This is a genomic window from Pseudoglutamicibacter cumminsii, assembly GCF_016907775.1.
Taxonomy (GTDB): domain Bacteria; phylum Actinomycetota; class Actinomycetes; order Actinomycetales; family Micrococcaceae; genus Pseudoglutamicibacter; species Pseudoglutamicibacter cumminsii.
In genome coordinates, this window is record NZ_JAFBCO010000001.1 from 402876 (window position 1) to 633561 (window position 230686).

At 60.2% G+C, this 230686-nt stretch carries 216 protein-coding genes and 5 tRNA genes (2 of these 221 only partly in view); 73 read left to right on the forward strand and 148 right to left on the reverse strand.

Translation table 11 applies throughout. The annotated features are described in order from the left end of the window. From rpsJ to rpoB, 7 genes are all read right to left on the reverse strand, one after another. Nucleotides 1–101, reverse strand: partial view of a 30S ribosomal protein S10 gene (gene rpsJ, locus JOD50_RS01835; RefSeq protein WP_035758027.1) — the 5' portion only. It extends 208 nt beyond the left edge of the window; only the first 101 of its 309 coding nucleotides appear in the window; the start codon lies at nt 99–101; the stop codon falls past the left edge of the window. A gap of 478 nt (nt 102–579) precedes the next feature. Continuing rightward, nucleotides 580–1773: an elongation factor Tu gene (tuf, locus tag JOD50_RS01840; protein WP_109303199.1), complete on the reverse strand. Its 1194-nt coding sequence runs from the start codon at nt 1771–1773 to the stop codon at nt 580–582. A 241-nt stretch (nt 1774–2014) separates the two neighbouring features. Continuing rightward, nucleotides 2015–4129: an elongation factor G gene (gene fusA, locus JOD50_RS01845; protein ID WP_204880190.1), complete on the reverse strand. Its 2115-nt coding sequence runs from the start codon at nt 4127–4129 to the stop codon at nt 2015–2017. Nucleotides 4130–4195: 66 nt separating this feature from the next. Next, a complete protein-coding gene (rpsG, locus tag JOD50_RS01850; protein WP_035758019.1) occupies nt 4196–4666 on the reverse strand; it encodes a 30S ribosomal protein S7 in 471 nt (156 codons plus the stop codon). After that, complete coding sequence (rpsL, locus tag JOD50_RS01855) at nt 4666–5040, reverse strand: 30S ribosomal protein S12 (protein WP_101630975.1); 375 nt, start codon at nt 5038–5040, stop codon at nt 4666–4668. The genes rpsG and rpsL overlap by 1 nt, the downstream gene beginning before the upstream one ends. 503 nt (nt 5041–5543) lie before the next feature. After that, a complete protein-coding gene (locus JOD50_RS01860; RefSeq protein WP_204880191.1) occupies nt 5544–9431 on the reverse strand; it encodes a DNA-directed RNA polymerase subunit beta' in 3888 nt (1295 codons plus the stop codon). 133 nt (nt 9432–9564) lie between these two features. Next, nucleotides 9565–13071 (reverse strand): DNA-directed RNA polymerase subunit beta, encoded by a 3507-nt coding sequence (rpoB, locus tag JOD50_RS01865; protein WP_204880192.1) that lies wholly within the window; start codon nt 13069–13071, stop codon nt 9565–9567. A gap of 282 nt (nt 13072–13353) precedes the next feature. Here rpoB and JOD50_RS01870 point away from each other — a divergent pair, with 282 nt between their 5' ends. Then, nucleotides 13354–14580, forward strand: a complete 1227-nt coding sequence (locus JOD50_RS01870; protein ID WP_239541494.1) for an acetyl-CoA C-acyltransferase — start codon at nt 13354–13356, stop codon at nt 14578–14580. A gap of 122 nt (nt 14581–14702) precedes the next feature. On the opposite strand, the gene rplL is transcribed toward JOD50_RS01870, so the two are convergent. The 7 genes from rplL to JOD50_RS01905 all read right to left on the reverse strand — a co-directional run bounded on the left by rplL (nt 14703) and on the right by JOD50_RS01905 (nt 18756). Then, complete coding sequence (gene rplL / locus JOD50_RS01875; protein ID WP_204880193.1) at nt 14703–15077, reverse strand: 50S ribosomal protein L7/L12; 375 nt, start codon at nt 15075–15077, stop codon at nt 14703–14705. A gap of 107 nt (nt 15078–15184) precedes the next feature. Beyond that, nucleotides 15185–15700: a 50S ribosomal protein L10 gene (gene rplJ / locus JOD50_RS01880; RefSeq protein WP_204880194.1), complete on the reverse strand. Its 516-nt coding sequence runs from the start codon at nt 15698–15700 to the stop codon at nt 15185–15187. Nucleotides 15701–16066: 366 nt separating this feature from the next. Beyond that, nucleotides 16067–16771, reverse strand: coding sequence for a 50S ribosomal protein L1 (gene rplA, locus JOD50_RS01885; protein WP_109303197.1), 705 nt, complete (start codon nt 16769–16771; stop codon nt 16067–16069). A 167-nt stretch (nt 16772–16938) separates the two neighbouring features. Next, on the reverse strand, nt 16939–17370 hold the full coding sequence (gene rplK, locus JOD50_RS01890; protein ID WP_101630437.1) for a 50S ribosomal protein L11: 432 nt from the start codon (nt 17368–17370) through the stop codon (nt 16939–16941). A 132-nt stretch (nt 17371–17502) separates the two neighbouring features. After that, nucleotides 17503–18237, reverse strand: a complete 735-nt coding sequence (gene nusG, locus JOD50_RS01895) for a transcription termination/antitermination protein NusG (protein ID WP_204880195.1) — start codon at nt 18235–18237, stop codon at nt 17503–17505. Nucleotides 18238–18308: 71 nt separating this feature from the next. Next, a complete protein-coding gene (gene secE, locus JOD50_RS01900) occupies nt 18309–18533 on the reverse strand; it encodes a preprotein translocase subunit SecE (RefSeq protein ID WP_204880196.1) in 225 nt (74 codons plus the stop codon). Between the two features lie 150 nt (nt 18534–18683). Then, nucleotides 18684–18756: transfer RNA gene (locus tag JOD50_RS01905), tRNA-Trp, on the reverse strand. A 424-nt stretch (nt 18757–19180) separates the two neighbouring features. On the opposite strand from JOD50_RS01905, the gene JOD50_RS01910 reads away from it, so the two are divergent. Together JOD50_RS01910 and JOD50_RS01915 are read left to right on the forward strand one after the other, a co-directional pair. Continuing rightward, nucleotides 19181–21340, forward strand: coding sequence for a S8 family serine peptidase (locus tag JOD50_RS01910; RefSeq protein ID WP_204880197.1), 2160 nt, complete (start codon nt 19181–19183; stop codon nt 21338–21340). Between the two features lie 259 nt (nt 21341–21599). Further along, a complete protein-coding gene (locus tag JOD50_RS01915) occupies nt 21600–23756 on the forward strand; it encodes a S8 family serine peptidase (protein ID WP_204880198.1) in 2157 nt (718 codons plus the stop codon). Nucleotides 23757–23905: 149 nt separating this feature from the next. Here JOD50_RS01915 and JOD50_RS01920 read toward each other — a convergent pair whose 3' ends face one another. Next, complete coding sequence (locus JOD50_RS01920; RefSeq protein ID WP_204880199.1) at nt 23906–24277, reverse strand: hypothetical protein; 372 nt, start codon at nt 24275–24277, stop codon at nt 23906–23908. A gap of 299 nt (nt 24278–24576) precedes the next feature. On the opposite strand from JOD50_RS01920, the gene JOD50_RS01925 reads away from it, so the two are divergent. Then, on the forward strand, nt 24577–25773 hold the full coding sequence (locus JOD50_RS01925) for a pyridoxal phosphate-dependent aminotransferase (RefSeq protein ID WP_204880200.1): 1197 nt from the start codon (nt 24577–24579) through the stop codon (nt 25771–25773). Nucleotides 25774–25836: 63 nt separating this feature from the next. Beyond that, a complete protein-coding gene (locus JOD50_RS01930; RefSeq protein WP_204880201.1) occupies nt 25837–26163 on the forward strand; it encodes a PspC domain-containing protein in 327 nt (108 codons plus the stop codon). Nucleotides 26164–26275: 112 nt separating this feature from the next. On the opposite strand, the gene JOD50_RS01935 is transcribed toward JOD50_RS01930, so the two are convergent. The 5 genes from JOD50_RS01935 to JOD50_RS01955 form a co-directional block, all read right to left on the reverse strand. After that, a complete protein-coding gene (locus JOD50_RS01935; RefSeq protein WP_204881486.1) occupies nt 26276–27475 on the reverse strand; it encodes a glycine C-acetyltransferase in 1200 nt (399 codons plus the stop codon). Between the two features lie 72 nt (nt 27476–27547). Beyond that, nucleotides 27548–28594, reverse strand: coding sequence for an L-threonine 3-dehydrogenase (gene tdh / locus JOD50_RS01940; protein ID WP_204880202.1), 1047 nt, complete (start codon nt 28592–28594; stop codon nt 27548–27550). Nucleotides 28595–28661: 67 nt separating this feature from the next. After that, the gene (gene ygfZ, locus JOD50_RS01945; protein WP_204880203.1) at nt 28662–29876 is read right to left on the reverse strand and encodes a CAF17-like 4Fe-4S cluster assembly/insertion protein YgfZ; all 1215 of its coding nucleotides are present in this window, start codon (nt 29874–29876) and stop codon (nt 28662–28664) included. 109 nt (nt 29877–29985) lie between these two features. Beyond that, nucleotides 29986–30729, reverse strand: a complete 744-nt coding sequence (locus tag JOD50_RS01950) for a nitrobindin family protein (protein ID WP_204880204.1) — start codon at nt 30727–30729, stop codon at nt 29986–29988. A gap of 178 nt (nt 30730–30907) precedes the next feature. Continuing rightward, nucleotides 30908–31552, reverse strand: a complete 645-nt coding sequence (locus JOD50_RS01955; RefSeq protein ID WP_101630426.1) for a hypothetical protein — start codon at nt 31550–31552, stop codon at nt 30908–30910. 221 nt (nt 31553–31773) lie between these two features. Between JOD50_RS01955 and mshD the strand changes: the two genes are divergently transcribed. The 9 genes from mshD to asd all read left to right on the forward strand — a co-directional run bounded on the left by mshD (nt 31774) and on the right by asd (nt 41564). Next, nucleotides 31774–32721, forward strand: a complete 948-nt coding sequence (gene mshD / locus JOD50_RS01960) for a mycothiol synthase (RefSeq protein ID WP_420825537.1) — start codon at nt 31774–31776, stop codon at nt 32719–32721. A gap of 204 nt (nt 32722–32925) precedes the next feature. After that, a complete protein-coding gene (locus tag JOD50_RS01965) occupies nt 32926–35124 on the forward strand; it encodes an RNA degradosome polyphosphate kinase (protein ID WP_204880206.1) in 2199 nt (732 codons plus the stop codon). Then, nucleotides 35124–36119, forward strand: a complete 996-nt coding sequence (locus tag JOD50_RS01970) for an NUDIX hydrolase (protein WP_204880207.1) — start codon at nt 35124–35126, stop codon at nt 36117–36119. Before JOD50_RS01965 ends, JOD50_RS01970 begins: the two co-directional genes overlap by 1 nt. A 128-nt stretch (nt 36120–36247) precedes the next feature. Continuing rightward, nucleotides 36248–36556 carry a GNAT family N-acetyltransferase gene (locus JOD50_RS01975; RefSeq protein ID WP_204880208.1) on the forward strand — a complete coding sequence of 103 codons (309 nt, stop codon included), beginning with the start codon at nt 36248–36250 and terminating at the stop codon, nt 36554–36556. Nucleotides 36557–36640: 84 nt separating this feature from the next. Next, nucleotides 36641–37447 (forward strand): thymidylate synthase, encoded by an 807-nt coding sequence (locus JOD50_RS01980; protein ID WP_204880209.1) that lies wholly within the window; start codon nt 36641–36643, stop codon nt 37445–37447. A gap of 44 nt (nt 37448–37491) precedes the next feature. Continuing rightward, a complete protein-coding gene (locus tag JOD50_RS01985; RefSeq protein ID WP_204880210.1) occupies nt 37492–38064 on the forward strand; it encodes a dihydrofolate reductase in 573 nt (190 codons plus the stop codon). A gap of 1 nt (nt 38065) precedes the next feature. Further along, nucleotides 38066–38485: an NF038396 family protein gene (locus JOD50_RS10580; RefSeq protein ID WP_204881653.1), complete on the forward strand. Its 420-nt coding sequence runs from the start codon at nt 38066–38068 to the stop codon at nt 38483–38485. 88 nt (nt 38486–38573) lie between these two features. Beyond that, nucleotides 38574–40346 (forward strand): choline/carnitine O-acyltransferase, encoded by a 1773-nt coding sequence (locus JOD50_RS01995; RefSeq protein ID WP_204880211.1) that lies wholly within the window; start codon nt 38574–38576, stop codon nt 40344–40346. Between the two features lie 93 nt (nt 40347–40439). Further along, nucleotides 40440–41564 carry an aspartate-semialdehyde dehydrogenase gene (gene asd, locus JOD50_RS02000; RefSeq protein ID WP_204880212.1) on the forward strand — a complete coding sequence of 375 codons (1125 nt, stop codon included), beginning with the start codon at nt 40440–40442 and terminating at the stop codon, nt 41562–41564. 104 nt (nt 41565–41668) lie between these two features. Here asd and JOD50_RS02005 read toward each other — a convergent pair whose 3' ends face one another. The 11 genes from JOD50_RS02005 to JOD50_RS02055 all read right to left on the reverse strand — a co-directional run bounded on the left by JOD50_RS02005 (nt 41669) and on the right by JOD50_RS02055 (nt 51170). After that, nucleotides 41669–42799, reverse strand: coding sequence for a UDP-N-acetylmuramate dehydrogenase (locus tag JOD50_RS02005; protein ID WP_204880213.1), 1131 nt, complete (start codon nt 42797–42799; stop codon nt 41669–41671). After that, nucleotides 42796–43245, reverse strand: a complete 450-nt coding sequence (locus JOD50_RS02010) for a MaoC family dehydratase (protein WP_204880214.1) — start codon at nt 43243–43245, stop codon at nt 42796–42798. The genes JOD50_RS02005 and JOD50_RS02010 overlap by 4 nt, the downstream gene beginning before the upstream one ends. A gap of 2 nt (nt 43246–43247) precedes the next feature. Further along, nucleotides 43248–43697, reverse strand: coding sequence for an FAS1-like dehydratase domain-containing protein (locus JOD50_RS02015; RefSeq protein WP_204880215.1), 450 nt, complete (start codon nt 43695–43697; stop codon nt 43248–43250). A gap of 5 nt (nt 43698–43702) precedes the next feature. Then, entirely contained in the window at nt 43703–43954 is a 252-nt protein-coding gene (locus JOD50_RS02020; protein ID WP_035757977.1) for a hypothetical protein, read from the reverse strand. A 119-nt stretch (nt 43955–44073) separates the two neighbouring features. After that, nucleotides 44074–44934, reverse strand: a complete 861-nt coding sequence (locus JOD50_RS02025; protein WP_275587662.1) for a DUF1963 domain-containing protein — start codon at nt 44932–44934, stop codon at nt 44074–44076. A 94-nt stretch (nt 44935–45028) separates the two neighbouring features. After that, nucleotides 45029–45102 (reverse strand) — tRNA-Met (locus tag JOD50_RS02030). Nucleotides 45103–45166: 64 nt separating this feature from the next. Further along, nucleotides 45167–45238, reverse strand: a tRNA-Thr gene (locus tag JOD50_RS02035). Nucleotides 45239–45311: 73 nt separating this feature from the next. Further along, nucleotides 45312–47477: a DEAD/DEAH box helicase gene (locus JOD50_RS02040; protein ID WP_204880217.1), complete on the reverse strand. Its 2166-nt coding sequence runs from the start codon at nt 47475–47477 to the stop codon at nt 45312–45314. A gap of 267 nt (nt 47478–47744) precedes the next feature. Beyond that, entirely contained in the window at nt 47745–48311 is a 567-nt protein-coding gene (locus JOD50_RS02045; RefSeq protein WP_204880218.1) for a hypothetical protein, read from the reverse strand. Between the two features lie 213 nt (nt 48312–48524). Then, entirely contained in the window at nt 48525–49742 is a 1218-nt protein-coding gene (locus JOD50_RS02050; protein ID WP_416212900.1) for a cystathionine gamma-synthase, read from the reverse strand. 66 nt (nt 49743–49808) lie between these two features. Next, entirely contained in the window at nt 49809–51170 is a 1362-nt protein-coding gene (locus JOD50_RS02055; RefSeq protein WP_204880219.1) for a cystathionine beta-synthase, read from the reverse strand. 132 nt (nt 51171–51302) lie between these two features. Here JOD50_RS02055 and JOD50_RS02060 point away from each other — a divergent pair, with 132 nt between their 5' ends. Continuing rightward, nucleotides 51303–52364, forward strand: coding sequence for a DNA-3-methyladenine glycosylase family protein (locus JOD50_RS02060; RefSeq protein ID WP_204880220.1), 1062 nt, complete (start codon nt 51303–51305; stop codon nt 52362–52364). Nucleotides 52365–52440: 76 nt separating this feature from the next. Here JOD50_RS02060 and JOD50_RS02065 read toward each other — a convergent pair. Continuing rightward, nucleotides 52441–52522, reverse strand: a tRNA-Tyr gene (locus JOD50_RS02065). Between the two features lie 233 nt (nt 52523–52755). Here JOD50_RS02065 and JOD50_RS02070 point away from each other — a divergent pair. Continuing rightward, nucleotides 52756–53247 carry a YajQ family cyclic di-GMP-binding protein gene (locus tag JOD50_RS02070; RefSeq protein ID WP_101630409.1) on the forward strand — a complete coding sequence of 164 codons (492 nt, stop codon included), beginning with the start codon at nt 52756–52758 and terminating at the stop codon, nt 53245–53247. A 225-nt stretch (nt 53248–53472) separates the two neighbouring features. Here JOD50_RS02070 and JOD50_RS02075 read toward each other — a convergent pair whose 3' ends face one another. The 3 genes from JOD50_RS02075 to JOD50_RS02085 form a co-directional block, all read right to left on the reverse strand. Then, a complete protein-coding gene (locus JOD50_RS02075; RefSeq protein WP_109303170.1) occupies nt 53473–53685 on the reverse strand; it encodes a hypothetical protein in 213 nt (70 codons plus the stop codon). A gap of 112 nt (nt 53686–53797) precedes the next feature. Next, a complete protein-coding gene (gene htpX / locus JOD50_RS02080) occupies nt 53798–54676 on the reverse strand; it encodes a zinc metalloprotease HtpX (RefSeq protein ID WP_204880221.1) in 879 nt (292 codons plus the stop codon). 208 nt (nt 54677–54884) lie between these two features. Further along, complete coding sequence (locus JOD50_RS02085) at nt 54885–56300, reverse strand: FAD-dependent oxidoreductase (protein WP_204880222.1); 1416 nt, start codon at nt 56298–56300, stop codon at nt 54885–54887. A 232-nt stretch (nt 56301–56532) separates the two neighbouring features. On the opposite strand from JOD50_RS02085, the gene rarD reads away from it, so the two are divergent. Further along, nucleotides 56533–57513, forward strand: a complete 981-nt coding sequence (rarD, locus tag JOD50_RS02090; RefSeq protein WP_204880223.1) for an EamA family transporter RarD — start codon at nt 56533–56535, stop codon at nt 57511–57513. Between the two features lie 100 nt (nt 57514–57613). Here the strand turns inward: rarD and JOD50_RS02095 are convergent, their stop codons facing one another. Then, entirely contained in the window at nt 57614–57733 is a 120-nt protein-coding gene (locus JOD50_RS02095; RefSeq protein ID WP_204880224.1) for a methionine/alanine import family NSS transporter small subunit, read from the reverse strand. Then, nucleotides 57730–59355 (reverse strand): sodium-dependent transporter, encoded by a 1626-nt coding sequence (locus JOD50_RS02100; RefSeq protein ID WP_204880225.1) that lies wholly within the window; start codon nt 59353–59355, stop codon nt 57730–57732. The genes JOD50_RS02095 and JOD50_RS02100 overlap by 4 nt, the downstream gene beginning before the upstream one ends. Before the next feature lie 221 nt (nt 59356–59576). Between JOD50_RS02100 and JOD50_RS02105 the strand changes: the two genes are divergently transcribed. Further along, on the forward strand, nt 59577–60020 hold the full coding sequence (locus tag JOD50_RS02105) for a hypothetical protein (RefSeq protein ID WP_101630403.1): 444 nt from the start codon (nt 59577–59579) through the stop codon (nt 60018–60020). Next, nucleotides 60017–60562 carry an HIT domain-containing protein gene (locus JOD50_RS02110; protein ID WP_204880226.1) on the forward strand — a complete coding sequence of 182 codons (546 nt, stop codon included), beginning with the start codon at nt 60017–60019 and terminating at the stop codon, nt 60560–60562. The genes JOD50_RS02105 and JOD50_RS02110 overlap by 4 nt, the downstream gene beginning before the upstream one ends. A gap of 17 nt (nt 60563–60579) precedes the next feature. On the opposite strand, the gene JOD50_RS02115 is transcribed toward JOD50_RS02110, so the two are convergent. The 3 genes from JOD50_RS02115 to JOD50_RS02125 are packed head-to-tail and all read right to left on the reverse strand — an operon-like array spanning nt 60580 to nt 63747. After that, the gene (locus JOD50_RS02115; protein ID WP_204880227.1) at nt 60580–61677 is read right to left on the reverse strand and encodes a polyprenyl synthetase family protein; all 1098 of its coding nucleotides are present in this window, start codon (nt 61675–61677) and stop codon (nt 60580–60582) included. A 10-nt stretch (nt 61678–61687) separates the two neighbouring features. After that, entirely contained in the window at nt 61688–63046 is a 1359-nt protein-coding gene (locus JOD50_RS02120) for a geranylgeranyl reductase family protein (RefSeq protein WP_204880228.1), read from the reverse strand. Continuing rightward, nucleotides 63043–63747, reverse strand: a complete 705-nt coding sequence (locus tag JOD50_RS02125) for a demethylmenaquinone methyltransferase (protein WP_204880229.1) — start codon at nt 63745–63747, stop codon at nt 63043–63045. Before JOD50_RS02125 ends, JOD50_RS02120 begins: the two co-directional genes overlap by 4 nt. A 139-nt stretch (nt 63748–63886) precedes the next feature. Between JOD50_RS02125 and JOD50_RS02130 the strand changes: the two genes are divergently transcribed. Next, entirely contained in the window at nt 63887–65383 is a 1497-nt protein-coding gene (locus JOD50_RS02130) for an isochorismate synthase (RefSeq protein WP_204880230.1), read from the forward strand. 13 nt (nt 65384–65396) lie between these two features. On the opposite strand, the gene menD is transcribed toward JOD50_RS02130, so the two are convergent. Further along, nucleotides 65397–67199, reverse strand: a complete 1803-nt coding sequence (menD, locus tag JOD50_RS02135; RefSeq protein ID WP_204880231.1) for a 2-succinyl-5-enolpyruvyl-6-hydroxy-3-cyclohexene-1-carboxylic-acid synthase — start codon at nt 67197–67199, stop codon at nt 65397–65399. Between the two features lie 100 nt (nt 67200–67299). Further along, a complete protein-coding gene (locus JOD50_RS02140; RefSeq protein ID WP_239541495.1) occupies nt 67300–68343 on the reverse strand; it encodes an o-succinylbenzoate synthase in 1044 nt (347 codons plus the stop codon). A gap of 154 nt (nt 68344–68497) precedes the next feature. Here JOD50_RS02140 and JOD50_RS02145 point away from each other — a divergent pair, with 154 nt between their 5' ends. Next, nucleotides 68498–69415 carry a phosphatase PAP2 family protein gene (locus JOD50_RS02145; protein ID WP_204880232.1) on the forward strand — a complete coding sequence of 306 codons (918 nt, stop codon included), beginning with the start codon at nt 68498–68500 and terminating at the stop codon, nt 69413–69415. A gap of 128 nt (nt 69416–69543) precedes the next feature. Here JOD50_RS02145 and JOD50_RS02150 read toward each other — a convergent pair whose 3' ends face one another. The 3 genes from JOD50_RS02150 to pdhA form a co-directional block, all read right to left on the reverse strand. Next, on the reverse strand, nt 69544–70974 hold the full coding sequence (locus tag JOD50_RS02150) for a dihydrolipoamide acetyltransferase family protein (protein WP_204880233.1): 1431 nt from the start codon (nt 70972–70974) through the stop codon (nt 69544–69546). Further along, a complete protein-coding gene (locus JOD50_RS02155; protein ID WP_239541647.1) occupies nt 70974–71927 on the reverse strand; it encodes an alpha-ketoacid dehydrogenase subunit beta in 954 nt (317 codons plus the stop codon). The genes JOD50_RS02150 and JOD50_RS02155 overlap by 1 nt, the downstream gene beginning before the upstream one ends. A gap of 161 nt (nt 71928–72088) precedes the next feature. After that, nucleotides 72089–73336 carry a pyruvate dehydrogenase (acetyl-transferring) E1 component subunit alpha gene (gene pdhA, locus JOD50_RS02160; protein ID WP_420825538.1) on the reverse strand — a complete coding sequence of 416 codons (1248 nt, stop codon included), beginning with the start codon at nt 73334–73336 and terminating at the stop codon, nt 72089–72091. Nucleotides 73337–73477: 141 nt separating this feature from the next. Here pdhA and JOD50_RS02165 point away from each other — a divergent pair, with 141 nt between their 5' ends. Both JOD50_RS02165 and JOD50_RS02170 read left to right on the forward strand, forming a co-directional pair. Continuing rightward, nucleotides 73478–73948 (forward strand): Lrp/AsnC family transcriptional regulator, encoded by a 471-nt coding sequence (locus JOD50_RS02165; protein WP_204880235.1) that lies wholly within the window; start codon nt 73478–73480, stop codon nt 73946–73948. Beyond that, nucleotides 73945–74439 carry a MarR family winged helix-turn-helix transcriptional regulator gene (locus JOD50_RS02170; protein WP_204880236.1) on the forward strand — a complete coding sequence of 165 codons (495 nt, stop codon included), beginning with the start codon at nt 73945–73947 and terminating at the stop codon, nt 74437–74439. The genes JOD50_RS02165 and JOD50_RS02170 overlap by 4 nt, the downstream gene beginning before the upstream one ends. Nucleotides 74440–74460: 21 nt before the next feature. Here JOD50_RS02170 and JOD50_RS02175 read toward each other — a convergent pair whose 3' ends face one another. The 8 genes from JOD50_RS02175 to JOD50_RS02210 form a co-directional block, all read right to left on the reverse strand. Beyond that, nucleotides 74461–75270 (reverse strand): enoyl-CoA hydratase/isomerase family protein, encoded by an 810-nt coding sequence (locus JOD50_RS02175; RefSeq protein ID WP_420825522.1) that lies wholly within the window; start codon nt 75268–75270, stop codon nt 74461–74463. A 79-nt stretch (nt 75271–75349) separates the two neighbouring features. Next, nucleotides 75350–76486 (reverse strand): 1,2-phenylacetyl-CoA epoxidase subunit PaaE, encoded by a 1137-nt coding sequence (paaE, locus tag JOD50_RS02180; RefSeq protein WP_035757917.1) that lies wholly within the window; start codon nt 76484–76486, stop codon nt 75350–75352. A gap of 1 nt (nt 76487) precedes the next feature. Continuing rightward, complete coding sequence (gene paaD, locus JOD50_RS02185) at nt 76488–76997, reverse strand: 1,2-phenylacetyl-CoA epoxidase subunit PaaD (RefSeq protein ID WP_204880237.1); 510 nt, start codon at nt 76995–76997, stop codon at nt 76488–76490. Further along, on the reverse strand, nt 76994–77860 hold the full coding sequence (paaC, locus tag JOD50_RS02190; RefSeq protein WP_204880238.1) for a 1,2-phenylacetyl-CoA epoxidase subunit PaaC: 867 nt from the start codon (nt 77858–77860) through the stop codon (nt 76994–76996). The genes paaD and paaC overlap by 4 nt, the downstream gene beginning before the upstream one ends. Next, complete coding sequence (paaB, locus tag JOD50_RS02195) at nt 77857–78186, reverse strand: 1,2-phenylacetyl-CoA epoxidase subunit PaaB (protein WP_204880239.1); 330 nt, start codon at nt 78184–78186, stop codon at nt 77857–77859. Before paaB ends, paaC begins: the two co-directional genes overlap by 4 nt. Beyond that, entirely contained in the window at nt 78186–79157 is a 972-nt protein-coding gene (gene paaA, locus JOD50_RS02200) for a 1,2-phenylacetyl-CoA epoxidase subunit PaaA (RefSeq protein WP_204880240.1), read from the reverse strand. Before paaA ends, paaB begins: the two co-directional genes overlap by 1 nt. 256 nt (nt 79158–79413) lie before the next feature. Continuing rightward, entirely contained in the window at nt 79414–80163 is a 750-nt protein-coding gene (locus JOD50_RS02205) for an amino acid ABC transporter ATP-binding protein (protein WP_285330298.1), read from the reverse strand. A 68-nt stretch (nt 80164–80231) separates the two neighbouring features. After that, nucleotides 80232–81782 (reverse strand): ABC transporter substrate-binding protein/permease, encoded by a 1551-nt coding sequence (locus JOD50_RS02210; protein WP_239541496.1) that lies wholly within the window; start codon nt 81780–81782, stop codon nt 80232–80234. Nucleotides 81783–82334: 552 nt separating this feature from the next. Between JOD50_RS02210 and JOD50_RS02215 the strand changes: the two genes are divergently transcribed. From JOD50_RS02215 to JOD50_RS02245, 7 genes are all read left to right on the forward strand, one after another. Then, entirely contained in the window at nt 82335–83630 is a 1296-nt protein-coding gene (locus tag JOD50_RS02215; protein ID WP_204880241.1) for a hypothetical protein, read from the forward strand. A 118-nt stretch (nt 83631–83748) separates the two neighbouring features. Further along, nucleotides 83749–85941, forward strand: a complete 2193-nt coding sequence (locus JOD50_RS02220) for a S9 family peptidase (protein WP_204880242.1) — start codon at nt 83749–83751, stop codon at nt 85939–85941. A 277-nt stretch (nt 85942–86218) separates the two neighbouring features. Beyond that, on the forward strand, nt 86219–86683 hold the full coding sequence (locus tag JOD50_RS02225; RefSeq protein ID WP_101630386.1) for a hotdog fold thioesterase: 465 nt from the start codon (nt 86219–86221) through the stop codon (nt 86681–86683). Between the two features lie 79 nt (nt 86684–86762). Continuing rightward, nucleotides 86763–88076, forward strand: a complete 1314-nt coding sequence (locus JOD50_RS02230; protein WP_204880243.1) for an AMP-binding protein — start codon at nt 86763–86765, stop codon at nt 88074–88076. 184 nt (nt 88077–88260) lie between these two features. After that, nucleotides 88261–88902 (forward strand): TetR/AcrR family transcriptional regulator, encoded by a 642-nt coding sequence (locus JOD50_RS02235; protein WP_101630384.1) that lies wholly within the window; start codon nt 88261–88263, stop codon nt 88900–88902. Nucleotides 88903–88956: 54 nt separating this feature from the next. After that, nucleotides 88957–89667, forward strand: coding sequence for a hypothetical protein (locus JOD50_RS02240; RefSeq protein WP_101630383.1), 711 nt, complete (start codon nt 88957–88959; stop codon nt 89665–89667). A 186-nt stretch (nt 89668–89853) separates the two neighbouring features. Continuing rightward, a complete protein-coding gene (locus JOD50_RS02245; protein WP_204880244.1) occupies nt 89854–91500 on the forward strand; it encodes a thiamine pyrophosphate-dependent enzyme in 1647 nt (548 codons plus the stop codon). Between the two features lie 182 nt (nt 91501–91682). On the opposite strand, the gene paaZ is transcribed toward JOD50_RS02245, so the two are convergent. From paaZ to JOD50_RS02265, 4 genes are all read right to left on the reverse strand, one after another. Next, complete coding sequence (gene paaZ / locus JOD50_RS02250) at nt 91683–93806, reverse strand: phenylacetic acid degradation bifunctional protein PaaZ (protein WP_204880245.1); 2124 nt, start codon at nt 93804–93806, stop codon at nt 91683–91685. A 220-nt stretch (nt 93807–94026) separates the two neighbouring features. After that, a complete protein-coding gene (locus JOD50_RS02255) occupies nt 94027–94881 on the reverse strand; it encodes a 3-hydroxyacyl-CoA dehydrogenase family protein (protein WP_109303148.1) in 855 nt (284 codons plus the stop codon). 14 nt (nt 94882–94895) lie between these two features. Further along, nucleotides 94896–95678 (reverse strand): enoyl-CoA hydratase/isomerase family protein, encoded by a 783-nt coding sequence (locus tag JOD50_RS02260; protein ID WP_204880246.1) that lies wholly within the window; start codon nt 95676–95678, stop codon nt 94896–94898. Between the two features lie 3 nt (nt 95679–95681). Further along, complete coding sequence (locus tag JOD50_RS02265; RefSeq protein WP_204880247.1) at nt 95682–96911, reverse strand: thiolase family protein; 1230 nt, start codon at nt 96909–96911, stop codon at nt 95682–95684. Nucleotides 96912–97121: 210 nt separating this feature from the next. Between JOD50_RS02265 and JOD50_RS02270 the strand changes: the two genes are divergently transcribed. The 6 genes from JOD50_RS02270 (at nt 97122) to JOD50_RS02295 (ending at nt 102869) form a co-directional block, all read left to right on the forward strand. Beyond that, on the forward strand, nt 97122–98408 hold the full coding sequence (locus JOD50_RS02270) for a dicarboxylate/amino acid:cation symporter (protein ID WP_204880248.1): 1287 nt from the start codon (nt 97122–97124) through the stop codon (nt 98406–98408). A gap of 28 nt (nt 98409–98436) precedes the next feature. Then, nucleotides 98437–98901, forward strand: a complete 465-nt coding sequence (locus JOD50_RS02275; RefSeq protein ID WP_204880249.1) for a PaaI family thioesterase — start codon at nt 98437–98439, stop codon at nt 98899–98901. Between the two features lie 11 nt (nt 98902–98912). After that, entirely contained in the window at nt 98913–99632 is a 720-nt protein-coding gene (locus tag JOD50_RS02280) for a lysoplasmalogenase family protein (protein ID WP_204880250.1), read from the forward strand. Nucleotides 99633–99703: 71 nt separating this feature from the next. Next, nucleotides 99704–100663, forward strand: coding sequence for a 1,4-dihydroxy-2-naphthoyl-CoA synthase (locus JOD50_RS02285; protein ID WP_204880251.1), 960 nt, complete (start codon nt 99704–99706; stop codon nt 100661–100663). After that, nucleotides 100626–101924 (forward strand): AMP-binding protein, encoded by a 1299-nt coding sequence (locus tag JOD50_RS02290; protein WP_338051972.1) that lies wholly within the window; start codon nt 100626–100628, stop codon nt 101922–101924. The genes JOD50_RS02285 and JOD50_RS02290 overlap by 38 nt, the downstream gene beginning before the upstream one ends. A gap of 51 nt (nt 101925–101975) precedes the next feature. After that, nucleotides 101976–102869 (forward strand): 1,4-dihydroxy-2-naphthoate polyprenyltransferase, encoded by an 894-nt coding sequence (locus JOD50_RS02295; RefSeq protein ID WP_204880252.1) that lies wholly within the window; start codon nt 101976–101978, stop codon nt 102867–102869. Nucleotides 102870–102946: 77 nt separating this feature from the next. Here the strand turns inward: JOD50_RS02295 and JOD50_RS02300 are convergent, their stop codons facing one another. Then, complete coding sequence (locus JOD50_RS02300; RefSeq protein WP_204880253.1) at nt 102947–103300, reverse strand: hypothetical protein; 354 nt, start codon at nt 103298–103300, stop codon at nt 102947–102949. A 61-nt stretch (nt 103301–103361) separates the two neighbouring features. Here JOD50_RS02300 and JOD50_RS02305 point away from each other — a divergent pair, with 61 nt between their 5' ends. The 3 genes from JOD50_RS02305 (at nt 103362) to JOD50_RS02315 (ending at nt 104614) form a co-directional block, all read left to right on the forward strand. Next, a complete protein-coding gene (locus tag JOD50_RS02305; protein ID WP_204880254.1) occupies nt 103362–103835 on the forward strand; it encodes a PLD nuclease N-terminal domain-containing protein in 474 nt (157 codons plus the stop codon). Next, entirely contained in the window at nt 103832–104131 is a 300-nt protein-coding gene (locus JOD50_RS02310) for a hypothetical protein (protein WP_204880255.1), read from the forward strand. Before JOD50_RS02305 ends, JOD50_RS02310 begins: the two co-directional genes overlap by 4 nt. 120 nt (nt 104132–104251) lie before the next feature. Further along, the gene (locus tag JOD50_RS02315; RefSeq protein WP_204880256.1) at nt 104252–104614 is read left to right on the forward strand and encodes a hypothetical protein; all 363 of its coding nucleotides are present in this window, start codon (nt 104252–104254) and stop codon (nt 104612–104614) included. 110 nt (nt 104615–104724) lie between these two features. On the opposite strand, the gene ccsB is transcribed toward JOD50_RS02315, so the two are convergent. Genes ccsB through JOD50_RS02340 form a run of 5 tightly spaced genes read right to left on the reverse strand, consistent with a single transcriptional unit; the run spans nt 104725 to nt 109643 of the window. After that, complete coding sequence (gene ccsB, locus JOD50_RS02320) at nt 104725–105870, reverse strand: c-type cytochrome biogenesis protein CcsB (RefSeq protein ID WP_204880257.1); 1146 nt, start codon at nt 105868–105870, stop codon at nt 104725–104727. Nucleotides 105871–105894: 24 nt separating this feature from the next. After that, nucleotides 105895–107511, reverse strand: coding sequence for a cytochrome c biogenesis protein ResB (gene resB, locus JOD50_RS02325; protein ID WP_338051973.1), 1617 nt, complete (start codon nt 107509–107511; stop codon nt 105895–105897). Next, entirely contained in the window at nt 107508–108323 is an 816-nt protein-coding gene (locus tag JOD50_RS02330) for a cytochrome c biogenesis CcdA family protein (protein WP_204880258.1), read from the reverse strand. Before JOD50_RS02330 ends, resB begins: the two co-directional genes overlap by 4 nt. Beyond that, nucleotides 108320–108955, reverse strand: coding sequence for a TlpA family protein disulfide reductase (locus JOD50_RS02335; RefSeq protein ID WP_239541497.1), 636 nt, complete (start codon nt 108953–108955; stop codon nt 108320–108322). Before JOD50_RS02335 ends, JOD50_RS02330 begins: the two co-directional genes overlap by 4 nt. Nucleotides 108956–108974: 19 nt before the next feature. Beyond that, nucleotides 108975–109643: a histidine phosphatase family protein gene (locus tag JOD50_RS02340; protein ID WP_204880259.1), complete on the reverse strand. Its 669-nt coding sequence runs from the start codon at nt 109641–109643 to the stop codon at nt 108975–108977. Nucleotides 109644–109831: 188 nt separating this feature from the next. Here JOD50_RS02340 and JOD50_RS02345 point away from each other — a divergent pair, with 188 nt between their 5' ends. The 3 genes from JOD50_RS02345 to JOD50_RS02355 all read left to right on the forward strand — a co-directional run bounded on the left by JOD50_RS02345 (nt 109832) and on the right by JOD50_RS02355 (nt 111972). Continuing rightward, nucleotides 109832–110383: a YceI family protein gene (locus JOD50_RS02345; RefSeq protein WP_204880260.1), complete on the forward strand. Its 552-nt coding sequence runs from the start codon at nt 109832–109834 to the stop codon at nt 110381–110383. A gap of 92 nt (nt 110384–110475) precedes the next feature. Then, the gene (locus JOD50_RS02350) at nt 110476–111234 is read left to right on the forward strand and encodes an MFS transporter (protein ID WP_204880261.1); all 759 of its coding nucleotides are present in this window, start codon (nt 110476–110478) and stop codon (nt 111232–111234) included. 39 nt (nt 111235–111273) lie between these two features. Then, on the forward strand, nt 111274–111972 hold the full coding sequence (locus tag JOD50_RS02355; protein ID WP_204880262.1) for a hypothetical protein: 699 nt from the start codon (nt 111274–111276) through the stop codon (nt 111970–111972). Between the two features lie 89 nt (nt 111973–112061). On the opposite strand, the gene JOD50_RS02360 is transcribed toward JOD50_RS02355, so the two are convergent. The 8 genes from JOD50_RS02360 to JOD50_RS02395 form a co-directional block, all read right to left on the reverse strand. Next, nucleotides 112062–114380 (reverse strand): ABC transporter permease family protein, encoded by a 2319-nt coding sequence (locus JOD50_RS02360; protein WP_204880263.1) that lies wholly within the window; start codon nt 114378–114380, stop codon nt 112062–112064. A gap of 112 nt (nt 114381–114492) precedes the next feature. After that, nucleotides 114493–115182: an ABC transporter ATP-binding protein gene (locus tag JOD50_RS02365; protein WP_204880264.1), complete on the reverse strand. Its 690-nt coding sequence runs from the start codon at nt 115180–115182 to the stop codon at nt 114493–114495. Between the two features lie 61 nt (nt 115183–115243). Then, a complete protein-coding gene (locus JOD50_RS10680) occupies nt 115244–115603 on the reverse strand; it encodes a peptidase inhibitor family I36 protein (protein ID WP_204880265.1) in 360 nt (119 codons plus the stop codon). A 220-nt stretch (nt 115604–115823) separates the two neighbouring features. Next, a complete protein-coding gene (locus JOD50_RS02375; protein ID WP_204880266.1) occupies nt 115824–116057 on the reverse strand; it encodes a glutaredoxin family protein in 234 nt (77 codons plus the stop codon). Between the two features lie 118 nt (nt 116058–116175). Further along, nucleotides 116176–116274, reverse strand: a complete 99-nt coding sequence (locus tag JOD50_RS02380; RefSeq protein ID WP_009882927.1) for a 30S ribosomal protein bS22 — start codon at nt 116272–116274, stop codon at nt 116176–116178. Nucleotides 116275–116400: 126 nt separating this feature from the next. After that, a complete protein-coding gene (locus JOD50_RS02385; protein ID WP_204880267.1) occupies nt 116401–116628 on the reverse strand; it encodes a helix-turn-helix domain-containing protein in 228 nt (75 codons plus the stop codon). A gap of 217 nt (nt 116629–116845) precedes the next feature. Further along, entirely contained in the window at nt 116846–117343 is a 498-nt protein-coding gene (locus JOD50_RS02390) for an ArsR/SmtB family transcription factor (protein WP_338051974.1), read from the reverse strand. 96 nt (nt 117344–117439) lie between these two features. Beyond that, the gene (locus tag JOD50_RS02395) at nt 117440–118627 is read right to left on the reverse strand and encodes an acetoin utilization protein AcuC (protein WP_420825523.1); all 1188 of its coding nucleotides are present in this window, start codon (nt 118625–118627) and stop codon (nt 117440–117442) included. Between the two features lie 104 nt (nt 118628–118731). On the opposite strand from JOD50_RS02395, the gene JOD50_RS02400 reads away from it, so the two are divergent. Together JOD50_RS02400 and JOD50_RS02405 are read left to right on the forward strand one after the other, a co-directional pair. After that, a complete protein-coding gene (locus JOD50_RS02400) occupies nt 118732–120156 on the forward strand; it encodes a TrkH family potassium uptake protein (protein WP_204880269.1) in 1425 nt (474 codons plus the stop codon). A 25-nt stretch (nt 120157–120181) separates the two neighbouring features. Next, entirely contained in the window at nt 120182–120820 is a 639-nt protein-coding gene (locus JOD50_RS02405) for a potassium channel family protein (protein WP_101630443.1), read from the forward strand. Between the two features lie 65 nt (nt 120821–120885). Here JOD50_RS02405 and proC read toward each other — a convergent pair whose 3' ends face one another. From proC to JOD50_RS02435, 6 genes are all read right to left on the reverse strand, one after another. Beyond that, nucleotides 120886–121710, reverse strand: a complete 825-nt coding sequence (gene proC / locus JOD50_RS02410; protein WP_239541499.1) for a pyrroline-5-carboxylate reductase — start codon at nt 121708–121710, stop codon at nt 120886–120888. 78 nt (nt 121711–121788) lie between these two features. Then, a complete protein-coding gene (locus JOD50_RS02415; protein WP_204880270.1) occupies nt 121789–122613 on the reverse strand; it encodes a sugar phosphate isomerase/epimerase family protein in 825 nt (274 codons plus the stop codon). An 8-nt stretch (nt 122614–122621) separates the two neighbouring features. After that, nucleotides 122622–123638: a Ppx/GppA phosphatase family protein gene (locus JOD50_RS02420; RefSeq protein WP_204880271.1), complete on the reverse strand. Its 1017-nt coding sequence runs from the start codon at nt 123636–123638 to the stop codon at nt 122622–122624. A gap of 8 nt (nt 123639–123646) precedes the next feature. Beyond that, on the reverse strand, nt 123647–126466 hold the full coding sequence (topA, locus tag JOD50_RS02425; protein ID WP_204880272.1) for a type I DNA topoisomerase: 2820 nt from the start codon (nt 126464–126466) through the stop codon (nt 123647–123649). A gap of 219 nt (nt 126467–126685) precedes the next feature. After that, nucleotides 126686–127450 (reverse strand): winged helix-turn-helix domain-containing protein, encoded by a 765-nt coding sequence (locus JOD50_RS02430; protein ID WP_204880273.1) that lies wholly within the window; start codon nt 127448–127450, stop codon nt 126686–126688. Nucleotides 127451–127568: 118 nt separating this feature from the next. Next, a complete protein-coding gene (locus JOD50_RS02435) occupies nt 127569–129251 on the reverse strand; it encodes a DUF7059 domain-containing protein (RefSeq protein ID WP_204880274.1) in 1683 nt (560 codons plus the stop codon). A 98-nt stretch (nt 129252–129349) separates the two neighbouring features. Between JOD50_RS02435 and JOD50_RS02440 the strand changes: the two genes are divergently transcribed. Further along, nucleotides 129350–130048, forward strand: a complete 699-nt coding sequence (locus JOD50_RS02440) for a GNAT family N-acetyltransferase (RefSeq protein ID WP_204880275.1) — start codon at nt 129350–129352, stop codon at nt 130046–130048. Nucleotides 130049–130224: 176 nt separating this feature from the next. Beyond that, nucleotides 130225–132639: a DEAD/DEAH box helicase gene (locus JOD50_RS02445; RefSeq protein WP_204880276.1), complete on the forward strand. Its 2415-nt coding sequence runs from the start codon at nt 130225–130227 to the stop codon at nt 132637–132639. 15 nt (nt 132640–132654) lie between these two features. On the opposite strand, the gene JOD50_RS02450 is transcribed toward JOD50_RS02445, so the two are convergent. From JOD50_RS02450 to nth, 9 genes are all read right to left on the reverse strand, one after another. Beyond that, on the reverse strand, nt 132655–133083 hold the full coding sequence (locus tag JOD50_RS02450) for an Rv3654c family TadE-like protein (RefSeq protein ID WP_204880277.1): 429 nt from the start codon (nt 133081–133083) through the stop codon (nt 132655–132657). 10 nt (nt 133084–133093) lie between these two features. Continuing rightward, nucleotides 133094–133429 (reverse strand): TadE family type IV pilus minor pilin, encoded by a 336-nt coding sequence (locus tag JOD50_RS02455; protein ID WP_204880278.1) that lies wholly within the window; start codon nt 133427–133429, stop codon nt 133094–133096. A 163-nt stretch (nt 133430–133592) separates the two neighbouring features. Further along, nucleotides 133593–133778 carry a DUF4244 domain-containing protein gene (locus tag JOD50_RS02460; protein WP_204880279.1) on the reverse strand — a complete coding sequence of 62 codons (186 nt, stop codon included), beginning with the start codon at nt 133776–133778 and terminating at the stop codon, nt 133593–133595. Nucleotides 133779–133956: 178 nt separating this feature from the next. After that, nucleotides 133957–134391 carry a type II secretion system F family protein gene (locus JOD50_RS02465; RefSeq protein ID WP_204880280.1) on the reverse strand — a complete coding sequence of 145 codons (435 nt, stop codon included), beginning with the start codon at nt 134389–134391 and terminating at the stop codon, nt 133957–133959. A gap of 158 nt (nt 134392–134549) precedes the next feature. After that, on the reverse strand, nt 134550–135248 hold the full coding sequence (locus JOD50_RS02470; RefSeq protein WP_204880281.1) for a type II secretion system F family protein: 699 nt from the start codon (nt 135246–135248) through the stop codon (nt 134550–134552). A gap of 77 nt (nt 135249–135325) precedes the next feature. Beyond that, on the reverse strand, nt 135326–136543 hold the full coding sequence (locus JOD50_RS02475) for a TadA family conjugal transfer-associated ATPase (protein ID WP_204880282.1): 1218 nt from the start codon (nt 136541–136543) through the stop codon (nt 135326–135328). Next, nucleotides 136540–137580 (reverse strand): hypothetical protein, encoded by a 1041-nt coding sequence (locus tag JOD50_RS02480; RefSeq protein WP_204880283.1) that lies wholly within the window; start codon nt 137578–137580, stop codon nt 136540–136542. Before JOD50_RS02480 ends, JOD50_RS02475 begins: the two co-directional genes overlap by 4 nt. A 381-nt stretch (nt 137581–137961) precedes the next feature. Beyond that, on the reverse strand, nt 137962–138717 hold the full coding sequence (locus JOD50_RS02485; protein ID WP_204880284.1) for an NUDIX hydrolase: 756 nt from the start codon (nt 138715–138717) through the stop codon (nt 137962–137964). Continuing rightward, complete coding sequence (gene nth / locus JOD50_RS02490; protein ID WP_420825524.1) at nt 138714–139538, reverse strand: endonuclease III; 825 nt, start codon at nt 139536–139538, stop codon at nt 138714–138716. Before nth ends, JOD50_RS02485 begins: the two co-directional genes overlap by 4 nt. 232 nt (nt 139539–139770) lie before the next feature. Between nth and acs the strand changes: the two genes are divergently transcribed. Further along, a complete protein-coding gene (gene acs / locus JOD50_RS02495) occupies nt 139771–141777 on the forward strand; it encodes an acetate--CoA ligase (protein WP_204880285.1) in 2007 nt (668 codons plus the stop codon). Between the two features lie 211 nt (nt 141778–141988). Here the strand turns inward: acs and JOD50_RS02500 are convergent, their stop codons facing one another. Then, the gene (locus JOD50_RS02500; RefSeq protein WP_204880286.1) at nt 141989–143209 is read right to left on the reverse strand and encodes a MarP family serine protease; all 1221 of its coding nucleotides are present in this window, start codon (nt 143207–143209) and stop codon (nt 141989–141991) included. 245 nt (nt 143210–143454) lie between these two features. On the opposite strand from JOD50_RS02500, the gene JOD50_RS02505 reads away from it, so the two are divergent. Continuing rightward, nucleotides 143455–144132, forward strand: a complete 678-nt coding sequence (locus JOD50_RS02505; protein ID WP_101630340.1) for a Crp/Fnr family transcriptional regulator — start codon at nt 143455–143457, stop codon at nt 144130–144132. A gap of 81 nt (nt 144133–144213) precedes the next feature. Here the strand turns inward: JOD50_RS02505 and JOD50_RS02510 are convergent, their stop codons facing one another. From JOD50_RS02510 to JOD50_RS02520, 3 genes are all read right to left on the reverse strand, one after another. Beyond that, nucleotides 144214–145029: an NUDIX hydrolase gene (locus JOD50_RS02510; RefSeq protein WP_204880287.1), complete on the reverse strand. Its 816-nt coding sequence runs from the start codon at nt 145027–145029 to the stop codon at nt 144214–144216. Between the two features lie 103 nt (nt 145030–145132). Further along, on the reverse strand, nt 145133–145600 hold the full coding sequence (locus JOD50_RS02515; RefSeq protein WP_204880288.1) for an Atu1372/SO_1960 family protein: 468 nt from the start codon (nt 145598–145600) through the stop codon (nt 145133–145135). A gap of 10 nt (nt 145601–145610) precedes the next feature. After that, a complete protein-coding gene (locus JOD50_RS02520; protein ID WP_101630337.1) occupies nt 145611–145820 on the reverse strand; it encodes a DUF4177 domain-containing protein in 210 nt (69 codons plus the stop codon). A 128-nt stretch (nt 145821–145948) separates the two neighbouring features. On the opposite strand from JOD50_RS02520, the gene JOD50_RS02525 reads away from it, so the two are divergent. Continuing rightward, nucleotides 145949–148294, forward strand: coding sequence for a transglycosylase domain-containing protein (locus JOD50_RS02525; RefSeq protein WP_204880289.1), 2346 nt, complete (start codon nt 145949–145951; stop codon nt 148292–148294). A gap of 40 nt (nt 148295–148334) precedes the next feature. Continuing rightward, a complete protein-coding gene (locus tag JOD50_RS02530; RefSeq protein WP_204880290.1) occupies nt 148335–149312 on the forward strand; it encodes a metallophosphoesterase in 978 nt (325 codons plus the stop codon). 6 nt (nt 149313–149318) lie between these two features. Here JOD50_RS02530 and JOD50_RS02535 read toward each other — a convergent pair whose 3' ends face one another. Both JOD50_RS02535 and purD read right to left on the reverse strand, forming a co-directional pair. Continuing rightward, nucleotides 149319–150236 (reverse strand): phosphoribosylaminoimidazolesuccinocarboxamide synthase, encoded by a 918-nt coding sequence (locus tag JOD50_RS02535; RefSeq protein WP_204880291.1) that lies wholly within the window; start codon nt 150234–150236, stop codon nt 149319–149321. After that, a complete protein-coding gene (purD, locus tag JOD50_RS02540) occupies nt 150233–151555 on the reverse strand; it encodes a phosphoribosylamine--glycine ligase (protein ID WP_204880292.1) in 1323 nt (440 codons plus the stop codon). The genes JOD50_RS02535 and purD overlap by 4 nt, the downstream gene beginning before the upstream one ends. A 98-nt stretch (nt 151556–151653) precedes the next feature. On the opposite strand from purD, the gene JOD50_RS02545 reads away from it, so the two are divergent. The 5 genes from JOD50_RS02545 (at nt 151654) to purM (ending at nt 156454) form a co-directional block, all read left to right on the forward strand. Next, the gene (locus JOD50_RS02545) at nt 151654–152721 is read left to right on the forward strand and encodes an asparaginase (RefSeq protein WP_204880293.1); all 1068 of its coding nucleotides are present in this window, start codon (nt 151654–151656) and stop codon (nt 152719–152721) included. Between the two features lie 120 nt (nt 152722–152841). Then, nucleotides 152842–153222: a sterol carrier family protein gene (locus JOD50_RS02550; protein WP_338051976.1), complete on the forward strand. Its 381-nt coding sequence runs from the start codon at nt 152842–152844 to the stop codon at nt 153220–153222. A 49-nt stretch (nt 153223–153271) separates the two neighbouring features. Then, on the forward strand, nt 153272–153670 hold the full coding sequence (locus tag JOD50_RS02555; RefSeq protein ID WP_204880295.1) for a hypothetical protein: 399 nt from the start codon (nt 153272–153274) through the stop codon (nt 153668–153670). An 86-nt stretch (nt 153671–153756) separates the two neighbouring features. Then, complete coding sequence (gene purF, locus JOD50_RS02560) at nt 153757–155280, forward strand: amidophosphoribosyltransferase (RefSeq protein ID WP_204880296.1); 1524 nt, start codon at nt 153757–153759, stop codon at nt 155278–155280. A 31-nt stretch (nt 155281–155311) separates the two neighbouring features. After that, nucleotides 155312–156454 (forward strand): phosphoribosylformylglycinamidine cyclo-ligase, encoded by a 1143-nt coding sequence (gene purM / locus JOD50_RS02565; protein WP_204880297.1) that lies wholly within the window; start codon nt 155312–155314, stop codon nt 156452–156454. A 5-nt stretch (nt 156455–156459) separates the two neighbouring features. Here purM and JOD50_RS02570 read toward each other — a convergent pair whose 3' ends face one another. The 3 genes from JOD50_RS02570 to clpB form a co-directional block, all read right to left on the reverse strand. Beyond that, nucleotides 156460–157509 carry a Sir2 family NAD-dependent protein deacetylase gene (locus JOD50_RS02570; protein WP_204880298.1) on the reverse strand — a complete coding sequence of 350 codons (1050 nt, stop codon included), beginning with the start codon at nt 157507–157509 and terminating at the stop codon, nt 156460–156462. Nucleotides 157510–157637: 128 nt separating this feature from the next. Continuing rightward, on the reverse strand, nt 157638–157865 hold the full coding sequence (locus JOD50_RS02575; protein ID WP_109303105.1) for a DUF3073 domain-containing protein: 228 nt from the start codon (nt 157863–157865) through the stop codon (nt 157638–157640). A 178-nt stretch (nt 157866–158043) separates the two neighbouring features. Next, complete coding sequence (clpB, locus tag JOD50_RS02580) at nt 158044–160632, reverse strand: ATP-dependent chaperone ClpB (protein WP_204880299.1); 2589 nt, start codon at nt 160630–160632, stop codon at nt 158044–158046. A 221-nt stretch (nt 160633–160853) separates the two neighbouring features. On the opposite strand from clpB, the gene trmB reads away from it, so the two are divergent. Further along, nucleotides 160854–161702, forward strand: coding sequence for a tRNA (guanosine(46)-N7)-methyltransferase TrmB (trmB, locus tag JOD50_RS02585; protein WP_204880300.1), 849 nt, complete (start codon nt 160854–160856; stop codon nt 161700–161702). 89 nt (nt 161703–161791) lie between these two features. Beyond that, complete coding sequence (locus tag JOD50_RS02590; protein WP_204880301.1) at nt 161792–163822, forward strand: BCCT family transporter; 2031 nt, start codon at nt 161792–161794, stop codon at nt 163820–163822. A gap of 94 nt (nt 163823–163916) precedes the next feature. Here the strand turns inward: JOD50_RS02590 and JOD50_RS02595 are convergent, their stop codons facing one another. From JOD50_RS02595 to dnaK, 4 genes are all read right to left on the reverse strand, one after another. Further along, nucleotides 163917–164414, reverse strand: a complete 498-nt coding sequence (locus JOD50_RS02595; RefSeq protein ID WP_101630323.1) for a heat shock protein transcriptional repressor HspR — start codon at nt 164412–164414, stop codon at nt 163917–163919. 72 nt (nt 164415–164486) lie between these two features. After that, nucleotides 164487–165452, reverse strand: coding sequence for a DnaJ C-terminal domain-containing protein (locus JOD50_RS02600; protein WP_204880302.1), 966 nt, complete (start codon nt 165450–165452; stop codon nt 164487–164489). A 122-nt stretch (nt 165453–165574) separates the two neighbouring features. Further along, nucleotides 165575–166201, reverse strand: coding sequence for a nucleotide exchange factor GrpE (locus JOD50_RS02605; protein WP_204880303.1), 627 nt, complete (start codon nt 166199–166201; stop codon nt 165575–165577). Nucleotides 166202–166212: 11 nt separating this feature from the next. Beyond that, entirely contained in the window at nt 166213–168066 is a 1854-nt protein-coding gene (dnaK, locus tag JOD50_RS02610) for a molecular chaperone DnaK (RefSeq protein WP_204880304.1), read from the reverse strand. A 199-nt stretch (nt 168067–168265) separates the two neighbouring features. Between dnaK and JOD50_RS02615 the strand changes: the two genes are divergently transcribed. Together JOD50_RS02615 and JOD50_RS02620 are read left to right on the forward strand one after the other, a co-directional pair. Then, complete coding sequence (locus JOD50_RS02615; protein WP_204880305.1) at nt 168266–168835, forward strand: low molecular weight protein-tyrosine-phosphatase; 570 nt, start codon at nt 168266–168268, stop codon at nt 168833–168835. Then, the gene (locus JOD50_RS02620) at nt 168811–169437 is read left to right on the forward strand and encodes a nucleoside/nucleotide kinase family protein (protein WP_204880306.1); all 627 of its coding nucleotides are present in this window, start codon (nt 168811–168813) and stop codon (nt 169435–169437) included. Before JOD50_RS02615 ends, JOD50_RS02620 begins: the two co-directional genes overlap by 25 nt. 38 nt (nt 169438–169475) lie before the next feature. Here the strand turns inward: JOD50_RS02620 and cls are convergent, their stop codons facing one another. Continuing rightward, a complete protein-coding gene (cls, locus tag JOD50_RS02625) occupies nt 169476–170954 on the reverse strand; it encodes a cardiolipin synthase (protein WP_204880307.1) in 1479 nt (492 codons plus the stop codon). 185 nt (nt 170955–171139) lie between these two features. Here cls and JOD50_RS02630 point away from each other — a divergent pair, with 185 nt between their 5' ends. Together JOD50_RS02630 and JOD50_RS02635 are read left to right on the forward strand one after the other, a co-directional pair. Then, nucleotides 171140–172180 (forward strand): aminotransferase class IV, encoded by a 1041-nt coding sequence (locus JOD50_RS02630; protein ID WP_204880308.1) that lies wholly within the window; start codon nt 171140–171142, stop codon nt 172178–172180. A 30-nt stretch (nt 172181–172210) separates the two neighbouring features. Then, nucleotides 172211–172480, forward strand: coding sequence for a DUF4235 domain-containing protein (locus tag JOD50_RS02635; RefSeq protein WP_204880309.1), 270 nt, complete (start codon nt 172211–172213; stop codon nt 172478–172480). Between the two features lie 158 nt (nt 172481–172638). On the opposite strand, the gene mnhG is transcribed toward JOD50_RS02635, so the two are convergent. From mnhG to JOD50_RS02665, 6 genes are read right to left on the reverse strand one after another with little or no spacing between them, the layout of a single operon-like run. Then, nucleotides 172639–173061, reverse strand: coding sequence for a monovalent cation/H(+) antiporter subunit G (gene mnhG, locus JOD50_RS02640; protein ID WP_101630440.1), 423 nt, complete (start codon nt 173059–173061; stop codon nt 172639–172641). A gap of 5 nt (nt 173062–173066) precedes the next feature. Then, nucleotides 173067–173423 (reverse strand): MrpF/PhaF family protein, encoded by a 357-nt coding sequence (locus JOD50_RS02645; protein WP_239541501.1) that lies wholly within the window; start codon nt 173421–173423, stop codon nt 173067–173069. Then, a complete protein-coding gene (locus JOD50_RS02650) occupies nt 173420–174073 on the reverse strand; it encodes a Na+/H+ antiporter subunit E (RefSeq protein WP_204880310.1) in 654 nt (217 codons plus the stop codon). Before JOD50_RS02650 ends, JOD50_RS02645 begins: the two co-directional genes overlap by 4 nt. After that, on the reverse strand, nt 174070–175782 hold the full coding sequence (locus tag JOD50_RS02655; RefSeq protein ID WP_101630309.1) for a Na+/H+ antiporter subunit D: 1713 nt from the start codon (nt 175780–175782) through the stop codon (nt 174070–174072). Before JOD50_RS02655 ends, JOD50_RS02650 begins: the two co-directional genes overlap by 4 nt. Continuing rightward, entirely contained in the window at nt 175782–176378 is a 597-nt protein-coding gene (locus tag JOD50_RS02660) for a Na(+)/H(+) antiporter subunit C (RefSeq protein WP_101630308.1), read from the reverse strand. Before JOD50_RS02660 ends, JOD50_RS02655 begins: the two co-directional genes overlap by 1 nt. Next, entirely contained in the window at nt 176375–179533 is a 3159-nt protein-coding gene (locus JOD50_RS02665; RefSeq protein WP_204880311.1) for a Na+/H+ antiporter subunit A, read from the reverse strand. Before JOD50_RS02665 ends, JOD50_RS02660 begins: the two co-directional genes overlap by 4 nt. A gap of 41 nt (nt 179534–179574) precedes the next feature. Between JOD50_RS02665 and JOD50_RS02670 the strand changes: the two genes are divergently transcribed. Next, nucleotides 179575–180933, forward strand: a complete 1359-nt coding sequence (locus JOD50_RS02670; RefSeq protein ID WP_204880312.1) for an MFS transporter — start codon at nt 179575–179577, stop codon at nt 180931–180933. Here JOD50_RS02670 and dcd read toward each other — a convergent pair. Then, nucleotides 180930–181511 carry a dCTP deaminase gene (dcd, locus tag JOD50_RS02675; protein ID WP_101630305.1) on the reverse strand — a complete coding sequence of 194 codons (582 nt, stop codon included), beginning with the start codon at nt 181509–181511 and terminating at the stop codon, nt 180930–180932. The two genes, JOD50_RS02670 and dcd, sit on opposite strands and share 4 nt — an antisense overlap. A 148-nt stretch (nt 181512–181659) precedes the next feature. On the opposite strand from dcd, the gene JOD50_RS10585 reads away from it, so the two are divergent. The 3 genes from JOD50_RS10585 (at nt 181660) to JOD50_RS02690 (ending at nt 183301) form a co-directional block, all read left to right on the forward strand. Then, nucleotides 181660–182568 carry a D-alanyl-D-alanine carboxypeptidase family protein gene (locus JOD50_RS10585; protein WP_204880313.1) on the forward strand — a complete coding sequence of 303 codons (909 nt, stop codon included), beginning with the start codon at nt 181660–181662 and terminating at the stop codon, nt 182566–182568. Nucleotides 182569–182626: 58 nt separating this feature from the next. After that, on the forward strand, nt 182627–183106 hold the full coding sequence (locus JOD50_RS02685; RefSeq protein WP_204880314.1) for an SseB family protein: 480 nt from the start codon (nt 182627–182629) through the stop codon (nt 183104–183106). Nucleotides 183107–183227: 121 nt separating this feature from the next. Beyond that, a tRNA-Gly gene (locus tag JOD50_RS02690) sits at nt 183228–183301 on the forward strand. Between the two features lie 219 nt (nt 183302–183520). Here JOD50_RS02690 and JOD50_RS02695 read toward each other — a convergent pair. The 9 genes from JOD50_RS02695 to JOD50_RS02735 form a co-directional block, all read right to left on the reverse strand. Then, a complete protein-coding gene (locus JOD50_RS02695; protein ID WP_204880315.1) occupies nt 183521–185092 on the reverse strand; it encodes a recombinase family protein in 1572 nt (523 codons plus the stop codon). Further along, nucleotides 185089–186339 (reverse strand): recombinase family protein, encoded by a 1251-nt coding sequence (locus JOD50_RS02700; protein WP_204880316.1) that lies wholly within the window; start codon nt 186337–186339, stop codon nt 185089–185091. The genes JOD50_RS02695 and JOD50_RS02700 overlap by 4 nt, the downstream gene beginning before the upstream one ends. Nucleotides 186340–187127: 788 nt before the next feature. Beyond that, on the reverse strand, nt 187128–187958 hold the full coding sequence (locus tag JOD50_RS02705) for an N-acetylmuramoyl-L-alanine amidase (protein WP_204880317.1): 831 nt from the start codon (nt 187956–187958) through the stop codon (nt 187128–187130). Then, on the reverse strand, nt 187958–188422 hold the full coding sequence (locus JOD50_RS02710) for a phage holin family protein (RefSeq protein ID WP_239541502.1): 465 nt from the start codon (nt 188420–188422) through the stop codon (nt 187958–187960). Before JOD50_RS02710 ends, JOD50_RS02705 begins: the two co-directional genes overlap by 1 nt. Nucleotides 188423–188505: 83 nt before the next feature. Next, on the reverse strand, nt 188506–188724 hold the full coding sequence (locus tag JOD50_RS02715) for an acetyl-CoA carboxylase (protein WP_204880319.1): 219 nt from the start codon (nt 188722–188724) through the stop codon (nt 188506–188508). Then, the gene (locus tag JOD50_RS02720) at nt 188721–189143 is read right to left on the reverse strand and encodes a DUF1617 family protein (RefSeq protein ID WP_204880320.1); all 423 of its coding nucleotides are present in this window, start codon (nt 189141–189143) and stop codon (nt 188721–188723) included. Before JOD50_RS02720 ends, JOD50_RS02715 begins: the two co-directional genes overlap by 4 nt. Before the next feature lie 16 nt (nt 189144–189159). Continuing rightward, nucleotides 189160–191991, reverse strand: a complete 2832-nt coding sequence (locus JOD50_RS02725; protein WP_204880321.1) for a phage tail spike protein — start codon at nt 191989–191991, stop codon at nt 189160–189162. Nucleotides 191992–192070: 79 nt separating this feature from the next. Next, nucleotides 192071–192763 carry a hypothetical protein gene (locus JOD50_RS02730; RefSeq protein WP_204880322.1) on the reverse strand — a complete coding sequence of 231 codons (693 nt, stop codon included), beginning with the start codon at nt 192761–192763 and terminating at the stop codon, nt 192071–192073. 2 nt (nt 192764–192765) lie between these two features. Then, nucleotides 192766–195444: a phage tail protein gene (locus JOD50_RS02735; RefSeq protein WP_204880323.1), complete on the reverse strand. Its 2679-nt coding sequence runs from the start codon at nt 195442–195444 to the stop codon at nt 192766–192768. 256 nt (nt 195445–195700) lie between these two features. Between JOD50_RS02735 and JOD50_RS02740 the strand changes: the two genes are divergently transcribed. Beyond that, nucleotides 195701–196318, forward strand: coding sequence for an alpha/beta fold hydrolase (locus tag JOD50_RS02740; RefSeq protein WP_204880324.1), 618 nt, complete (start codon nt 195701–195703; stop codon nt 196316–196318). A 190-nt stretch (nt 196319–196508) separates the two neighbouring features. On the opposite strand, the gene JOD50_RS02745 is transcribed toward JOD50_RS02740, so the two are convergent. Genes JOD50_RS02745 through JOD50_RS02785 form a run of 9 tightly spaced genes read right to left on the reverse strand, consistent with a single transcriptional unit; the run spans nt 196509 to nt 202466 of the window. Then, nucleotides 196509–196937 (reverse strand): hypothetical protein, encoded by a 429-nt coding sequence (locus tag JOD50_RS02745; protein WP_096882529.1) that lies wholly within the window; start codon nt 196935–196937, stop codon nt 196509–196511. A gap of 19 nt (nt 196938–196956) precedes the next feature. Next, nucleotides 196957–197565: a major tail protein gene (locus tag JOD50_RS02750; RefSeq protein WP_096882528.1), complete on the reverse strand. Its 609-nt coding sequence runs from the start codon at nt 197563–197565 to the stop codon at nt 196957–196959. A 12-nt stretch (nt 197566–197577) separates the two neighbouring features. Further along, on the reverse strand, nt 197578–197922 hold the full coding sequence (locus JOD50_RS02755) for a hypothetical protein (RefSeq protein WP_096882527.1): 345 nt from the start codon (nt 197920–197922) through the stop codon (nt 197578–197580). Beyond that, on the reverse strand, nt 197919–198356 hold the full coding sequence (locus JOD50_RS02760; protein WP_102216807.1) for an HK97-gp10 family putative phage morphogenesis protein: 438 nt from the start codon (nt 198354–198356) through the stop codon (nt 197919–197921). Before JOD50_RS02760 ends, JOD50_RS02755 begins: the two co-directional genes overlap by 4 nt. Then, nucleotides 198349–198687 (reverse strand): phage head completion protein, encoded by a 339-nt coding sequence (locus JOD50_RS02765; protein WP_204880325.1) that lies wholly within the window; start codon nt 198685–198687, stop codon nt 198349–198351. The genes JOD50_RS02760 and JOD50_RS02765 overlap by 8 nt, the downstream gene beginning before the upstream one ends. 12 nt (nt 198688–198699) lie before the next feature. Beyond that, the gene (locus JOD50_RS02770) at nt 198700–199017 is read right to left on the reverse strand and encodes a head-tail connector protein (RefSeq protein ID WP_204880326.1); all 318 of its coding nucleotides are present in this window, start codon (nt 199015–199017) and stop codon (nt 198700–198702) included. 22 nt (nt 199018–199039) lie between these two features. After that, nucleotides 199040–200266, reverse strand: a complete 1227-nt coding sequence (locus JOD50_RS02775) for a phage major capsid protein (RefSeq protein ID WP_204880327.1) — start codon at nt 200264–200266, stop codon at nt 199040–199042. A gap of 14 nt (nt 200267–200280) precedes the next feature. Then, a complete protein-coding gene (locus JOD50_RS10725) occupies nt 200281–201168 on the reverse strand; it encodes a head maturation protease, ClpP-related (RefSeq protein WP_096882522.1) in 888 nt (295 codons plus the stop codon). Further along, on the reverse strand, nt 201165–202466 hold the full coding sequence (locus JOD50_RS02785) for a phage portal protein (RefSeq protein ID WP_102216804.1): 1302 nt from the start codon (nt 202464–202466) through the stop codon (nt 201165–201167). Before JOD50_RS02785 ends, JOD50_RS10725 begins: the two co-directional genes overlap by 4 nt. Nucleotides 202467–202514: 48 nt before the next feature. Between JOD50_RS02785 and JOD50_RS02790 the strand changes: the two genes are divergently transcribed. Further along, on the forward strand, nt 202515–203060 hold the full coding sequence (locus JOD50_RS02790; protein ID WP_204880328.1) for a hypothetical protein: 546 nt from the start codon (nt 202515–202517) through the stop codon (nt 203058–203060). Here JOD50_RS02790 and JOD50_RS02795 read toward each other — a convergent pair. From JOD50_RS02795 to JOD50_RS02830, 8 genes are all read right to left on the reverse strand, one after another. Further along, the gene (locus tag JOD50_RS02795; RefSeq protein WP_204881499.1) at nt 203057–204661 is read right to left on the reverse strand and encodes a terminase large subunit; all 1605 of its coding nucleotides are present in this window, start codon (nt 204659–204661) and stop codon (nt 203057–203059) included. The genes JOD50_RS02790 and JOD50_RS02795 overlap by 4 nt on opposite strands. A 29-nt stretch (nt 204662–204690) precedes the next feature. Beyond that, entirely contained in the window at nt 204691–204978 is a 288-nt protein-coding gene (locus tag JOD50_RS02800) for an Nmad4 family putative nucleotide modification protein (protein ID WP_096883526.1), read from the reverse strand. Nucleotides 204979–205071: 93 nt separating this feature from the next. Next, complete coding sequence (locus JOD50_RS02805; protein WP_204880330.1) at nt 205072–205719, reverse strand: hypothetical protein; 648 nt, start codon at nt 205717–205719, stop codon at nt 205072–205074. After that, on the reverse strand, nt 205716–205904 hold the full coding sequence (locus tag JOD50_RS02810) for a cell division protein (RefSeq protein WP_167380522.1): 189 nt from the start codon (nt 205902–205904) through the stop codon (nt 205716–205718). Before JOD50_RS02810 ends, JOD50_RS02805 begins: the two co-directional genes overlap by 4 nt. Nucleotides 205905–205979: 75 nt before the next feature. Continuing rightward, entirely contained in the window at nt 205980–207377 is a 1398-nt protein-coding gene (locus JOD50_RS02815; RefSeq protein WP_476704300.1) for a DNA cytosine methyltransferase, read from the reverse strand. A 5-nt stretch (nt 207378–207382) separates the two neighbouring features. Beyond that, nucleotides 207383–208618, reverse strand: a complete 1236-nt coding sequence (locus JOD50_RS02820; RefSeq protein WP_239541504.1) for a site-specific DNA-methyltransferase — start codon at nt 208616–208618, stop codon at nt 207383–207385. Further along, nucleotides 208608–209792 carry a methionine adenosyltransferase gene (metK, locus tag JOD50_RS02825; protein WP_204880331.1) on the reverse strand — a complete coding sequence of 395 codons (1185 nt, stop codon included), beginning with the start codon at nt 209790–209792 and terminating at the stop codon, nt 208608–208610. Before metK ends, JOD50_RS02820 begins: the two co-directional genes overlap by 11 nt. Nucleotides 209793–209871: 79 nt before the next feature. Further along, the gene (locus JOD50_RS02830) at nt 209872–210444 is read right to left on the reverse strand and encodes a terminase (RefSeq protein WP_096882516.1); all 573 of its coding nucleotides are present in this window, start codon (nt 210442–210444) and stop codon (nt 209872–209874) included. Between the two features lie 40 nt (nt 210445–210484). On the opposite strand from JOD50_RS02830, the gene JOD50_RS02835 reads away from it, so the two are divergent. Together JOD50_RS02835 and JOD50_RS02840 are read left to right on the forward strand one after the other, a co-directional pair. Next, a complete protein-coding gene (locus JOD50_RS02835) occupies nt 210485–211051 on the forward strand; it encodes a ClbS/DfsB family four-helix bundle protein (protein WP_004007622.1) in 567 nt (188 codons plus the stop codon). A 266-nt stretch (nt 211052–211317) separates the two neighbouring features. Next, nucleotides 211318–211722, forward strand: coding sequence for a hypothetical protein (locus JOD50_RS02840; protein WP_226998112.1), 405 nt, complete (start codon nt 211318–211320; stop codon nt 211720–211722). On the opposite strand, the gene JOD50_RS02845 is transcribed toward JOD50_RS02840, so the two are convergent. From JOD50_RS02845 to JOD50_RS02880, 8 genes are all read right to left on the reverse strand, one after another. Then, nucleotides 211713–214202: a glycoside hydrolase domain-containing protein gene (locus JOD50_RS02845; RefSeq protein ID WP_166683320.1), complete on the reverse strand. Its 2490-nt coding sequence runs from the start codon at nt 214200–214202 to the stop codon at nt 211713–211715. The genes JOD50_RS02840 and JOD50_RS02845 overlap by 10 nt on opposite strands. A 408-nt stretch (nt 214203–214610) precedes the next feature. Then, complete coding sequence (locus tag JOD50_RS02850) at nt 214611–214988, reverse strand: HNH endonuclease (protein WP_204880333.1); 378 nt, start codon at nt 214986–214988, stop codon at nt 214611–214613. A 139-nt stretch (nt 214989–215127) separates the two neighbouring features. After that, nucleotides 215128–215586: an ArpU family phage packaging/lysis transcriptional regulator gene (locus JOD50_RS02855; protein ID WP_024330635.1), complete on the reverse strand. Its 459-nt coding sequence runs from the start codon at nt 215584–215586 to the stop codon at nt 215128–215130. Further along, on the reverse strand, nt 215577–216950 hold the full coding sequence (locus JOD50_RS02860) for a DEAD/DEAH box helicase (RefSeq protein ID WP_204880334.1): 1374 nt from the start codon (nt 216948–216950) through the stop codon (nt 215577–215579). The genes JOD50_RS02855 and JOD50_RS02860 overlap by 10 nt, the downstream gene beginning before the upstream one ends. After that, nucleotides 216931–217215 carry a VRR-NUC domain-containing protein gene (locus JOD50_RS02865; protein ID WP_476704301.1) on the reverse strand — a complete coding sequence of 95 codons (285 nt, stop codon included), beginning with the start codon at nt 217213–217215 and terminating at the stop codon, nt 216931–216933. The genes JOD50_RS02860 and JOD50_RS02865 overlap by 20 nt, the downstream gene beginning before the upstream one ends. 134 nt (nt 217216–217349) lie before the next feature. Beyond that, nucleotides 217350–219611, reverse strand: coding sequence for a phage/plasmid primase, P4 family (locus tag JOD50_RS02870; RefSeq protein WP_204880335.1), 2262 nt, complete (start codon nt 219609–219611; stop codon nt 217350–217352). Continuing rightward, nucleotides 219608–220045 carry a DUF7768 domain-containing protein gene (locus JOD50_RS02875; protein WP_004010829.1) on the reverse strand — a complete coding sequence of 146 codons (438 nt, stop codon included), beginning with the start codon at nt 220043–220045 and terminating at the stop codon, nt 219608–219610. Before JOD50_RS02875 ends, JOD50_RS02870 begins: the two co-directional genes overlap by 4 nt. After that, entirely contained in the window at nt 220042–220806 is a 765-nt protein-coding gene (locus JOD50_RS02880; protein WP_004010830.1) for a phage antirepressor, read from the reverse strand. Before JOD50_RS02880 ends, JOD50_RS02875 begins: the two co-directional genes overlap by 4 nt. A gap of 481 nt (nt 220807–221287) precedes the next feature. Here JOD50_RS02880 and JOD50_RS02885 point away from each other — a divergent pair, with 481 nt between their 5' ends. Next, a complete protein-coding gene (locus JOD50_RS02885; RefSeq protein ID WP_036324253.1) occupies nt 221288–222232 on the forward strand; it encodes an Abi family protein in 945 nt (314 codons plus the stop codon). On the opposite strand, the gene JOD50_RS02890 is transcribed toward JOD50_RS02885, so the two are convergent. The 7 genes from JOD50_RS02890 to JOD50_RS02920 all read right to left on the reverse strand — a co-directional run bounded on the left by JOD50_RS02890 (nt 222229) and on the right by JOD50_RS02920 (nt 227806). After that, nucleotides 222229–224196 carry a DNA polymerase gene (locus JOD50_RS02890; protein ID WP_204880336.1) on the reverse strand — a complete coding sequence of 656 codons (1968 nt, stop codon included), beginning with the start codon at nt 224194–224196 and terminating at the stop codon, nt 222229–222231. The genes JOD50_RS02885 and JOD50_RS02890 overlap by 4 nt on opposite strands. 77 nt (nt 224197–224273) lie before the next feature. Beyond that, nucleotides 224274–224825 carry a DUF2815 family protein gene (locus JOD50_RS02895; RefSeq protein ID WP_024330642.1) on the reverse strand — a complete coding sequence of 184 codons (552 nt, stop codon included), beginning with the start codon at nt 224823–224825 and terminating at the stop codon, nt 224274–224276. Nucleotides 224826–224846: 21 nt separating this feature from the next. Continuing rightward, the gene (locus JOD50_RS02900; RefSeq protein WP_204880337.1) at nt 224847–225983 is read right to left on the reverse strand and encodes a DUF2800 domain-containing protein; all 1137 of its coding nucleotides are present in this window, start codon (nt 225981–225983) and stop codon (nt 224847–224849) included. Further along, complete coding sequence (locus JOD50_RS02905) at nt 225970–226383, reverse strand: hypothetical protein (RefSeq protein WP_024330644.1); 414 nt, start codon at nt 226381–226383, stop codon at nt 225970–225972. Before JOD50_RS02905 ends, JOD50_RS02900 begins: the two co-directional genes overlap by 14 nt. Beyond that, the gene (locus JOD50_RS02910; RefSeq protein ID WP_024330645.1) at nt 226380–226616 is read right to left on the reverse strand and encodes a hypothetical protein; all 237 of its coding nucleotides are present in this window, start codon (nt 226614–226616) and stop codon (nt 226380–226382) included. Before JOD50_RS02910 ends, JOD50_RS02905 begins: the two co-directional genes overlap by 4 nt. A gap of 5 nt (nt 226617–226621) precedes the next feature. Further along, nucleotides 226622–227311, reverse strand: a complete 690-nt coding sequence (locus JOD50_RS02915; protein ID WP_204880338.1) for a sigma factor-like helix-turn-helix DNA-binding protein — start codon at nt 227309–227311, stop codon at nt 226622–226624. A gap of 351 nt (nt 227312–227662) precedes the next feature. Further along, complete coding sequence (locus JOD50_RS02920; protein ID WP_204880339.1) at nt 227663–227806, reverse strand: hypothetical protein; 144 nt, start codon at nt 227804–227806, stop codon at nt 227663–227665. Nucleotides 227807–228041: 235 nt separating this feature from the next. Between JOD50_RS02920 and JOD50_RS02925 the strand changes: the two genes are divergently transcribed. The 3 genes in view from JOD50_RS02925 to JOD50_RS02935 are tightly spaced (each overlapping or abutting the next) and all read left to right on the forward strand, a layout consistent with a single transcriptional unit that may run on beyond the window. Next, complete coding sequence (locus JOD50_RS02925; RefSeq protein ID WP_204880340.1) at nt 228042–228899, forward strand: NBR1-Ig-like domain-containing protein; 858 nt, start codon at nt 228042–228044, stop codon at nt 228897–228899. Further along, on the forward strand, nt 228896–229126 hold the full coding sequence (locus JOD50_RS02930; RefSeq protein WP_058237393.1) for a helix-turn-helix domain-containing protein: 231 nt from the start codon (nt 228896–228898) through the stop codon (nt 229124–229126). Before JOD50_RS02925 ends, JOD50_RS02930 begins: the two co-directional genes overlap by 4 nt. Then, nucleotides 229126–230686, forward strand: partial view of a site-specific DNA-methyltransferase gene (locus tag JOD50_RS02935; RefSeq protein ID WP_071129488.1) — the 5' portion only. 398 nt of this gene lie beyond the right edge of the window; 1561 of the gene's 1959 nt are visible here — the first part of the coding sequence; it begins with the start codon at nt 229126–229128; the stop codon falls past the right edge of the window. The genes JOD50_RS02930 and JOD50_RS02935 overlap by 1 nt, the downstream gene beginning before the upstream one ends.

Genomic DNA, 230686 nt, shown 5'->3' on the forward strand with positions numbered 1-230686 from the left:
GCGCCAGCGCGAGTGACCGTATCCACGATCTTGCGGGCGGAGGTGTCAATGACCTCGTGGTCGTATGACTTCAGCCGGATGCGGATCTTCTGTCCCGCCATGCTGTCTTCCTTACGTTGTTAGCACTGTTATTGATGTGTGCCTCACGGGTCACAGCTGTAGCGGATAGTTTCCAGGAAGGTCTGGTCCTCTATGTGCTTACTGTGACCGGCACGCCCGGTTTCGAGCCAAATCCTGAAACTTCAGGGTTCCTTGCCTCGGCCGAGCTCCGATCCACGCACTCGGGCGTGTCTTCACCGTTGCGATGTTGTACGCCTGATTATTTTGCGGGGATCTTGTTGGCGCAGAGCTTTAGCCCTAAAAGCCAACTTATCCAGTGTGCCACACTCTGAGCCGAATAACAAAACAGTGTGATCAGCACAACCCTCGACCTGTAGCACTCCACCATGTAGCTCTGCCGATACAATCCACCTCATACGAAAAGGGACCCGACTCCCCTTACGGAGTGTCGGGTCCCTTTTCGTTATGGCTGGTTCACATCATGTCGATGTGGCCTGCGCCAGATCAGTAAGAAGGGTCTTACTTGATGATCTTGGTAACGCGGCCCGAACCAACGGTGCGGCCACCCTCACGGATAGCGAAGCCGAGGCCCTCTTCCATAGCGATTGGCTGGATGAGCTCGACGGTCATCTCGGTGGTGTCACCTGGCATAACCATCTCGGTGCCCTCTGGGAGGGTAATAACACCGGTCACGTCAGTCGTACGGAAGTAGAACTGTGGGCGGTAGTTCGAGTAGAACGGGTTGTGACGGCCACCCTCGTCCTTGGAGAGGATGTAGACGTTTGCCTCGAACTCGGTGTGTGGGGTGATCGAGCCTGGCTCGACAACAACCTGACCGCGCTCAACGTCTTCACGCTTGAGACCGCGGAGCAGCAGACCACAGTTCTCGCCAGCCCATGCTTCGTCGAGCTGCTTGTGGAACATCTCGATACCGGTAACGGTGGTCTTCTGCAGTGGGCGCAGACCGACGATCTCAACCTCGGAGTTGAGCTTGAGGGTACCGCGCTCTGCACGGCCGGTAACAACGGTACCGCGACCGGTAATGGTGAAGACGTCCTCGATTGGCATCAGGAATGGCTGATCCTTCTCGCGGACTGGGTCTGGGATGTACTCGTCAACAGCGTTCATGAGCTCCATGATGGAGTCAGCCCACTTCTCGTCGCCCTGGAGAGCCTGGTAAGCGGAAACGCGGATAACTGGTGCGTCGTCGCCGTCGAAGCCCTGGGAGGACAGAAGTTCGCGAACTTCCATCTCGACGAGGTCGAGGAGCTCTTCGTCGTCAACCATGTCGCACTTGTTGAGTGCAACGAGCAGTGCAGGAACGCCAACCTGGCGGGCCAGCAGAACGTGCTCGCGGGTCTGAGCCATTGGGCCGTCAGTAGCAGCAACCACGAGGATTGCGCCGTCCATCTGAGCAGCACCGGTAATCATGTTCTTGACGTAGTCAGCGTGGCCTGGAGCGTCAATGTGTGCGTAGTGACGCTTCTCGGTCTCGTACTCCACGTGGGAGATGGAGATGGTAATACCGCGCTGGCGCTCTTCCGGAGCGGAGTCAATGGTGTCGAAGTCGCGCTGGACGTTGGTCTCCGATGGGAAACGGTCAGCCAGTACCTTCGAGATAGCAGCGGAGAGCGTCGTCTTACCGTGGTCAACGTGGCCGATGGTGCCAACGTTTACGTGCGGCTTGGAGCGGTCAAACTTTGCCTTTGCCACAGGTTCCTCCTAGAACTGTTTTCAGCAAACTTATTACTGCTCACTCTTTTGGTGAGCATGCTAACGATCAGTCTACTGATGGCGTGTTGGTTTATGAAAATTCAGCGGGATCCAGTGAGATCTCCCTCACCTTAGCGGTGATCCCTGTTCGTCCGCCGGTAAGCCTATAAAGCTATGCCGGCGGTGAGCAAGTGGGCGGCCCTACCGCGGCAGCGCCGCCCACTTGCTCTCCCCACAGGAATTACTCGCCGCGGGACTTCTGGATGATCTCGTCCGCGACGTTCTTCGGGACTTCAGCGTAGCTGTCGAAGACCATCGAGTACACTGCGCGGCCCTGCGTACGGGAACGCAGGTCGCCGATGTAGCCGAACATCTCCGAAAGCGGTACCTGTGCCTTGACGACGCGAACGCCCTGGGCGTCATCCATCGACTGGATGGAGCCACGGCGGGAGTTCAGGTCACCGATGACGTCACCCATGTACTCTTCTGGGGTGCGAACCTCAACGGCCATGACCGGTTCGAGGAGAACCGGGTTGGCGCGCTTCATGGCTTCCTTGTAAACCTGGGAGCCTGCGATCTTGAACGCCATTTCGGACGAGTCAACATCGTGGTATGCACCGTCGAGCAGGGTTGCCTTGACGCCGACCATTGGGTAGCCAGCCAGGACACCGAGTTCCATGGCTTCCTGAATACCCTGGTCAACGGATGGGATGTATTCGCGTGGAATACGGCCACCGGTAACGGCATTCTCAAACTCGTAGATGGTGTCGCCTTCAACCTCGAGAGGCTCGAAGGTAACCTGTACCTTTGCGAACTGACCGGAACCACCGGTCTGCTTCTTGTGGGTGAAGTCTACCTTCTCCACCGTGCGGCGGATGGTCTCGCGGTATGCAACCTGTGGCTTACCGACGTTAGCTTCAACCTTGAACTCGCGCTTCATGCGGTCGACGAAGACGTCGAGGTGCAGCTCGCCCATACCACCGATTTCGGTCTGGCCGGTTTCCTCGTTGAGGGAAACGGTGAAGGTTGGGTCTTCAGCAACGAGTTTCTGGATAGCGTTCGAGAGCTTCTCCTGGTCGCCCTTGGTCTTCGGCTCGATAGCAACGAAGATCACTGGCTCTGGGAAGGTCATCGATTCGAGGATGATCGGAGCGTCAGCTGCGCACAGGGTGTCACCAGTGGTGGTGTCCTTGAGGCCGATGACTGCGTAGATGTGGCCTGCTACGACCTCTTCGACTGGCTGTTCCTTGTTTGCGTGCATCTGGAACATCTTGCCGATGCGCTCGCGCTTGCCCTTGGTCGAGTTCAGGATCTGAGCACCGGATTCGAGGCGGCCCGAGTAAACGCGGATGAAGGTCAGGGTGCCGAAGAATGGGTGGGACGCGATCTTGAACGCGAGAGCCGAGAATGGCTCGTCGACGGATGGCTTACGGGTCAGCTCAATCGTCTCGTCCTTCGGATCGGTACCGTGCATCGGTGGAACGTCCAGTGGCGATGGCAGGTAGTCGACGATGGCGTCGAGGATTGGCTGGATACCGCGGTTCTTGAACGCGGAGCCGCAGAAGACTGGGTAAGCTTCGTCGGAGACGGTGAGCTTACGGATACCGGCCTTGAGCTCAGCTTCCGAGATCTCCTCACCTTCGAGGTACTTCTCCATGAGGTCTTCGTCAGCTTCAGCGACGTCCTCAACGAGCTTCGCGCGGTATTCCTCAGCCTTCTCCTGGAGTTCGGCTGGGATTTCCTCGGTGGTGTACTTCTGGCCGAGCGAGACGTCGCCCTTCGAGTCAGCTTCCCACTTGAGGGCCTTCATCGTGACGAGGTCGACAACGCCAACGAAGTCGTTCTCAGCACCGATTGGCAGCTGCATCACGAGTGGCTTAGCGCCAAGGCGGGACACGATGGTCTCTACCGTGTGGTAGAAGTCTGCGCCCATCTTGTCCATCTTGTTGACGAAGCAGATACGTGGAACGCCGTACTTGTCAGCCTGACGCCACACGGTTTCGGACTGTGGCTCAACGCCTTCCTTAGCGTCGAAGACAGCGACAGCGCCGTCGAGAACGCGCAGGGAACGCTCAACTTCAACGGTGAAGTCAACGTGACCTGGGGTGTCGATGACGTTGATCTGGTTGTCGTTCCAGTAAGCGGAGACTGCAGCGGAGGTAATGGTAATACCGCGCTCCTTCTCCTGTTCCATCCAGTCGGTCGTCGATGCACCGTCGTGCGTCTCGCCGAGCTTGTGGTTCACACCCGTGTAGAACAGGATGCGTTCCGTAGTAGTGGTCTTGCCCGCATCGATGTGGGCCATAATGCCGATGTTGCGGACCTTCTGAAGGTCGGTGAGCACGTCGAGTGCCACGGTGTCTCCCTTACGGTTGAAGTGTCAGTACCCGGTGGCGAGGATCGCCACCGGGTAGAACGTGGATTACCAGCGGTAGTGAGCGAACGCCTTGTTGGCTTCCGCCATCTTGTGAGTATCCTCGCGGCGCTTAACTGCAGCGCCGAGGCCGTTGGAGGCGTCCAGGATCTCGTTCATGAGGCGTTCGGTCATGCTCTTCTCGCGGCGAACCTTGGAGAAGCCGACCAGCCAGCGCAGTGCGAGTGCAACCGAGCGACCAGGCTTAACCTCAACTGGAACCTGGTAGGTTGCACCACCGACGCGGCGGGAGCGAACCTCAAGTGCAGGCTTGATGTTTTCGATGGCCTTCTTGAGGGTGGCTACTGGATCGTTACCGGTCTTAGCCTGGGTACCTTCAAGTGCACCGTAAACAATGCGCTCTGCAGTGGACTTCTTACCGTCTACGAGAACCTTGTTGATCAGCTGGGTGACCAATGCGGAGCCGTAAACCGGATCGTTGACAATAGGGCGCTTCGGAGCTGGACCCTTACGAGGCATTACTTCTTCTCCTTCTTAGCGCCGTAGCGGGAACGGGCCTGGCCGCGGTCCTTGACACCCTGGGTGTCGAGTGCGCCACGGACGATCTTGTAGCGAACACCTGGCAGGTCCTTAACACGACCACCGCGCACGAGCACGATGGAGTGTTCCTGCAGGTTGTGGCCCTCACCTGGGATGTAGGCGGTAACTTCGGTACCACCTGCGAGGCGAACACGTGCAACCTTGCGGAGTGCCGAGTTCGGCTTCTTTGGAGTGGTCGTGTACACGCGGGTGCACACGCCGCGGCGCATTGGGTTACCCTCGAGCGCCGGGGTCTTCGACTTGTTCTTCTGTGGAGCGCGACCCTTGCGCACCAGCTGCTGAATTGTAGGCAATCTGTGTCCTTACGTTGCTGATCGGACTGTCCGCCAGCCCACCCTGATGCCCCACAAAATAAGGCGGGCGGGCGATGCGTGCGGTTATCGTTTTCTCGCGATCTCTAAACCGCATGGTCCGAGGCGTGCGAAAGTGTGGAGTACGTCATTCAACCTGCGAATGACACGGACTGAGTCCACTTCTCCACACGAAAACTCTGATTAATAACTGTATCAGTATTTTCGCTATCACCACAATCCACAGTGGCACACCCCACATAGGCCTCCATATAGGGTGCCACATTAGAACGGCCTACATTGTTACGGCCCACAGTGCATGGGCGTACCAACGCAGCTCGCACACCTCAACTTTGCTAGCGCAAACCAAACACCAACGCAACATCACGTTGCCGAAACATAAACACCCTTAAACGCCGATGCGGTGGTCACCTCCCCTACGGAAGGCACCCACCGCATCGTACGGATTACGCCAGCTTTCTAGCCAGCGTCGCCGCAACTACCGATCAGTTGAAATCGTGACCGAAGTTGCCGTAGTCCTCCATCGACATCGCGGAGAACTCGCCACCGAACGCATCCATACCCTGGTAATCAAAACCAGAGAACGCGGACGGACCGGAATAGAACGAAGCCTTAGCTTCCTCAGTTGGCTCAACATCAACCTGCGTGTAGCGATCCAAGCCCGTACCGGCTGGGATCAGCTTACCGATGATGACGTTCTCCTTGAGGCCCAACAGCGGATCAGACTTAGCTTCCATAGCGGCCTGAGTGAGAACACGCGTGGTCTCCTGGAAGGACGCGGCAGACAGCCACGACTCGGTAGCCAGCGAGGCCTTCGTGATACCCATAAGTTCGTCACGGCCAGAGGCCGGGCGAGCACCCTCAGCGACAGCCTTACGGTTAGCCGCCTGGAATACCGCACGATCAGTCAACTCACCTGGGAGCAGATCCGTGTCACCCTGATCAATCACAGTGATACGGCGCAGCATCTGGCGAACGATAACCTCAACGTGCTTATCGTGAATGCCTACACCCTGAGACTGGTACACAGCCTGAACCTCACGGACCAGGAACTTCTGAGCCTCACGCGGGCCAAGAACACGCAGAACCTGCTTCGGATCAATAGCACCCGCAGCCAGCTGCTGACCAACCTCAACGTGATCGCCTTCCTCAACCAACAGGCGAGAACGACGCAGAACCGGGTAAGCCTCTTCCTCAGAGCCATCATCCGGGGTCACGATAACGCGCAGCGCACGCTCCGTGTCCTCGATCGAAACACGACCGGCAACCTCAGTGATCGGCGCCAGACCCTTAGGAGTACGTGCTTCGAAGAGCTCCTGAATACGTGGCAGACCCTGGGTAATATCGCCAGACTCAGCAACACCACCCGAGTGGAAGGTACGCATCGTCAGCTGGGTACCAGGCTCACCAATCGACTGAGCCGCAACAATACCCACAGCCTCGCCGATATCAACCAGCTTGCCGGAAGCCAGCGAGCGGCCGTAGCACAATGCACACGTACCAACAGCTGAATCACAGGTCAGCACCGAACGGACGTTGACCTCGTCAATACCGGCATCGAACAGGCGCTGAATCAAGACATCGCCCACATCGTCGCCAGCCTCAGCCAACAGCTCACCGTTAGCGTCCACAACATCCTTAGCCAAGGTGCGGGTGTACGCCGAGTTCTCAACCGTCTCGTGCAGAGTACGGACACCGTTGACCTCGTGCGCGATAGCGACCTTGAGGCCACGACGCGTGCCACAGTCGTGCTCGCGGACGATGACGTCCTGAGAAACGTCAACTAGACGACGCGTCAAGTAACCCGAGTTAGCGGTCTTCAACGCGGTATCCGCAAGACCCTTACGAGCACCGTGCGTAGCGATGAAGTACTCAAGAACCGTCAAGCCCTCACGGTACGACGACTTAATCGGACGAGGAATAATCTCACCCTGCGGGTTCGACACCAGACCACGGATACCGGCAATCTGACGCAACTGCAGCCAGTTACCACGAGCACCCGACGTCACCATGCGATTAATGGTGTTGTACTTCTCCATACCTTCCTGCATCTTGGACGCAACCTCGTCGGTCGCTTGAGTCCAGATGTCAATCAGTTCGGTACGGCGCTCATCGTCAGCGATCAGACCCATGTCAAACTGAGTCTGGACCTTCTGAGCACGCTCCTCATACGGAGCCAAGATCGCGGCCTTATCCATGTGAGAGGTCACGTCGGAAATCGCAACCGTGACACCCGAACGGGTAGCCCACTGGAAGCCCATGTCCTTGAGGTTATCGAGCGTACGAGCCGTCTCAACCTTCGGGTAACGCTCAGCGAGGTCATTCACGAGGTCACCCAAGGTGCCCTTCGTAGCAACCTCAGCGAACCACGGGTAATCCTCAGGAAGCGAGTCGTTGAACAAAGCAACACCCAGCGTCGTCTCCAGACGAGCCGGCTGACCCTCAACCCAACCCTCAGGGGCAGGCTGCGAAGACGACGGAACAAAGTTGTCCACCGCAATCGTGCAGACCGCGTTCAGATCAAGCTCGCCCGCATCGAACGCCATGATCGCTTCAGCAACAGACGAGAAGCTACGGCCCTCACCAGCAACACCTTCACGGTGAGTCGTCAAGTGGTTCAAACCGATGATCATGTCCTGCGCAGGCAACGCAACTGGGCGGCCATCCGAAGGCTTCAGAACGTTGTTCGAGGACAGCATCAAGATGCGCGCCTCAGCCTGAGCCTCAGGGCTCAGCGGCAAGTGCACAGCCATCTGGTCACCGTCGAAGTCAGCGTTGAACGCAGCACATGCGAGTGGGTGAAGCTGGAGAGCCTTACCCTCAATGAGCTGAGGCTCGAACGCCTGAATACCCAGGCGGTGCAGGGTTGGTGCACGGTTCAGAAGAACAGGGTGCTCAGCGATGATCTCTTCAAGAACGTCCCAGACCGCAGGGCGGAAACGCTCAACCATGCGCTTAGCAGCCTTGACGTTCTGAGCGTGGTTGAGGTCAACCAGACGCTTCATCACGAACGGCTTGAACAGCTCAAGCGCCATCTGCTTAGGCAGACCACACTGGTGCAGCTTGAGCTGCGGACCAACAACAATGACCGAACGGCCAGAGTAGTCAACACGCTTACCGAGCAGGTTCTGACGGAAACGACCCTGCTTACCCTTGAGCATGTCAGACAGCGACTTCAGCGGGCGGTTACCCGGACCAGTCTGTGGACGACCACGGCGGCCATTATCGAACAGCGAGTCAACCGACTCCTGCAACATGCGCTTCTCGTTGTTCACGATGATCTCCGGGGCACCCAGATCCATCAGGCGCTTGAGGCGGTTGTTGCGGTTGATCACTCGACGGTAAAGGTCGTTGAGGTCCGAGGTAGCGAAGCGGCCACCATCGAGCTGAACCATAGGACGCAGTTCAGGCGGGATCACCGGAACAGCATCCAAGACCATACCCTCAGGCGAGTTATCGGTCGTCAAGAAAGCGTTGACAACCTTGAGGCGCTTGATCGCGCGAGTCTTACGCTGGCCCTTACCGGTAGCGATGATCTCACGCAGCTGCTCGGCCTCGTCCTCGAGGTTGAAGTTCTGCAGGCGTTTCTGGATCGCCTCAGCGCCCATCGACCCTTCGAAGAACAAGCCGTACTTAGCGCGCATCGTGCGGAACAGCGACTCGTTACCTTCAAGGTCACCGACCTTGATGGTCTTGAAGCGCTCCCACACCTCGGTGAGACGCTCGATCTCAGCATCCGCGTTCTTGCGGACGTTCGCCATTTCCTTATCGGCGGCGTCGCGAGCCTTCTTCTTCTCAGCAGCCTTCGCGCCCTCAGCCTCAAGACGAGCGAGGTTCTCTTCAAGCTCCTGAGCAATCTCAGCGATATCAGCGTCACGCTGGTTAGCGATGTTCTTGATCTCGAGATCGTGAGCAGCCTGCAAGTTAGGCAGCTCTTCGTGACGGCGATCCTCATCAACCGAGGTGATCATGTACGCAGCGAAGTAGATGACCTTCTCAAGGTCCTTCGGCGCCAGATCCAAAAGGTAACCCAAACGCGAAGGAACGCCCTTGAAGTACCAGATGTGCGTCACTGGAGCAGCAAGCTCGATGTGGCCCATACGTTCACGGCGAACCTTAGAACGGGTCACCTCAACACCACAGCGCTCACAAATGATGCCCTTGAAGCGGACGCGCTTGTACTTACCGCACGAGCATTCCCAGTCACGCGTAGGACCGAAAATCTGCTCGCCGAACAAGCCGTCCTTCTCTGGCTTCAGCGTGCGGTAGTTAATGGTCTCCGGCTTCTTGACCTCGCCGTAGCTCCATTCGCGGATCTGCTCAGCAGTAGCCAAGCCAATACGCATCAATCCGAAAGTCGATTCGGTGGACATAAGTCCTTACTCTCTTTCGTCAAAAATTTGAAGTCTTCATCAGGTGGTTCACCAGCCCAGCAACACAACCAGACTGGACAAAGGTCCGTAGCCGGTGGCGGGCACCCCAGCCCGCCACCGCATCGTGCGCTACTTAGACCTCATCAACCGAGCTCGGCTCAACATTCGACAAGTTGATACCCAGCTCCTCAGCGGCCCGGAAGACTTCCTCGTCCGCATCGCGCATTTCAATGGTCTCGCCTTCCGTCGAGAGAACCTCGACGTTGAGGCACAGCGACTGCATTTCCTTCAACAGAACCTTGAAGGACTCAGGAACGCCTGGGGCTGGGATGTTGTCGCCCTTGACGATCGCCTCGTAGACCTTCACACGGCCGTGGATATCATCCGACTTGACCGTAAGCAGTTCCTGCAGGGTGTAAGCCGCGCCGTAAGCCTCGAGCGCCCACACTTCCATCTCACCGAAACGCTGACCACCGAACTGGGCCTTACCACCCAATGGCTGCTGCGTAATCATCGAGTATGGACCAGTCGAGCGAGCGTGGATCTTGTCATCAACCAAGTGGTGCAGCTTGAGGATGTACATGTAACCCACGGAGATCGGCTCCGGGAACGGCTGGCCGGAACGGCCATCGAACAGGGTGGCCTTACCGGAGTTATCAATCAGACGCTCACCGTCGCGCGAAGGCAGAGTGTGGTCCAGCAGACCGCGGACTTCTTCTTCCTCAGCACCGTCGAAGACCGGGGTGGCAACCTTGGTCGGAGCCTGCTCACGCGGCAAGTTCGGAAGGTTCTTGATCCACTCAGGTTCACCTTCGATGTTCCAGCCCTGGGATGCGGCCCATCCGAGGTGCAACTCCATGACCTGGCCCAGGTTCATACGGCCTGGAACACCCAGTGGGTTCAGGATCACGTCGACCGGGGTACCGTCAGCCATGAACGGCATGTCCTCAACTGGGAGGATCTTGGAGATAACACCCTTGTTACCGTGACGGCCAGCGAGCTTGTCACCCACGGTGATCTTACGCTTTTGCGCAACGTAGACACGGACCAGCTGGTTCACACCTGGTGGTAGCTCGTCATCATCGTCGCGGTCGAAGATGCGAACACCGATGACGGTACCGGACTCACCGTGCGGGATACGCAGCGAAGTGTCACGGACTTCGCGGGACTTCTCACCGAAGATCGCGCGCAGCAAGCGTTCCTCTGGGGTCAGTTCGGTTTCACCCTTCGGGGTTACACGCCCCACGAGGACGTCGCCGGCTTCCACCTCAGCGCCGATGTGGATGATGCCGCGCTCATCGAGCTGCGAAAGCACTTCTTCGGACACGTTCGGGATGTCACGGGTGATCTCTTCTGCGCCGAGCTTGGTGTCGCGGGCATCGACCTCGTATTCCTCGATGTGGATCGAGGTGAGGACGTCGTCGGAGACCATGCGCTCGGAGAGGATGATCGCGTCCTCGTAGTTGAGGCCTTCCCAGGACATGAACGCAACGAGCAGGTTCTTCCCGAGCGCGAGCTCGCCCGCCTGGGTTGCTGGGCCATCAGCGATGAGGGCCTGAGCTTCCAGCCGGTCCCCTTCCGTGACAACGACCTTCTGGTTGTAGCCGTTGCCCTGGTTGGAGCGAGCAAACTTCATGATCGGGTAGTTCGTCTGCGTGCCGTCATCGTTCATGACGGAGACGAGGTCAGCCGAAACGCTGGTAACGACGCCTGGCTTGCGTGCCAGGACGGCGTCGCCGGAGTCAACAGCGAGGTACTTCTCCATACCGGTACCGACGATTGGCGAATCCGGCTCGAGGAGCGGAACAGCCTGACGCTGCATGTTCGCACCCATGAGTGCGCGGTTCGCGTCGTCGTGCTCGAGGAACGGAATCAACGCGGTTGCTGCGGACACCATCTGGCGTGGAGAGACGTCCATGTAGTCGATCTCGTTTGGCGCAACCAGAACTGGTTCACCACCACCGCCGCGTTCACGGCAGAGCACGAGCTCTTCTTCGAAGGTTCCGTCTTCCGCGAGAGGCGCGTTAGCCTGCGCGATCTGGTGCTCGAGCTCCTCGTCTGCGGTGAGGTAGTCAACGTGTTCGGTGACCACGCCGTCGACAACGCGACGGTATGGGGTCTCAATGAAACCGAAGGAGTTGATGCGACCGTAGGTTGCGAGCGAGCCGATCAGACCAATGTTCGGGCCTTCCGGGGTCTCAATTGGGCACATGCGGCCGTAGTGAGACGGGTGGACGTCACGAACTTCCATGCCTGCGCGGTCACGAGACAGACCGCCTGGGCCGAGGGCCGAGAGGCGGCGCTTGTGGGTCACGCCTGCGAGCGGGTTGTTCTGGTCCATGAACTGCGAAAGCTGGGAGGTTCCGAAGAACTCCTTGATCGCAGCAACAACCGGACGGATGTTGATGAGGGTCTGCGGGGTGATCGCCTCGACATCCTGGGTAGTCATGCGCTCGCGCACAACGCGTTCCATACGGGACAGGCCGGTGCGGACCTGGTTTTCGATCAGCTCGCCAACCGCGCGGATGCGGCGGTTACCGAAGTGGTCGATGTCGTCGACGTTGATCGGGATGTCGGTCTCTTCGCCCTTGCGGACACCCTTGATGGTGCGCTCACCTGCGTGGAGGGCGACGATGTAGCGGATCATAGCTACGATGTCAGCCTCGGTCAGCACGTAGGACTCTGGAGTGCCCATTGGCATCTCCATGCCAAGCTTGTGGTTGAGCTTGTAGCGACCCACCTTAGCGAGGTCGTAACGCTTCGGGGTGAAGTACAGGTTTTCAAGCAGGTTGCGTGCCGCTTCGACGGTCGGCGGCTCGCCTGGGCGCAGCTTACGGTAGATGTCCAGAAGCGCCTCTTCCTCGGTGTGGACGGTGTCCTTTTCGAGGGTCAGGCGGATCGATTCGTAGTCGCCGAATTCAGAAAGGATCTGAGATTCGGTCCAGCCGAGGGCCTTGAGCAGAACCGTGACGGACTGCTTGCGCTTACGGTCGAGGCGGACTGCGACCTGGTCACGCTTATCGACCTCGAGCTCGAACCATGCACCACGCGATGGGATAACGCGTGCGGAGTAGATGTCCTTGTCGGAGGTCTTATCCGGGGTGCGCTCGAAGTAGGCGCCTGGCGAACGAACCAGCTGGGAGACGACGACGCGCTCGGTTCCGTTGATGATGAACGTTGCGTTGTCGGTCATGAGCGGGAAATCGCCCATGAAGACCGTCTGCTGCTTGATTTCACCGGTCTGGTTGTTCATGAACTCGGCACGAACGTAGAGCGGTGCCGAGTAGGTTGCATCGCGGTCTTTTGCTTCCGCGATGGTGTACTTAGGGTCCGCAAATTCTGGCTCGGAGAAGCTCAGGGACATGGTGCCCTGGAAGTCTTCGATTGGCGAGATCTCTTCGAAGATCTCTGCGAGGCCAGGTACGCGTGGGACACTGTTGTCCCCTGTTTCTTCTGCCTTCGCTACGCGCTGCTGCCAGCGTTCGTTACCGATGAGCCAGTCGAACGATTCGGTCTGCAGTGCAAGCAGATCCGGGACGTCGAGTGGTTCGTCAATCTTCGCGAAGGAGATGCGGCCCGCTGCGGCGGCGGTACGAGCCGAAGTAGCGGTTGAGTTCTGAGAGGTGCTCGAGGCGACCAAAGGTTTTCCTTCCACAGACCGTCATGTTTCCGGGTGCGGCTTGACCTGTGTCGAGCGCGAGCTAACAGTCAACGTTAGGGTTTCGCAGAGACGTTAAAACATCGACCCACCGCTATATGAAGGTCGATGCAACAGGACAGCAAGAGCCGCAACTGTTTATCTTAGCGAATTTTGTCAAGCGTGTCGAATGGCTTTTTGTTCTCGCCTGCGTGGTATTCGCGCTCGCACGTGAGATGCTGGTCACAGTGTTCTGTATGTCATTGACGTGTGATGGAGGTTTTTATGTCGAGCGCTCAACGCCCTAACGGCTGGCAGGGCATGACTGCTTTGAATGGGCGCGATGCGGTGATTATTGGTGCCGCGCGCACGCCTTTCGCTCGTCTTTTGGGTGGTTTGAAGGATTTTTCGGCGGCGGCTTTGGGCGGCCATGCGATCAAAGCCGCGCTCGAGCGAGCCGGTCTTGACGCTCAGAACGTTGAAGCCGTGGTGATGGGTCAAGCGGTTCAGGCAGGTTGTGGCCAGAATCCTGCCCGCCAGGCTGCGCTTCGGGTTCCGGGCCTGCCTGCGTCTGCCCACGCGGAGACCATCAACAAGGTGTGTTTATCCGGTCTTTCTGCCGTGGTTCACGCGGCCCGGCTAGTCCGCTTGGGTGAAGCCGATGTCGTTGTTGCGGGCGGCATGGAGTCGATGACGAACGCACCTCATCTGTTGCCAGGCTCCCGCGGTGGGTGGAAATACGGGGATATCACTGCTATGGACTCTCTGGCGCACGATGGCCTCACGGATGCGGCTGATCAGATTTCGATGGGTTCGTTGACTGACGCAGGCAACGATGCGCTAGGTATTTCGAGGGAGGAGCAAGATGCGTGCGCCGCGGCCTCACATCAAAGGGCGGTCTCTGCGCGCGACAACCTGCAGCGCGAGATCGCAAGCGTTGAGTGGACAGACCGCCGCGGGCGACAGCATGCTGTCACCGCGGACGAGGGCGTCCGCGAAGACACAACCGCAGACACGCTAGCCGCACTCAAACCTGCTTTCTCGAAGGAAGGCACGATCACCGCAGGCAACTCCTCTCCCCTATCCGATGGCGCAGCTGCCGTGGTCGTTGTCTCGCGCGCTTGGGCTGAAGAACACGGGGCAAACATCCTCGTGACGATCGGCTCCGCTGGCCAAGTAGCCGGCCCGGACAACTCGCTTCACGCGCAACCAGCACGTGCGATCGTGGAAGCACTTGAGCGTTCCGGCATGGAATCTAGCGAACTCGACGTCATTGAGATCAACGAAGCCTTCGCGTCAGTCTCGGTTCAGTCCCATAAAGAACTGGGCCTGGCCCCTGATACCGCGAACGCCTGGGGTGGCGCTATCGCACTAGGTCATCCGCTCGGCGCGAGCGGCGCCCGCCTAGTTGTGACAGCGTGCTACCAGCTCGAGGAACGCGGCGGAGGCACCGCGGCCGTCGCGCTGTGTGGTGGCGGCGGCCAGGGCGACGCTCTCTTGCTCCACCGCTAACCATCCCGTCAGCGGAAGCAACGCAGTTAAAAAAGTTTGGCCCGTGCCACCATTCGGTGACACGGGCCAAACTCTATCCACTCTCAACGGCGTACGTTCACACCGCTTCAAGCGAAAGGAAATTACTTGAGGGTGACGGTTGCGCCAGCGCCCTCGAGAGCTTCCTTAGCCTTCTCAGCGTCTTCCTTGGAGACACCCTCGAGAACAGCCTTAGGAGCGCCGTCAACGAGCTCTTTAGCTTCCTTCAGGCCGAGGGAGGTCAGGCCGCGAACTTCCTTAATAACGCCGATCTTCTTGTCGCCAGCGGCTTCGAGGATGACGTCGAATTCGGTCTGCTCTTCAGCGCCGCCTGCGGCACCGCCAGCAGCAGGAGCTGCAGCAACAGCAGCAGCGGTGACCTCGAAGGTCTCCTCGAACTGCTTAACGAACTCGGAGAGTTCGAAGATGGTCATTTCCTTGAACGCGTCAAGGAGCTCTTCGTTGGTGAGCTTCGCCATAGTGGCGTCCTTTCGTCAATGCGGAAGCTGTGCTCCGCGTAAAGCTTGTGTATTTGAAACTGTGGGGCTCAGATGTCCCGCGCCACGGCATCAACCGCGGCCGGTGACTACTCTGCAGCTGGGGCTTCGGCGGTTTCGCCGGCCTCTTCGCGCTTGAGACGCAGCGCATCGATGATGCGTGCGGCGGCGGACGCAGGTGCCTTGAGGACACCAGCAACGCGAGCCAGCTGGTGCTCGACGGACTCGAGAGCAGCAAGATCCTTGATCTGCTCAGCGTCCATCTTCTGGCCCTCGTAGTAGCCGCCCTTGATGATGAGCTTCTCGTGGTCCTTGGCGAAATCGGTCAGGCTCTTAGCAGCAGCAACTGCGTCACCGCGGATGAACGCGATAGCAGTTGGGCCGTTCAGCAAGCCCTCGAATGCGTCAACACCAGCGTTCTTAGCAGCGATTTCAGTCAAGGTGTTCTTGACAACTGCGTACTTGGTGTCTGGGCCCATGGAGCGGCGAAGCTCCTTGAGCTGTTCCACGGTGAGCCCACGGTATTCGGTCAGGACTGCAGCCGGGGACTCTTCAAAGTCCTTGGTGATCTCCTTTACGGCGATCTCCTTGACGTTCTTAGCCATGACACTCCTTCCGGGGTTCTAGGATGGTTTCTCCAGGTTGGCTGCCCCGTTAAGCAAAATAGCCCTGGCACATAGGCACAGGGCTACACAGGAAACATCGACGGCGTGAACGCCTCGGTTTGTGAAGAATCTGTCCCTACGTGGGCTGCCCTGCAAGTGCGGGAACCTTCGATGAGCGCGAACGCCCATAACCAACGGTCTTTGGTACAGCGATCAGTCTAACGCATACTGTTCAGATTCACCAATCGAGAGACCGAGTGCGGTTTCACACTCCACTCGCGCACCGCATCGTGAGCGTCATTAAAGCGTTGTCCCCGGCCATCAACATGACCGGGGACAACGCTATTGAGCTGTTCGTGGCAGCGATTAGCCGCGAACGGTAACGGATGCTGGGTCCAGTGGAACTCCAGGGCCGAACGTCGTAGCGAGGGTTGCCTTCTTGATGTAACGGCCCTTGGAAGCGGATGGCTTCAGGCGGTTGATTTCCTCAACAGCGGCCTTGAAGTTCTCTTCCAGAGCGTTCTGGTCGAAGGAAGCCTTACCAACGATGAAGTGGAGGTTGGAGTGCTTATCAACGCGGAAGTCGATCTTACCGCCCTTGATGTCGCCAACAGCCTTCGCGACGTCCATGGTCACGGTGCCGGTCTTAGGGTTCGGCATGAGGTTACGTGGACCGAGGATCTTACCGAGGCGGCCAACCTTACCCATCATGTCTGGGGTAGCTACGGCTGCGTCGAAGTCGGTCCAGCCACCCTGGATCTTCTCCATGAGGTCATCCGAGCCAACGAAGTCTGCGCCAGCTTCACGAGCTGCGTCAGCGTTCGGGCCAGCTGCGAAGACCACAACGCGAGCGGTCTTACCGGTGCCGTGTGGGAGGTTCACGGTACCGCGAACCATCTGGTCAGCCTTACGTGGGTCGACCGAGAGGCGGAAAACAGCCTCAACAGTTGCGTTGCCCTTCGAAGCGCTCGTGGTCTCCTTGATCAGAGCCAGAGCCTCGTTCGGCTGGTACAGCTTGCCGTCCTCAATCTTGGCGGCTGCTTCCAAATATGCTTTGCTGCGCTTTGCCATCTGCGTCTTTTCTCCTTGTGCAGTTGTGGTACTCGGGCCGCGCTCGACCCTTCCCACTCCCCTAGGCGGGGCATGATGCTTTTATCTGTTTCGGGCTCAACCCACAGCTTTCGCGGTGTAGTTCAGCCTTGCGCCGCACTTTCGCTTGTGTGCGGCGAGAAGCACAATTACTTCTCGACCTCGATACCCATCGAGCGAGCGGTGCCAGCGATGATCTTGGACGCAGCTTCAACGTCGTTAGCGTTGAGGTCCTTCATCTTGTATTCAGCGATTTCCTTGACCTGATCCTTGGTGAGCTTACCCACCTTGTCGGTGTGTGGAACGCCGGAACCCTTAGCTACGCCAGCAGCCTTCTTGATGAGCTGGGAAGCTGGTGGAGTCTTGGTGATGAAGGTGAACGAGCCATCTTCGAAAACCGTGATCTCTACCGGGATGACGTTACCGCGCTGAGACTCGGTCTCAGCGTTGTAAGCCTTGCAGAACTCCATGATGTTGACGCGGTGCTGTGCAAGCGCCGGACCGATTGGTGGTGCCGGGTTTGCCTGACCTGCCTGAATCTGGAGTTTGATCAGGCCAGTGACCTTTTTCTTCGGAGCCATGTATGGTCCTTCTCTCTCAAACTTCACCCTCGCACAGGAGCGTACGAGGGCCGGTGGCCGCCGTGGCGCGGCGGCCGAATCGTCGACTCCAGCCAAGCGAGCCGGGGCGACGAAAACTTATGCGGTAAGGATCTAGTTGACCTTGGTTACCTGGTTGAACTGCAACGTGACTGGGGTTTCACGTTCGAAGATCGAAACCAAAACCACGAGCTGGCGAGTTTCGAGCTTGACCTCAGAAATGGTTGCCGGAAGCGACTCGAACGGACCGTCGTTGACGATGACGGCCTCGCCGACCTCGAAGTCTGCCTTGACCTCGGTGACAGGAACCTTTGCTTCCTTGCCGGTCTCTTCGGCTTCTGCTTCAACCTCGATCGTGTGCTCGAGCATCGAGTACACCTCGTCGAGGCTCAACGGCATAGGGTCGTAGGCGTTGCCAACAAAGCCGGTGACGCCAGGGGTGTGGCGAACCGTGCCCCACGATTCATCAGTAAGTTCCATGCGGACCAGGACGTAGCCAGGGATGCGAACGCGGCGCACCTTCTTGGAAACCGTGTTCTTGACGACCACAGCTTCTTCCATTGGAACCTGGATTTCGTAGATGAAGTCCTCCATATTCAGCGTCTGAATACGGGTTTCCAGGTTGAGCTTCACGCGGTTCTCGTAGCCAGCGTACGAGTGAATCACGTACCACTGACCAGGCTGGCGACGCAGCTTGGAACGGAACTTGCGGCGCAGTTCTTCAAGCTCATCGCTTTCTGCTACCGCGTTGTTGTCCGCATCCTGGGCAGCGTCGACGGCGGCGTCAACGTTCGAGTCAACCTCGGTACGCGGTTCCGACTCGTTAGCTTCCAGTTCCTGCTCGGACACTCGTTCCTACTTTCTGCTTGGGGCGCTATAGCTAGCCACGCACGCTTCCGCGCGTGGTTATTCGAGCGTGGCTATCGTGTAAACGACCAGACGGCGATCTTGCCGAACACGAAGTCCAGCAGACCCACCATGACCATGACAATGACCACGAACATGAGGACAACAAACCAGTAGTTCACCAGTTCCTTGCGGGTTGGCGAAACAACTTTCCGCAGTTCCTGGATCACCTGTGCAAAGAACAGAGAAATCGCACCAAAGAAGCCACGCTTTTTGCGCTGCGCCGGGGTTTCCGTCACTGGTTCACCTTCCGATCTGCACTACTCAGTTCCTGACTTCTGCTCAGGCCCTGCCTAGCGCTCAGATCCTTTACTGAAACAACATGGCCCCGCGGCCCCGGTCGAGGGGTGCGGGGTCCACGCTGCTACCGCTGGGCTTTCACCCAAACGCAGGGCAGACAGGACTCGAACCTGCAACCTACGGTTTTGGAGACCGTTGCGCTACCAATTGCGCCACTGCCCTTTATGGCTGGATTCATTTGCCAAGAAAGCTCGACTTATGAACATTGACCAAATGTTCACTCTACTTTATCGCGTAGCAACCCACTTCAGGGCCTGAAATGAACCCGAATTGAGGCGCACGATGCCGCAGGTGGTGAACACCGAGTGTCCAGTCTACACGGAAGAGGTAGAAGAAGTCGAACCGGTCCGTTCGCCGCAGCTCCCCTCGGGCACGCAAGCGGTCTTATTTGGGATCGGCATATCAGCATCACACTCAACGGACAGCTATCTATGCGCCCGCCATGCATGCTCCATGAACGCATCAAGGAGCAACTGAGGATCTCATAAGAAAAGTAAACGAGGGGTTTCGCAAGCACTTTGACGATGCCTACCGTGAAAACACCGTGAGCGATCTCACATCGCTCCCCGAACACGGAAAGACGATAATGATGACTCCATCTACTCAGTACCCGCATCGGGCCCGCGATCCTCGGGTCCACGATCGGAGCGCACCTCGCGCTCGCTTGATCGGCGCTATCGGCGCCGGCGTCGCTTCCCTCGCTCTGGCTATCCCGCCTGCGATGGCGCAAGCTGCGCCTGCCGTAGTCAAGAGCGACGTCTCTGCTCAGGCGCAGAGCTTCGTGAAAAAGAATGCTGATAAGCAGTCTCATAAGGAAGCGCTTGAGGCCAAGAAGCAGCTTCAAGCTAAGCAAGACATGATCGAGAAGCTCAACGCCGACGGCTATGACCGCTTCATCGTGACCTACAAGAAGTCGGAACGTGCCGCAAGCAAGGCGACGACGCGGGCCCAAGCCTGGCAGAAGGCCGGTAAGTCATACGGCCTCAACGCTAAGGAGCTTCGCAAGACGGCTACCGGTTCGCACGTGATCGACCTGGGCAAGAACTTGAAGGGCAAGCAGGCCGATGAGTTCATGAAGAAGCTTGCTGCCGATCCTGCAGTTGAATCGGTCGAGCCAGACATTCGCCTGTACGCAACAGACCTGAACCCGCAGGACGAGTACTGGCAGAACCTGTGGGGCCTCAACGGTTCCTACGGTGTGAACGCGCAAGAAGCATGGAAGCACACGCAGGGTAAGGGGTCGGTTGTTGCGGTTGTGGACACCGGCATCACCAAGCACCCTGACCTGGATGCCAACGTCCTTCCAGGCTACGACTTCATTTCTGATCCGAAGTCTTCCAACGATGGCGACGGCCGCGATAACGATGCGACCGACAGCGGCGACTGGAACGACGCCGGCGAATGCGGCTTCGGATCTGGCTCCGGTTCTTCGTGGCACGGATCGCACGTCGCGGGCACGATCGCCGCGGTAGCGGACTCCCAGGGCGTCGTAGGTGTTGCGCCGGAAGCAAAGATTGTTCCGGTCCGCGTGCTCGGTAAGTGCGGTGGCCGCTTGTCTGACATTGCAGACGGTGTCGCTTGGGCTGCCGGTGCCGAGGTCCAGGGTGTACCTCGCAACGAGAACCCTGCAGACGTCATCAACATGTCCCTGGGCGGTCGAGGCATGTGCCAGGCCGCATACCAGGAAGCCATTAGCCTCGCTACCAGCCGCGGCACGACTGTTGTGGTCGCAGCCGGTAACGAAAGCTCGAACGCTGGTGCTTCCCAGCCAGCAAACTGCCAGGGTGTTGTAACCGTGGGCGCAACCGATAAGAACGGTAAGCCTTCGCACTACACGAACTACGGTGATGTTGTGGACATCTCCGCGCCAGGTGGCGACACCCGTACGAAGGGTGGGGGCATCCTCTCGACCGTGAACAGCGGCGACAAGAGCCCAGTTGGCCCAAGCTACGCGGAGTACCAGGGCACCTCGATGGCAACCCCACACGTTGCAGGCATCGTTGCCCTCATGAAGTCGGCCAACCCTGAGATGTCTCCAGCTCAGGTCGAGCAGGCACTCAAGGACACCTCGAAGCCTGTCAACGGCGGCTGCTCGCAGCCATGTGGTCAGGGCCTCGTCGATGCTGGCCGCGCAGTCAAGGCTGCAGCGGGTGACGACACTCCGGCGCCTGAGCCAACTCCAGAACCAACTCCGGAGCCAGAGCCATCGCCTGAACCAGAACCAACTCCAGAGCCAGAGCCAACTCCGGAGCCAGAGCCTACGCCAGAGCCAGAGCCAACGCCTGGCCCTGAGAAGCAGCTCATCGTGAACGGCGGCTTCGAAGGCGGCCTCATCCCGTGGACCACGAACGTTCGCGACCTCGTCATGAAGGACGGCTCGCACGCCCACTCGGGTAACAGCTCGGCTTCCTTCAACGGCTGGGGCTACCGTTCCACCTACAGCCTGGATCAGACGGTGACCGTCCCTGCAAACGCCACCGCAACTCTGAGCTACTGGCTCAAGGTCCGCTCGGACGAACCATTCCCGTATGCACGCGACACGTTCAAGGTTCTTGTCTCCGATGGCACGAACTGGACCGTCCTCAAGACTCATTCCAACGTCGAAAAGGATCGCGGCTACCAGCAGCAGCAGGTTGACCTCTCCCAGTTCGCAGGCAAGAAGATCACCGTACGCTTCCTCGGTGAGGAAGACAGCTACTACTCCACGATCTTCAACCTCGACGACGTGGAGCTGAACGTCAAATAGCCTCCCCGCCCCGATTCAGGGACGCTAAGGCAACCTAGAACATTGTGGCCGGTCTGGATTTTCCAGACCGGCCACAATGCTTTTCTGTCCGCACATGTTGCTACACGCGAGCCTCCCATTCCTATGTGGTTCACATGAGGTTCCTGAGGGCCGGACAAGAAATGTGAAATGGTACTTTCGCAAAGGCTTTGATAATGCCTACCGTTGTCTCACCGTGAGCGGTCTCACATCGCTCCCTGAGCACGGAAAGACGATCATAGTGACTCCATCTACTCCGCACCCACATCGGGCTCGAGCCCGTAGCGCACCACGCGCTCGCTTGATCGGCGCCCTCGGCGCCGGCGTTGCTTCCCTCGCTCTGGCTATCCCACCTGCGATGGCGCAAGCAAATCCTGCAGTTCCTAAGAACGAAGCCTCTGCCCAGGCGCAGAGCTTTCTGACGAAGAAAACGGACAAACAGTCCCATAAAGAAGCACGTGAAGCTCAGAAGCAGCTTCAGGCTAAGCAAGAAATGGTCGAAAAGCTCAACGCCGACGGCTACGACCGCTTCATCGTGACCTACAAGAAGTCGGAACGCGGCGCCAACAAAGCCACGACGCGCGCGAAGGCCTGGCAGAAGGCCGGTAAGGCTTACGGTCTGAAGGCTAAAGAGTTGCGTAAGACCGCAATCGGTTCACACGTGTTCGACCTCGGCAAGAAGCGCCTCAAGGGCAAACAGGCCGACGACTTCATGAAGAAGCTGGCCGCCGACCCTGCTGTTGAGTCCGTAGAGCCGGACCTCCGCATGTACCCGACGGGCCTTAACCCGCGCGATCAGTACTGGCAGAACCTGTGGGGCCTCAACGGCAACTGGGGCATCAAGGCACAGGATGCTTGGCAGTACACGCAAGGTAGGGGCGCGGTCGTCGCTGTTCTGGACACCGGTATCACGCGACACCCAGATCTGGATGCCAACGTGCTTCCTGGCTACGACTTCATCTCAGACGCTTGGTCGTCCAGCGACGGCAACGGACGCGACAACGATCCGCTCGACAGCGGTGACTTTAGCGGACCGGGTGAATGCGGCCCTGGTTCCCCTGGCTCCGGTTCTTCGTGGCACGGTACCCATGTCGCGGGCACGATCGCTGCAGTCGCAGATTCCCGGGGTGTGGTTGGTGTAGCACCTCAAGCGAAGATCGTCCCTGTCCGCGTGCTTGGTAAGTGCGGTGGCCGCTTGTCCGACATCGCAGATGGTCTCGCATGGGCGGCCGGCGCAGATATCCCCGGCGTGCCTCGCAACCAGAACCCAGCTGACGTCATCAACATGTCCCTGGGTGGTGGCGGCTACTGCCAGCCTGTCTACCAGCGCGCTATCAACTTCGCTAACAGCCGCGGGACCACCGTTGTGGTCGCTGCCGGTAACGAAAGCTCAAACGCCGCGGGCGTTCAGCCGGCTAACTGCCAGGGTGTTGTGACTGTTGGTGCCACCAACGCCAACGGTACGCCGTCGTACTACTCGAACTTCGGTGATGTCGTGGACATCTCGGCGCCAGGCGGTGACACCCGTACGCGCGGTGGCGGCATCCTCTCTACCGTGAACGCGGGCCGCACCTATCCAGCTGGAGCAAGCTACGCAGAGTACCAGGGCACCTCGATGGCAACGCCACACGTTGCAGGCATCGTTGCCCTCATGAAGTCGGTCAACCCGAACATGAGTGCGGCGCAGGTTGAGAAGACACTCAAGGACACCTCACGGGCCGTCAACGGTGGCTACTGTGCACGCGGATGCGGCGTGGGCCTGGTCGATGCGGGACGTGCCGTACGCGCTGCCGCCGGCAAACAGGCTCCAGCACCTCAGCCAAACCCGGAACCAACGCCGAAGCCAACGCCGAAGCCAACCCCAGAACCAACGCCAGAGCCAACCCCGGAGCCAACCCCGGAGCCAACCCCGGAACCGACACCTGACCCGAGCCCTGCTCCTGAGAAGCAGCTCATTGTGAACGGCGGCTTCGAGAATGGCCTTACTTCGTGGCGAACCAACGCTCGCGACACCCTGATGCGCGACCGCAACCACGCCCGTTCGGGTAACGCCTCGGCTTCGTTCAACGGTTGGGCCTACCCGTCGACCTACAACCTGGACCAGACGGTAACCATCCCTAAGGGTTCGAACGCGGTCTTGAGCTACTGGCTCAAGGTTCGCTCGGATGAACCGTTCCCGTATGCGCGCGACAAGTTCGCTGTGCTCGTGTGGGACGGTAGCCGCTGGACGACCCTCAAGAGACACTCGAACCTCGAGAAGGGCCGCGGCTATCAGCAGCACAAGGTTGATCTGTCCAAGTTCGCAGGCAAGACCGTGACGGTACGTTTCCTCGGGAACGAAGGTAACTACTATTCGACGATCTTCAACCTCGACGACGTACAGCTCAACACCAAATAGTCTCGCCACCCTGATTCAGGGACGGTGAGGCAATAACAACAGTGTGGCCGGTCTGGAGAGTCCAGACCGGCCACACTGTTGTTAGCTAGTCGATGATTAGCTAGCCGATCATGCGGCAGCACACGCCATCGCCTCTGTTGGATTCGTCTCTATTGGAGACGTACCTGCGAATCTGGCTCAGCCGACGTGACGTCCGGCAGCTTCGCTAGCTCCTCGCTCACTTCGTCCAGCTGTGTCTCTTTAAACCCGGGTTCCAAGCTGTACACGAATGAACCGTCGAACATCGTGACCCCAGGCTCAGCCTTTGTTCCGTATCCTTCGAGGACCTCGGCGACCTGACGATCCACCGTCTCGCGATCCGCGCCCTTCTTAACATGCACGATGAGGCCGGTCACCTTACCGCGGCCTACCGGCGGCGGGCCTGGAGTCCGTAGTGACGGGTTAACGCTTGGCCCGTGAGGCGAAGGTCGTTCGTTCGAAGACGGAGCAGGCTGTTGGCTTTTAGACGAAGATGAAGGCATGTCAGAAGGCTCCATTGTCTTGCTGGCGGACGGCTGTGAAGATCCGGAAGGTGATGGATCCGAAGGATCTGGGTCGTTCGAACACGCAGCTACCGCTGTGAGCGCGAAAACGAGAGCGCATGCGGAAAGTAGCCGCTTGCGGCGTTGTCGAACCCCACGATTCTTGTAGCCGTAAAACTGAGACGTCTTTTCTAAGTCCATAACTCATTTTCCCATCCGCATCGATAGGATGGAAGTGTCCCTATATATCCCTATCTGCGGGGTCGAAAGCGCTACCCCGCAACATCGAAGGACTGTTCATGCCTGCTCGTCTCTCTGCCCGGCTTTCCGCCATCGCACCATCGGCGACCCTCGCCGTAACCAACCGCGCCAAGGACATGAAGGCACAAGGCAAGGACGTCATCGGATTCGGTGCCGGCGAGCCTGACTTCCCGACCCCGGATTACATCGTCGATGCGGCGGTCGAAGCCGCACGCGACCCCAAGAACCACCGCTACACGGCAACCAACGGGCTCATCGAACTGCGCGAAGCCATCGCGGCAAAGACCCTCCGGGATTCCGGAATCGAGGTCGACCCAGCCAACATCGTGGTCACCAACGGCGGTAAACAGGCCGTGTTCAACACGTTCCAAGCCCTGCTGAACCCAGGCGACGAGGTCATCATCCCGGCGCCTTATTGGACCACGTACCCGGAAGCCGTCAAGCTCGCTGGTGGCGTTCCCGTCGAGGTCTTCGCTGGCCCTGAAGCCGATTACAAGGTGACGGTCGAACAGCTCGAAGCCGCACGCACCGACTCGACCCAGGCAATCATCTTCGTGTCCCCTTCCAACCCGACCGGCGCCGTCTACACCCAGGAAGAGACCAAGGCGATCGGCGAATGGGCACGCGAGAACGACATCTGGGTCATCACCGACGAAATCTACGAACACCTCGTCTACGACGAAGCCGAGTTCACCTCCATCGCGGCAGTCACCGAAGGCCTTGAGAAGGTCGTGATCCTCAACGGCGTCGCTAAGACATACTCGATGACCGGCTGGCGAGTGGGCTGGCTCATCGGCCCTACCGACTTCGTCAAGGTCGTCTCGACGTTCCAGTCCCACTCGACCGGTAACGTCGCCAACGTCTCTCAGCGCGCGGCGATTGCCGCGGTCGCCGGCCCGCTCGACGAAGTCCACACGATGCGTGAAAGCTTCGACCGCCGGCGTAAGGCGATGGTCGATGGCCTCAACCAGATCAACGGCTTCCACTGCCCTACCCCGAAGGGCGCGTTCTACGCGTACGTCGATGTACGCGAAGCCCTCGGCAAGACCTACGCCGGCGAAACCCCAACCACCTCGAGCCAGCTCGCCGAGCTGATCCTCCAGGAAACCGGTGTAGCGCTCGTCCCAGGTGAAGCGTTCGGGCCATCGGGCTTCCTCCGCCTCTCGTACGCGCTCGGCGACGACGACCTCGCAGAAGGCCTCCGCCGCGTCCGCGAATTCATCAACAGGAACTAGTTCTTCAACCAACACTGCGCAACCAGCAACACCGAGTCAACAACGGACACAGAGGTGCAAGGCATGGACACGATCTATAAATGGCTCCGGGCAATGCCGCTACGACGCGGCCCACGCCGGCTCGTGGGAGGCGTGTGCGGCGGCATCGCCTACAAGACTGGCTGGGACGTCGGCATGGTTCGGCTCATCACACTGATCGCGCTGATCCTGCCGATCATCTCGCTCCCGGCGTATCTCATCGCCTGGGTCATCATCCCGTGGGGCGCCAGCGATGAAGCCGCTGAAAAAGCAACACGACGTGGCAGCACCGCAGCGATCCCACCGCGGGAAGACGACCCGCTGTTGCTTGAAAAATTCATGACCTGGGGCAGCGACAAGCTGCGGAACTAATTGGGTGCCCCCCAGGCGTAGGGTACTCGCAGGCTAGACCCCTTAAATGGTGTCGGCGTGAGCATTCGATCAACGAAGCTCACGCCAACACCATTTTCACGCCTTAAACGCTCTAGGCTTCAACCGCCTTACGGGCCGCAACAAACGCATCCACGCACGCTTCGATGTCCTCAGGCGAGTGCGCCGCCGAAAGCTGAACACGAATGCGCGCCTCACCACGCGGAACCACCGGGAAGCTGAACGCCGTGACGTACACGCCGTGGTTGAGCATCTCGTCGGCGATCTTCGCGGCGAGCGCTGCATCGTGGAACATCACCGCGATAATCGCGTGCTCACCCTCAAGCAGCTCAAAGCCTTCCTCATCCATACGACGGCGGAAGTGCGCGGCGTTCTCGAAGAGCTTCTCACGCAAATCAACGGCGCCGGAAACCAGGTCCAGGGCCGTGATCGTCGCAGCCACAATCGATGGGGCGAGCGAGTTCGAGAACAAGTACGGGCGTCCCTGCTGACGCAGAATATCCACGATCTGCTGGCGGGCCGCGACATAGCCGCCCGACGCGCCGCCCAGAGCCTTACCGAACGTACCGGTGTAGATGTCCACACGGTCAGCGACACCTGCGTGCTCCGGAGTACCGGCACCCGTCTCGCCCATGAAGCCCACCGCGTGAGAGTCATCGACCATGACCAACGCGCCGTACTCGTCGGCAAGATCACAGATCTCGCGCAACGGCGCCAAGTAGCCGTCCATCGAGAACACGCCGTCAGTCACAATCACGATGCGGCGAGCGCCAGCGCCACCATTCATCGCCTTGGTCGCCTCAAGCTGCTCACGCAGATCCGCCATGTCGCGGTTCGCGTAACGGTAGCGGGCCGCCTTAGAAAGCCGGATCCCATCGATCAGCGAAGCGTGGTTGAGCGCATCCGAAATGATCGCGTCCTGAGCGCCGAACAGCGGCGCAAACACCGCACCGTTCGCGTCAAAGCAAGACGAAAACAGAATCGCGTCATCCGTGCCCAACCAGTCAGCGAGCTTACGTTCCAGCTCCAGATGCTGGTCCTGGGTACCGCAAATGAAACGCACCGAAGCCATACCGAAGCCGCGCTCCGTCAAAGCGTTCCGCGCGGAATCGATGATGCGCTCGTCGTCAGCAAGACCCAAGTAATTGTTGGCGCAGAAGTTCAGAACCTCACGCGCTTCACCATTCGCGCTTGCGGTGATGTGAGCCGACTGCGGGGTCGTGATGGTCCGTTCCCGCTTCGTCAGGCCCGAAGCCTCAATCTCATCCAGCTCAGCCTGCAGATCCGCAAGCATCGCCTCACGTGCATTCGTCACGAGTTCTCTTCCCTTCCCCAAACGTTATCTCTGCCTAGACGGTATCCCGGCCTAGACGTTACGCCAGTCCAACAAAACCTTGCCGCGCTGACCAGAACGGGCAATATCGAAAGCCTGACGCCATTCGGAAGCCGGAACCACATCGGAAATCACCGAGGTGATCCGCTCCCGGAAGAGCTCATCGGTCTGCAGCATCGCGGTCATCGCGTACCAGGTCTCATACATCTCACGGCCATACACACCCTGCAACGTGAGCATGCGCGTCACAATCCGGCCGCCATCAACATTCCACGAACCGTTCGGCAGACCCAACAAAGCGATGCGGCCGCCATGGTTCATGTTCTCAATCATCTCGGACAGCGCAGGCTGAGCGCCGGAAATCTCGAGGCCCACATCGAAGCCCTCGTTCATGCCCAAGCGGCGCTGAACATCGGAGATCTTCTCTTTACCGGCAAGCACACCGGCATCCGCGCCCATGCCCTCGACAAGCTTGAGGCGTTCCTCGTTCAGGTCCGTGACCACAATCTTGCGGGCACCGGCGTGACGCGCGATCGCGGCCGACATCAGGCCAATCGGGCCCGCGCCCGTGATCAGAACATCCTCACCCACCAGGTTGTTCAGAAGCGCGGTATGCGTCGCGTTGCCCAGCGGATCGAAGATCGCGCCGAGCTCCGGCGTCACGAAATCATCCGTGTGAACCCACACATTCGACTCCGGGATCACCACATACTCGGCAAACGCGCCATCACGTTGGACACCCACCGACTGCGTCCTGATGCACATCTGACGCCGTCCCGCACGGCAGTTACGGCACATACCGCACACCACGTGGCCCTCGCCCGAAACGCGGTCGCCCACCTTGATGTCCTTGACGTAATCACCCGTCTTGACGACTTCGCCATAAAACTCGTGGCCCGGGATCATCGGCGGCGCAATCATGTCTTGCGCGGCCTGGTCATAAGCCTCGATGTGCAGGTCAGTACCGCAGATCCCCGCCATGTGAACACGGATCAAGACATCGTGCGCGCCCGGCTCAGGAACAGGGCGGTCGGTGTACTCGAAACCAGCGTGCGGGCCAGACTTATACAGAGCCTTCACGGAAGCCTCCCGGGTCGATGTGGGCAATCACACTAAGACTAACGCGCCCACGCCCATCCACGGGACCCTAGCCGCGCAGATCCTTACCCATTCCTGGGCCGAGCCGCCCCAGATCCTTCGGGCGGCCCACCACATTGCCGGCAGTAGGCGGGACAATAACGGTCTGCAACGCTTGGTATTCCTGTTCACCATCCACAACGGTGAGCTCCGTATCGACGCCCACATTCCGGCGGATCACAGCCAACGCGACCGGTCCAGCATCGTGATGCAGCACCGCGCTCGTGACCGTACCCACAGTGCGTTCCCCCGCCTTAACCTCAGCGCCAGCGGCAGGCAACGTGTGCTCCGAACCATCCAGATCCAAGAACACGAGCCGGCGCGGTGGGTGCCCGAGGTTATGCACACGAGCCACCGTCTCTTGCCCCTTATAGCAGCCCTTGTTCAGGTGCGTGGCGGAACGCAGCAGGTCGAGCTCGTGCGGGATCGTCTTATGGTCCACCTCTGTCCGTACACTCGGATTCCATGCGGCGATGCGGACCTGCTCATACGCCATCAAACCGCCGATGCGCAGCCCGGCTTCCTGCACCGCGCTGAGCAGTTCAGGCATCCGGGAGCGCTTAACGAGCGAGAAGAACCAGTCACCTTCAGAACCAGGATGCTCATCCCCTACCGGACCATACGGCCAACCGCCCTCACAGACATCCGGCCACGGATCACGCACAACCGGACCCCAGGCGTCAGTGTCTGCCACGAGCGCCGACGCCACTCCGGCAAGCTTCTCACGCAACGCGAAGCGAGCACCCACCACGGCCCAGTCAGCCGTCACATCGGTCACCTCGACCTGGCTCATGAACCGCATCTTGGACAACCACTCGACCAAGCTGCCCACGTAGCCAGGCTCCGTGACCAGCCACGTGGCCTCGCCGTCATCGACCACACGCACATCGAAATCGATGCGGCCCTGAAGATTCAAAAACAACGCCCGCGCAGCAGTGTTCTGTGCGCCAGCTGGAGCTGACGCCAAGTTATCGAGTCTCTGCGACGCCAAGGAATTCAGCCACGTCAGACGGTCCGGGCCACTCACACGAGCAACACCCCACGAGGACAAATCCACGATCGCTCGGCCCTCATCAACGTCCCGGCCTTCACGCAAAGGCGAGCCATAATGCAACGCAACCCCGGCGTCGACACCAGGGGCACGCACCGCACCGTCAACCCCCAAAAACACAGAGTCCGGGGTCGGCTCAATCGTCGAAAGATCAACAGGTTGCGGATCCAACATCGGGGCCTCCTTAAGACCTCACACACCCTCATAAACAACGAACCGGCCCCGGCAAGGTTCACACCCCGCCGACGCCGGAACGTCAAACAAGTTTTGCCTCTACAACAGACTACTCAGCTGCGTTGTCAGAGCCATCTGGGCCATCGGAGCCCGCCGGGCTGTCGCTGCCGGGCTCGGTCTCACCTGCGGAAGCGGCACCGTTATCAGCGCCACCAGCGTCAGCAGCGCGGCGACGACCACCCGAAACCACACGCTTCAACTGAGCTGAGCCATGCGGCGCAAGCTCCTCACCAGCTTCACCAGCGATATCCCAACGCCAGAACAGCATCTCGTTGACCAGGCCATAAATCCGTGTAGCGCGGTCATACGGATGTGCGTGCTTGCTACGCTGCACGCCCGAGGTCTCCAAGAACACCTGGGGGCCAGCGATATGACCCGAGTACTGCTCCGTGATGCCACCCGGATGAGCGATCGTCACGTTGAGCGCAAAGCCGTCCTTGCCGTCGCGTTCAGTACGCAACTTCTCGACGTCCTCAGCGTTACGCAACGCAGGAACCACATCACCCGGTGTCAAGCCAGGGCCACCATCCGAATCCGTGAGCTCACGCTCGAGCTGCCAGAAGCCAGTCTCCACGGCGATCGGGCGCAAAATCTGGCCCTCATCATCAGCAAGCCACGTCTCAGCACGGTACTCAACGACCGGCAGACCCACCTGCTCAAAAGTGACACGCTGGAAGAACCGCTGATCATCAGCGGCACCCTCACCCAGCATTCCGTAGCCCTCCCAGCGGCCCAAAAGCCACGACAGCGGGACAAGCTCCGGCGTCAGATCGACGGGAAGTTCAATCGCCATAAATTACTTCTGACCCCGGAACAGGTAACGGACCGTACCGATAGCGAAGCTCAACATACCCAAGCCCGCAACGCCGATCGCGCCGTAGAAGAAAATCTCATAAGCCAAGTAATCGTTCATGCCTCTAGTCTATCCCTCTTCCCACACCAGGCCAGAAACCAGCCAGCAGTGTGACGATCTAATAAATCAAATACCGCGTTACCAGCGCCGCCGGCATACCCATCGCCACCACGCCGCACGCACCAGCGACAGCGAACCGCCACATCGGGGTCCGCCCCAACGCCTTCGGCCGGCTCCACGAAACCAACCACGCACCCAAAACCATGCCGACAACCTCTAGAACCGTGGCAACCCACAAAGCGGTCGACAACGAATCCGAATCAAAACGGACTTCCTGAACCCACACAAACCAGCCAGAGCCCATCGCCACCACCATCGATGCGCCAATGCTCTCCGCTAGAACCGCTACCTTATCCCGTGATTCCTCAACGGAAAACAGCTGAAGCACAAAGCTCAACAGCACACCGACAGCAGCACCCATCGGCCACCACGCCAGCCCATGCTCCTCCGGGAGCAACAGCATCAGGCCAAGCGAAACCACCATCGTCGCAAACATCACGATGCGCACCGTAGAGCCGCCCACCGCGTGCTGGCGGCGAGGCCATAAGACACACACTGCCAGCAAGGCCATCGCGGTCGTCAACAAACCTGCATGCGCATCCAGTTGCGTCTGCCTCGAGCCTGTCCCAGAGCTCAGCAAAACAGGGGCCGTCACCACGGCCCACGCCAGCCCGGACAGAATCAACAGCAACGGATAACGCACCCTTCCATCATGCCGCATAACGCAGGGCCATCGCAGACTGGGCACCCTGTATGTCGAAATTGCGCTTCGCTGGACATGAACAAGCATGTTCAACGCGATACAACTCGGTTAGCGTAAAAGCTATGAGCACGCATGAATCCTCCAGCCCGAAAACTGACGCTGATATGCAGGCTGACGCTGACACGCAAGCCGACGCCGGATCGCAAACAGAAACTGACACGATGTGGACGCTCAGCCGTTTCGATGGCCGGCCGTCCGATGCGGTTTTGGACGGCATCATCGAGGTGGCTCGCGCCGCCGAGGACGCAGATGGGCATGAGCCGTTCAATGAGCAGACCCGTATCGAGTTACGTCGCGGCGAGAACGTGTGGGGTGTCATCGTCTCGACGGATCAGTCGGCTGACGGTGAGGAGCCCAGCGAGGGTGTGACGGCAGCCGCGATCGTGACCGGCGCCGATGGGCAGCCTGCAACGATCGAAATGGCGGTCCACCCTGACAACCGCGGTTTCGGCATGGGCAAGGACCTCACGGACATCCTGGCGGCCCAGCTTGAGGGCCGCGCAGTCAATGCGTGGGCTCACGGGGATCACGATGCAGCACACACGTTGGCCTCGCGTGCGGGCCTGGAAAGGGTGAGGGAGCTGTGGAGCATGCGTCTGTGCGATCCGCAGGCTTTGCCGGCAACCCCCTCTGTTGATGGGGTCAGCATCCGGGCTTTCGATCCGAGCAAGGACGCCGATGCGTGGCTAGAAGTGAACGCCGCGGCGTTCGCTTCGCACCCGGAGCAGGGCAAGCTCACGCGCTCGGATCTGGATGAGCGGATTGCTGAAGACTGGTTTGACCCTGCCGGTTTCCTGCTGGCCTTCGATGACGGAACCGGCGAGCTGTTGGGCTTCCACTGGACCAAGGTGCACCCGGCGCACACGGACGAGCGTGGGACCGAACATGCGGCAATCGGCGAGGTCTACGTCGTGGGTGTCTCCCCGGACGCTCAGGGCCGCGGCCTTGGTAAGGCTCTGACCCTGGCCGGCTTGAATCACCTCAAGGACGAGGGGCATCAAACCATCATGCTCTATGTGGATGCCGACAATGCCCCGGCAGTCGCGCTATATGACAGCCTCGGCTTTGAACGCTGGGACGTTGACGTGATGTACGCGAAGGACGCCTAGAAACCCGCGTGACGTCAGGCTTTGGCCGCTCATTGTTCACACGCTGTTCTTGATCGCCTTGTTAGAGGAAATCAAGAGCGTTTGGGCGGTATCCTGATGTTGATTCCACCTGCTGAGCACATCCGTGTCTGGGCAGGGAAGGCTACGACACGAAGCCCGTGCCATGCTCGGATTTAGGAATCCGGACATCATAAGGAGGATTGCGTGGAGAATCACGCCGGAACCGTACCTGCGACGAAGCCGAAGCGCGTCAAACCGACTGCTGACCGGATCGAAGCCCCTGAGGTATCTGTCCACAACACTCCAGACGGTGATTTTGGGCTCGACCGGTTCCTCGACCGGGAAATGTCATGGCTTGATTTCAACCTGCGCGTCCTCGAGTTGGCCGAAGACCCGGACCTCTTCTTGCTTGAACGCACCAACTTCCTTTCGATCTTCGGCTCCAACCTCGACGAGTTCTTCATGGTGCGAGTAGCGGGCCTCAAGCGCCGCATCGCAGCCGGTATGGCCGTCCCCTCGATGACCGGCTTGAGCCCACAGGACCAGCTCGCGACCATCCTTGAGCGAGCACACGAGCTTCAGCAACGTCACGCACGCGTCTTCACCGAACAGGTTCGCCCTGAACTTGCGAAAGAGAAGATCACGATCGTGCGCTGGAACGAACTCACCGATTCAGAGCATGACCGTCTGCGGAACTGGTTCACCGAACAGGTCTTCCCTGTCCTGACCCCGCTCGCGGTGGACCCCGCGCACCCGTTCCCATATATCTCCGGCTTGTCGCTCAACCTCGCGGTTCTGGTGCAGAACCCGCAGACCGGAAAGCACTTGTTTGCCCGCGTCAAGGTTCCGGATGTGTTGCCGCGCTTGGTCCGCGTTGACCCGCCGTCGCACGATCCAGCGGAAAAGGTACGCTTCGTGCCGCTTGAAGAGATCATCGCGACGCAGCTCGACATGCTCTTCCCCGGCATGGAAATCATGGAGTACTACACGTTCCGTGTGACCCGCAACGAGGACCTCGAGGTTGAAGAGGACGATGCGGAGAACATTCTGCAGGCCCTCGAGAAGGAACTTTTGCGTCGGCGCTTTGGTCCTCCGGTTCGCCTCGAAATCGACGAAGAAATGTCGGAAGAAGTCCGAACGCTGCTCGTGCGTGAGCTTGGTGTTGATGACTCCGAGGTTTTCGCTCTGCCGACCCCTCTGGATCTGCGCGGCCTTGGCGCGCTGTCCCAGGTTCAGCGCCCTGATCTGCGGTATCCACGGGCAATCGGCCGCACGTCCCGCTTCCTGAACGAAGCTGAAACCGCGATGGAAGCGAACGTGGTTGAGGCAGTCAAGAAACGCGACATCCTGCTGCACCACCCGTACGATTCCTTCGCGACCTCGGTTCAGGCGTTCCTTTCGCAAGCGGCGGCTGACCCGAAGGTTGTCGCGATCAAGCAGACCCTCTACCGGACCTCTGGCGACTCCCCTATCGTTGATGCGCTGATCGATGCCGCGGAGGCTGGCAAGCAGGTGCTTGCGATGGTCGAAATCAAGGCCCGCTTCGATGAGCAGGCCAACATTTCGTGGGCCCGCAAGCTTGAGCAGGCAGGCGTGCACGTTGTCTACGGCATCGTGGGCCTGAAGACGCACTCGAAGCTTTCGCTCGTGGTGCGGCGCGAAGGAAACCAGCTGGTGCGCTACTGCCACATCGGTACGGGTAACTACCACCCGTCCACGGCACGGTTCTACGAGGACCTCGGCCTGTTGACGTGCGATCCAGCTGTTGGTGAGGACGTCACGCGGCTGTTCAATCAGCTTTCCGGATACGCCCCGCGTACGACGTTTGACCGCCTCTTGGTTGCGCCGCGTTCGCTGCGCTCGGGACTGCTTGAGCGGATCGAGCAGGAAATCGAGAACAAGAAGGCCGGCAAGGAAGCCCGCGTGACCATCAAGGTCAACTCGATGGTTGATGAAACGATCATCGACGCGCTCTACCGCGCTTCGCAAGCCGGCGTCCAGGTCGATGTGATTGTCCGTGGCATCTGTTCGTTGCGCGCCGACGTCCCTGGTTTGTCGGAGAACATTCGTGTTCGTTCGATTCTGGGCCGGTTCTTGGAGCACTCTCGTGTGTTCGCGTTCTATAACGATGGAGACCCTGTGGTCTATATCGGTTCGGCGGACATGATGCACCGCAACCTGGATCGCCGCGTTGAGGCGCTGGTTCCGATCAAGAACGAGGAAGACAAACGCGGCCTGATCGAGCTCATGGATCGCTACCTGTCCGATGAGACATCCTCGTGGCATCAGGAACAAGACGGCACATGGACCCGCGTGCACAAGGATGCCGAGGGTAACCGCCTGATGGACATTCAGGAATACTTGTTGAAGACCCGCTCACGCCGAGGAACACCGAACGCATAATGCCAAACTCGATTTCTTTTCCCGTTCGCTCGACTGAACCGATCGGCGAAATCGCCCAAGATAAGCCGGAGATCGTCGCCGCTGGTGTTGTGCCGTGGCGCATCGACCCTTCCGATGGGTTGCAGGTTCTGTTGATCCATCGTCCTAAGCACAAGGACTGGTCGCTCCCTAAAGGCAAGGTCGACGCCGGCGAGACGATCGCTGAAAGCGCGGTTCGTGAAGCTAAAGAGGAAGCTAACCTCAAGGTGACTTTGGGGATCCCGTTGCCGTGCACGCATTATTTCGTGGGCAAGAAGTCCAAGGTTGTTTACTATTGGGCCGCTCACGTGGACAAAGCGGGGCGGGTTAATCCCGATGGTAAAGAGGTCGATATCGCCCGCTGGTATTCGCCGGCGAAGGCTCTGAAGAAGCTCACGAATGAAGCAGATCAGCTTCCGATCAAGGCCCTGGTTGAGGCCCACGAGCAGGACCACTTGCGGACTACGCCGTTCCTCTTGGTACGGCATGCGAAGGCTAAGCCGCGTAACGGGTGGACGCGTTCCGAGGGTGACCGAACCCTGGCGACCACTGGTTTCGTTCAGGCTCGGTCATTGGCTCGCATGTTGAGGGCTTGGAAGCCTGAGCGGTTGGTTTCGAGCCGATGGACCCGTTGCCTTCAAACGGTTCATCCTTACGCTGCCGGCGCTGGGTTGAGCATCAAGAAGCAGACCGCGTTGACGGAGCATGCGGCTGACCGCGATCCGGATAAGGCGCAGCGAATCCTGTTGAAGCAGTTCAACAATCCGAAGCCTACGCTGGTGTGTTCACACCGCCCCGTGATGCCGACTCTATTGAAGGCTTTGCAGACCGTGACGCCTAAGGATTTGCGGGAGTTCTTGCCTAAAGAGAACCCGTATCTTGCCCCTGGTGAGGCGATCATTCTGCATCGGGCGCTGGATGCTAAGCGGCGCTGGCGTACGGTTGCGGTTGAGGTTCATCGGCCTTTCGAAGACTGATCGACGGAGCTCTTGCGCTGTGTTTGTGCAGAGCGCTTACGCTGGGCTTGTGCTTGGTAGGCTCGGAGGTAGTGCACCTGTAGCGCGCGCTCGTTGAGTAGCATGTGCTCGTGTTGAAAGGAACCCCTATGCCGCAGCCTCCATTGATTCAGCAGCACACGCTTCGTGTTGAGCAGGACGAGGTCCAGTCTCGTTTCAGTCTTTTTGATGGCGATGACTTCATTGGGTTCATCCAGTACGAACAAGACGGCGACGTTCTGAGCTTCGTCCACACGATCATCAAGGAAGAGTTTTCGCGCCGCGGGTACGCGCGTGCCCTGACTACGATCGCGTTTGAACGCATGTGGGCGTTGGGTCTCAAGGTCAACCCGGTGTGCACCTACACTGTGGACTATCTCGAGACGCATCCGCAGTACGGCGTGCTGCGCGCGCAGTAGGCGCGTGTCCACAGCAAGCCCTGCACAGCATCGTTATCCACAGCTTCGCTTTCCCTCACGACCTCCTGCATAGAATCGAGTCTCATGACCGTCCCCACGCCATATGAAGACATGCTCAAGGACGTCCTGGAGAACGGGACGCCGAAATCTGACCGCACCGGAACCGGCACCATCTCGGTTTTCGGCCGGCAGATCCGCTATGACCTCAGCGGCGGAACGCTGCCGCTCATCACGACCAAGCGCGTCCATTTCAAGTCAGTTGCACTGGAACTCTTGTGGTTCCTGCGCGGTGATTCCAATGTGCGCTGGCTCCAGGAACGTGGTGTGAGCATCTGGAATGAGTGGGCTGATGAAGACGGCGAGCTCGGCCCGGTCTATGGTGTCCAATGGCGTTCGTGGCCAACTCCCGACGGCGGGCATATCGACCAGATCGCGGAGCTCATGCAGCAGCTGCGCGAGAACCCTGATTCGCGGCGCCACATCGTTTCCGCGTGGAACGTCGCCGAGATCAAGAACATGGCGCTGCCTCCATGCCACGCGTTCTTCCAGTTCTACATCGCTAACGGCAAGCTTTCGTGCCAGCTCTACCAGCGTTCAGCTGACACGTTCCTCGGCGTACCGTTCAACATCGCTTCCTACTCGCTGCTCGTGCACATGATGGCTCAGCAGCTTGGCTTGGAGCCCGGCGAGTTCGTATGGACGGGTGGCGACGTGCACATTTATGACAACCACATCGAGCAGGTCAAAACCCAGCTTGAACGGGAACCATACGAGTACCCGACGCTGCGTTTCGCGCGGAAGCCGGAGTCCATTTTCGACTACGAATTCGAAGACTTCATCGTCGAGAACTATCAACACCATCCGGGCATCGCGGCACCAATCGCGGTGTGATCTAGCCAGCTGACAGATTCCAAGGATTGTGAACCAACAGTTCCATGCATCAACACTTCGCTGACGACTTCATACCGCACGAATCGGCACGCCAGATCGGGATGATCTGGGCGCAGTCGGCCGAACGTGTGATCGGTGTTGACGGTGACATTCCGTGGCGGCTGCCCGAGGACCTCGCGTTCTTCAAGCACGTGACCGAAGGCCACCCCGTGATTATGGGGCGCAAAACCTGGGATTCCATCCCGGCCGCGTTCCGTCCGTTCTCTAACCGCACCAACATCGTGCTAACGAGCCAGGCGGAAACCCGCCATCAGGTCGCTGCCGCCGGTGGACATGCGGTGGATTCAATCGCTGAAGCGCTCGACATCGCTTACAACAGCGAAGGCAGCGAACAGGTCTGGATTCTTGGTGGCGGCGCGATCTACGAGGCGTTGGAGCCGATGGCGAACCTCGCGGTGGTCACGACCGTTGACACCCAGGTCGAAGGCGACACACTGGCCCCCGAGCTCAGCGTCGGGTGGGAACGCGTTGTGTCGAGTCCGGAGGGTGAAGGCTGGATCGACAGCGAAAAGCAACAGCTACGCTACCGCGTGGATGTGTACCAACGAAAAGGCTGACATGAACACGACACCGGAGAAGAACACCAAGCCGGAAGGGCCGGCGGACGGCGAAGACCTCGTGCTGGGCACTCCACGCCCCGAGCTACACTTCTTGCTCGGCTACATGCTGTTCCCCGTGCTAGCGCTCGCTAGTGCGGCCGCCGGAGTGTGGGCTGTGATCGTTGGCAACAAGATCGCCGGTGTGATCCTGCTGGTGGTTGTGGTCCAACTGTTCGTATGGGGAGCGGTGCGCAGCATCGGCATCCGGAAGAAGCTCGTAGCCGAACGTATGGAAGCCGTCGAAGAGTTCTACACCGGCCAAGAAGCGATCGACCGCTGGCATGCTCGCGAAGCGGAACGCCTCGAAGCTGAGCGTGCACAGGCTGAACGTGAGCAGGCTGGGAAGACGCAGGCCGAACAGAACAAGCGCGATTCATAAGGATCCGGGTTCTCTGTTGAAACGACGCGGCACTGTTTTGAAACGACACAGACTGTGTTGAAGACCTGTGGCGAGGAGGCCTGAGACCGTGGCTAAGAATCCGACCATTGCCCCGCACCCGTCAACGCGGGATCTGAAACCGCTCGAGGTTCCACCACTGGACGGAACCCTAGACGCGTATCAGCATGCACTCGCCGCAGTGCTTGACGGCCCTGAGCTCGAACACGCTCTAGCAGTGGTTGAGAACTTCCGTACCGGCGCTGGACCGAAGCTTGATGCGGCTCTGCGGGAGCGTGCCGAGACCCGAGCCGCTCACGGCACCAACTGGCTTCACGACGAATGGTATTCCGGCTACCTCACGGTCCGTGAGCCACTGACCCTCAGCACCAATGTGGCGTTCCAGCTCGCCTTGCCCCTCGAGTCATCACCGTCGGGGCACGTGCCCGCGGGCCTGGATCGCGCCGTCGAGTTCATCCGGCGCGTGGCAACGGTGCACCTGCAGGTGGCGTCCGGGAACATTCCGGAGGATGTGGACGCCCGCGGCAACCGCATCACGCTGAACCAATGGTTCGTTTACGCCGTCTCTACACGCCTCCCGCTCGGGGACGAAGACCAGATCTTCCGGAGCAGGCTCGATGAAAAGAACCGGGAGATCGGCGTATTCATCAACGGCCGACTGTTCGCCGTGCCACTCACTGACAGCGCCGGTGCCCTCGTCTCAGCTGAGGCACTACGCGCGGCGCTCGAGGCGATTCAAGCAACGGCCACCGAACCCGCGGCGATCGATTTCAACGCCCCTTCCCTACTGGGTTCCGGTGTTCTTGAAGATCTGCTTCCGAACATGTTGGAGCAGGGCGGTAACCATCTGGTGTACGACCGTTTAGGCGACATGCTCTTCACGGTCGAGCTACTGAACGACCGCGGGGAAACGGACGCCCAGCGCATGCGCGGAGCCACCTTCACCCCGCGCGGAGCATGGACCTACAAGCCGTTGAGCTACCAGGTGAGTCTTCACGACGACTGGACGGCCGTCAACGTAGAGCACTCCTGCATCGACGGCGCTACCCTGCTCACGGCCATGCAACGCATCCAGACAACGGAGGTTCCAGCCGAGGCATCCACGGAGCTCATCCAACTCGAAGCCGAAGAGCTCGTATGGACGCTCGATGAGGGCACCGCCGCGGAGATCCGCACGCATGCCGACGCCTACGCTGAGCGGGCATCGAAGTTCACGGTTCAGATCATCACTGCACCGCATCGTCCGCCGGCAGACATGCCGTTCAAGTTCAGCCGTGACGCCGCGGCTCAACTGACCATGACCATCGCACAGCAACTCACCTACGGCCGAATCCGGGCCGTGTACGAGGCCGTGGACATGCGCGAATACCGCGCCGGGCGCACCGAATGCCTGCGCGCCGCAACCCCGGAGGCCGCGGCCTTTGCGCAGAAGCTCGTCGCAGGAACCGCGACGCACGACGACCTGCTGGCCGCCGCCAACGCTCACCGCGGCTGGGTCAAACGATGCAAGTCCGGAAACGGTTTTGACCGTCACATCCAGATGATGGCCACGATCGATGCCAGCGACCCGTTCTTCACTGACGACGCCGCCCTCGCGGTGCGCCGGGACTTCCTGTCCACGACGTCGGTGGGCGGGCCACAACAGATTGTGCGTTACAGCTTTGCGCCAACGGTGCCGGAAGGCTTCGGCATCTCCTACACTCCATTGCCCGAGGCCACCGAGTTCTGTGTCTCGTGGAACATTGACACCGCTGAGAAGCCGGAGGAGTTCACCGCGAACCTCGTCAAGGCCGCCGAAATGCTGTGGGATTTCCTGGATCAAGAGGAGTTCCTGCAGCAATAGGAAGACGGCACTGTTTCCCAGAGGTTACGTCCCTGAGCTCACAATGCGAAAGATTTGGGCTTAGTGCCTGCTTGCTCGCGTAGCCTTGAGGCTATGACTTCAAAGGCTGTAGGTTTTGTCGGTTACCGCGGCATGGTGGGCTCCGTCCTCATGCAGCGTATGCAAGATGAAGGGGACTTCGCCGGAATCGACCCGGTGTTCTTCTCGACGTCCCAGGCGGGCGCGGCTGCTCCATCGTTCGCTGAGGGCGCCCCTGCGCTCAAAGACGCTCGCGATATCGATGAGCTCGCCAAGCTTCCGATCATCGTCACCGCGCAAGGCGGCGACTACACGAGCGCCGTGCACGGTAAGCTGCGCGCTGCCGGCTGGGACGGCATCTGGATCGACGCGGCGAGCACGCTTCGCATGGAAGACGACTCCATCATCGTGCTGGACCCCGTCAACCGCAATGTGATCGACCGCGGCCTCGAGACCGGCGTCAAGGACTTCGTGGGCGGTAACTGCACCGTCTCATGCATGCTCATGGGCCTGGGTGGCCTGTTCCGCAACGGCCTGGTCGAATGGGCGACCTCGATGACCTACCAGGCGGCTTCGGGTGGCGGCGCACGCCACATGCGTGAGCTGCTGACTCAGTTCGGCGACATCAACGCGTCCGTCAAAGAGCTGCTGGACGATCCGGCGTCCGCGATCACCCAGATCGATACCGAGGTTCTGCGCAAGCAGCGTTCCGGCGAGCTCGATGCAACCCAGTTCGGCGTTCCGTTGGCGGGCAACCTGATCCCGTGGATCGATTCCGACCTCGGCAACGGCCAGTCCCGCGAAGAGTGGAAGGCGGGCGTGGAGACCAACAAGGTTCTGGGCACCACCGCTGAGAACCACGTCATGGTCGATGGGTTGTGCGTGCGCATCGGCGCGATGCGGTCGCACTCGCAGGCGCTCACGATCAAGCTACGTGAAGATGTGGGCCTCGACGAGGTCGCTCGCCTGATCGATTCCGATAACGAGTGGGCCACGGTCGTTCCGAATGAGAAGGAAACGACCATGAACGAGCTGACCCCGGTCGCGGCGTCCGGAACCCTCGACATCCCTGTGGGCCGCTTGCGTCAGTTGGAGATGGGTCCGCAGTACATTTCCGCGTTCACGGTCGGCGACCAGCTGCTGTGGGGCGCTGCGGAGCCGCTGCGCCGCATGCTGCAGATCGCACTCGGCAACCTGTAAGGCAATCTGTAAGCGGTCGTATTTAAGTGTGTGAGCGCTCAGCCGTCGTGGCTGAGCGCTCACACACTTAACGCGTTGCGCGGGGCCCGCGCAGGCGTTGCGTTTCAGGCGTCGAGCGAGGTTCCGATGAGCAGCGGCTCGTGGTGGAGTTCGATCCCCCACGCGTCCTTGACACCGGCGCGAACCGCGCGGGCCAAAGCTACGACGTCGGCACACGATGCGCCACCCTGGTTGGTCACGGCGAGCGTATGTTTGGAGGACAACGATGCGCGGCCACCGGCGATCTCTTCACCCGGCTGGCCTTTCATGCCGAAGCCCTTGTGATAGCCCGCGTGGTCGATGAGCCACGCAGCGGACAGCTTGACGTGGCCGTCCTTGCCTGCCGGATAACGTGGAGCCTCCGCCGGCAAGGCGGCGGTGAGCGATTCCTCGACGATCGGGTTCATGAAGAAGGAACCGCACGAGTTCGTGTCTGGATCTTGAGGGTCAACGACCATGCCCTTGGCGCGGCGCAGGCCCAACACGGCTTCGCGAACATCGGCCAGCGAGACCCGGGTCCCGAGTTCGACGTTGAGGGCGCGGGCGAGCTGATCGTACGCGACAGGCAACGCCTCGCCTCGTTTGAGCCCAAACGTCACGGCCAGCACGACCCAGCGCGGCGAACCGTTCTGGGTTGCCCGCTTCAAAACGGAGTTCCGGTAGGTCAGGTCCAGCTCGGAGGCTTGCATGGTTACGAGCCGGCCTTCGTGCCGGTCCCACGCTTCGATCGAGACCAGCGTGTTGGAGACGTCGGCACCGTACGCGCCCACATTCTGAACCGGGGTCGCACCAGCCGCACCAGGGATACCGGAGAGGGCTTCAAGCCCTCCGAGTTCGTGCTCAACCGTCCAAGCGACGGCCTCATCCCACGGATGGCCCGCCTCGATCGTCACCGGAACGGTTCCGGTGTTGGCTGTGTCTTCGCCAACGTTGATGCCGTGGGTTGCGATCTGCAGGACGGTCCCCCGGTAGCCTTCGTCGGCGATCACGAGGTTCGAGCCGCCGCCGGCAATCAGCAGCGGGATGCCTGCCGCATCGGCCTCTTGAACGGCTTCGAGGATCTCTTCTCGCGTGCGGGCCACGATGAAGCGGTCGGCTGGGCCGCCGACGCCCATGGTTGTGATGTCGCTGAGCCTCGTGATGTCGCTGAGCTGTTGTTGGCCCTGTTGCTGGCTCTGTTGCACCTGCTGGCTCATGCGTCCTCGGAGCGGCCGGCGACCTTCACGATCGCTTGCGCGCGGTTGAGCACTTTTTCGCCATCGAGGGTCACTTCGAGGTCCACGCGGATGCGTTCTTCGTCCACGACCTTGCCGACCGTGGCAACCACATCGAGCGTTGCGCCGACGGCTTCGGCGGGGTTAGTGCCGGCGTCGTCGGCTACGGGGACCATGCCGGTGAAGCGGGTCTGGTAGTCCTCGATCTTGCCGGGGCAGCCTGCCCAGTCGGTTACGAGCTGGACGGCGGCACCCATCGTGAGCATTCCGTGCGCGATCACGCCGGGCAGCCCTACTTCGGTTGCGAAGCGGTCGTTCCAGTGGATCGGGTTGAAGTCGCCTGATGCGCCGGCGTAGCGGATGAGGTCGGCGCGGGTCAGTTCGATCTGTGTGCGGCCGAGTTCTTGGCCGGTTTCGAAGGCTGCCATTGTTAGTCGTCCTCCCCGCGGATCATGAGGGTTGAGCGTACGGTGCTGACGGTTTCGCCGTTGGCGTCTGTGAGTACGGTTGATGTGGTGACCATGCCGCCGGTCCCGACGGCGCGGGTGCGGTCCACTGTCACGGTGGCGGTGATTTCGTCGCCGGCGACGAGCGGGCGGACGTGGGTGAAGCGTTCGTCTGCGTGGACGACGCGGGAGAAGTCGATGCCGGAGTTCGGGTCGGTGATGTAGGCGGCTTCGGCGCGCTGCGCGATCACGACCGCGAAGGTTGGTGGCGCTACGAGGTCGGCGTGGCCGGCTGCTTGCGCGGCTTGGACGTCGTAGTGGTGTGGATGTGTTGCTTTGACTGCGCGCGCGAAGTCGCGGATTGCTTCTCGGCCGACCGAGTACGGTGCGGCGGCAGGGTATGTGTGGCCCTGCAGGTCTGCATTCACGCCCATGTGGCTCACCTTCCGCGCCGCGGTCCGGCGCTGTTCATTTTCTGTTTGAGTGCTCGGCGGCCGTCTCGCATGCGGGATCCGAATCCGATGAGGTGGGCGATGATGCCGATCATGAGGAATACGGATGCTGTGGTGAAGAGGCCGGTGTTGTCTTGGATGGCGCCCATGATGAGGAACACGAGGCCGGCGAGGACCGCGGCGATGGTCGCGATCAGCATGGCCTTCGTGAGCGTAGAGGCGGAGTCCCAGTTGAGCATGGTTACCAGTCTAGTGGCCGATGCGCGGCGCGGGGTGAGCTGAAGTGCGCGGCGGGGTCTGTATGAAGCAGGGGCTTGTACGAAGCAGGACCTGGCGCGCGGGTTTAGCTGGCGAAGCGCTAGTCGTTACGGATCAGGCACCAAGCCTCATCGAAGCGTTGCTGGGCGAGATCTTGCTTTCTTATCCATACTTCTAAGGTGCCCGCATCGCCGAACCAGCCGTTAAGCGTTGTCCACGACTCGATCGAAGCAAGCAAATAATGCTCATCGCCGTCACCTAGTGGCAATGCTTCGTGTAGCAGATCAGAAACAGCGCATTTCCCGTGCGCGGAGTGGCCACCTAGATGGCTATAGGGAATCTGATAGTCAGCGCTAACCTCGACCCGTTGCACATGCCATCCTGCTTTTAGTTCCTCAAAACACGACTCCCACTGATCAAAACTTACTGCCGTGTTGGTTGGAAGATCTTCAAACGTCGGCAAAGTGAAACCCGGCATCATGAGCCCCTGCTGACACTCATCACCGCTAACAGGGTCCAGACCAACGGCTTCATCGACCAGATGCAATCCCGTCACATCTGGGATATATCTCACCAGCCAGCCCCGTTCGTTCCGATCAGCTGGGTCATAACCATAGGTTTGCAGGTCATGGTAGATCTCTAGAAACCCGCTTGGCAGATCTAAGTCGTTACCCCAAGAAGCTCTTGTTTCTGGATGAAGTTGGGCGTCGGATAAGCAAAAAGTAGCGACGTGAGCCAACATGTCTCCAGATGTGTTTCTAGGCCAGTCGACCCCCGAAATCCCTGGCCCGGCAATCCAAGAGATGTGCGCCCCGGAGTCAAAGTATTCAGCGAGGCCAGCCCGGCCTGGCTCAAAAGATGATTCAGAGAAAACTGCGCAAACCTGCGGCGATAAACTGCCACACCCACGTTTAGAGAGCCACGCTAAGACCGCATCCTTATAACCGTGCAGCGGAAGCATGGAAGTACCCCCTGGAATCGCCTGTTTATCTGGTCTGGTTGATTAGTCAGCTTAACAGGAAAGGCCCCCAGCGCATTGCTGAGGGCCTTGTCTGTAGCGGTGGCGGGACTCGATCCCGCGACCTCACGATTATGAGTCGTGCGCTCTAACCAGCTGAGCTACACCGCCAGGAATGAGAAAATCCCGCCGGCCCCGACCCGAATCGGAGGGGCCATGCGGGATTCTCATTCAGAGCCCCCTATGGGAATCGATCCCATGACCTCAGTCTTACCAAGACTGCGCTCTACCACTGAGCTAAGGGGGCAACAGATGAAGACTCTACCAGGGTTTTAGCTCAAGTCCAAAACGAAAGCGAGGCCTCACCCTCAGCCGGTTATCTACCGGCCGCGACGCTTCCACTTAGGAGCGCCCTTGTCCTTGGAATCCTTGAATTTACGCGCCGCAGAGTCCTTCTTCTTGTGCTTGAAGCTGCCCTTGCGGTCGTCGCGATCCCACGACTTTTTGCCGCGCGAACCCGACGAGTGACGATCATCACGATCACCAAACTTGCCGCCGCGCTCACCGCGTTCACCACGGAACCCACCTCGGCGGTCACCGAAGTCGCGGCCTTCGCGACGATCACCGTATTCGCGGCGTTCCCCACGGTGCCCGCCACGGCGGTCACCAAAGTCGCGGCGCTCACCGCGGTGTCCATCACGGCGTTCGCCAAAGTCACGGTGCCCACCGCCATGCAAAGAACCACCGCGTGATGGCCCGCCTTGATCCAGCTGGATGTCGATGCGGCGGCCGGCTACGCGGGTGTCGGCCAGCAGGTCCAGGGTTGAGTCCGGCATGTCGACCGGAAGGTCTACGAGGGTGAAGTTTTCGCGGATGTCGATGTGCCCGATGTCGCCGGACATGAGCCCGCCTTCGTTCGCGAGCGCACCCACGATCGCGCCCGGGGTCGCGCGGTTGCGGCGGCCCACCGCGATCTTGTAGGTCACCTTGTCGCTGTCACCGCGGCCACCACGCCCACCAGCGCGTGCGGAACCGCGCTCACCCGCTACCGCATCGTCGTTTGCACGTTCACGCTTAGCGCGCTTCTTTTTAGCCGGCGGGGTCGTCGGGATCTCCTCGGTTAGCAGCGGCTGCCCGCCCTGCGCGAGGAACGCGAACGCCGCAGCAACCTGCACGGCGTCGACGTCATTCTCGGCGACGTAATCGCTCACGAGCTCGCGGTACGGCGTGAGGTCCTCTTGCTCGAGCGCAGGCGTGAGCCGCTCAGCGAGCCGGCCCAGGCGGGACGAGTTCACGGCCTCGATGCCCGGGATTGGCGCTTCTTCGACCGTGCCGCCGGTTGCGCGTTCGATGTGCTTGAGCAGGTAGCGTTCGCGCGGGGTCATGAACAGGATCGCGTCGCCAGTACGGCCGGCGCGGCCAGTGCGACCGATGCGGTGCACGTAGGACTCGGTGTCGTGTGGAATGTCGTAGTTGAACACGTGAGAGATGCGTTCAACATCGAGGCCGCGGGCCGCAACGTCGGTCGCAACCAGGATGTCGATCACGCCGTCGCGGAGCTGATCCACCGTCTTCTCGCGCTGGACCTGCGGCACATCGCCGTTGATCGCCGCGGCGCGGAAGCCGCGCGCCTTGAGTTTAGTTGCGACGTCTTCGGTCGCCTGGCGGGTGCGTACGAAAGCGATCACGCCGTCGGTGTCTTCGGTTTCCAGCAGACGCGTCATGACGTCGAGCTTGTACTGGTGCATGACCTGGATGTAGCGCTGGCGGATATTCGCGCCAGGGGTCGATGCGGTATCCACGGCAATGTGCTCGGGGTCGCGGAGGTAGGTATCAGCGATGCGACGTATCTGCTTAGGCATCGTCGCGGAGAACAGCGCGACTTGCTTGTCTTCCGGCGTGGATTCGAGGATCGTGTCCACGGCTTCGGCGAAGCCCATGCGAAGCATTTCGTCGGCTTCGTCGAGGACCACGTAGAGGAGATTGGAGAGGTCGAGGGATCCGCGTTCGATGTGGTCGATGACTCGGCCCGGGGTGCCCACCACAACCTGTGCCCCGCGGCGCAGCGCCTTGAGCTGTGGACCGTACGGAGACCCGCCGTAGACAGGGAGGATCGTGAGGTCGTCGAAGTAGCGCGCATAGGAAGAGAACGCTTCCGCAACCTGGAGGGCGAGCTCACGCGTTGGTGCGAGCACGAGGATCTGCGGGGTTTCAGCCGGCCCGTTCACGTCGTTGATTTCCGCGATCTTGGTGAGTGCCGGGATCGCGAACGCCGCGGTCTTACCCGTACCGGTCTGCGCGAGGCCTACAACGTCACGCCCCTCAAGCAGAGTCGGGATAGTCGCGGCTTGGATCGGTGACGGGCGTTCGTAGCCGAGGTCCTCCACCGCAGCCAAAACACGGGGTTCGATGTTCAGTTCAGCGAACGTCGGGCCCTCCGGCTTGGTTTCGGTGCTGGTTTCTTCAACCGCGGCCGCGGTGTCTTCGGCGCTAGTTTCTTCTGCGCTGTTTTCTGGAGCGTTAGTGGTTTCGTGTTTTTCAGCCATGTCAGTGGCCTCCTGTTTCTTTGGGAGGCGTCAACCGCACACTCGTGGGGTGCGCGGGACGCGGGCGTTACGCCCGTGACCGGCCCACTCCCTCCACGACACACAGTGCCCCGCATTGGGCGAGGCACACAAACCACATGCGAATAAACCCCGTTCGAAGGGGCATGCATTGAATGAGGGAAAGCCGGATATCGGCGGATACTCCAGTCTACCCCGCCGCGTACGCGTCAACCTATAAAGGAGGCGGGGCTCACATGAACCCCGCCTTCAGCGACCGCTAGCGTTCATCCTGTTATAAAACTCTTCATCCTGGACAGTCACTGAAGTCACCTGGCCGTTGTGGTCGTACGTGATTTCGTGAGGAATCAGATCCACCCACTCGGCATCCTCACCAGCGATGTGACGAATGATCTCGAGATCAGCAACAACCTTTCCCTCTCCGACGCTGCGGATTTCCACGACGGAGACCCCTACCCCATCGACAGTCAAAGAGCGCCGTGGGCTCTCTGCCATAGCTTGCGCAACCTCTTGATTCTTGGCATGCAGTTCACGGATTCCCTCAATAGGAACAAACGATTTATGGTCTGCCTCGGAGGTAGCCTTTGATGCCTTAGCTTCAGCAAAAGCGGCCTCATTGCTGAGCTCAACCTGTTCCCGGACCGTCGCGACTACCTGTTGCTCAACGGCGTCCCGTTTCCGGGAATCCGAATAGTGAGCCATCGCAGCAGTGGAGCCTGCCGCAACTGCCACGACGGTAACGACGCCGGCGATCAAGACCGGCGCCTTCTTCCTCACTGGTACGCGCTGCATCTCTGCAGCTTTCTTGTTTGACACTGCCCCAGTTCCCTTCGTTGCTTTACATGAGGGAGCCCAAGGTCATGATCAATCTCGTTCCGCAGGACTCAGCTGGTTCAGTATTACTCTGGTGGATGCCTTGGCTACTCTAGGAAAGAGTAATGCTCCCCCCCAAAGCCCACAAGAGCTTTTAGATAACAATTGGTGCGGCCCACCCGGCGCTTTCACCGGATGGGCCGCAGCGCGTTCCGTCTAGAGTCGCGCGAAAGCTCGTTCGAGGTCCGCGATGAGGTCCGCAGCGTCCTCGATACCAACCGAAAGCCGCAACAGATCGTCCGGAACCTCGAGCTCGGTTCCCTTGACGGAAGCGTGCGTCATCTCAGCCGGGTAGTTCAAAAGCGACTCGATGCCGCCCAGCGATTCCGCGAGCCGGAACAGCTCCGTGCCTTCCGCAACCGTCCGCGCTGCCTCCGCGCCACCAGCGAGCCGGAACGAGACCATGCCGCCGAACCGCTTCATCTGCCGGGCAGCAACATCGTGCCCCGGGTGATCCGCAAGCCCCGGGTACAGAACCTGCGTGACCTCCTCACGCCCCAAAAGCCACTTAGCTACAGCCTCAGCGTTATCGCAGTGACGTTCCATCCGCACCGCGAGAGTCTTCGCGCCACGCGTGGTCATGTACGCGTCAAACGGCGACGACTGATTACCCGCCGCGAACTGGATGAAGCGGATCTTGTCCGCCAGCTCTTCCGAATCAGTGACGACGGCGCCGCCCACCACATCGGAATGCCCGCCAAGATACTTGGTGGTCGAGTGAATCACCACATCCGCGCCGAGTGCCAGCGGCGACTGCAGATACGGCGAAGCGAACGTGTTATCCACCACGACGACCGCGCCAGCCTCATGCCCGGCAGCGGTCAGGGCCTCGATGTCCGCGATCTTCATGAGCGGATTCGATGGCGTCTCAACCCACACCATCGCCGTGGCTTCCGCGCGGATCGCCTCGACAGCGGCCGCCGTGTCCGTCATATCCACCGCGGAATGGCGGATGCCGTTAGGGCCGTGAATCTTGTCGATGAGGCGGTGGGTGCCGCCGTACACGTCATCACCCATCACGATGCGGTCGCCGGACTTCAGTAGGCTACGGATGATCGCGTCCTCAGCACCCAGGCCAGATGCGAAGGAAATACCGTACGCGCCACCCTCGAGTGCAGCGATCTGCTCCTGCCAGTTATCCCGAGTCGGGTTAGTGCCGCGCGAATAGTCATAGCCCAAGCGCAAGTTACCCACCGAATGCGGGTGGTACGTCGTGGACATGTGCAGCGGCGGAATCACCGCGCCGGTGATCGGATCGAAATCCTGGCCAGCGTGCACAGCTCGGGTCGAAAAACCGAGGTCTCGCATGTTCGTGTGCGCCTGGTCCGTGTTTGCCTGATCAGTGTTTGCCTGGTCAGTATTCTTCTCAGTCATTGTCTACTCCATCAAAGTCTCAAAGTTTCATGTGGCCACGTCGCTGTTAGCCCAGCGCGTTCCAGCTCAGCTCACGACGTCGATGGCCTCGCCATCGCGCAGGAGCACCACGCCGGAGTTGACGCGCAATAGCTCGTGCAAACACTCGACGGGTTGACACCAACCGATCGTCGGCATCTGCTGCCCCACCGCGTGTGCGGCGTCGATCGGCGTATCCGGAGCCGAGCCCGCGTCGAGCGCCGAAAGCACCGATTCACGCGTGACCGAACCCACCAGTTCACCCACTCGCGCAGGCCAATGCCCGCCCCGCACCACCGGCAAAACATTCACGCCGGAGGCATCCAACGCCTCGATCGCCGCGGACAAGGAAGCGTTTTCATCCACGCCGCGCACGCCCGGAAGCTCCGTCAGTTGCGCGCCCACGGTCTCGCTGGCGGTCTCGCCGTTCTCCTCAGCGCCGTCACCGGACGCATCAATCTGGAAGCCGTTGGTGAGCATCCAGTCATCGTTGAAAAACTTGCCCATGTAGCCGCGGCCCGAATCCGGCAGAACCACAACCACCACGGCGTCCTCAGGCAACTCGCGGGCCACGTTCAACGCGGTCACCACGGTAAGCCCCGAGGAGCCACCCACCAGCAGGCCCTCTTCGCGTGCAAGCCGGCGCGCCATCGCAAACGCCTCGGCATCGCTCACGGCCTGAACCTCATCGGGGACCTCAGGGTCATAGTTACCAGGCCACATGTCATCGCCCACGCCCTCGACGGCGTAGGGACGGCCCGTGCCGCCCGAGTACACCGAGCCATCCGGATCAGCCACGATCACCTTGACCGCGCCATCGGACACATCCTTGAGGTACCGGCCCGTACCCGTAACCGTGCCACCGGTGCCCGCGCCCATCACAACGTGGGTCACGCGGCCATCGGTATCAGCCCAAATCTCAGGGCCAGTTGTTTCATAATGCGACTCCGGGGCTGCGGAGTTAGAGAACTGATCCGGCTTATAAGCACCCTCGATCTCGCGCGCCAAACGGTCCGAAACCCCGTAATACGACTCCGGCGAATCCGGTGCCACGCCAGTTGGCGTCACCACAACCTCCGCGCCGTACGCCTTCAGGACCGAACGCTTCTCTTCCGCGACCTTCTCCGGCGTCACGAAAATCGTGCGGTACCCCTTGAGCTGCCCCACCATCGCAAGCCCAACGCCAGTGTTGCCGGAGGTCGGCTCCACGATCGTGCCGCCCGGGCCGAGCTTGCCGGCTTCTTCCGCCTTTTCGACCATCTTCAAAGCAATGCGGTCTTTGATCGAGGCCCCAGGGTTCAGGAACTCAAGCTTGGCTAGAACGGTCGCTTTAATGCCGTCCGTAACCGAGTTGAGCTTGACCAGCGGGGTGCCTCCGATGAGGTCCAATACCGAATTCGCGTAACGCATATAGTCCACGGTACCGGGGCGTGCGGGAGATTGAACACTGAGATTCACACGCCGTCACCTGGCTCGCTTTCTTCCTCGCCAGAAATTGGTCTCGACGCTGAAACTGTCAGGGGTGCATGGGACAGTAGCTATATGAACGCTCCCGACCCCGCTATGGCCCCCGATGCTGAACTGACGTGGGTTCCGCCTGTTCCGCTGGAATGGCGCACGGTGGTGTTCGCTTTTCAGCATGGGCGGCGCGATCCGTCGTTGCGGATCAATGCGCACGATGCGTGGCGGGCGGTTCGATATCCGTCCGGCATCGCTGAGGTCAGGATTGTGCCGGAGGGTTTGAGCGCGTCAGCTATCGCCGGCGGAACAATGCGTGTGCGGTCGGCGCAAGATAACCGCGGGGCTGCGCGAGGCCTAGGCGGGGCACTCGCGCGTCAGATCCGGTTCCAGGCGTGGGGACCCGGCGCGGAAGAAGCGTTGCAGGACGCACCAGATTGGCTCGGCCGTAGCGATGATTGGTCTGAGTTCGATTCCTTGGCTGACCTGCCGCCACTCGTTCAGCGGATGCGGTCCGAACGTCCGGGCCTGTTGTTGGGTTCGTCCGGGACGTTGCCTGAACACCTCGCGGCAGCGATCCTCGCGCAGAAAGTCACAGCCCACGAAGCCTTCGGGGCGTGGCTGCGGCTCGTGAGCCGTTTCGGCGACCCCTCCCCCGGCCCGATGGGCAAAGCAGGGGAGCTATTCGTGCCGCCCACCGGTGTGACGTGGAAACGCATCCCCTCATGGGAATGGCATCAAGCCCGCGTGGACAGCAAACGGCGGAACACCCTGGTGTACGCGTTGGAACGCGAGTCAGCGCTCCGGAGACTCCAAGACACCGTCCCCGCCGGCGGGGCGAACAGTGGCTTGATACAAATCGAGTCCGCGCTGCGAAGCATCCCGGGGATCGGCGTGTGGACCGCCGCCGAAGTTCTGCAACGCAGCCACGGTTCCGGCGATCACGTTTCTTTCGGCGACTACCACGTAGCCCACAACGTCGGATGGGCGCTGACCGGCCGCCGAGCCACCGACCGCGAAATGGAACAACTCCTTGCGCCCTGGGCTGGGCAACGTCAACGCGTCGTGCGTCTACTTGCCGAAGGCGGTGCCACCAAACAACGCATGGGGCCACGACTCCACGCCAACGACCACCGCTGGCACTAGCTACCGCCGACCCCGAACCGTAGGGCATAAAAATCTCGGGACAACGTATGAACGATGTCCCGAGACTTAACAAAAGTGGCAGATGAGGGATTCGAACCCCCGAAGGCAGTGCCAGCTGATTTACAGTCAGCCCCCGTTGGCCGCTTGGGTAATCTGCCATATTCAATTGTTTCGCTTGCCCTCCCGTTCACGGGCCGTTCAAGCGAACGATTCACAACCATACCAAACCAACCCGGCACCCACCAATTCGAGACCAGCTCTTCCTGCCGCGTCCGCCCGAGCCGTGGTGAAACTCACGCAAACCACTACCCCGGCTAGGCTTGGAGACAAACAGATACCCAACCAGCCAGCCCAGCTCCGGCTGGCCCAACCAACAGCCCAGGAGGCTCCCATGGCTAAGGACTCAACCTTTGACGTCGTCAGCAAGGTCGACAAGCAGGAAGTCAGCAACGCTCTGAACCAGGCGCAGAAAGAGATCGCCCAGCGCTACGACTTCCGCGACGTCGGCGCCGACATCGACTTCGCCGGCGAAGGCAAGCTGCTCATCAAGGCCAACGCCGAAGAGCGCGCCAAGGCAGTGCTCGACGTTTTCCAGTCCAAGCTCGTCAAGCGCGGCATCTCGCTGAAGTCGCTTGAGGTCGGCGAACCATACGCTTCCGGCAAGGAAGTCCGCATCGATGCGAGCATCAAGGAAGGCATCGACCAGGCGACCGCCAAGAAGATCTCCAAGCTCATCCGCGACGAAGGCCCTAAGTCCGTCAAGGCGACCATCCAGGGCGACGAGCTCCGCGTATCGTCCAAGTCCCGCGACGACCTGCAGGCTACGATCGCGCTCCTCAAGAACTTCGAAGACGCAGACCTCCAGTTCGTCAACATGCGCTAAACCCGCACAACAGAATCCGGGCTAAAAGCTCGGGCTTAAAACAAAACCGGGGTGAGGTAGCCAAGCGATCCATTGAGGATCACGAGGCGACCTCACCCCGATGTTTAAAACCGCGGATGCTTACACGAACCGCGATATTCAACGCCGCGCAAGCTTCGCGGCGTATGCGCACCTCTCGGCGACGACTGCGCGAAAAACAGCTAACCGCTAGAAAGCGCCGAACCCCTAAGCGGCGTTACGGGCTTCCTGACGGCTGTTCATGAGTCGTGTAGCCAGTTCCGGGCGGCCATTGCGGCGCAACAGCGAATACAAGGCGCTGAAGCTGTACGGATAACCCGAACGTTCCGGGATCGTCTCCGGTTCCGCATGGGTATCCAACAGGAATTCAACGTCCTCAACAACCGCTGCGTCGTACTCCGCTCGCTCCTGACGATTCATGGCTGATAGACCTCCTTGAGTCACTTCACTCCATGCCTGTCTGGCATAACGGCGAAAACCGCGTCAATGTTCCCGCCGTATCACCCGTGTGATTAATCACACAGATAAATGTTCAGCCCCAGGGCTGGCCCATCTCCTCCGCCTGGGCACGCAAACGCTCGATGCGCTCACGCGTTGGCGGGTGAGTGCTGAACAAACCTTTGATCTTGCCGAATGGGTTGGCAAACATCATGTGCGCAGCAGACTCCGTACGTGGGGTCTCCTGCAGCGGGGCATCCTGAATGCCCTGCGAAATCTTGAAAAGCGCCGATGCCAAAGCCGCCGGGTCCCCCGTCAGCTCAGCGCCTGTCGCGTCGGCATCGTATTCGCGGGTCCGCGAAACCGACATCTGAATAATCGAAGCGGCAATCGGCGCGAGGAAGGCCATCGCGAGCATCGCAAGAACATTGCCGCCGTCACGGTTGCGGCTATTACCGCCAAAGAACATGAGGAACTGTGCAACCGACGTGATCACGCCGGCAATCGCGGCCGCGACCGAGGAAATCAGGATGTCGCGGTTATAAACGTGCATCAACTCATGCCCCAGGACGCCGCGTAGCTCGCGACGGTTCAGCAACGTGAGGATGCCTTCGGTACAGCACACCGCAGCGTTCTCAGGGTTACGACCAGTCGCGAACGCGTTCGGGTTCATGGTCGGCGAAACATACAGCCGCGGCATCGGCTTACCAGCGCGCTGAGACAGTTCACGCACAATCGCGTACATCTCCGGCTGTTCCGCCTCCGAAACCGGGCGGGCCTGCATTGCGCGGATCGCGATCTTATCCGAGTTCCAGTAACCGATCGCCGTGCTGATCACGCCGAAAGCCGCGAAACCGAACAGCCACATGGAATCCCCCGTGCCGGCACTGATCAAGCCGCCGATAAGCAGCAAAAGACCAAACATGCCGCCGATGAGGAGGGCCGTTTTCAAGCCGTTGAACGAGGACTTCACGCGATTACTTTCGATCGTTGCTGTTTCAAATAACGCGGTGAACTCGGGCTATGTCGCCGTTGCAAACACCGTGCGATTTGAAGATGTATTCATTACAACGCATGAATGTTCGAAAACGTTCCCAAAAACCTGAATGAAAGCTGAGAAAGTCCGGTGATCAGCCGTCACTACGGCGATCACCGGGCCTCCCCTGCGAGTCAAACTGCGTCTACTTGAGCGACTGCCCTTCGCGAGCGATCTTGACCATCTCTTCACGCGGAACAACCTTGATCCGCTCACGCTCGCCCTTGCCAGCTGCGGTCCATTCCTCGCCGAGCTTGCGTTCGTGCGCATCAAGCGCGAGCCAGCCTTCCCACGTCGTGAACTCGACGCCACGTTCACGCAGCAAATCCACCACGGCGTCTTCGGAAGGGTTCGATGCCGGCGTCAGGTTCTCGTGATCCTCCAGCAGGTTGCCGATGGTCTCCAGCGCGTCACCCTTGGTGTGGCCGATCAAGCCGACCGGGCCGCGCTTGATCCAACCGGTCGTGTAAACGCCCGGAACCACGGCGCCGTCCGCGTCCAGCACACGGCCGCCTTCGTTGCAGATCACGCCGCGCTTCTCATCGAACGCTACTTCTGGAATCTCGGTGCCGAAGTAGCCCACCGCGCGGTAGACGGCCTGAACTGGGTAGTCGATCATCTCGCCGGTTCCGCGGACGTTACCCGTGCCGTCGAGTTCCTGGCGCTCCATGCGGATGCCCACAACCTTGCCGTCCTCGCCCAGGATCTCAACTGGGGCCTGCAAGAAGTGCAGGTGGAGGCGGCGCGATGCGGTCTGTTCTTCCTCTTCCTGCTCAACAACCCAGTTGGTCAGCGTGTTGACCATGGTCTTGACCTGGTTGTTGGTGCGGATCGCTTCGTCCGAGGCTTCGTCGAAGTCGAAGTCTTCAGGGTAGAGGACGACGTCGACGTCGCGGGAGTGCGAAAGCTCGCGCAGCTCGAGCGGGGTGAACTTGACCTGCGCCGGGCCGCGGCGGCCAAAGATGTGCACGTCAGTGACCGGGGACTTCTTGAGGCCAGCGTGCACGTTGTCAGGGATCTCGGTGACCAGTAGGTCATCAGCGTGCTTCGACAGCACGCGCGCGACATCGAGCGCGACGTTTCCGTTACCGATGACCGCGATCTCCTTGGCGTCCAGCGGCCAGTCGCGTGGCACATCGGGGTGGCCGTCGTACCACGAGACCACGCGGGAGGCACCGAAGGAACCTTCGAGGTCGATGCCTGGGATGTCGAGGTCGGCGTCGTCGTTGGCGCCGGTCGCGAAGATGACCGCGTCATAGAGATCGCGGATGTCAGAAAGCATCAGGTCGCGGCCATACGTCACGTCGCCGATGAAGCGGATGTCGCCGCGGTCCAGAACCTTGTGCAGGGCGTTGATGATGCCCTTGATGCGTGGGTGGTCAGGCGCCACTCCGTAGCGGATCAGCCCGAACGGTGCCGGATGCTGGTCGAACAGGTCGATGCTGACCTCAAAGTCGCGTTCCGCTTTGGTGAGGATATCCGCGGCATAGACGCCGGCCGGGCCGGCACCGATAATCGCCACTCGCAGTGGACGCTGGCTGAGGTGTTGCTTCAACGTCATTCCTTTCGGCTGTGTCCCTCGCGCCGTGCCGCTACGCTCGTGTCAGGCGCGCTCCACGCTAGTGGGCCTTGACGCTTGTGCGCATTGGTGCACACAGGGGCGTGCGGGGTGAGGGAACGGAAAACATCCGCGTACTAGTCTAGTGGGCCGCTCCCGCACCGTGTCCGTATGCGTCGCCGCGGCCTGATGACGCGTGACAAAACACACGATGCGTGATCAAGTGGGATGCATCATGGCAGCAGAATCTGGATTAGTGAGGGCCGGCTCGAACCGTTCGGGCCTTCTGGTTGGCGCGCTCACCTACTTCATGTGGGGCTTGTTCCCGTTCTATTTTGTTTTGGTTGAGCCGGCTGGCCCGTTTGAGGTGGTCGCGTTCCGAATCACTTTTTCGATGCTGTTCTGCGTTGTCCTGGTGACCTTGACTCGCGGCTGGCGTTCGCTTCTGAACGTGGCCCGCAACCCGCGCACGCTAGGCGCGCTCGGCATCGCGTCGGTACTGATCACTGCTAACTGGACCATCTATATTTCCGCTGTTTTCACGAATAATACGGCGGAGGCTTCGCTCGGCTATTTCATCAACCCGCTGGTCTCCACGCTGTTGGGTGTGCTGGTGCTCAAGGAGCAGCTCACGCCCGCGCAGTGGGTCGCGGCTGGGCTAGGTTTGGTCGCGGTCATCGTCATTTCGGTGGGTTATGGCCGGCTTCCGCTGTTTGGTTTGGGCCTCGCGTTCAGCTTCGGTCTTTATGGGCTCGCGAAGAACCGTGTGGGCGGCAAGGTCAAGCCGATCGAAGGGCTGGCCCTGGAGACCGCGTGGATGACGCCTGCTGCGGTCGTGTTCTTGAGCGTCATGGGTGGCCTGGGGCTGCTCACGTTCCCCAAGCTCGGCTGGGGTTTCACGGGTCTGCTGATGCTTTCGGGCGTGGTCACCGCGATTCCGTTGTTGACGTTCGCGTTCGCGGCCTCGCGCTTGCGCCTGGTGACCCTGGGGATGATCCAGTACATCTCCCCGATCATGCTGTTCATCGTGGGCGTGTGGGTTTTCGGCGAGCCGATGTCCGGAACCCGATGGGCTGGTTTCGCTTTGGTATGGGCTGCGGTCGTCGTGTTGATGGTCGATGCGGTGTGGCAGGCCCGCGTGACGCGCCACCTTCCGCGTGCCGCGGCCCAGGGTGGTTCCGTGACGGAGGGGCCCGGCGCTCAGGCTCAGGATTAATCAAGACAGCGCATAAGCCACACAGCAGGCTGGGCGTAAACATGAAGGAACCGCGGGGTGCAGTCACGCACCCCGCGGTTCTTTCATAATCGACGACGGTTTAGAGGTCGTCTTCTTTCGCTTCGTCAGGGCGAATCACAAGGTTCACGATGGCTGCTGCGAGCCCTCCCCAGACGGTCACGATCGACAGAACAAGGAATCCGATGGCTGCCGGTGTCATGCCGTTGCTCCTTTCTGCTCTGAGTCTTCGATGGCTTCGCGCTTTTCGATCGCGTCTTTTTCGATGGCGTCGCGGCGCGTGTACTCATCGAACTCTGGGTCGAACTTGTCTTTGGACTTGCTGGACCATGGGATCAGGCTCAACAGGACCGCGAGGACGATCAAGGCGCCTGCCATGCCCCAACCGAAGATGGAGACGAGCCATTCAGGGTAACCGTTGGCCACCGCATAGGAGTCTCGGATGAGCTTCACGAACTCGGATCCCAGCAGGTACACCAGAACCACTGGGAGCAGACCGCCGACGAGGAACATCCAGAACTTGCCGACCTTGAACGAGGAGCGCTGGTTGAGGTGTTCAGCGAGCTCCGGCAGTTTGCGGGCGAACCATGCGACAACGATCAGCGTGACTGCCGCGACGAACGTGATGCCGAAGCTGTTGACGAACTTGTCCACGACATCCAGCAACGGCAGGCCGGTCGTGGATGCGAACATCAGGGTCGAAGCGACCGCAAGCGGGAGCAGCACGGTGAGCGTGGTCGGTACGCGGCCCCAGCCGAGCTTGTCTTGGAACGCGGACACGATGACTTCGAGGATCGAAACCATCGAGGTGATGCCTGCGAAAGTCAGCGAGCCGAAGAAAAGCACACCGAGCATCGGCCCCATGAACGCGTTGGATGCGATGGTTGGGAACGCTACGAACGCGAGGATAGGACCGCTCGTGACGGCTTCGCTCACAGCGACGTTTTGCGCCTGAGCCATGAAGCCGAGGGCCGCGAAGACGCCGATGCCAGCAAGGATTTCGAAGGACGAGTTCGCGAACCCGACGACCAGGCCCGAGCCGGTGAGGTCTGTCTTCCGCTTGAGGTAAGACGAATAGGTCACCATGATGCCGAACGCGATGGACAGCGAGAAGAAGATGTGGCCGTATGCGGTGATCCACACGCTCGTGTCCTTGAGTGCTTCCCAGTTCGGTGTGAAGAACTCGTTGAGGCCGTTTGCGGCGCCCGGGAGCATGAGCGACTGGATGACCAGGATGATGAACATGACGGTCAGCAGCGGCATGAAGATGTTGTTGGCGCGGCCGATGCCCTTGCGGATGCCGGCGCTCATCACGATGATGATGAAGACCCACACGAGGATCATCGGGATCAGCACGGTCTTAGGGAACGTCGTGGACAGCGATGCTCCCGGGGCTTCCATGTGCAGGTATTTGTTGAGGAAGAAGTCCTCTTCCTGGCCCTTACCCCACGTGAGGCGCGCCGAGTAGACGGTGTAGATCGCGGCCCACGCGACGATCGCCGCGTAGTACATGCCGATGACGACGCAGATCAGCACCTGCCACCAGCCGAGCGCTTCGGTGCGCTTGTTGAGGCGGCGCATCGCGAGCGGTGCGGAACCACGGTACTTGTGCCCGATCGCGTAATCGAAGAACAGCAGCGGGATACCTGCAGTCAAGAGCGCGCACAGGTATGGGATGAGGAAGGCGCCGCCACCGGATTCGTAGGCGACCGATGGGAAGCGCCAGATGTTGCCGAGACCGACTGCGGAGCCGATCGCGGAGATGATAAAGACATTGCGTGAGCCGAACGCTTCACGCTTGGTGCGTTTGTTCCCAGCTTTCATATTCCCAGCTTTCATAGAGGCGGGACTCGTGGTTCCTTGCGACATGCGGGATACCCTATGCCTATTTCGCTCAGGTTTCTATATGAAGGCTTGGATATTTCACAGCGTGATATTTCACAGCCTGACATTTCACGGCACTGATTTCGCACAGCACTGATTTCGACAGCGTTTATTTCGACATAGGTATCCCATGCGTGCGTGGGACGTGACAAACTGGAGATATGTCTGAGCTGTTTTCGCAGTCCTACCGGAACATCGTGACCGATCACTTCGAAGGCGAATGGGAACCAGATGATGGCCTGAGCGCGAGGGAATACGCTGACGCGCTCGCTGAATCTGATGTGACCGTACTGCCTGCCGCGTTGGAGCAGTTTTACCGTTCTGTGGGCGCTGTTGAGGACATCATGGAGGCCTACTATTTCGTGTGGGATCCGGATGAGCTCGAGGTCCAGGACGGTTACGTGTGCTTCATGGAAGATGAAGACGACCGTTACACGTGGGGCTTCCCTGTCGAGTCGTTGAATGTCCCGGATCCGTTGGTGTTCCGCCGTTTCAACGCGAAAGACACGTGGGCTGAAACCGGCGCAACGATCTCCGAGTATTTGCTCGATTATTTCGAATGGGTTTTCACCGAGGTTGAACCTGCGGTAGAAGAGGATCTGTGACCACTACTCCCCACGGATCTGCCCGAGTCTGGGTTTCGCACGCCCCTGAAGATTACGCGTGCCCGTTTTGTGAGATCGTTGGCGACGTAACCCCGTTTTCGCAAGGGAACCTGTGCGCGCCAACTGACTTGGTATACCGCGATGAGCTGGTAGCCGTCATCATCGCGTGCGACGGTTTCGGTGACCATGCCGGGCATGCGATGGTGATCCCGTCGGGTCACTTTGAGGCGCTGTATGACCTCCCCGACGATGTGAATGCGGCTTTGGCTGTCATGACCCGTTTGGTTGCGGTTGCGATGAAGCGCGTGTGGGCTCCCGAGGGGATCTCGACCCGCCAGCACAACGAACCGTCAGGCAACCAGCATGTGTGGCACTACCACCAGCACGTGTTCCCGCGGTGGGCGGCCGATGATTTGTACCGGCAGTTGCGCCGCCGGCTGCCGGTGGATTTCCGCGCCACCAAAGCACGCGAATTAGCGGCCTCGTTGCGTGAGGTCCTCGAAGAAGAGCGCCGCGCAAGCGGCGGCATCGTCACGCGTTAGGCGGGCAGCCCTACGAACTAGCCCTCGCGGGTCACAACGGCATCGGCGAACGCTTCGAGAGCGGAACGCACCGTGCCCTGCGGAAGTGGCGCGAGCGCTTCAACCGCCTTGCGTGACCAGTTGCGTGCCTCATCCCAGGCCCGTTGAGTCGCTGGATGAGCGGCGAGCGCGGTGACAGCGGTCTCGAGGTCTTCATCGCTTGTGAGGTCGCCATCGACGAGTTCGATGACCCGCTGAGCTTCCGCATCGCCGGCTGCTGCGTCTTGGCGCGCGTACAGAACCGGGAGGGTGTCGACGCCTTCACGCAGGTCAGTTCCGTTGATCTTGCCGGAAGCCTTCTCCTTGCCGAGGATGTCGATGACGTCATCAGCGAGCTGGAACGCGATGCCGACCTTCTCGCCGTAATCGACCAGGACGTCGCGGAACTCTTCGCTTGCCCCGCCATAGAACGTGCCGTAATAGCCCGCGCACGCGATCAGCGACGCGGTCTTGTCAGACAAAACCTGAATGTAATGCTCGGTGGGGTCCGCGCCTTCGCGCACGCCAGCGAACTCATGCAACTGGCCGAGGCACAAACGCTCGAACGTGCGGGCCTGAATCTCAACAGCGCCAGGGCCCAACTGAGCAGCGAGCACCGAGGCTCGCGCCAGAATCAAGTCGCCGGTGAGGATCGCAACCGAGTTCCCCCACACGTGCTGTGCAGTCGGAGCGCCACGACGCATCGGAGCGTCATCCATGACGTCGTCGTGATACAGGGTTGCAAGGTGCGTCATCTCAACGATGCACGCCGCCTTGATGACCTCGTCCGTGATGCCCTTCTCACCGAGCAGAGACGACAGCACCACCAAAAGCGGGCGCACACGCTTGCCGCCGGCCTCAGCGAGGTGACGCGACGCGCGGTCGATGATCGGATCCGAATTCGCGACCGCGTTCAGAAGCATCTTCTCGACCCGAGCGAGGGCCTCGAAAACCTGCGGAGCGAACTCGACATCATCCGCAACATCACGGAAACCCTGAGGCAACTGGATCGTCGCAGCAAGAGCTTGGGTCTGAGGATCCAAGTCAACTGACTGCTCGACGCCGTGCCCAGCAGACGTCCAGGAGGAATCTGTCACGTTTTCAGCCTTACTTCTTCACCGAGGACTTCCCCGGGTTCTTCCCCGAGGGGCTCGCAGTGTTGCGCACGGGAGGCACAACACGTTCTAGCGCATGAACTACTCTATCGACCAAAGCCGGCGACGTGCGGTCAGACAAGTTACCCATCGCCCGTACAACCACACGCATCAACGCATTCGAGGTCATACCCAAACGCACAGCGGTACGCATGATCTTCGGGTTGCCGACCATGTGAGCGAACACCTTGCCCGCACCGTAATGTGCGCCGAAATGCTGCTGAATCAGCTCCGGATACCGGGCAAGACCCGCATCGAACGCCGCACGCACCTGCGCCGCCGTTCCGCCACGGTACCGGGCAGCAATAACCGCGTTATCGATCACATCTGCTGCGATACGTGCCGACTCCATCGCCGCGTCAATGCCTTCGCCGTTGAACGGGGAAACCAAGCCAGCCGCGTCCCCTAGCAGCAACGCGCCGGGAACCGAATGCGGGGTGCGGTTGAACGCCATCGGGAGCGCGGCGCCACGCACCACGCCCACCTGATTCTCCGGGACGAAACCGCGGTTAGGGTCATAGTCCTGCATGACCTTGACCCACTCGGTCAACGTTGAACGCAGGTCGATCTTGCGGAAATCCTTCGCCGTATCCAAGATGCCTAAGCCGACGTTCGCGGTCCCATCACCCACGCCGAAGACCCAGCCGTAACCCGGCATCAAGTCACCGTTGCGGTCCGGGAGCTGAAGCCACGTCTCCATCCACGGGGAATACGACATCGGCGAGGTGTAATACACGCGCTGCGCCACGCCCATCGGGCGGTCAGCACGCGGAAGGATCCCCAATGACTTCGCGACAGGAGAGGAATTGCCGTCCGCCGCCAGCACGAGGTCCGCGGCGATCTCGAACGGTTCGCCATCGCGCTTGCCTTCATGCGTGGTCCGCTGAACCTTGACGCCAACAACCCGGCCCGCGGCATCCTGAACAGCGCCGCGCACCGTGTGGCCTTCCAGGACCTCAGCGCCAGTCTCGGCCGCCATGCGAGCCAGTTGCGCATCGAAATCAGCGCGCGTACGCGTCAAACCATAAGACGGGATGTCGGAGCTGAACCCCTCGAATGAAACCGTCGATGCGCGACCACCAGCCACAAAACGCAAGCCGCGCGTACGCTGCCAGCCATCGGCCTCATCGTGAGCCATGCCGAGGTAATTCATCTCGCGCACAGCACGCGGGGTCAGGCCGTCACCGCACACCTTCTCACGCGGATACCGCGTCTTCTCCACAACCGTGACGCGATACCCGGCCCGCGCCAGATAGGTCGCGGCAGTCGCACCTGCCGGGCCACCACCGGCAATCACAACATGAAGGGTCATGAATCTGCAGCAGCCTTAAACCCGCGGTGGATCGCAACAATGCCGCCCGTCATGTTGCGGTACTGAACGTTCTGCCAGCCGGCGTCCTGAATCCAGTGGGCGAACTCGTCCTGGGCAGGCCAATCGCGGATCGACTCCGCCAAATACTGGTACGCCTCAGCGTTCGAGGAAACCTTGGACGCAACCCACGGCAGCGCCTTCATGAGGTATTCCTTGTACACCACACGGAACGGGGCGAACGTCGGGTCAGAGAACTCCGCGATCACGAGGCGGCCACCCGGCTTGGTCACGCGGAGCATTTCGCGTAGCGCCTTGTGTGGGTCGTGGATGTTGCGGATGCCGTACGAGATCGTGACGACGTCGAACGTGTTGTCCTCAAACGGGAGGTTCATCGCGTCAGCCTGAACAAAATTGATGTCCGGGCGGCGGCGACGACCCACCGCGAGCATGCCTTCCGAGAAGTCCGAGGCCACAACATCGATCCCGGCGTCCGCGTACGGCTCCGAGCTCGTGCCGGTGCCAGCCGCGAGGTCGAGGAGCTTCTCACCCTGCTTCGCATCCACGGCGCGCACCACCACGCGGCGCCAGTACGGGGTCAAACCGAACGTGAGGACGTCATTCGTGAGGTCGTAGCGTTCAGCCACGCCATCAAACATGCGGGCGACGTCATCCGGATTCTTCTGCAGAGTAGCTCTCATCACGCTAGCTATTCTCTCTCACTACTCGCACGCAGTCGAAACCATGGCCGTAGCGCGCCGGCAATCTGGCCATCAACGGCGCCGTGGTCAGCCGCTGTCTGGCAGCTCATAGAGTTGCGCCAGCTAATAGACTGAGGCCGATATGACTTCTTCCGTGGATTCCCGTGCAGATTCTTTCAGCGTGCCGCAGCTGTCTCGTCTGCGCGTCGTGACTCGCGCTCGCGGCATGCATCCGGCGATGGCCGCCCCGGCACCCCTCGCCGATGTTGCTGGCCCGTGGGATCACGTGTGGGCTCGCGGTGAAACGTCGATGGTCGGCTCAGGGGAGGTTCTGCGCTTGAATGCCCGCGGTGATGACCGGATCGATGCGTTGGCTTCCGCATGGCGCGAGCTGTGTTCAGTAGCAACGGTGGACGATGCGGTTGTTGCCTCCGGTACGGGGCTCACGGCGTTTTCTTCGGTTGCTTTTTCGCGGGCTTCGGGCCGTGACTCGGTACTGATTGTTCCGAAGGTTGTGTGGGGCCGCAACGGCGATCTCTCGTGGATCACGGTGATCCTCGCGCCAGAGGATGCTGAGGAGCTGGGGTCGGAGCCGAGCCTCGAGGATCTTGAAGCGTACGCCTCGCGCGTACGCGGCGAGGCTGGCGAGGCTGATTCCGGCGAGGTATCTGGCGGCGCGGCTGGCGAGGAGGCAGATGGAGCCGGCGCCCGCATCGTCGATCATGCGCACACGAGCGAAGCCCGCTTCCAAGACGGGGTCCGTAGCGCCATCGAACGCATCCGTTCTGGCGAGCTAGCGAAAGCGGTGCTGTCCCGCGACGTCACCGTAGACGTTCCTGGGGGCGTGCGCGTGGTGCCAACGCTTCACGCGCTCGCGGCCCGCTACACGGACTGCTGGGTGTACTCGGTGGACGGAATTATCGGCGCGACCCCGGAAATGCTGATCGAAGCGCACGACGGCATCGCGCGCGCCCGCGTGCTCGCCGGGACGCTCGACCGCGCCAATCACGGCGAAGACGGCGCATTCGAACTCGCAAACGACCAGAAACAGCTTGAAGAGCACCAGTACGCGATCGATTCGCTCGTCGAAGAGCTTGAGCCGTTCGTGACCGAGCTGCACTCCCCCGCCGCACCGTTCGTGCTGACCCTACCGAACGTGTGGCACCTCGCATCCGATGTGCGGGCTCGCATCGGCTCAGCCGAGGCCGGACCGTACAGCGTGCTCGATTTGTTGCGCGCCGTGCACCCGACCGCCGCGGTGTGCGGGACGCCGCGTCTGCTGGCGGGACGCATCATCCGAGACATCGAACGGATCGACCGTGGAGCCTACGCCGGCCCTGTTGGGTGGGTCGATGCTCGCGGCAACGGCGAATTCGGCATCGCCCTGCGGTGCGGGGTCCTAGAAGGCTACGGCCCCGAGTCGCCGACAGCCGCTCACGTTGGGAACAACACGTTCCCGACCGAGGTCACGCTCAGCCCCTGTGGCGATGAGGCCAAGCGAGTCCCCGAACGGATCCGGTTATGGGCAGGGTGCGGGATCGTCGCAGATTCCGAGCCCGCTGCTGAGCTGCAAGAAACATGGGCGAAGATGCGCCCGATGCTCCAAGCACTCGGCGTTCCGGCGCCAGCCAAGAACTAGGCCAGCTCAGCAACTAACCCAGCTCAGCGAGCGCTTCCGTGGCGGCTGCGGCGAGCGCACGATGCAGTTCACGTGGCTTCTCACGCTCCGTGTCCACGACCAAGAGCCGGCACCCCTTCGCGGTGCGGCCGGCGTCGAGCCATTCCCGCACTCCCTCATGTGAACTGACCCGTTGCGCATCCCAGCCATACGCGCGAGCCAACTCAACCACGTCAAGACCGTGTGGCACGCGGAAGAAGCGATCCACCGCCTCCTTATAACCGCCCCGCGCCGCCACAGTGCCATGCTCGAGCGTCGAGAAAATGGTGCCTCCGCCGTCGTCGGCAACCACAACATCGAGCTGCGGAACCGCTTCAAGCGAAGGCACGAGCATCCCTGGAGCCCCGTACAGGAACGTGACATCGCCCATGAACGCGAGCGTCCGGCGCCGCTCGGCGAGCGCGATCCCAGCGGCCGTGGAAATGGTGCCATCGATGCCGGCGAGACCACGGTTCGCATACACGCGAGGGCCGCGGCCACGGCGCGGGGTTGCGGCGATGTCCATGTCGCGCACCGGGCGCGATGACCCGATCACGGCAGGCCCGTACAAGCCGGCCCACACATCGGCGGCAAGAGAAGGCCCCGTGAGTCGGCCCGTGACCTGCTCCCGCTCCGCGACCACCATGTTCACGGCAGCGACGACGCGGTCATCGGCTTCGCGCCACGCTTCAACCCATCCCTCAGGACCGACCCCTGCGAACTCAGCGGCCTCAGCGAAGCTACGCACCGGGGCCTCGCGCCGCTTGGACAGCTCACACCACGCGAGCGGTCCAGGCGCATAGCCGGCCGACGGGATGTCTTCGCGCGCAAGCAAAGCGTTGATAGGCCGCGACAAGGTCGGCCGGCCGAACAATACGACCGCCTCAATCTGGTCCGCGAACGCCGCGAGCGTGAACTGATACGCCGTCAACGCGTTCTCGCCCTGGCGGGCATTCGAAGACGGCTCCGCGAGCAACGGCAAATCCAGAGCGTCCGCGAAATGCGCGGCCTCCTCGCCGGCATCGTGGCCAGCGATGACAACGGTACGGCGTTGGTTATGCGTGCGGCGTTGGTGATCGCCCTCTCCTGCGGCCGCGCCCTCTCCTGCCACGGCGCGTAGCGTCTCGCGCGAAAGGGCACGCGGAACCGGAACCGTTGCGGCGAGCGCGTCCATCTCCAGAAGCTCGACATCGCTCAGTTCTGGGTGCCGGCGCTCGGAGACGTCCGCAGGCCCCTCTTCGCCCGTGATCATCGCGTCGCTGGACGGATACAGCGGATCCTCGAAAGCACAGTTGATATGCACCGGACCCGGCGCGTGCTGCTTATTGCCGAGCCCCGCAACCAACGCCTCAGCGACCAGCCCAGTCGGGTCCTCACCAGCAGGAACATGCACGCTCACACGCGTGTGCTCCGCAAAAATTCCCGCCTGCTGCGTAGTCTGCGAAGCACCCGTGCCGTGCAATCGTTCGGGCCTATCCGCCGTCAACAACACGAGCTTGACGCCCGCGTGCGCGGCCTCCATCAACGCCGGAAACAGATTCGCAACAGCGGAACCGGACGTCGTGACCACAGCAACCGGCGCATCGGACGCCATGGCCAGCCCCAGCGCCAAGAACCCGGCCTCACGCTCATCGAGCCGCGCATGAACCGACAACACACTGTCACGCTCAGCCTCGGCGAGCGCATACGCCAACGGCGCCGAACGCGAACCGGGCGCAACCACCACATGCTGCATCCCAGCGGAGACACACCCCTGAACAATCAGACGCGCGGACTCAACAGCAGACAAAGAAGGCATGGCACCAGTCTATGAGTGAGAGCCGACTCCCGGCCTCGGCGTCGGCAACGCATCCATGACCTTGAACAGCATCGCCGCATTCGGGACCGGAGCAGGCCAATCAACCCAACAATTCGGCATAACACGCCTCCAAACGGTCCATCCACCACGCACGCCGACCAGCATCAACAGCTAAGGCCTCAAGTTTCCCACGCTCCGGAACCACCGCACCCACCGGCAAAACACCAGCCTGCGGTTTCAGACCAGGCGCAACCACATCGTCAGCAAAAAGGGCACCCGTACCCAGCCCGCACGCATACTTCAGCTCCGGCAACGCCGCCGCCAACGCGACCCCGCCAGCCAACCCCACCGAGGAATCCAAAGCTGACGACACCACCGCATCCAAACCAGCCTGCTCCACAATCTGCAGCGCGGCGCGCACACCACCCAACGGCTGAACCTTGACGATAATCACCTCAGCCGCACCCATCCGCGCAACCTTCAACGGGTCATCAGACTTCCGCACCGCCTCATCAGCCGCCAACCGCACGCCCACGCCGCGGGCATCCAACGCCTCACGCAACCGAGCCAGCCCCTCGATCCCGGCAACAGGCTGCTCCGCATACTCAAGATCAAACTCAGCAAGCCGGCTCAACGCATCCACAGCGGTGTCGTGATCCCAGCCCTCATTCGCGTCCACCCGTATGCGAACCCCCGGCAGTTCACGCGCAACCGCGGCAACCCGGGCAACATCCTCATCAACCGACTGCCCGCGCTCCGCAACTTTGACCTTGACCGTGCCCACGCCGTCGTACCGCGCCAGCACCTCCGGGATCCGCTCCGCCGCAACCGCAGGGACCGTACCGTTGACCGACACCGCATCGCGCACCGGCTCAGGCCAGCCACGCCACGCTGCCTCGACCCCGGCCGCAAGCCAACGCGACGCCTCCGCAGGCCCATACTCAAGGAACGGCGAAAACTCGCCCCACCCCGTAGGGCCCTCCAACAGCAGAACCTCACGCTCCACAACCCCGCGGAACCGCACATTCATCGGCAACCGCACCACCACGGCCGCCTCCTTCAGCTCAGCCAAAGACGGAAACCGAACCGACTCATCCCACAACACGCTCACACCACTCATGCCACTCGCACCACGCTCAGTCATGAAAAACACGATACCGAGCCGCGGGGAACGAAACCGTTCCGCGGGCCATGTGCGGGGCGGGTGCCGGCGCAGGCGCGGGGCATGAGACCTACCCCGCATCCGGCATCCGGCGCGGCTTCAGCTTCTACCCAGCAGAACATGACACTCTAGGAGCATGCCTCACCTCTCAACAGACACCGCGCCCCTGCGCGTCGTGTCACAACCGAGGCTATGGCCACGAGTCCTCGGCACCACCGTGCTGTCCCTCGGTGTCCTAGCGCTCTTCGCCCTCACCTACTGGGCTTTCATCAAGACGGTTCGCGGCCAATGGCTCGACGAACGCGCCCTGCTCGGTGCGCGCCGCTTCGTGCAAGACACCCCAGCGCTGCGCAACGAACTCGAGTGGTTCACCCAGATCCCGGTCGCGATCGGCATCGCGGGGCTCGCGCTGACTATCATCAACGTTTTTGTCCGCCGCTCCGTGCTCGTACCGGCGATCGCCCTCGGCGCGACCGGGGCCGGGGTTGTGTGCGTCCGCATCCTCAAGGAACTCCTCCTCGAACGCCCCTTCACAGGGGTCTCCGAGGCCTACGTCAACAGCTTCCCCTCGGGGCACTCGGCTCTCGCGATCGGTGGGATGCTCGCCGCGCTCCTCTCGATGCCTCCGCGGGCACGCACCTGGTTCAGCTTCGTCGGGGCGCTCGTTGCGGCCATCGGCGGGTCCGTAACCCTCATCATGTCGTGGCACCGCCCCGCTGACGTAGTCGGTTCCTACCTTGTGGTGAGTTTCTTCGCGCTGATCGCCGCCGGAATCATCGGATGGATTGACGCCGGCCGACGCCCCACCACGTTCCCTGCCGCGCTATGCACCGTGGCCGGATTCGGTCTCGTCGCGATCAGCGCCGCGGTGATGCTGTTGCCTGAGTTCGTGAACGCGGTTCAGTCCCGTCCGCTCACCGCAACAGCCAACGACGCCGCGGCAGCTGCCAGCGAATGGTTCACTATCCTTGCGGTCGGCCTCATCACTGGCACCGCGCTCGCACTGTTCGGCGTCATCGAGCGGCTCGCGGTGCCGTCCCGCAGCAGTCGCTAGACGCGGCCCAACATTCCTCACACCACGCGTTTCGACGCACACGACTGCGGGCCCTGACACAATCCGTGTCAGGGCCCGCAGTCTATTCAATGCAGCAGTCTTCAACGATGCTCGCGCATCGCTAGCGGCTACAGGCTCGCGAGAGCCTCCGCCGGGTTCTCGATCGCGTCAGCGACGTAACGCAGGAACTCGCTCGCGGCACCGCCGTCGCACACGCGGTGGTCGAAGGCCAGCGTCAACTCCATGATCGAGCGAACCACGATCTCGCCGTCGACAACCCACGGGCGTTCCTTGATGCGGCCCAAGCCCATGATCGCAACCTGCGGGTGGTTGATGATCGCAGCCGAACCGTCAACGTTGAACACGCCATAGTTGTTCAGGGTGAACGTGCCGCGCATCAACTCGTTCGGGGTGCACTTGCCGTCACGAGCGGTCTTGACCAGCTCACCGATCGCAGCATCCAGCTCACGCGCCGAAAGCTTCTGCGCATCAGCGACAGCCGGAACCACGAGGCCGCGGTCGGTCTGCGCCGCGATACCCAGGTTGACGCCATCGAAACGAACAATCTCCGACGTGCCGTCCTCGAGCTCGTCGATGCGAGCGTTCAGATCCGGAACCTGCATCAAGCCAGCCGTCACGAAACGGCCGATCAGCGAAAGCACACCAGGCACGCGGCCTTCCGCGTTCGGCTTGAGCTTCTTACGCCACTCAAGCAGCTCGGTCGCATCCACATCGACCCACACGGTCGCTTCCGGAATCTCGCGGCGCGAACGCGACATCGTCTCCGCAACAACCTTGCGAACACCCGTCATTGGGGTGCGGGACTCAACCGTCAAACCGGTACGAGCATCCAGCTCGCCAGCGCCGGCATCCTGCGATACGGAAGCGGCCTCGTTACCCAGAACAGCACCCGAGGTGTGCGGCGCGGACTGTGCGCCGCCATCGATCGCTGCCTGCACATCGGCGCGCATGATCAGGCCCTCAGGGCCAGTTCCCTTGACCGAGCTGATGTCGACGCCGTTGTCACGAGCGAGCTTACGAACCAGCGGGTTGATGACGCGCGGAGCAACGTCCTCACCCTGCGGCTGGGACTGCTGAGCAGCTGGTGCGGTAGCAGCGGCCGATGCGGACTCAGCACCACGGCGGCGGCCACGACGACGACGGCGAGCACCACCTTCGTCTTCGCTCGTTCCGTAACCGATCAGGACGTTGCCCGAGCCAGTGCCGGCACGCTCTTCCTCGCGGTAGGACTGCGCGCCTTCACGGATAACCTCAGCCTCGGCATCGGCACCGGAACCACCGTCGTCGCCAGCGGACTCGCCAGCGTCGCCGACGGTGATGAGCGAATCGCCCACGACCATCGTCTCGCCAGGCGCGCCATACAGCTTCAAAACCGTGCCCTCGAACGGCGACGGAATCTCAACGACAGACTTAGCCGTCTCAACCTCGGCAACGATCTGGTCGATCTCGACCGTGTCGCCTTCAGCGACGTGCCACGCAACCAGATCAGCCTCGGTCAGGCCTTCCCCGAGGTCCGGGAGAGTAAACGTCTGTGCCATTAGTCCTCCCACGTCATCTCGTCAACAGCATCGAGGATGCGGTCAACACTAGGCAGCTGGTACTTCTCAAGCATCGGCGACGGGAACGGGATGTCGAAGCCCGTCACGCGCTTGACCGGCGAAGCCAGCGAGAAAAAGTTACGTTCCTGGATGCGCGCCACGAGTTCGGACGCGATCGATGCGAAGCCCGGGGTTTCAGCGACCACAAGGGCGCGGCCCGTCTTACGGACGGAAGCATCCACGGTTGCGTCGTCGTACGGAACGATCGTGCGAACGTCGATGACCTCGAGGTCGAAACCTTCCTCAACAGCAGCCTCAGCGGCCTTGAGAGCGGTCGAAACCGACGCACCATACGTCACGATGGTCGCGTCCTTACCCTCACGCAGAACACGTGCGGTACCGCTACGGCGAGCGGCCTTCTTAGCCTCGTACTCCTGCTTGAGGGACTCAAGGTCAGCCTCCTCGCGGCCAAAGTACAGCTTCTTCGGCTCGAAGAACACCACAGGGTCATCCGAGTCGATCGCTTCACGCAGCATGAGGTAGGCGTCCTCAACACCCGATGGGATGAAGACCTTCAAACCCGGGGTGTGAGCGTACAACGACTCCGAGGAGTCACAGTGGTGCTCAACACCACCCACACCACCAGCGTGAGGCACACGGATCACGAGCGGCAAACGGACGTGGCCGCGCGTACGGTTATGCATCTTGGCGATGTGGCTCAGGATCTGCTCAAGCGCCGGGTACGCGAACGCATCGAACTGCATCTCGATAACCGGACGCATACCGTTCATCGCCATACCGATCGCCATACCAGCGATACCGGACTCAGCGAGCGGCGTATCGAAGCAACGCTTGTTACCGAAACGCTCCTGCAGGCCATCAGTGATGCGGAAAACGCCACCGAGCTTACCGACGTCCTCACCGAACATCAGAACCGCATCGTCAGCTTCCATCGCATCCGCAAGCGCAGTGTTCAGCGCCGCAGCGAACGAGGTAGGGCCAGCTGGGCGAGGCTCTCGGGCAGGCGGCACAGCCGACTCATTCTTACCGCGCACCGAGTCGGCTACGCCGCCGAACTCCGCCTGCTTTTCCTCAGGGGACATTTGCTTGGGGCTCACTTGGCCTCACCTTCCTGGGATGCAGAGTCACTTTCCAGCTCAGCAGCGAGCATCTCAGCCTGCTCGGCGAGCTGCGGGGTCTGCTCAACGTAGACGTACTTGAAGAGATCGTTCGGGTCAGGGGTGATCTCGCGGTTCATCGCATCGCGAAGCTCCTTAGCGACCTGCTCAGCATGAGCCTTGATCTGCTCGGCCTTCTCGTCATCGAGCAGGCCCTCGTTGCGCAGGTACGCCTCCATGCGGACCACAGGGTCCTTAGCGAGCCACTCCTGAACCTCATCAGACTCGCGGTAACGCGTGTCGTCATCAGCGTTCGTGTGCGCCTGCATGCGGTACGTCTCAGCTTCGATCAGCAGCGGGCCCGAGCCTTCGCGAGCGATCTTGACCGCGCGATCAAGCACAGCCAAAAGCGCGCCCAGGTCGTTACCGTCAACACGCTCACCGGCCATACCGTAACCAACAGCCTTGTGAGCCAACGATGGCGCAACGGACTGCTGTGCGAGCGGAACCGAAATCGCGTAACCGTTGTTCTGAACGAAGAAGATCACTGGAAGGTTGTAGACAGCCGCGAAGTTCAGTGCCTCGTGGAAGTCACCTTCCGATGTCGCGCCGTCACCACACAACGCGATCACGACCGTGTCCTCGCCGCGCATGCGTGCCGCGTGAGCGACACCCACAGCGTGCAACAACTGAGTCGTCAAAGGGGTCGACTGAACAGCGGTGTTGTGGTCATACGGGTTGTAACCCTGGTGCCACTCGCCGCGGAAGCCGGTCATGACTTCCTCCGGAACAACGCCGCGCGAAATCACAGCGACGGTGTCGCGGTAGGTCGGGAACAGCCAGTCACGTTCTTCAAGTGCAGCCGCCACTGCAACCTGACACGCTTCCTGGCCGTGGCTCGATGGGTACACCGCCATACGGCCCTGCCGCACGAGTGCAGCGTTCTGGTCGTTGATGCGGCGGCCAACCACGAGCTTCTCGTACGCATCGAGCAACCGTTCGCCGTCTGGCAACGGGTACTCGTGACCCGGCGCGATACCTTGCTCTTCGCGTGGACGCAGACGCCCCTGCTCATCAATCAGCTGGACGCGCCCACGAGTAGGCAGCAAGTAGTCCTCTACGGAAATACCGAATGATTCCGATGCGCGTGAGACCGAGTCTCCAACGCGCGTTCCATCGAGCGGCTGAGTCACTTCAGCCCCCGACCCTGTGGTTTGGCTCACATGATCAGTCATGCTCTCTATGATGCCTGCTTAAGCTTTTCGTCGCCATGTGTGCCAAAATGATCAGAGGATTTGCCGCCCTGCGCAGTGAGTCCGGAAATTCGTCTACGCATCCGCCGTGGACGTTGTCATTTTGTCTAGCGCTTCAAGGGGCTGTTTGCAGTGGCTCATAACCCGGCTTTTGCGCCCGCTTTGGATGCGGTCGACGCAGCCATCGTCTCCGAACTCCTCAAAGACGGGCGCGCATCGGTCTCCGCGATCGCAAGCAACGTGCACATCTCGCGCGCCCACGCCTATCAAAGGATCGCAAGCCTGCGTGAACGCGGGGTGATCACCGGATATACGGCAACGGTCAACCACGCGGCGATGGGCCTACGCTCATCCGCCTACGTGACCCTCAAGCTTCGGCAGCACTCGTGGCGCGCCCTCCAAGAACGGCTCAGCCTGATCCCGGAAGTCCACCACTTTGCCCTCGTCGGGGGCACGTTCGATGTGATGCTTCTGGTGCGCGCGGCCGATAACGAAGCCCTGCGCCGCGTCGTATTCGAAGTGCTCCAGCCGATGCCGGAAGTCATGGACACCCAGACCCACCTGATCTTCGAAGACCACGAGCCCGAAAGCCCGGACGCATGACGAAGCAGCCCGGAAAGAACCAGGCCGGAAAGAATGACCCCATGAACCCCGAAGACTTCGGGGCCCTCATCTCCGCGGTATCGCAAGCGCATTCCGAGTTCATCTACTCGGCCGAAGTCGTCGCCTCGGAAAACGACCTCACGCCGGCGCGCTGGCAGGTCATCCAGGCCGCGGCGCTCAAACCAGCCACCGTGTCCGAGATCGCCCGCACTCTCGGTCTCACCCGGCAGTCCGTTCAACGCGTAGCCGACGATGCGGTCAAGCTTGGTCTCGCAACGTACCGTTCCAACCCCAAGCATTCCCGCGCAAGCCTGCTCGCGCCGACCAAGAAGGGCCGCGCGGCTGTCGAGGCCGCGCAAGCGGCGCAGACCGAGTGGGTCGCCGCAGTTGCTTCCAGCCTCAGCGTCGAGCAAGCAGATCACGTCCTCACCGCCATCGGCCTCATCCTGGACGCGAGCCAGCGCCACTGGGATGAGGCTGACGGGGGATGAAGCCGACAGCTGACGTGAGTTTTACCAGCGTTCGCGTGGAAGCGTCGGTTTGAATTCCGGCTTGCGCTTCTCCTGGAAGGACTTGAAGCCTTCCTGGTAGTTATCGGTGGTGCGCAGAACTTCCTGCAGGCGTGCTTCTTCGGCAACGGAGGCGTTGAAGCCGAGGTTCTCGTCGCGGATCTGGAACACGAGTTGCTTGGAGGCGCGGTAGGAATCCAGCGCACCGCGGGCCACGCGGCCGGCGGTCTTACGCGTGAACTCGAGCACTTCATCGGCAGGCAGGGAACGCGAGAACAAGCCCTCACGCACGGCCTGCTCGCCAGAGATCAGCTCACCCGTGTAGATCAGGTCCAGCGCACGATGCGGGCCCAAGCGGGTCACGAACAGGTGGTGGCCGCCCGAATCGAGCAGAGCGCCGAGGTTAGCGAACGGGGAACCGATCTTCGCGTCTTCAGCGGCGTAGACGACGTCGCAGGATGCCGCGAGACCCAAGCCCACGCCGAGGCACGCACCCGTGACCACGGCGAACGTTGGAACCTGCAGCCCGTGGATCGCGTCCATGACCGGAGCGGTGAGCTCGCCGAGGTAGTGGTTGACGTCGTCCTTGAGCGGATCAACCTGGGAAATATCGCGGCCTGCGCAGAACGCGCGGCCTTCGCCGCGCAGAATCACTGCCTGCACGGAACCTTCATTGATCTGCTCGGCAACCGTTGCGAGCGTGTCTTTGAGCTCAGCCAGACCGACTTCGTCAATCGAGTTCAGCTTCTTCGGAGCGTCCAGAACAATCTCGAGTACACCCTGCTGGTTGCTCTCGGTACGAATCATCGACATGTTCTCTGTGGCCCTTTCAGTTATGAAAGCACGATGGGAAAAGCGACGGCCCGCCGGGTGGGCGGGCCGTCTAAGTTGGTTAGGCGTCGAAGTCGACGGCGACCTTGTCTGTCGTTGGGACGGACTGGCAGGTCAGGATGTAACCGGCGTCGAGCTCGTCCTGCTCGAGCGCGTAGTTCTCAGCCATGTCGACGTTACCGCTCACGAGCTTGGCGCGGCACGTACCGCACACGCCACCCGAGCAAGCGAATGGAACATCCGGGCGGGCACGCAGTGCCGCGTTGAGGATCGTCTCGCGCGCTTCGATCGGGGATTCGACGGTGCCCTTGAGGCCGTCAACCTGGAACTCGATCTCGCGGGTAGGCTCGCCTTCTTCGATCTTGACTGGCTTGCCGTGCTGGCCGGTTGGGTCGCCGACCTGGCCGGTCGTGAACAGCTCGAAGCGGACGCGTTCAGCTTCAACGCCCTGCTCTGCGAGGTTGTCGCGAACCATCTGGACGAGCTCCATCGGGCCGCACAGGAACCACTCGTCTGCGAGGTCGGTGCGCAGAACCTTGTTGAGAAGTAGTTCGAGCTTCTCCTGGTCCAGGCGGCCGGTCAGCAGCGGCGAGATGCGCTGTTCGCGGGACAGCACGTGGTGTACCGCGAGCCGGGATGGGTACTTGTCCTTGAGGTCCGCCAGTTCCTCAACGAACATCACGTCGGAAGACGAGCGGTTCGCGTACACGAGGTCAACCTGGGAGCGGTCGTCAGCTTCGAGAACCGAGCGGGTAATAGCCATCACCGGGGTGATACCGGAGCCCGCTGCGATCGCGACGAGGTGCTGGGCCTCGCCTGGGCGGACCAGGTCCTTCTTGGAGACGAACGTACCCTGCGGGCTCATGACGTCGATTTCGTCGCCCACCGCGAGGGTTTCGTTGGCCCACGTCGAGAACAGACCGCCCTGGTCCTTCTTGATGCCGACCTTGATTTCGCCGCGCACTGGCGCCTGGGAAATCGAGTAGGAGCGGCGCAGCTCAACCGGGGTGCCGTCGTAGGACGGGACCATGGCGCGCAGCGCTACGTACTGGCCTGGCGCGTAGTCGAACTCATCTGCGATTTCCTCTGGAACATCGAAGGTGACTTCAACAGCGTTCGCCGTCAGGCGGCGAATCTCGGAAACCTTGAGCGTGTGAAAACGGGCACGTTTGCGTGTAGTGGAAGCAGCTTCAGTCATGTCAGTGCACCTTGAAGTAGTCGAACGGTTCGTGGCAGTCATTGCACTGGTAGAGCGCCTTGCATGCCGTCGAAGCAAAACGAGTAAGTTCGCGGGTGTTCAGTGAGTGGCAGCGTGGGCATTTGACGCTCAGTCCGAGCATGACCTTTCCGCCATCTTTCGATAACCCGGCTGGTGGAGCGATACCGTATTCGGCGAGTTTCTTCTTGCCTTCTTCGGTCATCCAGTCGGTGGTCCACGCTGGGCTCAGCGTGAGGTCGACGCGCGCGCCGGCGTATCCTGCTTCGCGGAACGCGATGCGCAGGTCGTCGGCGATGGTGTCCATGGCTGGGCAGCCGGAGTAGGTTGGCGTGATGGTCACGACGGCGGTGTCGCCGTCGAGCTCCACGTCACGGAGGATGCCGAGGTCATGGATGCTGAGCACCGGGATTTCCGGGTCGTTCACGCTGGATGCGATTTCCCAGAGCGTGTCCTTATCGGTTGCCGGCGCGCTACGTCGATCAGTTGTCACCACTTAACTCCTGGGTGTCGGCGGGCCAACACCTGCATTTCCATCAGGATGTAGCCCAAGTGTTCAGAGTGGTTGCCGGAACGTCCGTCAACGAGTGCACCTGGCTCCTCTGGAACCTCGAGGGAGGCTTCTTCGAGGACGGCCTTGATGCGGGTTTCCCACTCTTCGCGGAGGGTCGATGGCAGAACGGCGATGCCCTTTTCTGCCAGACGTTCCTGCAATGGATGGTCGATGAAGAGCTCTTCAACGTGTGGCCAGAGCACGCGGAACGCGTGGACCATCTTTTCGTGCGACTCTTCGGTGCCGAGGCCAAGGCGCAGAGTCCACTGCTGTGCGTGGTCCACGTGGTACTGGACTTCGCGCAGGGACTTGTCAGCGATTGCCGCGATCATTTCGTCTTCAGACTTCACGAGGCGGGAGTAGAGCAGTTCAAGGTAGACCGAGAACAGCAGCTGACGTGCGATGGTCACGCCGAAGTGACCGTTTGGCTGTTCGACCATGACGAGGTTGCGGAAGTCGTCTTCGTCACGGAAGTATGCGAGCTCGTCTTCGTCCTTGTCCCAGTACTTTCCTGCAAAGGTCAGGAAGGAACGGGCGTGACCCAACAGGTCCAACGCGATGTTGGCCAGGGCGATGTCCTCTTCCATTTCTGGGGCGTTGGATACCCACTTCTGCAGGCGCTGCGAGAGGATCAGCGCGTCGTCGCCGAGCCACAGGGCGTATTCGGCGATGTCTTCGGAGCTTGGAGCTTCCTTGAGCGCGATGTCCTCTGGGCGGAGCGCGTGGCCTGGGGTTACACGAGTAGCGGAGGCAACGGAGTCACCGTAGCCAGCCAGTTGCTCATCGAGTTCCTCAGACTTCACAGGTGCTTCACCCCTTCAGACTCGGTGTAGTACATGGCGTGGCGGTAGTCCTTGCCCTTTGGCGATTCGAAGAATGCGCCCTTGTCCTGAGGGTCTGATGCGATGATGTCGTCGGACTGCACAACCCACAGGGACACGCCTTCGTTGCGCCGGGTGTAGAGGTCGCGTGCGTTGCGGACTGCCATTTCGGCGTCTGCCGCGTGCAGGGATCCGGCGTGCACGTGGGACAGGCCACGGGACGAGCGGACGAAGACCTCCCACAGAGGCCATTCGTTGGTGTCTGCGAGCGATGCGCCGGTTGCGTTAGTTGGGTTCTCTGCGCTCATCAGGCTGCCTTCCTCACTTTTTCCTGCTGCTTACGTGCGTATGCTGCGGCGGCCTCGCGTACCCAGGCGCCGTTTTCGTGTGCCTGGCGACGGTGTTCGAGGCGCTGAGCGTTGGCTGGGCCACCGCCCTTGACGACGCGCCAGAACTCGTCCCAGTTGAGTTCCTTGTGGATCCACTTGCCGGACTCTTCGTCGTAGCGCAGCTCTGGGTCTGGCAGGGTCAGGCCGAGGAACTTGACCTGCTCGGCGATCATGCCGACGAAGCGCTGGCGCAGGTCGTCGTTGGAGAAACGCTTAATGTTCCAAGCCATGGACTGCTTGGAGTGCTTCGAGTCTGCATCTGGTGGACCGAACATGCACAGAGCTGGTTCGTAGAAGCGGTTAATGGCGTCCTGGGCCATCTGCCTCTGCTCTTCGGTTCCGCGTGCGAGCGCGAGCAGGGCTTCGAAGCCCTGGCGTTGGTGGAAGGACTCTTCCTTGCAGACGCGGACCATAGCGCGGCCGTACGGTGCGTACGAGCAGCGGCACAGTGGAACCTGGTTAGCGATCGCTGCGCCGTCAACGAGCCAGCCGATCGCGCCGATGTCACCCCAGTACTTAGCTGGGTAGTTGAAGATCGAGGAGTACTTCGCGGTGCCGTCGAGCAACTGCTCGACAAGCTCATCGCGTGGAGTACCGAGGGTTTCTGCAGCCGAGTACAGGTAGAGGCCGTGGCCGGCTTCGTCCTGGACCTTGGCGATCAGGATGGACTTGCGCTTGAGGCTTGGTGCGCGGGTGATCCAGTTGCCTTCCGGCTGCATTCCGATGATCTCGGAGTGTGCGTGCTGGGAGATCTGGCGCACCAGCGTCTTGCGGTATGCCTCTGGCATCCAGTCGCGTGGTTCTACGCGGCCGTCTTGTGCGATCAGGGCCTCAAACTCGGCTTGCGGATCGAAGTCCTGGCCGGTTTGCTCGGTCACGGTGGTGCTCATGATCAGCTCCTGCTTCCGATGAATAAGGTTTATAGGGGGCCAGCGCGAATTACTGACCGTTCGTTCAGGATATGTGATAACACTCTCACAAGGCAAGTTATTTCGCCTTAATCAAGCTTCATCACTGCCTTAATGATCGCCGCCTGCCGACGCTCTTGCAAACATCACGGCGACCTTCAAACAACGATGCGGCGGCCGGCACGTTCCTATGTGCCAGCCGCCGCATCGTTATCTAAGGCGCTGTTGCGATAGAGGTTTACAGAACCTTCGCGAGGAAGCTTTGCGTGCGTTCCTGTTGCGGGTTACCGAACAGCTGCTCAGGCGCTCCTTCTTCGCAGATGACGCCGTCGGAGAGGAACAAGACGCGGTCGCAGACCTCGCGGGCAAAGCCCATCTCGTGTGTCACAAGGATCATGGTCATGCCTTCTTGAGCGAGGTCACGAATGACCTGCAGCACTTCGCCGACCATTTCAGGGTCGAGCGCGCTGGTCGCTTCGTCGAACAGCATGATCTGCGGTTCCATCGCGAGCGCTCGAGCGATTGCCACGCGCTGCTTCTGACCACCAGACAGCTGCTGCGGGCGGGCCTTCGCTTTGTCTGCCAAACCAACGCGTTCAAGCAGTGCCGCGGCTTTCTTGCGACCTTCCTCCTTGTTGCACCGACCCAGCTCAACCGGGGCAAGCATCACGTTCTCTTCGACCGTCATGTTCGGGAACAGGTTGAAGTGCTGGAACACCATGCCGATGTTCTGGCGGACCTTGTTGATGTTGACCTTGGGGTTGGTGATGTCTTGGCCGAGGACCTTGACGGTTCCGCCCGTGATTTCTTCGAGCCGGTTGAGGCAACGCAGGAACGTCGACTTACCGGAGCCCGATGGGCCGATCATCGAGATCACTTCACCGCGCTTGACGTTGAGGTTCATCCCCTTAAGGACTTCGTTCTTACCGAAGGCCTTGCGCAGGTCGGTGACTTCGATGACGGTCTCACCCGACGCATCGCCCGCCACTGCCTGCGCAGGTGCATCCTGCGCAACGGTTGCGGCGTCGTTTACTTCATTGCTGTGTGGTTGGGTACTCACTTGTTCACCTTCTTATCCACGAGGTCAGCGATCCACGTGAGGATGGTGATGACCACGAAGTACATGATGCCGACGATGATGAGGGTTTCGGTCACGCGGTAGTTCGCCGCGTAGATCTGCTGCGCCTGGTAGAGCAGTTCGGCGAAGCCGATGGTCAGCAGCAGCGAGGAGTCTTTGAGCGTGATAACGAACTGGTTGATGATCGATGGCGTCGAGATCTTGACGGCCTGCGGCACGACGACACGGCGCATCGACTTGCCCCAACCCATACCGAGGGAGCGTGCGGCTTCCATCTGGCCTGGGTCGACGGCCTGGAGGCCACCGCGGACGATCTCGGTGAGGTAGGCACCTGCGTTGAGCGACAGCGTCGCGACACCCGCCATGAAGATATCGCCCTTGACGTTGAACAGCTGCGGAACACCGAAATAGAACAGGAACGCCCAGACCAGCAGCGGGGTTCCGCGGAAGATCGCGACATAGGCGCGTGCGATACCTCGCAGCACGATGCTGTTGGAGATGCGCATGAAGCCGAAGATGAGGCCCAGCACCATAGCGATCACGAACGATACGCCGGTGATGATGAGGGTGTTGATCAGACCCTTCTGGAGCGCTGGCCAGGACTGCTTGAGCAGACCGAAGATGTCGCCCGCGCTTTCAGCTTCCTGCGGATCCAGGTATTTGTTCATGATCTTCTGGTATTCGCCAGAAGACTTGAGGTTGGCGAGGCCGCGGTTGAATGCCTTGAGCAGGTCCTGGTTCTGCCCCTTCTTGACGGCGAAAGCGTAATCGCCGCCAGGGATCTTAGGGGTTACGATCTTCAGGCCCGAGCCCTGGGTGATGCCGTAACGCAACACTGGGTCGTCGTCGAAGACGCCGACCGCGGAGCCGTTCTTGACGGACTGAACCATCGCCGCAGATTGGTCGAGCGGCTTGATCTTGAAACCGTACTCCTTGGCGAGCTTCTTTGCGGCGCGCTCACCTTCGGATCCGCCCTTAGCAACAACGGTCTTGCCTTGGAGGTCTTCGTAGCCCTTGACGTCGTCGTTCTTCTCGTCGATCGCCATGACTGAGCCGGACTCGTAATACGCGTCGGAGAAGTCGAAGATCTTCTTGCGTTCGTCGGTCACGCCCATGCCTGCAATCACGCCGTCAGCCTGACCCGAGGTCAGGGACGAAACTGCGGCTTGGAAGCCGAGCGATTTGAGGTTGACTTTGAAGCCCTGGTCTTCTGCGATCGCGTAGAGCAACTCCATGTCGATACCGGTCATCTCGCCGGTTCCTGGTTCACGGAACACGAATGGAGCGAAGGTCGTATCGGTTGCGATCGTGAAGGTCTTGCCTTCTACGGAGTCGTTTTTCTTCTCTGTTGAGGATACGGCGGCCGATGCGGTGGCCGGCTGGGGTGCGGGTGCTGCATGGGCTGTTACTGCAGGCGTCAGGATTGCCGCTACTAGCGCAACAAGCATGGCCCAGATGGTCATCCGCTTGAGCGAAAGCTTGCCTTCCTGATTCCGCGTCCCGGATGCATCAGAGTGCGAGTAACTCATGTCGGGTCCGTTCTTTGGTCTCACGTTTGATCCGCTGCTTGCATAACAGCGGCCCACACCCGAGGCGATGACGAACCAACGGCATTCACCCTTGGGTGAGGATGGTCACAGGTTTGTAAGCCTAACGGTTCTGACGTTGCCATTCCACCTGCGATGATAGAGAAACGAGCTATTTGACCGTCTATTGATGCCAGTTTTGCCATCATGATGAGGGTTGAGGAAAGAGGTCTAATGCCTGTAAATCCGTGGGATGCAGCGATGCGAGGAGGCTGGCTGCACACCCGTGATCATGGATCGTGCGCCATCGAGCCTCGTAACATTCGAGCTTCCGTGTGGTTTGCACGTGGCTCTGCCCATTATCAGTTGCAAAACGAAGCCTCTCTTTGTGACACCTTGGTCTCTATTGCTTCTCACTGCCTAGCCGGAGATGGGGTCGGCGCTGCGGACGATGGCGCCGATGAGGTCGATGCCCATGTTGATGTGCGCGCGACGTCCAGTTGTATCTCTTTCTCTGGCCCGAGCTCAGCCGTTGGAGCTTCTTGGAAACGGCTGGTGAGCCTGAGCTTGCATGACGCAGACCTCGACGTCGCGGTCGAACCGTCCCCACGGGTCTCACACACGCATCATTCACCTCAGCACTGGATTGCGGACGCGGCGGTCCGGACCGGCATCACTCAGTGGACGGCCGAGGCGCTTCCGAGCGCGACCCCACGCGACGACAACACGCTGTCATGTCAGGTGCTCGCGGACCTCTTCGGGTCAGGCGTTGCCCGGCTCTGCACACTCACAGGACCCGACGCGCCCGAGGAGCTCAACCTCGCAAGCCTCAGTAACGCAACTCCTGCTGACACCGATGACGCGGCATCGGCGTCAGTCCTTCGTAACACCGTTTTGGGCGCCGGCTCAGGTAAGTCCGGAAACCCTCAGCGCGCCGGAGTCTTCGCGATGAAACCTTCCAGGGTCGCTTTCACGGCCCTACTCCCCCATTCGGAAACCGGGCTCGCAGCAGCCCACGCGATCCGCACTCAGCTCGTTACCTACTTCGCGGAGCAAGCCTCAGGGGGCGTGGAGCTTGAACTCACGGCCCTCGGCGGCACCCTCGGCGTTACGGCGCTGACCCCTCACCCCGTATCCGACGTACAACGTGGCCAGATGGTCGCACGCGCCTTCGCGCACCCATCGGACGCCCTGCTCACGGAAGCCATCGAGGCCATCCAGCCCGCCAACGAGCACGCCACCTCCCCTGTGTTCTCCCCGGCGTTCTCCCCCGAACGGGTGTTCAGTTCCCGCCCGTTCGAGCCTGAGGTCCGCGCGGATGCTGTCGCGAAGGTTGTGGGGATGGCACGCAAGACGGTCCACTTGCCGTGGAGCGAAACCACCGCCCCTCACGGTTGGGAGTGGATTGTGCCGCCGCTGCATATCGACGCGTTCCCTACCGAATACCGCGGCTGGGACACGGATGTGCTCGCGACGATCGGCAAGGACACGTTCGCTGTGGCCCGCATGGCGCCCGGCAGCACGAACCAGGTTGAGTCTTTGCACGGTTTGTCCACCACGATCCCCTGCGTTGTGCTCGTGGACGAGGCCGGCCCACACACGTGGGTCGATTCCGCGATGCGTTCGGTCGTGTGCGCTCCGGAGACCTTCCACGGCCAGCTGCGCGAGGACCTGGACAAAATCTTCGCGCGTGCTCCGCGTCTAAAGGCCACAGCGCCCGATGCGGTGGTTGCCGCCCGCGCGCACACCGCTCAAGGTAGGCAGCGGCGCAAGCGCGCGCTCATCGGCGGCGGCGCGGGTGTCGTCGCCTTGTCGGCCGCCTGCGTGATCGGTCTACTGATTCTGACATAGCCGCGCTGTGCCACTGGAGTGGTGTCCCGCACCTCGCTACGATATGCCAGGCCCGCCCAGCTATGCCGTAAGCGGAGTTTGTTGACGCTTTCGGGGGCTTCTTTATTAGATAAGTCCTATGACTACGAATCCTGAATCTTCTACACCGCTGCAGCCTTCAACACCGCAGCCACCGGTAGCTGAGAAACGCCCGGTTTCGGCGACACATCACGGCCACACCCGCACCGATGAGTACGAATGGTTGCGGAACTCGGAAGATCCTGAGGTCATCAAGCACCTCGAGGCCGAGAACGATTACGCCGACGCCGTGACCGCTGAGCAGAAGCCGTTGCGGGACGCGATCTACGAAGAGATCTCTGCGCGCGTCGTACAGACGGACGTTGCGGTCCCTAAGCGTTCGCGCGGCTGGTGGTACTACTCCCGCACAGTCGAGGGTTCGGCATACCCGATCCACGCACGCGTCAAGGCCGCCGACACCGGCGATCTCGCCGCCGACTGGACACCACCGGCACTCAAGCCAGGCGAGCCAGTCGAGGGCGAAGAGATCCTCGTGGATGGCAACGCTCTGGCCGAGGGCCACACGTTCTTTGCGCTCGGCGGCCTCGATGTGTCCCTCGACGGCACCAAGCTCGTCTACGCCGCGGACTTCACGGGCGACGAACGCTTCACTGTGTTCGTTAAGGACCTCACGACAGGGCAGTTGCTTTCCGACCGCATCGAGGGTGCGTTCTATGAGCCTGTTTTCACCCCGGACGGGCAGCGCATCGTCTACACGGTCGTGGATGAGACGTGGCGCCCGCATCAGCTCAAGGTCCACACGATCGGCACGGACGCATCCGAAGACACTCTCTTGTACCAAGAGGATGACGTCCAGATGTGGCTCGGTGCGGAAACGAGCGATGACGAGCAAGATCTATTGATCGTCGCCGGTAACTCCGAATACGCCGAGACCTGGATCTGGGAAGGCATGGAGGCCGGAAGCGAGCCGCGTCTTCTAGTTTCGCGCGAGGAGCGCATCCTCAACAGCGTGACTCCGGTGACGGTCGATGGCCGCCGCCAGGCACTCATTCTGCACGATGCGGACGCTCCGAACGGCCGCCTCGACATCGCGGACCTCGCTACGGTCACGGACCGCTCCACGTGGCGTCCCGTGATTGCTGAGCACCCTGAGACCAAGCTGAATGAGCTTGAGGCAACCAGCACCCACATCGTGCTTTCGGTGCGCGCTGAGACGACCCCGCGCGTCCGCATCTTCCCGCTGACCGCGCTCAGCGATGAAGCTCTCGCCTCCGGTGCTGAGCTGGAGTTCTGGGAGCCGCTGATTGACGAAGCGGGAGACGCCCCGGTTGCGGTCGAAGCCAGCTCGAACAGCTTCGAAGCACCCGTGATCCGCTTGCAGAAGGCTAGCGATACCACCCCGAATCAGGCCTACGATGCGGACCCAGTCAAGCGCGAATGCCGGCTTCTGCACACCGCGCCGGTCAACAACTACAAACCGGAGGACTATGTTGCGACCCGCGAGTGGGCTACCGCCCGCGATGGCGAGCAGATCCCGCTCACGGTGCTGCGGCGTCGTGACGTGAAAGCCGACGGCACGGCCCCGACGATCGTGTACGGGTACGGCTCCTACGAGATCTCGAACGACCCCAGCTTCGGCTACATGATCCCGAGCCTGTTGGACCGCGGCGTCGTATTCGTGACCGCGCATATCCGTGGCGGCGGCGAGCGCGGCCGGCACTGGTACCTCGACGGCAAGAAGCTCAAGAAGGAGAACTCCTTCAACGACTTCGTGGATGCGACGCGCTGGCTCGTCGAGGCCGGATGGGCTGATCCTAAGCGCATCGCAGCATTCGGCGGTTCGGCGGGCGGCCTACTCATGGGTGCCGTGCTGAACCAGGCACCGGAGCTGTACCAAGCAGTGCTGGCGGCGGTTCCGTTCGTTGACCCGCTGACCTCGATCCTCGACCCGGACCTTCCTCTTTCAGCCCTGGAATGGGAGGAATGGGGCAACCCGATCGAGGACGAAGAGGTCTACCGGTACATGCTCGGCTACTCCCCTTACGAGAACATTACGAAGCAGGATTACCCGCTCATCGCCGCCCGCACGTCGCTGCATGACACCCGCGTCCTCTACGTTGAACCAGCTAAGTGGGTTCAGCGTTTGCGCGAGTACACGACCTCCGGCAAGCCAGTGCTGTTCACGTGTGAAATGCACGGCGGGCACGGCGGAGCATCCGGGCGTTACGAGCTGTGGAAGGACCGCGCGTGGGAGTACGCGTTCATGCTCAGCGCGATCGGCATCGTCGAGTAGGAGCAATCGATTGCGTACAGGGCTGAATCCCTGATTCAACCCGCTGATTTATGACTGGCCCGGCAACGTGATTTTTGACACGTTGCCGGGCCAGTCTTAAGATCGAATAACCGACCGTTCGTTCAGGCGGATCAATCTACGTGCTCTAAAGTGCGCCCGTGAACCCGCCCCGGCACCGGCCGGTATAGCCCTACGCGCCGCTCGCCGGCGTACACCGACTGACCATGCACCGCTCACAACAGCGTGTGAATGTACACCGATGTGAAAGAGTACGTCGATGACTGAAACGAACACCGAGCTCGGCTCGCGTCTGGCTGAACACCACAAGATCCTCGAGTTCGATCACTGCACCCACTGGATGGGCATCGAACCGATCAAGGCTGAGCCCGGCTACGCAGAAATCGAGATGACCCCCCGCAAGGAGATGCTCAATGGATTCGGCATCGTCCAGGGCGGAATGCTCTTCACGTTCGCTGATGTCGCGTTCGCGATGGCCTGCAATGAACCAGCCGGCTCCGAAACCAGCTACACGGTCGCGCAGGGCGTCGACGTCAACTTCCTCAAGCCAGGCCTACCCGACCTTCCGATGCGAGCCGTTGCCCGCGTCGTCAACCAATCCGGCCGTTCCGGGCTCTACGACATCACCGTGACCCAAGAACGCGCCGACGGCAGCACCGAAACGCTCATCGAGTTCCGCGGCCGCTCGCGCACCATCAACGCGGCCCCGCCAACCGTGCGCTAAAGCCACCCGCCGCATCGCACGGCACCAGACCTTTACAGACCTTCGTACAGACGCCCCTATCTCCCCGCCAGGAGGAAACATGTCAAAGATTGTCCTATCCGATCAGGGCCAGCTCGATCCCGAAGAGAAAATGAGCGTGGACCAGATCCGCGAAATCCAGACCGAGCGCACCGCCAAGATCCTCAAGTACGCGTACGAAAACGTTCCGCTGTACACCAAGAAGTTCGACGACCAGGGCGTACACCCTGACGACTTCAAGGAACTCTCCGACCTCGCGAAGTTCCCATACACGACCAAGGAAGACCTGCGCATCACCTACCCATTCGGCATGTTCGCCGTGCCAATGGAGCAGGTCGCCCGCATCCACGCTTCCTCCGGCACCACCGGCCGCGCAACCGTGGTCGGCTACACCAAGAACGACCTCGACACGTGGGCACGCCTCGGCGCGCGCTGCTTCCGCATGGCCGGTGTCCGCCCGGGTATGAAGGTCCACAACGCCTACGGTTACGGCCTGTTCACCGGCGGCCTCGGCGCACACGCCGCGATCGAAGCGGCAGGTGCAACCGTCATTCCGATGTCCGGCGGCCAGACCGACAAGCAGATCACCCTGATCGAAGACTTCAAGCCAGACGCGATCGCAGCGACCCCAACCTACTTGCTGACCATCGGCGATGCGATGCAGAAGAAGGGCCTCGACCCACGCAAGACCTCGCTGCGCTACGCAATCCTCGGCGCCGAGCCATGGACCCAGGAAATGCGCGACGAGCTCGAGGACATGTTCGATCTCAAGGCATCCGACATCTACGGCCTCTCCGAAGTCATGGGCCCAGGCGTTGCCGGCGAAAACTACGAGCTGCAGGACGGCTCCCACATTTGGGAAGACCACTTCGCACCAGAAATCATCGACCCATTCGATGAGCGCCGCCAGCTCGCAGACGGCGAAGAAGGCGAACTCGTCTTCACGACCCTGACTAAGGAAGCTCTCCCGATCATCCGCTACCGCACGCACGACCTCACCCGTCTGCTGCCAGGAACCGCACGCGAAGGCCACCGCCGCATCGGCCGCATCTCCGGCCGCTCCGACGACATGATCATCCTCCGCGGCGTGAACCTGTTCCCATCGCAGATCGAAGAGCTCATCTTCAAGGTTGAAGGCCTCTCGCCGCACTTCCAGCTCGAGATCACCCGTCCAAAGCGTATGGACGAGCTCACCGTCAAGGTCGAACGCCGCGACGACTGCACGAGCGACCGCGCAGATGAGGCAGGCAAGGAACTGCAGCGCCTCATCAAGATCCACATCGGATCTTCGTGCCGCATCGACGTCGTCGAGCCAGCCACCCTGGAGCGTTCGATGGGTAAGCTCAAGCGCATCTACGACCTGCGCAACAAGTAAAACCCGCCTTACCCGCAACGGTTAAGCCAGCGCGGGTAGGACAGCGCGGGAAGAACAGCATGGAGGGGTGGATCCGTCACAACCGACGGACCCGCCCCTCCACACGCTTAAACCCGCAACGCTCATAAACCCCAACTCCAGGACTGCGCTAGAATCAAGCATTCTGCATATAAGGACGGCACACATGACGAGCACACCCGCCACCAACCCGCGCTCCGAAGCGAGCGGGACCACTGGCGCGCGCCGTGGACGCCCCGGCTACGACACCGCGACCGTGCTCAGCATCTGCGTGGACATGTTCACCAAGCACGGCTACGACGCGACCAGCATGGGGATGCTCGCCGAACGGCTCGGCATCTCTAAGTCCGCGATCTACCACCACGTGCCGTCCAAACTCGACATCCTGCGCCAAGCCCTCGACGCCGCGCTCGACCCGCTCGAAGAAGCGTTCCGTTACCACATCGCCAACCCTGAGCCCACGGCGCTGGCGACACTGCGCGCGCTCATGTCGGAAACCATCGAAGTGCTCGTGGAACGCCGCCCCTACGTCCTGTTGTTGCTGCGGCTGCGTGGCAACTCGGAGGTCGAAGTCGCGGCGATGCAGCGCCGACGCAAACTCGACCGGCTCACCGCGAGCATCGTCGAACAAGCGATCGAAGAAGGCAGCATCCGCGGCGATCTCAACCCCGGCAACGTAGCCCGCTACATGTTCGGTACCATCAACTCCCTCGTTGAGTGGCTTCGCGTGGACGATTCGATGTCGACCGAGAGCGCCAAACGCGGCGTGCTCTCGCTGCTCTTCGAGGGTCTCGAAACCTCGCGCTAACCCCGCCGCTATCCCTACATAGCCCGACACAGCCCCCAGATAGAATGGACCCTCGTGGATCAACTGATTTCTGAGCTTTCCGGCGCGCCCGCAGGTAGCGCGGCTTCCAATCTGACCCTTCTGAACATCGGCTTCTTGCTGTTCGTGGCGATCGGCAACCTTTTGCTCGCCCACCGCAACGAACTCGGTTGGTGGTTCAGCATGCTCGGAACATTCTTCGGGTTCATCGCCGTGGCCCTCTACCCGGGCAGCGCCAACTGGATGCTGTTGCTTGGCGCGCTGCCGCTCTTCGCGGTCGGCGCAGTGGGTCTCGCGTTGTGGAGCAAGCATCCACTCGCTGGTAAGTTCACGCGAGCCGTGCCTGTCGCGAACTTCTCGATCATGGGCGCGATCATGCTGCTCGTCTACACGGGTGTTGCGGCGCTTCTGCAGTTCGGCCCTGACCTCGCACATCCGGATCTGATCTTCTCTGAGATCATGCACATCGCATGGCTCAACTTCGCACTCAACGCGCTCATCATGGCGGGCCTGCTGGGTGTCGGTTTCGGCTCCCGATGGGCGTGGTCGCTCACCGCGATCGGCGGCATCGGCATGACAGTGGCTTCCGCGCTGTTGCCTCGCCTGACCGGCGGTCCGCAACCTCTGCTCGCGCAGCTGTTTGGCATGATCCTGCTGACCATCAGCGCGATCTATGCGTGGCTCATGTGGTTCCGCCCCACCCCGGAGCCGCTCCCTCAGGTAGAAGACGACGAGGACGAGTTCTAAAGCTCTACTCTCACAAGTGGGCCTGTTGGCAATATTTATGTCTTCATTAGAAATCTCTACAAGTTAAACCTCGTCACACTAGACACGATTTCAGCTTTTTGCGCCAAAACCTGCAAAAGTGTCTGTAACGCAAGAACCACCTGAGCCAAGTGGGCCGGTGGCAGTCACACCTAGTGGGAGGTCTCTATGTCTAAGCCGCAGGCAGTCGAACAATCTGCTGGCCACCTCATTGTTGAATCACTCAAGGCCCACGGCGTCAAGCGCACCTACGTGGTCCCGGGTGAAAGCTACCTCGACGTGCTCGATGGCCTCTACAACTCCGGCATCGAAAGCATCGTGTGCCGCCACGAAGGCGGCGCAACCTACATGGCTGAAGCCGAAGGCAAGCTGAACGACGTTCCTGGCGTAGCGATGGTGACGCGCGGCCCAGGTGCCGCTAACGCCCACGTCGGCCTGCACACCGCATGGCAGGACTCGACCCCGCTCGTGCTGTTCGTCGGTTTGATCCCGTTCCAGCACCGCGACCGCGAAGCGTTCCAGGAATTCGACCCTAAAGCGTGGTTCGGCACCGGCGCCAAGCGCGTCATGGTCCTCGACCACCCAGAGCGCGCATCCGAGATCGTAGCCGAGGCCATGTTCGCCGCGGTTTCAGGCCGACCTGGCCCCGTCGTCGTAGGCCTTCCGGAAGACGTGATCCGCGAAAAGGTCACCGTTCCAGTTCACCCGCCAATCCCGGTAGCGACCGGTGGCATGACCGTTGAAGACTGGAAGGCGCTCAAGTCTGCGCTGCTGGAGTCTGAGAAGCCACTGTTCGTGTTCGGCGGCAACGACTGGACCGACGAAGGCGCCAAGGCCTTCACCGCGTGGCTCGAAGACCACAAGCTCGCGGCCGCCGCTGAATGGCGCTGTGAGGGCCTCGTACCGTTCTCGTCCCCGTCCTACGTTGGACCGATCGGTTACGGCCGCCCACGCCCAACCTATGACCTCCTCGAAGAGACCGACTTGCTCGTGTTCGTCGGAACCGTGCCGGGCGACGTCATCACCGACGGCTTCAACATCCGTCAGAACTGGGAACAGAAGAACTTCATCGTCTCGATCGACCCATCGCTGCGCGGCCGCTCCGGCCCAGTGACCCACCAGATCGTCGCGAAGCCAGACACGTTCGTGCGCGACCTCGTCCGCATGGAGCTCGACGTCAAGCCAGAGTGGAAGGCCTTCACCGAGCGCATGCGCGGCGAGCAAGAGAAGTTCGCTACCCTGCCTGAGGCCTCGACCCGCAACGAACAGGCCACGATGGACGCCCTCATGGCCCACCTCGTACCTGCGCTGCCTGAGAACTCGATGGTGACCCTCGGCGCCGGCGAACACACCAACTGGGCACACCGCTACTTCCCTACCGAGTTCTACACCGCGATGATCTCGGCACGTAACGGCTCGATGGGCTACTCGATCCCATCCGCCGTGGCCGCGAAGCTCGACAAGCCAGAGCGCTTCGTTGTGACCATCGCGGGTGACGGCGAGTTCCTCATGAACGGCCAAGAGCTCGCAACCGCAGCCCAGTACGACGCCGCGATCCTCGTGGTCGTGATGGACAACGCCGAATACGGCACCATCCGCACCCACCAGGAACGCCAATACCCAGAGCGCGTCTCCGGAACCCAGCTCAAGAACCCGAACTTCGCGAAGATGGCGGACGCGTTCGGCGGCAAGGGCTTCCTCGTCGAAACCAACGACCAGCTTCCAGAAGCCGTCAAGGGTGCCGTAGAGACCGTTGAAGGCGGACAGTTCGCGCTGATCCACCTCAAGGTCCCACAGCGCCACAAGGCTTACTAAGCGGCGGAGCCGTCGCGGCATATTAAGCGGCGGAGCCGTCGCGCTTACTAAGCGACGCTGACGACGTGGGCCGGCCACCGTTACTGGTGGCCGGCCCACGTATTCAATCCGCGAAGGCTTAAACGTGTGAGGGGCGTGCCAGCTATGTAGCTGGCACGCCCCTCACACGTTTCTATGGAAGATTACTTCCAGTCTTTGTAGGTCGTGTTTTCCTTTTCAACCAGGGTCAGCACGTCGTAGGTTGCTACGATCTCGCCGTTCTGGTTGTGGAGCACGGCATCCCAGGCGACCTCGCCGTATTCGTCGGTCACGCGTGGGGTGATGCGCTTAGCGGTCAGGGTCACGCGAACCGAGTCATCGATGCCCACTGGGGTGATGAAGCGCAGGTTCTCGAGGCCGTAGTTCGCCAAGACTGGGCCCGGCTTTGGCTCCACGAACAGGCCAGCAGCCCAGGAAACCAGCAGGTAGCCGTGGGCGACGATGCCTGGGAAGAACGGGTTAGCTTCCGCGGCCTCGTCGTTGGTGTGTGCGTAGAAGGTGTCACCGGTCGTGTTAGCGAAGTCGGTGATCTCCTGGCGGGTAGCCTTGCGAAGGCCGGACGCGAAGCCGTCGCCCACACGCAGCTCGTTGAGCGGGATGCGGAATGGGTGGCGGTACTTATCCGAGCCACCGAACTCTGGGTCGCCAGCGAGGCGCTGCTCGGCGCCCGTGTGCCACACGCCGGTCACGGCCGTCAGCATGTCTGGGGAGCCCTGCAGTGCGGTGCGGGACATGTGGTGCTTGATAGCGCGAACGCCACCGAGCTCCTCGCCGCCACCGGCGCGGCCCGGGCCACCGTGGATCAGGTGTGGAACCGGGGAGCCGTGGCCGGTCGAGGTCTTCATGGTGTCGCGGTTCAGCACGTGCACGCGGCCGTGGTGGCCCGCGATGCCCTTAGAAACTTCCGCCACGACCTCTGGGTCGTTCGAGCACACGGTCGCAACCAGGGAGCCCTCGCCCATAGCGGCCAGGCGCACAGCGGACGCGGTGTCCTCGTACTCTGCGATCGAAGAAACCGGGCCGAAAGCCTCAACCGAGTGGAGCTCAGGGGTCTCGGCGTCCTCGAAATCGAGGATGACTGGCGACATGAACGCGCCGTCCTCAACCTTGCCGCCTTCGGCAACCAACGCATCGTCAGCGCTTTCCGGCGTACCGTAAGCGACCTTAGCGCCGGCATCGACGAGCTTCTGGACCGCGCCGCGCACGTCCTTGAGCTGATCCATCGAAACCAGCGCACCCATGCGGGTTTCCTCAACGCGTGGGTCACCGACCTTGCCGCGCTTATCCAGCTCGGCACCGAGCGCCTTCACAACAGCGCCCTTGAGGCCCTTCGGAACGAAGATGCGGCGAACCGCGGTGCACTTCTGGCCAGCCTTAGCGGTCATCTCAACCGCAACAGCCTTGACGAACGCCTCGAACTCTGGGGAGCCCTCGGTTGCGTCTGCGCCGAGGATCGCGGCGTTGAGCGAGTCGGTTTCCGCGGTGAAGCGGACACCGCCGCGGGTCACGTTCGGGTGCTCGCGCAGCGCGTGAGCCGTGCTTGCGGAACCCGTGAACGCGACGATGTCGCGGTAGTCGAGGTGATCGATCACGGTGCGCGCCGAACCCGTGATGAGCTGGAGCGAACCCTTCGGGAGCAGGCCCGAGTTGATCATCTGGCGCACGACCTCAACGGTCAGCTGAGCCGATGGGGTTGCTGGCTTAACGATGGTCGGCATGCCCGCAACGAAAGCCGGCGCGAACTTCTCGAGGAAGCCCCACACCGGGAAGTTGAACGCGTTGATCTGCACAACCACGCCCGGCAGAGCCTGCATGATGTGCGTACCGAGGAACGAGCCGTCACGCGAGAGAACCTCGACTGGGCCCTCTTCGATCACGTTCGAGTTAGGCAGCTCGCGGCGGCCCTTCGAAGAGAACGTGTAGAGCGTGCCGATACCGCCGTCGATATCGATCATGCCGTCACGAGCGGTAGCACCCGTCGTGAGGTTCAGGCGATCCATTTCTTCACGGTTGGCCTGCAGGTACTGGGCGAGCTGCTTCAGAATCAGTGCACGTTCGTGCAGCGTCAGCTCGGAGAGGTTCTTCTGCCCCACAGTGCGGGCATGGTTGATCATGGCTTCAAGGTCGAGGCCCTCAGCGGAAACGGAGCCAATGACCTCACCGGTCGATGCATCGTATACCGGGGTTCCCTTGGCGTCGCCAGCCGGGGTCCACCATTCGTCGCACGCGTAACTTGGCAGAACGTCGGTCACCGTGGAAGTGCTCATAAGGATGCAACATCCCTTTCCTGAACGATCGGTCAGTTTTCCTTACCAGACTACCAGCGCGCGAGGCGTACATCACTAAAAAGGCGAAACTTCTCTGCCGGCGCAAACTCGGCGCACTATCGGTGCAATAACGGCGTAAAACAACGATGCGGGCCCGGTTGGTACCGAACCCGCATCGTTGTCAGTTAGCTGTCAATAAGCGGTGCTTACCGCTTGCCGCTTACTTCTTGCTCCAGTCGTAGAAGCCCTTGCCGGACTTCATGCCGAGCTCGCCGCGCTCAACCATGTCTCGCATGATCTGCGGCGGAGCGAAGCGCTCACCCAGCGTCTCTTCGAGGTATTCAGCGATGCCAAGGCGCACATCGAGACCCACAATGTCGGTCGTCTTGAGCGGACCGGATGCGTGCCCGTAGCCAAGCACCATTGCGTTGTCGATGTCCTCAGCGGAAGCCACACCGGCCTCAACCATGCGCATCGCTTCAAGCGCCAAAGCCACACCGAGGCGGGAGGACGCAAAGCCTGGGGCATCCTTGACCACGACCGCGGTCTTGCCGAGGCCCTCAGTCCAGCCGCGTGCAGCGCCAACGAGCTCCTCGTCGGTCTGCTGGCCAACAACAACCTCGATCAGCTTGGACGCTGGAACCGGGTTGAAGAAGTGCAGACCGAGGAAGCGGCCCGGGCGGGACAGCTCCTTCGCGAGACCATCGATCGACAGCGAGGACGTGTTCGACGCCAACACGGCCGTTTCGTCCATGTTCTTCTCAGCGTCCTGGAGGGTCTGGACCTTGAGATCCCAGATCTCCGGAACAGCCTCAACCACAAGCTCGCGGCCTGCAAGATCAGCCTTGTCAGTGGAGACGCTGAACTTGCCCATCCAGTCCTCAACACTGCCCTCGAGGCCGCGGTCGATCGACTTCTGAACCGAGGTAGCGACGCGTTCGGTCGCCGCCTTGGCCGCATCGTCATTCGCTTCGATAACGATGACCTCGCTACCGGAGGTCAAGAAACCGTGCGCGATGCCGGCGCCCATGCGGCCGCCACCGATCACGCCAACTTTTGCTGGAAAATCGCTCATCTACGTTGCAACCTCTACTTCTTTTTCTTGCGATCAAGGAACGCTTGCATGCGGTCGAATTTCGCCTGTGACTCGAACAGGATCGCCTGCGCGAGCTCGTCGACGGCCGGGTGTGCGTCACGCGGCATCGAGAACACACGCTTGGAGATCCGGACCGCGAGCGGGTCTTGCTTGCCGATGCGGTCAGCGAGCGCGTGGGCGCCCGCCATGAGCTCGGATGGTTCGTGCAGTTCCGTCACGAGCTTGAGTTCGAGGGCTTCCTCAGCGTTGAGGATGCGGCCTGCGAGGATCAGCTCGAGCGCGGTTGGTTCACCTACGAGTTCCTTGAGACGCCACAAGGCACCCGCCGCAGCCGAGATGCCGAGGTTGGTTTCAGGCTGCCCCATCTTGACCTTAGGGGTCGCGATGCGGAAGTCGGCCGCGTAGGCGAGTTCGGCGCCGCCGCCGAGGGCGAAGCCATCGATCGCCGCGATGACCGGCATCGGGAGGCGGTGGATACGCGAGAAGATCTGCGAGTTGATACCCGCGAGCGCGTCTTCGCGGCGTCGTTCGCGCAACTGCGCGATGTCGGCCCCGGATGCGAAGATGCCCCGCTGGCCGGCTTCCTCGTTCGCCTCAACACCGGTGATGATGAGGATCTTCGGGGTGCGCTCGAGGTATCCGCACAGGGCGTGGAACTCGTCGACCATGGTTTGGTCGATCGCGTTGAGAACCTCTGGGCGGTTCATGCGTGCTACGACGCGGTCTTCGCTTTCGGTGATCTCAAGGGCTGTGAAGCCCGATGCGTCGAAGGCCATGGTTTAGACGGCCTCCACGATGATCGCCTGGCCCTGGCCTACACCGATGCACAGGGTCGCGAGGCCGAGCTTGCGGCCTTCGGTTTCGCCGAGTTCGCGGTCCATGCGGCCCAGGAGGGTGATGACGATGCGCGCACCCGAGGAGCCGAGTGGGTGGCCAAGTGCGATCGCGCCGCCGTCGCGGTTGACGATCTCCGGGTCGAGTCCGAGCTCGCGGACAGAAGCGAGCGACTGGCTTGCGAACGCTTCGTTGATCTCTACGGCCTTGATGTCGGAGATGTCGAGGCCGGCCTTTTCGAGTGCCTTGCGGGTCGACGGGACCGGGCCCATACCCATGATTTCTGGGGCGAGACCTGCGGCAGCGTTGGAGACGACGCGTGCGCGCGCCTTGAGGCCGTACTTCTTGACGGCTTCTTCGGAGGCCACGATGATCGCGGATGCACCGTCGTTGAGGGAGGATGCGTTACCTGCGGTCACGACTTCGCCGCCCTTGACGACTGGACGCAACTTGGCCAAAACCTCTGGGGTCGAGCCTGGGCGTGGGCCCTCGTCAGTGTCAACGATGGTTTCGTTGCCCTTGCGGTCAAACACGGAGACCGGAACGATCTCGTCCTTGAAGCGGCCGGCTTCGATAGCGGCGAGGGCCTTTTCGTGGGAGGACGCCGCGAAAGCGTCGGCGTCTTCGCGGGAGATGTTGTACTGGCGTGCAACCTCTTCCGCGGTTTCTGGCATGGAGTAAGTGAACTTGCCGTCGCGGGAGAGCTCACCGGAGAGGAACTTAGGGTTCGGGAAACGCCAACCGATCGAGGTGTCGTGAACCTTACCTGGGTTTGCGAATGCCTTGGCTGGCTTCTCCATGACCCATGGCGCGCGGGACATCGACTCAACACCACCGGCAACCACGATCTCGGCGTCGCCGGCCTTGATCATCTGAGTTGCCATCGCGATCGCGGACATGCCCGATGCGCACAGACGATTGACGGTGATGCCTGGCACGGAGTCTGGGTAGCCGTTGAGCAGCCACGCCATGCGTGCGACGTTGCGGTTCTCTTCGCCTGCACCGTTAGCGTTGCCGAGGATAACTTCGTCGACTACTTCTGGGCCGATGCCTGCACGCTCGATGGCTTCCTTGATGACGAGGGCCGCGAGGTCGTCTGGACGGACAGAGGACAGTGCGCCTCCGTAGCGTCCAACTGGAGTACGTACGCCGCCGACCAGCATCGCTTCAGTCATGGTTCTCCTTTAGTAGAGGTTCGCACCGGGGCGCGCGGATTCGCGGCCACGAAGCATATGGGTGTTTACCCCAGTGTTTCACGTGCCGCGGTGGAGCGGGAGATCTGTGACACATACCCCTAAATGTGAGTAGTCTTACTTTCAGTTATTACCGTCTTGCAATGAGTCATTACCTCTGAGTCATTTCGCCCCGATTATTGAGAAGGAATCATGTCTTTCTTCCGCCGCCTCCCCCTGCTTGCCTGGGTGCTGATCGCCATTGTCGCCAGCATCGCGCTGACGTTGCCTACCTATGGTGAGGGGGCCGACAAGGCCTCGATCATGCCGGGCTGGCTCGCTCGCGTTTTCATGACCTATAACTCTCTGTTCTCCGGGATCTTGACGTTTGCGATCCCGCTGATCATTTTGGGCTTGGTTTTGCCGGCTATTGCTGAGTTGGGTCGCGGTGCGGGCAAGCTTTTGGGTATGACGGCCGGGATCGCTTACGGTTCCACGATCGCTGCTGGCGTGTTGGCTTATGGCGTTGCGTATTCCGTGTTCCCGCTGTTCTTGGGTGGGAGTGCGCCAAACATCGGTGAGGCGAGTGCGGACATCAACCCGTATTTCGCGATCGTTCAGGAGGCTTCTGAGGAGCCTGCGGTCCCGGAGATCGTGCTACCGCCAGCTATTGAGGTTTTGCCGGCGCTGGTTTTGGCGTTCATTTTGGGTCTGGGGCTCACTGCGATCAAGTCGAACGCACTGTTCGATGCTGCGGTTGATTTCCGCAAGATTGTGGACAAGCTGATTCGCAACATCATCATCCCTGGTCTTCCGTTGTTCATTTTCGGTATTTTCATGGATCTGACGCTTTCGGGCGCTGTGGGCGATGTGGTCAGCAACTTCTTGCTGGTTGCTTTGGTTGCGCTGTTGTTGACGCTGGCGGTTTTGGTTCTTCAGTATCTGATCGCTGGTGCTGTTGCGGGGCGTCGTCCGTTGACGTCGCTGTGGAACATGCGTTCGGCATATGTGACGGCACTAGGTACGGCTTCGAGTGCTGCGACTATTCCGGTCACGATTGAGGCGGCTAAGAAGAACAAGGTTTCGGATCCGGTTCGTAACTTTGTGATTCCGTTGTGCGCAACCATCCACCTTTCGGGCTCGATGGTGAAGATCGTTCTGTTCTCGCTCGCGGTCATGATGCTGTCCGGCACGAATATCGCGTTCGGCCACTACTTGCCGTTCATCCTGATGCTGGGCGTCATGATGATTGCGGCTCCTGGTGTTCCTGGCGGCGCGATCGCTGCGGCTTCGGGCCTGTTGGGTTCGATGCTGGGCTTCAACGAGGCACAGATCGGCTTGATGTTCGCTACCTACATCGCTCTCGATTCCTTCGGCACGGCAGCGAATGTTACGGGTGATGGCGCTATTGCGATGGTTGTTGACCGTTTGGCTCGCAACCGCAAGAACGTGGAACCGGAAGAGGGCTTGGAAGAGCCGGAGTTCGTCGAAGAGAGCTAAGGCGTCTGCGCGGCCTAAACTAGGTTGCATGGCCTTGGAAGATTCTGAACACCGCGATTTGCACATCAACCGTACGGGTCTCGAGGTGCTACGCACCCAGATCAACGGCGAGATCACGCCGGCCCCGTTTAACCAATTGCTGGGGGTCCGCTTGGTTGATGCCCGCGAGGGCGCGGTGGAGCTGACGTGCCAGATGAAGCCGGAGTTTCTTAACAAGATCGGGTCGGGCCACGGCGGTTTCGTTTCGACCCTTTTGGATAACGCGTGCGGTATGGCCGCGGATACGGTGGCGCGGCCGGGGCATGCGTTCACGACGATGGATCTGCATGTGCGGATGCTTCGCCCTGTAACGCTGGCCTCTGGCCTGATGCGTGTTGTGGGCGAGGTAGAAAAATCCGGCCGCTCTGTCACAGTCACGACGGCCAAGTTGTACGCCGAGGACGGCACGTTGCTGGCCAGCGCAACGTCGAGCTTGTTCTCGCTGGACATCTAGGAGCTGTTCCCATGCCGGTTGTCGCCGTAGTGTGTTTGATCCTTGCCGGGGTTGCCGCGGTCGCGGACTGGATTCTGACTCCGCGCACCGAGGGCACGTGGCGTTGGCTCACGAAAGCGTCGGTGCCTGCATTGTTGACGGCGAGCGTGGTGTTGACAGGTTTGGAGCGTCCACATCCGGCGTGGGCTTCGACGCTTGTTGCGGGTGCTTTGTGTTTCGCTTTGTTGGGCGATCTTCTGCTGTTAGACCGTGGACGCTTCATGTATGGGGCGTTGGCGTTCGGGGCCGCGCAGGCTGTTTTGACGGTCACGTTGACGTGGCGTGCCTGGGCGGGCCCGGTTCAGCAGGGTGCTGAGCCGGGCATGCCCGAGGGCGGTTGGATCGGTTTGCTCCTCGCAGGCATCGTGGTGGTGGCTGGTTTCTTTGCCGTGGGTTCGCGGCTGATTCGGGCGGCGCATCGTGACCGTTTGATCGTGGTCACCACGGCCTATATTGCTTTGATTTCGATGATGGTGTTGGCTGCGTCGTTGCATGTTCGCCAGCCTGGTGGATGGTGGGTTATCGGTGCGGCGTTGCTGTTTTATGTTTCTGACGCGTTGCTGGGGTGGAAGCAGTTTGTGAGCCGGGACCAGGCTCATTCGGTTGCTGTGATGGTCACGTATCACTTGGCGTTGTTCGGCTTTACGTGGTGGGCGTTGTTGCAGTCCGGAGTAACAGCCGCGGTGATGTGACGCTGACGCAGCCCTGTGACGCTGGCCCAGTAACGCCGGGCTGGGTGTGCCGTGTCAACTAGACTGGGCGTGTGACTGCTCAAGATTCTGTTTTGCCTGAGAAGGTTTCTGACGTTTTCGACCCCACCGCGTGGCGCGTTGTTGAGGGTTTTGATTTCCAGGACATCACCTACCACCGCCAGGTTGAGCGGGACGCCAGCGGCGCCGTTGTGCGCGATCTGGGCGCGGTCCGCATCGCGTTTGACCGCCCCGAGGTGCGTAACGCGTTCCGCCCGGGGACGGTCGACGAGTTGTACCGGGCGTTGGATCACGCCCGTATGACGGGCGATGTGGGCACTGTGATCCTCACGGGTAACGGCCCGTCCCCTAAGGACGGCGGGCATTCGTTCTGCTCGGGTGGGGACCAGCGTATTCGTGGCCGTGATGGCTACCGTTATGCCGCGGGCGAGACGCGCGAGACGATCGACCCTGCCCGCGCCGGCCGTCTGCACATTCTTGAGGTTCAGCGCCTGATCCGCACGATGCCCAAGGTCGTTATCGCGGTCGTGAACGGTTGGGCTGCCGGTGGTGGGCACTCGCTGCATGTGGTCGCGGACTTGACGATCGCTTCTGCCGAGCACGGTAAGTTCAAGCAGACTGACGCGACGGTTGGCTCCTTCGACGCGGGTTACGGTTCGGCGCTGTTGGCTCGCCAGATTGGTCAGAAGAAGGCGCGTGAGATTTTCTTCTTGGCTCGCGAGTATTCGGCTCAGGACATGGTGGAGGCTGGCGCTGTCAACGCCGCGGTTCCGCATGCCGAGCTTGAGAAGGTCGCGCTCGAGTATGCGGCGGATGTCGCTCGCCAGTCCCCTCAGGCGATCCGCATGTTGAAGTTCGCGTTCAATGCGGTCGATGACGGCATCGCGGGCCAGCAGGTTTTCGCTGGCGAGGCTACGCGCCTTGCGTACATGACGGATGAGGCCGTTGAGGGCCGGGATGCGTTCCTTGAGAAGCGTGACCCGGACTGGTCAGCCCACCCGTACTACTTCTGATTCAGTGCATTCTGATTCGATGCTTTCTGATCCGGTGTCTGCATTGTCTGACAACGCGGGGTACGCGTTCGCTGATGCTGTTGCGGACGTGCGCACCCGGCTTACTGCCGCGCTAGAGGGCACGGGCCCTGCGGTTGAGATCGTCGAGGCACCCGCTGGCTCCGCTGACACACGCACGGAAGCGGGCATCCCGTTCGTGGTCGAGCATCCGGACGATGCGCCGGAGGGTACGGCAGCGGTGATTCGCACATCGGGGTCTACTGGGATGCCTAAGCGGACCGCTTTACCGGCTGATGCCCTTAAGGCTTCCGCGGCCGCAACCACTCAGCGGATCGGTACCGGCCATTGGTTGCTTGCGTTGCCTCTGCATTATGTTGCCGGCCTGGCCGTGGTTTCGCGGGCGGTGCTCGCGGGTAGCTCGCTGGTGACGATGGATCTGCGCTCGCGTTTCACGGCGGGAGCCTTTGCGGCGGCGACTGACAAACTCGCCACCAGCGCAGGCCACGGCACCGATTCGCCGCCAAGGCTGCTGACGTCCCTGGTTCCAACCCAGCTGACCCGCCTGTTGGAATCACCCCAGGGCGTTGAGGCGCTCAAACGTTACGCCGCGGTTCTGGTGGGCGGCAGCGCTACCCCACCGGCAACGCTCGAACGTGCCCGCGAGCTCTGCATCCCCATCGTGCTGACATACGGTTCGGCGGAGACCTGCGGGGGTTGCGTGTATGACGGCGAGCCGCTGCCGGGTGTTTCGATCTCGATCGATTCCGATGGCCGGGTCAGCTTGGGCGGCCCCCAGGTCGCTTCCGGCTACATCGGCGATCCCGAGCGTACCGAGCAGCATTTCGTGACGCACTTCCCCGACCCGCGCATGAATCACGCGCATCCGACCCGCTGGTACGTCACGGACGACCTCGGCACGCTCCTACCCAACGGTGTGCTTCGGATCCGCGGCCGCATCGATGACGTCATCAACACCGGCGGCGTCAAGGTGTCCGCGGCCCGCATCCTGGCGACCATAGAGACGATGCCGACGGTCCGCGAAGCCGTCGTGGTTCCGGTCCCCCACCCCGAGTGGGGACAGACCGTCGGTCTCATCTATGCCGGGGACGCAACCGAGGCCGACATCGCCGCCGAGGTCAAGGCGAACGTTTCAGCGGCCGCCGTTCCCCGCGTCGTGATCCGGGCTGGCGCGATCCCGCGGCTCAGCAACCACAAACCTGACCGGCAGACCGCGGTTGCTCGCTTGAGCACGCTAATCTAACTAGCGGGTTCATTTACCCGTAACGTCTTTTTAGAAAGGACCTCGTTCTTCGTGGCCACTGCCTCACAATGGATTTCTGGCGCTCGCCTGCGCACGCTCCCGATGGCCGTTTCGCCCGTGGTGGTGGGTGTTGCGGCGGGTTTCGCGGCTTCGGGTTCGGTCAAGTGGATTCCGGCCTTGCTTGCTCTGGTGGTTTCGCTGTTGCTGCAGATCGGGGTCAACTACGCGAACGACTATTCCGATGGCGTGCGCGGCACCGATGACAACCGTGTGGGTCCGTTCCGGCTCACTGGCTCCGCGGCGGCGAGCCCGCGGGCGGTCAAGTATGCCTCGTTCTTGTGCTTTGGCCTGGCGGCGGCGGCTGGCCTGGGTCTTGTGTGGATGACGCAGACGTGGGTCTTGCTGATTGTGGGTGCGCTCGCGATCGCTGCGGCGTGGGGTTACACGGGCGGTAAGAACCCGTACGGTTACCTCGGTTTGGGCGAGCTGTTCGTGTTTATTTTCTTTGGCCTTGTTGCCACGGTCGGCACGACCTACACCCAGTTGGGGCATTCGTCGGGGCATTCGTGGCTCGGTGCGATCTCTATTGGTTTGATCGCTACTGCCTTGTTGATGGTCAACAATATTCGTGACCTGCCAACCGACCGTGCTGCGGGCAAACGCACGCTCGCTGTGCGTGTTGGGGACCGCCCTGCGCGACTGATCTATGTTCTGATGATCGTGGTTGCGATCTTGGGGCCGGTGAGCCTCGGGTTTGTCACGAACACGTGGCTTTTCGTGGTGTTGTTGACGTTCGTGGTTGCGTTCAAACCGTGCGCCGCGGTGTTGACGGCGCAGGACCGCCGCGACCTCATCCCGGCGCTCGCGACCACAAGCCTTATTCAGGTGGTTTTCGCTGTACTGTTCTCGTTCGCGGTCGTGATCAATAAGCTTCTGCTGGCCTAGCGGTCCTCATAAGAGCGGCCGCCGCATCAACCGGGTTGGTTGAAGCGGCGGCCGTATCCGTTTAAGTGTGTACCGTTCTAGCGGTCTGCGAGGTCGGTGCTGTCAGCCTTGCCGTGACGGCCTGCTCCCTCTTGCGCGTCGAGGTAGGCGTCCTCGACGTCTTCGTCGCTCGGAGCTTCCGCTTTAGGGGCCTTCATGGCTTCGGTTTCGTTTTTGCGGCGGCTGAGTGCGCGGCGGAACTGCTGGCTGGCCTCAGCCTGCGCTTTGTTCATGAACAGGAACGTGACCGCGAACGAAACAACCGCGCCCACAATCACCGAGGCGATAGCGCCGCCGACTGGCCAACGGTTGAATGCGAAAAAGTAGTACACGAGCATGGCGACGCCGATCAGAATCACGCCGCGGATCAAACCCATCCAAAAAACCTTCACCGCACCAGTCTAACGGTGACCTGCGGAGGTGCCGTGCTGGCCGCAAACTAGAATGGACCGTATGCGTTGGCTCGTATTCATCGTTCCACTGGTTCTTGTTTTTATCCTGTACGCGTTGTTCAACGCGATCGGGACGTCTCAGCATCGCGTGCGTTCGCTCCCGAAGGGTGTGTGGATCGCCGCGATCATCGTGTTGCCGGTGGTTGGCGCGGTGCTGTGGTTGACCCTGGGTTCGGATAAGACTGCCCCGGCTGCCGCTCCCCGCGGCAAGGGCCCAGATGACGATGCGGCTTTCCTTGAACGCTTGAACCTTGAGCGGGACCGGAAGAAGATGCAGCAGGACGCGTTGCGCCGCGAAAAGGAGCTTGAGGCGCGGGAAGCCGCGTTGCGTGAACGTGAGCAGGCTGCTGAGCGTGACCGCCAGCGCGGCAACACCGGAGTTGGTAACCCTGACCGTGACATGTCAGGCCCTGGTCAGCGCGACAACGGCCTGCCAGGCGACGTTGAGGATTCCGATGGCGGTGAACGGCCATGATCGCGCCTACTGTGTTGTTCCCCTCTGTGTCGATGCCGTTCAACCCCACTCATTACGATGGTCCGGTCACCGATAGCCAGCCAACGTGGCTTCCGGTGATCCTGGGAACGGTGGGCGTTCTGGTTTTGATCGCGATTTTCGCGACGTTCATTGTGTGGCTCATGCGCGGTGACCGCCGCGATAAGGAAGCCGGGATGCACCTCGAGGAATCCCCGTTTTTCGAGACACGAGAGAATCCATACGAGGAACAGTTCCGCCGCAAAAACCAGAGCGACGAGAGCAAGCCAACCGATTAAGCATCTTGTGGCCCCACTCACCTCATGCTTTAATGCGTTTACCTTTAAGACGCTTCCGTTTCAGCGGAGCGCCGTTTCAGCGGAGCGCCGTTTCCGTTAATAGATGATCTGGAATGGTAAATGAACCCTAAATCGATCTGCGCGCTTCTTTTCGCGCCGGCTGTGTATCACGTGTTCTTGCTGGTTCTCATCGTGAGTTCGGCGCTTCCGCCGCGCGGCCTGGTGCTCACCGTGTGGGGCGTCTCGCTGGTTATCCCTTTGATTGCGGCAGCGCTCATGGCCCGCGATAAGACCACCTACGCCCCTGGCCTCGTGGCTAGCGTGGCAGTCTTGGCAGTTCTGCGGTGCGCACTGTTCGCCGCCGAGCAGTTCCTCTACGACGCCTACTTCGTTACCCCTGTGGACCTCGTTCTCGCGGTAGCGCTAGCCGTCATCGGCATCGTGATAGTGCGCAAGCGCGGTTCCATCCCCCACGCCGCATAAACACAGCGCCGCATAAACAGCTGCAGTTAAAACGTGGGTGGCCGGGACTCCGACAAGGAGTCCCGGCCGTCCACGTTAACGGCCACACCAGAGGCCGCGCCCGTCAGCCGCTAGATGCCTGCGTATGAGTGCAGGCCCGCGAACACGGTGTTGACGACGGTGAAGTTGAAGATGATGCAGCCGTAACCGATGATGCTCAGCCATGCGGAGCGGTCGCCGGTCCAGCCGCGGGTTGCCCTAGCGTGCAAGTAGCCTGCGTAGACAACCCAGATGATGAAGGTCCAGACTTCCTTGGTGTCCCAGCCCCACGGGCGACCCCATGCTTCGTTCGCCCACACGGCACCCAAGATCAGCGTCAGCGTCCAGGCGACGAATGCGACCGCGTTGATGCGGTAAGCGACGTTCTCAAGCGTCACCGCGGACGGCACCAAACGCAGCCACGGCAGTTTGTCCTCGCGGCCAGCCAGTAGCGCGGCCTGGCGGCGTGACTGAATGAGTTGCAGGACAGCCATCGCGAACGTCAACGTGAACAGCGCGCAAGCCAATACCGCGATCGAAACGTGAATGATCAACCACGGCGACTGCAGCGCCGGCTGCAAGTGCTGAACGGGAGTTGGGAACGCCATGGTGGCCGAGCACATCATCGCTACGACCAAGCCAGAGACGAACACACCCATGAAACGGATGTCCTTGATCATGAGCGCGACCAAGTACACCGCAACAACCACGAGCGCGCCCGTGGTCATGAACTCGTACATGTTGCCCCACGGAACGCGCTGCGCGGCGATCGAACGGGTCACCACGGCAGCGGCGTGGATCGCGAAGGACAACCACATTAAAGCGATCGCAACCCGAGCCAAGCGGCGCGTCGGTGCCTTTTCGTCGTAGTCCATGTCGTCATCGACCAGCTGACCATCCACCGTCGCGTTCCGGTGACGCACCCGCTCAGTGTCCCGCTCCGTGTCCGGCTCATCGCGGTCAGCAAGCGCAACCGAACCCGGAGTGACATTGCCGGCAGTGCCCTTACCGGCCGCAGCGGCAGCCAGCGCACGCTTCTCTTCCTTCACAAGCGACTTCTCGATGTCGCGAATCGTCTGAGAAGAACGCACCAAGTCGTATGCGAACACCACGAACGTCACCGAATACGCCATCGCCGCCAAAAGCATCAGCAGCTCGGAGGTCGAACCCAAGGAAAGGTTCAAGTCCCCCTTAGGGGTGTATGCGGGGAGATAAGAAAACACAGTCGTCACAGTCATCCGTTCTCTCGGTGATCAGCACCATCACTCAGCCACTGCATAGCGGCCGGAAACTTTTGTCACCAGTGCTTCCGCCTCAGTCTGCAAACGCGGGTCCTCACCGCGGGCAAGAAGTGCATATTCAATTCTACGCTTGCCGTCTTCAGACGGCTCTGAAACCTTGAACCATACGCGGCGGCGCGGAATGAACAGCGACGCCAACAAACCAGCCACAGCGAGCATCGAGAACCCGAGCAGCCACGGCTTACCCGGGTCGTGGTGGATCTCGATGCCGATGAACCGCTTCAAGCCGTCAAAACGGATGGTCCCCTTACCTTCCGGCAACTCGTATTCGCGGTTCTGAGGGTTCAGACCCAGGACGATGCCGCCCGCATCGAGCTTGCGCGAGTTCAACTGCGTCATCTTGTCTGTCTTGAGCACGTACACGTTCTGCGGTGCACCCGTCTCAAGGCCGAGGTCGCCATAGTAGGAGTCCAGGTTCAGCGACGGCGCGAGCGCCTCTGGGTCACCCGAATACGAGACCCCGTCGTCACCTACAACCGTGGTCGGGAGGAAGAAACCCTGGAACCCAAGCTGGCTCGGCTTCGCGTCAGGGACCTTCAGAACCACTAGAGACATGTAGGACGGGTCCTGCGGCTGAGCGACAACCGGGCCGGAGAACGCAACGTTGCCTTCCCCATCCGTCACCGTGATCATCGGCGCGTAGCCGTTACCGAGCAAGTAAATGTCCGTGCCAGCAACACGCAACGGTTCATTCACTTTGAGCTTTTCGTTCGTCCATTCGGCGTCCGGGCTGCGTCGTACCTCAAGGTTCGCTTCGTAGTCGATCGGCTGGCCGTACTTGCCGTCGGCACGCTCTTGGCGGTCAAACTGGATCTTGAAATCTTTAAGCTTCAGCTGAAACGGTTGCAGGTTCTCTGCCTTGAACCGCTGGCCTGGCGAGATCTGGTCGTAAGCGATGAGCGTGTTGGTGAACCCCTCACCTTGAACGATGATGCGCTGACCGTTGTACCCGAACAAGCCACCCAGCGCGACGGCGACCAACACGCCGATCAGAGAAACGTGAAACGTGAGGTTGCCCCATTCACGCAAGTAGCCACGTTCAGCGGCAACCGAGAGCTGCCCGTCGCGCTCCTCGATCGCGGTGCGGTAGCGGCGCTTGCGCAAGATGGTGCGCAGGCTCTGCGCGATCTCCTCGCTATCGCCTTGGTCCGCTTCGAGCTCGATCACGCCGTTGACCGGCATCCGGTTGAGCCGAGCCGGGGTTCGTGCCGGCGGGCGCACGGTTGCTCGCGCGTGCTGACGGGCACGCGGAATCACACACCCGATCAGCGAAACGAATAACAGCAGGTAGATCGCCGAGAACCATACGGACGTGAACACATCGAACAGTTGCAGCTTGTCCAAGATCGGGCCAGCGACCTTGTGCTCTGCAATGTACTGAGCAACACCTTCCGGATCCTGATTGCGCTGCGGGAATAAGGAGCCCGGAACCGCAGCAACAGCGAGTAGCATCAGCAACACCATCGCGGTGCGCATGGTTGTCAGCTGGGTCCACGCCCACCGCAACATGCCTAGCGGGCCAAGAGCAGGCGCCAGCTGCTTCTGCTGCGCCTTCTTCACGGCGTCCTTCTTGGTCACAGCGGCAACCTCACTTCGTTAGCGAACCAGTTCTGCAGCTCGGCAATCCAGGTGTTCCACAAGCCGGAAGCCATCACAATCCCCAAGAGAATCAGAATCACGCCGCCTGTGCGCATCACGGCGAGCTGATGTTTACGGAAGAACGAAACCGCGCGCGTGACCTTGGATAGGCCCAGCGCGACCAGCAAGAACGGAATCCCTAGGCCCAGGCAGTACACGAACGTAATCAGAGCGCCCCGAGGAACGTTCGCGTTCGGGCCAGTCGTCAGGGCGAGCGCCGCCGCCAGCGTTGGCCCCATGCACGGTGCCCAGCCGAGCGCGAATGTCATGCCCAGCAGCGGGGCACCCCACAGCCCGGCGGGCGGGCGTTTGCTGATCCGGCGTTCGCGCTGCATGAAGCCGAAACCGCCCATGAAAACCACACCGAGCAGTGCGACAACAACGCCGAGCGCCTGGGTGACCCACTGGCCTTCGTTGAGCATCCATATGTAGGCGCGTGTGAACACAACGCCGATCAGCACGAAGACCACGGAGAAGCCCAAAACGAACAGACCGATGCCCGCGAACACGCGGCCGCGCTTATGCTGGTTGAGTTCCATGCCGGTCAGCCCGGTCACGTACCCCATGTAGCCAGGCAGAAGCGGCAGCACGCACGGGGACAAGAAGGAGATGAGCCCGGCGAGCGCCGCGATGGGCAACGCGACCAGCAGTGAGCCGTCAGCGATCGATGCGGCGGCCTGGTTACCTGCTGCGCCTGCCGCCGATGCAGTGGCCGCGGCCGCTGTTGCCGCCGCGAGTACGGTGCTGATCATTTGGTGTCAGCGGGGGTCTCTTGCGCGGTTTTGATGAGAGCGCGCAGGGTGGACTCTTCAACAACGCCCAGTACGCGTGCGGATACTCGGCGGTTCGGGTCCAGCACGAGTGTTGTAGGCACGGCCTGTGGCGGGACGTATTGGGACAGCGCGAGCAGGACCCCACCTTCGAGGTCGCGGACGGATTCGTACGGGATCTTGAAGGTTTTATCGAAGGCTTCTGCTGCGGCTTTTTCATCGCGCACGTTGACGCCCAGGAACGTTACGCCTTTGTCTTTGAACTCGTCTGCGACTGCCTTGAGCGCTGGCGCTTCCACTCGGCACGGCGAGCACGCGGCGTACCAGAAGTTCAGGACCAGCACATCGCCCGCCGCGTAGCTTGCGGCGTCGATCTTGGTTCCGCTGAACGTTTCACCTGTGAATTCGACGGGTTCGCCGCGGTCTTCGGGGGCGTATTCGCTCACGGAGCCGTCGCCGGCTACGTAGCCTTTTCCGCTGCCCTCTTTATTTTGGTTGGCGAGGTTGCTGGATTCGGTGGAGCATGCGGCGAGCCCTGCGGCTGCTGTTGCGAGCATGAATCCGAGCACGGCGCGGCGTCCGTAGCGTGGGTTTGGGGTGATTGAGGCGTTCATTCCGGTGTGATCCATGTACCTATGCCCCTGGGACGTTGACGGTTCCAGGGAGGAGTTCTGCTGCTGGTTCTGAGTAGGTGAGGTCTACGGCGTTGCCGTTGCGGTCAAACGAGATCGAGGTGACCGAGGCGAGCGTGCATTCGCGGCGGAATGCGTTGAGCGCCAGGGAGCGCCCTTCGGTTGCTAGGCGGGTGACCCAGATGGGTAGCTGGTGGGATACAACGACGATGTTGGCGCCCGGGCCGTGTTCGGCTACGGCTTGGTCGCGGTGTCGGCTGATGGCTTGTGCCATGCGGGTTGCCTGGTGGGCGTAGGGCTCTCCCCACGATGGGGTGAGCGGGTTGCGCACGAGCGGCCAGAGGCGCGGCGTGCTCAGCAGGGTGTCTTTGATGTTGCTGTAGCCCTCGAGTTTGGATTCGGCTTCGATCACGCCGGGCTCGGTTGTGATCGGGAGTTCGAGCGCCTGTGCGATGGGGTTTGCGGTTTGTTGTGCGCGGATCAGCGGGGAGCTGATGAGTGACACGAAGTTGGTTCCGTGTTCTTTTTGTTCCGCGAAGTGTTTGGCAACCAGGCGGGCCATGGCGTGGCCGCGTTCTGAGAGCTCGTATCCGGGCAGGCGACCGTACAGCACGCGGTGAGGGTTTTCGACTTCACCGTGGCGGACAAGGTGGACAACAGCATGGGACATGGTGCCTATTCTCTCAGAGGGAGCGCGCGGGTGGAGATTCAGTGAACGTTCAGGTTGTTTTTTGCATCCTTTGAGCCCGCAGTTCACTTGGCTGGGTAGACAAATAGTTGTCCCTCAACTAAAGTAGTTGATACATCAATCATTGACCTGTCAATCTTATGAATTAACCCTATGAAGGCGAGGCCGCGATGAGCGCACTTCCATTGAACTTGACCCCAGGCACCTGGAACCTGGATGCCGCACACACTGAGATCGGCTTCTCGGTTCGCCACGCAGCGATCGCCCGCACCCGCGGACGCTTCACCGCTGACTCCGGCGTACTGACCGTGGGCGAAACGCTCGAAGACTCCAAGCTCGAGGTAACCATCGACGTCGCTTCCGTGGACACCTCCAACGAAGGCCGCGATGAGCACCTGCGTTCTGCAGATTTCTTTGACACGGAGAACTACCCGAAGGCCCACTTCGTCTCCACCAAGATCACCGGCGAAGGCAGCGACCTGACCGTTGAGGGTGAGTTCACGCTCCGCGGCACCGCTAAGCCACTTACGCTTAACATCGACTTCGCTGGCGTTGTCGATGACCCGATGGGCGCTACCCGCACCGGTGGCGAAGCAACCGCAGAGCTGAGCCGCAAGGAATTCGGCTTGACGTGGAACGCTGCACTCGAAGCCGGCGGTGTTCTGGTTGCTGACAAGGTCAGCCTGCAAATCGACGCGGAGTTCGTCAAGGCCGAGGCCTAAGGCTCGTCCCTTGCTTTCGTGACCTTCCGGGGTTCACATCTTTCTTGTTTCTCATCATTCAGGGGTTTCGTTCGTGCCAGTACGATGGAGGCATGAGCGAAACCCCTGACTTTAACCGTGACCGCGACCCCCAGTGGGGTGGCGGTGATCCCTCTGATGAGCCGCGTTATGGAGTCCGGCGCGACGACCTGCCGCCGGGCAGCTACCCGCCACCAGTCAATCAGCAGGGACCAACGCCGGATCCGCAACAGAGTAGCTATAACGCTATGAGCGGCTGGGATTCACACCCGGGGCCAGGTTGGGGAGAACCTCAATTCGGTTACGACCAGAACGGGTGGCCGGTCAACAACCCGTGGCAACAGCAGCCTGCACGCCGCCCCGGGCTCCTGATCGCTGGATGCGTACTCGCGTGGGTCTTTTCGGCTTTCGGCTTTCTTTCAAGCTTCGGTCTTCTGATGGCCTCGAACTTCACGCCACAGGAACTCGAACGCATCATCACCGAGGAAATGCCGCCAGAGTTCCTAGAGTCTTTCTATGCAGGCCTGGATCAGATCGGCGGTTACGAAGCCCTTCTGGGATTCATGCGGAACACGGGTATCGCGATCCTCGTGTTCTGCGCTTTGCTCTCGGTTGCCGCAATTTTCATCATCGCCGGCTCCCGCGCATGGCGGATCATCGGCGTCATTCTGGCCGCTCTGGCTAGTGTCGTGGCGCTCTTCAGCATCGTCAGCAATCCGCTGGTGGCCGTCGTGTGGCTTGCATGCATGGCGATCATCATTGTTGGCTGGACGATGCCGGCAACAAACGCGTGGCTTCGGCAACAAGCACAACTCAAGCGTGCCCGCCGCTAAGCAGAAAACTTTCCCTTCACAAACGACGATTGAGGAAACATGACGAACACCCCTCACCCGCCTAACGCACCGGAACCGTACGGCCAGAATCAACCGAACACCCCGCCGCCGGCTTCTCAGCAGCCACCTGCACAGGAACCGCAGAACTTCGGCTGGGACGGCCCCATGCCGCAGCCTCCTCAGGCCGCCCCGAACCCCTATGGCGCACAGTCTGCTGGCTGGGGTAACTATTCGGCCGACTCGATTCCGACAACCCCACCCAAGCGACCAGCAAGTGTTGTGTTCGCTTCAATCGCGGCCTGGTTGTGGGCTGCCCTCACGATCGTTGGTGCGATCGTCGTCATTGCGGCTATCGGCGCAGTAAGCGACCAGGAGCTGCGGCAGGCGCTGGGACCTGAAGTGTTTATGGAGGCAGCAAAGCAGGGCCTTAGCGAGGAACAGTTCATCAGCTCTGTCAAAGCCATGGTGCCTCTCATTGGTGTGTTCCTGGTTGTTGTGGGTGTTTTCGCTCTGATCGCGGGCATCCTGGCGTTCAGGGGCAGCAACGGCTGGCGCATTTTCGGTATCGTCGGGGCCTCGATAACTTTGGCTTTGACGATCATCGGCTCGCTGAGCGCACCGTCCTGGGGCATGATGACGGCTGTTCTGCCGCTCATCTCGATCATCTGCTGGGCCGTAGCTGGCGGCTGGTACCGGGCAGTCCGGGATTACAAACGAATGAGCCTCTACCGCCGGTAGAACCACGCCACAATAAACGCGCCACAATAAATGGGCTGGCGGACACCCTGAAAGGGGGTGTCCGCCAGCCCATTTTAGATTCCTCTTTTCTAGGCGTGAGCGTTGTTCTTCTGACTCGATAGCCCCACAATGAGTAGGCCCACAATCGATCCGAAAACGAGTGCTGCCGCAGCATACAGGATGGTCATCCAGTCAATGGTGAAAGGCAGCACTTCACCCATGAGTTGTGAGATCAGGGCTGCGGGCCCAAGACCAGCAATCAGCCCCAGCACGAACGCTTTGACCGCAATGCTGCCGATGCTCCATCTGAGCACCCAGCGTTGCCACGAGGCCGGCAGGCCCAGCGTCCAAAACGTTGATTTCAATGCTTCCAAGCTCTTCGCGTTAGTGCGGCTCACCATGATCACGATCACACAGGAGCCGATCAACGCGGACGCCAAGCTGAAATAGACGTTGCTTGGCGTGCTCGCTTCTTGCTTGAGAGGAACCTGCAAAAGATCGCGGGAAATCCGGCTGTCTAACGCCTCTGCCAGCAGCTCTTTCTGCTGCGATTCGGACAGGTCAGTGAAGACCCACCTCAAACCTTCAAGCGATAGCCGGTGATCTTTAGCTGTCTTAGTAAGCATGAATGCAGCGGCGTTTGTTTCCCAGTGCTCGCCGAAATCTGCTTGAACTGCTGGGAGTAGCTCACCATCTGGAAGGTTCTCTGAAAATATGCGAGCTTGAGATCCGTCTAGAAACGCCGAGTCACGCACAATCAGACCGCCCTTATCTAAGGTGGCGGCTTCTTCGCTACTTAGCGCACGACCAAGAATCCTCCCAAGAGCGTCCGCATCATCAACAGCGCTGATGCCGTACGCGCCGAAGACTCCTTCTATGACGTCGAACTCGCCGCGCGTGGTTGTCACTGCCACCGGCTCCTTGAGCCCGAGCTTATGCGCGAGGTCGTTGACTGTCTTCTCGCTAGCTTTAAGCCCGTTCGGGTGCTCCTGCTCAACACCGAATTGATCGTCAGGCAACGGTGAGATCAATGACTTTTTCTCGGCAGCCGTGATGCTTTGAGCAAAAGTCGAGCTGAACATGAGATTGCCGATAGCGATGCTGAGCAGAGCGATAGCAAAGACTGTCAAGGCTCGGTGGTACGTAGCTAGTCGTTGCGCGAGCGGCCGTGGTTTGATAGGGGATTTTCGGCTCACATAACCAGTAATTGCCAATGACAAGAACAAAGACAACGCAGCCACCGGAAGTGGCGCCCACGTTTCGAGAACATCAATTCCCAGTTGCATGGATGCAGCACCCACGCCTACCAGCGTGAGAACTGCCGCGACACCCGTACCCCAAAACAATTTCTTGGAAGAAAATGCCCGTTGGGCTCTGTCTGCGGAGGCACCCACGGTAACTGAGCGGCTTACTCGCGGACGCGTAATGATGCCACCCGCCACGAAACTGACGATCACCCCAACTGCGATGACGGCCAACCACTTCGTTGGAATCTGCGGCCCCGGGCCTTGAATGCCTACGAGATCAGCCAGTGCCGGAGCCACCAACCAAGCAACGCCAACCCCCAACGCCATGCCCGGTAAAGATGCAAGGGCGACAGCAAGCCCGATCTTTCTGAAGGTAGCTCTCCACAAAGGCGCTGGATTCACACCCAGCGTATACAACTGCTTATTTACTGGCGCTAGAAGTTTCTTAGACCAGGCCCACAAAAAAGCGACAAGGGACACCGGCAAAAGGAGTGCGAATACACCAAACACAAAGGAGTATTGATCAGCTATTCCACGGTGAGGGCGGTCTTCAACAAGAGAACGAGTTATGAACCCGTCCCCCAACGTGACACCGTCAAGTGAGTCGAGCTGCGCCGCCGTTTTCTCATCAAGATGCGAATAAACATACTCCTCGAAAGCTTCGCTGTTAGTGAGAGTGCCGGAATACAACGTTGTCGATATGGCTGCAGCGCTGATCTCCGCTGCAGCAGGGTCAATCGTGTTCCACGTACCCGGGAACGCCAGAAGCGTTTCCAGTCTCGGAAGGAATCTATGCTCGGCTTTACCCACAACCGTCAGGTTTACATTTCCTCCTAACCCGGTTACCGTTTCTCCCTCCGAGAGATCGGATTCTCCGGCAACTACGACCTCGCCGGGCTTATCAGCCCACCGCCCAGAAGTGAGGCTATACCCGAACTCCTGACCAATGTGTGGCCAATCTCCTTCGCTCATGGCCCTACGACGCTCTTGATCAGTATCCAAATACAGGTCACTAGAGGTGGCTACAGCAATCACGCCATCCCCAGGCCGGTTCAATACCGACCGCACAGATTCCTTCTCTCCGGCATTTGCATAAAGAGGAATCTGTAGTAGCGCTGCCCTGTCTCCAAACTGCATCTGGGCATCATCAGCAGGCTTCATTGACATTTGCCGGTCAGCTGTCGCTGCCCAGCTCAGCATACCTACCACTACGGCTAGCACCACAAGCACAAAGCGATATCGGCCCTTTGTACCGAGGATCTTCTCTACATATCTACCCACCACGAACCTCACCTGCCTCTATACGCCCGTCAACCAAGGCATAGCCGGTATGGCAGTACTCGTTCATGATCGGGTCATGGCTCGTAGCGATCACCGTGCTACCAGCTTCTGCTAGGTCACGGAACAGACCGAACATCGCATGAGAGTTCTCAGTGTCCAATGCAGCTGATGGCTCATCAGCAAGCAGAACACGCCGATCGCCGCTCAGCGCACGCGCAATACCGACGCGCTGGCATTGGCCGCGGGAAAGCTCAGCTGGGTACCGGTCCACCAGCTCACCCAAGCCCACACGAGTCAACGAATCCCTAGCCATAGCTTCGGCATCACGCTGTGAAACACCCGCTGCAGACAACACGAGCATCACGTTCTCAGCAGCCGTCAACTCCTGGATCAACAGGTCATCCTGGTGCACGAAACCGACCACGTTACGCCGCAGGTCCAGAACCTGCGCCTCACTGGCCTGACCTACATCTACGCCAAGAACATCAATCCGGCCTTTATCCAGAGGAATCAAGCCAGCAATAGCACGCAAAAGGGTTGTTTTACCTGAACCGCTCTTACCTGCTAACCCAACAAACTCTCCGGCCGAAGCTTGAAGGTCAATACCTCGCAAAACGTGCGTGCGCTGAGCGCCGACACCCAAATACTTGTGGACGTTTTCCACAGTCACAACAGTCATCATGCCTCTTTAAAAAGGCCGGGGTGCAGTTAGCTAACTGCACCCCGGAAACCGGTAAAAACAGTTAGCAGCCGCGATTCGTCCGCCAGGACGTAGCAGTATCATTAGCTGGCCACCCGACATAGTTTTGAATCGAGTATTGCCGCATGGTGTAACACTTACCTTTACCATCAGCGTGCTGGTACCAAGCGGCGTTCCGGCTAGTGCGGTTCATCCATGAGCTCATCTTGTCATTCGCTCGGTCCGAGAGATTCATCAGACTCAACCCCGCTCGGCGAGATCCTAGAAGTCCTCCGAAGTCCTTATGTTCGAACAAGCAAACTAGATTGGTGCCGCAGTCTTTAGCGGCGGCTTGCGCGGGCTGAGCGAAACCGATTCCGGCTGCAACCACGGCTAGAGCGGCACAAAGCTTTTTCATCTTCATGTCGTCATCCTTTTGAGCAAGGCCCCACGAGGAGGCAGTGACTTTATAAAATGCACCAGGTGGTGCTAGATAAAGATATATACGTGATTTACCTCACGGTCAATTACTGTCTACATAACGTTTCGATAACGCCCGATTTGCTGCGTCCTGCTCGGTCTTTAAACGGCAGAGCCCTCGAAGTTTTCACGTCGAGGACTCTGCCGTTTTTCTTATGGCTTTACTATCCTGCGAGGATTCGCCGAAGCCTTTCCGGGTCAATGTGCCAAAAATCCCGTTGTACTCCATCCACCATGAGCACCGGGATTTCCTCCGCAAAGCGGTCCATAAGCTCCGCGTCGGCAGAAATGTCCACGTCGTCCCATGCGATCCCGAACTCAGCCGTGACCTCATCCATCGTGGCGCGGGCCGCCTCGCACAAATGACACCCCGGCTTGGTGTACAACTCAAGCTTCATACTCGCTCACCCTCCACTGGAACAGCTGTTTCAACACTGACCGTTAAACATACCGCGTGTTAAACACAACGTGGGCCACACCCACAGGGTGGACCCACGTAGAAAGCTCGAAAGCTGCTTACTTCTTGTTGCGACGCTGGTGGCGCGTCTTGCGCAGCTGCTTGCGGTGCTTCTTCTTCGACATACGCTTACGGCGCTTCTTAATGACGGAACCCATCGATGCTCCTTTCCGTCCCACATCGGCCTGACAAAAATCGTGGCACCCGCGGGCACCATTCACCCCAGTTTACAGGAAGTTCACCACGGCGCGATTCGAGGCCTCAACGCCGCACCCTCAGAACGTTCAGGCGGTACCCGTCTGACGGTTCTGCTGAACGTTCTGCGTCATGGCCTGACCAAGGTAGTGCCGCACCGCAGACTCCGGGACACGGTAAGAGCGACCAAACTGAACCGCAGGCAACTCGCCAGAATGAACCAGGCGATACACGGTCATCTTAGATACACGCATTACGTCCGCGACCTCTGCGACGGTCATGAAACGCGCATCAGAGAAGTTGCTGGGTTCATTCATGAAGTGGACCTCTGCTTCCTAGTGAAGTGACAAAGCCGCGCCCCTGAACAGAAACCGGAACGGAAACACACCATTCCACCTACGCCAGGCCGACTCTGAATGACAGTTTACGTTGCAGAAGTGCCAAGTGTGAATTCAGGTGCCTGGTGTGTCGAATGAGAATCAGCGCAGAATAAGGGTTTATGCCGCCAGAAGCCGCTGAGATACAGGGAAAAACCTATTTTCTGCGTCCGAAACGCTGGAAAAACGTCTGCGCCTTCTCCGTCACAGACTCAATCTGCCGGCCCACGTTCTGAACGATCCGGTGCGCCGCATCATCCGGAACATCCTCAGCCCGTTCAACCGCTGCCTGTTCAACAGCCGCCTGGCCAGCCTCAATCTGCTCATCCGCAGCCGCCGCATCGGCGGTCTCGACCCCACCGGAGACCTCGGCCTCCCCAACAGAACCCGCCGCAGCATCGTGAACCTGGGCGACCCACTCCAACGCATCCACCAGCGCATCCGGCACCAACGAATATAAACGCCGCTGGCCGTCCGCCCGCGTCTCCACAACACCGCCATCGCGCAAGACCTTCAAGTGCTTCGAGACCGTTGGTTGGCTCGCATCAACTGAAGCCACCAAATCAGACACGCTCAACTCATCTGACGCCGCCAACAACTCCACGAGCTGGCGGCGAGTCGGATCACTCAAAACATGGAAAATATCCTGCGCCACACAACCAGCATATGCCCCAAAAGGCATGAAAAAGGGAGGGCGACACGCACGCCGCGCTCCCAAAGTTGTGAATCAAGGTCTAGTCGAACCAAGGAACTAGTCGAACCAAGGGTCTAGCCCCAAACCGGGGAACGCTTCCTTACGAGTAGCCATGATCGCGCGGTCAACCGGGTCCGCAGGGTCATAGCCCATCTCCCAGCCGCGCCACCACAGCTCGGCCTCGTCGCCCATCTTCTCCGGAGCATCAACGCCATAACGCTCCGAAATGTAGTCACGGAACTTCTGCGGCACCGGCGTCTCGACATCCAACGGCTTACCAGCCGCAACCGCAACCAGATGCGTCCATGCCCTCGGAACCGTTCGCGCAATGTCATAACCGCCGCCACCCGTGGCGAGCCAACGGTTCTCCGTCAGCTCCTGCGCGAGGTAGGCGATCTCGATCGCAGTCTGCCGCTGACCATCAATGCTCAAACGCAAGTTCGTCAACGGATCCAGCTCATGGCCATCGCACCCATGCTGAGAAACAATCACCTCAGGCTCAAACGCCCGCGCAACAGCTGGAACAATCGCTGTAAACGCGCGCAACCACCCGTTATCCCGAATGCCCGCAGGCAACGCGACATTCACCGCCGAATTCGGCGCGTTCGGGCCACCCGTCTCATTCGGGAACCCCGTCCCCGGGAACAACGAACGCCCCGACTCATGCAACGACACCGTCATCACACGCGGATCATCATAGAAAATATCCTGCACACCATCGCCATGGTGAGCATCCACATCGATATACATCACCTTCTTCACACCCGAAGAAAGCAAACGCAAAATAGCTGCCGCGGCATCGTTATAAATACAGAACCCGCTCGCGTTACCCGAATGCGCGTGATGCATACCTCCACCGAAATTCACCACCGGAACGCCAGCATCACCCAAAACCAGGGCGGCGCCCATCAGCGAAGCCCCATACAAGCGCGCAGCCGCATCATGGATATCCGGGAAAATCGGGTTATCTTCCGTACCCAACCCGAAAGCCTCATCCGCGTGCCCCTCACGAGCACGCTTCACCGCCGCAACATACTCCGGCGTGTGAATCTGAAACAGCTCATCATCCGAGGCCGAATACGACGACGAAAAACGGCCACCCAGCTGCTCCATCACATCCAACTGCTCCAACAAATCAGCAGTCATCCGCATACGTTCAGGATTCATAGGGTGGTTGTCAGAAAACCGGTACGCACTCATGTGCCGGTCATAAACAACAGTCACCGAAGGGTTGGCTGAAGACATCACACTCATCACCTTAGCTGTCACAGTCCCGAGGTGGTTCAATGGAACCGGTAAGCACGCCTATATGACGCGCGCGAGCGAACCGCACCCCTCAGAAGGCTTCCATGACACCACGCTACATCCGCAACCCCCAGGACGGGCAACGCAACGTCCTGTTACGCGGCATGCACCAAGCGCGGAACCACACCAACCGACTCATCGCAAGCTCCCCCGCACGGCTCACGATCCTCGTGTTCGCCGTCGGCATCGCCTTCTTCACAACCCTACTATCGCTTCCCATCGCGTCACGCACCGGCGAACCAACCCCCCTCGCCGACGCGATGTTCACTGCAGTTTCCGCGTTCTGCGTCACCGGCCTCACGACAGTCTCAACCGCCGGACACTGGACCTTCTTCGGCCAACTCGTCATGATCATCGCCGTCTTCGTGGGCGGCCTCGGCATCATGACGCTCGCCTCAATGCTTTCGCTAGCGGTGTCCCGCAAACTCGGTGTGCGCGGCAAACTCATGGCACAAAAAGCCATGTCACAAACCGCGTCCTCAAAACTCGGCGAAGTCGGCTCGCTGCTACGCGTTGTCATTACAGCGGCAGTCGCCATCCAATTCGTGATCGCCCTGTGCCTCACCATCCGCTTCTGGATTCGCGGCGAGGATTTCTCCCACGGGCTCTGGCACGGCTTCTTCTACGCCGTCTCCGCCTTCAACAATGCCGGCTTCACCGCCCACATCGACGACCTCGCCAGCTTCAGCCACGACCTGTGGATCCTGTTCCCGCTGATGATCGGCGTGTTCACCGGCGCGCTCGGCTTCCCTGTCATCTTCGTTCTACTACGCCACCACTTCCACGCTCGCAAGTGGAACCTCCACACCAAGCTCACCGTCACGACCGCACTCATCCTCGTGGTCGTCGGCTGGGTCATCTGGGGCGGCATCGAATGGAACAACAAAGCCACCATCGGCGACCTCCCCGTCAGCGACAAAATCGTCTATGCCCTCTTCGCTTCCATCATGACCCGCTCAGGCGGCATGGCGTTGGTCAACCAAACCGACCTCCACCCCGCAACCACGGTCGTGACCGACGCCCTCATGTTCATCGGCGGCGGCTCCGCATCCACCGCAGGCGGCATCAAACTCACCACATTCGCGATCCTCTTCCTAGCGATCCTCGCCGAAGCCCGCGGTACAGAACACGTCCATGTGCTCGGCCGCCGCCTCCCCGAAGCCGCACTCCGCATCGCAATCGCCGTGACCGCACTCGCCGCAAGCATCATCACCCTCGGGATCATCCTCATCCTCTTCGCAAAACCCGATGCACCGCTCGAACACGTCGTGCTCGAAACGATCTCCGCGTTCGCTACCGTAGGACTATCAACCAACCTGTCCGCCGAGCTCCCCGACTTCGGCAAATACGTCCTCTGCGGACTCATGTTCACCGGACGCCTCGGCACCGTAACCTTCGCGACCGCACTGACTCTGCGGCAACGCCGCCAGCTCTACCAACTGCCAGAAGAAAGGCCGATCATTGGCTGATCAACAAACACCCAAGCACTCCCCCGTGCTCGTGATCGGGCTCGGCCGATTCGGCGCCGCCGTCGCAGAACAGCTCGTGAGCATGGGCCGCGAAGTCCTCGCAGTAGAACGCAGCCCCGAACTAGTCCAAAACTTCGCCGACCGCGTGACCCACGCAGTCGCCGCCGACGCGACCAACATCGAAGCCCTCCGCCAACTCGGCGCAAGCGACTTCAGCTCCGCCGTGGTCGGCGTCGGAACGTCGATCGAATCCTCCGTGCTCACCACCGTGAACCTCGTCGACCTCGGCGTGGAACACATCTGGGCCAAAGCCATCACGCCAGCCCACGGGAAAATCCTCTCCCGCATCGGCGCAACCAACGTCATCTACCCAGAAGCCGACGCCGGCGTACGCACCGCACACCTCGTGGGCGGCCGCATGGTCGACTTCATCGAATTCGAAGACGACTTCGCGATCGTGAAAATGCAGCCGCCTAAAGAAACCCAGGGGTTCACGCTCGCGCAGTCACGTGTGCGTGAGAAGTACGGGGTCACCGTGCTCGGCGTGAAATCCCCCGGCGAAGAATTCGCCTACGCCCAAGCCGACACCCTCATCACGCCACGCGACATGCTCATCGTGTCCGGGCACGTCGACCTCATCGAACGGTTCGCCGGACGACCATAGCCGGCGAGGCTGTACCCGTGAGCCCGTGAGCCTGTGCTTCAGCCGACCATCTCGGCGACGCGAGCTCAGCCGGCCATTTCGCCGGCGCGGTCAGCGCACGCCTTCTGGCCAGCCACAACGGCTTCGCTGAAGCCCTCGGCCGCCATCGTGTTGATCGCGGCCTCCGTGGTGCCGCCCGGTGACGTCACAGCGCGACGCAACTCGGCGGGCTCGCGCTCGTCCTGAGCCAACATCGCGCCCGCGCCAGCAACGGTTGCGGCCGCAAGCTCGCGCGCGAACTCAGGATCCAAACCCAATTCAGCACCACCCTTAGCCATGGCCTCGGCCAAGAAGAACGCGTATGCCGGCCCCGAACCCGAAACCGCCGTCAACGCATCAATCTGCGACTCCGGGATCTCAAAGACCCGGCCAGCGCCCTCGAAAATCTGGGAAACCGCGCGAACGTGCTCGTCCGTTGCGTTCGTGCCACGCACCAAGCCCACCACGCCAAAACCATACTGAAGCGGGGTATTCGGCATCGTGCGCACCACCGGCTGGTCAGCGGCCACCGCCGCTTCAAGCTGCTCAACGCTCACCGCAGCCGCAATCGAAACAACCACCGCATCCGGCTTGAGCTCCGGGGCAAGCTCCGTCAAAACCTCAACCATCATGTGCGGCTTGACGCCCATCAACACAACATCAGCGTCAGAAACCGCCCGCAGATTCGCGCGCTCATCCTCCTGCTGCGACAACGCCTCAATGCCCTGATTCTTGCTCCACGCCTCAGCGCTCTGAGCGCTCCGGGTCGTAACCACCACCGAATCCTTCGAAACGCCAGCCTTGAGCGAGCCCTCGAGGATCGCGCCGTTCATGTTTCCAGTTCCGATAAAAGCAATCCGCATATCAGTCATGTGCCCAGTGTTTCATGAAGGTGCGGGGCCTTTCATGCGGACGCAGAGCCTTAAGTGGGCAAGCATGACGATGCGGGGCTAGCTTTGCGGCGTACCTTGCAGGTGGGTGCGCGTAAAGTCGAGGCATTCAGCCAGGATCCGTTCAACACCATCGGGTTCTTTGCGCCACCGCCGCGTCGAAACCTCAACCGTCGCGGAGCCTTGCCAGCCCGAATCCCCAAGGAACTGCAGCGTTTCAGCGACAGGCTGCGTCCCCATCCCCGGCGGAAGATGCTCGTCCTTACCGCTGTCTTTCCCATCGCACACATGCAGGTGCGTCAACCGAGAACCCAACGCCTTCACCGACGCCAACGAATCGGCTCGGGCGATCGCCGCGTGCGAAAAATCCCACGTCACAAAGTCATAGTCCAACGGCACCGGATCATAGTGAGGACGGTACATCTTGCTGTTCATCTGCCCCGCGGCACGCCACGGGTACATGTTCTCGACAGCGATCACCACGCCGTACTCCTCGTTCGAGCGGCGCACCCCCTCAGCGAAACCCGTCGCATACTTGCCCTGCCAACGGAACGGCGGATGCACCACAATAGTGCGAACCCCCATCTCGTGCGCGAGCAAAACGGAACGCTGGATCTTCTCCCACGCGCCACCCCACACCTGCTGCGTGAACAACAACGTGGGCGCGTGAATTGCGGCCACCGGAACCTGATACCGCTGGACCAGAGCATACAGTTCGTCGCCCGTTCGGGTCGTAGCATTACCGGTTACCAAGACCTCGATACCGTCATAGCCCAAATCCCGAGCCAACTGGAACGCCCGTTCAGGGCCCTTCGGGAACGCGCACGTCGTCGAAAGATAGACGGGGACACCCTCAGAAGCAGACGACGATGGGTCAACAGACAACGTAGCTCCTAGCGTGCCGGCGGAACCAGGTGAAGATTCTCCTTGAGGGCATCAACATCCCCAACACCAGCGTACTCGTCATTGATCACATCGTGATCACGCAACAGCCGATCAAAGCGGTGCATTAGAAGGCCCTCGCGCAAAGCCCACGGACAAATGCGGACCTCCTTGACCCCCAGCTTCTCCATGACCATCTCAGCGGCAACCGCCCCGGCCAGCAACTGAGGGGCACGAATAGGCGACACACCATCCAGCTCAGCCCGCTCATCGAACGACAACGAAACCAACTTCTGAGCCCACTTACGGACGTCCTTCAACAACAGCGTCCGCACCAAGAACGGGCCGTCAGCCTCTGATGTGGCACCGCTCATGCGCGCCAACGTGCGGAACGTCTTCGACGTCGCGACCACAAGGTCAGGCTCGACCTGGTTCGCGAACCTGTTCAACGGCTCCTCGATGACACCCACAATGTAGTCACGCAGACGCCCCACCAAAGCCTTCTTCGGCGGATCACCCGGCAAGAAATCCTTCGTCAAACGAGCAGCACCCAACGGCATCGACACCGCAAGGTCTGGGAACTCGTTCCGGCCAATCGCGACCTCGAACGAACCGCCGCCGATATCCAAAACCATAAGGTCACGCACGCCCCAGCCGAACCAGCGGCGGGCAGCGAAGAACGTCATCGCCGACTCTTCTTCGCCTGTGAGCTCCTGAAGCTTAACCCCAGACAACCGTTCAACCTCGCGAATGATGTCCGGCCCGTTCAGCGCCTCACGCAACGCGGAGGTACAGAACGCGAGCAGATCCTCGGCCCGGTGACGGCGCGCGAAATCCACGGCCTCATCCACGAAAGACAACAGCGCCTGCCGGCCCTCATCCGTCACCGCACCGCGCGGATCAAGATAGCGAACCAACGAAAGCTGCTGCTTATACGACGCGAACGCCGTGGGGCGAGCACCCGGGAACGCGTCCACGAGCAACAAATGCACCGTGTTCGAGCCGATATCCAAAACACCTAGACGCACGGCGGGGCCTACTCGCTCTTCTTCTTAGCGGTAGACGTCCGTTTGGTCGCGGTTGTTTTCTTAGCCGCTGTGGTCTTGCGAGTGGTCGTCTTGCGTGCGGCTGGCTTCTTGGCCGTCGTCTTCTTTGCGGTCGTTCCGCCCTTCGCGGCGACCTTGGCACGCTTCTCCATGAGCAAGTCGATCGCCTGCTCCTTGGTCAGTTGCTCGACGGTTGTGCCGCGAGGGATCGTGACGTTCGTCTTGCCGTCAGTGATGTAATCACCGAAACGGCCCGACTTCACGACAATCTTGCCGCCCGAGTTCGGGTCCTCACCGAACTCAGCCAACGGCGGCTTAGCTGCACCGCGGCCACGCTGCTTCGGCTGAGCATAGATCTCACGGGCCTGCTCCTCAGTGACCGTGAAAATCTCTTCCTCGGTCTGCAGCGAGCGGTAGTCCATGCCCTTCTTGAGGTACGGACCAAAGCGACCATTCGCCGCCACAATCTCCGTACCGTCGGCATCCGTGCCCACGTGCCGTGGAAGCGACATGAGCTTCACGGCCTCTTCGAACGTGACCGTCGCAGGGCTCATCCCCTTGAACAAGCTCGCGGTCTTAGGCTTCTGCTTAGCCGGCTTCTTCTTCGGCTTCGGGTTTCCGTTCTTGTAGTACTCGGTCGGGATCGAATCGTAATAAGCCTGAAGCTCTTCCTCCGTCATCTCCGGAATAACCTCAGTCACGTACGGACCGTAACGGCCATCCTTAGCCACAATCATGTGGCCAGTCTCCGGGTGGCGGCCCAGCTCGCGGTCACCCTCAACAGCGGCATCCATGAGCTCCTGGGCCTTCTGCGGCGTCAACTCATCCGGAGCCAAATCCTCAGGAACGTTCGCACGCAACGGCTCCTTGCCCGGCTCGGCATCCTCAGGCAGAGCCTTCTCAAGATACGGGCCGAACTTACCCACACGCAACGTGATGTCATCCGTGATCTTGATCGAGTTGATCGCGCGGGCATCAATCTCGCCCAAGTGATCAACGACGTTCTTCAAACCCTCGGCAGCGCTGTCACCGAAATAGAACGACGACAACCAGTCCTCATTCTTGAGCTGGCCAGCGGCGATCTTATCCAGGTCGTCCTCAAGACGAGCCGTGAAATCGTAATCCACGTACTGGCCGAAATGCTCCTCGAGCAGGCGGATCACCGAAAACGCGGTCCACGACGGAACCAGCGCGCCACCACGCTTGGTGACATAACCGCGGTCCATGATCGTAGAAATCGTCGGCGCATACGTCGACGGACGGCCGATCTCACGCTTCTCAAGCTCAGCTACAATCGAGGCTTCCGTGTAGCGAGCCGGAGGCGTCGTCTTATGGCCCTCCGCCTCAACGTCCTGGCTCGTCAACGCATCACCCTGCGCCAACTTAGGCAACCGAACCTGCTGGCCCTTCTCCTTCGCCTCCTCGCTCTTACCTTCCTCATAAGCAGCAAGGAAACCAGGGAACGTGATGACCGTACCCGAGGCCGAGAACTCAGCCACGCGACCATCCGCTGCCTCACCCTGAACCTTGACCGTGGCCGTCGAACCCTTCGCATCAGCCATCTGCGAAGCCACAGTGCGCTTCCAGATCAGCTCATACAGACGGAACTCATCTGGGCTCAAAACATTTTTGACCTGCGCCGGGGTGCGGAACGAATCCCCCGCCGGACGGATCGCCTCGTGAGCCTCCTGCGCGGCAGCATTCTTCGAAGAATACACGCGCGGCTTCGGAGCCACATGATCCGCACCATACAGCTCAGCGATCTGGCGGCGAGCAGCGTTGACCGCCTCACCCGAAAGGCTCACCGAGTCGGTACGCATATACGTGATGAAACCGTTCTCATACAGACGCTGCGCAACCTGCATCGTGACCCGCGACGAGAAACGAAGCTTCCGCGAAGCATCCTGCTGCAGGGTCGAGGTCGTAAACGGAGCAAAAGGACGACGCGTGTACGGCTTCTCCTCAACCGAAACCACAGAACACGACGCACCAGCCAGCCCATCAGCCAACGACGACGCATCGGCTTCCTTCAGGACCACCACATCGGCCTTCTGAGCCGCTGGACGCAGCTGGCCCTCATCGTTAAAGTCACGGCCCGTAGCAACACGGCGGCCGTCAACCTGCGTCAAACGCGCCCGGAATGCCTCGCCAGAGCCCGCAACGAACTCACCAGAAACATCCCAATACTCCGCCGGAACGAACGCCATGCGCTCACGCTCACGCTCAACCACCAGCCGCGTGGCCACAGACTGCACACGGCCAGCCGAAAGCCCAGGGCCCACCTTGCGCCACAAAACCGGGGAAATCTCATAACCGTAAATACGGTCCAAAATACGGCGGGTCTCCTGCGCATCCACCAGATCCATATCCAGATCACGCAGGTTCTCAAGAGCGCGCTGAACCGATTCCTTGGTGATCTCCGTGAAGGTCATCCGGTACACCGGCACCTTAGGCTTCAAAACCTCCAAAAGGTGCCACGAAATCGCTTCGCCCTCACGGTCGGCATCGGTCGCGAGATACAGAGCATCAGCATCCTTGAGCTCACGCTTCAGATCCGTAACCCGCTTCTTCTTGTCCGGGTACACCACGTAGTAGGGCTCGAAACCGTGATCCACGTCCACCGCGAACTTACCCACGGACGTCTTCTTCAACTCCGCAGGCAGCTCTTTAGGCTGCGGCAAGTCACGAATGTGACCCACCGACGCGTCCACGACGAAACCATCACCCAAGTACTTGGCAATGGACTTACTCTTCGCCGGGGACTCGACGATCACGAGCTTCTTACCGGTTTTATTCTTAGTGGCGGGCACAGCACTCCTCGAAACCCGACAGGTGAGACACACCGGACGGCATGCCCCTCATCAGTTCCTAACCCTAGCGTGCCAAACGTATCGCACGCTTGTCACCACGAGTTAATCTGCGCCACGCGTTACACCGCGTGGACTGCTCGGGGCGTGTTCTGCTCGCGTCGCTGACTCAGTGCCGCCGGGTTACGGATGCAAGGGTTACGGGCGCAAAGCGAGAGCTGCTTAGGGCGTGAACGGGATCGGGCTGATCCCCTTCTCGCCAGGGAACGGACGCGAACGGTCCGGAAGCCCCGAGAGTAAGTAATAGGTACGGCGACGCGGAACGTCCGGATCCTCCGCCTCGCGCGAGCGAGCCGTGAACTCCTCCTCGAGCTCACTCAGCCGCTGCAGAAATTCTTTCTCGGTTTCTTCATCCAAGAACAACGAACCGAAATACATGTACGCCGGGGCGGGCCCTTCCGAATCAGCGCGACGGTTCTGCTCGCGGTACTCGATCTCCGCGATCAGCTTCTCGCGGTACGCGTCCAGCCGCGTCTTCGCGTAATCCGTCAACTGCGTCGGCTGGCCACCGCTCGACGCCGTCATGACCGAATCGCCTGTGGCCCGCCAGTGCCGCTCGCGGCCGTCACTCACAACACCCTCTGGCGGGGAAACCCGCTTAACGAGGCCGAAACGCTCCAACTCACGCAAGTGATAACTCATCGCCGACGGCGTCAACCCCGTCAGCTCCGCAAGCTCAGTAGCCGTGCGCGTTGAGCGCGAACCGAACAACTCATCGATCGCCAAAACCCGTGCACGGTGCGTCAACGCCTTGATCGCCTTCGGGTCCGTCACCACAATCTGGCGGCCATCGCCCGCATCGATCGTCGCCGTTGCATCCGCAGCCGGGCCAGCAAGGACATCAACCTTCGCCGGCGCGGCCGAAGCGGCGGAAGTCCGGCGACGGCCGGTCACCTTTGAATCATTCGGATCGGAAATAGGCGACATACAACAACCCCCGAACAAGCCAGGACACCCTAGCGCAACGACAACCCACAGACAATAACTGCAGACCCTTTAATTATCCCACAATGTGGAGTAAATCACATCGCCTGCCAAGGCTTTATCACTCCAGAACCAGCAAACCCTGGCGCAACAAGACAGCCGCGAAATCAACCAAACCACTCACCTGCTGCGCTGTGCTTTCTTGGGTTGCAGCACTTTCCTGATGTGTAGCGCTTTCCTGAACTGCACCATCCTGATCTGCCGCGCCGCCGGACGTCAACTCCACGACCGCCGCCGCCAACGCACCCACCGGAACATCACCATCGCACGCCGAAAGCAAACCAGCCTGCTCGGTCGTCAACGCATGCGTGCGACGCAGCCCCGAACCCTGCCGCAAGATCAGCATCTGCGGATGCGGATCCAACGGCTTGCCATACGACTCAACCGTCACATCATCCGCAACAACAGCGCGCACTGACGCCACATCGACGCCCACCAATGCATCGGCCGCTGTGATCTCGCGCTCAAGCCACGGCCCCAAAGGAGAATCCACCTCACGCAAAATCTCCTCGAACACGCGCCCCACACCGTGCGCGCGGCCCGGTTCGGGGCGCCTCAGCCACACGTAACCAAAGCCAACGCCCTCGACATCGCGCGAGGCGAAATCCTCAAGATACTCACCGAAGCGCCGCTGGGCGGCCGCCGGGTCACGATCCTCCGAAGCATCCCGCAACCACATCTGCGCATAATCAGCGGGCGACTCAACATCGCGCTGAATCACCCACGCCTCGAGGTCTTCCGGCGTCCACTCATCCAAGCGCTCAGCCCAGTGAGCGCCGGACGGGATCTCCCAGTTCGCCAGCATCTGAGCCGTACCGCCCGGGGCCAAAACCTCGCCCAGGCCGCGCCACAAAGTTTCCACCAACTGGTCGCCCGGGAGGCCACCATCCCGGTACGTGAAACGATCCTCCTCAGTCTCGCCCGCAGTGCGAGGCGTGATCACAAACGGTGGATTCGAAACCGCCAGATCGAACTGCCGCCCCGCAACCGGTTCCAACAACGAACCCTGCAGCAAGGTCAGTCGGGCATCCATATCAGCGGGATCGATACCCAACTGCTCATGATTCAGCAGGGCGTTGAAACGCGTGAACGCCAGCGCACGTTCGGAGAGGTCTGTAGCCGTCACGTGCTTGGCATGACGCAACAAATGGAACGTCTGAATACCGCAGCCAACACCCACATCCAACGCCGCATCAACCTCACGGCGCACCGTATTCGCCGCCAACGTCAACGACGCCTGACCAATCCCCAACACATGGTCCTTACGCAAAACACCCTCACGATGATGCGCACCAACATCCGATGCGACCCACAGCTCCAAGCCATCATCCGCCGCGTGCGGGCGCAGATCCACCGCGGCGCGAACCCCACCACCAGGGACCGGCTCGACCAAACCCAGGCGCGTCAAACCCTCGACGCCAACACCCGGCATCGCCGCGGCCAACTCAGCGGCATCAACCACACCACCCAAAACAAAAACCTCAACCAGCGACGCCAGACCGGCATCCGAACCGACCGTCGACTCCGGGTTGCCCGTCGCTTCCGAGCCGTCGGTACCGGCGGCACGGGCCTGCGCAACAGCCCACCGAGCCGCCGCTGGTTGCTCACGGACCAACGCATCCATCGCGTCTTCGCCCACCAACGCAACAACCGCATCGAACGTGAAACGAGCCGCCGCAAGATCAGCCCGCAACACAGCAACATCCTCAGACGAAGAAAACACAGGAAAATCCGGAGAAACCATGACAACAGTCTAAATAGATGCTGTGAAACAGGCCGCGGGAAGAGACATATTTTCACCAGAAGCCCCGTTACTTCGCAGTAGGTTGTAGGCTTCAAAGCATGAACGGTATTGCAAGCGATGAGCTCATCGGCACCTGGGTCAAAGGCTGGGCCGAAGCCCGGGGCTTCGACACCTACCACGAAGGACCAGTCCACGCCTACCGCCGAACAGGTCAAGACGAAGCCCACTGGGAATACGTCGTCCACGAACCCGACAACGAACTGCTGCAAAAACTCGCACACATGATGCAAGAACACAGCGGTCAACGCCTCACCGTCTTCACCGAAGACCCCGACAGCATGCCTGATAAAGTCCACGAAGTGGGCCTCCGCGTCGTCGCTAACCGCGAAGTCATGATGACCAGCCCGATGGCCGCGCAAGACGTCGAGGCACCCATCACCGAAGACAGCCTCGTCTGGCAAGAAAAGCGCGACGGAGCCCACACCTGGGTCTCCCTCCACCGCCGCGAAGACGGAGCCGTCCTCGCATCCGGACACATGGCATCCATCGGCGACTACGCAGTATTCGACCGCATCGTCACCGCACCAGACCAGCGCCGCAAAGGCTACGGGACGCTCGTGACCCGCTACCTCGCATCCGTCGCGACCGAAACCGACGCCGAATACGGCCTCCTCGTCGCATCAACCGACGGCTACGAGCTCTACCACCACCTCGGCTGGACCCTGCTCGGCGCGATGCTCGCGATCGAAACCCCAGACGAAGCCGACGACACCGCACGCACCGACCACACGAGCTAACGCTGGCTCAGTGCTGGCGAGCACGGTCACAAGCCACGGCGTCGCCCCTCACCATTGAGGGCGACGCCAACGCTTTTAAGGCGAGCGCTATGCAGCCGGCGCCATTTTGGAACCAGCGCCGCGGGAAGAGGCCAAGCCTGTGGGAAGATGCAAGGGACACTAGAGATGTAGGAGTCATGAAAGATTTCCGGACACTGGTCCCCTTGCTGGGCCGCGGCGATGAACCCGAGACACTACGGCACGTCCGGGTGCTCCCCTCCCGCGAAGCCGAGTACGCGCCCTGGCCTGAATGGCTCCACACCGACGCCCGCGATGCGTGGGAGAAGGCCGGCATCCCCCAGCCGTACCGGCACCAGGTCGACGCCGCCAACCTCATCCATGCCGGCAACGACACGATCATCGCGACCGGAACCGCCTCCGGTAAATCACTCACCTACCTCATGCCCCTGCTCGATGCGCTGACCCGCGGAGCACGCGTAGCCCGCACGCCAAACGACACGGCTGACCCGGCCACAGGCGCTGATGCTGGCCCCGTCGCTACTGCTGAAGCTGAAGCCACCGTGCTTTCAGGCGGGCGCGGCGAAGCGACTGCCCTCTATATAGCGCCAACCAAAGCTCTTGCCGGAGACCAGCACACCAGCATCCTGGAACTCGACGTACCCGGTGTTAGAGCCGCAACCTACGACGGCGACACCGCACCCGAGGAACGGCGCTGGGTACGGGACCACGCCAACCTCGTACTCACCAACCCGGACATGCTCCATTACGGGATCCTGCCGAACCACACACGGTGGGCGCCGTTCCTGCGGAAACTGACCCACATCGTCGTGGATGAGGCGCACTTTTACCGAGGGGTTTTCGGTTCCCACGTCGCGGTGCTGTTGCGGCGCCTGCTGCGGATTGCGGAGCATTACGGTGCTCGCGTGCGGGTTGTGGGCGCGAGCGCGACAAGCGCTGAGCCGGCCGAAACGTTCGGCCGTTTGACGGGTCGGGACACGCAGGCGGTCACGCACGACACTTCTGCAACTGGTGAGACCACCTTGGTGTTGTGGGAGCCACCGCTCACGGACCGGCGCGGTGAGAACGGCGTGTTTTTGCGCCGATCCTTGGTCGCCGAGACCGCTGATTTGATGGCGAACCTGGTTTCGGGGCATGTTCGGACGTTGGCGTTCATCCGTTCGCGGCGGGGTGCTGAGGCAATTTCGGATTCCGCCCGGCGTCTTCTCGAAGAGGTCGACGAGTCTCTGCCGCGGCGTATTGCTGCGTATAGGTCTGGCTATTTGCCGCAGGAGCGCCGTGCTTTGGAGGACGCCCTGAGAGCGGGTGAGCTTCTGGGTATGGCTTCGACCTCCGCGCTTGAGTTGGGTATTGATATCTCCGGCTTGGATGCCGTGCTTGTTGCCGGTTGGCCTGGCACGCGCGCCTCGTTCTTCCAGCAGATCGGCCGTGCTGGGCGCGGTGGGCAGGATTCTTTGGCGACGTTCATCGCTGGCGATGATCCGTTGGATGCGTTCTTGGCGCATAACCCGGAAACGATGCTGGATTCGGGTGTTGAGGCGAGTGTTTTTGACCCGGCGAATCCGTATGTATTGCAGCCGCATTTGGCGGCGGCCGCGGCCGAGCTTCCCTTGACCGTGGCCGATGTCGGGTTGTTCGGGGATACCGCTCTGGGGTTGGTTGAGGACTTGGAAGAGCGCGGTATTTTGCGTCGCCGCCCTTCGGGATGGTTTTGGGTTCACGCGGAGTCGGCTCACGAGTTTGTGGATTTGCGTTCGGTGGGTGGCGGCCCGCTGCAGGTCATCGACTCTGAGACGGGTGCTGTGATTGCGACGATGGATTCCTCGCAGGCGCATTATCAGGCTCATGAGGGTGCCGTTTATCTGCATCAGGGGCGCCGCTATGTGGTTGATGTTTTGGATGAAGAGAACCATGTTGTGGTCGCGACCGCGGCTGAACCTGACTTCTATACGCAGGCTCGGGATGTCACTAGTGTCAAGGTTTTGGGCGTCACGCACCAGGAGAAGTGGGGCGAGATCGGCGTTCATTATGGGGATCTGTTGGTGACGACGCGGGTGGTTTCTTTCCAGCGGAAGGCGCTGGTTTCTAACGAGATTTTGAGTGAGGAACCGCTCGAGCTTGAGCCTCGTGAACTGTTCACGAAGGGTGTGTGGTTCACGATTCCTGAGACCCGCCTGCATTCAGCTGGTGTGGAGGCTGGCGCTATTCCGGGTTCGCTGCATGCCGCGGAGCATGCAGCGATTGGCTTGTTGCCGTTGCTGGTGACGAGTGACCGCTGGGATATCGGCGGTGTTTCGACTGCGATGCATGTTGACACTGAGTCCCCCACGATTTTTGTGTATGACGGCCACGCCGGTGGGGCGGGGTTCACGGAGCGCGCGCATGCGATGGCTCCGTTTTGGCTGGAGGCGACGCGTGAAGCGATCCGTACGTGCGAGTGTTCTTCGGGGTGCCCGTCGTGTGTTCAGTCGCCGAAGTGCGGCAATAAGAACAACCCTCTCGATAAAGCCGGGGCTGTTGCACTGCTTTCGGAGATCCTGCGACTTGTTCCCGCGCAGCGCAAGCGCCGTTGAGCGTGAGCGGTCCCTTCATTCTTCTGCCGTGATGGTTGGCGGCCCGGCATAGGACTCGGCTTTCACAGCGGGCAGGGGCCAGCCTTTGAGCCATCCGGTTCTGTGAGCTTGCGTGACGATGTGCACCGTCGCGCGCTGAGCTGTAGCCTCTCCACGACCAGCGGCCCCGCCACCAGTCAGGAGTGTGCACCGGGTGAGTTCAGCGTCGTGTTTTGTCGCGATTTCTGCGGCGAGCGCACACGGGTTTCCTGCGGAGATGACTCCGCGGTGCGCGTCGGCTGCGGCGAGGGCTGCGAGGTCTGCCGCGGTTTTCGCTCGTGCTTGGTCGGCGGTGGATACCGCCCACATCGCGACCCCTAGTGCCGCGATGAGGCCGATGCACAGGAGCCCTATGACCAACCCGGTTGCGCCGCCGCGGTCCTCCGACCAGTTCGTGGGTTTCATGGCGCCGTCCTTATTGCTGGCCTGAAGCCGCGGACTCTTCAACGCGTGCTGTGGCTGTTGCGTGCACTGTGATGCCGGGGCCGAGGAAGGTCCAGAGTTTGACGTTGTTGCGCACCTCGACGGTGACCCATTCGCCGCTGCGATCCACGCGTTGAGTTGCACCGTCTCCGGCAACCTTGGACACGTCGAGGTGGGATCCCCTCGCTTCTTCACGCGCTGACATTCCAGCCGCATGTTGGGAGCGCACTTGCGCTGCCCCTACTGTTGCGATGGCACCTATGAAGGCAAGCAACAACACGAGTGCAGGCAGGAGGACCGCGAACTCAGCCGTGACTGACCCACGCATGACATTCTCCTTGGAACGACGAACCCCAGTGTGTGGATGGGACGGTTCCACAGTTCGTGCCGAAGGTTCCATGTCTCGTTGCGAGTGTTCCGTTGAAGCGTGCGCTGCGGGGCGTCGTTTCGCGGTGTTCATTGCGTCCTCCTGCCTGCTGCTTTTCGTGTCGTTAGAGGCCCAGCGCTTTGGAGATGAGGCCCATCAGCATGCCTTTGACCTGGCCTCCGCTCAAGATGGTGACCAAGAGCCCCGCGAAGCCGACGGCAGCGAGCGTGACGATCGAGAACTCGGCAGTTGCGATGCCGGCTTCCGGGTCGTCGATCGTCGAGATTGAGCGTGAAATAGTGGTTTCCATGTGGTCCTCCTGACCTTTCAATTGCTGTGTTTAGGTACCGGGTTGTTCCCGATGTTTTGAGTCTTCCGGCTGAGGGATTGCCGGTGTGCTTCGGAGAGGAATCTGTGGATAGCTGGGTGTGGGAATCGTGCAGGTGGATAACGAAACTGTTGAACGAGTTGCTGGTTCCACGCTTGGGTTACTGATTCCACGGCTGTAGCGCCAGCGCAACAGGAACCACGCCGAGGCATATAAACGCAGGAAGCGCGCATAGCCCGAGGGGGATCACGACACGGACGCCTAGGCGCTCGGCTTGCGCCTTTGCACGGTCCTCGTTCGCCGCGCGCTGGTGTTTACTTGATTGCCTGAGCAGCTCCGCCACTGGCGCCCCAGTCGCTTTGGAAACCTGAACGAAGGAACCAATGCGCTCCGCGTTCGGGGCATAACTGAACGCTTTTTGTGTTTCGACGCCCCAGCTCAGCGCGGTAGCGACCCTGCTGAATCCGAGCGTGTTCCCGGTGGATTCGTCGATCTCGGTGAGTGCGTGTTCAATCGACATGCCGGCTTCGATGCATGACGCGAGGGCATCTGCGATGAGCGGCTCGTACTCGGCACCCATGTAACTCTCACCCATGTAGCTCTCACCCGAGGCGCTATATCCCTGCAGCTGCGACGGTTGCTGAGTTCGCGGTTGGGCGGAGCGCGGTTGAGTGGAACGCGGTTGCCATGACATGACCGCGATAGCCAGCATTCCTGCGCAAATCCACCCTGCCAGCACTGTGAAGGCCAGTGTCATACCGCGGCCTCGCTATCGCCATGTGACATCTTGCTGATGAGCCTCCGAGACCAGATCAGCGACGCGCACCACAGAAGACATCCCGCAAACAGGCATACTCGCCCGGCGGTTGTTGTGAACAAGATTCCCAGCGGATCGGCACCCAACAGTTGCGCCATCACGATGCCGCCCAACGGCAAGAGGGCCAGGATGCGGCGAGTGGTCTGTGCCGGCGCGATACCGGTGACCTGACTTCTGATAGCAGTTGCGCGGGCCTTCGCGTGGGCAGCCACGGCCTCAAGCAAGTCCGCGTATGCGATGCCGGTTTTCTCGGCGAGACCCTGAGCCCAGTACACGTCTCGTAGCATTCGCGGAAATCTGTCGGGCTCGCGGCCGGCGTCCGGCGCAGCCGCCATCGTGACAGGCGCGCCCAAAGCGACCCTTGATGTGGTGAGTGATGCCGCGTTTCGCCATGATTCGAGCTCGTGTGCGCGCACCCGCGAAGATGCGTTGCGAGCGGGCTTCTGAACAGCTTGGTTTTCTACGGCGAGCGCCGATGTGAGCGCTTCCCAGGCGTAGCGATGGTGCGCGTCTGATCGCATGAGCGAAGCAAGAGTAGAGATGACCTGTTGAGCGACGTCGTAGGTCACCGCCAGCTCTTCGCTCGGTTGCTCACTTGCCTGCCTCGGTTCGGTCCGTTGAGAACGAACACGCACTGGCCTGCCAGACGCGCCCACACGCTTCCATGACAGCACGCTGACAAGTAGGAGGGCGGCACAAACCCACGCGGTTATCACGACATCTCCCTCCTTCCGGAGGGCTGCACACTCTGCCGCTCGCAGGGTTCCACGCTCTGCCGCTCGCCGGAAGGTTCCACTCGTTGCGGCGCACCAGAAGCATCCGCAACGTAGCGGAGGTCAACATCGAGCGAACCGGTATCCGTCAACCGCAAGGATCCCAGTGCGACTGGCCCTCGACCCCGCTCGGTGCGTTCAATATGAATCACGATGCCGATCGCACTAGCGGCTTGCAGTGCCGTTGTGTGAGGTTGCCATCCGGCGAGGGATCCCAGCGCCATCAAGCGGGCGGGAACATCGTTGATCGAATTCGCGTGCACGGTGGCGCCGGCCCCGGTGTGCCCCGTGTTCAGAGCCATCAGGAGGTCCTGGATTTCTGCACCACGACATTCACCCACGATGAGCCGGTCAGGGCGCATCCGCAAAGCCTGCCGCACGAGTTCCTGCAGTGAGACTTCGCCAGCGCCTTCCGAATTGGGTTGCCGCGCTTGCATCGACACCGTGTGAGGGTGAGCCGGACGTAGTTCACGAGAATCTTCGATCATGATGAGCCGGTCGTCTCCTCGGCACTCCGCGAGCATCCCTGCCAACAGAGTGGTCTTGCCGGCACCGGTTCCGCCGCTGATCATAAACGTCTCCCGGCGTTCCACCACGTGTTTGAGTATCGGAACCCAGGCGGCCTGTGGACCGGTCAATATGTCGCCCAGCCGGGCTTGCGCAGGATTCGGCACTCGAATGGATAGAACAGGCGAGTCCACGATGGGCGGCAAAACTGCGTGAACTCTGTAACCGTCTACGACCGCATCCCCGTACGGGTGCGCTGTATCCAACGCGCGACCTGCACGGCCAAGGATTCGAACCGCGATGCGCGCAACCTCGGATGCTTCCAACCGCATCTCGGTGCGCGATAAACCTGCAGTCTGATCGACCCAGACGGAACCGTCGGACGTGACCAACACGTCGGTCACCCCGGGCGTCTCGACGAACTGAGCCAAAGGCCCCACACCGGTCAGCTCCCGCTGGATCGCTTGAGCTGCTTCGCGTACGGCTCCCGGACCACGAAACGCCCCTCCAGGTGACGAGGAACCCGCCGAAATCAGCCCAGATGACAGCAGGCTGGCAATGGTGGACGGATCAGCCGACTGACCCGTCTCGAGTAGTTGTTCCCGGATTTGTTGAGTCACGTCGTGCGAATGCCCGGCATCCCTTCTCATGCGGCCCACCTCGACCTAGCCGGGAGCTTTTCCCCGACTCCTCTCCCGGCTTCCAGATGAGGGATCCAGACTTTCTGAGCCAACCCGCGCGCCGCGGAGATGACGCTACGCCCCTGAATACTCCCGGCCCACGCGGCGCCAATTTTCGCTGCCTCGGCACGGGAATCGCAGCCACGGGGTCGAACGCCAAGAACACTCCAGTCGACGCCTCGCACATCCACTGCTCGGTGTCGTGAATCCGCTGTTCCGCGTTGAGCTAACGCCCACGGCCGCTGCAGGCACACGACCCGATCACGCCGCGCCTGTCCAGACTCGGAACCCAACCACCCATCAACTGCAACCGGCCCGCGATCGACAAGGACCACATCGACCGCCCGCGAAAACGCATCGATTGCGCGGGCAAGACCTGCTTCATCCAAGCCCTGACCCTGCCCCGGTGCGAATGTCACAAGGTGAACGCCTGCCAGCCGCGGCAACAGCTCGAGAGTGCTCGCGGCGGGACCGTCCTCGATCGCCGCCTGAACTTCTGGCCACCGCATCCCGCCATCGACGCCCCAACGCGTATCCGAGCACGCGTCCGCATCCAGCACGACCACCGACCAACCGTGAGCTCGCACAGCCTGCGCTACCCCGGCAACAACCGCCGCGCTATTGCGGGAGCCCGGGCCGTCAGCGATCTCGATGACGCGCCCCAAAACTGAACCGTGCCTACTCCCCCACACAATCTTGCTCAGCAACGGCGCTCCCGAAGGCAGAACAATCGGATGCGCACCCGGGTTCCGAGCCGCCGCCGCGTATACCGCGCCAGGGTCGAGCCCCACGAAACACAGTTCAGAACCGTCGGCAACCGCAGGCAAGACGCATGAGCTGCCGGCCTCAACACCGCTAGCTTCAACCAGGTGTGCCACAACCTCCGAATTGCCAGGCAGCGCATTCGCTCCGACCGCCGGAGCATCGACCAGCTCGAGCCCCAGGCCGTGCACCACGGCGGCGGCCTCCCCGCGGACATCGAAAGCCCGCGCACTAAAACCCGACACACCGGACCCCGACGCGTTAAGCCCTCGACCGGGGCTGTCAGGCGCGCGATGCCACATCACGATGGGCTTGCCACTGATGGGCATGCCGCTCATGCGCTTGCCAGCTTGGCCTCGCCGGCGCCGGTGGGTGTCTAGTAAGCGTACGGGCACGGAGTCCGCGGGGTCGTCCGCGGTGCGCTTGCGCCGCCCGCTAGAGCGAGCAGATCTGGGGCTCGTTTGAGCGCTGACGTTAGATTGAGCTGGATCGTTGGTCAGGGTCCACATGCACCCAGCACACTGGAAGCAGCACCTGTACGGAGGCCACGATCAGAAATTGTGGAGAAAAGCCCGGCATCCCCCTGACTGTGAATGACGGATCCTGCCTCGGCCTCAGCTCCTAGCTCACACTTTCGGTTCGACCTTGACCGGGTTCGCAGACGGCCTCATCCACCCGGTCTCGAGCCAGCCCGCATCGGTCAGAATCGAGGTCAAAACTGTCGCGGTGAAACCCCACAACAAGCCTTGCTGCAAACGATAGGCCGGCATACGGAAAGGCTTTCCGTTGCGTTCAAATTCGGTAATGCAACGGACGTCATCGCTCAAAAGATCCGCAACCGGCGTGCGGAAAACATCAACAGACTCATTGACGTCCACCGGAGCGACCTTACTCGGCTTCTCCCACACAGCAACCACCGGAGTCACCTCGTACCCAGAAATAGTCGGCGAAACCGGCAGCGTCCCCAGAACCTTGACGCCATCGGGGTCCAGCCCGGTCTCCTCAACCGCTTCACGCAGCGCGGTGTCCACGAGCGTTTCGTCGCCTTCTTCCCAGCCGCCGCCCGGAAACGCGATCTGCCCCGCATGCGAACGCAACCCGTCGCTGCGCCGCAACAGCAAAACATCGAGGTCAGACGGCACGACCTCAGACGGATGCACCGCGGGAATCGAGTCAAGCGCGCCAAACAAAACGAGCACAGCGGCACGCTTACGCACCGGGAACTTGCCGCGAAGCCGCGCATACATCGGCAACAATTCGTCGCCGCCTGCGCCATCGCCACTCACGTCAGCGCCAGGCCCGCCATCGACCTCCGATTCACCGCCGCGAACACCCGCGTACTTATCAACAACCGCCTGCAACTGTTCACGTACTGTGCTCATGCGTTCAGCCCGTACCCCATCGCACGCAGCTCGCGGCGCGAATACCCCTCGACCATGAGCCTGTGTAGCTCTTCACGGCCCGGCGCGAGCTCGTATTTCAAAAGCTTCTTCGCTTCCACCGGGTCGGTCTCGCCCTCCCCGTACGATGGGCACCACTGCGCAATAGGGCACGCACCGCACGCTGGTCGCTGGGCATGGCAGATACGGCGGCCGTGGAAAATCAGGTGATGCGAAAGGTCCGTCCAGTCTTTCTTCTCGAAAAGCTCCCCCACCTGGTGCTCAACTTTGACTGGGTCAACTTCTTTGGTCCACGCGAAGCGGCGGGCAAGCCGCCCGAAATGCGTATCCACCGTGATTCCTGGGTGGCCGAACGCATTCCCCAGCACCACGAAAGCGGTCTTCCGCCCCACGCCCGGCAGGGTCACGAGGTAGTCGAGGTCGTCAGGCACCTCGCCGCCGGTGTCTTCCATAAGGGTCCGCGCGAGGTTCTGAATGTTTGCGGCCTTGGTCTTGTAGAAGCCGGTTGGCCGCACCACGTCCTCGACCTCGCTGAGGCTCGCCCCAGCCAACGATGCGGCGTCCGGCCACCGCCGGAACAGTTCCATGGTCACTTGGTTGACTTTGACGTCGGTCGTCTGCGCCGACAAGACCGTCGCAACCAACAGCTCAAATGGATTCTCAAAATCCAATTCAGGGACTACATAAGGGTATTTCTCCGCGAGTTCGCGGTTGATTTTGCGGGCACGCCGCTTACGCCCCAGGGGTGTTTCGCGTTCCCACATCCGCTCGCGTTTCTCGGCAGGGGTGAGTCTGCGTGCCATAACCTTCGCATTCCTTTCCTTCGCGCATCCTGCGCGCTCACTCTCTGCCATTCACCCTACCCGCCGCCGTCACCGGCCAGCCCGGCCCCGCATTGTCATATTGCGAACCGATTTGCCCGCGATCGCCAGCAAATGAAACAGTAGACCTAAAGTGACCTGCCTCACATAGTCTTAAAACTAAGTGATCCAGATCACCGCCGAAATGTGCGATATGAGTCTGCGAGGAATCGTTATGTCTGAAAACCCGGCAATGGACAACCTGAGCCACGAGGACCGCTCATTCCCGCCGAGCCCCGAGTTCGCCAAGAACGCCGTCGCCCACCAAGACCTCTACGAACGCGCGCAACAGGACCGCCTCGGCTACTGGGCCGAGCGCTCCCGCGAAGCCCTCACGTGGGCCGAAGACTTCACGACCGTCCTCAACGACTCCGAAGCCCCGTTCTATAAGTGGTTTGAAGACGGCAAACTCAACGCCGCCTACAACGCACTCGACCGCCACGTCGAGGCCGGCAACGGCGACCGCGTCGCCATCTACTTCGAAGACGAAACCGGCGCCACCGCAACCTACACGTACGCCGAACTCACCACCGCCGTGAAGAAGGCCGCTAACGCGTTCAGCGAGCTGGGCGTGGGGTCTGGCGACCGCATCGCAATGTACATGCCGATGATCCCGGAGGCCGTGATTACGATGCTGGCTTCCGCCCGCCTCGGCGCGATCCACTCGGTCGTGTTCGCTGGCTTCTCCGCGGATGCGTTGCGCTCGCGCGTTGACGATGCGGAGGCGAAGCTGGTCGTGACCGCGGACGGCAACTGGCGCCGCGGCAAGCCGAACCCGGTCAAGAAGATCGTGGACGCAGCGCTTGAGGCTGATGGCCACACGGTCTCCAACGTTGTTGTAGTGCGCAACAACAAGGAAGAACCTGAGGCGTGGGTTGATGGCCGCGACCTCTGGTGGCACGACGTCATGGAGAACGCCTCGGATGAGCACACCGCTGAGGCTTTCGAAGCCGAGCACCCACTGTTCATCCTCTACACGTCCGGCACCACAGGTAGGCCGAAGGGCATCCTGCACACGACCGGCGGCTACCTCACTCAGGCCGCTGTGACCGCGAAGGACACGTTCGACCTGCACCCTGAGACCGACGTCTACTGGTGCACCGCGGACATCGGCTGGATCACCGGCCACTCCTACGTCACGTACGGCCCACTCATCAACGGCGCCACGATCCTCATGTACGACGGCACGATGGACACCCCTGACAAGGGCCGCTGGTGGGACCTTGTGGAGAAGTACAAGGTCACCATCATGTACACCGCCCCAACCGCTATCCGCACCGCGATGAAGTGGGGCCGCGACATCCCTGACGCCCGCGATTTGTCTTCGCTGCGCGTGCTCGGTTCCGTGGGTGAGCCGATCAACCCTGAAGTGTGGATGTGGTACCGCGAAGTCATCGGTGCGAACAACGGCGCCGGCAAAGACGGGCAGCCGGGACCGCGCAAGGAATCCCCTGCCCCGATCGTGGATACCTGGTGGCAGACCGAAACTGGTGCGCACATGATCGCCCCGCTCCCGGGCGTTACGGCAACCAAGCCGGGTTCCGCGCAGGTCGCTGTGCCAGGCATCAGCGTCGACGTTGTTGACGACCTCGGCGAGCCTCTCGGCAACGGTGAAGCAGGCCTGCTCGTCATCAAGGAACCATGGCCGGCGATGCTCCGCGGCATCTGGAATGACCCAGAACGCTACAAGGACACCTACTGGGACCGCTTCGGCGACAAGTATTTCGCGGGCGACGGCGCCAAGAAGGACGACGACGGCGACCTGTGGCTCATGGGCCGCGTCGACGACGTCATGAACGTTTCGGGCCACCGCTTATCCACGACCGAAATCGAGTCTTCGCTGGTCGCCCACGAGGCAGTCGCCGAGGCCGCTGTGGTCGGTGCAGCAGATGAGACCAAGGGCGAAGCGGTCGTCGCATTCGTGATCCTCAGCGGCGAGGCTGGCTCCTGGCCAGAAGACATCACGGAGCAGCTGCGCCAGCACGTTGCCGCAGACATCGGCGCGATCGCCCGCCCGAAGGCTGTATTCGCTGTCCCTGAACTACCAAAGACCCGTTCCGGCAAGATCATGCGTCGCCTACTTAAGGACGTCGCGGAAGGCCGCCCAGCCGGCGACTCCTCGACGTTGGCGGACACCACGGTGATGAACCAGATTTCCGAATCGATGCGGAATAAGGGCTAATTCTTCACCGGGGTTGCCCCCGACGCGCACAACGGCGTGGCTGGAGCGTAGCCGCCACGCCACAGAAAACGATGCGGTGGACAGACGCACTGTCCACCGCATCGGCTTTTGTTATGACCTTTGTACGGGCTTATGACACTTGCTGCGGCTCTGATCTTCCGTGTCAGCGCCTGTAACTACTCAGCGCGAGCAACTGCCCCGGCGCGCGTAGTTACTTGCACGACCCGGTTGACACCGCACTCGACCGGCCCGGGGCCTCACCGACGATGGTTTTCAGCTCATCATTCGTGATCGCGTAGCCGACATTGTCCTCGTCCTTAGACTTCGCGAAAATCATTCCGCGGAACGTGCCATCGCTAGCCACGAGCGGCCCACCCGAGTTGCCGCGCTTCACATCCGCCGCAAGCTGATAAACATCAACCTGAGACGAACCGCTGCCATAAATGTTCGGCAACTGCGCCATCGCCCGCTGCTTCACCGCAGCCTGCGAAACCGTGTAAGGACCACCCGCCGGGAAGCCCATGAACGCCGCCTCATCGCCGGCACGCAACGTGCGGCCCATCTCCAACGGACGCATGTCGAGCCCATCCACCGCAATCACAGCGATGTCGCGGCGCGAATCAAACGTGACAGTCCGGCCCGTCAGAGCCCTGCCATCCGGAGTCTCAATAACAGGCTGCTCGATGCCACGCACAACGTGGGCATTCGTCAACAAACGGTCCGGCGCGATCGCGAACGACGTACCCGTCTGGTTCACACCACACTCGGTAGCGATACCAGTAACCCGCGCAACAGACCCCTTCACAGCATTCTGCGCATCGGTCAGATCCGAATCAGCTGGAATCCCCGCATCCGGAGAAACAGACGGCGACGGATCCCCCGGAACGGGCTGCGGAGAAGGCAACCGAGGAAGAGAAATCTCCGGAAGCTCAAGCGCCGCAACAACCTGACGAGCCTCACCCAGCGAGCGCTCCATGACCTCCGGAGTCGTGTCCCGGACCGCCTGAACCACCCGCGAATTAGCCAGCTGGGGAGACAACCACGGCATACCCAACGCCGACCACGTAAACGCAAGAGCGGAAATAGTCACCCACGTCGCCGCAAAATACACGACCGACCCGCCAAGGCGATCCCACCATCGAGGACGAGGCCGATCCATCCACCTACGAATCTGCGCAGCCGCGGCCTCACCAAGCCCCTGACCAATCGCAAGCAAAACAGCGAACGTAATAAACAAACCCGCAGCACGCCACGCGGGATCCTGAATAGTGCGAGCCATCAACGGGATACAGAAGAACGCCGCAGCAGCACCCGCGAGGAAACCCGCCGTAGCGCCCAAAGAAACCATGAAAGCCTTGCGCCAGCCAGTCCACAGCTGCGCGATGATCGCAAGAATTAGAATCCAATCAATGAGATGCAGACCTAGAAACACCGCACCTCCTCCATCTGACGCAACGTTCCCGCGAGCTCATTCACACTGCACAACTCTCGCGTTCACCAGCACTAGCCGTGCTGAACATCTTAACCAGGCCCACCCCACACTGCCTCGCAACAGTGCAGAACGTTATGCAATTGTTTTGAAAATGATTCACTACGAACGAAATCGGGTTGCGCCAAGTGGCATGCGGCACAATAGTATTGAACAAGAGCCATAAATCGCATACACAAAGGAGACCCATGGACATCGAGGTCCTTCGCCGGGCGCCGCTGTTCGCGCACTTGAGCGACGAAGCTTTCAACGTTCTGACCGAAGAACTCACCCAGGTTGACCTGACCCGTGGCATGTCCGTCTTCCACGAAGGCGATCAGGGCGATCAGCTGTACGTAATCATCTCCGGCAAAATCAAACTCGGACGCACCGCAGCAGACGGCCGCGAAAACCTCGTCGCAGTCCTCGGCCCTGGCGAACTGTTCGGCGAAATGGCTCTCTTCGATCCACACCCGCGCAACGCAACCGCAACCGCTGTGACCGAAACCCACCTCGCTGGCCTGCGCCACGAAAACCTGCGCCGCGCACTCGCGACCAACCCTGAGGTTTCCGCGCAGCTCCTGCAGGCTCTGGCACGCCGCCTGCGCCGCACCAACGAATCCCTCGCGGACCTCGTATTCTCCGACGTCCCTGGCCGCGTCGCGAAGGCCCTCCTGGACCTCGCAGACCGCTTTGGCCGCCCAACCGCAGACGGCATCCTGGTTCCACACGAACTCACCCAGGAAGAACTCGCGCAGCTGGTTGGCGCGTCCCGCGAAACCGTGAACAAGGCCCTCGCCGAATTCGTACAGCGCGGCTGGCTCCGCCTAGAAGCACGCGCCGTCGTCATCCTCGACGCTGCACGCCTACGCCAGCGTTCACGCTAAACCAACCGGAGCACACTTACTTCTAGATAACGATGGGCGGACCAGTTCAACTGGTCCGCCCATCGTTATCTGTAAAAACTTCTACCTATGCAGCCGCTCTCCAGGTAGCCGCGCCGGATGATCAGTCACAAGGTTCAAACCCCACTCGAACCCATCCACGGCTCGGTGAACCAACTCGAGCCGCGCATGCGTCCATGACCGAGGCTGCGACATAAACGCGACCAAACCATGCGCTTCGCTCGCCTCCTCAATGACAGCCTGAATAGGCGGCGCAACAACCTCAGGCCAACGCCCATCAACGCCCACCGGACCGGCGGGCCCTGAAATCCGTTCAGCGGACTGATCGCGATCAACCGGAACCCACGCACCCCAATGGTCGCCGCCCGGGATCACGGAAACGTCCTGACCCACCGGCAAAGCAATCGCGAAGACCGAACTCTCAACACGTCGCAAAGCGTAGTCAGCGCTCACCCAACGGCACACAAACCTCAACAGGTCAGTACGTAAGCCCCACCCACGATGCTCAATCCACCGAGAAAAACGCGTGCTGTCCGTAGCGATCTCGGAACGAGCAGTCGTCCACTCAGCGCTACCGATCGAATCCACCAGGTCCACATCCGAAAACCCCGCAAGCAGGATCCCCGTCTCCATGAACAAGCCACGCACCGCCGCCATGACCGCACGACGAGCACCCGCAACGTCATCCGTACCCATCCGGGCAGCCCACTCACGCGCAGACGGACCAAACCAACGGACGTTATCGTCGTCCACCGGCTCAACTACGGCGGACGGAGGCGCAACCTGGCCCAACGGAGACTCCGGCTGCCGTTGCGTCATCCACGTCACCAAACCATCGGCATGCTGGTCCATGACCAAAACCTGGCTTGCATGACGCACCCGCACAGGATGCGGATGCACCAACTCAAACCAGTTCCGTGCCGACGCCCGCTCCCACCTAGGAACCGGATACACCCGCCGCAACGGCCGGCTGAAACGCCGATCACTCAAAAGCGACGGTGATTTCAACTTCAACCGGGGAATCCAACGGCAAAACCGGAACACCCACCGCCGAACGCGCGTGCTTACCCGCTTCACCGAACACTTCGCCCAACAGCTCGGAAGCGCCATTCACCACGCCGGGCTGCCCCGTGAACTCAGGAGTCGAAGCCACAAAGCCCGTCACCTTCACCACACGAGTCACCCGGTCAAGGGAGCCCAGCTCCGAACGAATCGCAGCCAACGCATTGATCGCCGCAGTACGCGCCAAGTCATACGCCTGCTCCGGGCTCACAGCACCGCCAACCTTGCCGGTCGCAGGCAACTGGCCCGCGACCATCGGCAACTGGCCCGACGTCTGAACCGTGCCGTTAAACGTCACCGCAGGAACATACGCCGCCAAAGGCTTCACAACCTCCGGAAGCTCAATCCCCAACTCGACAAGACGCTTCTCAAAAGAAACCTCAGCCACCGTCAAACCCCTACTCAGACTCGAGCGGGCGCTTAAAGTAACCCACCAAATTCACCGAAGGAGCAGCAACAATCTCCGCCCCCGTCGTCGGAGCAGCGCCGCCAGCTGCAGGCATCGAAACAACCTGCACCAACTCCCAGCCCTGCTTACCGAAGTTATCCAAAATGGCCTTAGTGTTATGCACCATCAAAGGCGCCGTGAAGTACTCCCACTTAGTCATACACACAAGCCTAGCGCGCCCACACCCCCTCGTGAGACCCTCCACAGAACCGTGAGACCATCCACAGACTCGACTCTTTCCAAGGTAGCTCCGGTACCCTAGTGCCTATGTCCCAAGGTAAGTCCCTCTTGAGCACGTCCACTTCAACAGTGCGCAGACTGCTCGGATTCCTGCTCGCAAGCGTCCTCGCCGGCGTCCTCACGGCAGGCACCCTCGTGCCGCTCGTAATCTTCACCGGCACCGCCACCAACATGGCTTCCGACGCCTACGCGGCAATCCCGTCGTTCCCAAAGAACACGCCAGTGCCAGAACCTTCCATCATCTACGACCGCAAGGGCAAGGTCGTAGCGAAGTTCTTCGCGCAGGACCGCAAACCGGTCAAGCTCAAGGAGATCTCACCTTGGATGCAGAAAGCGATCGTCTCCGTTGAAGACGAACGCTTCTACGAACACGGCGGCGCCGACCCACGCGGTATTTTGCGCGCGGCCGTATCCAACCTCACGGGCTTCGGCGGTCAGCAGGGTGCATCCACGATCACCCAGCAGTACGTCAACAACCGCAACATTCTGAATCAGATCTCGGAAGGCGTTCCCGCTTCCGAACTGACGATCTCCGGCAATAAGTCCGTGGCGGACAAAGCCCGCGAAATCAAGTGGGCTAATGAGATCGAACAGACGATGAGCAAGGACGAAATCCTCGAGGGATACCTCAACCTCGTCTTGTTCTCCGGAACGACCTACGGCATCGAAGCCGCTTCGCAGCGTTTCTTCTCGATCCCTGCGAAGGATCTCAACATCGAACAGTCCGCGATGCTTGCGGGCATGGTTCAGCGCCCGGGCTACTACAACCCGGTCAGCAACCCGGAAGTCACGATCCAGCGCCGCAACGCAGTGCTTGGCCGCATGCTCCATACCGGCGCGATCACCCAGAAGGAATACGACGCTGCCGTCAAGAAGGACCTCGAGCTGAAGCCTTCGCACAACCAGTCCGGTTGCACGGCCGCGAAAGAAGCCCCTTACTTCTGCACCTACGTTTACTGGGAAATCCTCAACAACCCAGAGTTCGGCAAAACCCAGCAGGATCGCGAATACCTCCTGCTCAACGGCGGCCTCAAGATTCACACAACCTTGGACATGAAGCTGCAGAAGGCCGCGAACAAGCAGGTACGTGAGGCCGTCCCAGAAGGCGACAAGGGCGGCTTGGGCTCCGCTATCGTCTCGCGCGACAACAAGACCGGCGACATCCTCGCGATGGCGCAGAACACCAAGTTCGGGACGAGCGAGAAAGAACCTGACGCCTACACCGAATACAACTTCACTACAGACCGTTCACACGGCGGCTCGGGCGGCTTCCAGGGTGGTTCGACCGCCAAGGTCTGGACCGCTCTCGCGTGGATCGAGGCTGGTAAGAGCGTCAACTCGACCGTTAACGCATCCCGCCGTAACTACACGGGTAGCTCGTGGAAGGCTTCCTGCTTGCCAGGCAAGACCTACAAGATCTTCGAACCGTGGAACGTCGGTAACGCGATCGCGAACCAGTACAGGAACATGCCAATGAACAAGGGCCTGTACTGGTCCATCAACTCCGCGACCGTCGCCGAGGCCTACCAACTGGACTTGTGCGACATCACGTCGGTCGCAGAACGCATGGGCTTGCTCGATGGCCAGGTCACCCAGAAGGGCGAACCTGCAGACGCCACATCGCTGGCTTCCACCGGCCCTTCGCTCGTGATCGGTTCGCAGTCCGTGACCCCGCTCGCGCAGGCTCGCGGATTCGGCGCCTTCGCGAACGAAGGCAAGATCTGCGAAAACCGTGTGTTCACCAAGATCACCGGTGCGGACGGAACCGAGTACAAGGTTCCTGAACCTGAGTGCAAACGCATCTTCGAAAAGAAGGATGTATCCACGCTCAACAGCATCCTGACCAAGATCGCCGGCGAACGCATCGTCAAGGGCCGCTTCAATGCCCCTACTGGCGGCAAGACGGGTACCAACGACTACGCAACCTCGACGTGGTTCGCTGGCTACACCGAAGGCATGACCACGGTCGCGTGGATTGGCCGCAAGGACGGCACGACCAAGGTTGGTCTGCACAACGGCATCAAGCTACGCGGTAACCCAGTGCGTCGGGGTGACTCCATGACCCATGCCGGCCCAATGTGGGCCAAGTACATGGCTGAGGTCTACAAGGAATACGACCACGGGAAGATCCCGAACGCCGTCAAGCAGTCGAGTTCGTCGCGGTCCTCGAGCTCCGATGGTTCCTCGGCGCGCCAGGCGCCAGCCCCTGCTCCATCGTCATCGTCATCGCCTTCCTCTTCTCCAAAGCCGAGCCAGGAAGAGCGGAAGGAAACGCAGGAAAAGAAGGGCAAACCGGAGAAGAAGGACAAGCCAAAGCCGCCTCCTAAGAAGGAGAATCCACCTAAGGAGAACCGCTCGGGCGGCCCAACCTCCGGCCGAATTGGCGACGACTAATCCTGCGCGGGACGACTAGGCTTGCGCGAAAGGTGAGATAGTGCCGAATCAGTTGAAGCGCCTTGCCGCCTATTCAGCGGGTGCCGCGGTTGCTGGTGGTTCCGTTCTCGCTGCACGAGCTGCGTGGAATGCGCTGGACTTCCGAATCACTGAGCACACGGTTCCCGTATTGGAGCCGGGTGCGCAGCCGATCCGTTTGTTGCACATTTCGGATATCCATATGGCTCCTAGGCAGCGTGCGAAAGTTGCGTGGCTACATTCATTGGCTGAGCTGAAACCTGACGTCGTGATCAACACTGGCGACAACCTCGCTAGACACAACGCAGAAGATGCCCTCATCGAAGCGCTCGAGCCGCTTCTTGAGTGCCCCGGCGCGTTCGTCCCTGGATCGCACTGCTACCACACCTCGCGGCTCAAAAATCCGCTCTCGTACCTGAGCAAGCGGCGCTTGACGGGTGAAAAGATCCGGTACGCAGAACACGACGAACTCGACTGGCGCCGGATGCACGCCGCGTTCGAAGCCGCTGGCTGGCTCAACGCCGCCAACGCGCACGGATGGGTCGAGGTCCCTTCCCGGGACGCTTCTTCGAGCCCACGCCGAATCGTGGTCACCGGTGTGGACGACCCGCACATCGGCTTGGATCGGGTCACGCCCTGGCCTGACGAGGCCACACAGCAAGCCAGCATGCCTGGTGGCGACAGCTCTGTTGCATTCCGGCTCGGGCTAACTCATGCCCCGTACCGCCACATTCTGAATCAGCTCACGACGATGGGCGCAGACCTCATCTTGGCAGGCCACACGCACGGTGGTCAGATTGCCCTGCCGGGCTACGGCGCGGTGGTTTCCAACGCAGACATCCCGACCGGCAGAGCCGCCGGGCTGGGCACGTGGATCGCAGGCCGCCGCCGCGCATATCTGAATGTTTCTCAGGGCGTTGGGGCGAGCCGTTTCGTTCCGTTCCGCACCGGGTTCAAGCCCGGCGCATCGCTCATCACGCTGGTTGCGCGCGAGGTTTGATCTCGCTTACGCGTACGGCTGCGAGCGCGGCGTAAATTCGTGGCCGGTGAGGCGTTCGAACGCTTCGATGTAGCGCTGCGAGGTCGCCGCGACGATGTCCTCCGGGAGGGCCGGTGGAGGGGTGTCGCTCGCTTTGTCCCACCCAGAGGCCTCAGAGGTCAGCCAGTCGCGCACGAACTGCTTGTCGAAGGACGGCTGGGACTGGCCCGGCTTGTATTCCTCGGCATCCCAGAAGCGGGACGAGTCTGGGGTCAGAACCTCGTCGCCCAGGACCGTGGGGCCCGTTACGGGGTCCTTACCGAACTCAACCTTGGTATCGGCGAGGATGATGCCGCGTTCGCGCGCGATCTTTTCGGCTCGTGTGTACACGTCCATGGTGAGCTCGGCGAGCTCTTCGGCGGCTTCGCGACCAACCCGCTCAACCATCTGCTCGAACGTGATGTTCTCGTCGTGTTCGCCCACCTCAGCCTTGGCAGACGGTGTGAAGATCGCTGGCTCGAGCTTGGAGCCGTCAACGAGGCCCTCCGGAAGTTCGATCCCGGTCACGGTCTGGCTCTGTTTGTATTCGGCGAGCCCCGAACCCGTCAGGTAGCCGCGCGCGATGCACTCGATCGGATACATGTCCAACCGCTGGCAGATCATGGCACGATGCGCAACGGGCTCCGGAACATCGGTAGACAGCACGTGGTTGGCGACGCCGCTGAGCTGTTCGAACCACCACAACGAAAGCTGGGTCAGCACCTCGCCCTTATGGGTGATGGGGGTGCTCAGCACGTGGTCGTAGGCGCTGATGCGGTCTGATGCGACCACAAGGACGCGGTCGGTTACGTCTGGGTTCTCAGGGACGTAGAGGTCACGCACCTTGCCCGAGTAGGTGTGCTTCCAGCCCTCGAGCTGGATTGGGTTGGTCGTGTAGCCGCTCACTGTGTGTCCCCTTCTTCGGTGGTGCCGGCGCCAGATGTCCCAGCGTCTGGAATCGTGATCTCGCCGCGCGCTGCTTTGAGCGCGATGTCGGTGCGCTTCTGCGCCCCATCAAAGGTGATCTTCTCGGCGCCGGCGTACGCGACTTCGCGTGCATCGTTGAGGTCTTCACCCAAGCCAACGACGGCCAGGACGCGCCCACCAGCGGTGACGAGCTCGCCGTCGGCGTTGAGGGCGGTACCAGCGTGGAGAACGGATACGGCTTCATGAGCCTCGGCCGCGTCAACACCCGTGATGACGTCGCCCTTCGAGGAGGACTCCGGGTAGCCGGCGGAAGCCAGCACCACGGCTACCGCGGTGCGTTCATCCCACACGAGCGGTTCGATGGTGTCGAGCTTGCCGCGCGCCGCAGCGAGCAGGACGCGACCCAACGGCGAGCGCAGGCGCTGCAGAACCGGCTGGGTTTCGGGGTCGCCAAAGCGGGCGTTGAATTCAATGACGCGCAGGCCGCGGCTCGTCACGGCGAGACCGCAGTAGAGGACTCCGACGAACGGGGTTCCGCGGTTCTTCATCGCCACGAGCGTCGGTTCCGCGACGCGCTCCATGACCTGCGCGACGAATCCTTCAGGGAGCCACGGCAGCGGCGTGTACGCGCCCATGCCGCCGGTGTTGGGGCCTTCGTCGTTGTCGAAGATGCGCTTGAAGTCTTGGGCCGGCTCAAGCGGGACCGCGTTGGTTCCGTCGGAGAGCACGAAAAGCGAAACCTCAGGTCCGTCCAGGAACTCTTCGATCACAACGCTTCCGCCGGCGTCGAAGCACGCCTGAGCGTGCGCGAGCGCCTCCGCGCGATCAGAGGTCACGACGACGCCCTTGCCTGCCGCGAGGCCATCGTCCTTAACGACGTACGGGGCACCGAACATATCGAGCGCATCGGCGGCCTCTTCAGCCGTGGTAGCCACGCGCGCCATCGCGGTTGGGACCTCGGCCTCAGCCATGATCTCTTTAGCGAACGCCTTCGACGCTTCGAGCTGTGCCGCGGCCTTCGAAGGTCCGAAAACCGGGACACCTGCTTCTACAAGCGCGTCCGCGGCACCCGCTGCGAGCGGGGCTTCCGGCCCAACAACCACCAGATCAACAGCGAGTTCCTTCGCGAGCGCAACGCACGCGTCGGGATCTGTGGTGTTGAGATCGTGGACGGGCACATCCGCCGCGATGCCGGCGTTACCGGGGGCGGCGTGCACCTCCTCAACGGAGTCATCGCGCAAAAGCGCACGGACAAGGGCGTGTTCGCGGCCACCTGGGCCAATTACCAAGACCTTCACAGTTTTCCATCCTATAGATTCCGCGCCGCATATTCTCGGTCGGTTGCGGACGTGGCTGTGCCACGCGACCTCAGCATGCGGTGCATTACCCTGGCTGTATGACTTCCGACACTTTTACTTCTGCTGATCCGCACTACAGCCCGGACCGTTCGATCACGGCCGCGGACGTCGTCGAGCTCGCTCATGTGACCCGCAACGGCGCGGTTGAATCGCGTCACCTCGGTGTGCTCGCGGTTGTAGGGCCAGACGGTGAGTTGGTGGCTTCGCTGGGTGATCCTGAGGCGCTGATTTTCCCTCGCTCGACGCTCAAGCCGTTTCAGGCGTTCGCGTCGCTGCGCGCGGGCGCCGAGCTGGACGATGAGGCGCTTGCGTTGGCGTGTGCGTCTCACCAGGGTGGGGTGCGGCATCAAGAGTTGGCTGAGCGGATGCTGCGTGAGGCCGGTTTGGATGCTGGCGCGTTGAGGTGCCCGGATGCGATGCCTCGTGATGCGCAGGCCCGCCGAGACCGAATCAAGCAGGATGCTGGGCCGGATAAGCTCGCGTTCAACTGCTCGGGCAAGCACGCGGGATTCTTGAAGGCCGCGGTCGCCTCGGGCGTAGATACGGAGTCTTATCTTGACCCGGAGCATCCCGTTCAGAAGGATGCGTTGCATCTCCTTGAGGTTTTGGGTGGAGCTCCGCTTGGCGTGGTGGGCGTCGATGGTTGCGGTGCTCCGGCCCCGCAGCTGACGGTCACGGCACTCGCGCGGGCGGTTGCTCGTCTGGTGTCCGGTACCTTGCCTGAGGGGCACGGCTTCACTGACGATGATGCGGCGATGTGGGCGCGGATCGCTCCTGCGATGTTGGCGCATCCATGGGCTGTTCACGGCGAGGGTGAGGAGAACACCGTCACGATGCAGCGCACTGGCGTGGTCGCCAAGCTGGGCGCTGAGGCTGTGTTGGTTTTGGGCACCAAGGATGGCTATGGCTTGGCTTTGAAGATGCTCGACGGCGGTGACCGCGCGAACACGCGTGTCGGCATGGATGCGCTGGTTGCGCTGGGTCTTGCGGATTCCGATGTGGTTGCAGCCGCGTTGGATGAGATGGATAAGCCTGTTTTGGGTGGCGGCGCACCAGTGGGTGAGGTTCGGAGCTCTGCTGCGGTGACGCAATTGAGTCGCGCATAAGTGCGCTTGGTCACATAAACCACATATGCTGGGGGTAGGGTTGCCGCTAGTTCTTCTGGTGGTTCCCGGTCCCGGTGGCCGCGCCAGGGCGGTTGCCTGAGGAGCCTTATGGAGGTTCATGTGGCACAGAAACGTAAGATCTCGGTTGAGCAGGGCGACGCTGCGGTTGCTGCGTGGCGGAATGATCGTCAGAGCCTTGATAAGAAAACGGAAGCGATCGCTGTCCGCTACGTGCTGCAGCTTTTGACGGAGCGCGCTCCCGGCGGTTCGGTTGAGGTTCGCGTTCCTCCACACGGTGCGGTTCAGTGCATCGAGGGCACGTCTCATACGCGAGGGACTCCACCGAATGTTGTGGAGATGACCCCGGACACGTGGCTTCAGCTGGCTACTGGTTCGCTCGAGTGGGCAGATGCTCTGGAACGCGGACTCGTGGATGCGTCGGGGACTCGTAGTGATCTGAGCGAGTACTTCCCGCTGTGCGAAGCGTCCGTGATTAACTAACGCGCGGCGCTGGGCTAGTAGGCCTGTGGCGCTGGGTACGCTTGTCTTTATGACTGACAAGCCCACTGAGAACACCGAGAACACCGACAACCACGCGCCGTCTGCACAGCCTGTCCCTGCGCTTGCTGAAGGAACGCGCTCACAGACCGCGGCCCCTGAGCCTGTCGAGTTTGAGGTTCGTGTTGCACCTAAGCCTGGCGCGTTCTTGGTGACCGGTGGCGCTCTCGGTGTGATCGTTGCGCTGATCTCTGCGTGGCTGGGTGGCGGAACCGAGGAACACTCGATGGGTAGCGTCTTCGGCTTCCTCGCGGTCCTCTTCGCGATCATCGGCGTTGGAATCGGCGCGATCGTTTTCCTGATTTTCGACCGCGTGGGCCGCAAACGCACCAAACACATTTATGCCGTCAAGGAAGGCTCTGCCGACGGGGCTGACACGGCAAACGAGTAACATTCAGCGCCACCATGCGCCGCGCTATTCTGCACTGCTGGTCTTTTGGTATTTACCGACTGCCGTAGTGTGACAAAATAGGCGGCATGGCTCGTGGCAACGGAATGCTCAATCATGACCTCCTCCCTGACGAACGTCGCGTACAAGAAGAGTGCGGCGTTTTCGGCGTGTGGGCGCCGGGTGAGGACGTAGCGAAGCTCGCATATTACGGTCTTTACGCTCTGCAACACCGCGGACAAGAATCCGCCGGTATCGCCGTTTCGACCGGCGAGCGCATCAATGTGTACAAAGACATTGGTTTGGTTTCGCACGTTTTCGATGAGAACACCCTTAACGCGTTGTCCGGCGATATGGCTGTGGGCCACTGCCGCTATTCGACGACGGGCGCCAATAAGTGGGCTAACGCTCAGCCGACGCTGGGGCCGACCCCGTACGGCACGGTTGCGCTCGCGCACAACGGCAACATCACGAACACTCGCGAGCTGTCCCGCTTGATCGGTGAGTTGCACGGCGAAGAAACCAAGGGCGAGATCCGCGCAGGTAACACGACGGATACCGCGCTCATCACGGCCCTTCTGGATAACGACGCGCACGATTCGCTTGAAGACACGATCGCTGAGCTTTTGCCTCGTCTTCGTGGCGCGTTCTCGCTCGTGTTCATGGACGAGCACACCCTGTATGCCGCACGTGACCCGTGGGGTGTCCGCCCGCTGGTTCTGGGCCGGCTTGAGCGCGGCTGGGTTGTCGCAAGCGAGCAGGCCGCACTCGCCACCGTGGGTGCGAGCGTGATCCGTGAGATCAAGCCGGGCGAGATGGTCGCGATTGACGCGAACGGCGTGCGCACCCGACGTTTCGCTAAAAAGCAGCGCGCTGGCTGCGTTTTCGAATACGTTTACCTGGCTCGCCCTGACGCGACGATCAAGGGCCGCAACGTCTATGAGTCCCGCGTTGAAATGGGCCGAGTCCTAGCACGGGAGAACACGGCCGAGGCCGACATCGTGATTCCTGTCCCGGAGTCCGGCACGCCTGCCGCGATCGGCTACGCGGAAGCCTCAGGGATCCCGTTCGCGCACGGGTTCGTCAAGAACGCCTACGTGGGCCGCACATTCATCCAGCCGACGCAGACGCTGCGTCAGCTCGGCATCAAGCTCAAACTCAACGCTATGGAGTCCGTGATCCGCGGCAAGCGCGTCGTGGTTGTTGACGACTCGATCGTGCGCGGTAACACTCAGCGCGCCGTCGTGCGTTCCCTGCGCGAAGCTGGTGCCGCGGAAGTGCACGTCAAGATCTCCTCGCCGCCAGTCAAGTGGCCGTGCTTCTACGGAATCGATTTCGCGACCCGCGCCGAGCTCATCGCTAACGGAGCCGACGAAGAGCAGATCGCGCAGTCGATCGGCGCTGACTCGCTAGCCTATATTTCAGAAGACGGCATGATCGCGGCGACCGAACAGCCACGCGAGAAGCTGTGCACCGCGTGCTTCACCGGCGAGTACCCCATCGCGCTCCCTGACTATAAAGACCTCGGCCCGGAGATCACCGAACGTGACCCGGGCCGCCACCCGGAAATCCTAGAGAAACGTGCGCAGGCTCTCTCCTCCGCTGAGTCCTAGCCTGACCTCCAAACAAAGGAACTGAAACTCCATGAGCTCCTCTGATCAGCAACCCATTACCTATGCCGATGCTGGTGTGGACGTTGAGGCCGGCGACCGTGCGGTCGAGCTGATGAAGGCCTCCGTCAAGGCAACCCACTCCCCCGCTGTTGTGGGTGGCGTGGGCGGCTTCGCGGGCATGTACGACGCGTCGGCGCTACTGAAGTACAAGCGTCCGCTGCTCGCTTCCTCGACCGATGGTGTGGGTACCAAGGTCGCGATCGCTCAGGCTATGGATAAGCACGACACGATCGGTTTCGACCTCGTCGGCATGGTTGTTGACGACATCGTGGTGGTCGGCGCTGAGCCGCTCGTCATGACTGACTACATCGCGTGCGGCAAGGTTGTCCCTGAGCGGATCGCCGCGATCGTCTCCGGTATCGCAGAGGGCTGCCGCCTCGCTGGCACCTCGCTAGTTGGTGGCGAGACAGCCGAGCACCCTGGCCTGCTCGGCCCGGATGAGTACGATGTGGCAGGCGCCGCTACCGGTGTTGTTGAGGCTCAAGCGATGCTCGGCCCTGAACGCGTCAAGGCTGGCGACCGCGTGATCGCGATGGCGTCCTCCGGTATCCACTCGAACGGCTACTCCCTGGTGCGCCGCGTGATCCACGCTGCCGGCTGGGACCTGAACCGCGAGGTCACCGAGCTGGGCCGCACCCTGGGCGAAGAGCTGCTCGAGCCAACCCGCGTCTACGCTGGCGACTGCCTCTCGCTCATGCGGACGCTCAACACCGAGCCAGAGTCGCCTGAGGCGCCTCTGCGTGGCTTCTCGCACGTGACTGGCGGTGGCCTGGCAGCGAACCTCGCCCGTGTCCTCCCGACCGGCCTCGCTGCCACTGTGGACCGCGGAACCTGGGAGCTCCCAGCGATCTTCTCGCTCATCGGGCAGCTCGGCAAGGTGCCGCAGGACGACCTCGAACGCACCCTCAACGTGGGCGTTGGCATGGTCGCGATCGTCGCCCCAGATGCGGCGGCGGATGCGATCGCACACCTCAACGCGCGCGGCCTGCAGGCATGGGACATGGGTGAAGTCACCGAACTCACCGATGAGATCCGCGCTGACGAAGCGACCGTCCAGGGCGCTAAGGGCGTCGACGGCGGCGCCGTCCGCCTCGTCGGCAACTACGCGAGCTAGCTAACTCAGCTGTGTGAACGCAGCAGCTTGGCTTCGACCTCAAGCAAGGCCGGGGTTGCGAGCGTTCTCCACAGCACATCGACCTTGTCGTCGGCGCGGCCCGGGCCCGCGGTGATTGTCGCCGCGGGCTGGCCCCGCTTGATCGCGTCAAGCACAAAACGGTAGCCCGACATCACGGCCAGCGAGCTACCAATCACAAGCAGCGCATCGGACTCCGCTTTGAGCTCCTCGACGTGCTCTCGTCGCTCCTGCGGAACGTTCTCACCGAAGTACACGACCGAGGGCTTCATCTTCTCCGAACCGCACACAGCGCAGCCCACCGTGTTGAAGCGAGCCACATCCGCATCGGACAGTGACACATCGCCATCAGGGTTCACATACGCGTCCCGGACCGTGACCGATTCGCGGTAACCAGGGTTAGCGGCCTCGAGGCGAACCTCGTACACCTCGCGCGGCTCGGTGGCGCCGCAATCGAGGCATTCGACCTGCGTCATATCGCCGTGCAACGCGATGACGTCCGTGGCGCCTGCTTCCTCGTGCAAGCCATCCACGTTCTGCGTCACGATCCCCGAAAGCAAGCCGCGGCGCTGCCATTCAGCCAGCACCCGATGCCCCAGGTTAGGGCGGGCCTGGTTCATGAGCCGGTGCCCAATGAAAGCCCGCGCCCAATACCGCTTGCGAGCGGCCGGGTCCGCACGGAACTCCTGAACCGTCATCGGACGCGTACGGCGCAACGACCCCTGCGGGCCCCGGTAATCCGGGATCCCCGAATCCGTGGAAACGCCCGCGCCCGTCAAAACCAAAACCCGGCCGCGGCGCACCATCGCCGTCACGGCCTCGCGAGCCTCATCATCCGGGGTCGGGTCAGCGCTATGCCCCACCGCACGCTCAAGCGAACGCAACGCCGCCTTATGCGCATCAGCAACGCGAGGGTTATCCGTAAACGCGGTCTGTTCCTCGCTCCACCGCGGCAACGGCGTCACGCCCTCAAGGCCAGCATTGCCAGCGCTGCCAGCGTTGCCAGTGCCACCGGCGTTATGCGCGTTATGAGGCATCGAACCCTCCCCAGCATCCACAGACGGAACAGAAAAACAGACTCACAGAAACGCGAGAGGCCGCTGAACCAACCAGGTTCCAGCGGCCTCTCACACGACGTTAAACCCACTCACAAGCGGGGAAGCGATCAATATCGACGATCGTCCTCATCGTCGTCATCATCAAAGGCGCCATAGCGGGCAGCAAGATCCGCGTATGGGTCATCCTCGTACTGCTCTTCCGAGTAGTCTCGCGAGTTCTGAGAACCCCCGATACCTAGCTCGCGCTCGAGAGCACTCAAATCGGTGCCCGGGGTGAAGTACTTCATCTCCCGGGCCTGACGTGTTGCCTTAGCCTTCTGACGGCCGCGCCCCATGGCGTGACCCCCTCTTCCGCTCTTCACCTGGGGAAGTCCCGGCGGCTGAAAATCCAGCACCCGAGAGGCCCCAGTGGATGATCTACAAATGTTTCGTGAGTCCGATTCTACACGTACACCCCTGTGCACTGCGAAGCGAGACGCAGTACACAGGGGTTCCGTGCAATACAGTTACCGATCAGCGCTTGGCTTCAATCACCAAGCCATCGGCATCGTCAGCCGCACGATCCACGAGAACCGTCTCGCCATCGAGCACCTCACCCGCAAGAATCTTGCGAGCCAACTGGTCACCGATCTCACGCTGAACCAAGCGGCGCAACGGACGAGCACCATACGCAGGGTCGTAACCCGTCAACGCAAGCCACTCGCGAGCCGCCGGCGTAACATCCAGCGTCAAGCGTCGATCAGCCAACCGCTCATCCAGCTGATGCACCTGAAGGTCCACGATCTTCGAAAGATCATCAAGCGTCAGCGGATCAAACATGACGACCTCATCCAAGCGGTTCAAGAACTCCGGCTTGAAGGAAGCCTCAACCACGTCCATGACTGCCTTCTTCTGAGCCTCAGGCTCCATGGTCTGATCGACCAAGAACTGAGAACCCAGGTTCGAGGTCATCACCAAGATCACGTTACGGAAATCAACCGTGCGACCCTGGCCATCCGTCAACCGGCCATCATCAAGAACCTGCAACAAGATGTCGAAGACCTCAGGGTGAGCCTTCTCAACCTCATCCAGCAAAACAACCGAATAAGGCCTACGACGCACGGCCTCAGTCAACTGGCCGCCCTCGTCGTAACCGACGTAACCCGGAGGGGCGCCAACCAAGCGGGACACCGCGTGCTTCTCCGAATACTCCGACATGTCGATGCGCACCATCGAACGCTCATCATCGAAGAGGAAATCAGCAAGCGACTTAGCAAGCTCCGTCTTACCCACGCCAGTAGGGCCGAGGAACAAGAACGAACCCGTCGGACGGTTAGGGTCAGACAAGCCAGCGCGGCTACGACGCACCGCATCAGAGATCACCGCAACAGCCTGCTTCTGGCCGATCAAACGCTTACCAACGTTCTCCTCCATGTGCAGGAGCTTCTGCGACTCACCCTCGAGCATGCGCCCGGCAGGAATGCCAGTCCACGAAGAGATCACCTCAGCGACGTCATCGGCGGTAACCTCCTCGGAAACCATCCGATCCTGGCGATCATGCTCAGCCTTCTCCTCAGCTTTGACAAGCTTGGCCTCGAGCTGCGGGATCTCGCCGTACAGAATCCGGGAAGCCTCCCCCAGATCACCCTGACGCTGAGCCACATCAGCCTGGCTACGCAGATCATCGATCTGAGCGCGAATATCGCCGGCCTCATTGAGGGACGTCTTCTCTTCCTCCCACCGCAGAGTCAGCGCCTCAAGCTCTTCCTTCTGGTCTGCCATCTCCTCACGCAGAGCAGCCAACCGCTCAACCGAAGCCGGATCGGTCTCATCCTTGAGAGCCAGCTCCTCCATCGTCAAACGGTCAACCGAACGGCGCAGCACATCGATCTCTTCCGGTGCGGAATCGATCTCCATGCGCAGACGCGATGCCGCCTCATCTACAAGATCGATCGCCTTATCTGGAAGGCGACGGCCCGTGAGGTAGCGGTCCGAAAGCGTTGCCGCAGCAACGAGTGCCGAGTCAGCGATAGCAACCTTGTGGTGCGCCTCGTAGCGCTCCTTGAGGCCACGCAGGATCGCGATCGAGTCATCGACCGACGGCTCACCCACGAAAACCTGCTGGAAACGACGCTCCAGAGCGGCGTCCTTCTCGATGTTCTCGCGGTACTCATCCAGCGTCGTAGCACCGATCAGACGCAACTCACCGCGCGCAAGCATCGGCTTGAGCATGTTGCCCGCATCCATCGAGCCTTCAGACGCACCAGCTCCGACCATCGTGTGGATCTCATCGATGAACGTCACGATGCCGCCCTCAGCCTGCTTGATCTCCTCAAGCACAGCCTTGAGCCGCTCCTCGAACTCGCCACGGTACTTAGCGCCCGCGACCATCGCCCCGAGATCCAACGAAATGAGCTTCTTGCCGCGCAGAGACTCCGGAACATCGCCAGCAACCATGCGCAACGCGAGACCCTCAACCACAGCGGTCTTACCCACGCCCGGCTCACCAATCAGAACAGGGTTGTTCTTGGTACGGCGCGAAAGCACCTGGATCACACGACGGATTTCCTGGTCACGGCCGATCACCGGATCCAGATCGCCCTTGCGGGCCACTTCGGTGAGGTCCGTACCGTACTTCTCCAGAGCCTGGAAGCTGCCCTCCGGATCCTGGGAATCGACCTTCCGGTCCCCACGCACGCTCACCATCGCGGCCTTGAGCGCTTCGGCGGAAGCACCGTTATCCCGCAACGCGACGCCGGCCTCACCGGCATCCGCGGCCAAACCGAGCAACAGGTGCTCAGTTGAAACAAACTGATCCCCATTCGCTTGTGCCGCCTGCTGAGCCGCCGAAATAACCTGCAGCATCTGCCGCGAAGCCTGCGCCTGAGCAACCGACGTCCCCGACGCCTTCGGCAGCTTACGGATCGCTGTCGACGCCGCAACCGATACCGCATCAGGATCTGCCCCAGCCGCCTTCAAAACAGCTACGGCCACCGATTCCCGCTGATCCATGAGCGCCTTCAAAAGGTGCACCGGCTCAAGATTCGGGTTACCGGCAGTCGCGGCATTCATGTTCGCCGCGGAGAGAGCCTCCTGGCTTTTAGTCGTTAAATTCGTATCCACGCCAACCCCTTTCCTGCTCCTTCCGGAGCCCTTGGCCTTTAAACTTGAGTCTACCTAACTCAACTTCAAATCGGTAGGAATTATTCCCACGGAGGAACCACTTTCACGATGTTTCTCTGGACCCGCGGAAACATCACCGAGCCCGCCGAAACATCACGATGGCGGACGCAGCGAACGCTCGATTTCGCCGCTTACGCCTGCCGAGGCTTAGTCTTAAAGACATGAGTCCCAAACCCCAGCCACGCCCTGGCCTCGCAGAAACCGACCCAACGTACTTCCGCGCCGAACCCGTATCGTTCGTCCGCCGCGGAGAACGCATGACAAACGCGCAGCAGCGGGTATGGGACACGTTGCGTGACACGATCCTGATCGACGTCCCCCGCCACCACGCGGCCACATCGATCCACCCGGACGCAAACATCGACGTCCCCTCACACTTCCCACACCCCGAACGCCCACTCATCGTGGAAATCGGAACCGGGCTCGGCGAAGCCATCGCCCACGCGGCACACAACAATCCCGAGACCAACTTCCTTGCCGTCGAGGTCTACACGCCAGGGCTAGCCAAGCTCATGGAACGGATCGAAAAACTTGAGCTCGATAACGTGCGCGCGATCCAAGCCAACGCCCCCGAAGTCCTCGACGTAGCACTCGCCCCAGAATCCGTGAGCGAGCTCTGGATCTTCTTCTCCGACCCATGGCATAAAACCAAACACCACAAGCGCCGCCTCATCACCGACGCCTTCGCGGAACGCGCCGCCCGCGTCCTCAAACCAGGCGGAACCTGGCGCTTGGCTACCGACTGGTCCAACTACGCCGAGCAAATGCGCGACGTCATCGACAACAGTCCACACTTCGAAAACCTGCACGCCGGCGAGCGCAGCGGTGAAGAATCACCGCTGACCGCGATCCGCCGCGTCGACGCCGAAAAACACGAAGCCGACCCCGAATTCATCGACACTCGCGGTGGCTGGGCCCCACGTTTCGAAGGCCGAACCCTCACGAGCTTCGAGGCGAAAGCCCACAAGGTCGGCCGCAAGATCTTCGACCTCACGGCCCGCAAGATTTGATGACATTAACCACACATCACGCCAAGTTCGGGTAGTCTGAGAGGTTGCACATCCGCACCCAAACTGAGGAACCGTTTTACGGATTTGGCATGAGTAACAAACCCAGCCCCGAAAAGACCGACCATCCACAGCAGGGCGAGAGCCCAACGAAAACCAAGAAAGCACCGCAGAAACGAGGCAATCCCCTCACCCGCGGCCGCTCTTCACACGTAGGCCTCTACCCTCACAACATCCACCCGGGGTTGGTACCCGGAATCGGCGTTGACGAACAGCGTCACGTCTTCTCGATCGACAAGCTCGTCTTCGGCATCACTGCGGCTCTCATCGTCGCGTTCGTCACTTGGGGCGTCATGAGCCCCGAATCCGTGGGCGAAGTCTCCTCGGTAGCGTTCGGCTGGACCATGAAGAACATGGGCTGGCTGCTCAACATCACCGTGATGGTTTCGATCGGTGCGATGCTGTTCATCGCGTTCTCCCGCTATGGCCGCATCCGGCTCGGTAAAGACGGAGAGAAACCAGAGTTCAGCCGCTTCGCATGGGTTGCCATGATGTTCGGCGCCGGCATCGGCGTCGGTATCTTCTTCTTCGGTCCGTCCGAACCGCTCTACTACTTCGTTTCCCCGCCGCCACTCACCGGCGTTGAACCGGAAACGCCAGGCGCAATCCACATGGCCGTCGCCCAGTCCTCCTACCACTGGGGGCTCTCCGCGTGGGCCATGTACGCCCTCGTCGGCGGCGCGATGGCGTACTCAAGCTACCGTCGCGGCCGCGTGACCCTCATCTCGAGCGTGTTCCGTTCGATGTTCGGCAAGCAGACCGACGGATTCGCAGGACGCCTCATCGACATGTTCGCAATCATCGCGACGCTCTTCGGTACCGCAGCCTCCCTCGGCCTCGCAGCCGTCCAGCTCGGTAAGGGCGTTGAAATTGTCTCCGGCGCAAGCCGCGTCACGAACAACGGCCTCATCATCATCCTCGCCGTCCTGACCGCGGCATTCATCATCTCCGCGGTCTCCGGCGTCTCCCGAGGCATCCGTTACCTCTCCACGTCCAACATCGTGCTCACGCTCAGCCTGGTCCTGTTCGTGTTCTTCGCAGGCCCAACCCTGTTCCTGCTGAACCTGTTGCCATCCGGCGTGACCGAGTACGCCAACCAGTTCCTTTCGATGATGGGCAAGTCGCTCTCATGGGGTTCCGACGTCGTTGATTTCCAATCCGCATGGACTGCGTTCTACTTCGCATGGTGGGTCGCCTGGACCCCATTCGTTGGCGCGTTCATCGCCCGCATCTCCCGCGGCCGCACCCTGCGTGAGTTCTCGCTCGTGGTCATCGCTGTTCCTACCGCGATCCTGATCTTCGCGTTCACGATCTTCGGTGGCGCCGCAATGTGGATGAAGCGCCAGGGCATCGAAGGTATCAGCGCCGACGACTCGCCACAGACAATCCTGTTCCACCTGTTCGACAAGCTGCCGTTCGCAAGCGTCACGCCGTTCCTCATCATGGTTGCGCTCGCGATCTTCTTCGTGACCTCCGCAGACTCCGCATCCGTCATCATGGGCACGTTCTCGTCCCGCGGCAACCCGGCACCTAACAAGCTCGTCGTGATCTTCTGGGGCCTTGCGATGATGGGCATCGCTACCGTGATGCTGCTCTCCGGCGGCGAATCCTCGCTGACCGGCTTGCAGAACCTCACGATCCTCATCGCTATCCCGTTCTGCATCATCCTGCTGCTCATGATCGTCGCGTTCATCATGGACCTGCGTACCGACCCGGCGTCTATCCGTAGCGACTACGAGTCCACGATGCTCTCTAACGCCGTGGTCCGCGGTATCGAGAAGTACGGCGACGACTTCGAGCTGACCGTCCGCCATTCCGGCGACGGACGCGGCGCGGGCGCCGACTTCGATTCGACCGCCGACAAGGTCACTGACTGGTACCAGCGCCACGACGAGACCGGCGCGGAAGTCGGATACGACTACGAAACCGAAACCTGGAGCGACGGCTACGAGCCAGAAACCCCGGGGCCGATTACCGAGCCGAAGGTCGGCGAGATCGGCGCTGGCGACAAAAAGCCAGCCGCCGATGCTGAAGCCGGCAAGGACACAGCGTCTCAGGACTAAGCGCCCAGGCAAGGGTGAATAAAACGATGGTGGCCGGAGAGAGTTCTCCGGCCACCATCGTTTCTATGTACTGAAGCGTTGGACGCTGTAGCGCTTAGTCTTCGGGCGGCATGAGCTGCAGCTGAGCCCACGCGTGCATCGAACGCTGTTGTAGGCGGTCGGTGTCGCGTCCCGTTCGGGTGATCGCGACCTCGCCTGAAGCTCCGGCAGCGAAAATCCGCTGCGCCGCGATCGCCACGCCCTCGGCGCGGCCGCGCCACCGCTCAACGTCCTGCTCCAGCTCAGCAACCTGCTGAAGGAGGGCCTCAACACGCTTCTCCAAACCGATCATCCGCCGGATGCCTTCAAGCGAGACACCCTCGGAAGACAGTTCCTGGACGCGACGCAAACGGTCGATATCCTTCTGCGAATACCGGCGATGCTTACCAGCCTGCCGCTGAGGCACAACCAAACCTAAGCGATCGTATTGCCTCAACGTCTGCGGGTGCATCTGAGCGAGCTCGGCGGCAACGGAAATCACAAATACAGGCGCGTCCCATTCGCCGTCCCGCCCGGAACCACGGTCATGCTTTCTACCTGATGACGCGTTCATGTTCGCCTCCTTCCGCTACCTGAATGCCTTGCTAGTTCGCTGCGCTGTGTCTAAAGCTTCGCTGCGCTGTGTCTAAAGCTTTGCTTGGGAAGCAATGTTAGCCCGCGGATCATCGCCGGCAGTAGCCTGCGCATAATCCTGAACGGCCTTCTTCGCTTCCTCAGAAAGATCCTTCGGAACCACAATGTTGAGCACAACGTACATGTCACCCGTGCCTTTGGACGTCTTCACGCCACGGCCACGCAAACGCATACGCTTGCCCGATGGGCTACCCGCCGGAACCTTCATCCGAACGTTCTCGCCGGAGATAGTTGGAACCGAAACCGTTGCACCCAAAGCGGCCTCATTGAAGCTCACCGGCAGCTCAACCGTGATGTTGTTACCTTCACGCTTGAAGAACGGATGCTCGGTGACACGCACGGTCACCAGCAGGTCGCCGGCACCAGCAGGCCCCGGTTCACCCTTGCCTTTCGCACGGATCGTCTGACCGTCACGCACACCGGCAGGGACGCGGATCTCAATGACCTCGCCATCGCGGGTACGCAAACCGATCGTGGTGCCTTCGATGGATCCTTTGAAAGAAATCGTGGTCTCCGCTTTACGGTCAGCACCGCGCCGTGGACGTTGCTGGAAGCCACCAAAGCCTCCCCCGCCACCACCGAACAGGCCACCGAACGGATCCTCGAACCCGCCACCGCCGCCCGTGGAGTAACGGACACGCTGCCCGCCACCGCCACCGAACACATCGCCAAAGATGTCCTCGAATCCGCCGCCACCGCCACCAGCGGTAAAGCGGGCACCCGAGCCCATAGCGCGGATCGCGTCGTACTCTTTGCGCTGCTGCTCATCGCTCAGAACCGCATAGGCCTCTGAGATGTCCTTGAACTTCTTCTCCGCTTCCGGATTGTCCTTGTTCGTATCCGGGTGATACTTACGGGCTAACTTCCGGTAGGCCTTCTTAATATCGGACTCACTGGCGTCCTTGGAGACGCCCAGCGCCGCGTAAAAGTCTTTTTCGACCCAGTCTTGACTGGCCATCGTGACGCCTCCTAGCCTCACTCAAAATCTATAAAACTATGTCTAAAACCGTGGAAACAGTCGGCGGCGGGCTCAATAGACCTTCCGTCTAGACCCGCCGCCGAACTGAATCACGTCATACCTTATTCACCGGTGGAAACCATGACCTGCGCTGCCCGCAGAACACGATCACCGCGCTTGAAGCCGATCCTGAAAACCTGCCCCACGTGATCCTCCGGAACACCCTCAACAGGCTGGCGGAGCATCGCCTCGTGGATCGTCGGGTCAAACTCGACCCCGGTTTCATCGATCCGCTCGAACCCGATACCGCCCAGGGCACGCTCCAACTTGTCGGCGATCGCCGCGAACGGTCCGTCCTCCAGATCACCATGAGCACGAGCCGCATCGATATCATCCAAAACCGGAATCAAGCTCGCCACGGCCTTATTGAGGCCCTCGTCATGAGCGTTCTTCTTATCCCGCTCTACACGGCGGCGGTAGTTCGTGAACTCCGCCTGCAACCGCTGGAGGTCCTCTTTATATTCGGCCGCGAAGCCCTCCGCATCCATTTCGCCGGATGCAGAGGCCTCTTCGGCTCGTGCGGCGTCGTCGAGGATCTGCTGAGCCTGGCCCAGCGCATCGGTGTCAGCTCCGCCCTCTACGGGAGTTTCGGGGGCCTGTGGGGTTTCAGGGGCCTGCTCTTCGCGAGCCGCTTCCGCACCCGTCTCTTCAGGCTGCTGATCGCCTAGGTTCTTCTCCTCGTTCGACATATGCCACTACCTCACTTCTGGTCTTCGTCTTCGTCAACGACCTCGGCGTCTACGACGTCCTCGTCATCCGAGCCGCCAGCGTTAGCCGCGCCTTCAGCGCCAGCCTCAGACTGGGCCTGTGCGTAGAGAGCCTCGCCCAGCTTGGTCTGGGACTGCTGCAGCTTCTCGAACTTAGCCTTGACCTCGTCGTCGTTGCCCTCTGGGGTTTCAAGTTCCTTCTTGAGCGCATCGACGTCAGCCTGGACCTCGTTCTTGACGTCCTCTGGCAGCTTGTCAGCGTTGTCCTTGATGAGCTTGTCCACCGAGTAAGCAGCGGACTCTGCAGCGTTGCGGGTCTCGGCGGCCTCGCGGCGTGCCTTGTCCTCTGCAGCGTGCTCTTCAGCTTCCTTGACCATGCGGTCGATGTCCGACTGATCCAGCGAGGTGCCGCCGGTGATGGTCATGGACTGCTCGGTTCCGGTGCCCTTGTCCTTAGCGGAGACGTGCACGATGCCGTTGGCGTCGATATCGAAGGTCACCTCGATCTGCGGCAGGCCGCGTGGCGCCGGGGCGATGCCGGTGAGTTCGAAGGTGCCCAGTGGCTTGTTGTCGCGAGTGAATTCGCGCTCGCCCTGGAAGACCTGAATCGACACGGATGGCTGGTTGTCTTCCGCGGTCGTGAAGGTTTCGGAGCGCTTGGTTGGGATCGCGGTGTTGCGTTCGATGAGCTTGGTCATGACGCCACCCTTGGTCTCGATACCGAGGGAGAGCGGGGTCACGTCGATCAGCAGAACGTCCTTGCGTTCACCTGCGAGCACACCTGCCTGAAGTGCCGCACCCATCGCGACAACCTCGTCTGGGTTGACGCCCTTGTTAGGCTCCTTGCCCGCCATTTCCTTGACGAGGTCTGCAACGGCAGGCATGCGGGTCGAGCCACCCACGAGAACGACGTGGGCGATGTCGCTGACCTTGACGCCGGCTTCCGTGATGACGTCGTTGAATGGCTTGCGGGTCCGCTCAAGCAGATCCGACGTCAGGTCCTGGAACTTAGCGCGGGAGAGGTGCTCGTCCAAGTGGACCGGGCCCTCTGGGGTCACCGAGAGGTACTGCAGCGAGATGTTGGTGCTGGTTGCCGAGGACAGCTCGCGCTTCGCCTGCTCTGCGGCTTCACGCAGACGCTGGAGAGCGATCTTGTCGTTGGACAGGTCAGCACCCTTGCTCTTGGCGGACTCGAGCAGCCAGTCGACGATGCGCTGGTCCCAGTCGTCACCACCGAGGCGGTTGTCACCTGCGGTTGCGCGAACCTGAATGGTTGCGAAGCCGTCTTCATCCTTGCCAACTTCGAGCAGCGAGACGTCGAACGTACCGCCACCGAGGTCGTACACCAGAATGAGTTCGTCTTCCTGGCCCTTGTCGAGGCCGTATGCCAGTGCAGCCGCGGTTGGCTCGTTGACGATGCGGGACACCTTGAGGCCCGCGATCTCGCCAGCTTCCTTGGTTGCCTGACGCTCAGCGTCATTGAAGTATGCAGGGACCGTAATCACGGCGTCGGTGACCTTTTCACCGAGGTAATCTTCCGCATCGTGCTTGAGCTTCATCAAGATGCGTGCAGAGATTTCCTGCGCGGTGTACTTCTTGTCATCGACGTCGATGGTCCAGTCAGTGCCCATGTGGCGCTTGACGGAGAAGATGGTGCGGTCAACGTTGTTGACGGCCTGGCGCTTAGCGATGTCACCCACCAGGACCTCGCCACCCTTAGAGAACGCAACCACCGATGGGGTGGTACGCGAACCTTCAGCGTTAGCGATCACGGTTGGCTCGCCAGCTTCAAGAATGGAGAGCACCGAGTTGGTAGTACCGAGGTCAATACCTACAGAACGTGCCATATGAATTCCTCACTTTCGGCCGTTCAACGAACAGCCCTTCAGTTGCCTATTCGACTCAACGCTTGGATTCTGCGGTAGCTGACCTGCCAACCGGCCACCAAACCTGAGCCATCTGCACTCAAGTATGTAACATGAGCCGAGCCTTGTCAACTTATCCTGAGTCGAGTGCACTAAACTTTGATTTGGCTACGCTGGAGTCATGCTGGAAAACACGTCAACCACCGCCGCAGACCAGGCTTCGTACGCTGACGCAGGCCACACCACCGGCGAAGGCCAGGAACCATTCACGATCCTCTTCGTCTGCACCGGCAACATCTGCCGCTCAGCGATGGCCCACTACATGCTCCAAGACGCACTCGCCCAAGCAGGCATCACCAACGTCCGCGTCGACTCATGCGGAACATCCGACGAAGAAGCCGGCAACCCTGCCGACCCACGCACCGAACGCATCCTGAACGACCTCGGCCTCACAGCGAAAGGCCACGTGGCCCGCCAACTCAACGAGAACGACTGGGCCTCAACCGACCTGTTCCTCGCCGCAGACGTCCGCCACATCGAAACCCTCCGCGCCCTCGCCCCAACAGAGATCAACCCAGCACGCATCCGCATGGTGCGCTCCTTCGAACCCGGCGCCGCTCACCAGCCCGAAACCAACCTGCGCATGGCAGACCCCTGGTACAGCGACATGAGCGACTTCGAAACCACACGCGAGCAAATCACCGCCGCCCTCCCAGGAATCATCGAATGGGTACGCGAAGCAAGCCGGTAATCATTGCGCTCGATGGCCGCTCGGGAACCGGGAAGACTCACCTGAGTCTCGGGCTGGCCGAATGGTTGCGAGTCAGGGGCTACAAAGGCGGAAGATTCAGTGGCGCTGACCGCAACGGCAAGGGATGCAGCGTTGATGTGCTGCACCTCGACGAGCTCTACCCCGGATGGGACGGACTCCACGCGGGCCTCAAAACCTACACACAGAAGCTGTTGCCCGCGCTCGCGCGCGACGGCCACGCCACCTGGACGCCCTGGAACTGGTACACCTCACGCCCCGACGCACCCCGCACGATAGGTCCGGCGGACGTCATCATCATCGAAGGCGTCGGAGCCGGGCACCCAGACGCCCGGCCGTACCTCACAGGAACCCTCACGCTCACGCTCGACACCGCAACCCGCAAACAACGCGCCCTCACCCGCGACGGCGCAACCTACGCACCCCACTGGGACACCTGGGCCGCACAAGAAGAACAACTACCCACCGCAACCGACGGCCCCACCGACATCACCATCAGTGCTCGCTCCAGCACAGACGTCGATGACAACAGCACCGAGGTGCTCGCCCGGGCCCGCATCTGGGTCGAAGCGCTACTGCACTGAGATAACCAGCGCGCTATTGCACAGCCCTAGTCCGCGCGCTATTGCACGACCGCAGTGAGACGCGCTACGTTATCCAACCACTTCTCCATTGGCGAGCGAGACTTCCACGCTTCCTTGGTCAGCAGTTCTGAATGTTCCTTATAGGTGTCCATAATCGCGTTGAGCGAGGCCACGCATTCGCTACCCAGGGTCAGCATCGTGATCTCGTTGTTGAGGCTGAACGAACGCATATCCATGTTCGACGACCCGAAAACCCCCACCGTGTCATCCACCGTGACACACTTGGAGTGCAGAACATCCGGTGACGGGTACCGGTATATCTTGACTCCTGCCTCTAGGAGGACGTCGTAGTAGGACTGTTGCGCGTGGTTGGTGATCTTGTTGTCGCCTTCGCGGCACAAATACAGTTCGATGTCGATCCCGGACTGCGCCGCGGTCGTGAGCGAATACAGCAGCGAATCATCCGGAACCAGGTACGGCGTCGTGATCCGCACCTGCCGTCTAGCGTTATAGATGAGCGAGTTGAACATCCGCAGGTTGTTCTCCTGCGGATAACCTGGTCCCGAAGGGATCATTTGAGCGAGCGTATCGCCAGGGCGGTCGTGCTCGGAGAACTGAAGCTGATCGAAAACTTGCTGACCGGATTCGAGGTACCAGTCGGTTGCGAAAACGAGGTCCAGGTGGTCGACCATAGGGCCTTCGATGCGGGCCATCATGTCGATCCATTCGCGCCCCAGCTTGTGCGCGGAACGGCGCAGGTAGCTCGGTTCGATGAGGTTGATCGAGCCCGTCATGCCCACACGGCCGTCGATCACGAGGATCTTGCGGTGGTTGCGTAGGTCGGGGCGGCGCCAGCGCCACTTGAACGGCGCGATGGGCAGCATCCGGTACCACTCGATGCCGGCTTTCGTGAGGCGCTTTTTCATCTTCCGGTAGCCAGGCAAACGCCAGCTACCGATCTGGTCGAACAAGAACCGCACCTTGACGCCGCGAGCCGACGCCCGCTCGAGCGCTTGGAACACCGGCTCGGTGTATTCCTTGTCAACGCCCGCAATGTAGAACTCGACGTGCACGTAGTCGGTCGCCGTGTCGATGTCCTCGGCCATCGTCTTCATGATGTTCTTGTAGTCGGCATCGAAACGGAAACGGTTACCGCCGGCGAGCGGATAACCCGTCAGATTCTGGTTGAGCTCAGAAACACTCGTGACCCAGCGCGGGAAGTGACCGGGAACTTTATCGAGTGGATTCGGGCCCACCGCCTTCATGATTTCCCGGTTGACGGCTTCTTGTCGTTCACGCCGCGGCCTGTTGAGCCGGTGCGAACCGAACAGCAAGAAAATAATGAGCCCCACGTAAGGCAACAGGAAGATCGCAAGTAGCCACGCCATCGCGGTGGTGGGGCGGCGCCCGCCCGGGACAATACCGAGCATCGCGATGCGGATCAGCAAATCCAGCGTGAGTAGCGAGTACGTGAGCCATTCAGGCCAATTCGCTGGCAAGAGCCAGATATCGCCCATCCAGGTTTCCTCTCACGTCCGCTGGCAACCATCAACTCACCCGAGGTTGCAATAAAACCGATACCTGTAACTTTATCTGTCGGCGCTGTGCCGCGAGTACGCTGTGACTCAATGAACCTTTGTGACAGACCTTTGTGACGGACGTTTGTGACAGCTTGTGTGCCGGTTTAGAGCGTGGAGGGGTTATGGCTCGGCAGAATGGGCCTCGGTCGATGGTCGGCGTGTGGATTGAACGTGATGTTGCGGCGCCCAACGCGGCGGTTGCTTCCGATGCGGCGGCGGGTTGGTCTGTTCGTTGCGTTGATCCGGCGGCTGGGTGGTTGCGACTTGATGATGCGGGTGTGACGCGCGGGGACGGTGTGTTTGAGACGTTGCTGTATAGGCGTGGACGGATCCGGTCTGTGGGTGAGCACTTGGTACGGATGGAGCGTTCGGCCGAGGCGCTCGCGCTCGAGATTCCGCCGGCTGACGTGTGGGAGCGTGCGATCGCTTTGGGTCTTGAAGCGTTCTTGACGCAGGACGCAGACCGCGACGCCGACGCCGCCAACGCCGAAACCCGCAGCGAGGAAACAGTCCGCGAGGAAGCCGAGCCGGACGGCGAACCCGAGGCGTCGATCCGTTGCGTTGCCACCCGCGGCGCCCCAGGCGCAGGTGCGGCGTGTTTCGTGACTCTCTCCCCCGTTCCTGCGCGAGATCCGGACCCGAAGCCGATCAAGGTTTTGACGCTCGACCGCGGCTACGATTCCGGTGCAGCCCAGCGCGCCCCGTGGCTACTTCTCGGCGCGAAGACCCTCTCCTACGCAGTGAATGTTGCGGCGTTGACCTACGCCAAGAGCCACGGAGCGGATGACGCGATCTTCGTGACGAGCGACGGCCTCGTACTCGATGGCTTGACCGCGTCGGTGGTTGCGGCGTACCGCAGCCGCGAGGGTTCTGGTGAAGTCTCCAGCGAAGGCTCCGGGCGGATTACTCTGCGCACTCCAGGCGTTGAAACGGGCGGCCTCGCAGGCACGACGGTCGCGGCGATCGCTGAGGCCGCAAAGACTCACGGCTGGGCCGTCGAGTCTGTCCCGATGCGCCCCGCTGACCTGCTCGCAGCCGATGCTTTGTGGCTCGCGAGCTCAGTTCGGATGCTCCGGCCGGTCTCGCATGTGGACGGCACGGAGGTGTCATTGGACCCAGAATTGCATGAGGTTCTTTCCCACACTCTTGAACAAACGCTGTAGTGATGAACTAAACGCTGTAGTGTTGAACCTGTGAATGCTTTGAACAAGATTTTCGCGTCCATCTTTTCCCTCGTTGCGGGAATCGTCGGTTCCAAAGCCTTGGAGCGTGTGTGGCTCCAGGTGACTGGCGCTGATGCCCCAACGAAGAAGAACAAGGAAGCCCGCGAGGAAGCCTCCGCGACCCGCGTTGCTCTCTTCGCCGCCATCTCCGCCGGCATGATGGCTCTGATCCAGACCTCGATCGAGCAGGGCTCCAAGAAGGCCGCCAAGCGCTCCAAGAGCAACCCGGAAGAGATCTAAAACCCGGAGATATAAACACTCTGGGAGACGTTCTCAGGCCACTGCGCCAAACTCCAGTAGCGGCGACAAACTTAGTCATAACGATGCGGTGGGCACCCCACACCCGGGTGCCCACCGCATCGACGTTTAAGAGAAACAGTGCTTAGCGGAGACGCGTCCTAGTGGTGGCCGTCGACCTCGGCCTGCACAGCGGTCGGGTGGTGCAGGGCCTCGCCTCGCGGCGCCCGGTGGTCCTCGGCATCCTCGGCGGCCTTGACCACAGCTGCGAGGTCATCCTCGATCAACGTGGCCCGCTTGAGGTGCTTAGAACGGTACGCGGCACGCCCCACCATGTGAGCCGAAACCGGGTTGGTCAGAAGCATCATGATCCAGATCAACGCCAAGACCGGGATCGCTTGCCACACCGTGGTCTTGATCGCCACGGCAGCCAACAGCATCAATAGACCCAAAACCTGCGGCTTAGTTGCAGCGTGCATACGGGACAGCACGTCAGGGAACTTGAGCATACCGATCGCGGCAGACAAGCTCATGAGGCTACCACCAACCATCAACACGGCCGCAGTGATATCCCAAAACAACATCCAGTTCACGCCGAATCACCCCGCTCATCAGACTCCTGGGAAGCACCCGCACCGGTCTCAACCGCAGGCATCTGCGCCGCAGCAGCAGACGCCGTAACCCGCGCGACCGTAACCGAACCCAAGAAACCAATCACTGATGCCAAAAAGACCACCGGCAACGGCGAAAAATCACCCGAGACCGCCATCCAAACCAGCAAGCCGCTCGAGATAATCACCAACAAAACATCCGAGGCAATAATCCGGTCCAGAAGCGAAGGTCCGCGCACAATCCGCACCGCAGTCAGCAAGGCCGCCAACCCCAAAATGACCCCGGCCGCCATCGCAGCCCAACCGAACCATCCGTGCTCAAGCCACCACATCATCGAGCGCTACCTCCCTCACCGTGCTGAGCCTCAACGGCGACCTCAACCGAATGCCAGCCATCAGCCTCACGACGAGCAGCAACCAACTCACGTGCCACCCGTAGCTCCTCTTTACGCAGCAGATCCAGCTCCTCACGGGAACCCATCACGTAAATCAGGCGCCGCTCAATCTCCAAAACATCCGCACGGAACCGGTTCGCATCATCCGTGTTCCGGATCCCCAAAACATGCAGATACAGAGTCCCGTGACGGCGGTCCACATCCACCACCAACGAACCAGGAATCAGCGACGCCACGTGGCCCACCGCCGTCATCAGCAAGTCATCACGGGTACGCAACGGAACCTCAACCACCGCGTTCGTGACATCCTTACCTTGCTTCCACGAAACCCACGTGACCTGAAGCGAACCAGACACAATCTGGCCCACAAACCAGCCCATGAACGCGAGCCCACGGAACGGCGAGAACCGCCCCGAAATCACCACAGGCGGCAGCCGGAAAACACGCAGAATGATCAACGAAAGCGCCAAACCGAACAGGATGTTCGACAGCGCAAACGACTGCCACAGGATGCACCACACCACCACAAGCCACACCAGGAGCGGCAGCTCAACCAGCAGGCGGCGCATCGATCTCTTGAAACGGCTCACTTCTGTGCACCCCCTTCACCGGACGGATCTTCCAAGGTGCGGCGCTTGCCATCCACTGGACCGCCCCGCTCCGGAACAGCACGGTTCGACGCCTCATACACGGCCACCCGGTATTCCTCGCCCTTGACCATCGCTGCGGCGGCTCGATCCGTAAGTTTGAGCAACGGGCCGGCGAAAATCGTCAAAGCCAACGATGCACACACCAGGGCCGCAGTGGAGCCCACCATGATCCCCGGCAGGACCTTCACATTGCCGTGGTCGGAGTAACGCGAATCCGGGAACTGGGCTACCGCCTCATACGTGCGGACGCGGCGGACCTTCTCATTCATCGCCTCAAGCAACATCGGATCAGCGCCTTCAGCGTCCTCAGCACGGCGCCAGAACGCACGGTTCCACACGCGAGCCACCGCAACCAGCGTCAACAAGCTCGTCAGCAGCGACGCCGCGATGTTGACCCACGCCATCGCCGAACCCTGCTCAACACCGCCGATCACCAAACCGACCTTGCCGATGAAACCCGAAAACGGTGGGATACCGGCCAGATTCATAGCTGGGATGAAGTACAGCACCGCCAAGAACGGAGCGAGCTTTGCGAGCGAACCCAGCCGCTCGATGTTCGAGGAACCGCCGCGGCGCTCAATCAAGCCCACGACCATGAACAACGAGGTCTGAACCAAAATATGGTGCGCAACGTAGTAGACCGCTGCGGCATAACCGGTCTGCGTACCCAACGCGATACCGAAAACCATGTAGCCGATGTGGCTCGTCAGCGTAAACGACAACATACGTTTGATCTCGGTCTGAACCAACGCACCCAAAATACCGATGATCATCGTCAGAACCGCGACCCACATCAGAAGATCCGAAAGGTCGTTGTCCCTGAAGAGCAAAGTCTCGGTACGGACAATCGCGTAAACACCCACCTTGGTGAGCAGCCCCGCGAACACCGCCGTAACCGGAGCCGGCGCAGTTGGGTACGAGTCCGGAAGCCAGAAGCTCAACGGGAACACCGCCGCCTTGACTCCGAACGCAATCAAAACCATCAGGTGCAGTAGCGTCTGCGTCGTCGGGCCAAGCTGCGCGATCTTGTCCGAAACATCCGCCATCGAAACCGTGCCCGTCGCCGCGTAAATCACGCCGATCGAAATCAAGAACAGCATCGACGAGAGAACCGAAACAACCACATAGGTTGTGCCGGCGCGCACACGCTCAGCCGAACCACCCAACGTAATCAACACATACGATGCGGTCAGGAAAATCTCGAAACCCACGTACAGGTTGAACAAGTCACCCGCGATAAACGCGTTCGAAACACCCGCAACCAAGAACATGTACGTCGGGTAGAACACGGAAATCGGGCCATCACCCTTCTGGTCCGTATAGCCCTGCCCCGTCGCGTAAATCAGCACCGCAAGCGAGACCACATTCGAGACCACGAGCATCAACGCCGCGAACTCGTCCACGACCAACGTGATGCCGAACGGCGGAGCCCACCCGCCCATCGTCACCGCGGCCGCACCCAGCGAGTACGCCCGCAACAACAACGCGAAACCGATCAGCAGCGAAAACGACAAAGTCGTGATCGAAACAATCCGTTGAGCACGCGGCGAACGCTGGAACACGAACGCCAAAGCAGCACCCAGAATCGGCAGGATGACCACCAGCGGAGTCAGCGACACAATATCGAAAGGCAACGCATCCCAGTTCATCAGCGGCCACCCTTCTCTTGCTCTTCACGCTCTTCGCGCTCAGCTTCCCGCGCCATCTCCGTCATGTATTCATCAACAACCCGGCGGGCCTCAGCGCGCGTCCGGGCGGCCTGAGCCGGAGTCAGGTTGTCAGGGTCCTCGCCCAAGCCGCCATCGTCATCCGAATCGACCTCATCCTGGGTAGCGAACTCGGAGTCTTCGACAGGCATCTCGCCGTCTTCCTCAGGGTCGTGCACAATGCCTTCCTGCGAAACACGCACGTCTTCGGCGTCCGTCTGAATCTCATCCGCACGCGAAAGCCACCACGAACGGTAAATCATGCCGAGCAAGAACGCCGTGACCGCAAACGAAATCACGATTGCCGTGAGGATCATCGCCTGCGGAAGCGGGTCCGAATACTCTTGCGGATCCACTTTCGCACCCACAAGCGGCGCTAAGCCTCCAGGCCCACCAGTCGTCAGGATCAAAACGTTCACACCGTTACCCAACAACAGGATGCCCAGCAAGACCCTCGTCAAAGTGCGTTCAAGCATCAAGTAGATGCCCGCGGAGACCAACACCGCGACCATCAACAACATCGTTACATCGATCGTCATCGGGTCACCTCCGAACCTGCGCCAGCTCCTGCATCTGTTGCACCACCTGGCCCATCAGAGCTGTCACCCGTGCTGCCGCCACGCGAGAAGTTCTGTCCGCGCACAGCCTTACCGGCATAGCCCACCAACGCTTGTTGCGCTTCACGCACGTGCTGGTTCTCCGCGTCAAGGCGCACATCGAGCTCCGAACCCAGCGATTCCAGCACATCCAAAACCAAGCCGACCACGATGAGGTACACGCCAATGTCGAAGATCGTCGAGGTCACAAAGTGGTGTTCACCGAAGAACGTGAAGTCGATGACGGCGGTCTGGAAAACCTGCCCGCCCAAAAACAACGGGAAAATGCCTGCGGCAGCCGCAATCGTGAGTCCCGTTCCCAAGAGCGCACCAGGGCCGACCCGGATCGCCTCGGCCAGCTCAACGCGCCCACCTGCGAGGTACCGCAGCACGAGGGCAAGACCCGCGAGCAAGCCGCCCGCGAAACCGCCGCCCGGTGCGTTGTGGCCCGCGAACAAAAGGTAGATCGAGAACAAAATGAACGAGTGGAAGATCAGCCGCGTGATGACCTCGATGATGATCGAACGACGCTCCGGAGCGAGCGTTCGGCCAGCCACGAGCCACGCCGAAGAAGAATCTGAGCGCTCTTCGTTCAGGAACACGCTCGCCACGCGCTGACGCACCGCCGAGGCATACACGGTTCCGATCGATCCCGGGGCGACGTTGCCGGCGCGGGCCCGCTCGGCACCACGGGTCACCACGAAGATGAGCGAGGCCACGCCAGTCGCGGCGATCGCGAGAACCGTGATCTCGCCGAACGTATCCCACGCACGAATATCCACAAGTGTCACGTTCACGATGTTGTGCCCGTGGCCGCCTTCAACAGCCAGTTGCGGGTACTTGAGCGAGATCGGATCTGCGGTGCGTGCCGCCATCGCAAGGCCAGCCGCAACCGCCGCGAATACACCGAAACCGATCGCGACAGCGAGCTGAACACTGCGTCGCTTGCGTGGGCGGGCCTGCCATACCGAAGCCGGCAGGACACGCAACGCCAGCAGGAACGCGATCAGCACGATCACTTCGACCAGCAGCTGGGTCACTGCGAGGTCTGGCGCACCGTGGAACGCGAACAACGCGACCATGCCCGAGCCCGTCAGCGAGACCATCAGAACGCCCATGAAGCGACGCCGAGCGCGCATCGCAGCTACCGCCCCGACCGCCATCACTACAAGAATCAGAACGTTGACGAGCTTGGTCGTGAACACGAGGTTCGTGGTCTGCTCACCACGGTCGAATGAAACGCCTCCGCCTGCGAAAACCCCGATGGCCGGAACCAGGAGTGCGGTCAGGAGGATCACCGCGATGTAGTAAGACAACTGACCACGCTGCATCGCTGACGTGACGCGGTGCGCGGTCCAGTCGATTCCGGTCATGATGTAGCGGTAGGTGCGTTCACCGTCGATCAGCGCTGGAACACGCGCTTGTAGCTGAGCGATAGGTTCCCGCGCGAAGAACATGAGGAGGCCGAGCGCAACGATCCCTGCCGTGATCGCGAGTTCGATGGTGAATCCGTGCCACACGGCAAGCGGTTCCGTGTGTGGCTCCAAGTGCGGGAAGACGTTGGCAGCTGGGCTCAACAGCGCATCCGCTGGGCCTGGAATGAAGCCGAGGATGATGGTCCCGAGCGTCAGAACAGCGATGGGGAGAGCAAGGGTTGGTTGTGTCCAGCTGATCTTGGTGGGCTCGACGCCTGGTTTGGTTGCGAAGGAGCCCCAGATGAAGCGGGTCGCGTAGGCGAATGTAAGCACGGCGCCGAGCGCGAAGATCGCGGTCACGAAAATGTTGGCGCTCGTTGGCGCGTCGAGCAGTGCTGCGAGCGCGGTTTCTTTAGCGATGAAGCCGAAGGTGATGGGAAGGCCCGCCATCGAGGCCGCAGAAATAACCGAGCACACGAACAATGCTGGGCGTGCTTTCCACAGGCCGGAGAGGTTGCGCAGATCGCGGGTACCGGTTCCGTGGTCGATCGCGCCCACGACCAGGAACAGCGCGGATTTGAACAGGCCGTGGCCGAGCATGAGCGCGAGCCCGCCGAGCATCGCCGCTGGAGTTCCGATGCCGAGGACCGCGATGATGAGGCCGAGCTGCGACACGGTTCCGTAAGCGAGGACGAGCTTGATGTCGGTTTGGCGCAGAGCACGCCAGCCGCCCAGCAACAGGGTGTAGAGGCCGAATCCGACGGTCAGTAGCGTCCAGCCAGGGATGCCCGAGAACCCTGGCGCCAAACGCGCGACGATGTAGACGCCCGCTTTGACCATCGCCGCCGCGTGGAGATAAGCCGAGACCGGGGTTGGTGCGGCCATCGCGCCGGGAAGCCAGAAGTGGAACGGGAACAGCGCAGACTTGGAAATCGCGCCCACCAGGATGAGGATGATCGCGGCTGTGACCACGGGATTCTCCGGGGTGAGCGCGTCGGTCATCATGAGGATCTCGGATAGCCGGAACGTTCCGGCGGTGACTCCAAGCATCACGAGCCCACCGAACAACGCAAGACCACCAGCGGTGGTGACGATCAGCGCGGTGAGTGCTGAACGGCGGGCGGAGAGACGCGAGCGGGCGTAACCGATCAGCAGGTAGGAGAGGATGGTGGTCATCTCCCAGAAAATGAAGAGGGAGATCAAGTCATCTGACGTCACAAGGCCGAACATTGCGGCCGCGAACGCCGTCAGTTGCGCTGCGAACGGCCCGATCGAGGCGTCTTCAGATTTGAAGTAGCGGGCGCAGTACAGCAACACGAGCGCGCCCACTCCGAGGATCAAAAAGCTTAGAGCAGCAGCCAGCGGATCCAAGCGGAAAGCGAATTCCACATCGAACGTTGGAATCCACGTATATTCCTCTTGCGGAATAAGATCTTGGCCGACCGTTCCCGGGGCAATTTCCCCTAAGTTTCTGGGCATCCCCTGCAGGACCACACTGGTCAGCCACACGAAACTCGCGGCCGGGACCAGCGCCAAAACATAGAACGCGTTCCTACCAATCCAGCGCACCAAAAGCGGGGCCAAAAATGCCGCGACGAACAGTGCAAACAGGACTGGGAGCACGGTTTCACCTAACGTCTCGATGTACGGGACAAACTGGGACCGCCCATCCAAACAGTCCACAATCTCTTTTATTCTACGGAACCCCGCCATAGGCTCTTCACATGCACACAACCTCTCACGCCACCCCAGGCGCTCCGCAGGCCTACGGTCAGGGCACTAAGAAACAGGTCTTCACGTGGTCGTTGTGGGACTGGGGCGAGAACGTCACCAACTCCATCATGCTCACGTTCGTGTTCACGGTTTACCTGACGTCATCATCGTTCGGTGACCCTGACGAGAACGCGTCCCAGCTTTCGCTCGCGGTCGCGTTGACGGGTGCCGTGATCGCGTTGACGGCTCCCGTTCTGGGGTTGCGAGCTGACCGCAGCGGTAAGCGTAAGCAGTGGCTCGCGTTCCACACCGGGATGATCGTTCTCGCGACTGCGGCGTGCTTCTTCATCAAGCCGGAGCCGGCGTATTTGTGGCCCGGGATCCTCTTGATCTGTGTTGCTACGTTCTTCAGCGAGATCGCGAACGTGAACTATTACGCGATCCTCCCGCAGATCGCCCCGAAACATAAGATCGGCCGAATCTCCGGTATCGGGTGGGCTTTCGGTTATCTGGGTGGCATTGTCGCGCTCGCGGCGGTTTTGTTCGTGTTCGTGCAACCGGTGGTTCCGTGGTTCGGTTCGAATCCCGATGAGGGCTTCAACATCCGCATGGTCGCTGTGTTCTGTGCGGTGTGGATGGCGGTGTTCTGCGCGCCGATGTTCTTCAGCGTCCCGGAAATCCCTGCGGTTCCGGGGCCTAAAGCGAGCTGGCGTGAGTCATATGTGATGTTGTGGCGCAGCATCAAGAGCTTGTGGCACAAGGACCGGCCGACGGTGTGGTTCTTGTTGGCTTCTGCGATCTACCGGGATGGTTTGGCGACTGTTTTCACGTTCGGCGGGATCATCGCTGCGACCGTTTTCGGCATGGATCAGACCGAGGTGATTCTGTTCGCGCTGGTTGGCAACGTAGTTGCGGCTACCGGCGCGATCATTGGCGGTTGGCTTGACGATGTCGTGGGCCCTCGCGCTGTCATCATGGTTGCGTTGATCGCGCTGATCGGTGCTGGGCTGGGTGTTTTGTTCTCTCAGGAAAGCTGGCAGTTCTGGGTCTTCGGACTCTTCCTGTGCCTCTTGGTGGGGCCAGCACAGTCCTCATCGCGTGCACTGCTCGCACGCCGCACTACCGAGCACACCGCGGGTGAGCTTTTCGGCCTGTACGCGACCACGGGCCGCGCTGTCACGTTCCTTGGCCCCGGGCTGTTCTCGGCCTCGATCTACGTGGCCTCGAAAGTCATGGACAATATGGGCGTGGATGGCAGCGCAACCCGCTACGGCATCGTCGGCATCCTGGTGATCTTCGTGGTCGGCATCGTTCTGTTCTCGCTGGTTCCAGGGATCAAGCGGGAGGACACGACCACGCGCGCCGCCTAGTCTTCGATGCGGGTGCGGTGGAAGTTCAGGTGCGAACGCGACGCGGTAGGGCCACGCTGGCCCTGGTAACGGTTGAGGTACGGGCCGGTTCCGTAAGCGTGCTCAGCTGGTGAGGACAGCTGGAAGAAGCACAACTGCCCGACCTTGGAGCCTGGCCACAGCATGATCGGCAGGGTCGACATGTTGGAAAGCTCGAGGGTCACGTGCCCGGAGAATCCTGGGTCGATGAAGCCCGCGGTCGAGTGGGTCAGAAGGCCGAGCCGGCCGAGCGAAGACTTGCCTTCGAGCCGAGCAGCAACATCGCCGGGTAGCGTCACTTTTTCGTAGGTGGCTCCCAGAACGAACTCGCCCGGGTGCAGAATGAACGGCTCGTCTGGCTCGACTTCGACGAGGCGCGTCAGTTCAGCCTGTTCCGTCGACGGGTCGATGTACGGGTATTTGTGGTTGTCGAACAACCGGAAGTAACGGTCCAGGCGTACGTCCACGCTCGAAGGCTGGATCATGTCCTCGCCTCGCGGTTCGAGCGCGATCTTCCCGGAATCTAGGGCTTTACGAATATCACCATCTGAGAGCAACACACGCTCAGAATATCGCGTAGCCACCATTCCTCGCATTTTCCCGGGTCAATTTGAAGGCTGGAACGCGAAGATCTGACATAGTAAAAGGTGCACGCAACAAAGGTGTCCGTGCGATGCGCGCGGTTCACTTCACCGGAAGGATCGGCTTGTGAAAGGTAGGCACGCCGCCGCGACCGCGAGGACTGTGCCGCGGTGGGCTCTTCCCGTGGGTGTGTTCCTTGCCGTTCTCGCGCTGATCCTCGTGATCGTACTCCCCCGCTCTGGTGGCCAAGCAACCAACGATGCTGAAACCAGCCCAGCGGCAACGTCACCTGACGCGAAGCAGCCAGCCGCAGCCAGCGCATCGGACGCCAAAGAAAACAAGCCAGCCGACGCCGACAAGGAGCCTGCCAAGGGGAGCATCGCGGGACCGAAAGTCAGCGCGGCTCCATCCGCATCGACGAAGGAACCGGGCGAGAGCGAAAAGCCCTCAGAAAATGCTGAAGACCGCAGCCCCGAAATCCCGAGCGACCCCAACAACATCAAGGTCCTGGCCAACAAAAAGCGGCCCCTCGAACCGTTGACATACGCGCCCAAAGACCTCGTCCACATCGGCAGTGGGCAAAGCATGCGAAGCGAAGCCGCACAAGCTTTCAAAAAGCTACGCAACGCCGGGGCGGCGTCCGGGGTGAACTTCCACCCCGTGAGCGGCTACAGGTCGTACAACCAGCAAGCCGCAACCTACAACCACTGGCGGGCCACGTACGGCCAACAACACGCGGACTCCGTGTCCGCCGCACCAGGAACCAGCGAGCATCAGCTGGGCCTCGCCGTCGACGTCTCCGACGGGATCTGCCACCTGCGGCGCTGCTTCGCGACCACGAATGCCGGGCAGTGGGTCGCACGGAACGCCCACAAATACGGGTTTGTGATCCGCTATCCCGATGGGAAGACCGACGTCACCGGATACTGGTACGAACCGTGGCACCTGCGTTACGTCGGAACTGAGCTGGCGGACGAACTCACCTCGAAAGGGCTGACCCTCGAGGAGTACTACAAGTGGAAACCAGGCAAGTAAGGGTCTGACGCATGCTCGCGGGTAGATCCAGCACGAACGAACCCGGTAGGTTGGAACCATGAGCACCAATGAGCCAGAAAAGAACGAACAGCCAGAGCAGCCAGAAGTGGATGCGCAGCCTCAGCAGGAGCACGGCGAGCGCATGCTGGACGAAAGCGAGCTCGAACCGTTCAACGACATCGAACGCGTGATTGTTGACGGCGCCGAAGGGAAGCTGGAAAGCAACGAAGTCCTGTCCAAGATCGCGGCTGCGAACCTGTTCTTCCTCACCGAAGAGGAAGTCACGGACGAACAGCAGGTTGTTCAGCCGCTACTGCTCAAAGGGCCCGACGAGAAGGTCGTGCTTGCAGTATTCACGCACCCTGCGCGCGTGGCGCAACAGTTCATCGACATGGCTCCGTACGCGGTCCGCATGCCGGGGCTGCAGGCGTTCCACCAGGCAGTTGGCGTGGGTATCGCGATCAACCCGGGTCACCCGATCGGACTTGTGCTGGACGCCGAGTCTGTTGAAAACATCCGCGAAGTGCTTAACAGCTAAGCACCTACCGGTTCTGGCGTGGAAGCGCCAGCGGCGGCCGCAACACGTTTTGGAAAACACGGCGTCGCGTGCCAGAATCGGAGAGTTCACCAAGCTAGTTCGCCTACTTGTGGTGAACGATGCGGGTGTAGCTTAATGGTAAAGCTCTTGCTTCCCAAGCAAGCGACGCGGGTTCGATTCCCGTCACCCGCTCCACTATGACGTCGAAAATGATAAGTAGGCGTTTGCGTTAGCGGGTATGCCCCAAGGGGGTCAAGAAAATCCCTTCCGTTAGCGAGTGTATAGCGCGTTAGCCGTGACCTGCCGAAATACTTCCCGAGCACTATCACTTCGCTGTTGCCACGATTTCTGGGCATGAGAAAAGCCCGTCCGCGCACTCATGCACGAACGGGCTAAAAATTTCCCTCTAACCTCCTACAGCTGAACCCTCACTACCTCGCCAACTCGGAACACGAACCGGATCGTATCCTCGCCTACGATGGCGTGATCGATGAGTGCGCTCCACTGCGCGGGACGAAACTCGCTCACCGGTTCGCCCGCCAGATCATTCAGGGTTGTGGTGATGGCGGCATGCTTGGCAGTGTTCGCTACGATATCTGCTTCCAGGCTTGTTTTACGTGCAAGCGTCTTACGGTAGGTAGTATCGAGTTTGGTGTACTTGTTTTGGTAGGCGTCTTGGTCGAGCGCACACCGCTGGTTTTCCGCAATCAGCGTCTCGATCTGCTCGGTGAGTTCCACAAGTTTTGCCTGGCACGCTGCGGCTTGTTCTTCCAAACGGCTCGTATCGAACATGTCGCCAAGCACCTGCGGCAGCTGGCTTTCGTACCGGTGGCGGGCGATCAGTTGGTTGAGCGCTTGGACGAAAGAATCCTTGATCTGCTCGTCTTTCACCGTCGCGCTGCTGCAGGGATGTTCGTCTGTGTATTTGTGGTTGCATTGCCAGACTGTGTACTTGTATTTCGTGTTCGACGCCCACGTTTTACGCCCATACCACGCCCCACACTGAGAACATTTCAGCCGGGTGGAGAATAAGCCGACTTTCGCTGACGATATGTTGGCATGGCGGGTGGCGAGTTCGTATTGCACCTGATCCCAGATACGCGGAGCAATAATCGGCTCGTGATTACCTGATACGTAGTATTGGGGCACTTCACCCTCGTTGACCTTCATCTTCTTAGTAAGGAAATCGGTGGTAAACGTCTTTTGGAGAAGGGCGTCGCCCTTGTATTTTTCGTTGGATAGAATGGAGCGCACTGTCGAGGTTGACCACACTTCTTTCCCACGCGGGGTGAGAATCTTACGCTGCGCGAGCTCGGTTTTAATCTCACTGATCGCCATCCCGTCAAGGAAAAGCTGGTAGATCAACCGCACGGTCGGAGCCTGCGTCTCGTCGATGACGAGGCTGCCACCCTCGCCTTTCTTGTATCCGAGTAGGGATTTGTAGGGCACCATGATTTTTCCATCGGCAAAACGTTTCCTATGTCCCCAGGTGACGTTCTCGGAGATGGAGCGGGATTCTTCTTGCGCCAAGCTCGACATGATCGTGATGAGTAATTCGCCTTTGGCGTCAAAGGTATAAATATTTTCCTTCTCAAAATAAACCTCGACGCCTGCATCCTTGAGCTTGCGCACGGTAGTGAGCGAGTCGACGGTGTTGCGTGCGAACCGGGAGACGCTTTTGGTGAGGATCAGATCGATTTTGCCTGCCAGGGCGTCATCGATCATGGTTTGGAATCCCTCACGGCGCTTCATAGAGGTGCCAGAGATACCTTCGTCGCAGTACATGCCCGCGAACTGCCAATCATTACGGGAATGAATGTAGGTGGTGTAGTAGTCGATCTGAGCCTCGTAGGAGGAGGTTTGTTCTTCCATCTCGGTAGAGACGCGAGCGTAGGCGGCGACCCGTCTGCGTGCCGGTGCGCCAGATGAGGCTGCGGCAGATCGAAGCTTCTTTGTTGCGGGTATCGCGGTGACGGTGCGGTTCATGCCAGCCTCCCCTCACTGGTTAACCCCACTGGTGTCATGGTTCCATCCGCGAGGTGGAAGGTGAGCTGATGCTCGAAGGCCTCGATCATCACGATCTGCTCGCCAACCTGGACGGGGTCGAAACCCTGGGTGCCGAGCATGTCTGCGCAGGCTTGTTCGAGGAGTGTTTCGCGCAGGTTGTGCCCCCTACAGGGGTTGCCGTTCCCGGTGCAGGCACTCCAGCAGCGCCAGAACTTGTATGAGGTTCCAGACTTGTAGGTGCGGGTTTTGCGTTGATAGTTCTTCCCGCACGCCGCGCAGCAGATCCGCCCGGTGAATACGCCCGTGTTTTTTGACGGGGTGGCAGCCGGGCCCGCCTCACGCCTGTGCGCGATTTCTGCTTGCACCGTGTCAAACATCGCCTGATCAATGATCGCTGGGAGGGCTTGCTCGACCCAGTATCGCGGCAGCTCCCCGTCGTTGAGGGAGCGTGTGGGTGCTTGGATTGTGGGGCGGTACATTTTCTGTAGCATTTGGCAGCCCTTGTACCGCTCGTTTTCGAGCATGCGACGAAACACGGATCCGTAGAACCGTCCCCCTCCCCGAGAGCGTTTACCTTCAGCGTTGAGCATGCCAGCGGTCTTTTCCGGGCTGATCCCATCGAGATAATTGGCAAACAGTAAGCGCACGATCTTGGCTTCTTCGTCGATGATGGTGAACTGGCCGTTTGCCCAGTGGTAGCCATAGACAACGAAGGAGTTCGTGCCACCGTTCTTGTATCGGTTGCGGATTGCCCATTTCACGTTCTGGGATAGCGAGCGTGATTCTTCTTGGGCGAACGAGGCCAGCAAGGTTAACAGCAGTTCCCCGTCAGCGCTAAGGGTGTCGATACGTTCGCGTTCGAACCGTACGGCCACGCCAAGGTCTTTGAGCTCACGGACCGTAGCGAGCAGGTCGACAGTGTTGCGGGCCAGGCGTGAGATTGATTTACACAACACAATATCGACACCCCCGCCCCTGGCTGCGTCCATCAAGTCGGCCAGGCCTTGCCGGGATTTCGTTGACGTGCCGGTGATACCCTCGTCGATAAACACGCCTGCATAGGCCCATCCGGGTGTGGACTGGATCAGGCGCGAATAATACGAAACCTGCGCCGATAGGGATGCTAACTGCTCTGTGCCGTTGGTTGAGACCCTCGCGTATGCTGCTACGTTGACCAGTTTCGGGGTCGGCGGCCGAACTGGTGTCACCACACTGATGTGTGCCACGTTTTCTCCTTTCGCGTTAGGTCTATACACGCTCTAAAGGCGGTGTTTATCCAGTCGTTTCGCCCACAATCTGTGGTTGATAGATCGGGTTCCGGTCCTCCCACAACAGCCGATAGGCACGCCGATACTCTGAAGATGTGAGCACACCCCGACTTGCCAGCATGCTTAAGACGTGAGCGTCAGTAATAAAGGCGAGTTCTCGGGCGAACATCTCAGGCTGTGTCATCTGATCAACCCGAGCCGTGAGAGCGTTCATGGTCGTCCGCCACGGGTGCCGAAGCGAGCACGTACATAACAGGCGTGGCAGCAGTACTTTTGGCCCGGTTTGTCCACGATCGCGAAGCGGCGTCCGCAGTGCGTACAGGTCTGCTCGCGCACTGGCTCGGTTTTCTGTCGGTGCCGCCACGCTTTATGTCTGCATGCGGGCGAGCAAAACCGAGCCCGAACACCTCCCCGAATGGGGCTGGCACACCACTGGCATACCTGCCAGGCCATCACCAACCCGGCGTCGAGATTTCGGTTGGTGCAGTACGAGCGGACCTGGTCACGAGTCAGGGCGCAAAACTCGGCAATCGCTTTATACCCCCAGCCCGCCGTGCGCAGGTTACGAATACGTTGTTCGTCAAGATCATTCACAGTGAGGTCACTCCCTTCACCCCACTGCCGACAAACCCGTATGTGTTAAATCCGTCCATGAAACGACGAAAAGCCCCGCCACCACCGGCTCCCCGAGGATTGGGAAGTCACAGTGATGACGGGGCTTCAATACGCCGTAGTAGCGTGCGGGGTTAGTAGCCGAGCTTGGCATTCACGCGCGCCTGAACAGTGGCGTAGAGGTTACCCAAGCGGCGCTTACGCTCATCCCCGTTGCCGTAGTCGCCGCGAATGACGGCGTCAGCCAGAGCATCAATGTTGGGCCCTGCGGGCTTCGTAGGCGTGTTGCCAGAGAGCTTCTCATTGACTCGCTGTTGAACAGCGGCGTAGCGGGCTCCGAGGCGACGTTTGCGCTCATCCCCGTTGCCGTAGTCGCCGCGAATCACCGCATCGGCAAGAGCGTCGATGTTCGGCGTTGCAGGAGCAGGTGCTGGTGTGAGCGCTGGCGCTGATGTAGCGCCGGTCATCTGGTCATACCAATACTGAGCGCGAGCCATGTAGGCGGCGTGCTGGGAACCAGCAAGAGATGCCGGACAAGCAGTGGCAGAGAAGTCCTTGTGCCCGAACACGTTCTTACCCCAGACCGGGCGGCCAAGACCGTAGAACTTGCAAACGGCCGCGACGAGGTGTGCTCCGTTATCCAAACATGCGTCGGATACCGACCAAGGATCGGAAGAAACATCGGCGTGTTCGATGCCGATACTGGTGGTGTTGGCGGCAAAGTTGCCTGCATGCCAGGCGGTGTCCCGGTCCCACACGAGCTGGCCGATGCGTCCGTCAGTTTGGACTTGGTAGTGGGCGGAAGCAGGACGGGACTGCCACACGTCGTAACAGCCCCTAATGGTGAGGTTTCCGGCGTTGTGGTGGATGATGACCTTATCGATCCGCCGACCGTTCCTGCCGGGCGTGTAGTGTGTGTTCATGATGAGGTCGATGTCGGCCTCAAGCGCGAGCCAATTCTTCATCAGTGAATCTCCTTATCTGTTGGGTGTTCAGCGGTTGTTTCGGTCAGTGAGGGTCTTGTTTCGGCGCGGTTGGCGATCGCATCGAGCGCGCCGCGCATTTGGGATGGGACGGGTAGGCCGAGGCGGGTGGCGTTTTCGACCAGGGAGATGCCTTCGTTGGATAGGTAGAAGAAGATGACCGCCGCTCGCAGCACGCCGGGTGCTCCGAGAATATGGACGTCGATGAGGTGGGCGAGGCCGACGAGGGTAAAGATGAGGATTTTGCGGCTGATACCCCTAAAACCGACGGATGAGCTGAGGCGGCGCTCGTTGATGGCGGCCAGCACCCCGGTGATGTAGTCGGCGATAGCGAAGACGATCAGGGCATAGACGAGGCCGTCGAGACCTCCAAGATAAGCGGCGAGCCACGCACCAATACCAGCGATGCCGGTTTGGATGGCGTGCCAGATGGCGTGTAGAGACATGAGAATGATTCCTTTCGTGGGCATAAAAATTGCCCACACCCATCAGTGGGTGAAGGCATCAAAAATTGGTGTAGCGCAGCGGGTTACATGGTTGGGTCGGTGAGCACCTCCAAGATTGGCAGGCTCAAGTCGAATGAGGCCGCCTGCGGCACGGGTAGCGTGATTTCCTCGACCTGTCTGGCTGGTGGCGTGGGCGTGGCATCGGATTCGACCGGGATGATGGGTAGCTGTACTTCTTCGCTAGACGTTGACTCATCGGCCGTGACTTCGGCCAGTTCTGTGTTTTCGTATTCGGTGGTCATTGGCCACCCTTGGTGATGGCGTCGTAGAGGACGTCGTAGGCTTCCGCCGACACGCCAGACAGTTCACCCTCATAGCCGTCAAGAAGTGCTTTCACGTCCTTGTCGTGGCCGTCGTAGGTGGGCCCGGAGACTTCCGCAACAGATGCCAGTAGTGATTGGCGTGCGTCGAGGAATTCACTGGCTTTGTCGGGGTTGGCGAGCATGAAGGTGCCGTCGTCTGCGAACACTGGGCGACCCTGATCGTCGAGTGTTGCGAATTGGGTGACGAGGTCGTATTCATCTTCCCCGAACCGGGCAATCGCTTCCTTCACTAGCGTCAGGAGTTTCGAGCGAGCACGGGACTGCGCCGCCTTGAGCGGCATATTGGTGAGTAGGTCGGCGATGGGTTGCAAATGGTGGTTGGCGAGCATGATCTTCATCAGTATTTCCTTTTACTTATGCGAGGTTGGTGGACATGGTCGATAAGCCAGTGTTGGAGAAGTACCGCCACGTGATGTTCGACCCAGACCCGGAGATGGATGTGATCCACCCCTGATTGAGTAAGGTCAGGATTGCGTTCATCCGCGACATCAAATCCTTGGTGCGATCAAAGAGACGGGTCATGTTGTAATACGAGCCGTTAGTGACCACCATCAGGTCATAGGTGTGAAACACGATCTTCGACAGCCCGCTTGGCCCCACCCAGCCCGAATAGGTTCCCTTGCCCGTCAGCGTGCAGTCCTGCAAGGTCACATATCGTGAGCCCGTCGTGTAGAACTTATAGCCACCAGTACGCAGATCGGAGCCGAGATGGATACCGGATTTCCCGTAAAACAATCCCTTCGGATCCAACGTCAAACACGTGTAGTAGGTGCCGCCGTCTGCCTTCTGGTAGGTCCAGGCAACGTAGTCGCCTTTGTAAGCAAGTTGGTTGACGATTCCTTGCACATTCGGCTTATCTTTATGAGCCCGCCGCGCGAACTCACCGATATAACGGGTGCCGTACCAAAACTGCATCCCAGCGCTCGTAATCTTGCCCTCCAGCATGGAGCCGTCATACCAAGCGATCTGATACGGGGTGATGCGGATAGATTGCGTCCAACCTGCCAGGCCTACTTGGATGGCGTTGGTCGCGAGCTTGTCGGCCGTAATCGACCGCGCCCCAATCCGAGCCGCCGACAACGTCCCGGTGGTGATCTTCCCAGCATCCAGCGAAGCAATCTTGGCCGATGTGACCGCAGCGTCTTTAATCATCGCATTGGTGATGTATCCGTTGGCGATCGTGAGCTTATCGGAGGTAATGGACCCTGCTGCGATGCGTGCAGCCGACAAAGTGCCAGTCATAATCTTGTTCGCGGATAGGCTGCCAACCTTCGCATCCGTGATCGCCGCATTCGCGATCATCGCATTCGTAATAAACCCGTTGGCGATCGTCAGCTTGTCTGAGGTGATGGATCCAGCCTGAATGCGTGCCGCTGCCAGGTAGCCCGAGGTGATCTTGTCTGCCGACAGTGAGCTGATTTTCGCGTTGGTGATCGCGGCATCAGCGATGTGTGCGGTGCCGATGGCGGCGTCTGCGATGTGTGCTTGGCTGATCGCTTTCGACCCGATCATCGCGCCACCCACCGGTGTCTGCTCCCATTGGTTGTTGGTGAGAATGTATTGGCGGGCGATCACGCCGTCTACGCGCACTTGCCATAGCGCACCCTCCGGCCTGCCAGCCGCGTCCGCTACGCTCGGGTCAACAACGGCAACCGTGAGCCGCCCATCCGAGGTAACCGCAACGTCGTGGGCATCTTGCGCCAACTGGGTAGCACCAGCGGCTGCGGTATTGGCCTGGTCAATATCGACCTGCGCCGAAGCCATCTGAGTGGCGACAGCATCGGCGGCGGTTTGTGCGTCTTGTGCGGTGGTGAGGGCTTGGTCGACCTGCGTGCGTGCTGCGTCGAGTTCCGCGCTGATCTGTGCATGGTTCAGATCGGTGGCGAGGGCGACCCAGCCGGGCTGCCCGGTGTCGGTGAGCCGGTATATCCAGATTTCGGTGGTTTCGCCGTTGCTTTTGAACCATGTGTCGCCGAGCTGTGCCTTCTCGGGCTGGGTGGTGCCGTAGTGGTTGGTGTTCTTCCCATCAGCGCTTGCGAGGGCGAATCCTGCCGTATCCGATGCAGCCACCGCCGTATTGATGGCAGTCTTCACTTGCCGGGTGACGGACGTGAACTTCCGAGCAGTAGAACCCAGTTCGACCGAAATGTACTGGAGCGCGAGTGGGTTGTATTCGTAAGCGACCACCCGTGCCGTGAGCGCAACACCAAGATCAGCGTGGCGGACGGTCACGGTGTCGCCAATTTCGACGGTTTCCAGCCGTGCGAGGTCAGCGTATTCACGGGTTTGTGAAAGGTCAGTGAAGCGGATCTTGTACGACCCGGACGGCTCATCCACATGCTTGGCGCTGAATTCTGCTGCTGCCAGATGGCGCAACTGCGCGTGTGCTTGGTCGAGTGGAAGCTCGCCTTCACGTGGGTTGTCTTTATCCGTGATGGCTTTGACTTGTCCGTAGCGGATGACGCGGATACGCGGCACCACATAATCACCCAACTTCAGCGAATCCACATAGAGCTCGGGTAGGAGTAGGCCGTCGTAGCCCACCGGGAGAATCCGCGTCGCCACCGTCGAAAAATCAATGGATGACTCAAACCCAGTGAGGTTCTTCCGATCACGGATGACAACGCCTGTATTTCGCCCACGCCGAGCGGAGTGATGGATATGGAAATTATCGCGGGCCAGTTCGCCGCCCCAACGCGAGATGAGCGTGTTATCCTCGCCCGCATCCATGAGAGCTTGGGCGATGGGCATGCGTACCATCCGTGCCGAGGATCGCGTCACCGTATCCGAGCTTGTGGCAGTGAAATTATGGTTGGTGTTTGCCGCGCCAAGGATTTGAGTGAGTGCATCTTTCGCGGTTTTGTTGACAACGTAGGTGTCGGCGATGAGGTTCGCGGCCAGATCATAGAAGACATGAAACGCCGTCACTTCCAGCGTTCCTTCGAGGGTGGTGACGACCTCGCTGATCCGGAAACCCTGCCGTTGCTCCAGTCCTGGCACGGGCGCTGCCACAATGTTCTCAAGTACGAGGTGCGTGGCTGCGGGGCCGTCTGCTGGGTAGGTGAAGGTCAGGGAGAATTCGCCACCTAGTTCTTCCGTCACGATCGGGTTGATGATCTCTCGGTCGAGGACACCGAGGCCGGTGGCGGTGAATGTCGTGGCGGTGCGGTCGTGAACCGTAATCATGAGTGAGCCTTCCAAACAAAACACAACGACCACCCCCGTAAAGGGATGGCCGTCAAAGAAAGATGTAGTGAGCGGCGGATTAGGGGTTGCGCCAATTCGGCACAATGAGCACTTGTGAGATGCCAGTACCGAGAGTGATCCGATTGACCCCAGGCTTGAAGGTTGGGAATGCTTCACTGAGCGCATCGGTCTGGACTTTCCCGTGGGCGTGTGCGACGAGACGCGCGCTGTCGAGCGTGACGGAACCTGCTGGCGAATTCACGTGATAGACGCGCGCATTGATCGTCAGCGAGAGCGCCCCGGTGCCATAGACGGTGATGATCGGATCGGCATCGAGTAGGCCGGGGTTCGTGATCGCCCCAGACTCCGACATCGTTACCGACTTCAAGCCCTCAGACAAATAGCTGAAGGGCTGGCAGGTGAGCCGCGCGGTGAACAGCCCCCACCCCGACAGCTCCCGGCGCAACTCGCCAACTTCGCAGTGCTTAACCTTCCGATACACACCCGACTCACCAGTGAACGCGATCATGGACGCGCCCGTCAGCTCGTGAGAAGCCTGTCTATACTGGTGGAGCCCGTCACGGATAGACACGGCGAGCTCAAGCTCGACCTCGGTATCCTCCCAGCCCGTGAAGCGCGTGAGGGTCCCGGCGCGGCCTTCGACCTCAATATCATCCACCGCACGGACGGCGGCGGGAATCGCCACCGGTGCCGTGAGTCGCAGACCAAGCGACGCCGAAGTCACCGTGTTGTTCAGGGTGAAGCCAAACATGATCAGTAGCCTCCTGCCATCACAGTCTGCCGCCGATCAAGGCGCGCGAGTTGCTTGTCGAGAGCGGGTGCGAGCTTGCCCACCAGCGTCCCATCCGACAACGTCACTGAAATATCCAAAGACCCGAGGATGCGTTTTGCTGTTGCATCGACGATGCTCGCGACATCCACACGCTCACTATCAGCACCGCCACTCGTATCGCGACTGATAGCTATGGGTTGTGGGGTGAGGTCAACGGCAGGTACCTGTAGATCCGCAACCGCCTCGATCGGGACGCTCAGCCCGTCTTCAAGGTCGGCGAAGGCGTCCATCGTGTCCCTAGCTAAACCAGTAGCGGCGGTGACGGCTTCGTTGCCGTCCGTGCGGATGGAGCCTGCGAGGCCTTCGACAAGCATCTGTCCTGCCCACGCCATCTTGCGAGATGGTGAGTGGATACCGAAGAAGCCGGTGATCGAGTCCCAAATTCCGCTTGCCCAGTTCGAGACCCGATTCCACAACCAGCCCGCCAAGCCTTGGATGCCATTCCACAGGCCGTAGACGAGGTTCTTACCCGCCTCCACCATCTGCCACACGCCCTGCCCAACAGCAGACACAATCCCAGAAATAATCGATGGGATTGCTGCGACGATTGTGGAAATGATCTGCGGCAGGTTTCGCACCAACGCGGTGAGGAGTTGGATTCCTGCTTGGACGAGTTGCGGGATAGCCCCACCAATCGCCGATACAATACTGGCGATAATCTGCGGGAGCGCGGCGACGATCGTCGTGATGATCTGCGGTAGCGCCCCAATCAACGCCGTCAACAACTGAATGCCTGCTTGGATCAGTTGTGGGATCGCACCCACCACGCCGCTGACGATCGCGGTAATAATCTGTGGGAGTGCTGCGACGATTGCTGTGATGATCTGAGGCAGCGCCCCGATCAAGGCGGTGAGTAGTTGGATTCCTGCTTCGATGATTTGTGGAATCGCCCCGACGAGGAAGGTCACTATGCCGGTGATGATCTGTGGGAGGGCTTCGATGATGATGGGAATTGATGCGATGAGTCCTTCGGTAAGTCCGGTGATGAGCTGCAACGCCGCATCAAGAAGCAACGGGAGGTTATCGACCAGGCCCTGCACTAAAGCCATGAGCATCTCCACCGCCGCAGGAACCAGTTCCGGTAGTGCTTCGCCGATACCAGAGACGAGGGTGGCGATGATCTGAATCGCCGCCTCCAACAAAGACGGCAACGTTTCGATGATTGCTTCTACTAAAGCGATGATCAGCGTCACGGCTGTTTCTGCTACTTGTGGCAACACCTTGATAATGCCTTCAAGGAGCGCGGTCAAAATGCTCATGCCGGTCTCGACCACCATCGGTAGCTGCTCAGCAATAAATGCGAGAGCTTCCTGTAACACGGTGCCGAGGGTGTCAATCAGGGCAGGCGTGCCTCCTTCTTCGAACGCTGTCGTGAGTTCGTCGATCCAGCCGTTGACCATCGGCAACACCGAACCCGCCAACGCCTCAGAGACTCCGCCTGCGAGGAGGCCTTTGAGGTTTTCGATCCCGTCCTGCATTGTTGCGAGCTGGCCGCTAAAAGTCTTGGATTGGGCGTCCATCGCCCCATAGAACCGGCCACCCTCGGCCGTGGCAGAAGCAAACGCGTCCGCAACCATGTCCGCAGAGATAGCTCCCTTGGCCATTTCCTCCTTGAGCTCACCAATGCTTTTGCCGGTCTTGCGGCTGATCTCTTCGAGCGGGTTGAATCCGGCGTTGATCATCTGCAGCAAGTCCTGACCCGTGAGCTTGCCGGTCGAGGACATTTGGGCGAAGGCGAGCGTGAGCGATTCCATCTTCACCGCATCTCCTTGGGAGATGTCGCCGATTTCGTTGAGGTGCTTTTTCGCATCCTCCAGGCTCATCCCGAAGCTCAGGAGGGTTTGCATGTTGCCCGCGAGGTCCTCCATACCAAACGGAGTCTTCGCCGCCTGGGCCTTCAAATCATTCACAAGCTTCTGAGCCTTGGCTTGGTCACCCAGCATCGTCGTAAAGGATGTCGAGTATTGCTCCATGCGGGCGTTGTACTCCACGCCTTCCTTCAACGCGCCTACCATGCCGCGACCGATCGAGGCGATCGCATGCCCGATTCCTTTGACTCCGGCGATGATAGCTTCGGAGGCGAGGTTGGCTTTCAACACGTCACCGAAAATGCGGGTCTTGGAGCTGGTGGTGTCCATCTCCACGCCGAGATCATCGACCGCGCCCTCGAGTTTGCCCGCATCTTTGGCAGCGCCCTTCGCATCATCTCCCGCACCGTCTGCCTCGTTCCCGAAATCTGAGAGGGCGTCGTTGTTGGCTTTGAGTTCGCCTTCGAGCCGGTTGAGTTGCGCGCCTGCGTTGTTGAGCTGGATCTGCCAATTCTTCGTCCGACTATCGTTCTCACCAAAGCTCGTGGCGGAGTTTTCGAGTGCGGCGCGTAGGGTCTCGATCTTGGCTTTTTGAGCTTCGATTTCTTTGCCCAGCACTTGGTTACGGGCGGTGAGGGCTTCGGCGGACTGGTCGTTCTTATCGAACGAGGACGCCACTAGCTTCATCTCCGAGCCGAGCACACGCATCTCGCGGTTAATATCCGTGATCGCGCGCTTGAACTCACGCTCACCCTCAAGCCCAATCTTCAAACCAAAACTGGAGTCGGCCATAGGTCTGTATTCCTTCGCGTTGCTGGGGGTTAAAATTGGCTAGAGGATGAGGAGGAATCGTGTGGGCCAATGTTGTAACTAATCGCCGGTGGGTATGGCCGTTGTTTGCTTTACTCGTCATCGGTACGGTCGTTTTCGCTGTTTTGTGGATGAGCGGTGTCGTGCATCCCGTCACGGGCATCGCTAATGCAGCAGGTTTCGCAATATGTGCGATCGGGCTTGTAGCGTGGCATCTTGCCACTCGTGGTTTGCAGCGATGAGCATTCCGGTGCTTTTCCTCCACGGACTTGGTGAGACCCCGCAAGCCTGGAATGGCGTCATCAACGAGTTCGAGAGCATTGACGCGCTCACGCCCACTGTTTTCGATCAGCCATCAGGAACGCCATGGTCGTTACATGAGCGCACGGACGAACTCGCCGCATCACTGAATGATCCAGTCGACGTGGTTGGGCTATCTCTTGGTGCGGTGATGGGTCTTGATCTGGCAATTCGGCACCCGCGCATGGTTCGGTCGCTGTTTCTTTCAGCTCCGCAGGCGCGCCCTCCTAAAGCATTGATGTGCATTCAAAGCGTTCTCATGCGAGTCTTGCCTGAGCGTCTCGTGTGCCCACCACAGATTTCCAAGCAACAGTTGCTGGAAATCCTGCGTCAAATATCAGCCATTGATTTTGAGCCAGAGCTTGGAAATATCGCGGTTCCAACGACGATTGCGTGCGGCTCGAAAGACCGTGCGAATCTTCCTGCCGCCCGCACCATCAGCCAACAGATCCCACATGCCCGCCTCATCGTTGTGCCAGACGCGGGTCATCAGTGGCATCAATCAATGCCCACGCAATTCGCTCACGAACTAAAAGCCCACTGGAACAGTATCTAAATCCCGGCAGGAATCACGTCGTCGATGAACCATTGACGTAAGGGTTGGGCTCTGCCGGTTTCGAGTCGCCAGCAGTCGACCAGATCCAACAGCTCACCAAACACGGTTAAGCCCACCTCCACCCGCGATAGGTGGAGATGGGCCATTCCGATATACGCCAGCCGCGTGAACACAGAATTGTCGGTTTCGACTATCCGTCCACCGCTGCTGGTGCTTTTGGGACTGGCTCGGTAAAGATGTCTCGGCGTGTGCCTCGCTGGAGGGCTTCGGCGATCGCGCCACGATAGTCCGCCAGATCAGCAGGCACAGTGAGTAGTTCAACCTCATCCACGCTCAGCTCTGGGCGCTTGCCGTCTGGGTGGCGGTGATTGTGGATCTGGACTGACTGGTTGGCTAGCAGCGTGATCAGCCAAATCACCTCACCGAGCGTTTTACCCAGATCATCAGAGGTTTCGAGGGCCTCGCCGAGGTGCTCAAGTCCGCCGTAGCGTTCGGCGATGAGCCGGGTGGCGCGGGTGGTGAGCACCAATTCGAACGGCTCCCCACCAATCAGCACAGTCGCTGACCGGCCAGACTCCACCGTGCTTGCAGCCTTAGCGTTGCTGGTTTTCTTGCTCATGGCTTTCAGTCCTCTCGGGCTAGCTGTTGGATGCGGGTTTCGCGCTGGTGGTGGCGGGTTCATAGACTTGCGCATACCAGTTCGTGATCGTCTCGGGCTTGACCCCGGTGCTGCCTTCGGTGACTTCGGCCTTCCACGGATGACGCCCCTTTGTATCCGGCTTGTTGCGGCGCAGAATCGTGCCCTCAATGCTCGGGGTGGAGAACGTGATCGAGTCAGCCTTGGTGGCCAGCGTTTCTGTTGGCAGGGCGAACTTGACACGGTACAGCCAGAAATACTGATACTTCCCATTGCTTCGTGCGGCTCGGAAACCTATCGCCACTGGAGACCCACCGTCCTCGGAGGCTGAGATGAGCACCCCGTTAGAATCCACGCTCGCGCCAGTCAAGGCGGCGGCTGCTTCACCACCCAGATCATCAATCCCCAAAGTGAGGGTTCCGGATTTGAATTCCTTGACGATCTCGGAAGGGCCGTCATCGGCATACAGGATCGCTTCAGCCACCTCGACGGAGAGTTCAGCGGAGATAGCTTTGGCCAGCGGTTTGGGTTTGGCGTAGGTTTCCTCACCCGTATCGGGGTTTTCGGTGATCGTGGCGTAGTAGAGCTTGTCTAAACCAATAGTTGCCATGAGAAATTCTCCTTATCTGTAGATGTGGTGGGTTGCGACGTCTATCGCGTAATGGTGAAATCCGGTATCAGCTTCAAAGCCGACATACGTACGGCCAGTAATCGTTAAACCGGCGTCGAGCAGGGCGCGGGTAATGCGGTTACGCAGGTCGAGATAGTTAGATTTCGTGAAAAGTGCGAGGCGAACTTCCTCAACCTCGATACTGGGTTGATTGTCTGCGAACACGTCCAACACGTCCGTCAGCGGGGTTGCCACCAGATACGTCTGCGACGCTGGCGTCGTCGTGTAGAGGCTGACTTCGAACGGCAAACCAAGCTCGTCAGCGATCGTCGTGAGTTGTTCGAGGAGTGCGGTCATGGTTTGACCTGCTCAATCCGCGCCGTCAACGCCGTTTTCATAGCCTCGATCGCACCCCGCCTTGTTTGCGACCGTGTGGGTGCAAGAAACGGGCGCGCAGGTTGGTTGGATCGGCCGTGTTCGAGGACGTTGGCGATCAACGCATTCGCTCTGCCGTCGCGGCGGTTCTCAGCGAAGCCAACCTTAATGTTGTGATCGCCTCGGCTGTTTACTTTCACCGAGGTCGTACCAAGTGCAGCAAGTAGTTGCCCGGTTGAACGCGAGGGATTCTTGGTGGCGCGTCCGATCGCGCCGGTGAGGTTGGCTCGCATGCGCGGCTCAACCACTGCTGCTCCTGCCTCGAGCACTTCATCCGCAGATGTTTCCAGCACGCGGCTGGCAGCGTCGAGGGAATCAATGAACGCGTTGGGAAGGCGAATCTGCACTCTAGCCACGGGCCTCTCCTTCGGGCGTGGTCTGGTGGGCAAGAATCTCGACATACCTGCCGATCACCTCGACGGCGTCGATCACATACCTGCCCTCTGGTGCGCTGATCTCCATATCAGTGGTCACGGATAGTCCGGGGATGGTACGGATGCGGAAGAGAACGTCAGCCTGTGAGTACGCGGCGCGATTCACCCACGCAGCCGATGCATGCCGCACCTCGATCTGCGCCCGCACCGTTGCTCGCACCTCATCGCGCGTGGTGGTGAACCCCGCCTTATCACGCACCGTAACCGGGACGATGAGGTCGATGGATGTGGTCATGTATCCAAGAGAAGCCATGAGTTGTTCTCCTTAGACTTTCCATTCGCGATCCAGACGCAGCAGATTGTTCACCGCGTTCCACACCGCCCGAGCCGCATCGGGTTTATCTGCCCAGAACCCTGCTGTGGAACCATCACGCGACTCATAGAAATGGGAGGCGAGCATGACAACGCCCTGCCGGGTCGCCCCAGACATGTCGTGGGTCTCGTAGTAGCCCTCATCAAGGTGTTGGTAGGCGCAGGCGTAGGAGGTGGCCGCATTCACCAATGCGACAAGCAGCTTGTCGTCATCGTCAAAGGTGATGAGCAGGTTCGCCTTCACCTGATCGATAAGCTCTGTTGTGGTCATTGCGGCCACCCCCTTTCCATGGTTATGCGCCTGTCTTTTGGGTTAGCAGCTTGACTGCTTCGGGTAGGACGAGCTTGCCGTCCAGTCGCTGCGAGGCTAGGAATCCGACCTGTCCGGTGGTGGCGAACAGTTCGTTGAGACGCTTGAAGGAGCGGCCCTGGCGGTCGGCGATCCAGTAATACGACAAGTCACCGAAAGCAACCGTGGACGCACCAGCCTTGATTTCCGGCACGAAGGTGCTCGTGTGGACGGGGCGGCCAAGGACAAGGTCTGGGGTTCCTGTGGTCAGGGCTGGCTGCCACAGATACTGGCCGTTGCCGTCCTTGAGCTTGCGGATGGTTTTCACGGTCGAGTCGTTCATCAGCCATACCGCGTTCTTCCGATACGGGCCGCGCAAACCGTAGTGCAGATCGATGAGTTCATCAGCCGTAATATCGCTCGCCTTGCCCGTAGTCAGTGCCTTCTCACCACCACCAGTGGCTGCGAAAATACCGGTGGGCTTGCCCTTTCCGTCCCCGGTGAGGAAGGCTTCTTCTTCGGCAGCGCCGATACGGCGAGCAAACTCCGCCGCCAGGTACTGCTCGACATTAAACGCGCTATCGTTCAAGAGTTCCTCTGAAATTTTGAGGAAGGTGCCGAGCTTAAACGCGCTCAGCGTCACCTGCGTGAAGGCTTCATCTGACTCTGTATATGGCTTGCCTTCATCGAGCCACCCAGCAGTACCATGCGTGGAGACGACCGGGATCTTCCGATCCCCGCTGGTGGTTTGAATGACCTTCGCCAAGGAGCGCATGATGTTCTGATCTTCCAGTGAGGAGATCAGCGTGCGTTCAAACTCGTCAGGCACCAGATAGCCGCCCTCGGTATCGACGCCCTCGGACAGTGCGTTGCGTACTTCCATCGGTGAAATGTTCAGTCGCATCGCATCCCAAAACGCCCGCTTATACGAGGCGGTTGCTCGAGGTGCAGTCGGCTTGGCTTCATCATCAGGGTTCATGCCTGGCATTGAGGTCAGCGGCGTGTTGGTTGCCTTGGCGAGGTCGGCGTCGCGGCGCAGTGCACGTTCGGAACGGGCGATTTCATTGGTGAGACAATCGATCTCGGCTTCCATCTTCGCGTAAGCCTGATCATCTTCAGCCGACAAGCAGCCCGATGTAGCATCGCGGCGCTCATCGAGGAAGGCCTTCGCCTTCTCCCAAACATCTGCGCGCTTGGTACGAAGGTCAGAAACAGAAAGTGAAGTAGACATGAGTGTTGGTCCTTTCAGTGGGGTTGGTTAGCTAGTTCGGCGTACAAATCAAGAACCCGCCGACCAACAGGCACGGCGGGAGTAGCGGTGGGGTGTGGTGGTCGCACCGGCTTCGGCGGTGATGTGGCGGTCAGGTGTGCGACGAGTTTTTGCTCGGCTGCTCGGCGTGAAAACACCGTGCCTTGTCCCACGTTCTTGGGTGGGAACACCTGCCGCTTCAGCTCCTCATCGTCGTCTTCGTCTGGATCGTCTGGAGAGTCGACCTCGTCCTCATCATCTGGGTCGTCATCCGGGTCATCGTCGGGCTTCTTGGGTTCGACCGCGAAGGCGGGGTTGCGCTGGCCGGTGAGGAGTTCGTCGGCGAAACCCATGTCAATCGCGGCACGGGCATCCATCCACGTCTCGGCATCCATGAGCTTGGACAGCTTCGCCCGGCTCAGGTTCGTCTTTTCCTGGTAGGCATTCAGGATCGAGTCTTTGACCGAATCAAGCATGCTCATCGCACGTGCGAGTTCGTCCTTATCGCCAACCGCCATCGTCGCTGGGTTATGAATCATGAGCATCGAAACCGGACTCATAGCCACGGTGGATGCGGCCATTGCAATCACGGACGCGGCCGATGCGGCGATACCGTCGATATTGACGGTCACCTCGCCTGGGTAGTCGATGAGCATGTTGTAGATCTGCGCCGCAGCCACAACATCACCACCCGGGCTGTTGAGCCAGATCGTCACCGGCCCGCTACCCGCGTTGAGTTCGGCTGCGAAGATGGCGGGTGTGATGTCATCATCGAACCAGGATTCTTCAGCGATTGTGCCGCTAATACGCAAAACCCGGACACTACTTGCGTCCGGGTCAGTGTTGTGTGGCTCGGGTGTGAGCCAGTTCCAAAAACGTCTCATATCCTCCTCCTTACAGAAGATTCACTCATAGGTTCCTCAGCCGGTTCAGGCTCTGGTTCAGACTCGGTTGTCTGCGCGTATGCCCCTGCGAGACCGAGCGGGAGCATATTGCCGTTGACTAGGTAGAGGTCGCCGCCAGCTTCGGCAGGGATCTTGTCGAGGTTTTCTAGTTCGCGGATATCGTTGGCGCTCATCCACCCGTTCTGCCGGGCCACCGCATACCCATTCATTCGGGATTCGTAATCCCCACGCAGCAAGCCTTCGAGGTTGAACTTCACATAGATCTGCGGCTTCTCGCGCGGGCTGAGCAGGGTTTTGGTGATGGCTTGTTCGAAGCGGATCACCCACGGATCAAGCGTGTACTTCACAAACTCCAACGACTGCTGCTCAATATTGGAAAACGAGGATTTTTCGAGGTCGCCGATCATGTGCGGCGGAATACGGAAAATGCGGGCGATCTCGTTGATCTGAAACTTCCTCGTTTCAAGGAATTGAGCTTGTTCTGGGCTGACGGAGATGGGCGTGTATTTCATGCCCTCTTCCAGTACCGCGATCTTGTTGCCGTTCCGTGCGCCGCCGAACGTTGCCTGCCAGGACTCCCTAACTCTGGCGGGGTCTTTGATCGTGCCCGGATGCTCCAACACCCCACCAGGAGCAGCACCGTTAGCAAAAAACGATGCGCCGTAGTCTTCTGTTGCTTGGGCGAGGCCGATGGCGTTTTTCGCCATCGCAATCGGGCTATAACCAACCAGGCCGTCAAAGCCCAGGCCGGGAATATGGAGGACATCGCGCGCGGCCAACGTGATGGTCTCGTATCTTCCTGTTGGTTCGTCCCATGTGCGCTGATACTCGTAATACAAACGCCCGGCTTCGTCGCGTCCGACGGTCATGCGGTTGGGCATGAGCGGATACAGGCCGATGACCTCGTCGCGGCCGTTACGGATCACCTGAGCAAACGCATTACCCCAGAGCAGTAGGTGGGTCATCAACGTTTCGCGGAACACGAAGCTCGTCATCTCTGGATTCGGCTCATCATGCAGCAACCGATACAACGGATGATCGAACGCCTTCACCTTCGCGCCATCAGCGTCTTGCTGATAGACATGCAACGGCAGGCCCGCGATAGCTTCAGCCAAAATCCGCACACACGAATACACCGCAGTCATCTGCATCGCCGAGCGTTCCGTCACCGGACGCCCAGAAGACGTCGCCCCAAAGAAAAAGCTATAACCAGAGCTGATCGCGTTATCGTCAACGGAGCGGGCAGTGTCGCCACGCAACCAATTCAGAAAACCCATGTGCATACCTTTCAATGAGAGAATCGGTAAGAGAAGGAGGAGATAGCGATGACCGAGAGTTCGTTCCAACAAGCAAAAGAGGCCTATCGAAAAGCGCGTCTCGTTGAACGCGAGAAAATCCGTAACTTGCTTCGATCCATGAATTTCGAAGTAGTCGACGGCCCTCAAGCCGGAGAAGGTCCTTTCTCCTACCCAAAGAGATCAACGCGCATTCGCCCACAACTAGACCTAAGAAACTGGATGTGGGTAGGAGGAACGTCACTCAGCGATCGTTCAATCCAGGTTCTCGTCACACTGCAAGTCCTTGACTGGGATTGGGAAGAGGAGGATGGCAAGTTAAAAAATACATCGAGAAATGTGCATGCCCTGTTTGATCGTTTAGGCGTTATTCCTTTTTGCGATGCTCCGCACCCGAAGCTTCGACCAGGTGCGCATTCAGAATTAAAATTCCCGACATGCAACCTCGAGGCCGATAAGTGGGTTAAGAACGCAGTTCTCAACGATCAGTTCCATACGGATATTGACCTCCCGCTGGATGAAATCAAACTTCATAAGCTCGAGCAGATAATCCGAACGCGATGCTGTCACGCCTAAATAACGAATAATCCGCGTTCGTCATAAACACTGCCGCTGACGTGCCCGCTGCCGGTTCGGATAGCGCGGTCGAGGGCCATGATCGTGGCGACCACGCCGTCGATCTTCTCGGTGCTCTTTTGCTTATCTGGCTTGATGTTGCCCGCTGGGTCGGTGCGAATGTGAATGTTGTCGACCATCCACGACAGAACCGGGTGCCCGCCGTGGGCGAGCTTGCCCTCGAGTGCGAGCTTCATCAGCTCCTTCGACGGCGGGCTCATATCCTTAAACCCCTGCCCGAACGGAACGACGGTGAAACCTAAGGCTTCTAGGTTTTGGCTCATGTGCACAGCACCCCACCGGTCGAACGCAATCTCACGAATATCAAACCGTTCACCTAGCTGTTCAATGAAGGCTTCGATCGCTCCGTAGTGGACGACGTTGCCCTCAGTCGTCTCTAGGTAGCCTTGTTGCTGCCACAGGTCGTAGGGCACGTGGTCACGGGCTACTCGGAGTTTGAGGTTGTCTTGCGGTATCCAGAACCATGGCGCAATCACATACGCTTCATCACCTGTTTCGGGTGGGAAGACGAGCACGAACGCCGTGATATCCGTCGTCGACGCAAGATCCAGCCCGCCGTAACACACCCGCCCCTCCAGATCAGAAAGATCGACGGGTGCGTTGTTAGCGTTCCAGACGTGCATGGGCATCCACCGCACGCTTTGTTTGACCCATTGGTTGAGGCGAAGTTGGCGGAATGTGTTTTCTTCAGCCGGGTTCTGCTTCGCGCTCGTGCAGGCTTGGCGGACTTTCTCGATCGGAACCGTGATTCCTAAGCTCGGATTAGCCTTATGCCACACGTCCTCGTCGGTCCAGTCGTCTTCACGCTCCGCCCCGTAAATCACTGGATAGAACGTCGGGTCATGTTTCTTGCCTGCGAGGATGTCTTCAGCTTTCTCATGCTGCTCATAACAAATCGAATGCGTGTCGGTACCCGCTGTCGTAATGAGGAAGTACAACGGCTGGGTGCGAGCATCACCTGAGCCTTTCGTCATCACGTCGAACAAGGCACGGCCCGGTTGGGTATGCAGCTCGTCGAAAACGACCCCGGAGATGTTGAACCCATGCTTGCTGTATGCCTCCGCTGAGAGGACTTGGTAGAAGGAGTTGGTGGGCTTGTAAATAATCCGCTTCTGCGAGGCAAGAATCTTGACGCGTTTGGACAGGGCTGGACTCATGCGGATCATGTCCGCTGCGACCTCAAACACGATCGAGGCTTGCTGGCGATCTGCCGCGCACCCATACACTTCGGCGCGTTCTTCACCATCCCCGCAGGTGAGTAGTAGCGCGACTGCGGCGGCGAGCTCACTTTTGCCCATCTTTTTGGGTATCTCGACGTAGGCGGTGGTGAATTGGCGGTAGCCGTCTTCTTTGACAGTGCCGAACAGGTCGCGGATGATTTGCTCTTGCCAGTCGATGAGCTGGAAGGGCTGTCCTGACCAGCGGCCTTTGGTGTGCTTTAAGGCTTGGATGAACGCGACCGCGTAGTCGGCTTTACGCTTATCGTAGCGTGAGCCGTCGGCCATGAATCGGGTTGGCGTGTAGGTGTCGAGAGTGCGCATCACGCCCGTCAGGCTCCTTCCTGTGTTGGTTAGTTGGTGTGGGCAAGCGCCCAGGCGATGGCGTGGCCGGTGTCTTCGAACAGTTCGTCAGCCTTGGCGATCAGGGCGAGTTCGCATTCAATGAAACTGCGGGCGTCCGGTCCCCAGCCGCCGATGGGCTGCTGGGCGAGTTTGTAGACGCGGGCGTCGTTTCCGATCCGGCCTTTGCCCAGGTGCCGGTAGGTCGAGGCGAGGACGAAGTCTCCGTAGGCGATAACCGTGCCGTAGCTGTCGGTCGCCATCTGCAGCTGCTCCATGGTGGTCTTGCTGGTGTTCATGACCTTCTCCTTGTCCTCTTGTTCGGTCATGTACATACAGCCATAGGTGTGCGCGGTTATCCAGTCGCTTTTCGCCGGTTCTCCGCAAGGAACTCAGTGGCCGGATTTGGGCAGGGTTTTCCATGCCGCGTTGCCTTCCAGATTCGCTAGCAGGACTCGGCGCACGTGCTTGTAGCTGTCGCCGATCATGCCCAAGCGCAGCAGCCAGCAGCGCATCGCATACTTATCATTCCCTGGTTCAGGTGGTTTCGGTGAGATACGGGTGGAGGTCTTGGCGTGCTCGATCATGAGCTGAAGGAGCACACTGGCCGCCTCGATCACCTCCGCGTCAGGAAGTTGTTCGAACCAGGCAAACTCAACCGTTCCCTCCACCGCATTCAAATTCATCGGAGTGGCCGGAATGCCCAGCGCCTTAGCGATGAGTTCTCCCTTGGCGGCGAACAGGGCTTCGAGCTTCGCGACTGTGGCTTCGTCCCACCCGGTCGTGGGGAAAGCAACCGTCAGCCCGTACTCCTCGCTCGTGGGCGCGAACCCGGCCTTCTGTGTGGCTTCAATGAGCGCTTCGGCGTCGATGCCCTCTGGGAGGTGGAGCACCCAATCCCGATCAAGGCGTGCAGCGCCAATCAGGTAGTCGAACGTGGGCGTGCGAGTATACTCCGCTCTGACGCCAAGGTCAGAGGCGATGGTGTCGGCGAGTTTCTTACGCCCGCTCTTGTTAGAGACGAACGAAATTTGGTTCATGCCGCCACACCCTCACCGTCAAACCAAGACTCGACCAGTTGCAGGTAGCTGGTTACGTCGTGTTCGATCGCACCGGCAACCAGCGAAAAGTTCCACTTTCGCGCAATGTCGAGGGCTTCCTCGACGTCCCAGATATTGATGCCCGCTTCGAGCATCTCGCTGATCTCAATATGCAAATCACTCATGACCATCCTCCATCTCCTCTTTCCCCTAGTTAGGGGGTCGTTTGGTCATGTACATACAGCCATAGGTGCGAGCGCTTATCCAGTCCTTGCGCGAGCAAAATTCTTCAGTCTTTCAAGGACGTGGCGAGCCACGGGCAAAGCGATCCCGTTGCCCCACAACTTGTATTGCGCCGAATCCGACGTCGGGTCTGCGAGCCAGCTGGCGACCTGCTTGCGGGAGCGCGGCCTAACGCCTCGGAGGCGGTTCCATTCGGCCCACACGTCCACCCAGTAGTCGAGCTGGGCATCGGTGGGGTCGGTGATGGCGAGCTGGTCGCACCAGTTGTCGGGGAAGCCCTGCAACCGGGCGCACTCGACCGGCGTCAACCGTCTGGGGCGCAGCGACGAACTGGCGACCATGGGCGGGTCGGTGTAATCCGTGGCCAGCAGCGTACCTGCCTGATCCTTGGTGGTGCGGGTGAAATAGTCGGCCTTGGATGCGGCATAGACGGGTTCCAAGATGACCATGCCGCCTTGGTTGCAGGTCGGCTCCCCGCCTTTCAGGTCGAGGGTTTTCGACACTTCCGCTTCGTAGCCGTAGTGGCCGCCACCGCTGCGGGACTGGTGGATCGAATTCAGGCCAAACACCCTGCGTTCCTCTGGGGCGTCGAGGAGGATGGGGACGTTGGTGGGTGAGTTGCCCATCCGGGCAGTCAGCGTCTGCACCACCCCCGAGGAGTTGACGGTCAACCTCGAGTCCTGCGGATGATGATTCAACAACATCACCGAGCTGCTACGGCCTCCAAGGCTTGCTTCAGGGGTGTGGGCATGGTCTTGTTCTTGCGTGCCGCACGATTCAGGATTCCTTGGCAGGCTCGCGGGCTCAAAAAGAATCTCGGGTGCGGATCGGCCTGCAAAATCTGCGACAAGGTAGATGCGGCGGCGTCGTTGGGCGAGGCCGAAATGTTGCGCATCGAGTACACGCCATGCAACCGAGCATCCGCCTGCCACGACGGTCCCAGCGTCGGCCCACCGCGTGTCAGGAACAGGCACGTCAGCAACGGACGGCGCGACGACCTGGATGAGGCTCGTGAGGACGGCGGCGAAATCCGCCCCTTGGTTGGAGGAGAAGGCTCCCGGCACGTTCTCCCAGACAGCAAATCGGGGATATTGGTCATTAGTCGCCTCCCTCATTTCCTTGATGATGCGAACAGCCTGAAAGAACAGGCCGGAACGTGAACCTGCCAGCCCGGTCTGCCGTCCTGCGACCGACAGGTCTTGGCACGGCGACCCGAACGAGACGATGTCCACCGGCTCGATCACGGTGCCGTCGATAGTGTTGACGTCGCCGAGGTGGGTGACCTCGGGCAGACGGGTGGAGGTGACGAGGATCGGAAACGGCTCCACCTCGGACGCCCAGACGGGGCGGATACCGACGTGGAGGGCGGCGAGTGGGAAGCCGCCCGACCCATCAAACAGAGAGCCAAGCGTCAACGCGGTCATGTGGTGCCTCGATCCACTGCCTTCACGACATCCAGGTAGGCGAGCTGCTGGCCGTCGCGGAGACACGTGATTCCTGCGGCGTCTCCGGTGGCGTCGGCGTAGCGGCGCAGAATAACGCTCGCGTATTTCTCGTCCAACTCCATGCAGTAGCAGATGCGGTCGGTTGCCTCAGCTGCCATGAGCGTGGAGCCGGAGCCCGCGAACGTGTCGAGCACGATCGCGTTCGCCTGGGTGGAGTTCTGAAGCGGATACGCCAACAAGTCCAGTGGCTTGCTGGTTGGGTGGTCGGCGTTGCGGCGTGGCTTGGCGAAGTTCCAGATCGTGGTTTGTTTCCGGTCGGCGTACCACTTGTGCTTACCCGTCTTTACCCAGCCGTAAAGGATCGGCTCGTGCTGCCACTGGTATGGGGATCGCCCCAGTACCAGAGAGTCCTTGACCCAGATACAACAGCCGGAGAGCTTGAAGCCTGCGTCTTGAAAGGCGCGACGGAAGTTCAATCCTTCGGTGTCGGCGTGAAACACATACGCGGATGCGCCCTTCTCACACACTTCCGCCATCTGGGTGAAAGCGGCGAGCAGGAACTCGTAGAACGCGTCCGCACCCATCTTGTCATTGCGGATCGACAAGCCATCAGACGATTCGAACGCCACGTTGTACGGCGGGTCCGTGAGCACAAGGTTCGCGCGCGTGCCATCCATGAGCACCTCGACGTCTGCTTGCGAGGTGGCATCCCCGCACACGAGTCGGTGGCGGCCAAGCGTCCAGATATCCCCGCGCTCCACGAACGCGGCGGCCTCCAGGGCGGCGGTAAGGTCGAAGTCGTCGTCCTCAACCTCGCCCTCATCCAAGGAGCCGATCAACTGCTGGATTTCGGCGTCGTCGAAGCCAGTTAGTTCAGCATCGAAATCCGAAGCATCGAGGTCGGCGATGAGGAGGGCGAGTTTGTCGTTGTCCCATTCGCCGCTGATCTTGTTGAGCGCGATGTTGAGTGCTTTCTCGCGGGTCTCATCGAGCTCCACGACGATCACGTCCACGTCCGTGTGGCCTAGATCTTCGAGCACCTTCAAACGCTGATGACCACCAACGACATGACCAGTGGTGGAGTTCCAGATGACGGGTTCGACGTAGCCGAACTCGGTCAAGGATCGCTTGAGCTTCTCATACTCAGGATCACCGGGCTGGAGGTCTTTACGCGGATTGTAGTCAGCGGGCTTGAGTTCACTAATGGGCATTGGCTTCATGAGCATGTGTAGTCACCGCCTTCTTTAATGCGTCGACGTGAGCGAACGAGTTCTCCCAGCGCAGACCGGGATAGCCGAAATGTCCGTAGGTCGAGTACCTTGTAAAACCAGGCTTGCGAAGATTCAAAGCATCGATAATTCCACCGGGGCGTAGCGGAAACACCTCGGCTACGGCCTTAGCGAGGATCTCGTCGGTGTATTGGCCCGTGCCGAGCGTGTCCACGCTGAAGGCGACCGGGGCAGCCTTCCCAATCGCATAGGAAATCGCGACCTGGCATTCGAGTGCGAGACGGGCATCGACGATGGTCTTGGCTATCAGACGCGCCATGTATGCACCCGATCGATCAACCTTCGAGGCGTCCTTGCCTGAGAACGCACCACCACCATGTGGGGCGAGACCGCCGTAAGTGTCAACCATCAACTTGCGACCCGTCAGACCCGTGTCGGCCTTTGGACCACCCACCGTAAACAAGCCCGAGGGATTCACCAGAATCTCGGTGTCAGCGCTAATCGGCAGGTACGGTTTGCACGAGGGTGCGACGATGAGGGTTTTGACCTCTGCCGCCAACTCATCCAAATCCTTCGCCGCTTTGTGTTGGATCGACACCACCACGGTCTCAACCGCCACGGGCCTACCAGCAGCGTCGTAACGAACTGTCACCTGTGCCTTACCATCAGACTTAATACCGGTAATCGTGCCGTCCTTGCGGGCCTTATCGAGGCGGGCGCAAATCTCGTGTGAGAGCACCAACGGCAACGGCAAACGCTCCGGGGTTTCCGCCGTGGCGTAGCCGTAGACGGTGCCCTGATCGCCCGCGCCCTGCAACGCAAACTCACTCGTGTCTCCGAAGCGAGCCTCCAAGGACTTGGAAACTCCTGCGTTGATGTCTGGAGACTGCCTGCGAGTCCAGACGAAAACGAGGAACTTCCACGGCGCATAACCCGCCTTCACCAGCGCGTAACGCACCGACTCACGAATACGCGGACGAACCTTCGACGTAATCTCGCCAGTCACAATGATCCTGTGGCCAGATGCCATCACTTCTACTGCAACGCGTGCGGATGGATCCTCGTAGAGAATGTCGTCAAGGATTGTGTCTGAGATCAGATCGCAGAGCTTATCGGGATGGCCGATACACACGGCCTCAGCAGTCTTCGTAGACATACATACTCACTTTCCGAAGAATCAAGGCATAGAAAAGTGCCCACCCATCCGGGGCGGGAGCACAAAAATCAGAGAGTTGTTAGGAGCGGGCTTTCAACAACTGCTCCATCACGTCATCACCCGGCGCCGAACCTGAGTAGTCGGTGGTGCAGGTGGCGCGCACGATCTCGTAAATCTCGTACCAGTACACGTTCGCTTGCTTCCCGAAAGACTGGGACATAGCAACGAACGGGGATGCGATCGCTGCCCCTGTGGTTGGGTGTTTGCCGAGCAGACCGAACTTGGAGATCGCTTGCTCGCACTGCACATACCGCGCGAAAGACTGCGCATAGGATTCAATCAGCCTGGGTGCCACGAACTGAGAACAACCACGAGCATCAAGCCACTGCCACGTCTCCCGGTAGACCAAATCTGCGCCGAGTGGTTTGCCATCGCGCTGGATGTCGGAGAGATAATCCGATGGTTCAGGCATGGTCTCACCAGCAAGCACCGCACCATCCCCGATATCTGAGCCTGCAAAGTCAAACGGCTCACCCAGCGGATCCTCAAGCCGAGTGGCTGGGCGGCCAGCTGCGAGCTTCTCATTCAGCGGATCAGGCTTCGCGCCAGCTCGCACGCGGCGGCCACCACGGTTCGTTCCGTCTTTCGCCATGGGTTTTCATCTGCTTTCCTGCTTTGATATAATTAGTGGCGTGCCGAGACCGAAGACGAAAACTGAACTATTGGATGCCGCCGAGGCGCAGTATGCGAAACTGGACAGCCTCATTGAGGGCATGAGTTCCGACGATCAGCATACGAATTTTGATCCCAGCATCACTCAAATCGGTAAAGAAGCCCACTGGGCGCGGGATAAAAACCTGCGCGACGTCCTTGCCCACCTGCACGAGTGGCAGCGCATGTTGCTTGGCTTCGTCGACGCCAACCGCCAGGGTCAGCCTCGACCGTTTCTTCCGTTTCCTCACACGTGGCGAACCACGCCAACGCTCAACCAAGAGATTTGGACTCAATATCAGGGCACTGAGCTTGAGGCTATCCGCGAGAACCTCGCTGACAGCCACACCGCAGTAGTGGCTCTCATCGGCGAGTTCACCAACGAGGAGTTATTCACCAAGGCGCATTTCCCGTGGACGGGCACAACCTCGCTCGGCTCCTACTGCGTGTCAGCCACATCAAGCCACTACGAATGGGCAATCAAAAAGCTCCGTGCATTCACCAGAAAGCCGCCAGAACAACCCCATAACCAAGCCGCCCCCCAGTAGCTTCTTACCACGCTGTACACCACAGACAGATACTCGGGAGCCTCTGGTATAGGCGCTCCCGTGCGCCTTTTCGTGACTGTCGGGTTCAACGCACCAGGCCTCGTGCCTGCATTCACGCAACATCCGCCCGATCAGCGCTATCCTTAGCAATGCAGGGAAACCCTTCTTGTAGAATGAGAACTTATTGGGCATACAACTCCTGATGCCGTTGCCGTATCAAAATGTGTAGCGAAAAGTTGAAGGGACTGGTCATCAAAAAAATATCTGTGTTTCTTGTATCCGCTCTGGCATATTTTGTCGGCGCGTGGCTTTTCGCCGCCATCTTTCTACGGTGCAAGGATCAGGATCAGAGATTTTTTGTGGTCTTCTTATTGATGCCACTCATGTATGTGTGTTTCACGATTCTTCTTCTGCTTTTTAATAAGCATTTCATCGGTATTCAATCTGCCCGCGCGTTGCAACTTTCAGCAGGAGCCTTTATCGGACTCTCAGCTTTTCTCTTTTCACTCGATGGTGTCGGCTCGTTAGTTCATAGTGATTCTTTTTCTCAACTGCTGAGCCAGTTTTCCGTTCCCGCCATCGGCGCTCTTGTTGCTGGTGGTGTAGCGCTTGGGTTTAGCGTTTTTACCCAAGCGCCACACCAAGGAAAAGACCAAATCAATTATCGGTAGATGAATTCAGCTAGCTTTCGGCAAGCTGTCAAACGAATCTCTTCCTTGACGTATCCAGCCAGGAACCATCCTAAAACGGCGCTATCCAAGTCGGCATATTCACTTATTTTCTGATATGCCTCAGTGGAATTATTCGCCCCCAAGCTCCAGCCAATCTGCTTGAATCTGTTGGCTAGTTTGCTGGAGTTGTTGTAGTACTCTCGCAGTGTTGCTGACAGAAGATGACTGTTGGAATCGTTGCCGTTTTCTAGCGTGTTAGCGATGACGATGGCGTCTCCGTCACAGCAGAGGTCGTCACGGTTACAGTTGTTTCCTACCGATTCCCATTCTCCCTTGTCGTTTTTCTTGTCAAGTACTAGCCCCTTCAAGCCAGGATGCTGACGGTAATCGTTACCTTGACCGACTAGAGCTGCGGCCACCTGATCCAGGTTCGCACTGGGATTCCACTCAAGCGTTTTCTGAATGTTTTCCATGGCAGTAGCCAGGTCTCCAGCCCAGCCAGTCCACGCATCAGGGATAACATTCCAGTTGGTGTATCCAAGCGTTGTTGCCGCCAGATGTGCAAGATCAACCGATTCTCCGGTCTTGTCAGTCATGGATTGCCGCCACGTGTTATCAATATAGCGATTCAAGGCAGCGATGATCTTCTTGCCTACAGCGTCCTTCTCGAGTACGCTCGCGTCAGCGCTCCTGAAACTTTCGGCAGACACGGACCAGTTCACCGCAGATCCACTACCACCGTCACGCAGGTAGGCTTTTGCTAAATAGTTGAGGATGCAACGCCAAGTTGGAACAGTGACCCATGTTCCTCCACCATGAAATCCTGCAACGTAGTCTTTTCCAACCTTGCCACTGGCACGAAGTTCTTCGAAGCGTTTCTCTAAATGCCAGATCAGATCAATCGGAGCCAGCTTGTTGTAATCAATGCTGGTGTCGGGCGCAGCGTCACCGGCACTCGAAGGAGCAACATGATCAACTGCCGCTGCTTGTCCTGAATAGGCGACCCGATCTAGGTCAAAACCAGCACCCTTGTAGTCACTGATTTCAGTGAACTGGTCATAGTTCCAATCGTCAGGAATAGGGAAGCCGAGGTTGCCGGAGAATCCTGTAGACATGTCCGAGACGAACGCGCTTCCAGCGTAGCCGGCTTTAATGATGCGGCTACAAATGTTACGCGAGGCGTAGATGCCTACTTTGTATCCGCCTCCCAGGCTTCCTCGCACACCCTGGAAATACGGAAGAATGTGACTTGTGACCTCGGGGTCGGTCGCGTCGAAATCAACTGCGAAATAGATATACGTTCCCGGAATGCCAAGTCTTTGGGCTGCTTGCCTTGCGAGCGTCGCGTGCCGAGCGCCGTTTTCCCGCGTGAAGTGTCGAAGCTTGGTTGAGTACTCCTGGAAAATCGGGAAGAACTTCATCCCTCCGTTGGTGATGCGTTCAAGTTCTCCGGGGCGAATTGCTTTGAAATAGTCAGACGGATCTTTTGAATCCTGATTCGGCTCAGTCAGGTAACGTCCTACGATCTCATAGCCGTTCGCCTTAAGTAGGTTGAGTCGCTCAGCCGTAATCTCGAAGCGTGTATCGCATGCTTTACAGGCGCGATTCGGATCACCTTTCGAGGTCAACAGGCTCATCCATGTAGTCGAGTCAACCACCCCGCTTCGTGGGAGCTGATACTTTGCTTGGAATTGCGGAACGAACGTTGACAGTGCGGTTTGTGCAGAAGGATAGATATCGGGAGAAATCCGGTTACACACTAGAGCAACCTGAGCTAGCCAAGCCCACTTCGGTAAACTTGCCGCATTGCTGGGTGTAACTATTGTTAGACGCGCTTTGGTGCCATTGCCGAAATTACCTGTGGCTTCCGCAGGGCTAAATCCTTCAATGGCTTGCAAAACCTGAATCAGAGCAGTGTTCATTTCCCGACCGTAGAGTCCATCGGTTGGGATGATTCCGGTATAAGCGCGATACTGTTGATTGATTTGTTGCTGTGCTTGCCGAATCGCTGAAATGCCCCCATAAGAGCGAAGCAGGACGAATTGCTGCATTGACAACAGCGCTTTCATGACGTCGAGCGTCACAGTGGAATCTCCACCAATGCCCATGTCGCTCTTAAGCTGTTTGATGGCCTTTCCAGTTCCGCTATAGAAGTGAGTCGTGATATCGCTGGCACCGGCAGAATATCCCTTGCACCACAAGGCGCCTTGGATAATGCCGTACACATTAGAAGTCTCCTGTGCACCGTCATCCTGTTGGCGGATGCCGTTAGGCCACCGCGACTGGAAGCGACTGATAGTTCCCGGTCCGAAATTGTTCGCCGTTGTCGTAATACCCAGCTCGATTTGCAGGGCCCGAATCAAAGCGTTGACCGTGCCCCAGCCGGTATATCCGTCCTCTATGACTGAACCGAAACCAGCCTTGCTCCTATAGGTGCGATTAAGCCATTGCTGTGTTTTTAGCACCATTTGATCTGTCATGATTCCTCCTTTTTGGAAACCAGTTTGTTAATTCAAGACAGGCGAACACCTGCCAGGGAGGGATCCAGAACACCGGATGAGAAGCTCCGAGTTTATTGCCCTCACCTGTACGTCCCTGGGAAACCTAAATCCGGACGGACAAAGCGCAAGAAAACCGAGCAACACTCAGCGGGATTTCACCCCTCACTGGTACTGCCGACGAAGCCCGAAGTGTTAATACCCTGTTTGATTCGGTCTTTTTGCGCACGGTCGGCCCCGCCCGCTGACCTGTCCCGAGGTCGTAGAGATTCGACGACCCTACCCCTCGTAAGGCTTTCGACGTTGCCACGTGTTCGGCAAACGCCAGGAGAGTAGGCAACTTTGAGGTGCGCGACGACAACCGCGACAGGGCGGAACGTGGCGAAGAATTCAGTAGGTGTAGACCCGAGGTTGTTGCCGCCACCGATCATCATCAAGCGCGCTCTGGCGCGAGTGGCAGGGCTTGCACAGCGAACGGAGGTTGTCGAAGTTGTGGGTGCCGCCGTGCTCAAGCGGGAGCACGTGGTGGACTTCCTGTGCGGGCGTGTACTTGCCTTGCTCTAGGCAGTCTTCGCAAAGCGGATGGGCGGCGACGTAGGCGGCGCGGATCTTACGCCACCGCGCGCCGTAGCGGCGGTTGATCTTCGGATCACGCTGATACTTCCGATACCGGGCGTCCTCCGCCTTGGCATGGGCGTCGCAGTAGCGTTCACGGGTCAGTTCAGGGCATCCAGGGTGGGAACACGGGGACGCTGGCTTCACTGGCATCGCTGGCTCCTTCCCCCTGGATGTGGTGAAGCCCCAAGTTCCCGTGTGGGTTCTTGGGGCTTCTCCTAGTTTTCAACCACTTACATGTTCTCACACCGATATGCGGTTTTCTATCGCATGTTTCGGATACCGGCTAACGCTAGAGCTGTCCGTATAAGGCGGTGGCGAACCTGTCGAGGGCTCGGTTCTTGCGCCGATAGACCGTGTCACGCTCGACGTAGAAGTGATCGGCGATCATCGACACCTTCTCATCTTGTGTCCCCTCGCTGAGGAAGAAGCCTTCGAGGATGAAGCGGTCGTCTTCAGCGATGACTTCCCACGCAGGTAAGAACCAGTCCATGTACTGGCGGGCCTGTAGGTAGCGAGCCTTGTAGGCGTCGATTCGCTCAATGCTCGCGACGATCCTGTTCTCCGAAGCGTGGAGGTTGCCTGATGGTGGCGTGCCGTCCATGCGTGGGGATGCTGGGCTTGCCGCGTCAGCGTAAGCCGTCTTGATCTGCTCGTCGGTACTCTCGATGATCTGTTCCATCACCGCATAATCCTGTAGCGCTGCGATCGCGGCTTTCCTTGTGTCGAGGTATTTGGTCATCACATGCATGAGCTTGTCCTTTCAGTGGTTGTGATTTCTGCTGTGACCGCGTCGATCAACGCAGCCTGCGTAGCATCTTTCGCATCAAGAGCTTTGAGCACGGCTTCATCGAGCGTCCCTTCCGCAACCAGATGCGTGATCGTCACAGGTTCGGATTGACCTTGCCGATACAAGCGAGCGTTCGTCTGTTGATAAAGCTCCAGGCTCCACGTCAACGAGAACCACACCAGCAGATGCCCGCCTGCCTGGAGGTTCAATCCGTGACCCGCCGATGCTGGGTGGATCAAGCCGAGGGTGATCTCACCTTTGTTCCATGTCTCGATATCCGCGCTTGTTTTAAGTTCGCGAGCCTGTGGGAAGCGGGCGGTGATGCGCTGACGGTCATGGGTAAACCAGTAGGCTACGAGCAGTGGGTTGCCGTTGGCTGCCTCGATGAGATCTTCGAGGACGTCGAGCTTGCGCTCATGAACCGCCGTCCATTGACCGTTGCTGGTGTAGATCGCGCCGCTCGCGAGTTGGAGTAGCTTGCCGGACAAAGCTGCGGCGTTCGCGGCATCAATCGTCGCCCCATCAAGGTCGAGAACGAGGTCAGCTTTGAGTTGCTCGTAGACCTTGCGCTCTTTCGGCTCCAGCACCACAGGCATTGTCGTCACCGTCAATTCCGGTAATTGCAGGTGGTCGGTGGTTCTCATCGACAACGTCATGTCACCAATCACACCGTAGATCTCATCTTCGGCACCCGCGCGGGGCTTATAGGTGAACACCTGCATCCCGTTGCGTTTATCGGGTACGAACCAACGCTCCCGATAACGAGTAATAAACCGGCCCAAACGCTCGCCGCCGTCGAGAAGCCGGAACTGCGCCCACACGTCCATGAGCCCGTTCGAGGCTGGCGTTCCGGTCAGCCCGACCCAGCGTTTAACGTATGGTCGCATTTTCACCAGCGCCGTGAACCGTTTCGCACGGTGGTTTTTGAAGCTGGAGAGTTCGTCGATGACGACCATGTCGAACGGCCAGCTACCCCCGAGTTGGCTGATGAGCCATGGGATGTTTTCACGGTTGATGATGGTCACCATTGCAGACTTGGATAACGCTGCCAGCCGGTCTTGTTTGGTGCCAACAGCGACCGCGACGGTGAGCCCGTCAAGGTGATCCCACTTCGATATTTCGGCGGGCCAGGTGTCTCGGGCTACCCGAAGTGGTGCGATGACGAGGACTCGGTGGATGGTGAAGTAGTCGAGCATGAGCTGCCAGATCGCCGTCAACGTGATCACCGATTTGCCCAAACCCATCCCAAGGAAGATCGCGGCCTCGTGGTGGTCGATGATGAACTGGGTCGCCTGGCGTTGGTAGTTATGCGGCTGATAGTGCATCAAGCACCTCCTGTATGCCGTCAATCGAATCAACAACCAGAGCGGTGAAACCTTGCTGGCGGAGTTGGTTCATCCGGCGCACTTGGATTGGCCGTGGCTTCTTGCCTGATGCTTTGAGCTCGACGAAAACAGCCCGGTTTCTCGTCAGGCATATCCGGTCAGGTACACCCGTGGTTCCAGGGCAGACAAGCTTCCAGCACAAGCCGCCAGAGGCTTCAACGGCTTTCTTCAGTTGGTGTTCTATGGTTCGTTCGTTCATGGTCACTCCTTGAATGGTTTCTCAAGGGGTGCAGAGTGGTGCAGGGTATTTCCTAACCTTTTACATAGAGAAAAACACCATGTAATTTCACATGCGTAAGGTAGGAAAACGGGTTGCACCGGTCTGCACCCTCATAACTTTCAGCTGTTGAATTCGCTGGTCAGGGCCAGCCCGTAGACGCGGATACCGGACTTGGTTTTCTTGCGCTCGAATCCTGCTTGTTCGCATGCGGCGTTGAAGTCGACCATCGGGCGCGCCCATCCTGAGGTGTTTTGCGCCCACGCCCGATACGTCTGATAGAGGTCACCAGCCCTCTCCGATAATCCGTCCTCGACGTCGCACGAGTCCTCAAGGAACTGCGAGAACCAGTCGTTATCCTCCTTATATGCTTGCGAGGCTTGAACCACCTGAGGCGGCGGAGTGAGCTTGTATCCCTCACTGTGAATGAGGCGCGCTCCCTCCATGATCCAGGAAAGGATTGCTCCGCCAGCGTGTTCGTAGAGGTGGTCGGCATAGTTCTTCACATCCGTGTCGCCTTCGATGGTGGCGTTGAACGGGATGACGATCAGACGCCGCCAGATGCCTGCATCCATAGCTCCCACACGCGGCAAATGGTTCGTGTACAAGACCAGCGTGTGGGAGGGGGTGAAGGCGAAGGGGTCCTTGAACTTTTTCTCTGCCGAGATCTGATCGGTCGAAGCAAGCTGTTTGACGTTCGAGGTTGATAGGCGCATACCTTCTTCGGTTTCAGCCGCGATCAAGAGACGTTTGCCTCTGGCTTCGGCGAGTTCGGGTTTGACGTTGCGACGCACCCCGACCGTGAGCGCGTCGGCTGAGATCGTGCCCGAATACGTCCCCAACACGCGGGCGATGGTGTTCCAGAACGTGGATTTGCCGTTTCGCCCGTCCCCGTAAGCGATGACGAGCGCTTCTACGAAAACCTGCCCGATCGCCGCCAACCCCACAATGCGCTGCACATAACCAATCAACTCAGGATCTCCTTGGAAGAACACGTCGAGCGCGTCGGCCCAGATCTGTGCACCCTCATCGCTGGGGCCGACAGCGGTCTGCTTAGTCAGCAGATCGGCGGGATTGTGCTCGTGGCTACTACTGTCGCGTAGATCCCAGGTACCTGCCGGGGTGTTGAGCTGGTAGGGGTCGACGTCAAGGTCACGGACACGTACCTGCAAGATCGGCCCGGCTTCTTTCAACGTGGCCGTGATGTTGCGTGACAAACGCCTGGAGAGAACGAACTTGTGGTAGTTCTTTGCCTCATCCCACGCCCGGAACGCGGTCGCTTGCACAGGCGTGAGCTTGGCGATGCCGCGTGCTTTCGACGAGGCGGAGGCCATCACGAGATCTGCACCGGTTGCCGTCATGGTCTCCCACGTGGACGCGATCAAGCGGTCGGCTTCCTCGAGCTGGCGGGAGGTCAATTCCTGAACGACGCCTTGTGCAGATAAGTCGTTCTCATCCCACACGCCATGGTCGTAGACAAGCCACTTGGTAGCCAGTGAGTAGCGGATCTTGTTCGCGTATTCGCCAGCTAATGTGTCTGCCTGACCGACATCGGAAAAATCATCCGGACGCAAACCCGCCAACGCCTCATACGCCTCTGGCGGCAGATAGCCTGGATCAGCAGCGACCTTCGAAGCGAACCTGCACGCGCTATTCCAAATCGTCTGTAATTCTCCCTCGTTGAGCGGTGGTTCGCAAAGGTTGGCTTTGCGATTGAAGAGGTCTCGTGCTTGGTCGGTATCGCCGTAGCGGATGAGGACCCTGCCTGCGAAGCGCGACAACGTAGCGTTGCGCGAGCCTTCACCAATCACAAGAGTGGAAGCATCAAATGCGGCGAACACGTCCTGCTCATCAGCGTTATCGAGCCACGCATCGAGCAACTGGTCGCCCTCACGCACCGTAACTTGTGGGTTAGAGGTGCCGTAGATGAAGCGTCCTGCGTCAAGAGCGTTGCGATCGAAGAAAGCAAACCGCGACGCGAGGCGGTGTTTCAATCCTGCGTATTCGTCTGCGCCTTGTACTTCTCGGATTGGGAAGTAAACGTGGAAACGCGGCCGCGCAGACAACACACCCTTCGCCTTCATGTGATTACGAGACGTGGCGGCCATGAACTCCACGCCCGCCATCACCTCGCCAAGCTTCTCAGGCGTGACCCACTCGGACTCGGTGTCGGTGTGATCGTTGTCGATATCCATCACCACGCAGTCCGAGGCTATGAAGGCTGCAGTTGAGCGGCGATCATTCGCATAGGTTGCGGCTACGTGATCGAAGCCCGCGACTGCAGACAGGGATGCCACGTCGGCGATGGTTTGCTGGTTCGGGTAGTGGTTGTTGTTCTGCACGCCGCTCACATTCGCGGCATAGAGGGTGAAGGGCGTGGTCATGGCGTGACCTCCTTGAAATCAGAATCGAAAAACTTAATCGGCAACTCGAGGTCGCGCGCCCACCCGATCTCTAAGCGCATACCAAGGCTGACGCGTCCCACGTATGCCCAGAGGGCTTCGCATTTAGCGAGCAGCACCCTGTTGAAGAACATCGCCAGCTCCCGCTGATCAGGGTCTGCGTCATCCATGAACTGCGGGAACAACAGGTGTGGGGCGAATGGGATTTTGCCCGCGCTCACTGCGAAGGAGCAGAATTGGCGGGCGAGCTCAACGTTCGCTTGCACGTCGCCTGAGTAGGGCGAGCAGATATAAATCAAGGGCCGGTAGCCGAATTGTTCGCGCTGCAGCTTTTTGAGCGCGTGGTAGCTGGTTAGGTCCAGGTAGCCTTCGGTGTTCTTCTTCGAAAACCCAATATCGAGTGTCGTGGCGGTCATGCTTGCACCTGACCTTGACGCTCGATGACAGGCAGAATGCCGAGCTGGTTCTTGAGCAGGTCGTAGATGAACAGACGCCCCTTTTGCGTCCAGTACATGTGGGTGCGGGTCTGCCCCTCGCCGTATTCGTGGGTCTTGGACTGGGTGTATCCCTGCTCGGCGTACTTCGCGTACAGGAACCACCGGTCCGACTGATGGAACTGCACGTGAGCATCACGCAGGATCCGGTTGAGTTTCTTCGCGGAAAGTCCGTAGTCCTTCGCAATCGCGGTCGTCGTCAACAACGAATCGGACTGCAACACGAGGTCGTAGTACGAGACTTTCGGTGCCGCCTCAAGTAAGGCTTGCTCTGCTGCCAGGCGCTTGGCCCGCTCAGCACGCAGCGTGGCGATGGCATGCTCGAGGAACTCATCATCAGCGAGCAGTTCGTCGTATGCGTACATGCCGTGGCGGCGAATCGTCGGCAACACCTCATCGAACACCCAGGCTTCGAACTTCTGCGCTGCCGGGAGCTTTGAGGAGATGATGAGGCGGTACAGGTTGCCCTCGGTAATGAAGCGGACCTGCTGGATTCCACCAGCGGTCTCAAGGGGGTGGTAATTTGCCACCCCCTTGCAGTGTAGCTTCACCGCGTTCGTCGGATCCTGGTAGCCGAGCGCGGTGGCGACGTCCTTGCCGCAGAAAAGGATCTGGCCATCAGTGGTGATGGTGCGAATGGTGCCGAACACGTCGTTGGTGAATGTTTGAATCTGGTTTCCCATGGCGGGGTTCCTTCCCGAGACCCCGTCGAGAAAAAATCGTGCCGGTCGACACAAGGAGTTAAGGGCCTCACCCCACTGCCGACGAGCCCGAAAGTGTTAAATCACGGGTACTCAATCGCTTCTCGTTCTGGCACGATTGGTGTTGAAGCCCCGGTGGAGCGCTATCTGTTAGAGCAATCTGGCAGGTATTCTCGCCGGGGCATAGATAAATTTCTCGAGTGCTCTGTGTGGAAGAACCATCATTCTCTTGCTACAGCGGTGCCGACACGGTGGTCTTTTAGACAACATGACCGGTTCCGCTGCCCGCCTCGGTGGGAGCGCAGGGTCGGTTCTCGTTTCTTAGCGGTCTTGGATAAGCTTTCTTCTCTGATGGTGATACTTCGCCGAGTTCTTGATTCTGTCGCTGTTTTCGCGGTATAGTGATTACCACTAGTACCGGCTCGCTTGTATCGGTTTCCGAGACAGGTCAGAGCCGGTCTTCATGTTTTTGGAAGCAGGTGGGCTGGTGGTCGATAAACCGTGGGCCAGTATCGATGAGCAGATTAATATTCTCACTCGTCGTGGCCTATTGGATGCCGGTGATTACCGCCGCGAGTTATCTACTGTCGGCTATTACCGGCTTTCGGGATACTCCTACCCGTTGCGTCAGATCGCTCCATCTGATTCGCCGCAACGGCGTTTGGACCATTTCGTTCTCGGTGCACGTATGGGGCATGTGGTAGAGCTGTACGAGTTTGATGAGCGGCTACGCTTGGCTGTGTGGCAGGCGCTATGCAAGCTGGAGGTGTGCCTGCGAGTTGACGTGGGGCACGTGCTGGGTGAGATCGATCCGTTCATTCACCTCGACCTCGAACGGATTTGGCCATCGGGGGCGATGAATCACAGAGCAGCATTCTTTACGCAGAAGCTCACCCAAACACAGTCGCGCTCTACAGAAGATTTCGTCAAGCATTACAACCAGACCCACGACGGTCGTTTGCCGGTGTGGGTGGTTACCGAGATTCTTGAGTTCGGACAACTCGTGACCCTGTTTTCGTTGGCTCCCTTCGAACAGCGTCGTCGCATTGCTGACAAGTACTTGGCACGTGCCGACGAGTTGGAATCGTGGATGCGCACTGCGAATTACATTCGTAACATATGCGCTCACCACGCCAGACTATGGAATAGGCAACTCGTTATCCGTCCACTGGTCAAACACCGCCGCAACGACCAAACGCTATCGGCCGTGACACATTCTTCAGGACGTATGTACACCGCGCTGGTGATCACCGCATTCCTCTTGCGACGAGGAAATTTCACCGCTGAAATACAGGCCATCAGCGACGTCCTAGACAGTTTCCCCACCGAAATTCCTGGCGTCGATCTAACGCACATAGGTGCCAGCCCCAGCTGGAAACAAGATCCCATCTGGACAATCAACAGCTAATCCTTACGGTAATAGGCGCACTCATACCCATCCGCGTCCAACGGCAAACCTTCGGCCCAGGCTGGGAGCGTCGACATAAGAGCACATGCATCAGTCACGGTGAAGCCGGAATTTTCGGGTTCGTCGATGACGATTTCGTCGTGAACATGCATCACAATCTGGTGCCCCGCCTTGGCGACTGCGTGCATGCCAGTGACGAGAAGGTCGCGAGCGATCGCCTGGACGATGTTCTCGACGAGTTTTCCACCGTAGGTTTCTAACTGTCCCCAGCGTCTGGCTGTGGTGGTTCCGGTGTAGGTGACGCTGGTGCCGCCCCAACGGTTCTCACCCAGACGCGGCTGCACATAGGCAAGCCGTCTACCAGAGGGCAGTTCGATGAAGAAAATCCCAGACTCAACGCTAAAGCGCAGGTTGCGTAGCCGGATCGGCTGGCGCGACGAGATCGCAGCGATGGCTGCTTCTTCGACGTCCGCCCAGAGCCCAACGATGTGCGGGTTAGCTTGCCGCCATGCGTCCACGATCGGTTTGAGTTCGTGCTCAGCGAGTCCCATATTGAGGGCTCCCATAGCTTTGAGAGCACCGACCGAGCCGCCATAACCACAGGCGAGCACCGCAATCTTCCCCTTCTGACGAAGCTCACCATTAACGCCGTGCTTTTCGACTGGGACGCCGAACATGCGCGACGCGGTCTCGCAGTAGAGGTCTTTCCCCTCACGAAACGCTTCAAGAGTCGAGGTTTCTCCTGCGAGCCATGCGATAACGCGCGCCTCGATTGCAGAAAAGTCCGCGACAATAAACCTGTGGCCGGTACTAGGGATGAAGGCGGTCCGGATGAGTTGGCTGAGCGTGTCGGGCACGGACTCGTAGAGCAGCTCAAGTGCGTCCAGGTTGCCCGTTCTGACGAGCGTGCGCGCTTGGTCGAGATCAGGCAGGTAATTCCTTGGCAGGTTTTGGACTTGGACGAGGCGTCCGGCGAAGCGCCCGGTACGTCCTGCTCCGTAGAACTGGATGAGCCCACGAGCCCGGCCGTCACTGCCTGCGACGTTTTGCATCGCCTGGTATTTCTTCACCGAAGATTTAGCCAGATCGCCGCGAAGTTCGAGGACTTCCTTCACCGCGCCAGTCGCGGTATCGAGGGCGGCATCGACCTCGGCTTTCGCTAGCGATTCGAGTTCGCAACCTCTGGTGGCAAGCCATTGTTTGAGCTGGATCGGCGAGTTAGGATTGTCCAACCCCGTGAGCTTCTGCGCCCGAGCAAGCGACGCGTTGCGGTGGTGCTCGTCCACGGCAACGGCATTATCGACGAGCGTGTGGTCGAGAAGAATCCCGGCATCATTAATGCGTTGGTCAAGAGCGTAGGTGTCCCATTCGGCCTCGGGCATCGGAAAACAAGCCAGTCTGTCGTGGATGGCGAGCTCGACTTCGACGTCACGCCGGTTGTAGTCGATGAACCGTGCCCACCCGGTTGGGTCAGCTGATGGTGGATTCCTGTGTTTGCCGCCGTTCAGAACTGAGGGTGTGGCGGGTGTGCAGAACTGCTTGATCAGCTTCTTGCCTACTGTGTCTTTTTGGACGTCGAGTTTGAGGACGGTGGCTACTGCGTCGAGGCTCATCGGCAGACCGAGATAAGCCGACCAGATCATGGTGCAGCGCCACTGCCTTGGGCCAAGAAACCCATCAGCGAGAAGCTCTGGATGATGCGCTCGTAGCCAAGCGGACAGGCAGACTCGTTCGAAGGCGGCGTTATGCGCCCACTTCACGACGGATGGATCAACTAAAGCCGCCAGCACCTCGTCGGGCATTGATTGTCCGTTGGCGAGATCCACCATTTCGACTGGACCGCCGTCAATCGAATAGCCGAACAGGAGCAGCTCGAAGTCTGGGTGCTCGGCATACGGGTAAAGACCCGTCTTAGCGAGCTGGACGGGACTGAAAGATTCAATATCGCAGAAGAGTGTTCGCATGACGAGGTTCCTTTCACATAGAGGAAAAGTGGAGGGAACCAACAAGATGTGCTGATTCCCTCCACGTGTGGGGATGGTTAGTTCAGGAAATCGTCATCAGCGGCGAAGACACCGAAGTCGGTCTCAGCGGAAACTCGTCCACCGCCAAGGCTCTCGCCGTCACGGGTCTTTTGGATATTGCCCAGTGCGCAGGCGATGCCTCGGTTGCCGTTTGTGTTGAACGCATAGAAGGACAGGGATACGCGTGCGTAGCAGCCCGAGTACACTTCGGCGCGGTCGAGGATCGGGGCGACGCTCTGATCGACGATCTGCGGAGCGGTCAGGGAGTTGGCGTTGAGGAAGTAGGCACCCTTGTAGGCTTCGTCGTCACGCTCAATATCTCCATCGCGCAGCGGGAGCTTGAGGGCGGCCTTGTTGGGGCGCTTGCCACCAAACTTCCCGATACCTGCTTCGATGGCTACATCCACGGCCTTCTCGATCGCCGCAATCGTGGCAGTATCGGACTTCGGGATAATTAGGGAGACGGAGTACTTCGGTTTGCCTCCCTGGATGGAGTTCGGCTCCCACACGTGTGCGTAGGACAGCCGGACTTCGCCGGTCACAATACGAGTTGTGTTAGTCGTTGACATAATCATTCTTCTTTCTACTAGTTACTTGTTTGGTTGAAAATCGGTGGCAGCACTCACCAGGTCAAGCGCTGGCCGCTTATCGGATGCAGGAACCAACGTGGGTTTTCCTGCAGGCTTGGTCACGAGGTCGCTGAGGATCTCGTTGAAGGCGGGTTTACCCATGAGGCGTTCCATCGCTGTGAGGGTGATGAGCTTGCGGTCATAGATGTCCCTATAGCCAGCCGCCTCAGCCGCTGCAGCGACATCGGTTTCGGAGGTGTATTTGCGTATCGACCGTCCGGCTACGAGCTTGAACCCCTCAAAGACCACGCCCTGGTTGACGGCCTTGGAAAGGGCGTAGGCTTCCACGTCCGACGCCCAGGTTTTGAGCTGTGGAATCCGGGCCAGCACGTCGGCAATCTCGCTGTCGGACAGTTCTGCTGGTGGGACGAACTCGTGCTTTGCAAGGGCGAGGTTGGCTTCCGCTCGCGCCCGACACGTGGGTGCAATCTTGCAGAACTGACACCACGAGCCCGGACAAAACTCGCCCTCGCCAGCCGCTGCCAGCTCAGCCTTCGGCTTCACCTCTGCCTCAGCCCACGCTTCGAGGTCGGCAACAGAGATTTCCCAGGTGTCGACGTTGCCCCGGCGCGGTTGGTAGATCGTCACCGCTACGCGCTCGATGTCGTACAGGTCGCCGAAAGTGTGAAGGGCTCCGAGAGCGTAGAGCATCAACTGGGGATTACGCTCAGCCTCAACCAACACACCTTGCCCGTATTTGAGATCAATGATCTGCAAGGTGGGTTCGGCGATGATCACGCAATCCCCGGTGCCAAAACCTCCCGGAACCACATGGCTGAAATCTAGGCGTTGCTCGATCAGCACCTGCGGATCACCACAGGATTCTTGGGCGATGGAGATGCGTTCTTGGACGAACGCCACATAGTCGTCCGTGAGGATTTCCATCTCGTCATCAACCCAAGTTGAGACTGGCCGCTTCGAGCGCTGCTTCAAAGCGCGACGGAGCTTGTGCTCAGCCAGTGCATGGGCGGCGGTGCCTTGCTCGGCAGCCGCAGACGTGGATTCTGGCTCATCGGATTCGAGGCACGCTGAGGGTGTGCAGTTGAGCCACCTGTAAGCACCAGAAGCTGAGAGGAGTGCGTGATCAGACGGTGCCATCAGCAATCTCCTTCGCTCGATCCAGCAGCCAGCCGAACTTCGCCGGATCCACCGCTGAGAGCTTGTCCGCACCAGCCTCGACGATCAGCTCACGAACCTTTGCCGTGTGACCTTGCGCTGAGAGCTCGGAAAGAAAAGCACGTACTTCTTCCAACGTCACCGTCGGTTCAGGTTCAACCTCTGGCTCGTCCGCAAGTAGTTCTGGCTGGGCGTGCGTGGCTGGGATGGTTTCGAAGGGTTCCTTGATCTGCAGGGCAAGCTCCGGGCGTTCACCAGGCATTCCTGCGTGGTCTTCGAAGCTCTCCTCAACGATCTGCTGAGCCCGCGCAAGCAAATCGGCGAGCGATCGCATCGTCTGGTTTCCATCACGAATGAAGGCGTTAATTTCCGGCATCATCATTTGGATTCACCCGCCTTGAGAGCATCGGCCAGGGCCATGAGGTCGTCATCGGTGTTTTCGGTGATGTCGATCTGCTTGACCGAGTCACCGGGAACGAGAATCATGACTTTGCGTGGGGTACCAAGCAGTAGGCGCATGAGCCGTTCACGCAGCGTCACATTCTTGGTGGCGACGATTCCGGGGTTGTCAGGGATATGCCGGGCAATATGAAGCTTGAGACTATGTCGAGCCATCGGGCTTACCTTTCTTCCTCATTTGCGGGAGCAGCCCGGTTGGCTTCTCCCTTCACCCCACTGCCGACACCGCTCGAAGTGTTAAATCGGGCCTCCTCAACCGCCTGCCGGATCAGCGGTTTTACCTCTGCCACCAGCTGCGATACCCGAGCACGGGTCAACCCCATATCGCGCGCCACCTGCGCCTGATTGAGCTTGTCGGTTGCAAGCAGACGCGTCATCACCTCACGATGCTGCGAATCCAAACCAGCGATGACGTCACGCATCACCTCGAGATCACAGGCACGCTCGACACTGTCCTCGCGTTCGATGACCTGGTCTTCAGCGCTGATACCCGGTGAAGCAGGGTCAAGATCGATCTCGAGCATCTGCTCATACGAAAACGGCTTGTTATTCGGGACGCGGCATCCACGTCGAGGACCGCACCCAGCCCCACACGTACATTTCTTCTTACCCTTGCCGCGATCGGCGCGAACCGCCTGATGCGTGGCCGCTTCTTCTGCGTTCCACAACTCGTCCAGAATCTTCTGCGGTGTGCAGGGCTTAACCTGGTCGAGCGGAACACCAGTAGCGGCGGCGCGTTGCTGGCGGTCGGTTGCGATCATGAGAGCGAACTCGCCAGGGTCAATGTCGAAAGTGTCAGTGATGGACTCGTTCTTGTTGTTATCTGCTTCGTGCTTGAAGGTGACCTTCATCGAAGGATCTCCATTTCTCCGGGAATCCCGGTGATTTGGAGACCTGATCTGTTTGGCTCAGATCACTGGTGAGAACTACTTGGAAGACGACAAAGGCGAGCCACCCCACCCGCCCCTCAGTGAAGAAGGGTTGGGTGCGGTGACCCGCCGAGCGCTCCCAGAGCAGGTCTCACTAGTGATTTGTTTGTCTAACCCCACGGCCTGCACCCGCCATAGGGCTTGCTCATCCGCCAGATGAGCTCCCGAACAATCACGCTCAGGCTTGGAGAACGTCAGTACCGGTGGCCACCAGCACTACCGCCTCCACCCACCCGGCCCGAACTGTGTCGAAACCGAGTGGGCTGTGTACGGCTACTTGCTGCGCTTAGATGGCTTGGTCTGCGCCAACGCTGACGCGGCAACAGACTTCGAGTCCTTGCCATAACGGCCATCGGTCAGAATCTTCGACGCCTTGGACACCACCTTCGCAGACGTCTGCTTACGGTTCCTTCCCATGTGTTTCACCTCCTTCGCCACGATCAGGGCACCCACCACCAGTTGGTGCGTGTTCATGAGCGTTAGCGCGAGTCGGCGTGCGATAATGAGATGACAGTTGTTCGTCTCGTCGGCTCGTGTTTTGCTCACATACTCATCAAACGCTGTGGTTTTGGGACTTCAGATCGTTGAGGGAAGCAAAAACTGGGACTTCTGGGACTAGTTTTGGGACTCGGCATAGAGGAGCGTGACGCATATGGGTTTGCCCGAGTTTTGTCGCGCTGTTTACAAGCGGAAGAGTCCCATCACTAACCAGGCAAAATTCGTCCAAGCCGTATTCCAACACGCTGGCAGTGCAGAGCGGTTAGACGACGAGTACGCACGCAAGATCTTTACCGGGGCAAAACCGATCTCCGAACCGCAATACGAGTCATTTCCTACACAGGTGAGCAAGAAATCGTTGCATGATTTCCTTCTTGCCCACCTGAGGCCCCTCCCAAGCACGAAGCGCACGTTGGATGATCGTTGCCAAGAAGTCGGCAAAGATGCCGGACTGCCCTCAACCCTCACTATCGAACCAGAAGCATTCATTTGGGCACTCACTGACTGGTTTGATGCGATCATCCATGACCCAGACCATTGCGATGTCCTCGAACACTGCTACCGACTTCGCCTTGAAGACCAGGAACCAGAAGAAATAAACCCCGCGCCGCAGCCGCTCTATCAAGGAGATCGCGTCGACGTGACAGAACCGCCCGCACTGCAAAAACACAAGCCAGGATTTTGGACCGAGTTCACTCACACCTGGACATTGCGCAACGTGGGCAGCATCAACTGGACCAACCGGACACTCATCTGTACGAATCCAACAGACCCGCGACTACGACCCGTCGGCACCACGCAAATCAGCATTCCTGACAGCCCACCGGCGACAGCGAAGTTCATCAAGATTTCTTGCACGTTTCGGGCGCAAGGCTATGAAGGTGCTGCCTCAAGCCACTGGGAAATGCATAACGCGGATGGCGAGAACTGCTTTCCACAAGAAGGCACGACCTTCAATGTCGATGCCACAGTTATTAACCCGGATCTTCACGCGATAAGGCAGGAACGATGAGCGAAGCTGAATTAGAAAACTGGGTCACCATGAAAGAAGCGCAAACTCACCTCGGGGTGCGCCGGGAAACCATCACGAAATGGATAACAACCCATAATCTCCCTGCCTATAAAGTCGGCAGGGTCTGGAAGTTCAAACTCTCAGAAATCGACGAATGGGTCCGCACCGGTCAAGCCGCAGAAGAACCACATCCCAACAACCCTCACGAGCCTAAGGAGGAACGCTAATGCCAGAACTGAACTGGGTCGGCAAAGACAAGGTGATCACCCACCACCTCGACGTTCCCTACCGCGTCCTCGACCGCCAATACTCCTACAACGAGCACGGGCAACATCAGGAGGATAACGGCTCCCAGAACATGATTATTCACGGTGACAACCTCGAAGCCCTCAAAGCGCTCCTGCCTCGCTATGAAGGAAAAGTCGACTGTATCTACATCGATCCTCCCTATAACACAGGCAACGAAGGCTGGATCTACAACGACGCCGTCAACGACCCACGAATCAAGAAATGGCTCGGTGAAGTCGTCGGCAAAGAAGGCGAAGACCTCTCCCGCCATGACAAGTGGTTGTGCATGATGTACCCGCGCCTGCGCCTGCTGCAGCGGCTGCTTGCACCGACTGGTGCTATTTTTATTTCGATCGACGACAATGAGGCTGCCCACCTGAAGGCTATGTGTGACGAGATCTTTGGGGCTCGTTGTTTCGTGGCTGATATTTCGTGGCAGCGCACCTATTCGACCCGTAACGATTCCAAAGGAATCCCTGCCGAGGTTGAGCACTTATTCGCGTTCTCCAAACAGCCCGACTGGAACCCCAACAAGCTCGAACGCACAGCCGAAATGGATGATAAGTACAGTAATCCTGACGGCGATAGGACTGCTTGGACGAGCTCAGATGCATTCGCTCCGGGAGCAGCTACACACCAGGGCATGGTCTACGCGATTCAACACCCATTTACGGGAGCAATGATCTATCCGGGCACTGGGAATTGTTGGCGTTATGAACAACCGGAGATGTTCCGCATATTTTCTGGTTGGACTGCCTATGAGTTGAAGGATCTCGATGACGCTGCGAAGCGCGCACGGGTGTGTGGCGTACCTGCTGATGAAGTGAAGCCCGGCGTTTTGGGTCTCGTATTAGCGAAACCGTTGGAGGAAGCTCAAGCCGATGCGCGCGCAGTGTATGAACGCGGCCAGTGGCCTCGCTTCTACTTCACCAAAGGCGGCGAAGGTGGCGTCCGTCGCAAGACATACCTCGATAGTGTGGGTGGGCTGCTACCGACGAACTTCTGGCCATACGAGGTTGCCGGTCATACGGATGAGGCGAAGAAGGAGATCCGTGCGATCTTTGACGGCCGTGTCGCGTTTGATACTCCGAAGCCAACCCGGCTCATCGAACGGATCTTGAAGATCGCAACTAAACCGGGGGACATCGTCCTCGACTCATTTGCGGGGTCTGGTACGACGGGCCATGCAGTGCTCAACGTCAACAAGTCCGATAAAGGCGAGCGTTCATTTATCCTTGTCGAGCTAGGTGATTATGCCGACTCGGTGACTGCTGAGCGTGTCCGTCGCGCGATCACTGGCTACAAGGGCGAGTCAGAAGAATCGATCACGCTGTACGAGCACAAGCTCACGTTGACGGCGATGAAGAAAGCCGACGGCCTGCTCGCCGAGGCAAACAAAATCTACCAGGAAGCTCAGGGCAAGTACACCAAGGTCTCCCGCCCGAAGATCACCACGAAAGTGACAGGTAAATCGGGTAGCTCCTATCTACAAGTTGTCG

Bases quoted from the DNA above. Each gene is read 5' to 3' on its own strand.
- rpsG (WP_035758019.1), bottom strand. From the start codon at position 4,666: ATGCCTCGTAAGGGTCCAGCTCCGAAGCGCCCTATTGTCAACGATCCG.
- JOD50_RS01860 (WP_204880191.1), bottom strand. From the start codon at position 9,431: ATGTCCACCGAATCGACTTTCGGATTGATGCGTATTGGCTTGGCTACT.
- JOD50_RS01870 (WP_239541494.1), top strand. From the start codon at position 13,354: ATGTCGAGCGCTCAACGCCCTAACGGCTGGCAGGGCATGACTGCTTTG.
- rplL (WP_204880193.1), bottom strand. From the start codon at position 15,077: ATGGCGAAGCTCACCAACGAAGAGCTCCTTGACGCGTTCAAGGAAATG.
- rplJ (WP_204880194.1), bottom strand. From the start codon at position 15,700: ATGGCTAAGAACGTCAAGGAGATCGCCGTAAAGGAGATCACCAAGGAC.
- rplA (WP_109303197.1), bottom strand. From the start codon at position 16,771: ATGGCAAAGCGCAGCAAAGCATATTTGGAAGCAGCCGCCAAGATTGAG.
- rplK (WP_101630437.1), bottom strand. From the start codon at position 17,370: ATGGCTCCGAAGAAAAAGGTCACTGGCCTGATCAAACTCCAGATTCAG.
- JOD50_RS01910 (WP_204880197.1), top strand. From the start codon at position 19,181: ATGATGACTCCATCTACTCAGTACCCGCATCGGGCCCGCGATCCTCGG.
- JOD50_RS01920 (WP_204880199.1), bottom strand. From the start codon at position 24,277: ATGCCTTCATCTTCGTCTAAAAGCCAACAGCCTGCTCCGTCTTCGAAC.
- JOD50_RS01925 (WP_204880200.1), top strand. From the start codon at position 24,577: ATGCCTGCTCGTCTCTCTGCCCGGCTTTCCGCCATCGCACCATCGGCG.
- JOD50_RS01930 (WP_204880201.1), top strand. From the start codon at position 25,837: ATGGACACGATCTATAAATGGCTCCGGGCAATGCCGCTACGACGCGGC.
- JOD50_RS01935 (WP_204881486.1), bottom strand. From the start codon at position 27,475: ATGCTTGCGGATCTGCAGGCTGAGCTGGATGAGATTGAGGCTTCGGGC.
- ygfZ (WP_204880203.1), bottom strand. From the start codon at position 29,876: ATGTTGGATCCGCAACCTGTTGATCTTTCGACGATTGAGCCGACCCCG.
- JOD50_RS01950 (WP_204880204.1), bottom strand. From the start codon at position 30,729: ATGGCGATTGAACTTCCCGTCGATCTGACGCCGGAGCTTGTCCCGCTG.
- mshD (WP_420825537.1), top strand. From the start codon at position 31,774: ATGTGGACGCTCAGCCGTTTCGATGGCCGGCCGTCCGATGCGGTTTTG.
- JOD50_RS01970 (WP_204880207.1), top strand. From the start codon at position 35,124: ATGCCAAACTCGATTTCTTTTCCCGTTCGCTCGACTGAACCGATCGGC.
- JOD50_RS01975 (WP_204880208.1), top strand. From the start codon at position 36,248: ATGCCGCAGCCTCCATTGATTCAGCAGCACACGCTTCGTGTTGAGCAG.
- JOD50_RS01980 (WP_204880209.1), top strand. From the start codon at position 36,641: ATGACCGTCCCCACGCCATATGAAGACATGCTCAAGGACGTCCTGGAG.
- JOD50_RS01985 (WP_204880210.1), top strand. From the start codon at position 37,492: ATGCATCAACACTTCGCTGACGACTTCATACCGCACGAATCGGCACGC.
- JOD50_RS10580 (WP_204881653.1), top strand. From the start codon at position 38,066: ATGAACACGACACCGGAGAAGAACACCAAGCCGGAAGGGCCGGCGGAC.
- asd (WP_204880212.1), top strand. From the start codon at position 40,440: ATGACTTCAAAGGCTGTAGGTTTTGTCGGTTACCGCGGCATGGTGGGC.
- JOD50_RS02005 (WP_204880213.1), bottom strand. From the start codon at position 42,799: ATGAGCCAGCAGGTGCAACAGAGCCAGCAACAGGGCCAACAACAGCTC.
- JOD50_RS02010 (WP_204880214.1), bottom strand. From the start codon at position 43,245: ATGGCAGCCTTCGAAACCGGCCAAGAACTCGGCCGCACACAGATCGAA.
- JOD50_RS02015 (WP_204880215.1), bottom strand. From the start codon at position 43,697: ATGGGCGTGAATGCAGACCTGCAGGGCCACACATACCCTGCCGCCGCA.
- JOD50_RS02020 (WP_035757977.1), bottom strand. From the start codon at position 43,954: ATGCTCAACTGGGACTCCGCCTCTACGCTCACGAAGGCCATGCTGATC.
- JOD50_RS02025 (WP_275587662.1), bottom strand. From the start codon at position 44,934: ATGCTTCCGCTGCACGGTTATAAGGATGCGGTCTTAGCGTGGCTCTCT.
- JOD50_RS02040 (WP_204880217.1), bottom strand. From the start codon at position 47,477: ATGGCTGAAAAACACGAAACCACTAACGCTCCAGAAAACAGCGCAGAA.
- JOD50_RS02050 (WP_416212900.1), bottom strand. From the start codon at position 49,742: ATGACTGAGAAGAATACTGACCAGGCAAACACTGATCAGGCAAACACG.
- JOD50_RS02055 (WP_204880219.1), bottom strand. From the start codon at position 51,170: ATGCGTTACGCGAATTCGGTATTGGACCTCATCGGAGGCACCCCGCTG.
- JOD50_RS02060 (WP_204880220.1), top strand. From the start codon at position 51,303: ATGAACGCTCCCGACCCCGCTATGGCCCCCGATGCTGAACTGACGTGG.
- JOD50_RS02070 (WP_101630409.1), top strand. From the start codon at position 52,756: ATGGCTAAGGACTCAACCTTTGACGTCGTCAGCAAGGTCGACAAGCAG.
- JOD50_RS02075 (WP_109303170.1), bottom strand. From the start codon at position 53,685: ATGAATCGTCAGGAGCGAGCGGAGTACGACGCAGCGGTTGTTGAGGAC.
- JOD50_RS02085 (WP_204880222.1), bottom strand. From the start codon at position 56,300: ATGACGTTGAAGCAACACCTCAGCCAGCGTCCACTGCGAGTGGCGATT.
- rarD (WP_204880223.1), top strand. From the start codon at position 56,533: ATGGCAGCAGAATCTGGATTAGTGAGGGCCGGCTCGAACCGTTCGGGC.
- JOD50_RS02095 (WP_204880224.1), bottom strand. From the start codon at position 57,733: ATGACACCGGCAGCCATCGGATTCCTTGTTCTGTCGATCGTGACCGTC.
- JOD50_RS02100 (WP_204880225.1), bottom strand. From the start codon at position 59,355: ATGAAAGCTGGGAACAAACGCACCAAGCGTGAAGCGTTCGGCTCACGC.
- JOD50_RS02105 (WP_101630403.1), top strand. From the start codon at position 59,577: ATGTCTGAGCTGTTTTCGCAGTCCTACCGGAACATCGTGACCGATCAC.
- JOD50_RS02120 (WP_204880228.1), bottom strand. From the start codon at position 63,046: ATGACCCTTCATGTTGTGATTGCCGGTGGTGGCCCGGCAGGTGCGACT.
- JOD50_RS02130 (WP_204880230.1), top strand. From the start codon at position 63,887: ATGACTTCTTCCGTGGATTCCCGTGCAGATTCTTTCAGCGTGCCGCAG.
- menD (WP_204880231.1), bottom strand. From the start codon at position 67,199: ATGCCTTCTTTGTCTGCTGTTGAGTCCGCGCGTCTGATTGTTCAGGGG.
- JOD50_RS02140 (WP_239541495.1), bottom strand. From the start codon at position 68,343: ATGACTGAGCGTGGTGCGAGTGGCATGAGTGGTGTGAGCGTGTTGTGG.
- JOD50_RS02145 (WP_204880232.1), top strand. From the start codon at position 68,498: ATGCCTCACCTCTCAACAGACACCGCGCCCCTGCGCGTCGTGTCACAA.
- JOD50_RS02150 (WP_204880233.1), bottom strand. From the start codon at position 70,974: ATGGCACAGACGTTTACTCTCCCGGACCTCGGGGAAGGCCTGACCGAG.
- JOD50_RS02155 (WP_239541647.1), bottom strand. From the start codon at position 71,927: ATGGAAGCTGACGATGCGGTTCTGATGTTCGGTGAGGACGTCGGTAAG.
- JOD50_RS02170 (WP_204880236.1), top strand. From the start codon at position 73,945: ATGACGAAGCAGCCCGGAAAGAACCAGGCCGGAAAGAATGACCCCATG.
- JOD50_RS02175 (WP_420825522.1), bottom strand. From the start codon at position 75,270: ATGTCGATGATTCGTACCGAGAGCAACCAGCAGGGTGTACTCGAGATT.
- paaE (WP_035757917.1), bottom strand. From the start codon at position 76,486: ATGACTGAAGCTGCTTCCACTACACGCAAACGTGCCCGTTTTCACACG.
- paaB (WP_204880239.1), bottom strand. From the start codon at position 78,186: ATGAGCGCAGAGAACCCAACTAACGCAACCGGCGCATCGCTCGCAGAC.
- paaA (WP_204880240.1), bottom strand. From the start codon at position 79,157: ATGAGCACCACCGTGACCGAGCAAACCGGCCAGGACTTCGATCCGCAA.
- JOD50_RS02210 (WP_239541496.1), bottom strand. From the start codon at position 81,782: ATGAGTTACTCGCACTCTGATGCATCCGGGACGCGGAATCAGGAAGGC.
- JOD50_RS02220 (WP_204880242.1), top strand. From the start codon at position 83,749: ATGACTACGAATCCTGAATCTTCTACACCGCTGCAGCCTTCAACACCG.
- JOD50_RS02225 (WP_101630386.1), top strand. From the start codon at position 86,219: ATGACTGAAACGAACACCGAGCTCGGCTCGCGTCTGGCTGAACACCAC.
- JOD50_RS02230 (WP_204880243.1), top strand. From the start codon at position 86,763: ATGTCAAAGATTGTCCTATCCGATCAGGGCCAGCTCGATCCCGAAGAG.
- JOD50_RS02235 (WP_101630384.1), top strand. From the start codon at position 88,261: ATGACGAGCACACCCGCCACCAACCCGCGCTCCGAAGCGAGCGGGACC.
- JOD50_RS02245 (WP_204880244.1), top strand. From the start codon at position 89,854: ATGTCTAAGCCGCAGGCAGTCGAACAATCTGCTGGCCACCTCATTGTT.
- paaZ (WP_204880245.1), bottom strand. From the start codon at position 93,806: ATGAGCACTTCCACGGTGACCGACGTTCTGCCAAGTTACGCGTGCGAC.
- JOD50_RS02255 (WP_109303148.1), bottom strand. From the start codon at position 94,881: ATGAGCGATTTTCCAGCAAAAGTTGGCGTGATCGGTGGCGGCCGCATG.
- JOD50_RS02260 (WP_204880246.1), bottom strand. From the start codon at position 95,678: ATGGCCTTCGACGCATCGGGCTTCACAGCCCTTGAGATCACCGAAAGC.
- JOD50_RS02265 (WP_204880247.1), bottom strand. From the start codon at position 96,911: ATGACTGAAGCGATGCTGGTCGGCGGCGTACGTACTCCAGTTGGACGC.
- JOD50_RS02270 (WP_204880248.1), top strand. From the start codon at position 97,122: ATGTCTTTCTTCCGCCGCCTCCCCCTGCTTGCCTGGGTGCTGATCGCC.
- JOD50_RS02275 (WP_204880249.1), top strand. From the start codon at position 98,437: ATGGCCTTGGAAGATTCTGAACACCGCGATTTGCACATCAACCGTACG.
- JOD50_RS02280 (WP_204880250.1), top strand. From the start codon at position 98,913: ATGCCGGTTGTCGCCGTAGTGTGTTTGATCCTTGCCGGGGTTGCCGCG.
- JOD50_RS02305 (WP_204880254.1), top strand. From the start codon at position 103,362: ATGCGTTGGCTCGTATTCATCGTTCCACTGGTTCTTGTTTTTATCCTG.
- JOD50_RS02310 (WP_204880255.1), top strand. From the start codon at position 103,832: ATGATCGCGCCTACTGTGTTGTTCCCCTCTGTGTCGATGCCGTTCAAC.
- JOD50_RS02315 (WP_204880256.1), top strand. From the start codon at position 104,252: ATGAACCCTAAATCGATCTGCGCGCTTCTTTTCGCGCCGGCTGTGTAT.
- ccsB (WP_204880257.1), bottom strand. From the start codon at position 105,870: ATGACTGTGACGACTGTGTTTTCTTATCTCCCCGCATACACCCCTAAG.
- JOD50_RS02330 (WP_204880258.1), bottom strand. From the start codon at position 108,323: ATGATCAGCACCGTACTCGCGGCGGCAACAGCGGCCGCGGCCACTGCA.
- JOD50_RS02335 (WP_239541497.1), bottom strand. From the start codon at position 108,955: ATGAACGCCTCAATCACCCCAAACCCACGCTACGGACGCCGCGCCGTG.
- JOD50_RS02340 (WP_204880259.1), bottom strand. From the start codon at position 109,643: ATGTCCCATGCTGTTGTCCACCTTGTCCGCCACGGTGAAGTCGAAAAC.
- JOD50_RS02345 (WP_204880260.1), top strand. From the start codon at position 109,832: ATGAGCGCACTTCCATTGAACTTGACCCCAGGCACCTGGAACCTGGAT.
- JOD50_RS02350 (WP_204880261.1), top strand. From the start codon at position 110,476: ATGAGCGAAACCCCTGACTTTAACCGTGACCGCGACCCCCAGTGGGGT.
- JOD50_RS02355 (WP_204880262.1), top strand. From the start codon at position 111,274: ATGACGAACACCCCTCACCCGCCTAACGCACCGGAACCGTACGGCCAG.
- JOD50_RS02360 (WP_204880263.1), bottom strand. From the start codon at position 114,380: ATGAAGCCTGCTGATGATGCCCAGATGCAGTTTGGAGACAGGGCAGCG.
- JOD50_RS02365 (WP_204880264.1), bottom strand. From the start codon at position 115,182: ATGATGACTGTTGTGACTGTGGAAAACGTCCACAAGTATTTGGGTGTC.
- JOD50_RS10680 (WP_204880265.1), bottom strand. From the start codon at position 115,603: ATGAAGATGAAAAAGCTTTGTGCCGCTCTAGCCGTGGTTGCAGCCGGA.
- JOD50_RS02375 (WP_204880266.1), bottom strand. From the start codon at position 116,057: ATGAAGCTTGAGTTGTACACCAAGCCGGGGTGTCATTTGTGCGAGGCG.
- JOD50_RS02380 (WP_009882927.1), bottom strand. From the start codon at position 116,274: ATGGGTTCCGTCATTAAGAAGCGCCGTAAGCGTATGTCGAAGAAGAAG.
- JOD50_RS02385 (WP_204880267.1), bottom strand. From the start codon at position 116,628: ATGAATGAACCCAGCAACTTCTCTGATGCGCGTTTCATGACCGTCGCA.
- JOD50_RS02395 (WP_420825523.1), bottom strand. From the start codon at position 118,627: ATGTCTTCAGCCAACCCTTCGGTGACTGTTGTTTATGACCGGCACATG.
- JOD50_RS02400 (WP_204880269.1), top strand. From the start codon at position 118,732: ATGACACCACGCTACATCCGCAACCCCCAGGACGGGCAACGCAACGTC.
- proC (WP_239541499.1), bottom strand. From the start codon at position 121,710: ATGACTGATATGCGGATTGCTTTTATCGGAACTGGAAACATGAACGGC.
- JOD50_RS02430 (WP_204880273.1), bottom strand. From the start codon at position 127,450: ATGTCGCCTATTTCCGATCCGAATGATTCAAAGGTGACCGGCCGTCGC.
- JOD50_RS02435 (WP_204880274.1), bottom strand. From the start codon at position 129,251: ATGGTTTCTCCGGATTTTCCTGTGTTTTCTTCGTCTGAGGATGTTGCT.
- JOD50_RS02440 (WP_204880275.1), top strand. From the start codon at position 129,350: ATGAACGGTATTGCAAGCGATGAGCTCATCGGCACCTGGGTCAAAGGC.
- JOD50_RS02445 (WP_204880276.1), top strand. From the start codon at position 130,225: ATGAAAGATTTCCGGACACTGGTCCCCTTGCTGGGCCGCGGCGATGAA.
- JOD50_RS02450 (WP_204880277.1), bottom strand. From the start codon at position 133,083: ATGAAACCCACGAACTGGTCGGAGGACCGCGGCGGCGCAACCGGGTTG.
- JOD50_RS02455 (WP_204880278.1), bottom strand. From the start codon at position 133,429: ATGCGTGGGTCAGTCACGGCTGAGTTCGCGGTCCTCCTGCCTGCACTC.
- JOD50_RS02460 (WP_204880279.1), bottom strand. From the start codon at position 133,778: ATGGAAACCACTATTTCACGCTCAATCTCGACGATCGACGACCCGGAA.
- JOD50_RS02465 (WP_204880280.1), bottom strand. From the start codon at position 134,391: ATGGGTGAGAGTTACATGGGTGCCGAGTACGAGCCGCTCATCGCAGAT.
- JOD50_RS02475 (WP_204880282.1), bottom strand. From the start codon at position 136,543: ATGAGAAGGGATGCCGGGCATTCGCACGACGTGACTCAACAAATCCGG.
- JOD50_RS02485 (WP_204880284.1), bottom strand. From the start codon at position 138,717: ATGAGCACAGTACGTGAACAGTTGCAGGCGGTTGTTGATAAGTACGCG.
- nth (WP_420825524.1), bottom strand. From the start codon at position 139,538: ATGGCACGCAGACTCACCCCTGCCGAGAAACGCGAGCGGATGTGGGAA.
- acs (WP_204880285.1), top strand. From the start codon at position 139,771: ATGTCTGAAAACCCGGCAATGGACAACCTGAGCCACGAGGACCGCTCA.
- JOD50_RS02505 (WP_101630340.1), top strand. From the start codon at position 143,455: ATGGACATCGAGGTCCTTCGCCGGGCGCCGCTGTTCGCGCACTTGAGC.
- JOD50_RS02520 (WP_101630337.1), bottom strand. From the start codon at position 145,820: ATGACTAAGTGGGAGTACTTCACGGCGCCTTTGATGGTGCATAACACT.
- JOD50_RS02545 (WP_204880293.1), top strand. From the start codon at position 151,654: ATGACTTCCGACACTTTTACTTCTGCTGATCCGCACTACAGCCCGGAC.
- JOD50_RS02555 (WP_204880295.1), top strand. From the start codon at position 153,272: ATGACTGACAAGCCCACTGAGAACACCGAGAACACCGACAACCACGCG.
- purF (WP_204880296.1), top strand. From the start codon at position 153,757: ATGGCTCGTGGCAACGGAATGCTCAATCATGACCTCCTCCCTGACGAA.
- purM (WP_204880297.1), top strand. From the start codon at position 155,312: ATGAGCTCCTCTGATCAGCAACCCATTACCTATGCCGATGCTGGTGTG.
- JOD50_RS02570 (WP_204880298.1), bottom strand. From the start codon at position 157,509: ATGCCTCATAACGCGCATAACGCCGGTGGCACTGGCAACGCTGGCAGC.
- JOD50_RS02575 (WP_109303105.1), bottom strand. From the start codon at position 157,865: ATGGGGCGCGGCCGTCAGAAGGCTAAGGCAACACGTCAGGCCCGGGAG.
- trmB (WP_204880300.1), top strand. From the start codon at position 160,854: ATGAGTCCCAAACCCCAGCCACGCCCTGGCCTCGCAGAAACCGACCCA.
- JOD50_RS02590 (WP_204880301.1), top strand. From the start codon at position 161,792: ATGAGTAACAAACCCAGCCCCGAAAAGACCGACCATCCACAGCAGGGC.
- JOD50_RS02595 (WP_101630323.1), bottom strand. From the start codon at position 164,414: ATGAACGCGTCATCAGGTAGAAAGCATGACCGTGGTTCCGGGCGGGAC.
- JOD50_RS02600 (WP_204880302.1), bottom strand. From the start codon at position 165,452: ATGGCCAGTCAAGACTGGGTCGAAAAAGACTTTTACGCGGCGCTGGGC.
- JOD50_RS02605 (WP_204880303.1), bottom strand. From the start codon at position 166,201: ATGTCGAACGAGGAGAAGAACCTAGGCGATCAGCAGCCTGAAGAGACG.
- dnaK (WP_204880304.1), bottom strand. From the start codon at position 168,066: ATGGCACGTTCTGTAGGTATTGACCTCGGTACTACCAACTCGGTGCTC.
- JOD50_RS02615 (WP_204880305.1), top strand. From the start codon at position 168,266: ATGCTGGAAAACACGTCAACCACCGCCGCAGACCAGGCTTCGTACGCT.
- JOD50_RS02620 (WP_204880306.1), top strand. From the start codon at position 168,811: ATGGGTACGCGAAGCAAGCCGGTAATCATTGCGCTCGATGGCCGCTCG.
- cls (WP_204880307.1), bottom strand. From the start codon at position 170,954: ATGGGCGATATCTGGCTCTTGCCAGCGAATTGGCCTGAATGGCTCACG.
- JOD50_RS02630 (WP_204880308.1), top strand. From the start codon at position 171,140: ATGGCTCGGCAGAATGGGCCTCGGTCGATGGTCGGCGTGTGGATTGAA.
- mnhG (WP_101630440.1), bottom strand. From the start codon at position 173,061: ATGTTGTTTTGGGATATCACTGCGGCCGTGTTGATGGTTGGTGGTAGC.
- JOD50_RS02645 (WP_239541501.1), bottom strand. From the start codon at position 173,423: ATGATGTGGTGGCTTGAGCACGGATGGTTCGGTTGGGCTGCGATGGCG.
- JOD50_RS02655 (WP_101630309.1), bottom strand. From the start codon at position 175,782: ATGAACTGGGATGCGTTGCCTTTCGATATTGTGTCGCTGACTCCGCTG.
- JOD50_RS02660 (WP_101630308.1), bottom strand. From the start codon at position 176,378: ATGACGATCGATGTAACGATGTTGTTGATGGTCGCGGTGTTGGTCTCC.
- JOD50_RS02670 (WP_204880312.1), top strand. From the start codon at position 179,575: ATGCACACAACCTCTCACGCCACCCCAGGCGCTCCGCAGGCCTACGGT.
- JOD50_RS02685 (WP_204880314.1), top strand. From the start codon at position 182,627: ATGAGCACCAATGAGCCAGAAAAGAACGAACAGCCAGAGCAGCCAGAA.
- JOD50_RS02695 (WP_204880315.1), bottom strand. From the start codon at position 185,092: ATGAACCGCACCGTCACCGCGATACCCGCAACAAAGAAGCTTCGATCT.
- JOD50_RS02705 (WP_204880317.1), bottom strand. From the start codon at position 187,958: ATGAAGAATTGGCTCGCGCTTGAGGCCGACATCGACCTCATCATGAAC.
- JOD50_RS02710 (WP_239541502.1), bottom strand. From the start codon at position 188,422: ATGTCTCTACACGCCATCTGGCACGCCATCCAAACCGGCATCGCTGGT.
- JOD50_RS02715 (WP_204880319.1), bottom strand. From the start codon at position 188,724: ATGACCACCGAATACGAAAACACAGAACTGGCCGAAGTCACGGCCGAT.
- JOD50_RS02720 (WP_204880320.1), bottom strand. From the start codon at position 189,143: ATGAAGATCATGCTCGCCAACCACCATTTGCAACCCATCGCCGACCTA.
- JOD50_RS02725 (WP_204880321.1), bottom strand. From the start codon at position 191,991: ATGATTACGGTTCACGACCGCACCGCCACGACATTCACCGCCACCGGC.
- JOD50_RS02730 (WP_204880322.1), bottom strand. From the start codon at position 192,763: ATGTTTGGCTTCACCCTGAACAACACGGTGACTTCGGCGTCGCTTGGT.
- JOD50_RS02735 (WP_204880323.1), bottom strand. From the start codon at position 195,444: ATGGCCGACTCCAGTTTTGGTTTGAAGATTGGGCTTGAGGGTGAGCGT.
- JOD50_RS02740 (WP_204880324.1), top strand. From the start codon at position 195,701: ATGAGCATTCCGGTGCTTTTCCTCCACGGACTTGGTGAGACCCCGCAA.
- JOD50_RS02745 (WP_096882529.1), bottom strand. From the start codon at position 196,937: ATGAGCAAGAAAACCAGCAACGCTAAGGCTGCAAGCACGGTGGAGTCT.
- JOD50_RS02750 (WP_096882528.1), bottom strand. From the start codon at position 197,565: ATGGCAACTATTGGTTTAGACAAGCTCTACTACGCCACGATCACCGAA.
- JOD50_RS02755 (WP_096882527.1), bottom strand. From the start codon at position 197,922: ATGACCGCACTCCTCGAACAACTCACGACGATCGCTGACGAGCTTGGT.
- JOD50_RS02765 (WP_204880325.1), bottom strand. From the start codon at position 198,687: ATGGCTTCTCTTGGATACATGACCACATCCATCGACCTCATCGTCCCG.
- JOD50_RS02770 (WP_204880326.1), bottom strand. From the start codon at position 199,017: ATGACCACAACAGAGCTTATCGATCAGGTGAAGGCGAACCTGCTCATC.
- JOD50_RS02775 (WP_204880327.1), bottom strand. From the start codon at position 200,266: ATGTCTACTTCACTTTCTGTTTCTGACCTTCGTACCAAGCGCGCAGAT.
- JOD50_RS10725 (WP_096882522.1), bottom strand. From the start codon at position 201,168: ATGAGACGTTTTTGGAACTGGCTCACACCCGAGCCACACAACACTGAC.
- JOD50_RS02785 (WP_102216804.1), bottom strand. From the start codon at position 202,466: ATGGGTTTTCTGAATTGGTTGCGTGGCGACACTGCCCGCTCCGTTGAC.
- JOD50_RS02790 (WP_204880328.1), top strand. From the start codon at position 202,515: ATGACCGAGAGTTCGTTCCAACAAGCAAAAGAGGCCTATCGAAAAGCG.
- JOD50_RS02795 (WP_204881499.1), bottom strand. From the start codon at position 204,661: ATGCGCACTCTCGACACCTACACGCCAACCCGATTCATGGCCGACGGC.
- JOD50_RS02800 (WP_096883526.1), bottom strand. From the start codon at position 204,978: ATGAACACCAGCAAGACCACCATGGAGCAGCTGCAGATGGCGACCGAC.
- JOD50_RS02805 (WP_204880330.1), bottom strand. From the start codon at position 205,719: ATGAACCAAATTTCGTTCGTCTCTAACAAGAGCGGGCGTAAGAAACTC.
- JOD50_RS02810 (WP_167380522.1), bottom strand. From the start codon at position 205,904: ATGAGTGATTTGCATATTGAGATCAGCGAGATGCTCGAAGCGGGCATC.
- JOD50_RS02820 (WP_239541504.1), bottom strand. From the start codon at position 208,618: ATGCCCATTAGTGAACTCAAGCCCGCTGACTACAATCCGCGTAAAGAC.
- metK (WP_204880331.1), bottom strand. From the start codon at position 209,792: ATGTCTACGAAGACTGCTGAGGCCGTGTGTATCGGCCATCCCGATAAG.
- JOD50_RS02830 (WP_096882516.1), bottom strand. From the start codon at position 210,444: ATGGCGAAAGACGGAACGAACCGTGGTGGCCGCCGCGTGCGAGCTGGC.
- JOD50_RS02845 (WP_166683320.1), bottom strand. From the start codon at position 214,202: ATGACAGATCAAATGGTGCTAAAAACACAGCAATGGCTTAATCGCACC.
- JOD50_RS02850 (WP_204880333.1), bottom strand. From the start codon at position 214,988: ATGCCAGTGAAGCCAGCGTCCCCGTGTTCCCACCCTGGATGCCCTGAA.
- JOD50_RS02855 (WP_024330635.1), bottom strand. From the start codon at position 215,586: ATGCATGTGATGACCAAATACCTCGACACAAGGAAAGCCGCGATCGCA.
- JOD50_RS02860 (WP_204880334.1), bottom strand. From the start codon at position 216,950: ATGCACTATCAGCCGCATAACTACCAACGCCAGGCGACCCAGTTCATC.
- JOD50_RS02870 (WP_204880335.1), bottom strand. From the start codon at position 219,611: ATGACCACGCCCTTCACCCTCTATGCCGCGAATGTGAGCGGCGTGCAG.
- JOD50_RS02875 (WP_004010829.1), bottom strand. From the start codon at position 220,045: ATGACCGCCACGACACTCGATATTGGGTTTTCGAAGAAGAACACCGAA.
- JOD50_RS02880 (WP_004010830.1), bottom strand. From the start codon at position 220,806: ATGGGAAACCAGATTCAAACATTCACCAACGACGTGTTCGGCACCATT.
- JOD50_RS02885 (WP_036324253.1), top strand. From the start codon at position 221,288: ATGTTTTTGGAAGCAGGTGGGCTGGTGGTCGATAAACCGTGGGCCAGT.
- JOD50_RS02890 (WP_204880336.1), bottom strand. From the start codon at position 224,196: ATGCGAACACTCTTCTGCGATATTGAATCTTTCAGTCCCGTCCAGCTC.
- JOD50_RS02895 (WP_024330642.1), bottom strand. From the start codon at position 224,825: ATGTCAACGACTAACACAACTCGTATTGTGACCGGCGAAGTCCGGCTG.
- JOD50_RS02900 (WP_204880337.1), bottom strand. From the start codon at position 225,983: ATGGCACCGTCTGATCACGCACTCCTCTCAGCTTCTGGTGCTTACAGG.
- JOD50_RS02905 (WP_024330644.1), bottom strand. From the start codon at position 226,383: ATGATGATGCCGGAAATTAACGCCTTCATTCGTGATGGAAACCAGACG.
- JOD50_RS02910 (WP_024330645.1), bottom strand. From the start codon at position 226,616: ATGGCTCGACATAGTCTCAAGCTTCATATTGCCCGGCATATCCCTGAC.
- JOD50_RS02915 (WP_204880338.1), bottom strand. From the start codon at position 227,311: ATGAAGGTCACCTTCAAGCACGAAGCAGATAACAACAAGAACGAGTCC.
- JOD50_RS02920 (WP_204880339.1), bottom strand. From the start codon at position 227,806: ATGGGAAGGAACCGTAAGCAGACGTCTGCGAAGGTGGTGTCCAAGGCG.
- JOD50_RS02925 (WP_204880340.1), top strand. From the start codon at position 228,042: ATGGGTTTGCCCGAGTTTTGTCGCGCTGTTTACAAGCGGAAGAGTCCC.
- JOD50_RS02930 (WP_058237393.1), top strand. From the start codon at position 228,896: ATGAGCGAAGCTGAATTAGAAAACTGGGTCACCATGAAAGAAGCGCAA.